The sequence below is a fragment of the Pseudomonas sp. NFPP24 genome, from assembly GCF_900112095.1.
GTDB classification, from domain to species: Bacteria; Pseudomonadota; Gammaproteobacteria; order Pseudomonadales; family Pseudomonadaceae; genus Aquipseudomonas; species Aquipseudomonas extremorientalis.
Window position 1 is genome coordinate 1 of sequence record NZ_FOKD01000007.1, and the last position, 230,087, is coordinate 230,087.

Annotated in this window: 200 protein-coding genes, 1 other RNA gene, 5 pseudogenes and 1 riboswitch (1 of these 207 running past the window's edge); of the genes and pseudogenes, 114 read left to right on the plus strand and 92 right to left on the minus strand. The window is 61.3% G+C overall.

What is annotated here, in order from left to right:
* Positions 1-96 (plus strand): annotated as a pseudogene (locus BM026_RS28955) (IS5/IS1182 family transposase); the annotation flags it as partial.
* A pseudogene (locus BM026_RS29275) lies at positions 95-253 on the plus strand (DNA helicase UvrD); the annotation flags it as partial. The pseudogenes BM026_RS28955 and BM026_RS29275, both read left to right, overlap by 2 nt.
* A 377-nt stretch (positions 254-630) precedes the next feature.
* Here BM026_RS29275 and BM026_RS16095 read toward each other — a convergent pair.
* From BM026_RS16095 to BM026_RS16105, 3 genes are all read right to left on the minus strand, one after another.
* Positions 631-2,127 (minus strand): trypsin-like serine peptidase, encoded by a 1,497-nt coding sequence (locus tag BM026_RS16095; RefSeq protein WP_093529312.1) that lies wholly within the window; start codon positions 2,125-2,127, stop codon positions 631-633.
* Between the two features lie 144 nt (positions 2,128-2,271).
* Positions 2,272-2,850 (minus strand): DUF4337 domain-containing protein, encoded by a 579-nt coding sequence (locus tag BM026_RS16100; protein WP_093529314.1) that lies wholly within the window; start codon positions 2,848-2,850, stop codon positions 2,272-2,274.
* A gap of 54 nt (positions 2,851-2,904) precedes the next feature.
* Complete coding sequence (locus BM026_RS16105) at positions 2,905-3,789, minus strand: LysR family transcriptional regulator (RefSeq protein WP_093128097.1); 885 nt, start codon at positions 3,787-3,789, stop codon at positions 2,905-2,907.
* 93 nt (positions 3,790-3,882) lie between these two features.
* On the opposite strand from BM026_RS16105, the gene BM026_RS16110 reads away from it, so the two are divergent.
* Positions 3,883-4,851, plus strand: coding sequence for an SDR family oxidoreductase (locus BM026_RS16110; protein ID WP_093514073.1), 969 nt, complete (start codon positions 3,883-3,885; stop codon positions 4,849-4,851).
* 130 nt (positions 4,852-4,981) lie between these two features.
* Here the strand turns inward: BM026_RS16110 and BM026_RS16115 are convergent, their stop codons facing one another.
* Together BM026_RS16115 and BM026_RS16120 are read right to left on the minus strand one after the other, a co-directional pair.
* Complete coding sequence (locus BM026_RS16115; RefSeq protein ID WP_175507951.1) at positions 4,982-5,338, minus strand: helix-turn-helix domain-containing protein; 357 nt, start codon at positions 5,336-5,338, stop codon at positions 4,982-4,984.
* Positions 5,292-5,543: pseudogene (locus tag BM026_RS16120) on the minus strand (type II toxin-antitoxin system RelE/ParE family toxin); the annotation flags it as partial. The gene BM026_RS16115 and the pseudogene BM026_RS16120, both read right to left, overlap by 47 nt.
* 257 nt (positions 5,544-5,800) lie before the next feature.
* Here BM026_RS16120 and BM026_RS16125 point away from each other — a divergent pair.
* A complete protein-coding gene (locus BM026_RS16125; RefSeq protein ID WP_093529320.1) occupies positions 5,801-6,490 on the plus strand; it encodes an HAD-IA family hydrolase in 690 nt (229 codons plus the stop codon).
* Between the two features lie 85 nt (positions 6,491-6,575).
* Here BM026_RS16125 and BM026_RS16130 read toward each other — a convergent pair whose 3' ends face one another.
* The gene (locus BM026_RS16130; protein ID WP_092243314.1) at positions 6,576-7,322 is read right to left on the minus strand and encodes a 3-oxoacyl-ACP reductase family protein; all 747 of its coding nucleotides are present in this window, start codon (positions 7,320-7,322) and stop codon (positions 6,576-6,578) included.
* Between the two features lie 125 nt (positions 7,323-7,447).
* Between BM026_RS16130 and BM026_RS16135 the strand changes: the two genes are divergently transcribed.
* Entirely contained in the window at positions 7,448-8,377 is a 930-nt protein-coding gene (locus tag BM026_RS16135) for a LysR family transcriptional regulator (RefSeq protein WP_093529323.1), read from the plus strand.
* Here BM026_RS16135 and BM026_RS16140 read toward each other — a convergent pair.
* The 3 genes from BM026_RS16140 to BM026_RS16150 form a co-directional block, all read right to left on the minus strand.
* Positions 8,358-9,074: an aspartate/glutamate racemase family protein gene (locus BM026_RS16140; RefSeq protein WP_071491425.1), complete on the minus strand. Its 717-nt coding sequence runs from the start codon at positions 9,072-9,074 to the stop codon at positions 8,358-8,360. The two genes, BM026_RS16135 and BM026_RS16140, sit on opposite strands and share 20 nt — an antisense overlap.
* A gap of 13 nt (positions 9,075-9,087) precedes the next feature.
* Positions 9,088-10,614, minus strand: a complete 1,527-nt coding sequence (locus BM026_RS16145) for an NCS1 family nucleobase:cation symporter-1 (RefSeq protein ID WP_093529326.1) — start codon at positions 10,612-10,614, stop codon at positions 9,088-9,090.
* Positions 10,615-11,081: 467 nt separating this feature from the next.
* The gene (locus BM026_RS16150; protein ID WP_071491423.1) at positions 11,082-11,816 is read right to left on the minus strand and encodes a phosphoadenylyl-sulfate reductase; all 735 of its coding nucleotides are present in this window, start codon (positions 11,814-11,816) and stop codon (positions 11,082-11,084) included.
* Between the two features lie 152 nt (positions 11,817-11,968).
* Between BM026_RS16150 and thrH the strand changes: the two genes are divergently transcribed.
* Entirely contained in the window at positions 11,969-12,586 is a 618-nt protein-coding gene (gene thrH, locus BM026_RS16155; RefSeq protein WP_093128089.1) for a bifunctional phosphoserine phosphatase/homoserine phosphotransferase ThrH, read from the plus strand.
* Positions 12,587-12,709: 123 nt separating this feature from the next.
* Here thrH and pabB read toward each other — a convergent pair whose 3' ends face one another.
* From pabB to BM026_RS16175, 4 genes are all read right to left on the minus strand, one after another.
* On the minus strand, positions 12,710-14,053 hold the full coding sequence (gene pabB / locus BM026_RS16160) for an aminodeoxychorismate synthase component I (protein ID WP_093529329.1): 1,344 nt from the start codon (positions 14,051-14,053) through the stop codon (positions 12,710-12,712).
* Positions 14,054-14,152: 99 nt separating this feature from the next.
* Positions 14,153-15,139, minus strand: coding sequence for an alpha-L-glutamate ligase-like protein (locus tag BM026_RS16165; protein WP_071491420.1), 987 nt, complete (start codon positions 15,137-15,139; stop codon positions 14,153-14,155).
* Complete coding sequence (locus BM026_RS16170; RefSeq protein WP_092242672.1) at positions 15,139-16,671, minus strand: osmotic stress tolerance membrane protein RloB; 1,533 nt, start codon at positions 16,669-16,671, stop codon at positions 15,139-15,141. Before BM026_RS16170 ends, BM026_RS16165 begins: the two co-directional genes overlap by 1 nt.
* Before the next feature lie 5 nt (positions 16,672-16,676).
* Entirely contained in the window at positions 16,677-17,213 is a 537-nt protein-coding gene (locus BM026_RS16175; RefSeq protein WP_093529332.1) for a retropepsin-like aspartic peptidase RloA, read from the minus strand.
* Between the two features lie 270 nt (positions 17,214-17,483).
* Here BM026_RS16175 and BM026_RS16180 point away from each other — a divergent pair, with 270 nt between their 5' ends.
* From BM026_RS16180 to prpD, 6 genes are all read left to right on the plus strand, one after another.
* On the plus strand, positions 17,484-18,194 hold the full coding sequence (locus tag BM026_RS16180) for a GntR family transcriptional regulator (protein ID WP_058427390.1): 711 nt from the start codon (positions 17,484-17,486) through the stop codon (positions 18,192-18,194).
* Positions 18,194-19,087 (plus strand): methylisocitrate lyase, encoded by an 894-nt coding sequence (gene prpB, locus BM026_RS16185; protein ID WP_021491517.1) that lies wholly within the window; start codon positions 18,194-18,196, stop codon positions 19,085-19,087. Before BM026_RS16180 ends, prpB begins: the two co-directional genes overlap by 1 nt.
* Positions 19,088-19,128: 41 nt before the next feature.
* Positions 19,129-20,256, plus strand: coding sequence for a bifunctional 2-methylcitrate synthase/citrate synthase (prpC, locus tag BM026_RS16190; RefSeq protein ID WP_092242678.1), 1,128 nt, complete (start codon positions 19,129-19,131; stop codon positions 20,254-20,256).
* A 199-nt stretch (positions 20,257-20,455) separates the two neighbouring features.
* Positions 20,456-23,050, plus strand: coding sequence for a Fe/S-dependent 2-methylisocitrate dehydratase AcnD (acnD, locus tag BM026_RS16195; RefSeq protein ID WP_093529335.1), 2,595 nt, complete (start codon positions 20,456-20,458; stop codon positions 23,048-23,050).
* Positions 23,051-23,059: 9 nt separating this feature from the next.
* Complete coding sequence (prpF, locus tag BM026_RS16200) at positions 23,060-24,250, plus strand: 2-methylaconitate cis-trans isomerase PrpF (protein ID WP_093529338.1); 1,191 nt, start codon at positions 23,060-23,062, stop codon at positions 24,248-24,250.
* 141 nt (positions 24,251-24,391) lie between these two features.
* Positions 24,392-25,876, plus strand: coding sequence for a 2-methylcitrate dehydratase (gene prpD / locus BM026_RS16205; RefSeq protein WP_093529341.1), 1,485 nt, complete (start codon positions 24,392-24,394; stop codon positions 25,874-25,876).
* Between the two features lie 68 nt (positions 25,877-25,944).
* Here the strand turns inward: prpD and BM026_RS16210 are convergent, their stop codons facing one another.
* The 5 genes from BM026_RS16210 to BM026_RS16230 are packed head-to-tail and all read right to left on the minus strand — an operon-like array spanning position 25,945 to position 31,418.
* Positions 25,945-26,673 carry an alanyl-tRNA editing protein gene (locus tag BM026_RS16210; RefSeq protein ID WP_093514067.1) on the minus strand — a complete coding sequence of 243 codons (729 nt, stop codon included), beginning with the start codon at positions 26,671-26,673 and terminating at the stop codon, positions 25,945-25,947.
* A 2-nt stretch (positions 26,674-26,675) separates the two neighbouring features.
* Entirely contained in the window at positions 26,676-27,668 is a 993-nt protein-coding gene (locus BM026_RS16215) for a serine O-acetyltransferase (RefSeq protein WP_092242695.1), read from the minus strand.
* A 37-nt stretch (positions 27,669-27,705) separates the two neighbouring features.
* Positions 27,706-28,620 (minus strand): PLP-dependent cysteine synthase family protein, encoded by a 915-nt coding sequence (locus tag BM026_RS16220; protein WP_093529610.1) that lies wholly within the window; start codon positions 28,618-28,620, stop codon positions 27,706-27,708.
* Between the two features lie 15 nt (positions 28,621-28,635).
* A complete protein-coding gene (gene moeB, locus BM026_RS16225) occupies positions 28,636-30,498 on the minus strand; it encodes a molybdopterin-synthase adenylyltransferase MoeB (protein WP_093529344.1) in 1,863 nt (620 codons plus the stop codon).
* A 26-nt stretch (positions 30,499-30,524) separates the two neighbouring features.
* The gene (locus BM026_RS16230) at positions 30,525-31,418 is read right to left on the minus strand and encodes a DMT family transporter (protein WP_162276406.1); all 894 of its coding nucleotides are present in this window, start codon (positions 31,416-31,418) and stop codon (positions 30,525-30,527) included.
* Positions 31,419-31,578: 160 nt separating this feature from the next.
* Here BM026_RS16230 and BM026_RS16235 point away from each other — a divergent pair, with 160 nt between their 5' ends.
* Positions 31,579-33,003 carry an aminotransferase-like domain-containing protein gene (locus BM026_RS16235; RefSeq protein WP_093128077.1) on the plus strand — a complete coding sequence of 475 codons (1,425 nt, stop codon included), beginning with the start codon at positions 31,579-31,581 and terminating at the stop codon, positions 33,001-33,003.
* Positions 33,004-33,056: 53 nt separating this feature from the next.
* Here BM026_RS16235 and BM026_RS16240 read toward each other — a convergent pair whose 3' ends face one another.
* Complete coding sequence (locus tag BM026_RS16240) at positions 33,057-33,875, minus strand: posphoenolpyruvate synthetase regulatory kinase/phosphorylase PpsR (protein WP_003193298.1); 819 nt, start codon at positions 33,873-33,875, stop codon at positions 33,057-33,059.
* 178 nt (positions 33,876-34,053) lie between these two features.
* Between BM026_RS16240 and ppsA the strand changes: the two genes are divergently transcribed.
* The 8 genes from ppsA (at position 34,054) to BM026_RS16280 (ending at position 42,151) form a co-directional block, all read left to right on the plus strand.
* Entirely contained in the window at positions 34,054-36,429 is a 2,376-nt protein-coding gene (gene ppsA, locus BM026_RS16245; protein WP_025854225.1) for a phosphoenolpyruvate synthase, read from the plus strand.
* 106 nt (positions 36,430-36,535) lie between these two features.
* Positions 36,536-37,525 carry an alpha/beta fold hydrolase gene (locus BM026_RS16250; RefSeq protein WP_071491408.1) on the plus strand — a complete coding sequence of 330 codons (990 nt, stop codon included), beginning with the start codon at positions 36,536-36,538 and terminating at the stop codon, positions 37,523-37,525.
* Between the two features lie 189 nt (positions 37,526-37,714).
* Positions 37,715-38,206 (plus strand): ribonuclease E activity regulator RraA, encoded by a 492-nt coding sequence (gene rraA, locus BM026_RS16255; protein ID WP_058427377.1) that lies wholly within the window; start codon positions 37,715-37,717, stop codon positions 38,204-38,206.
* A 24-nt stretch (positions 38,207-38,230) separates the two neighbouring features.
* Positions 38,231-39,226 carry a zinc transporter ZntB gene (locus tag BM026_RS16260; protein ID WP_093514064.1) on the plus strand — a complete coding sequence of 332 codons (996 nt, stop codon included), beginning with the start codon at positions 38,231-38,233 and terminating at the stop codon, positions 39,224-39,226.
* An 86-nt stretch (positions 39,227-39,312) separates the two neighbouring features.
* Positions 39,313-39,558 carry a CrfX protein gene (locus BM026_RS16265; RefSeq protein WP_092242715.1) on the plus strand — a complete coding sequence of 82 codons (246 nt, stop codon included), beginning with the start codon at positions 39,313-39,315 and terminating at the stop codon, positions 39,556-39,558.
* 2 nt (positions 39,559-39,560) lie between these two features.
* Positions 39,561-40,385, plus strand: a complete 825-nt coding sequence (locus BM026_RS16270; RefSeq protein ID WP_071491406.1) for a mechanosensitive ion channel family protein — start codon at positions 39,561-39,563, stop codon at positions 40,383-40,385.
* Between the two features lie 87 nt (positions 40,386-40,472).
* Positions 40,473-41,063 carry an RNA polymerase sigma factor SigX gene (gene sigX, locus BM026_RS16275; protein ID WP_010208495.1) on the plus strand — a complete coding sequence of 197 codons (591 nt, stop codon included), beginning with the start codon at positions 40,473-40,475 and terminating at the stop codon, positions 41,061-41,063.
* Positions 41,064-41,170: 107 nt separating this feature from the next.
* Positions 41,171-42,151 (plus strand): OmpA family protein, encoded by a 981-nt coding sequence (locus BM026_RS16280; protein ID WP_071491405.1) that lies wholly within the window; start codon positions 41,171-41,173, stop codon positions 42,149-42,151.
* A 60-nt stretch (positions 42,152-42,211) separates the two neighbouring features.
* On the opposite strand, the gene cobA is transcribed toward BM026_RS16280, so the two are convergent.
* From cobA to BM026_RS16305, 5 genes are all read right to left on the minus strand, one after another.
* A complete protein-coding gene (gene cobA, locus BM026_RS16285; protein ID WP_093529347.1) occupies positions 42,212-42,955 on the minus strand; it encodes a uroporphyrinogen-III C-methyltransferase in 744 nt (247 codons plus the stop codon).
* 26 nt (positions 42,956-42,981) lie between these two features.
* Complete coding sequence (locus BM026_RS16290; RefSeq protein WP_093529350.1) at positions 42,982-44,652, minus strand: bifunctional protein-serine/threonine kinase/phosphatase; 1,671 nt, start codon at positions 44,650-44,652, stop codon at positions 42,982-42,984.
* On the minus strand, positions 44,652-45,863 hold the full coding sequence (locus tag BM026_RS16295) for a nitrate/nitrite transporter (RefSeq protein WP_071491402.1): 1,212 nt from the start codon (positions 45,861-45,863) through the stop codon (positions 44,652-44,654). Before BM026_RS16295 ends, BM026_RS16290 begins: the two co-directional genes overlap by 1 nt.
* A 157-nt stretch (positions 45,864-46,020) precedes the next feature.
* Positions 46,021-46,596 (minus strand): ANTAR domain-containing response regulator, encoded by a 576-nt coding sequence (locus tag BM026_RS16300; protein ID WP_071491401.1) that lies wholly within the window; start codon positions 46,594-46,596, stop codon positions 46,021-46,023.
* A gap of 13 nt (positions 46,597-46,609) precedes the next feature.
* A complete protein-coding gene (locus BM026_RS16305; RefSeq protein ID WP_092242727.1) occupies positions 46,610-47,836 on the minus strand; it encodes a CmpA/NrtA family ABC transporter substrate-binding protein in 1,227 nt (408 codons plus the stop codon).
* 273 nt (positions 47,837-48,109) lie between these two features.
* On the opposite strand from BM026_RS16305, the gene sctC reads away from it, so the two are divergent.
* From sctC to BM026_RS16330, 5 genes are all read left to right on the plus strand, one after another.
* A complete protein-coding gene (gene sctC / locus BM026_RS16310) occupies positions 48,110-49,537 on the plus strand; it encodes a type III secretion system outer membrane ring subunit SctC (protein WP_093121988.1) in 1,428 nt (475 codons plus the stop codon).
* 16 nt (positions 49,538-49,553) lie between these two features.
* Positions 49,554-49,778 (plus strand): FliM/FliN family flagellar motor switch protein, encoded by a 225-nt coding sequence (locus BM026_RS16315; RefSeq protein ID WP_092242733.1) that lies wholly within the window; start codon positions 49,554-49,556, stop codon positions 49,776-49,778.
* A 156-nt stretch (positions 49,779-49,934) separates the two neighbouring features.
* Complete coding sequence (locus BM026_RS16320; RefSeq protein ID WP_092242736.1) at positions 49,935-50,339, plus strand: winged helix-turn-helix domain-containing protein; 405 nt, start codon at positions 49,935-49,937, stop codon at positions 50,337-50,339.
* The gene (locus BM026_RS16325; protein ID WP_092243316.1) at positions 50,332-50,793 is read left to right on the plus strand and encodes a transglycosylase SLT domain-containing protein; all 462 of its coding nucleotides are present in this window, start codon (positions 50,332-50,334) and stop codon (positions 50,791-50,793) included. The genes BM026_RS16320 and BM026_RS16325 overlap by 8 nt, the downstream gene beginning before the upstream one ends.
* 86 nt (positions 50,794-50,879) lie before the next feature.
* Positions 50,880-51,905, plus strand: a complete 1,026-nt coding sequence (locus BM026_RS16330; RefSeq protein ID WP_071491396.1) for a quinone-dependent dihydroorotate dehydrogenase — start codon at positions 50,880-50,882, stop codon at positions 51,903-51,905.
* Positions 51,906-52,028: 123 nt separating this feature from the next.
* Here BM026_RS16330 and rmf read toward each other — a convergent pair whose 3' ends face one another.
* Positions 52,029-52,244 carry a ribosome modulation factor gene (gene rmf / locus BM026_RS16335; protein ID WP_002553055.1) on the minus strand — a complete coding sequence of 72 codons (216 nt, stop codon included), beginning with the start codon at positions 52,242-52,244 and terminating at the stop codon, positions 52,029-52,031.
* A 532-nt stretch (positions 52,245-52,776) separates the two neighbouring features.
* On the opposite strand from rmf, the gene rlmKL reads away from it, so the two are divergent.
* Positions 52,777-55,041, plus strand: a complete 2,265-nt coding sequence (gene rlmKL, locus BM026_RS16340) for a bifunctional 23S rRNA (guanine(2069)-N(7))-methyltransferase RlmK/23S rRNA (guanine(2445)-N(2))-methyltransferase RlmL (protein WP_093514058.1) — start codon at positions 52,777-52,779, stop codon at positions 55,039-55,041.
* Between the two features lie 142 nt (positions 55,042-55,183).
* Complete coding sequence (locus BM026_RS16345) at positions 55,184-57,580, plus strand: sensor domain-containing diguanylate cyclase (protein WP_093529353.1); 2,397 nt, start codon at positions 55,184-55,186, stop codon at positions 57,578-57,580.
* 64 nt (positions 57,581-57,644) lie between these two features.
* On the opposite strand, the gene dacB is transcribed toward BM026_RS16345, so the two are convergent.
* The gene (gene dacB, locus BM026_RS16350) at positions 57,645-59,105 is read right to left on the minus strand and encodes a D-alanyl-D-alanine carboxypeptidase/D-alanyl-D-alanine endopeptidase (protein ID WP_093514056.1); all 1,461 of its coding nucleotides are present in this window, start codon (positions 59,103-59,105) and stop codon (positions 57,645-57,647) included.
* Positions 59,106-59,343: 238 nt separating this feature from the next.
* Between dacB and BM026_RS16355 the strand changes: the two genes are divergently transcribed.
* The gene (locus BM026_RS16355) at positions 59,344-59,688 is read left to right on the plus strand and encodes a YggL family protein (protein WP_010208515.1); all 345 of its coding nucleotides are present in this window, start codon (positions 59,344-59,346) and stop codon (positions 59,686-59,688) included.
* 36 nt (positions 59,689-59,724) lie between these two features.
* Here the strand turns inward: BM026_RS16355 and BM026_RS16360 are convergent, their stop codons facing one another.
* Entirely contained in the window at positions 59,725-60,915 is a 1,191-nt protein-coding gene (locus BM026_RS16360) for a benzoate/H(+) symporter BenE family transporter (protein WP_093529356.1), read from the minus strand.
* 214 nt (positions 60,916-61,129) lie between these two features.
* Here BM026_RS16360 and BM026_RS16365 point away from each other — a divergent pair, with 214 nt between their 5' ends.
* Entirely contained in the window at positions 61,130-61,894 is a 765-nt protein-coding gene (locus tag BM026_RS16365; RefSeq protein WP_015885332.1) for a GntR family transcriptional regulator, read from the plus strand.
* Positions 61,895-62,020: 126 nt separating this feature from the next.
* Here BM026_RS16365 and guaD read toward each other — a convergent pair whose 3' ends face one another.
* From guaD to xdhA, 4 genes are all read right to left on the minus strand, one after another.
* Positions 62,021-63,325, minus strand: a complete 1,305-nt coding sequence (gene guaD, locus BM026_RS16370) for a guanine deaminase (RefSeq protein WP_093514055.1) — start codon at positions 63,323-63,325, stop codon at positions 62,021-62,023.
* A gap of 12 nt (positions 63,326-63,337) precedes the next feature.
* Positions 63,338-64,177 (minus strand): xanthine dehydrogenase accessory protein XdhC, encoded by an 840-nt coding sequence (xdhC, locus tag BM026_RS16375; protein ID WP_093529359.1) that lies wholly within the window; start codon positions 64,175-64,177, stop codon positions 63,338-63,340.
* A 117-nt stretch (positions 64,178-64,294) separates the two neighbouring features.
* Complete coding sequence (xdhB, locus tag BM026_RS16380) at positions 64,295-66,694, minus strand: xanthine dehydrogenase molybdopterin binding subunit (RefSeq protein WP_093529362.1); 2,400 nt, start codon at positions 66,692-66,694, stop codon at positions 64,295-64,297.
* The gene (gene xdhA / locus BM026_RS16385) at positions 66,687-68,135 is read right to left on the minus strand and encodes a xanthine dehydrogenase small subunit (RefSeq protein ID WP_092242763.1); all 1,449 of its coding nucleotides are present in this window, start codon (positions 68,133-68,135) and stop codon (positions 66,687-66,689) included. The genes xdhB and xdhA overlap by 8 nt, the downstream gene beginning before the upstream one ends.
* Positions 68,136-68,415: 280 nt before the next feature.
* Between xdhA and BM026_RS16390 the strand changes: the two genes are divergently transcribed.
* The 10 genes from BM026_RS16390 (at position 68,416) to BM026_RS16435 (ending at position 82,103) form a co-directional block, all read left to right on the plus strand.
* Complete coding sequence (locus BM026_RS16390) at positions 68,416-69,075, plus strand: GntR family transcriptional regulator (RefSeq protein ID WP_058427357.1); 660 nt, start codon at positions 68,416-68,418, stop codon at positions 69,073-69,075.
* A gap of 2 nt (positions 69,076-69,077) precedes the next feature.
* Positions 69,078-72,566, plus strand: a complete 3,489-nt coding sequence (smc, locus tag BM026_RS16395) for a chromosome segregation protein SMC (RefSeq protein WP_071491387.1) — start codon at positions 69,078-69,080, stop codon at positions 72,564-72,566.
* A 259-nt stretch (positions 72,567-72,825) separates the two neighbouring features.
* Positions 72,826-73,689: a cell division protein ZipA gene (gene zipA, locus BM026_RS16400; protein WP_071491386.1), complete on the plus strand. Its 864-nt coding sequence runs from the start codon at positions 72,826-72,828 to the stop codon at positions 73,687-73,689.
* Between the two features lie 87 nt (positions 73,690-73,776).
* Entirely contained in the window at positions 73,777-76,134 is a 2,358-nt protein-coding gene (gene ligA / locus BM026_RS16405; RefSeq protein ID WP_093529365.1) for an NAD-dependent DNA ligase LigA, read from the plus strand.
* A gap of 164 nt (positions 76,135-76,298) precedes the next feature.
* On the plus strand, positions 76,299-77,465 hold the full coding sequence (locus BM026_RS16410; RefSeq protein WP_092242782.1) for a zinc-binding metallopeptidase family protein: 1,167 nt from the start codon (positions 76,299-76,301) through the stop codon (positions 77,463-77,465).
* Between the two features lie 224 nt (positions 77,466-77,689).
* Positions 77,690-77,786: signal recognition particle sRNA small type (ffs, locus tag BM026_RS16415), an RNA gene on the plus strand.
* Between the two features lie 125 nt (positions 77,787-77,911).
* Complete coding sequence (locus BM026_RS16420; protein WP_093122035.1) at positions 77,912-78,325, plus strand: hypothetical protein; 414 nt, start codon at positions 77,912-77,914, stop codon at positions 78,323-78,325.
* A gap of 20 nt (positions 78,326-78,345) precedes the next feature.
* Positions 78,346-80,307 carry a hypothetical protein gene (locus BM026_RS16425; protein WP_093529368.1) on the plus strand — a complete coding sequence of 654 codons (1,962 nt, stop codon included), beginning with the start codon at positions 78,346-78,348 and terminating at the stop codon, positions 80,305-80,307.
* Positions 80,308-80,464: 157 nt separating this feature from the next.
* Positions 80,465-81,511: an N-acetylmuramidase family protein gene (locus BM026_RS16430; RefSeq protein WP_058427350.1), complete on the plus strand. Its 1,047-nt coding sequence runs from the start codon at positions 80,465-80,467 to the stop codon at positions 81,509-81,511.
* A gap of 1 nt (position 81,512) precedes the next feature.
* A complete protein-coding gene (locus BM026_RS16435; RefSeq protein WP_093529371.1) occupies positions 81,513-82,103 on the plus strand; it encodes a hypothetical protein in 591 nt (196 codons plus the stop codon).
* On the opposite strand, the gene BM026_RS16440 is transcribed toward BM026_RS16435, so the two are convergent.
* On the minus strand, positions 82,104-82,967 hold the full coding sequence (locus BM026_RS16440) for a LysR family transcriptional regulator (RefSeq protein ID WP_071491380.1): 864 nt from the start codon (positions 82,965-82,967) through the stop codon (positions 82,104-82,106).
* Between the two features lie 102 nt (positions 82,968-83,069).
* Here BM026_RS16440 and BM026_RS16445 point away from each other — a divergent pair, with 102 nt between their 5' ends.
* Complete coding sequence (locus BM026_RS16445; RefSeq protein ID WP_071491379.1) at positions 83,070-84,029, plus strand: DMT family transporter; 960 nt, start codon at positions 83,070-83,072, stop codon at positions 84,027-84,029.
* On the opposite strand, the gene BM026_RS16450 is transcribed toward BM026_RS16445, so the two are convergent.
* Both BM026_RS16450 and BM026_RS16455 read right to left on the minus strand, forming a co-directional pair.
* Positions 83,943-84,314 (minus strand): VOC family protein, encoded by a 372-nt coding sequence (locus tag BM026_RS16450; RefSeq protein WP_071491378.1) that lies wholly within the window; start codon positions 84,312-84,314, stop codon positions 83,943-83,945. The two genes, BM026_RS16445 and BM026_RS16450, sit on opposite strands and share 87 nt — an antisense overlap.
* Before the next feature lie 59 nt (positions 84,315-84,373).
* Positions 84,374-85,123, minus strand: coding sequence for a substrate-binding periplasmic protein (locus BM026_RS16455; RefSeq protein ID WP_093529374.1), 750 nt, complete (start codon positions 85,121-85,123; stop codon positions 84,374-84,376).
* Between the two features lie 133 nt (positions 85,124-85,256).
* On the opposite strand from BM026_RS16455, the gene dnaX reads away from it, so the two are divergent.
* The 5 genes from dnaX to BM026_RS16480 all read left to right on the plus strand — a co-directional run bounded on the left by dnaX (position 85,257) and on the right by BM026_RS16480 (position 90,728).
* Positions 85,257-87,296: a DNA polymerase III subunit gamma/tau gene (dnaX, locus tag BM026_RS16460; protein ID WP_093529377.1), complete on the plus strand. Its 2,040-nt coding sequence runs from the start codon at positions 85,257-85,259 to the stop codon at positions 87,294-87,296.
* Positions 87,297-87,339: 43 nt separating this feature from the next.
* Positions 87,340-87,678 carry a YbaB/EbfC family nucleoid-associated protein gene (locus BM026_RS16465; protein WP_017527493.1) on the plus strand — a complete coding sequence of 113 codons (339 nt, stop codon included), beginning with the start codon at positions 87,340-87,342 and terminating at the stop codon, positions 87,676-87,678.
* A gap of 133 nt (positions 87,679-87,811) precedes the next feature.
* On the plus strand, positions 87,812-88,846 hold the full coding sequence (locus tag BM026_RS16470) for an NADP-dependent oxidoreductase (protein ID WP_093529380.1): 1,035 nt from the start codon (positions 87,812-87,814) through the stop codon (positions 88,844-88,846).
* 65 nt (positions 88,847-88,911) lie between these two features.
* Positions 88,912-89,514 carry a recombination mediator RecR gene (gene recR / locus BM026_RS16475; protein WP_015885312.1) on the plus strand — a complete coding sequence of 201 codons (603 nt, stop codon included), beginning with the start codon at positions 88,912-88,914 and terminating at the stop codon, positions 89,512-89,514.
* A gap of 65 nt (positions 89,515-89,579) precedes the next feature.
* Positions 89,580-90,728: an acyl-CoA dehydrogenase family protein gene (locus tag BM026_RS16480; protein WP_093122070.1), complete on the plus strand. Its 1,149-nt coding sequence runs from the start codon at positions 89,580-89,582 to the stop codon at positions 90,726-90,728.
* A 114-nt stretch (positions 90,729-90,842) separates the two neighbouring features.
* On the opposite strand, the gene BM026_RS16485 is transcribed toward BM026_RS16480, so the two are convergent.
* Entirely contained in the window at positions 90,843-91,391 is a 549-nt protein-coding gene (locus BM026_RS16485; RefSeq protein ID WP_071491373.1) for an adenine phosphoribosyltransferase, read from the minus strand.
* Positions 91,392-91,471: 80 nt separating this feature from the next.
* Positions 91,472-92,206 carry a fumarate/nitrate reduction transcriptional regulator Fnr gene (fnr, locus tag BM026_RS16490; protein ID WP_071491372.1) on the minus strand — a complete coding sequence of 245 codons (735 nt, stop codon included), beginning with the start codon at positions 92,204-92,206 and terminating at the stop codon, positions 91,472-91,474.
* 156 nt (positions 92,207-92,362) lie between these two features.
* On the opposite strand from fnr, the gene BM026_RS16495 reads away from it, so the two are divergent.
* A complete protein-coding gene (locus BM026_RS16495; protein WP_093529383.1) occupies positions 92,363-92,860 on the plus strand; it encodes a hypothetical protein in 498 nt (165 codons plus the stop codon).
* 6 nt (positions 92,861-92,866) lie between these two features.
* Here the strand turns inward: BM026_RS16495 and hemN are convergent, their stop codons facing one another.
* The 14 genes from hemN to ccoN (BM026_RS16565) form a co-directional block, all read right to left on the minus strand.
* Positions 92,867-94,249 (minus strand): oxygen-independent coproporphyrinogen III oxidase, encoded by a 1,383-nt coding sequence (gene hemN, locus BM026_RS16500; RefSeq protein WP_093122076.1) that lies wholly within the window; start codon positions 94,247-94,249, stop codon positions 92,867-92,869.
* 103 nt (positions 94,250-94,352) lie between these two features.
* Positions 94,353-95,036, minus strand: a complete 684-nt coding sequence (locus tag BM026_RS16505) for a sulfite exporter TauE/SafE family protein (protein ID WP_093122081.1) — start codon at positions 95,034-95,036, stop codon at positions 94,353-94,355.
* Positions 95,029-95,241: a cbb3-type cytochrome oxidase assembly protein CcoS gene (ccoS, locus tag BM026_RS16510; RefSeq protein WP_092242829.1), complete on the minus strand. Its 213-nt coding sequence runs from the start codon at positions 95,239-95,241 to the stop codon at positions 95,029-95,031. Before ccoS ends, BM026_RS16505 begins: the two co-directional genes overlap by 8 nt.
* Positions 95,242-95,263: 22 nt before the next feature.
* A complete protein-coding gene (locus tag BM026_RS16515; RefSeq protein ID WP_093529386.1) occupies positions 95,264-97,708 on the minus strand; it encodes a heavy metal translocating P-type ATPase in 2,445 nt (814 codons plus the stop codon).
* Between the two features lie 141 nt (positions 97,709-97,849).
* The gene (locus tag BM026_RS16520; RefSeq protein WP_093529389.1) at positions 97,850-98,389 is read right to left on the minus strand and encodes a FixH family protein; all 540 of its coding nucleotides are present in this window, start codon (positions 98,387-98,389) and stop codon (positions 97,850-97,852) included.
* 14 nt (positions 98,390-98,403) lie between these two features.
* Positions 98,404-99,807 carry a cytochrome c oxidase accessory protein CcoG gene (ccoG, locus tag BM026_RS16525; RefSeq protein ID WP_093529392.1) on the minus strand — a complete coding sequence of 468 codons (1,404 nt, stop codon included), beginning with the start codon at positions 99,805-99,807 and terminating at the stop codon, positions 98,404-98,406.
* A gap of 302 nt (positions 99,808-100,109) precedes the next feature.
* Positions 100,110-101,087, minus strand: coding sequence for a cytochrome-c oxidase, cbb3-type subunit III (gene ccoP / locus BM026_RS16530; protein ID WP_071491366.1), 978 nt, complete (start codon positions 101,085-101,087; stop codon positions 100,110-100,112).
* Positions 101,084-101,269, minus strand: a complete 186-nt coding sequence (locus BM026_RS16535; RefSeq protein WP_003175465.1) for a CcoQ/FixQ family Cbb3-type cytochrome c oxidase assembly chaperone — start codon at positions 101,267-101,269, stop codon at positions 101,084-101,086. Before BM026_RS16535 ends, ccoP (BM026_RS16530) begins: the two co-directional genes overlap by 4 nt.
* 3 nt (positions 101,270-101,272) lie before the next feature.
* Positions 101,273-101,881, minus strand: a complete 609-nt coding sequence (gene ccoO / locus BM026_RS16540; protein WP_003193167.1) for a cytochrome-c oxidase, cbb3-type subunit II — start codon at positions 101,879-101,881, stop codon at positions 101,273-101,275.
* On the minus strand, positions 101,881-103,323 hold the full coding sequence (gene ccoN / locus BM026_RS16545) for a cytochrome-c oxidase, cbb3-type subunit I (protein ID WP_071491365.1): 1,443 nt from the start codon (positions 103,321-103,323) through the stop codon (positions 101,881-101,883). Before ccoN (BM026_RS16545) ends, ccoO (BM026_RS16540) begins: the two co-directional genes overlap by 1 nt.
* Before the next feature lie 350 nt (positions 103,324-103,673).
* The gene (ccoP, locus tag BM026_RS16550; protein WP_058427331.1) at positions 103,674-104,621 is read right to left on the minus strand and encodes a cytochrome-c oxidase, cbb3-type subunit III; all 948 of its coding nucleotides are present in this window, start codon (positions 104,619-104,621) and stop codon (positions 103,674-103,676) included.
* Positions 104,618-104,818 carry a cbb3-type cytochrome oxidase subunit 3 gene (locus BM026_RS16555; RefSeq protein WP_010208563.1) on the minus strand — a complete coding sequence of 67 codons (201 nt, stop codon included), beginning with the start codon at positions 104,816-104,818 and terminating at the stop codon, positions 104,618-104,620. Before BM026_RS16555 ends, ccoP (BM026_RS16550) begins: the two co-directional genes overlap by 4 nt.
* 3 nt (positions 104,819-104,821) lie before the next feature.
* Positions 104,822-105,430 (minus strand): cytochrome-c oxidase, cbb3-type subunit II, encoded by a 609-nt coding sequence (gene ccoO, locus BM026_RS16560; protein ID WP_017735321.1) that lies wholly within the window; start codon positions 105,428-105,430, stop codon positions 104,822-104,824.
* Between the two features lie 10 nt (positions 105,431-105,440).
* Positions 105,441-106,865, minus strand: coding sequence for a cytochrome-c oxidase, cbb3-type subunit I (gene ccoN, locus BM026_RS16565; RefSeq protein WP_058427329.1), 1,425 nt, complete (start codon positions 106,863-106,865; stop codon positions 105,441-105,443).
* Positions 106,866-106,944: 79 nt separating this feature from the next.
* Between ccoN (BM026_RS16565) and BM026_RS16570 the strand changes: the two genes are divergently transcribed.
* Positions 106,945-107,637, plus strand: coding sequence for an alpha/beta family hydrolase (locus BM026_RS16570; RefSeq protein ID WP_093529395.1), 693 nt, complete (start codon positions 106,945-106,947; stop codon positions 107,635-107,637).
* Positions 107,638-107,752: 115 nt separating this feature from the next.
* Here the strand turns inward: BM026_RS16570 and BM026_RS16575 are convergent, their stop codons facing one another.
* Both BM026_RS16575 and BM026_RS16580 read right to left on the minus strand, forming a co-directional pair.
* Positions 107,753-109,318, minus strand: a complete 1,566-nt coding sequence (locus tag BM026_RS16575) for a methyl-accepting chemotaxis protein (RefSeq protein WP_093529398.1) — start codon at positions 109,316-109,318, stop codon at positions 107,753-107,755.
* A 103-nt stretch (positions 109,319-109,421) separates the two neighbouring features.
* A complete protein-coding gene (locus tag BM026_RS16580; RefSeq protein ID WP_093529401.1) occupies positions 109,422-110,213 on the minus strand; it encodes a CPBP family intramembrane glutamic endopeptidase in 792 nt (263 codons plus the stop codon).
* Positions 110,214-110,622: 409 nt separating this feature from the next.
* Here BM026_RS16580 and BM026_RS16585 point away from each other — a divergent pair, with 409 nt between their 5' ends.
* Positions 110,623-111,483: a DMT family transporter gene (locus tag BM026_RS16585; protein WP_093529404.1), complete on the plus strand. Its 861-nt coding sequence runs from the start codon at positions 110,623-110,625 to the stop codon at positions 111,481-111,483.
* Between the two features lie 33 nt (positions 111,484-111,516).
* Here the strand turns inward: BM026_RS16585 and BM026_RS16590 are convergent, their stop codons facing one another.
* Positions 111,517-112,401, minus strand: coding sequence for a DMT family transporter (locus BM026_RS16590; protein ID WP_092242843.1), 885 nt, complete (start codon positions 112,399-112,401; stop codon positions 111,517-111,519).
* A 52-nt stretch (positions 112,402-112,453) separates the two neighbouring features.
* Positions 112,454-114,079, minus strand: a complete 1,626-nt coding sequence (locus BM026_RS16595; protein ID WP_093529407.1) for a methyl-accepting chemotaxis protein — start codon at positions 114,077-114,079, stop codon at positions 112,454-112,456.
* Positions 114,080-114,470: 391 nt separating this feature from the next.
* On the opposite strand from BM026_RS16595, the gene aceK reads away from it, so the two are divergent.
* On the plus strand, positions 114,471-116,186 hold the full coding sequence (aceK, locus tag BM026_RS16600) for a bifunctional isocitrate dehydrogenase kinase/phosphatase (protein ID WP_093529410.1): 1,716 nt from the start codon (positions 114,471-114,473) through the stop codon (positions 116,184-116,186).
* Positions 116,187-116,677: 491 nt separating this feature from the next.
* Here the strand turns inward: aceK and BM026_RS16605 are convergent, their stop codons facing one another.
* Entirely contained in the window at positions 116,678-117,244 is a 567-nt protein-coding gene (locus BM026_RS16605; RefSeq protein WP_093529413.1) for a hypothetical protein, read from the minus strand.
* 606 nt (positions 117,245-117,850) lie between these two features.
* Between BM026_RS16605 and hrpA the strand changes: the two genes are divergently transcribed.
* The 4 genes from hrpA (at position 117,851) to BM026_RS16625 (ending at position 124,062) form a co-directional block, all read left to right on the plus strand.
* Positions 117,851-121,762 carry an ATP-dependent RNA helicase HrpA gene (gene hrpA / locus BM026_RS16610; protein WP_093529416.1) on the plus strand — a complete coding sequence of 1,304 codons (3,912 nt, stop codon included), beginning with the start codon at positions 117,851-117,853 and terminating at the stop codon, positions 121,760-121,762.
* A gap of 307 nt (positions 121,763-122,069) precedes the next feature.
* The gene (locus BM026_RS16615) at positions 122,070-123,191 is read left to right on the plus strand and encodes a beta-ketoacyl-ACP synthase III (protein ID WP_071491358.1); all 1,122 of its coding nucleotides are present in this window, start codon (positions 122,070-122,072) and stop codon (positions 123,189-123,191) included.
* 17 nt (positions 123,192-123,208) lie between these two features.
* On the plus strand, positions 123,209-123,823 hold the full coding sequence (locus tag BM026_RS16620) for an RNA polymerase sigma factor (protein ID WP_092242857.1): 615 nt from the start codon (positions 123,209-123,211) through the stop codon (positions 123,821-123,823).
* Positions 123,817-124,062, plus strand: a complete 246-nt coding sequence (locus BM026_RS16625; RefSeq protein ID WP_071491356.1) for an anti-sigma factor family protein — start codon at positions 123,817-123,819, stop codon at positions 124,060-124,062. Before BM026_RS16620 ends, BM026_RS16625 begins: the two co-directional genes overlap by 7 nt.
* Before the next feature lie 107 nt (positions 124,063-124,169).
* Here the strand turns inward: BM026_RS16625 and BM026_RS16630 are convergent, their stop codons facing one another.
* Positions 124,170-125,492 carry a putative porin gene (locus BM026_RS16630; protein ID WP_028617432.1) on the minus strand — a complete coding sequence of 441 codons (1,323 nt, stop codon included), beginning with the start codon at positions 125,490-125,492 and terminating at the stop codon, positions 124,170-124,172.
* A 282-nt stretch (positions 125,493-125,774) separates the two neighbouring features.
* Here BM026_RS16630 and BM026_RS16635 point away from each other — a divergent pair, with 282 nt between their 5' ends.
* Positions 125,775-126,899: a GNAT family N-acetyltransferase gene (locus tag BM026_RS16635; protein WP_071491355.1), complete on the plus strand. Its 1,125-nt coding sequence runs from the start codon at positions 125,775-125,777 to the stop codon at positions 126,897-126,899.
* 11 nt (positions 126,900-126,910) lie between these two features.
* Here BM026_RS16635 and aqpZ read toward each other — a convergent pair whose 3' ends face one another.
* From aqpZ to BM026_RS16660, 5 genes are all read right to left on the minus strand, one after another.
* A complete protein-coding gene (aqpZ, locus tag BM026_RS16640; RefSeq protein WP_093529419.1) occupies positions 126,911-127,612 on the minus strand; it encodes an aquaporin Z in 702 nt (233 codons plus the stop codon).
* Positions 127,613-127,796: 184 nt separating this feature from the next.
* On the minus strand, positions 127,797-129,629 hold the full coding sequence (locus tag BM026_RS16645) for an ABC transporter ATP-binding protein (RefSeq protein WP_093529422.1): 1,833 nt from the start codon (positions 129,627-129,629) through the stop codon (positions 127,797-127,799).
* 82 nt (positions 129,630-129,711) lie between these two features.
* On the minus strand, positions 129,712-130,275 hold the full coding sequence (locus BM026_RS16650; protein WP_071491351.1) for a peptidylprolyl isomerase: 564 nt from the start codon (positions 130,273-130,275) through the stop codon (positions 129,712-129,714).
* 3 nt (positions 130,276-130,278) lie between these two features.
* Entirely contained in the window at positions 130,279-131,082 is an 804-nt protein-coding gene (locus BM026_RS16655) for an alpha/beta fold hydrolase (RefSeq protein ID WP_093122127.1), read from the minus strand.
* Between the two features lie 14 nt (positions 131,083-131,096).
* Positions 131,097-132,020: a PA3225 family LysR-type transcriptional regulator gene (locus BM026_RS16660; protein WP_071491349.1), complete on the minus strand. Its 924-nt coding sequence runs from the start codon at positions 132,018-132,020 to the stop codon at positions 131,097-131,099.
* Positions 132,021-132,069: 49 nt separating this feature from the next.
* Here BM026_RS16660 and BM026_RS16665 point away from each other — a divergent pair, with 49 nt between their 5' ends.
* The 3 genes from BM026_RS16665 (at position 132,070) to BM026_RS16675 (ending at position 134,195) form a co-directional block, all read left to right on the plus strand.
* Entirely contained in the window at positions 132,070-132,384 is a 315-nt protein-coding gene (locus BM026_RS16665; RefSeq protein ID WP_058425359.1) for a hypothetical protein, read from the plus strand.
* A 139-nt stretch (positions 132,385-132,523) separates the two neighbouring features.
* On the plus strand, positions 132,524-133,123 hold the full coding sequence (locus BM026_RS16670) for an FMN-dependent NADH-azoreductase (protein ID WP_071491348.1): 600 nt from the start codon (positions 132,524-132,526) through the stop codon (positions 133,121-133,123).
* Positions 133,124-133,325: 202 nt separating this feature from the next.
* Complete coding sequence (locus BM026_RS16675) at positions 133,326-134,195, plus strand: carboxylate/amino acid/amine transporter (protein WP_092242869.1); 870 nt, start codon at positions 133,326-133,328, stop codon at positions 134,193-134,195.
* On the opposite strand, the gene BM026_RS16680 is transcribed toward BM026_RS16675, so the two are convergent.
* Complete coding sequence (locus tag BM026_RS16680; protein ID WP_092242872.1) at positions 134,192-135,490, minus strand: mechanosensitive ion channel family protein; 1,299 nt, start codon at positions 135,488-135,490, stop codon at positions 134,192-134,194. The genes BM026_RS16675 and BM026_RS16680 overlap by 4 nt on opposite strands.
* Before the next feature lie 193 nt (positions 135,491-135,683).
* On the opposite strand from BM026_RS16680, the gene BM026_RS16685 reads away from it, so the two are divergent.
* A complete protein-coding gene (locus BM026_RS16685) occupies positions 135,684-137,030 on the plus strand; it encodes a DEAD/DEAH box helicase (RefSeq protein ID WP_071491541.1) in 1,347 nt (448 codons plus the stop codon).
* Between the two features lie 50 nt (positions 137,031-137,080).
* Here BM026_RS16685 and BM026_RS16690 read toward each other — a convergent pair whose 3' ends face one another.
* Positions 137,081-137,356, minus strand: a complete 276-nt coding sequence (locus tag BM026_RS16690) for a hypothetical protein (protein ID WP_092242875.1) — start codon at positions 137,354-137,356, stop codon at positions 137,081-137,083.
* A 154-nt stretch (positions 137,357-137,510) separates the two neighbouring features.
* On the opposite strand from BM026_RS16690, the gene BM026_RS16695 reads away from it, so the two are divergent.
* The 5 genes from BM026_RS16695 to copD all read left to right on the plus strand — a co-directional run bounded on the left by BM026_RS16695 (position 137,511) and on the right by copD (position 141,838).
* The gene (locus BM026_RS16695; protein ID WP_092242878.1) at positions 137,511-137,900 is read left to right on the plus strand and encodes a transcriptional regulator; all 390 of its coding nucleotides are present in this window, start codon (positions 137,511-137,513) and stop codon (positions 137,898-137,900) included.
* Between the two features lie 125 nt (positions 137,901-138,025).
* Entirely contained in the window at positions 138,026-139,732 is a 1,707-nt protein-coding gene (locus BM026_RS16700) for a copper resistance system multicopper oxidase (protein WP_093529425.1), read from the plus strand.
* 10 nt (positions 139,733-139,742) lie between these two features.
* Positions 139,743-140,558 carry a copper resistance protein B gene (locus tag BM026_RS16705; RefSeq protein ID WP_093529428.1) on the plus strand — a complete coding sequence of 272 codons (816 nt, stop codon included), beginning with the start codon at positions 139,743-139,745 and terminating at the stop codon, positions 140,556-140,558.
* Positions 140,559-140,612: 54 nt separating this feature from the next.
* Complete coding sequence (copC, locus tag BM026_RS16710) at positions 140,613-140,987, plus strand: copper homeostasis periplasmic binding protein CopC (protein WP_092242886.1); 375 nt, start codon at positions 140,613-140,615, stop codon at positions 140,985-140,987.
* Entirely contained in the window at positions 140,984-141,838 is an 855-nt protein-coding gene (copD, locus tag BM026_RS16715) for a copper homeostasis membrane protein CopD (protein WP_093529431.1), read from the plus strand. The genes copC and copD overlap by 4 nt, the downstream gene beginning before the upstream one ends.
* On the opposite strand, the gene BM026_RS16720 is transcribed toward copD, so the two are convergent.
* The 3 genes from BM026_RS16720 to BM026_RS16730 form a co-directional block, all read right to left on the minus strand.
* A complete protein-coding gene (locus BM026_RS16720) occupies positions 141,835-142,701 on the minus strand; it encodes a DUF6279 family lipoprotein (protein ID WP_093529434.1) in 867 nt (288 codons plus the stop codon). The genes copD and BM026_RS16720 overlap by 4 nt on opposite strands.
* Before the next feature lie 65 nt (positions 142,702-142,766).
* The gene (locus tag BM026_RS16725) at positions 142,767-143,489 is read right to left on the minus strand and encodes a TorF family putative porin (RefSeq protein WP_093529437.1); all 723 of its coding nucleotides are present in this window, start codon (positions 143,487-143,489) and stop codon (positions 142,767-142,769) included.
* Positions 143,490-143,686: 197 nt separating this feature from the next.
* A complete protein-coding gene (locus BM026_RS16730; protein ID WP_003193095.1) occupies positions 143,687-143,866 on the minus strand; it encodes a hypothetical protein in 180 nt (59 codons plus the stop codon).
* Positions 143,867-144,189: 323 nt separating this feature from the next.
* Here BM026_RS16730 and BM026_RS16735 point away from each other — a divergent pair, with 323 nt between their 5' ends.
* The 3 genes and pseudogenes from BM026_RS16735 (at position 144,190) to BM026_RS16745 (ending at position 147,123) form a co-directional block, all read left to right on the plus strand.
* A complete protein-coding gene (locus tag BM026_RS16735; protein WP_093529440.1) occupies positions 144,190-145,026 on the plus strand; it encodes a CvfB family protein in 837 nt (278 codons plus the stop codon).
* A 52-nt stretch (positions 145,027-145,078) separates the two neighbouring features.
* Positions 145,079-145,477 (plus strand): DUF2177 family protein, encoded by a 399-nt coding sequence (locus BM026_RS16740; RefSeq protein ID WP_092242896.1) that lies wholly within the window; start codon positions 145,079-145,081, stop codon positions 145,475-145,477.
* 198 nt (positions 145,478-145,675) lie between these two features.
* Positions 145,676-147,123, plus strand: a pseudogene (locus BM026_RS16745) (NCS1 family nucleobase:cation symporter-1).
* Here the strand turns inward: BM026_RS16745 and BM026_RS16750 are convergent.
* Complete coding sequence (locus tag BM026_RS16750) at positions 147,035-148,240, minus strand: MFS transporter (protein ID WP_093529443.1); 1,206 nt, start codon at positions 148,238-148,240, stop codon at positions 147,035-147,037. The pseudogene BM026_RS16745 and the gene BM026_RS16750 overlap by 89 nt on opposite strands.
* 103 nt (positions 148,241-148,343) lie before the next feature.
* On the opposite strand from BM026_RS16750, the gene BM026_RS16755 reads away from it, so the two are divergent.
* The 3 genes from BM026_RS16755 (at position 148,344) to BM026_RS16760 (ending at position 151,349) form a co-directional block, all read left to right on the plus strand.
* A complete protein-coding gene (locus BM026_RS16755) occupies positions 148,344-149,237 on the plus strand; it encodes a putrescine utilization regulator PtrR (RefSeq protein WP_093514026.1) in 894 nt (297 codons plus the stop codon).
* A 142-nt stretch (positions 149,238-149,379) separates the two neighbouring features.
* Positions 149,380-149,502 (plus strand): PA1414 family protein, encoded by a 123-nt coding sequence (locus tag BM026_RS29385; RefSeq protein ID WP_003193089.1) that lies wholly within the window; start codon positions 149,380-149,382, stop codon positions 149,500-149,502.
* A 305-nt stretch (positions 149,503-149,807) separates the two neighbouring features.
* Positions 149,808-151,349, plus strand: coding sequence for a Rossmann-fold NAD(P)-binding domain-containing protein (locus tag BM026_RS16760; protein WP_093529446.1), 1,542 nt, complete (start codon positions 149,808-149,810; stop codon positions 151,347-151,349).
* Positions 151,350-151,413: 64 nt separating this feature from the next.
* On the opposite strand, the gene BM026_RS16765 is transcribed toward BM026_RS16760, so the two are convergent.
* The 4 genes from BM026_RS16765 to speB are packed head-to-tail and all read right to left on the minus strand — an operon-like array spanning position 151,414 to position 155,737.
* A complete protein-coding gene (locus tag BM026_RS16765; protein WP_092242910.1) occupies positions 151,414-152,796 on the minus strand; it encodes a sodium:solute symporter family protein in 1,383 nt (460 codons plus the stop codon).
* A gap of 35 nt (positions 152,797-152,831) precedes the next feature.
* Positions 152,832-154,343: a purine-cytosine permease family protein gene (locus BM026_RS16770; RefSeq protein ID WP_092242912.1), complete on the minus strand. Its 1,512-nt coding sequence runs from the start codon at positions 154,341-154,343 to the stop codon at positions 152,832-152,834.
* Positions 154,344-154,364: 21 nt separating this feature from the next.
* Entirely contained in the window at positions 154,365-154,787 is a 423-nt protein-coding gene (locus BM026_RS16775) for a YybH family protein (RefSeq protein WP_092242915.1), read from the minus strand.
* Positions 154,787-155,737 (minus strand): agmatinase, encoded by a 951-nt coding sequence (gene speB, locus BM026_RS16780; protein ID WP_033900672.1) that lies wholly within the window; start codon positions 155,735-155,737, stop codon positions 154,787-154,789. The genes BM026_RS16775 and speB overlap by 1 nt, the downstream gene beginning before the upstream one ends.
* Positions 155,738-155,923: 186 nt before the next feature.
* Here speB and BM026_RS16785 point away from each other — a divergent pair, with 186 nt between their 5' ends.
* The 8 genes from BM026_RS16785 (at position 155,924) to BM026_RS16820 (ending at position 169,502) form a co-directional block, all read left to right on the plus strand.
* Complete coding sequence (locus BM026_RS16785) at positions 155,924-156,817, plus strand: LysR family transcriptional regulator (RefSeq protein WP_017134867.1); 894 nt, start codon at positions 155,924-155,926, stop codon at positions 156,815-156,817.
* A 5-nt stretch (positions 156,818-156,822) separates the two neighbouring features.
* Positions 156,823-157,413, plus strand: coding sequence for a tRNA-uridine aminocarboxypropyltransferase (locus BM026_RS16790; RefSeq protein WP_093529449.1), 591 nt, complete (start codon positions 156,823-156,825; stop codon positions 157,411-157,413).
* Between the two features lie 71 nt (positions 157,414-157,484).
* Positions 157,485-163,370 (plus strand): NEL-type E3 ubiquitin ligase domain-containing protein, encoded by a 5,886-nt coding sequence (locus BM026_RS16795; protein WP_093529452.1) that lies wholly within the window; start codon positions 157,485-157,487, stop codon positions 163,368-163,370.
* A gap of 108 nt (positions 163,371-163,478) precedes the next feature.
* Positions 163,479-164,381, plus strand: a complete 903-nt coding sequence (gene cysM / locus BM026_RS16800) for a cysteine synthase CysM (RefSeq protein WP_058425337.1) — start codon at positions 163,479-163,481, stop codon at positions 164,379-164,381.
* Positions 164,381-165,733 (plus strand): 23S rRNA (uracil(1939)-C(5))-methyltransferase RlmD, encoded by a 1,353-nt coding sequence (gene rlmD, locus BM026_RS16805; RefSeq protein ID WP_071491327.1) that lies wholly within the window; start codon positions 164,381-164,383, stop codon positions 165,731-165,733. The genes cysM and rlmD overlap by 1 nt, the downstream gene beginning before the upstream one ends.
* A 121-nt stretch (positions 165,734-165,854) precedes the next feature.
* Complete coding sequence (relA, locus tag BM026_RS16810; protein WP_071491326.1) at positions 165,855-168,098, plus strand: GTP diphosphokinase; 2,244 nt, start codon at positions 165,855-165,857, stop codon at positions 168,096-168,098.
* Positions 168,098-168,931, plus strand: a complete 834-nt coding sequence (gene mazG / locus BM026_RS16815) for a nucleoside triphosphate pyrophosphohydrolase (protein WP_092242930.1) — start codon at positions 168,098-168,100, stop codon at positions 168,929-168,931. Before relA ends, mazG begins: the two co-directional genes overlap by 1 nt.
* Positions 168,932-168,956: 25 nt before the next feature.
* Positions 168,957-169,502 carry a DUF2058 domain-containing protein gene (locus BM026_RS16820; RefSeq protein WP_028617375.1) on the plus strand — a complete coding sequence of 182 codons (546 nt, stop codon included), beginning with the start codon at positions 168,957-168,959 and terminating at the stop codon, positions 169,500-169,502.
* Positions 169,503-169,623: 121 nt separating this feature from the next.
* Here the strand turns inward: BM026_RS16820 and BM026_RS16825 are convergent, their stop codons facing one another.
* The 7 genes from BM026_RS16825 to purM form a co-directional block, all read right to left on the minus strand.
* Positions 169,624-171,735, minus strand: a complete 2,112-nt coding sequence (locus tag BM026_RS16825; protein WP_093122197.1) for a TonB-dependent receptor — start codon at positions 171,733-171,735, stop codon at positions 169,624-169,626.
* An 11-nt stretch (positions 171,736-171,746) separates the two neighbouring features.
* Positions 171,747-172,958, minus strand: coding sequence for an MFS transporter (locus tag BM026_RS16830; protein WP_092242935.1), 1,212 nt, complete (start codon positions 172,956-172,958; stop codon positions 171,747-171,749).
* Positions 172,948-174,876 carry an IucA/IucC family protein gene (locus tag BM026_RS16835; protein WP_093514082.1) on the minus strand — a complete coding sequence of 643 codons (1,929 nt, stop codon included), beginning with the start codon at positions 174,874-174,876 and terminating at the stop codon, positions 172,948-172,950. The genes BM026_RS16830 and BM026_RS16835 overlap by 11 nt, the downstream gene beginning before the upstream one ends.
* 205 nt (positions 174,877-175,081) lie before the next feature.
* A complete protein-coding gene (locus BM026_RS16840; protein ID WP_071491322.1) occupies positions 175,082-175,270 on the minus strand; it encodes a hypothetical protein in 189 nt (62 codons plus the stop codon).
* Between the two features lie 380 nt (positions 175,271-175,650).
* Positions 175,651-176,364, minus strand: a complete 714-nt coding sequence (locus BM026_RS16850; protein WP_058424959.1) for a DUF3108 domain-containing protein — start codon at positions 176,362-176,364, stop codon at positions 175,651-175,653.
* 8 nt (positions 176,365-176,372) lie between these two features.
* A complete protein-coding gene (gene purN, locus BM026_RS16855) occupies positions 176,373-177,023 on the minus strand; it encodes a phosphoribosylglycinamide formyltransferase (RefSeq protein WP_071491321.1) in 651 nt (216 codons plus the stop codon).
* Positions 177,023-178,081, minus strand: coding sequence for a phosphoribosylformylglycinamidine cyclo-ligase (gene purM, locus BM026_RS16860; protein ID WP_016976515.1), 1,059 nt, complete (start codon positions 178,079-178,081; stop codon positions 177,023-177,025). The genes purN and purM overlap by 1 nt, the downstream gene beginning before the upstream one ends.
* Positions 178,082-178,423: 342 nt before the next feature.
* Between purM and BM026_RS16865 the strand changes: the two genes are divergently transcribed.
* The 18 genes and pseudogenes from BM026_RS16865 to BM026_RS16950 all read left to right on the plus strand — a co-directional run bounded on the left by BM026_RS16865 (position 178,424) and on the right by BM026_RS16950 (position 194,680).
* The gene (locus tag BM026_RS16865) at positions 178,424-179,464 is read left to right on the plus strand and encodes a DUF2066 domain-containing protein (RefSeq protein ID WP_093529458.1); all 1,041 of its coding nucleotides are present in this window, start codon (positions 178,424-178,426) and stop codon (positions 179,462-179,464) included.
* Between the two features lie 32 nt (positions 179,465-179,496).
* Positions 179,497-180,570, plus strand: a complete 1,074-nt coding sequence (locus BM026_RS16870) for an AI-2E family transporter (RefSeq protein WP_058424955.1) — start codon at positions 179,497-179,499, stop codon at positions 180,568-180,570.
* A 203-nt stretch (positions 180,571-180,773) separates the two neighbouring features.
* Positions 180,774-181,478, plus strand: coding sequence for a DnaA regulatory inactivator Hda (gene hda / locus BM026_RS16875; protein ID WP_058424954.1), 705 nt, complete (start codon positions 180,774-180,776; stop codon positions 181,476-181,478).
* A gap of 209 nt (positions 181,479-181,687) precedes the next feature.
* The gene (locus BM026_RS16880; protein ID WP_092242943.1) at positions 181,688-182,317 is read left to right on the plus strand and encodes a C40 family peptidase; all 630 of its coding nucleotides are present in this window, start codon (positions 181,688-181,690) and stop codon (positions 182,315-182,317) included.
* Between the two features lie 144 nt (positions 182,318-182,461).
* A complete protein-coding gene (locus BM026_RS16885) occupies positions 182,462-183,001 on the plus strand; it encodes a C40 family peptidase (protein ID WP_071491318.1) in 540 nt (179 codons plus the stop codon).
* Between the two features lie 164 nt (positions 183,002-183,165).
* A riboswitch (cobalamin riboswitch) is annotated at positions 183,166-183,413 on the plus strand.
* 78 nt (positions 183,414-183,491) lie between these two features.
* Positions 183,492-184,103 carry a cob(I)yrinic acid a,c-diamide adenosyltransferase gene (cobO, locus tag BM026_RS16890; RefSeq protein ID WP_010208674.1) on the plus strand — a complete coding sequence of 204 codons (612 nt, stop codon included), beginning with the start codon at positions 183,492-183,494 and terminating at the stop codon, positions 184,101-184,103.
* Positions 184,100-185,407: a cobyrinic acid a,c-diamide synthase CobB gene (locus BM026_RS16895; protein WP_093529461.1), complete on the plus strand. Its 1,308-nt coding sequence runs from the start codon at positions 184,100-184,102 to the stop codon at positions 185,405-185,407. Before cobO ends, BM026_RS16895 begins: the two co-directional genes overlap by 4 nt.
* The gene (gene bluB, locus BM026_RS16900) at positions 185,404-186,054 is read left to right on the plus strand and encodes a 5,6-dimethylbenzimidazole synthase (protein WP_093529464.1); all 651 of its coding nucleotides are present in this window, start codon (positions 185,404-185,406) and stop codon (positions 186,052-186,054) included. Before BM026_RS16895 ends, bluB begins: the two co-directional genes overlap by 4 nt.
* The gene (gene cbiB, locus BM026_RS16905) at positions 186,051-186,959 is read left to right on the plus strand and encodes an adenosylcobinamide-phosphate synthase CbiB (protein WP_093529467.1); all 909 of its coding nucleotides are present in this window, start codon (positions 186,051-186,053) and stop codon (positions 186,957-186,959) included. The genes bluB and cbiB overlap by 4 nt, the downstream gene beginning before the upstream one ends.
* Positions 186,952-187,941 carry a threonine-phosphate decarboxylase CobD gene (gene cobD, locus BM026_RS16910; protein WP_093529470.1) on the plus strand — a complete coding sequence of 330 codons (990 nt, stop codon included), beginning with the start codon at positions 186,952-186,954 and terminating at the stop codon, positions 187,939-187,941. Before cbiB ends, cobD begins: the two co-directional genes overlap by 8 nt.
* A pseudogene (locus BM026_RS16915) lies at positions 187,938-189,396 on the plus strand (cobyric acid synthase); the annotation flags it as partial. The gene cobD and the pseudogene BM026_RS16915, both read left to right, overlap by 4 nt.
* Positions 189,392-189,913: a bifunctional adenosylcobinamide kinase/adenosylcobinamide-phosphate guanylyltransferase gene (gene cobU / locus BM026_RS16920; protein ID WP_093122231.1), complete on the plus strand. Its 522-nt coding sequence runs from the start codon at positions 189,392-189,394 to the stop codon at positions 189,911-189,913. The pseudogene BM026_RS16915 and the gene cobU, both read left to right, overlap by 5 nt.
* Positions 189,910-190,965 (plus strand): nicotinate-nucleotide--dimethylbenzimidazole phosphoribosyltransferase, encoded by a 1,056-nt coding sequence (cobT, locus tag BM026_RS16925; protein ID WP_093529473.1) that lies wholly within the window; start codon positions 189,910-189,912, stop codon positions 190,963-190,965. Before cobU ends, cobT begins: the two co-directional genes overlap by 4 nt.
* The gene (cobC, locus tag BM026_RS16930; RefSeq protein ID WP_093529476.1) at positions 190,962-191,537 is read left to right on the plus strand and encodes an alpha-ribazole phosphatase family protein; all 576 of its coding nucleotides are present in this window, start codon (positions 190,962-190,964) and stop codon (positions 191,535-191,537) included. The genes cobT and cobC overlap by 4 nt, the downstream gene beginning before the upstream one ends.
* Before the next feature lie 2 nt (positions 191,538-191,539).
* Positions 191,540-192,268, plus strand: a complete 729-nt coding sequence (locus tag BM026_RS16935) for an adenosylcobinamide-GDP ribazoletransferase (RefSeq protein WP_093514015.1) — start codon at positions 191,540-191,542, stop codon at positions 192,266-192,268.
* 42 nt (positions 192,269-192,310) lie between these two features.
* On the plus strand, positions 192,311-192,715 hold the full coding sequence (locus BM026_RS16940) for a MarR family winged helix-turn-helix transcriptional regulator (protein ID WP_058424943.1): 405 nt from the start codon (positions 192,311-192,313) through the stop codon (positions 192,713-192,715).
* Between the two features lie 63 nt (positions 192,716-192,778).
* Entirely contained in the window at positions 192,779-193,978 is a 1,200-nt protein-coding gene (locus tag BM026_RS16945) for an MFS transporter (protein WP_170856058.1), read from the plus strand.
* A 150-nt stretch (positions 193,979-194,128) separates the two neighbouring features.
* Positions 194,129-194,680, plus strand: a complete 552-nt coding sequence (locus BM026_RS16950; protein ID WP_068937110.1) for a glutathione peroxidase — start codon at positions 194,129-194,131, stop codon at positions 194,678-194,680.
* A gap of 65 nt (positions 194,681-194,745) precedes the next feature.
* On the opposite strand, the gene BM026_RS16955 is transcribed toward BM026_RS16950, so the two are convergent.
* The 4 genes from BM026_RS16955 to BM026_RS16975 all read right to left on the minus strand — a co-directional run bounded on the left by BM026_RS16955 (position 194,746) and on the right by BM026_RS16975 (position 197,913).
* Positions 194,746-196,029, minus strand: a complete 1,284-nt coding sequence (locus BM026_RS16955) for an OmpP1/FadL family transporter (RefSeq protein ID WP_093529479.1) — start codon at positions 196,027-196,029, stop codon at positions 194,746-194,748.
* Between the two features lie 146 nt (positions 196,030-196,175).
* The gene (locus BM026_RS16960; RefSeq protein WP_071491305.1) at positions 196,176-196,658 is read right to left on the minus strand and encodes a hypothetical protein; all 483 of its coding nucleotides are present in this window, start codon (positions 196,656-196,658) and stop codon (positions 196,176-196,178) included.
* 280 nt (positions 196,659-196,938) lie between these two features.
* Positions 196,939-197,163 carry a hypothetical protein gene (locus BM026_RS16965; protein WP_005790139.1) on the minus strand — a complete coding sequence of 75 codons (225 nt, stop codon included), beginning with the start codon at positions 197,161-197,163 and terminating at the stop codon, positions 196,939-196,941.
* Positions 197,164-197,607: 444 nt separating this feature from the next.
* Positions 197,608-197,913, minus strand: a complete 306-nt coding sequence (locus BM026_RS16975) for a hypothetical protein (RefSeq protein WP_058424938.1) — start codon at positions 197,911-197,913, stop codon at positions 197,608-197,610.
* 457 nt (positions 197,914-198,370) lie between these two features.
* Between BM026_RS16975 and BM026_RS16980 the strand changes: the two genes are divergently transcribed.
* Together BM026_RS16980 and rmuC are read left to right on the plus strand one after the other, a co-directional pair.
* Positions 198,371-198,694 (plus strand): SEL1-like repeat protein, encoded by a 324-nt coding sequence (locus tag BM026_RS16980; protein ID WP_025855837.1) that lies wholly within the window; start codon positions 198,371-198,373, stop codon positions 198,692-198,694.
* A gap of 175 nt (positions 198,695-198,869) precedes the next feature.
* Positions 198,870-200,234 carry a DNA recombination protein RmuC gene (gene rmuC, locus BM026_RS16985; RefSeq protein ID WP_170856059.1) on the plus strand — a complete coding sequence of 455 codons (1,365 nt, stop codon included), beginning with the start codon at positions 198,870-198,872 and terminating at the stop codon, positions 200,232-200,234.
* 24 nt (positions 200,235-200,258) lie between these two features.
* Here the strand turns inward: rmuC and BM026_RS16990 are convergent, their stop codons facing one another.
* The 3 genes from BM026_RS16990 to BM026_RS17000 form a co-directional block, all read right to left on the minus strand.
* The gene (locus BM026_RS16990; RefSeq protein WP_092242987.1) at positions 200,259-203,729 is read right to left on the minus strand and encodes a hybrid sensor histidine kinase/response regulator; all 3,471 of its coding nucleotides are present in this window, start codon (positions 203,727-203,729) and stop codon (positions 200,259-200,261) included.
* Between the two features lie 117 nt (positions 203,730-203,846).
* Entirely contained in the window at positions 203,847-204,230 is a 384-nt protein-coding gene (locus tag BM026_RS16995; protein ID WP_071491302.1) for a YbaN family protein, read from the minus strand.
* Positions 204,231-204,250: 20 nt separating this feature from the next.
* On the minus strand, positions 204,251-204,838 hold the full coding sequence (locus tag BM026_RS17000) for a UPF0149 family protein (protein WP_058424934.1): 588 nt from the start codon (positions 204,836-204,838) through the stop codon (positions 204,251-204,253).
* Positions 204,839-205,103: 265 nt separating this feature from the next.
* Here BM026_RS17000 and recQ point away from each other — a divergent pair, with 265 nt between their 5' ends.
* Positions 205,104-207,230 (plus strand): DNA helicase RecQ, encoded by a 2,127-nt coding sequence (gene recQ, locus BM026_RS17005; RefSeq protein WP_093529485.1) that lies wholly within the window; start codon positions 205,104-205,106, stop codon positions 207,228-207,230.
* A 121-nt stretch (positions 207,231-207,351) separates the two neighbouring features.
* A complete protein-coding gene (locus BM026_RS17010) occupies positions 207,352-207,786 on the plus strand; it encodes a MarR family transcriptional regulator (protein ID WP_058424932.1) in 435 nt (144 codons plus the stop codon).
* A 229-nt stretch (positions 207,787-208,015) separates the two neighbouring features.
* Here BM026_RS17010 and BM026_RS17015 read toward each other — a convergent pair whose 3' ends face one another.
* Positions 208,016-210,205, minus strand: a complete 2,190-nt coding sequence (locus BM026_RS17015; protein ID WP_093529488.1) for a patatin-like phospholipase family protein — start codon at positions 210,203-210,205, stop codon at positions 208,016-208,018.
* Between the two features lie 84 nt (positions 210,206-210,289).
* On the opposite strand from BM026_RS17015, the gene BM026_RS17020 reads away from it, so the two are divergent.
* Positions 210,290-210,577: an Rdx family protein gene (locus BM026_RS17020; RefSeq protein ID WP_093122276.1), complete on the plus strand. Its 288-nt coding sequence runs from the start codon at positions 210,290-210,292 to the stop codon at positions 210,575-210,577.
* Between the two features lie 42 nt (positions 210,578-210,619).
* On the opposite strand, the gene BM026_RS17025 is transcribed toward BM026_RS17020, so the two are convergent.
* From BM026_RS17025 to BM026_RS17035, 3 genes are all read right to left on the minus strand, one after another.
* Positions 210,620-210,901: a hypothetical protein gene (locus BM026_RS17025; RefSeq protein WP_092242996.1), complete on the minus strand. Its 282-nt coding sequence runs from the start codon at positions 210,899-210,901 to the stop codon at positions 210,620-210,622.
* Positions 210,902-211,033: 132 nt separating this feature from the next.
* Positions 211,034-211,918: a DMT family transporter gene (locus BM026_RS17030; RefSeq protein WP_093529492.1), complete on the minus strand. Its 885-nt coding sequence runs from the start codon at positions 211,916-211,918 to the stop codon at positions 211,034-211,036.
* 99 nt (positions 211,919-212,017) lie between these two features.
* A complete protein-coding gene (locus BM026_RS17035; RefSeq protein WP_093514008.1) occupies positions 212,018-212,767 on the minus strand; it encodes a helix-turn-helix transcriptional regulator in 750 nt (249 codons plus the stop codon).
* A gap of 137 nt (positions 212,768-212,904) precedes the next feature.
* On the opposite strand from BM026_RS17035, the gene BM026_RS17040 reads away from it, so the two are divergent.
* Complete coding sequence (locus BM026_RS17040; RefSeq protein ID WP_071491296.1) at positions 212,905-213,714, plus strand: UDP-2,3-diacylglucosamine diphosphatase; 810 nt, start codon at positions 212,905-212,907, stop codon at positions 213,712-213,714.
* Between the two features lie 61 nt (positions 213,715-213,775).
* On the opposite strand, the gene BM026_RS17045 is transcribed toward BM026_RS17040, so the two are convergent.
* From BM026_RS17045 to phhA, 3 genes are all read right to left on the minus strand, one after another.
* Positions 213,776-214,969 (minus strand): amino acid aminotransferase, encoded by a 1,194-nt coding sequence (locus BM026_RS17045; RefSeq protein WP_093514007.1) that lies wholly within the window; start codon positions 214,967-214,969, stop codon positions 213,776-213,778.
* Complete coding sequence (locus tag BM026_RS17050) at positions 214,969-215,325, minus strand: 4a-hydroxytetrahydrobiopterin dehydratase (RefSeq protein WP_093529495.1); 357 nt, start codon at positions 215,323-215,325, stop codon at positions 214,969-214,971. The genes BM026_RS17045 and BM026_RS17050 overlap by 1 nt, the downstream gene beginning before the upstream one ends.
* A gap of 97 nt (positions 215,326-215,422) precedes the next feature.
* Complete coding sequence (gene phhA, locus BM026_RS17055; protein ID WP_092243009.1) at positions 215,423-216,214, minus strand: phenylalanine 4-monooxygenase; 792 nt, start codon at positions 216,212-216,214, stop codon at positions 215,423-215,425.
* Positions 216,215-216,471: 257 nt separating this feature from the next.
* On the opposite strand from phhA, the gene BM026_RS17060 reads away from it, so the two are divergent.
* From BM026_RS17060 to fliD, 12 genes are all read left to right on the plus strand, one after another.
* Entirely contained in the window at positions 216,472-218,034 is a 1,563-nt protein-coding gene (locus tag BM026_RS17060) for a sigma-54-dependent transcriptional regulator (RefSeq protein WP_071491293.1), read from the plus strand.
* 247 nt (positions 218,035-218,281) lie between these two features.
* Positions 218,282-219,022, plus strand: coding sequence for a flagellar basal body rod protein FlgF (locus BM026_RS17065; protein ID WP_058424922.1), 741 nt, complete (start codon positions 218,282-218,284; stop codon positions 219,020-219,022).
* Positions 219,023-219,080: 58 nt separating this feature from the next.
* Positions 219,081-219,866: a flagellar basal-body rod protein FlgG gene (gene flgG, locus BM026_RS17070; RefSeq protein ID WP_093529498.1), complete on the plus strand. Its 786-nt coding sequence runs from the start codon at positions 219,081-219,083 to the stop codon at positions 219,864-219,866.
* 53 nt (positions 219,867-219,919) lie between these two features.
* Positions 219,920-220,615, plus strand: a complete 696-nt coding sequence (gene flgH / locus BM026_RS17075) for a flagellar basal body L-ring protein FlgH (RefSeq protein WP_015885208.1) — start codon at positions 219,920-219,922, stop codon at positions 220,613-220,615.
* Between the two features lie 27 nt (positions 220,616-220,642).
* Positions 220,643-221,731 carry a flagellar basal body P-ring protein FlgI gene (locus BM026_RS17080; protein WP_033901075.1) on the plus strand — a complete coding sequence of 363 codons (1,089 nt, stop codon included), beginning with the start codon at positions 220,643-220,645 and terminating at the stop codon, positions 221,729-221,731.
* 4 nt (positions 221,732-221,735) lie between these two features.
* On the plus strand, positions 221,736-223,007 hold the full coding sequence (gene flgJ, locus BM026_RS17085; RefSeq protein WP_071491291.1) for a flagellar assembly peptidoglycan hydrolase FlgJ: 1,272 nt from the start codon (positions 221,736-221,738) through the stop codon (positions 223,005-223,007).
* Between the two features lie 10 nt (positions 223,008-223,017).
* Positions 223,018-225,072: a flagellar hook-associated protein FlgK gene (flgK, locus tag BM026_RS17090; RefSeq protein ID WP_092243015.1), complete on the plus strand. Its 2,055-nt coding sequence runs from the start codon at positions 223,018-223,020 to the stop codon at positions 225,070-225,072.
* Positions 225,073-225,086: 14 nt separating this feature from the next.
* The gene (locus BM026_RS17095; protein ID WP_071491289.1) at positions 225,087-226,688 is read left to right on the plus strand and encodes a flagellar hook-associated protein 3; all 1,602 of its coding nucleotides are present in this window, start codon (positions 225,087-225,089) and stop codon (positions 226,686-226,688) included.
* Positions 226,689-226,964: 276 nt separating this feature from the next.
* On the plus strand, positions 226,965-227,894 hold the full coding sequence (locus BM026_RS17100; protein WP_058424918.1) for a ketoacyl-ACP synthase III: 930 nt from the start codon (positions 226,965-226,967) through the stop codon (positions 227,892-227,894).
* A gap of 266 nt (positions 227,895-228,160) precedes the next feature.
* Positions 228,161-229,576: a flagellin N-terminal helical domain-containing protein gene (locus BM026_RS17105; RefSeq protein ID WP_071491539.1), complete on the plus strand. Its 1,416-nt coding sequence runs from the start codon at positions 228,161-228,163 to the stop codon at positions 229,574-229,576.
* 74 nt (positions 229,577-229,650) lie between these two features.
* Positions 229,651-230,001, plus strand: a complete 351-nt coding sequence (locus BM026_RS17110; protein WP_093514003.1) for a flagellar protein FlaG — start codon at positions 229,651-229,653, stop codon at positions 229,999-230,001.
* 81 nt (positions 230,002-230,082) lie between these two features.
* Positions 230,083-230,087: the start of a flagellar filament capping protein FliD gene (fliD, locus tag BM026_RS17115; protein ID WP_093529501.1), read on the plus strand. It continues 1,399 nt past the right edge of the window; only the first 5 of its 1,404 coding nucleotides appear in the window; it begins with the start codon at positions 230,083-230,085; the stop codon falls past the right edge of the window.

The window sequence follows — 230,087 nt, forward strand, 5'->3', positions numbered from 1 at the left end:
ACACGCTTCGACAAGCTCGCGAAAAGCTATGCCGCAATGGTCTCACAGGCTTGTTCCATACGGTGTTTGCGACATCTCTTTTCGTACAGAGCCTAGGTCTGTGGGAAGTACCTTGTTGTTGAAAGGACTTGAGGCGGACGTAGCCGTCATTCTTGAGCCAGAAAAGATGAATGCAAAGAACCTCTATGTCGCAATGACTCGTGGCAGCAAGCAACTTGTCATCTGCTCAAGCTCGCCGATACTGAAATGGTAGGTGTCGGATTGACAGTGTTGGCGATTTTACCCCCGTCCGTACCCCCGTTTGTGACGGGATTGTTTGGGTGGGTGTGGGCCGTTAAGAGGTATCTTCATCTCCCGGCATGGCTTGTGCCACCTGTCTATTCAGGGCTTTGTGAGCCTTCATGGGGTGGGTGGAAACGGACCATTGTGGTGGCACTCTCTCCGCCATGCCTGCCTCCTTCACCGCCAAATTCTTGAAGAAATCCCGCGAGTTAGACGCTCTGCGGGATTTTTTTTGCTCTCGATTTCGCAGCCTACCCCCATCTGTGCCCCGGTCGAGTGGTGCCTTTTGGGCATTGCCTATTCTCATACCCGAATTTCATCAAAGGTTGCTGAAAAGGGCTTGCTGCCTCACCTGGCATGATGCTGCGAACGAACCGTTGCGCTTTCGATCATGTCTGTGCGAATGGCTGACGGTTGCCCAACACTGTTGCGTGCATAGCTGCATAACGTGACCGGCAGCTCTGCTATTTCCAGGAAAATGCCATCCATGGCCAGGGTGTAGCGTTCATCGTCAATATCGCCACAGGTGGTCCTGCTCGCCGAATGCACGCTGTAGTAGTAATGCTGGCTAAAACCGCTGTGCTGGTTTTCCCAGGCGATGTGATAGCGGTGCTTGATCTGCGGTGCCGGTGCGGGGTTGGTCAGGAAGACCGAATGGGTGAATACATTACGCAGGAGTGCTTCGGTCAGCGGTTGCTCGGCCTTTTGCACGCCGAGTATGCACAACACATGCGGCCCCAGCACGGGGCCGATGGACTGGTCGATGTAGGCCTCGTCAGAGGCGGCGGCGACTTGGTAGCCGTGGGTGCGTGCGCAATCGTTGATGTCATTTACGGCCTTGAATCGGTAGAACGGCTCCTGGATCGAGAATCTCAGGTTCCAGGTTGGACGGGTTATTTGGCCGGCGGCATCACGTTGTAAATGCACATACGGCTTCAGGTTCCATGGTTCGTCCAGCGTGATTTCAACGGCCTTGAGCTGGCAGGTCGGGGTGTCATTACGGAACACACCGTCTACAAAGCAGTAGTACAAGTGGTTGGCGGGATAGCTGTAGTTGAATTTGGCGGCTTCACACACCGAGTTGTTCTGACAGCTATTGAGAATGTCCTTCTGAATGGCGGACGCGACCTTGCTGATGATACTGGTGATCTCATTGGTATTCCGGTCCAGCATCGGACTGCCGGAGCTGCCTGGGCGCAGACCGTTGCAGCGGTTGCGCAAGGCGTTGGGGAACACACCGGGTTGTTCGGCAAAACTGTTGATAGTCGACTCCACGCAGGCGCTCATGCGTAGTCCCTTTTTCAGAAACCCGGTCGGCGCTCCCACATTGATCACTTCTCGATCCGACGTGTGACGTTGAGATGCCAGCCTGAGTGGCATGATCCCGCTGGCCACCAGCGCGGCCAGTGACGTATCCAGTTCGAGCACGGCTAAATCGGTGCCCGCCATGCTGCTCCAATGTGCTGTTTTGACGGCGTAGGTGACATGCCGCTCAGGTGTGTCATGAAAGTAATTGAAGGTGACATCGGCGGTGAACGCCCGGCGCAGGAGCGCCGTACCGTAGCTGAAGAACACGCAGTGCCCGCTGGTCAGCACATAAGCCGGGCCGGTGGCCTTGCCCCGGCGATCATGAGTGTCAAGCAGAACGGCATTGCAGGTCTGGCCTAAGGCGTTTTTCAGTGAACCGATGCCGGTCCATTGCGGGTAACGGTGGTGTTTATTCTCAAGTGCCATGGACGGTGACTGTTCGGTAAGTCCTTCGGCCAGGTCTCTGGCGTGGCAGGGCCAGACGATGCTGAGCAATAGGAGATACAGGAAAACGCAAGCGCTGTGAGTACGTGACATAAGGGCCCCGACAAGGAAGTCATTGATTGGCTGAAACTACCCAATCAGGCCATGGCAAGTGCCATACAGGACTATTGCGTGAGCCCTTGAGAGAAGGTGCTGATCCCAGTGATCATGGCGTCACCACCTTTTGACTGCATCGTCTCAGATATGCAGCCACGCCAGGCTGCCCAGCACCACCGCGACACCCGCCGCCGTATACGACAGGCGTTTCAACCATTCCCGCCTGGTCAGCAAAGTAATCGCCGCCAGCGAAATCGCGATCTGAATCGCGGTCATCGCCTGGGCCCAGCGATGGTGCTGGTGCAGCGCCTGTTCCGACTTTTCATCCCATTGCTTTGACGTGGTCTCAAGCTTTTCGGCCTGTTTGCGCACGTCTTCCTTCTGGCTTCTGTAGCGCTCGATCTCTTCCTTGTAATGCACCGCGTCCACGCCGGGAATGTGGGTGGCCAGTTCTGCCAGGTTTTGCCGGCTGGATTTGGCCTGGTAGTAGTTCCACTGGTTGGCGGCTTCGGTCTTGAAGATGGCGGCGTTGTTCTTGTCCATTGCCGCTTCGCTTTCGGTGGAGCCGGCCTGGTAGCTGAGCATGGCGCCGAGGGTGGCCATGAGCGCGGTCATCACGGCGATGCGGCTGGCGAAGGTGTCACCACGGCCGTGGGCATGTTCGGTGGTGTGTTCGATGTGTTTTTCGTGGGGGCTGGGGACTTCGAAGGCTTCGGGCATGGGGGCGTCTGTGAAGGGACTGAGGGAGTCTGATTCTTCACCAGTGAAGCTGTCTCAATCCTGTACGTAACGCTGCAAACCTTCCACCAGGGCATCGAACATCACGCGGCAGCGCGGGCTGTTGCGCAGGTCTTCGTGCATGGTCACCCAGGTGTCCAGCTTGAGTGCAAAGCCTTCTGGCAGGACCCGGCGCAGGCAGGGATCGCGCTTGGCCAGTTGGACCTGGCAGCCGCCGATACCGGCACCGGCGCGGATCAGCGCCAATTGTGCCAGGTCGCTGTCGCTGCTGAGGGCGAAGGCGCTGCGCTCGAAGCCCGTGATGGCCAGGCTGCGGATAAATGCGTTTTCCTGGTCGAAACCGATCACTGAGTGGCCGGCCAGGTCCTGCATCAACAGGGGCGTGCCGTGTTGCTGCAGGTAATCGTCGCGGGCATGCAGGCCCACTTCGATCAAGCCGATGCGTCGCGCCAGCAGTTGCTCCTGGCTGGGGCGGACCATGCGCACGGCGATGTCGGCTTCCAGTTGCAACAGGTCGCTCAGGCGGTTGGTCAGCACCAGTTCGACCTTGAGGTGCGGGTGTGCCTGGCGCACTTGCGTGAGGATCGGCGGCAGCACTTCCACGCCGATCACTTCACTGGCGGACACGCGCACCACGCCGCGCACTTCATCACCCTGGGCAGACGCTGCACGCTCAAGTGCCGCCGCTGTGCGTTCCATGGTTTCGGCGTGGGCGCGCAGGGTCCGGGCTACCGCCGTGGGCAACAAGCCGCTCGGTGAACGGGTAAACAGCACCACGCCCAGCGCCGTTTCCAGCGCGGCAATGTGCCGGCCGACCGTGGGCTGTGTAATGCCGAGTTGCCGCGCGGCTCCCGACAACGATCCTTCTCGGAAAACGCCGAGGAACGACCGGTAAAGCTCCCAACCAATATTCGTTGCCATGCATAAATGTATAGCGCCTGGGCGATCTTCGACAATTCCTCTATAGCGCCGGCACGCAGAAAATGTCCCCATCAACCCCTGTGGGAGAGTGTGATGAACAAAGTATTGGTGTTGGGTGCAACCGGTGGCATTGGTGGCGAAGTCGCACGGCAGCTGCTCGCGGCGGGTTGGCAGGTACGTGCGTTGACCCGTGATGTCGACAAGGCCCGTGGCCAGAACGCCGCATTTGACTGGCTTGAGGGTGATGCACTCAACCGCGATGACGTACTTGCTGCAGCCCGAGGCTGTGAAGTGATCGTGCACGCGGTCAACCCGCCGGGCTATCGGCACTGGGCCGAGCGGGTGCTGCCGATGATCGACAACAGCATCGCGGCGGCCGTTGCTGAAGGCGCCACCATTGTATTGCCCGGTACCGTCTACAACTTCGGGCCGGACGCGTTTCCTGTGCTGCACGAAGACTCTCCCCAACATCCGCAAACCCGCAAGGGCGCGATCCGTGTGCAACTGGAGCAGCGTTTATACGAAGCTTCAGGCAACGGGGCGCGGGTGCTGATCGTGCGCGCCGGTGACTTTTTCGGTGCGCAGGCGGCCAACAGCTGGTTTTCCCAGGGCTTGGTCAAACCTGGCAACCTTGTGCGCAGCGTCAATTATCCGGGTGCGCCAGGTGTGGCCCATCAGTGGGCGTACCTGCCCGATGTGGCGCGTACGATGGTTGAACTGCTCGAGCGCCGTGAAACCCTGGAGGCGTTCGCGCGTTTTCATATGGCGGGGCAGGTGGACACGGATGGCACACAGCTGAGCCGGGCGATCCAGCGCGTGGTGCTGCGTAGGACGGGGCAACAGCCTGTCGTCAGGATGTTCCCCTGGTGGCTGCTCAAAATAGCTTCGCCCTTTGTCGTCACCTTCCGTGAAATGCTGGAGATGCGTTACCTGTGGCAAACCCCTGTGCTGCTCGATAACACGCGGCTGGTTGCGGTATTGGGCGCTGAACCTTGCACGCCGCTGGATGAAGCGGTGGAGACGACCCTGGCCGGCATGGGGTGCCTGCCTCGGGCGGTGTGAAGTTTAGCTCGAAGTGGCCTGTGGCATCGCCCTCTACGGCACTGGCCCATGCGCGGATCCAGGTGAAAGCCTTGAGCAAGGGCTTCAATGGGTGGGCTGAGGTGAGGGGGCAGATTTCCAGAGTAACGCTCTATAGCTCCAGTTGACTGGCGTCGATGCCGAACGCCTTGGCAATCTTTTCCCGGGTTGCACGGCGAGGTTTACTCCCCGACTCTTGTTGGGCAAATGCGGATTGGGAAATGCCCAGGCGTTTGGCAACCTCTTCCTGGGTCAGGTTCAGGTGTTCGCGCCATGCACGGATAGGGGTTGCCCCATCCACCAGGCGGCTTACCACCGCATGGGGAATCAGATTTGGATCGTTCTGCCGGGCCAGATAATGTTCATAGGGAATCACCACAAAGGCTGGCTTGCCCTCCGTATTGTGGATGATCTGTACGGCAGTAGGTTCGCTCGTCACGCTTCTTGACCTCTTCAATGCTGACCACATGGATATCGCGATCCCAATCGAAAAGGACTCGGTAATTACCCACGCGCAAGCGATAACCATGGGGGTAATTGACCAATGCCTTGACGTTGGCTGCCTCGGGCATGCGCTCAAGCGCTGACACCGCATCGCGTACCTGTTGCTGATGATACGTATGCAACCGAAGCAGTTGCTTTACGGATTTTCTAGTCCAGTGGATGGAGTTCATCGGAAGATTAATAAGTCTTTTATAAGGTTATCAAGCGATATTTTCAGACGCCGGCCAGTGGCGGTTCGCGCTGCCCTCACAAACCGTAGACGGTCGCCGCACACAGCGACCGTTATAACTGTTGCCAGTTATGAGGCACTGATATGAAGGGCCATCAGCTCGGGAATCGAATCGATACAAAGTCATGGCGGTTGCCTGCATGGGACCCACCCCGCTATTGTGCTGAATCCTTTTAGTCTTTCCCTTGGGTTGTCGTGATGAATGCACCGCGTACCGCAGTCGGTCCGATCAAGGCCGTGATTTTCGATATGGACGGGCTGTTGCTGGACACTGAAGGCATCTACACCGAAGTCACACAGATCATCGCCGAGCGCTACGGCCGCACCTACGACTGGGGCATCAAGCAGCACATCATCGGGCGTGGTGCCCAGGACCTGGCGGACTACGTGGTGAAGGCGCTGGACCTGCCGATCACACCGGCTCAATTCCTGGAGATCCGCGAACCGCTGATGAGCGAGCGTTTCCCCAAGGCCTTGGGCATGCCCGGTGCCGAAGCCTTGGTGCGGCACTTGAAGGCGCACAATATCCCGATTGCCGTGGGCACCAGTTCGTCGCGCAATTCGTTTGGTCACAAGACCACCCTGCACCGCGAATGGTTTGGCCTGTTCGACACCATCGTCACCGCTGACGACCCGGAAGTCGGCGCCGCCAAACCCGCGCCAGACATCTTCCTCACCGCCGCCCGCCGCCTGGGCGTTGCGCCCGAGGATTGCCTGGTGTTCGAAGACTCACCCTTCGGCGTCACTGCTGCCAAAGCTGCCCATATGACCGCCATCGCCGTGCCGGATGAAGCCATGGCCGACAGCAAGTACCACCACGCCGACCAGATCATCCGCAAGCTCGCGGACTTTGACCTGGCGGCCTACGGCCTGCCACCTCGAGCCTGATTGATCGCGGTTGAAAATGTGGGAGGGGCGGTGCGACGATTCGACTTGCCCCCTCCCACATTTGATTGGCAGTGTTCAGGAAGCCCTAGGCGCTGAAGCCACCATCGATGGTCAAGCTTGCACCGGTGATATAGCCCGCTTCCGGTCCTGCGAGGTAAGCCACAAAACTGGCAATCTCCTCCACATGCCCATACCGCCCCACCGCCATCAACCCAATCAGACTCTCGGCAAAATCACTGTTGGCCGGGTTCATATCGGTATCCACCGGCCCAGGTTGCACGTTGTTGATGGTGATCCCCCGTGGCCCCAGATCCCGCGCCAGGCCCTTGGTCAAGCCCACCAGCGCTGCCTTGCTCATCGCATATGGGCCACCGCCACCAAACGGCATGCGTTCGGCATTGGTGCTGCCGATATTGATCACGCGGCCGCCTTCACCCATATGCCTGGCCGCTTCCTGGGTTGCGATAAACACGCTGCGTACGTTGATTGCCAGGGTCTGGTCAAAGTCTTCCAGCTTGAAATCCTCCAGCGGCGCGATGGCCAGCACGCCGGCGTTGTTCACCAGGATATCCAGACGCCCAAAGGCTTCGACGGTGGCGTTGACCGCATTGCGTATCGCATCGGCATCGGCGCTGTCGGCATGGATCGCCAGGGCTTTGCCGCCTTCGCTGATCACGCTGTTCTGCAGTTCTTCGGCCTTGGCGGCCGAGCTGACGTAGGTAAAGGCAACGGCTGCGCCCTGTGCGGCAAGACGTTTGACGATGGCGGCGCCGATGCCGCGAGAACCGCCTTGAATCAAGGCGACTTTGCCGCTGAGGTTTTGGGTGGTCATGTCGATCTCCAAGCTGTTCAAGGCGGGATGCCTTGTTGTTGGAACCGAGTATCGACCTCGCCAGCCCCTCCCGGTAGACCAGGATTGCTATAGTCTGTGTAAACCGAAAGTTTAGAGTGGTCGATATGGAAGGCTTTGGCAGTATCGAATGTTTCGTGCGCAGCGCCGAAGGTGGCAGCTTTGCCGAAGCGGCGCGGCACCTGAGCCTGACACCGGCGGCGGTGGGCAAAAGTGTCGCCAAGCTCGAAGCGCGTTTGGGCGTACGCCTGTTCCAGCGCAGCACCCGGCGCCTTACCCTCACCGAAGCCGGCAAGCTGTTTCTCGAAGAGGTCAGCGGCAGCCTTACCACCATCCAGAACGCCGTGGCCAACCTGGCCAGCGCTGAAGGGCGGCCGGTGGGCACATTGAAAGTGAGCATGGGTACGGTGTTTGGCAATCGCTACGTGGTGCCGCTATTGGGCGCGTTCATGCGCCGCTTCCCGGACATCAGCCCGGACTGGCATTTCGATAACCGCCAGGTCGACCTGATCGGCCAGGGCTTCGATGCCGCCATCGGTGGTGGCTTCGAGCTGCCCCAGGGAGTGGTGGCGCGCAAGTTGACCCCGGCCCATCGCGTGCTGGTGGCGTCACCGGACTACCTGGCGCAGCATCCCCCGGTGCGGGTGCCCGAAGACCTGGCGCGTTGCCACGGGATTCTCATCCGTTCACCGCAGACCGGACGCGTGCGCTCCTGGCAATTGACCAGTACCGAGCGTGAACACCGCCCGCTGGTGCTTAGACCGAGCATGACCATGAGCGATTCCGAAGCCGCCTGCTGCGCCAGCGCCCAAGGCCTGGGCGTCGCCTTGGTGAGCATGCCTATGGCCGTGCCATTCCTGGACAGCGGTGCGGTGGTTCGAGTGCTGCCCGACTGGTACGTCGACGACGGCAACATCTCCATCTACTACGCCGAACACAAACTGCTGCCCGGCAAGACCCGCGCGTTTGTGGATTTCATCATCGAGCAATTCGCCGAGCAGCAGTTGAACCAACGCTTCAGCGCGGCCAACCGATGACTTTTTTCGCCCTTGGCGTTGCGTAAGTCCTGATCTTCGACGTCGACAACCCCAGCCGCACCAGCGACTCGGCAATGGTCACCGCCGCTGTCACCCCATCCACCACCGGCACACCGGTGCGCTGGCGAATCTGCTCATCCAGCCCGGCCATGCCGCCACAGCCCAGGCAGATCACCTCGGCCTTGTCTTCGCTGATGGCCAGTTCCGCCTGGCGCACGATGGCCTCCATCGCTGCCAGCGGGTTTTCTTCCAACTCCAGCACCGCCATGCCACTGGCGCGCACCGAGGCGCAGCGCTGGTACAGGCCGGCCAGTTTCAGGCGGTCTTCGATCAGCGGCACCGTGCGGTCCAGGGTCGTCACTACCGAGTAGGCGTGACCCAGGAACATCGCGGTGCTGGCGGCGGCTTCGGTGATGTCCACCACCGGCACGTTGAGCAATTCCTGCAAGCCTTCACGACCATGCTCGCCGTACCCGGCCTGGATCACTGCATCAAACGGCTGGTCATAGGCCATCACCCGGTCCATCACCGCGATGGCCGCCAGATAGCTTTCAAAGTTGCCCTCCACCGATTCGGCGCCGAAGTACGGCGTGAGCCCGACAATCTCGGTGCCCGGCGCAGCCACGGCGCGCGCTTGCTGGGCGATGGTTTCAGTGATGGATTCGGTGGTGTTGACGTTGACCACGAGGATACGCATGGAAGGTCCTTGATTAATGACTGACGTTATCGACGGCAATGCTTTCGCCGCTGACATCGGCGTAGAACGGCTGGCGCTTGGCGATCAGCAAGTACAACAGCCCTGCAATACCGGCGCCAAACATCCAGGAAAACGGTGACACGTTGGCAAAACCCGGTAACAAGGCCAGGAGAATGGCGATCACCGCCGCAGGAATAAACGCTGCCACCGCACGCAAATTGACTCCACGGCTGTAGTAATAAACGCCGCGCGGGTCTTCGCTGTACAACTGCGGCACGTCCACCTGGCTTTTACGGATCAACCAGTAATCGACCATGATCACCCCATACAGTGGCCCCAGCAGCGCGCCCAGGCCGGACAGGAAGTACACGATCACCAGGGGGCTGTTGTAGAGGTTCCACGGCAGGATCAGCACCGCCACGGTGGCGCTGATCAACCCGGCGCGACGGAAGTTCAGGTACTTGGGCGCCAGGTTGCTCAGCACAAAGGCCGGCGCGACAAAGTTGGCCATGATGTTCACCGCCACGGTGACGATCAGGAACGCCAGACAGCCCAGCACCAGGAAGAAAGTACTCGGGATGGCCGCGATGATCTCGGTCGGGCTTTCGATGACTCGGCCATTTAGCTGGAATTGCCCGCCGCACAGCAGCACGGTGATCGCGGCAAACACCAGGATATTCACTGGCAGGCCCCAGAAGTTACCCACCTGAATGGTCTTGCGGCACGGCGAGGAGCGGGCGAAGTCGCAGAAATTGAGGATCAGCGTGCCGTAGATCGCCAGCCACAGCGCGCCGCCGGCAAAGATATTGCGCCACATCTCTCCGCCGCTCAGCGGCTCGCGGATCGACCAGGCGATAGTCCCGCCGGTCTGGAAATACATCCAACCGGCCAACGACGCCACGGTGAGCAAAATCACCGGTCCGGCGAAGCCTTCGTAGCGGCGTACCATTTCCATGCCGTAGGCCAGGATCACCAATTGCACCAGCCAGATTGCCACGAAACACACCCAGCCGAGGGACGACAGGCCCAGGATCGAATTGTGGTCGTATTCGGCAAAGCCGGGATGAATCGCCGTCAGCAACACGCGGAACACCACCGACGCCAGGTAGGTCTGGATGCCGAACCAGGCAATCGCAATCACCGCGCGGATCAACGCCGGAATCTGCGCGCCATGAATGCCGAAGCTGATACGGCTGATCACTGGAAACGGCACACCGGTTTTCTGGCCCATATAACCCGACAGGTTCATGAAGAAGTACACCAGCGCCGCACCGATGCCGAGAGACAACAGAATCTGCCAGCCGCCCAGGCCCAGCGCATACAAACCAATGGCGAACGAGTAGTTGGCGATGTTGTGCACGTCATTGGTCCACAGCGCAAAGATGCTATAGCGACCCCAGCGCCGGCCTTCAACCTTGGTGGGCGCCAGGTCCTTGTTGTGCAGGCGTGGGCTCAGCACCAGGGGGCCGGGCTCGATGGCTTCGGGCTTCAGGGAGGAGGGCAGATCCAGTGCGATGTTATTCGAGAGGCTTGTACGCATTCCGGCAGGCTCCAGCACATCGGCAGCCAGGCCGCAGATGGCAAAGTGTATGTATGTTTTGTATTTATTGTATACAAAGCGTGTTTCACCTTAAGCCACTTGCGTGCCAGTTTTTGATCTATGAAAACTTGGGGTAATTTCGTTTTTATAGGTTTATTGAATAACTAGCTGAATTCAAAGCGATATAAATTGACCGTTTGAACAGTTATTTATTTTTTGGTGGGAACCGGGCTATTTGTAAAGACAAAAGGCAGGAGGGGAGAGGTGTTACGTAATGGTGCGCAACAAGATGCATTGCACACATAAATGGCACCGATGGTTACATATGTGTGTACACGTTCAGTGGCCAACATAACTCAAATGTGGGAGGGGGCTTGCCCCCGATTGCGGAGTGTCAGTCACTATTGACCTGGCTGACCCACCGCTATCGGGGGCAAGCCCCCTTCCACATTTTTTACAGCGCAACTTCAGGCCTTGCTGATGATATTCCCCGCATGCAACCCGCATTCCTTCTGCGTGGCTTCCTCCCACCACCAGCGACCTTCACGCTCATGCTGGTTCGGCAACACCGGGCGGGTGCAGGGCTCGCAGCCGATGCTGATGAAGCCGCGCTCATGCAGGCTGTTGTAAGGCAGCTCCAGCATGCGGATGTAACCCCAGACTTCCTCACTGGTCATCTGCGCCAGCGGGTTGAACTTGTACAGGGTGCGTTCCGGGGTAGAGAAGGCCGTGTCGATTTCCAGCGCCGCCACCTGGCTGCGGGTGCCGGGGCTCTGGTCGCGGCGCTGGCCGGTGGCCCAGGCAGTGACGCCGGCGAGTTTACGGCGCAGCGGTTCGATCTTGCGTACGCCGCAGCATTCGCCGTGGCCGTCCTTATAGAAGCTGAACAGGCCTTTCTCTTTGACGAAGGGTTCCAGCTTGCTCTGGTCCGGCGAGATCAACTCGATATCGATCTTGTAGAACTCGCGCACCTGCTCAATGAACCGATAGGTCTCCGGGTGCAAGCGCCCGGTGTCGAGGCTGAACACCTTGACGTTCTTGTTCAGCTTCCAGGCCATGTCTACCAGCACCACGTCCTCGGCGCCGCTGAAGGAAATCCACAGGTCATCACCGAACTGGTTGAAGGCCAGCTTGAGAATGTCCTGGGCGGATTTGTTGGCATAAGTCGCGGCAAGTTCAGCGACGTCGAAGGCTTGGTTCATCAGGACGGTTCCTACAGGTCAGTGGCGCTGAGCGCTCTATAGGGGAGCGATGGTATCAAAATCCGCCCTGCGTTGCGGCGGCGAGCATGAATCGCTAGAGTTCGGCAGTCCTTTTGCTCGCTCAACCAACAACATCTATAGGGGAGTGTCTTGTGGAAATTGCCTGTCTCGACCTGGAAGGGGTACTGGTTCCGGAAATCTGGATCGCCTTCGCCGAAAAAACCGGTATTGAATCCCTGCGCGCCACCACTCGGGACATTCCCGACTACGACGTGCTGATGAAGCAGCGCCTGCGCATCCTCGACGAGCACGGGCTCAAGCTCGCCGACATCCAGGCAGTGATCGCCACCCTCAAACCGCTGGATGGCGCCGTCGAGTTCGTCAACTGGCTGCGCGAGCGCTTCCAGGTGGTGATCCTGTCCGACACCTTCTACGAATTCTCCCAGCCGCTGATGCGTCAGCTGGGTTTCCCGACCCTGCTGTGCCACCGCCTGATTACCGACGAAACTGACCGTGTGGTGAGTTACCAACTGCGCCAGAAAGATCCGAAGCGCCAGTCGGTATTGGCCTTCAAGACCCTCTACTACCGCGTGATCGCCGCCGGCGACTCCTACAACGACACCACCATGCTGGGCGAAGCCGACCGTGGGATTCTGTTCCACGCGCCGGAAAACGTGATTCGCGAATTCCCGCAATTCCCGGCGGTGCATACCTTCGAGGAGTTGAAGAAAGAATTCATCAAGGCCTCGAATCGGTCGTTGAGCCTGTAAGGCTTTCAGCGCGGCTGATGGCCTCTTCGCAGGCAAGCCAGCTCCCACACTTGACCGAGCTCCATCATGAGAATGCAGTCAAATGTGGGAGCGGGCTTGCCCGCGAAGAGGCCAGCCCAGTCACTACAAACCGTCCAGTGTCTCCAACAACACCCGCACCTTCGTCAGCGACTCCTGGTACTCCGCCTCCCATTCCGAGTCCGCGACAATCCCGCCGCCGCCCCAGCAACAAACCTGGCCATCCTTCACCAGCAAACTGCGAATGGCGATGGAACTGTCCATCTCGCCGCGCACATCCAGATACACCAGCGAGCCGCAGTACAACCCACGGCGAGTCGGCTCCAGCTCGTCGATGATCTGCATCGCGCGGATCTTCGGCGCGCCGGTGATGGAGCCGCCGGGGAAGCTGCCGGCGATCAGGTCGAGCGCGTCCTTGCCGTCGGCCAGCTCGCCGATGACGCTGCTCACCAGGTGGTGCACGTTGGGGTAGCTTTCCAGGCTGAACAGCTCCGGCACGCTGACCGAGCCGGTGCGGCAGGTGCGCCCCAGGTCGTTGCGCAGCAGGTCGACAATCATCAGGTTTTCGGCGCGGTCCTTGGGGCTGGCCAGCAGTTCGGCGGCGTTGGCGGCGTCTTCCTCAGGCGTCAGGCCGCGTGGGCGGGTGCCTTTGATGGGGCGGGTTTCGACCTGGCGTTTGCTGATGTGCACGAAACGCTCTGGCGACAGGCTCAGCACCGCGCCGTCGTCCGGCAGGCTCTGGAACCCGGAGAACGGCGTCGGGCAGGCTTCGCGCAGGGCGCAGTAAGCGACCCATGGATCGCCGATGCACGGGGCCCGGAAACGCTGGGCAAAGTTCACCTGGTAGCAGTCGCCGGCCTGGATGTAATCCTGGATGCGCACGATAGCCTGGCGGTAGGCCTCGGCGGTGAGGTCCGGCGCCATGGGACCGTTCAACTTGAAGATTGCCGCGCTGTCGGCGACCGGCTGGCCGAACAGAGTGATCAAGCGTTGCTGCTCGCTATCGGCCAGTGTCGGATGAAACACGAGCTGGCTGGTCTGCGACTGATGATCACTGATCAATGCCCAGGCATACAGCCCGAAGCGCGCATCCGGCAGGTGCAGGTCATCCGCGGCAAGGTGCGGCATGTGCTCCAGGTGTCGGCCAAAGTCATAGCTCAGGTAACCGATCAACCCACCGGCAAACGGCAGCTCATAACCAGCAGGCAGATCCGCCTCGCCCAACTGCGTAAGATTTGCACGCAAGCGTTGCAGGAAATCACTGCCGCTTTCGTCGTGCGATACCGTCAATGTCGTGTGTGGCCACGCGCTCAACAGGTCATACCGTCCGCGCTCGGCTGCCGGTCGGCCGCTGTCCAGCAGCACTGCGCCAGGCGCATGGCGAATCGCCGCGAAATACTCGGCGGGGTTGGCCCGGTAGGGCAGCGGGTGTACGGAGCAGGTCAACATGCGGGGTGGATCAGCCATTGGCGCGGGGGAGGGGATTGTAGTCCCCCGTAGGATTTGCTCCTAGGGGGGATGTCGGGGATAGACAGATTGAAGACCTGATCAGCCTTCGACGGGGGGAATATGCCCAAACATTTCCTGCACGAACTTCACCCGTTCTTCCGGGGTTTCCGTCACGCCAGCGGCGTTCAGCGCTTCCAACCGTGCTTCCACCGCATGGGTGCGCAGGGTCAGGCCGCAGTCATTGGCAATCTGGATATTCAGCCCAGGCCGCGCATTCAGTTCCAGGATCAACGGGCCTTTTTCCTGGTCCAGCACCATGTCCACGCCGATATAGCCCAGCCCGCACAGCTCATAGCAGCCGGCGGCGAGCTTCATGAAACCGTCCCAGTTGGGCAGCTGCACGCCATCCACCGCATTGGTGGTGTCGGGGTGTTTGGTAATGATGTTGTTCAGCCAGGTGCCGCGCAGGGTCAGGCCGGTGGCGAGGTCCACGCCGACGCCAATTGCACCCTGGTGCAGGTTGGCCTTGCCGCCCGACTGGCGGGTCGGCAAGCGCAGCATCGCCATCACCGGGTAGCCCATCAGCACGATGATACGAATGTCCGGCACGCCTTCATAGCTGATGCTCTTGAAGATCTGGTCGGGCACCACACGGTATTCGATCAACGCACGATCACGGTGGCCGCCCAGGGAATACAGGCCAGTGAGGATGCTGGAAATCTGATGCTCGATCTCTTCATGGCTGATGATCTTGCCCGACACCGTGCGATAGCGCCCTTCAAAGCGGTCGGCGACCACCAGGATGCCGTCCCCGCCGGCGCCCTGGGCCGGCTTGATCACGAAGTCGCTGCGCCCGCCGATGATCTCGTCGAGCTTGTCGATTTCTTTCTCGGTGCTGATCACCCCGTACATTTCCGGTACATGGATGCCGGCCGCCAGCGCGCGCTCCTTGGTGATGATCTTGTCATCCACGATCGGGTACAGGCTGCGCTTGTTGTACTTGAGCACGTAGTCGGCGTTACGCCGGTTGATGCCCATGATCCCGCGCGCTTCCAGGGCTTTCCAGGTCTTCCAGAAACCGAACATTACCGGTCAGCCTTCAAGAACGCCTTGAAACGCACCAGCTCGGTCAGGCGGTAACCGCGATAACGCCCCATGGCCAGCATGAACCCCACCAGGATCAGCAGGACCGCCGGGAAGGTGAACACGAAGTAGATCAGCTCCGGCACGCTCATGATCAGATGCGCCAGGGACGCCGCGAACAGCGTGCCAATCGCCACTTTCAGCGCATGGTTGGCGCCGCGTTCCTCCCAGGTGATGGACAGGCGTTCGATGGTCATGGTCAGGATCACCATCGGGAACAGCGCCACCGACAACCCGCGCTCCAGCCCCAGCTTATGGCTGAACAGGCTGATGGCCGCAATCAGCACTACTACGAAGGTCAGCACCACCGACAACCTTGGCAGCATCTGCAATTTCAGGTGTTCCAGGTACGACCTGAGGGACAGCCCCAGCGCCGTGATAATCGTAAACAGCACAATCCCGAAGCCCAGCTGCGTCTCGCGGAACGCCAGAGCGATCAGCACCGGGGTGAACGTGCCGAGTGTCTGCAGGCCGATCAGGTTGCGCAGGATAAGGATCACCAGCACGCCAATCGGGATCATCACCATGATCATGAAGGTCTGCTGGGTTTGCAGCGGCAGGCCGTACAGCGAGTATTCGAGGAAGTTGGCGTCGGTGTTCTCGTCGGTCAGCTTGGCCAGGCGAATCGCGTTCATCTCGCTGTTGTTCAGGCTGAAGGTCACCATGGCCTTCTTGCCGCCCTCGACGGTGATCAGGTTTTCATCACCGGTCCACCACAGCAGGCGGTCGGCGGGCAGGCCCTGTTCGCCGGTTTCCGGGTTGAAGTACAACCAGTCATTGCCGTTGAAGCTGCGCAACCACAGTTCCGGGGTTTGCGGCTGGTCGGCGACCAGGCGGATGGTGTGGACCTTTTCCACCGGCACGTGGGCGATGGACAGCAGCAGCTCGACGATCTTGGCCTTGTGTGGCGTCGAAGGGTCGCCCGCCAGCAGCAGTTTCACATTGTCGTCGTTGAGGTTATTGGTGCGCTTGATCGCTTCGGTGATAAACGTCTCGACGTCGGCCGAGTGCTGGCGGATCGGTGCCAGCAGGGCTTCGGCGGCAATCTTTTCCGGGCCTTCCACGGCGATGCTGTCGCGGAAGGTGGGGCCTTTGACCTTGACCTTCTCGCCGCTGTAGCGCTTGGTCAGCACCAGGCGGTAGTACAGGGTCTGGTTACCCTTGGCGCGGCGCGCCGACCAGGTGACCTTGCGGTTGCCGTCGATGCGGTTGACGCTCACCCCGTAGTTATTCGAGATGAAGCTTTCGTTGAGGCTGACGAAGTCGCGGCTCAGGGGCGGCACGAACATCTGGATCTTCACCGGGTCTTTCGGGTTGGCGACGAACTCGACCTTGGCGTCGATGTTCCACAAGTCGTCGGTGGCGTCCTCGGTGACGGGGATCCCCAGCACGAAGATCTGATAAGCGGTGACCGAAATACCCAAAACCACCAGGATGGTGATCAGGATCTTCAGGTGCAGGGTCAGAGAGCGCATTCGGTTTACTCGGCGGTATGAGCGTCGGCGGCGCAGGCGGGTTTGCCTGCTGCGTATTTAAGACTGGGGTCGACCAGCGCATCAAAGCGTTTCAGCGCTTCGGAGCCGATCAGCAGCGGGTATTGGAATGCGCTGCGGTCAGTCAAGTTCACTTCGATGCTGCGTAAAGCAGTGCCCATGCAGATATCCAGGGCAATCACCGGACGGGCGGTGTAGTTCTTGTCCTCATCGGGGTCGTAGTCACCGGCGCGGCGCTTGATCTTGCTGACGCGGGCCAGGGGACGCTCGATGGGATGGGAATGGGCGGTGTCGATGGCCAGGTAGAAGCGCACCCAGGATTCGCCGTTGCGCTTGAAGCGCTTGATATCACGGGCACTGAGCGAGGCGGTCTTGGCACCGGTATCCAGTTTGGCAGCGACTTCCAGGTCGATACCGGCCAATTGGGCGTATTCGTTGAGGCCATACACGGTCTTCTCGGCGGCAGCGCCGAGGCTGGGTGCGGTCAACAGGCAAATCAATAGAAGGAAGGGTTTGAGTCTCATAGATCCCGAGGCGGCAGTGCGATGTTCAATTCAAGGCGACTGGCATTGCTGCGCAAACTCCCTCGTACGCCGTTTCATCCAATGATGTCAGGCAAAAGTGCCGGGCATTCTAACATGATGCTTTTTTGGCGCCAGCGCTGGCAGGCGGCCATGCCCTGATAGGGTGCAACCCTGGTTATTAGACGATTGTCGACAATGTGTATTTATTCTTTGACTATCCTGGGCTGATTGGCTAGTTTTTGCGGCATTGCTTTCAAAGGTGTCGACAATATGCTGGATCAGCTGGAATCCCCAGTGGTGGCGCAAGACGACTCCCAGACCATGTCCGAGAACGTCTTCCGGCGTATCCAGGCCGCCATCGTCAAGGGCGAGATCGCCCCGGGCAGCAAGATCTCCGAGCCGGAGCTGGCGCGCACCTACGGCATCAGCCGTGGCCCGCTGCGTGAGGCGATCCACCGCCTGGAAGGCCAGCGCCTGCTGGTGCGCGTGCCTCACGTTGGCGCGCGGGTGGTGTCGCTGAGCCACGACGAACTGATCGAGCTCTATGAAATCCGCGAATCCCTCGAAGGCATGGCTTGTCGCCTGGCTGCCGAGCGCATGACCGACGCGGAAATCGAAGAATTGCGCCAAGTGCTGCACACCCACGAGCGCGACGAAGCCTTCCAGGCCGGCCTGGGCTATTACCAGCAGGAGGGCGACTTCGACTTCCATTACCGGATCATCCAGGGCGCCGGCAACCGCACCCTGACCCAGATGCTCTGCGGCGAGCTGTACCAATTGGTGCGTATGTACCGCATCCAGTTTTCCGCCACCCCCAATCGTCCGCGCCAGGCCTTTGCCGAGCACCACCGCATTCTCGACGCGATTGCCGATCGCGACGGTGAACTGGCCGAACTGTTGATGCGCCGGCATATCGGCGCATCCAAACGCAATATTGCCCGTCACTTCCCGGACGGCACTCCCCCATCACGAGGTGAATGATGAGTTCCAATAACAAGACGACTCCCGGCCAGCGTTTCCGTGACGCGGTCGCCAGTGAACACCCGCTGCAGGTGGTGGGTGCGATCAACGCCAACCACGCACTGCTGGCCAAGCGCGCCGGGTTCAAGGCTATCTACCTGTCGGGTGGCGGGGTGGCGGCTGGCTCCCTCGGTGTGCCGGATCTGGGCATCACCGGCCTGGACGATGTGCTGACCGACGTACGCCGCATCACCGACGTGTGCGACCTGCCGCTGCTGGTGGACGTGGACACCGGCTTCGGCTCCTCGGCATTCAATGTGGCGCGCACCGTCAAGTCGATGATCAAGTTCGGCGCGGCCGCCATCCATATCGAAGATCAGGTGGGCGCCAAGCGTTGCGGTCATCGCCCGAACAAGGAAATCGTGTCCCAGCAGGAAATGGTCGACCGTATCAAGGCCGCCGTGGATGCGCGCACCGATGACAGCTTCGTGATCATGGCGCGTACCGATGCGCTGGCCGTCGAAGGCCTGGAATCCGCGCTGGAACGTGCCGCCGCCTGCATTGAGGCCGGCGCCGACATGGTGTTCCCGGAAGCTATCACCGAGCTGGAGATGTACAAACTGTTCGCCTCCCGCGTGAAAGCGCCGATCCTGGCCAACATCACCGAGTTCGGCGCCACGCCGCTGTACACCACCGAACAGTTGAAATCTGCCGATGTTTCCATCGTGCTGTACCCGCTTTCGGCCTTCCGCGCCATGAACAAGGCCGCCGAGAATGTCTATACCGCGATCCGTCGCGACGGTACCCAACAGAACGTGATCGACACCATGCAGACCCGCATGGAGCTTTACGATCGCATCGACTACCACACCTTCGAGCAGAAGCTCGACGCGCTGTTTGCCGCGAAAAAATAACCCGGCGCACTCCCAAATAAATTCAAGATTGGAGAACAGACATGGCTGAAGCAAAAGTATTGAGTGGTGCCGGCCTGCGTGGCCAGGTGGCTGGGCAGACCGCACTGTCCACCGTGGGCCAGGCGGGTGCCGGCCTGACCTATCGCGGCTACGACGTGCGCGAACTAGCCGCCGATGCGCAATTTGAAGAAGTCGCCTACCTGCTGCTGTACGGCGAGTTGCCGACCAAGACCGAGCTGGCCGCCTACAGCGCCAGGCTGGGCAAGCTGCGCGACCTGCCGCAAGCGCTGAAGGAAGTGCTGGAGCGTATCCCCGCCGACGCCCACCCGATGGACGTAATGCGCACCGGTTGCTCGTTCCTGGGCAATATCGAGCCGGAAAAAGACTTCAGCGTGCAGCGCGACGTCACCGACCGCCTGCTCGCAGCCTTCCCGGCAATCATGTGCTACTGGTACCGCTTCAGCCACGACGGCAAGCGCATCGACTGCGTGACCGACGAGCCGAGCATCGGCGGCCACTTCCTGCACCTGCTGCACGGCAAGAAGCCCAGCGAGTTGCACGTCAAGGTGATGAACGTGTCGCTGATCCTCTACGCGGAACACGAATTCAACGCCTCGACGTTCACCGCCCGGGTGTGTGCCTCGACCCTGTCCGACCTGTATTCCTGCGTCACCGCCGCCATCGGCTCGCTGCGCGGCCCGCTGCACGGCGGCGCCAACGAAGCGGCGATGGAAATGATCGAGCGTTTCTCGTCCGCTGAAGAGGCGGTCGAAGGCACCCTCGGCATGCTGGCGCGCAAGGACAAGATCATGGGCTTTGGCCACGCGATCTACAAAGACAGCGATCCGCGTAATGAAGTGATCAAGGGCTGGTCGAAAAAACTTGCGGACGAGGTGGGCGACAAGGTGCTGTTCCCGGTCTCCGAAGCCATCGACAAGACCATGTGGGAACAGAAGAAGCTGTTCCCCAACGCTGACTTCTACCATGCCTCGGCGTACCACTTCATGGGCATCCCGACCAAGCTGTTCACCCCGATCTTCGTGTGCTCGCGCCTGACGGGCTGGGCGGCGCATGTGTTCGAACAGCGCGCCAACAACCGCATCATCCGTCCAAGCGCCGAATACACCGGCGTCGAGCAGCGCAAGTTCGTGCCAATCGAACGTCGCTGAATGGGAATGCCGACGATCCCGAATTGTTAACCGGATCAAATGTGGGAGGGGGCTTGCCCCCGATTGCTGTCTGTCAGTTGATGCAGCGGGCACTGACCCACCGCTATCGGGGGCAAGCCCCCTCCCACATTGTGACCGCATTTCAATTCTGGATCGGTGCAGGTCCTCCCTTTGTTATCACCGTGATCGAGTCCTGACGATGAACACTGAATTCCGCAAACCGCTTCCCGGCAGCCGCCTGGATTTCTTCGACGCCCGTGCGGCCGTCGAGGCAATCACCCCTGGCGCCTACGCCACCTTGCCTTACACCTCCCGCGTCCTCGCGGAAAACCTGGTGCGCCGCTGCGACCCAGCCACCCTCAATGCTTCCTTGAGCCAACTGATCGAACGCAAGCGCGACCTCGACTTCCCATGGTTCCCGGCGCGTGTGGTGTGCCACGACATCCTCGGCCAGACCGCTCTGGTCGACCTCGCCGGCCTGCGTGACGCCATCGCCCTGCAAGGCGGTGACCCGGCCCAGGTCAACCCGGTAGTGCCGACCCAACTGATCGTCGACCACTCCCTGGCCGTCGAAGCCGGTGGTTTTGACCCGGACGCGTTCGAAAAAAACCGCGTCATCGAAGACCGTCGCAACGAAGACCGTTTCCACTTCATCGAGTGGACCAAGAAGGCCTTCAAGAACGTCGATGTGATCCCGCCCGGCAACGGCATCATGCACCAGATCAACCTGGAGAAAATGTCCCCGGTGATCCAGGTGCGCGACGGCGTGGCCTTCCCCGATACCTGCGTCGGCACCGACAGCCACACCCCGCACGTGGATGCCCTGGGCGTGATCGCCATCGGTGTCGGCGGCCTGGAAGCCGAGAGCGTGATGCTCGGTCGCGCCTCGTGGATGCGCCTGCCGGAAAGCGTCGGCGTCGAATTGACCGGCAAGCTGCAACCGGGCATCACCGCCACCGACATGGTGCTGGCGCTGACCGAGTTCCTGCGTAAACAGAAAGTGGTTGGCGCCTGGCTGGAGTTCTTCGGCGAAGGTGCTTCGGCACTCACGCTCGGCGACCGTGCAACCATCTCCAACATGGCCCCGGAATACGGCGCGACTGCGGCGATGTTCTACATCGATCAACAGACCACCGCCTACCTGAAGCTCACCGGCCGCGAAGACGAACAAGTCACGCTGGTGGAGCAGTACGCTCGCCACACCGGCCTGTGGGCCGATGACCTCAAGGGCGCGCAGTACGAGCGAGGGCTGACCTTCGATCTGTCCAGCGTCGTGCGCAACATGGCCGGCCCGAGCAACCCCCATGCTCGCGTTGCCACCAGCGATCTGGCGTCCAAGGGTATTTCCGGCCAGTGGGACGAAGTGCCAGGCCAAATGCCTGACGGCGCAGTGATCATCGCCGCCATCACCAGTTGCACCAACACCAGCAACCCGCGCAACGTGATCGCCGCCGGCCTGCTGGCGCGCAACGCCAACAAGCTTGGGCTGACCCGCAAGCCGTGGGTCAAATCGTCCCTGGCACCCGGCTCGAAAACCGTGGCGATGTACCTGGAAGAAGCCGGCCTGGGCCATGAGCTGGAAAAACTCGGCTTCGGTGTGGTGGCGTTTGCCTGCACCACCTGCAACGGCATGTCCGGCGCACTCGATCCGGTGATCCAGCAGGAAATCATCGACCGCGACCTGTACGCCACCGCCGTGCTCTCGGGCAACCGTAACTTCGACGGGCGTATTCACCCCTACGCCAAGCAAGCGTTTCTCGCGTCGCCGCCGCTGGTGGTCGCGTATGCGATTGCCGGCACCATCCGCTTCGACATCGAGAAAGACGTGCTTGGCCTCGACGCGAATGGCAAGGAAATCCGCCTGCAGGACATCTGGCCGAGCGACGAAGAGATCGACGCAGTGGTCAAGGCCTCGGTCAAGCCGGAGCAGTTCCGCCAGGTCTACATCCCGATGTTCGCCATCCACGAAGACACTGGCCCGAAAGTCGCGCCGCTGTACGAATGGCGTCCGCAAAGCACCTATATCCGCCGCCCACCTTACTGGGAAGGTGCGCTGGCCGGTGCCCGTCCCCTCAAGGGCATGCGCCCGCTGGCGGTGCTGCCGGACAACATCACCACCGACCACCTGTCGCCCTCCAACGCGATCATGCTCGACAGCGCCGCCGGCGAATACCTGGCGAAAATGGGCCTGCCGGAAGTCGACTTCAACTCCTACGCGACGCATCGGGGCGATCACTTGACTGCGCAGCGCGCCACCTTCGCCAACCCGAAACTGTTCAACGAAATGGTGGTGGAAAACGGCAAGGTCAAGCAGGGTTCCCTGGCGCGCATCGAGCCGGAAGGCCAGGTCACGCGGATGTGGGAGGCTATCGAAACGTACATGGAGCGCAAGCAACCGCTGATCATCATTGCCGGCGCGGACTACGGCCAGGGCTCGTCTCGCGACTGGGCGGCCAAGGGCGTGCGGCTGGCCGGTGTGGAGGCGATTGCCGCCGAAGGTTTCGAGCGCATCCACCGCACCAACCTGGTGGGCATGGGCGTGTTGCCGCTGGAGTTCCTGCCGGGCACCGACCGCCACACCCTGAAGATCGATGGCAGCGAGACCTATGATGTGGTCGGCGCGCGTACTCCGCGGGCGCAGTTGACCCTGGTGATCAACCGCAAGAATGGCGAACGTGTCGAGGTGCCGGTGACCTGCCGCCTCGACACCGCCGAAGAAGTGTCGATCTACGAGGCGGGCGGGGTGTTGCAACGCTTTGCCCAGGACTTCCTGGAATCGGCGGCGACGGCCTGAGGGGACACCATGGCACACGTAGCGCAAATCAAGATCCCCGCCACCTACATGCGTGGCGGCACCAGCAAGGGCGTGTTTTTCAGCCTCACAGACCTGCCCGAATCGGCGCAGGTGCCGGGCGCCGCACGCGATGCCTTGCTATTGCGGGTGATCGGCAGCCCCGACCCCTACGACAAGCAAATCGACGGCATGGGCGGCGCCACCTCGAGCACCAGCAAAACGGTGATCCTGGCCAAAAGCACCCGCGCCGATCACGACGTGGATTACCTGTTCGGCCAGGTCTCCATCGACAAACCCTTTGTCGACTGGAGCGGCAACTGCGGCAACCTGTCGGCGGCGGTCGGTTCCTTTGCCATCAGCGCCGGCCTGGTCGATCCGACACGCCTGCCCCACAACGGCGTGGCTGTGGTGCGTATCTGGCAAGCCAACATCGGCAAGACCATCATTGCCCACGTGCCGATCACTGACGGCGCGGTGCAGGAAACCGGCGACTTCGAACTGGATGGCGTGACCTTCCCGGCCGCCGAAGTGCAGTTGGAATTCATGGACCCGGCGGCGGAAGAAGAGGGCGGCGGTGGTTCGATGTTCCCCACTGGCAACCTGGTGGACGACCTGGAAGTGCCTGGCGTCGGCACCTTCAAGGCGACGCTGATCAACGCCGGTATCCCGACCATTTTCATCAACGCCGAAGACCTCGGCTACACCGGCACCGAGCTGCAAGGCGCGATCAACAGCGACCCGAAAGCCCTGGCAATGTTCGAGACCGTGCGGGCTTATGGCGCGTTGCGCATGGGCCTGATCCAGCACCTGGACGAAGCCGCCCAACGCCAACACACGCCGAAGGTGGCGTTTGTGGCCAAGCCGGCCGACTACGTGGCGTCCAGTGGCAAGGCGATCAAGGCGGGTGATGTGGACCTGCTGGTGCGTGCGCTGTCCATGGGCAAATTGCACCACGCGATGATGGGCACGGCGGCGGTGGCGATCGGCACGGCGGCGGCGATTTCCGGCACCCTGGTCAACCTCGCGGCCGGTGGTGTGGAGCGCAATGCCGTGCGCTTCGGGCACCCGTCCGGCACCTTGCGCGTCGGCGCAGAGGCCACCCAGGTGAACGGCGAGTGGGTGGTGAAGAAAGCCATCATGAGCCGCAGCGCCCGGGTGCTGATGGAGGGCTTCGTACGCGTCCCCGGCGACGCTTTCTAACAACCCACACTGTCCCCAGTGTGGGAGGGGGCTTGCCCCCTCCCACATTGGATCTTCATACCCCCAAGCAGGCGGCCAGACCTGCGATGGAGCGATCAACCGTGATCCTGAGGACTAACCCAACCTTTTAGGAGTACTGCCATGAGCGCCAACGTCGACCAGAACAACCGTCCCGACTACGACCAGGTCCTGCAGGACATCGCCGATTATGTCCTCACTTACCGGATCGACTCTCAGGATGCATTGGACACCGCCCGCAACTGCCTGATGGACACCTTGGGTTGCGGCCTGCTGGCCCTGCGTTTCCCGGAGTGCACCAAGCACCTGGGGCCGATGGTCGAGGGCACGGTGGTGCCGTTTGGCGCTCGTGTACCGGGCACTTCGTTCCGGCTGGATCCGGCCAAGGCGGCGTGGGACATCGGCTGCATCGTACGTTGGCTCGACTACAACGACACCTGGCTTGCCGCCGAGTGGGGGCACCCCTCGGATAACCTCGGCGGCATCCTCGCTGTGGCCGACCACTTGTCGCAAAAGCGCATCGCCAACGGCGAGGCACCGCTGACCCTGCGCGCGGTGCTGGAAGCAATGATCATGGCCCACGAAATCCAGGGCGTGATTGCCCTGGAAAACTCGTTCAACCGCGTCGGTCTCGACCATGTGCTGTTGGTGAAAGTCGCTTCAACGGCGGTGACGGCCAAACTGATGGGGGCCAACCGTGAACAGCTGCTGGCGGCCCTGTCCCATGCGTTTGTCGATGGGCAGGCATTGCGCACGTATCGGCATGCACCGAATGCCGGTTCGCGCAAATCCTGGGCGGCGGGAGATGCCTCCAGCCGGGGCGTGCGTCTGGCGGATATCGCGATGCGCGGCGAGATGGGCATCCCTGGCGTGTTGAGCGCGCCGCAGTGGGGGTTCTATGACGTACTGTTCAGCCACACCAACAAGGACCTGGCGCTCAAGCCGCAGGACAAGCGCGGGTTCAGCCTGTCCCAGCCCTACGGCACCTATGTGATGGAAAACGTGCTGTTCAAGATCAGCTTCCCCGCCGAGTTCCATGCGCAAACGGCCTGCGAAGCGGCGGTGACCTTGCATCCGTTGGTCAAGGATCGCCTGCAGGAAATCGAGCGTATCGTGATCACCACCCATGAATCGGCGATTCGCATCATCTCCAAGGTCGGACAACTGGCCAACGCCGCTGACCGTGACCACTGCCTGCAATACATGACCGCCGTGCCACTGGCGTTCGGCGATCTGGTGGCCGAGCAGTACGAAGACGAATTCCACGCCGCCCATCCGATCATCGATGAACTGCGGGATAAAATGGTCATCGTCGAGGATCCGCGCTACAGCCGCGAATACCTGGAGGCGGACAAGCGTTCCATCGCCAACGCGGTGCAGGTGTTCTTCAAGGACGGTACGCATACCGAACAGGTGGCGGTGGAGTACCCGATCGGCCATCGCCGCCGCCGGGTGGAGGGCATTCCGTTATTGGAAGACAAGTTCAAGGCCAACCTGGCCACACGGTTTACCGCGCAGCGCAGTGCCGAGATTTTTGCGTTGTGCAAGGATCAGGCGCGGCTCGAGGCGACACCGGTAAACCGGTTTGTGGATCTGTTCGTGATCTAGCAGACACCACGTATTCACCTGTGCAAATCCAATGAATGTGGGAGGGGGCCTCCCACAGTTGACCGTGTTCACTCGAATCGCAGTATGACTCTGCGGTTGTGTTTGCTCTTCTTCTCGATCTTCTCGCAGAACACCCGGCCGATTTCTTCGGTGTTGAGCACATGGGTGCCGCCGCATGGTTGGATATCGATACCGGCGATTTCAATCACCCGCACCGCTCCCTGGACCACCGGTGGCGCCACCGCCTGGGTGCGGGTGATCTGCAGCAGGGTGGCGTACTCGGTGGCCGGCATCGACAGGGTTTTCACCGGGTGGGCCTGCTCGATCAGCGCGTTGAGGTCGCGGGTGATGCTGTCTTTGTCGAGGGTCATTTCCGGCAGGTCGAAGTCCAGGCGGCCTTTGTCTGCACTGATGCTGCATCCGGTGACCGGCGCGTCAATGATCGAGCACAACAGGTGCAGGCAGGTGTGCATCTTCATGTGCTGGTAGCGCCGGTCCCAGTCGAGGCCGGCGTCCACCTGCACCCCGGCGGTCAATTGTTCGGGGCAGTGTTCCACCTGGTGCCAGATGATCGAGCGCTGCACCGGGTCGCGCACTGTGCCGGTCACTTCGACCCGCGTACCGTCTGCCAGGATGAGGTGCCCCGTGTCGCCTGGCTGCCCGCCCCCGGTGGGGTAGAACAACGTGTGTTCCAGGGCGACGCCGTGTTCGCTAACGGCAATCACTCGGGCGCTGAAGGCGTTCTGGTAGGGGGCGCTGTCGAACAGCGCCAGGGTTTCCATGGTGTGCACGGACATGTTCAACCTCCGACGATCAATGGGCTGGCTTGCAACAGGGAGCGCACCATCGCACTCAAGCCAGGCGGGGAAAGCAGGGTGATTTCAAATTCCGGGCCGCAGACCTTCAGGTTCAGCGGCAGGCGTGGCAGGTGGTTGCCCGATTCGATGCGATGCAGGCGAAATTGCAGGTGGTGACGTTCCTTCACCGTAGGCTCCAGCATCAGCCCGGGCAAGGGATGGAAGTCGGCGTCCAGCACCGTGACCTTGTGGCTGGTATTGATCTCGCCGACCACGTGCAGACGCTCATCCAGGGCGAAGGCGCCGAGGTATTTACTGTGGTCCGACTCGTCGTTTTTTTGCAGTTGGATCTGGTTTACCACCTTCACCTTGGTGCCGGCGGGCACGTCCTGGGTGATCACGCAGGACGGGCTGATAAACACGTTGTCGCCGATCAACACATAGCCGAGCACGCGGGCGCCGGAACCGACCTCGACGTTATTACCCAGACGTGGATGGCGCTTGCCGTCGGGGTTGTTGGCGATGCCGCGGGCGCCCAGGGTCACGCCGCAGAGGATGTAGCAGTCGTTGCCGATCTCACACGTTTCGCCGATCACGGTGCCGTAGCCGTGGTCCAGTACGAAGCGCCGACCGATACGCGCCGCCGGGTGGATCTCGGCGCCGGAAAGCACCTTGCCCTGGTTGCTCAGCTTGAGGGCGATACGGGAGAAGACGCCGTTGGTCTGGTCGGGGAAATGCCACACCAGGTGCGCCAGTCGGTAATACAGCACCGCCTTGAACGACGCGTAGGACTCCAGGATCAGCTCACCGCGCCCGCGTGATGCCGGGTCGCGGTAGGCGTAGGCGATCAAATCCTCGGCCACCGCCTGGGCGGCATTCTGTACCAGCGGCGCCAGATGCGGCTCCAGCTGCTTCATCTGTGCCGGCGTGAGGGTCTTGATGAGGTGAGTCAGCAACTCATCGTGCAACTGTTGCATGTCGATAAAGCCACCCATTGAGGCACCCCCTTAGTCTGATTGGTTGGAAGAGCGCTTATTCGAAACTGGGCAGGTAGCTGTCGGCATTGTCGTAGACCATGGTCAGCACCACCGTTTCGGGCGGCAGTTCCGGGGCGAGTTGGGCGACAGCCACCATGTTGGCGGCCGAGGACAAGCCCAGGCTGATGGCGTCGGTGCGCATGATGCGTTTCATCATGTCGATGCAATCCTGGCGCGAGACCTTGAGCATGCCGTCGATCACGTCCAGGTTGAGGATGCTCGGGATCAGGCCGATCGACAGGCCCTGGATATGGTGCGGCGCATGCTGGTTTTTCAACAGGTCGCATTCTTCCGGTTCCACCCCCATGACGCGCAGCCCCGGCCAGGCGGCTTTGAGGGTTTCGCCGATGCCAGTGATATGCCCGCCCGTGCCGATCCCACTGACAAAGTAGTCAGCACGACGCTCGCCGAACGCACGCAGGATTTCCGGTGCGGTGGTATCGCGATGGGTCTGCGGGTTGGCGCCGTTGCGTTGCTGGTTGAGCATCACGTAGCTGGGGTTTTCCAACTGCAGCTCCATGCACTTTTCGCCATGGGAGTTGTTGCCCAGGCGGCTGTCCGACAGCACCACCTTGGCCCCGTACAGGCGCAGCAGCTTCTGTTTTTCGGGGCTGTAGTTGTCGGGGATCACCAGCACGACCTTGTAGCCCAGCACATTGCCGGCCATGACCAGGCCGATACCGGTATTGCCGCCGCTGGGCTCGATGATGGTTTGCCCGGAGTCACGGATCAGCACACCCCGGCGTTCGGCGTCGAGGATCATGCCCAGGGCGATGCGCGCCTTGTGGCTGCCACCCGGGTTGAGGGATTCGAGCTTGGCATAGATCTCGATGCCGAGGTCTTCGGAGAACTGCGCCAGGCGCACGATCGGCGTTTGGCCGATGACCTCGAGAATGGAGTTGTGCAACATCATTCAGTCCTCGGCTCAATACAAGGGCATGTCAGGTTCGACGTCGCGAACCCAATGCTTCATGCCGCCCTGCAGGACTTTGGTATTGGCGAAACCCGCCGCCAGCAAGGTGCTGGCGGCTTGCTCGGCGCGGGTGCCGGCGTAGCAGATCAGGTAGTGGGTGTTGTCCCGGCTGAGGCGGTCGAGCTGATTGTCCAGTTCGGCCAGGGGGATATGCACCACACCTGGCAATTTGCACACCTCCAGTTCGCTGGCATCGCGCACGTCCAGCAACACATCGACGCTGCGCGGGTGTTCGAGCAATTGCTTGAGTATACGGGGCTTTATGTAGCGCTCTTCGGCCAGGGACGGCTGGCTGGGCACAGCGTCCGCACAGACAGCCGGCGCCACGCTTTCGCTGTGGCGCAGTTCGGAGCAGCACGGGCAGTCGGCACGCCGCTTGAAGCGGATCTCGCTGAACTTCATTGCCAGCGCATCGAAGCGCATCAAACGACCGGACAGCGGTTCACCGATGCCGATCAACAGCTTGATGGCCTCGGTGGCCTGGATCATCCCGACCACACCGGGCAACACGCCGATCACGCCACCGGCGCTGCAATTGGGCGCCAGTTCGGCGGGCGGCGCGCTGGGGAACAGGCAGCGGTAGCAGGGGCCACCTTTATAGTTGAGTACGCTGATCTGCCCGTCGAAACGGTAGATGGCGCCGTATACCAAAGGCTTGCCCAATTGCACGCAGGCGTCGTTGACCAGGTAGCGGGTGTCGAAGTTGTCGGTGCCGTCGATCACCAGGTCATAGGCGCCCACCAGTTCCAGGGCGTTATCGGCGTTCAGGGCGGTGTCGTGGGCGTTGATCTGGATATGGCGGTTGAGGTCTTGCAGACGTTGCTTGGCGGACTCGACCTTGGGCATGCCGAGGGTGCTGTTGCCATGCACGATCTGGCGTTGCAGGTTGCTGCTTTCCACCACATCGAAGTCCACCAGCCCCAGGGTGCCGACGCCGGCTGCTGCCAGGTACAGGCTGATCGGTGAGCCAAGGCCACCGGTGCCGATGATCAGCACCTTGGCTTTCTTGAGGTTCAACTGGCCTTCGCGGCCGACGCCGGGCAGGGTGATATGGCGCACGTAGCGTTGCACTTCTTCATTGCTAAGGGCATCGACATCCATACCGCCCGAGGTGGCGAGCAGTACTTCGATCCGGGCTTTTTCCGGAAGCGGATCGTCGGCGCCGACCAGTTCTTCTTCGGCGGTAAACAGAAAGTGCTCCTTGAGCTGGTTGTTCTTCTCGTGGAACAGGTGCGCACGCAACTGCGGGTGGCTGCTGCAGAGGTTTTCAATGACTTCGCGCAATGTCGTTCCGGCGCCCTCGAGGGTCGATTCCGGCAGCTTGGCCACGCGAACCAGAATGTCGGGGAAAGAGACAGCGTTCATGGACAACTCCGTGTGCAGGTCGTTGAAAGGTTGAAGGGCGAAATGCTTGCCATCCCAGGCAAACAGCTTGGAACCCAGGGACTGGCCCTGGCGAACGTCCACCACCAGGTAGCTGACGTGGTAGATCGGTTCGCCCATGAACAGCGCCTTGTCCTCGTCTTCGTCGCTGAAATAGGCGCCGACATCCGGGTGGGAGTGGTAGATCACCACCACTGGGTTGTTGCTGCGAAACGCTTTGCTCAGCAGCAGGGTGTCGGCCACCGAGAATGTGTAGCCGTTGGCGGCGCTGCGCGGGTACATCTCGGGGTTCTTGCTGTGCAACTCGTTCTGGATATTGCTGCCCAGGTACACGCTGCCGTCGGCGAAGACAAAACCACAGCACTCCTCGGGGTAGCTGCGGCTGGCGTGGGCGTAGATCTGTTCCAGGGCTTCGGGGCGGAGGACGTCCATGTTTCTCTCGCATGGTGGTAGGAGGGTCAATTTTTCTTGGCCAGGAGTTTTTCAACCGGCAGCTTGGTGATCGCAAAGCCGGCCAGCAGGATGGCCGAGTACAGCATCAGGTCGCGGGAAATCGACACGCCTTCGTACCAGGCGCCGATGATCACCGCGAACACCGGGAAGATGATGAACACGAACGACAGGATGATCGGGCTCAAGCGCTTGAGCAGCATGAAGTACACGATGAACCCACCCACCGAGGCCACCAGTCCCAGGTAGAACAGCGCACCCCATGACCGCAGGGTGATGGCTTCGAAGGTCGGCGCTTCAAACCACAGCCCGGCGACGAACAGCATCAGCCCGGCAATACCGATGGGCAGCGTGTTGTAGGTGATTACGCTGATGGCGCTGCCTTTCTGCTTGGTGATGACGTAGCACAAGGCATGCATGATCGCGGCGGTCAGAATCGCCAGCACCCCGAAGAACTCGGCGTGGTCCAGGTGCAGGCCCTGGCTCTTGATGATCATGTAGAGGCTGCCGAAGCCGATACCGATGCCGACCACCTGGGAAAAGTAGATGCGTTCGCGCAGGAACAGCGCGGAGAAAATCAGGATGAACACCGGCATGCAACTGAACAGCAGCGCGGTAAGGCCGGACGAAACATGCATCTCGCCGTAGTTGAGCAGGTAGTAGGGCACGCTGAAGTAGGACAGGGTCACGAACACGAAGAACCAGCGGCTCTCGCGGGGAAACAGGACCGGCTCGCGGCGGACCATGGCAAAGCACAGGAACAGCGGGAAGGCGATGAGGAAGCGCAGGCCGGCGGAGGTGAGCGGCGGCACGCTCTCCACGGCAATCTTGATGCCCAGCCAGGTGGTGCCCCAGCTCAGGCATACGATCAGGAACATCACACTGGTGATCAGCCCGGCCAGCCACTGTTTTTGGGTTTTGGTCTTGGCGGTGTTTTCGAGAACGGCGGACATTGGCATCGTTTATTGCTTCCCTGAGCCGGAATTGAACTCTATATTGAGCTTGTAATGAGTTGTAAAATTCGGCGATTGAACCCGTAAAAGCACACTATTAGGGCGAAAGATGGCTGTCAAAACAAATATTGACATGGTGTCAATTATGCGTGAGGGGTTGTCCAACGGTCAGGGCGTGAAGTACAAGCGCCTGTCCGATGTCATGGAACGGGGCATCCTTGAAGGCTTGATTGAGCCAGGAAGAAAACTGCCGCCCCACCGGGTGCTTTCCGACAATCTTGGCGTCACGATCGGCACCATCAGCCGCGCCTATGGCGAACTGGAACGCCTGGGACTGGTGGTGGCGCGGGTCGGTGACGGCACGTTCGTGCGCAAGCGTGGGATGGAGCGCCAGCGCGATGAAGGCTTTCGCAACTTCAGTGAAGAACCGCGCCAATACTTCGACATGAGCCGGAATATGCACATCCCGGGGCAGGAGACAGTGTTCCTGGCCCAGAGCTTTCAAACCCTGTCGACCAACGCCAAGTTCCTCCAGGACATCAGTGCCTACACACCGGATGCCGGCTTGCCGCGCTACCGTGAAGCGGGGGCACAATGGCTGGTGCAGCGCGATTTTCATCCGATCCCCGAGCAGGTCATCTGCGTCAACGGCGGCCAGCATGGCTTGCTCTGCTCGATGATGGCGCTGTTACGGGCCGGAGATACCGTTGTGACTGAGCAACTCACATACCCCGGCCTGATCACCGCCGCCCGCATGCTCGGTATTCGCTTGATCGGGCTGGAGATGGACGAAGAGGGTGTACTGCCGAGCGCGCTGGACGAAGTCTGTCGTAATCACCGGATTTCAGCGCTGTACTGCACGCCGACCATCCAGAACCCCACCACCGCCGTGCTCTCGGTGGCGCGTCGCGAAGCGTTGGTCAAAGTCTGTCGCGAACACAATCTGCTGATTCTTGAGGACGAAGCCCACGGCGTACTGGTGGAGGATCGGCCGCCGCCCCTCAGCCATTTCGCCCCTGAGCGTACGATTCTGATCAGCAGCCTGAGCAAGGCGGTGTCCGCCGGGCTGCGTGTGGGCTATGTGCATGCGCCGCCCGCGCTGGTCAGCCGTATTTCGGCGGCCCTGCGTTCCACCTGCTGGATGGCCACCCCCGTCACCCTCGAGCTGGCGACCCAGTGGATCGAGAACGGCACGGCGGAATACCTGCTGCGCCAGCAGATCAACGAGATCAGCCGCCGCAAGGCCCTGGTCCGCGACCTGCTGATGGGCCTGGAATACCGCACTCACCTCAACAGCCCGCACTTCTGGATCGAAGTGCCGGAGCCGTGGCGGGCGTCGGAGATCGAGGCCGAGCTCAAGCAGAACAATTACCTGATCGCCACCGCCGAGGCGTTTGCCGTGGGGCAGACGGCGGTGCCGCAGTTTATCCGGGCGAGTATCTGCAATACGTCGGGGGATGATCAGTTATTGCGGGCGGGGTTTGATGCGCTGGCCACGGCGCTGGGGCAGGGCGGGGGACGCTTCCAGTTGTAGCAGGGTTTGTTGTGGCGAGCCCGCTCGCCACGGTGCAACAGCGTCTCAAGGCGTTATTTGAAGCGCCGCTCCACGCCTTTCTCCACCAGAATCTTCGCCGAAATCTCTTCCACCGAGAAATGCGTGGAATTGATGTGCGCAATATTCTCGCGACGGAACAGATTTTCTACCTCGCGCACTTCGAACTCACACTGGGCATAGCTCGAATAGCGACTGTTGGGCTTGCGCTCATTGCGGATCGCCGTCAGCCGGTCCGGGTCGATGGTCAGCCCGAACAGCTTGTGCGAATGCGCGCGCAGGGCCGCCGGGAGCGTCAGGTGCTCCATGTCGTCTTCAGTCAGCGGGTAGTTGGCCGCACGGATGCCGAATTGCATGGCCATGTACAGACAGGTGGGCGTTTTTCCGCAGCGCGACACGCCCACCAGGATCAGGTCAGCCTTGTCGTAGTAATGGGTACGGGCGCCGTCGTCGTTGTCGAGGGCGAAGTTCACCGCCTCGATACGCTCCATGTAGTTGGAGTTATGCCCAATGGAATGGGACTTTCCGACCGAATACGAGGAGTGTTCGCTCAACTCCTGCTCCAATGGCGCCAGGAAGGTCGAGAAAATATCGATCATGAAACCATTCGACGTTGCGAGAATCTCACGGATGTCTTGATTGACGATGGTGTCGAAAATGATCGGTCGAAAACCGTCTTTTTCAGCCGCCAGATTGATTTGTTGTACCATGGCCCGCGCTTTATCCACGCTGTCGATGTACGGCCGCGTGAATTTGGCGAAGGTAATGTTTTCGAACTGCGCGAGCAGGCTCTGGCCCAGTGTTTCGGCTGTGATGCCGGTACCGTCGGAGATAAAGAAAGCAGATCGTTTCATTTGAGCCCTGGGCCTTAAGCTGATGGCGAATCTTGGATATGATAGGCGCGATTTTGCCGTCCCGCGGTGGGCCGCATTCTCACTTATTTTCCAGGTCCAGGCCACAAGCGCTGGCGACAGCTCCTATTGAGCAGCCGGCGTCCTGAGCTTTTCCAACACAGAAAGTGGAGAGATCACCTTGGTAGAGTACGTAGTTTCCCTCGATAAGCTCGGCGTCCATGATGTAGAGCACGTAGGGGGCAAGAACGCATCCCTCGGCGAGATGATCAGTAATCTTGCAGGCGCTGGCGTGTCGGTGCCCGGTGGTTTCGCCACCACGGCCCAGGCTTACCGCGATTTCCTCGAACTGAGTGGCCTCAACGCTCAGATCCACGCCGCGCTGGACGCCCTGGATGTCGATGACGTCAACGCCCTGGCCAAGACCGGTGCCCAGATCCGCCAATGGATCATGGAAGCCGAGTTCCCCGAGAAGCTCAACGAAGAGATCCGTACCGCCTTCGCCACCCTGTCGGCCGGCAACCCGGACATGGCTGTCGCCGTGCGTTCCTCGGCTACCGCCGAAGACTTGCCGGACGCTTCCTTCGCCGGCCAGCAAGAGACCTTCCTGAACATCCGCGGCGTGGAAAACGTCATCCGCGCCGCCAAGGAAGTGTTCGCCTCGCTGTTCAACGATCGCGCCATTTCCTACCGTGTTCACCAGGGTTTCGACCACAAGCTGGTGGCCCTGTCTGCCGGTGTACAGCGCATGGTGCGTTCGGAAACCGGCACGGCCGGCGTGATGTTCACCCTCGATACCGAATCGGGCTTCCGTGACGTCGTGTTCATCACCGGCGCCTACGGCCTGGGTGAAACCGTCGTACAGGGCGCGGTCAACCCCGACGAATTCTACGTACACAAGGGCACCCTCGAAGCGGGTCGCCCGGCCATCCTGCGCCGTAACCTGGGCAGCAAGGCCATCAAGATGATCTACGGCGACGAGGCCAAGGCCGGTCGTTCCGTGAAAACCGTTGAAGTCGACAAGGCCGAACGTGCGCGTTTCTGCCTGACCGACGCTGAAGTCAGCGAGCTGGCCAAACAAGCGATGATCATCGAAAAGCACTACAAGTGCCCGATGGACATCGAGTGGGCCAAGGACGGTGACGACGGCAAGCTGTACATCGTGCAGGCCCGTCCGGAAACCGTGAAAAGCCGCACCTCGGCCAATGTCATGGAACGCTACCTGCTCAAAGAAACCGGCACCGTGCTGGTGGAAGGCCGTGCCATCGGCCAGCGCATCGGCGCCGGCAAGGTGCGGATCATCAAGGACGTGTCCGAAATGGACAAAGTCCAGCCGGGCGACGTACTGGTCTCCGACATGACCGACCCGGACTGGGAACCGGTAATGAAGCGCGCCAGCGCCATCGTCACCAACCGTGGCGGGCGCACCTGCCACGCAGCGATCATCGCCCGTGAGCTGGGGATTCCTGCGGTAGTCGGTTGCGGCAACGCCACCCAGCTGCTCAAAGACGGCCAGGGCGTGACCGTGTCCTGCGCCGAAGGCGATACCGGCTTCATCTTCGAAGGTGAACTGGGCTTCGACATCAAGCAGAACTCCATCGACGCCATGCCGGACCTGCCGTTCAAGATCATGATGAACGTCGGCAACCCGGACCGTGCCTTCGACTTCGCACAGTTGCCGAACGCCGGTGTGGGCCTGGCCCGCCTGGAGTTCATCATCAACCGTATGATCGGCGTGCACCCCAAGGCCCTGTTGAACTACGACGGCCTGCCGCTGGACATCAAGGAAAGCGTCGACAAGCGCATCGCCGGCTACAACGACCCGGTGGGCTTCTACGTCGAGAAGCTGGTGGAAGGCATCAGCACCCTGGCGGCGGCGTTCTACCCGAAAAAGGTCATCGTGCGCCTGTCGGACTTCAAGTCCAACGAATACGCCAACCTGATCGGCGGCAAGCTCTACGAACCGGAAGAAGAAAACCCGATGCTGGGCTTCCGTGGCGCCTCGCGTTATATCAGCGAAGCGTTCCGTGACTGCTTCGAGCTCGAATGCCGCGCCCTCAAGCGCGTGCGCAACGAAATGGGCCTGACCAACGTCGAGATCATGGTGCCGTTCGTGCGCACCTTGGGCGAAGCGAGCCAAGTGGTCGACCTGCTGGCAGAAAACGGCCTGTCCCGTGGCGAAAACGGCCTGCGCGTGATCATGATGTGCGAATTGCCGTCCAACGCCATCCTGGCCGAAGAGTTCCTCGAGTTCTTCGACGGTTTCTCCATCGGTTCCAACGACCTGACCCAGCTGACCCTGGGCCTGGACCGCGACTCCGGAATCATCGCCCATCTGTTCGACGAGCGAAATCCTGCGGTCAAGAAGCTGCTGGCCAACGCCATCCAGGCCTGTAACAAGGCCGGCAAGTACATCGGCATCTGCGGCCAAGGTCCTTCCGACCACCCTGACCTGGCCAAATGGCTGATGGAGCAGGGCATCGAAAGCGTCTCGTTGAACCCTGATTCCGTGTTGGAAACCTGGTTCTTCCTGGCGGAAGGCCAGGCGTCCGCCTAAGATCGTCATGTCAAAAGTGCCGGTCACCCGATGAGGGTGACCGGCATTCTTATCTGTGCAGGGCGGAACTCCTTCCGGACGCCGCCCTTTTTTGTGCAAGAGCATTATGCAAAGCAGCAGCAACCTGTTTCCCGTCGCCCTGATCAGCGCTGAGCGTCGTGGCGACCTGAGTGAAGACGTGTACCGCCTCAAGCCCGGTAACAGCCCCGACGGCACCGTCGAGCTGGCAGTTACCCGTTTGGGCCTGGCCGATGTCCCGGAAAACCGGGGCATTGCGGTTATTTTATTGCATGGCAGTTTTTCCAATCGCCGCTTCTGGTATTCGCCCAAAGGCATCGGCCTGGGCGCTTACCTGGCACGCCAGGGATTTGATGTGTGGATCCCGGAAATGCGTGGTCATGGTTTGTCCAAGCGCAATCATGACTACGCACGCAACCGCGTCGCTGACTATGCGCGCTACGACTTGCCGGCCATTGGCGCGTTCGTGCGCGAGCAAAGCGGGCAGGTTCCTCACTGGATCGGTCATTCCCTGGGTGGCACCAGTCTGGCGGCGGCGCTTGGCGGGCGGCACCTTGGCGCGCCAGCCGTGGCTTCGGTGGCGTTGTTTGGCTGCCAGGTCAGCCGCACCCACTGGCCGTTGAAGCTGCCACCGGTGGAATGGACGGGGCGCTTGCTCTTGAAACGCTTCGGCGAAGTCTCCGGCTCGCGCCTCAAGCGTGGCCCGGAGGACGAGCCGGCAGGCGTGATGATCGAAGCCATGCGCTGGAATGGCCTGTTTGGCCGCTTTGGCGAAGGCAAGAACGACTGGTGGAAAGGCCTGGCGGAGGTCGATGTGCCGTTGCTGTCGGTCAGTGCTGCCGGCGATCGTCAGGACCCCGACTGGGCCTGTCGCAAGCTGTTCGAGCAGGTCGGTTCCGAGCACCGTCAATACTTGTGCCTCGGCCGTCAGCAAGGGTTTACCGAGGATTTCGGGCACGTTGAAATGCTCGTCAGCAAAGCCGCACAGGCTGAAGTGTGGCCACTGGTGGCGCAATGGCTGAAGGACCCGCTCGCCCCATTGTTCGGCGTGCAGCCCGAGGTGTTGGCCACTGTTTGAGGGCAGGGCTCTGCCAAGGGCGTTTCACTCGTGTGTGGTTGCGGCTAAGATATGACGCGTTAAACGCTTCTGGTCATATTCAGTCGCGCAGTGGCTATTGCGTTGCGACGAAGTGGATGGGATGTTTCGCACCTGCTTGGGCTGGCGCTTCTTTCGAAAGACACCTCTTTGACGGAAAGGAATTGTTCAATGAACCATTATGTGACCCCCGACCTGTGCGACGCCTACCCGGAGCTGGTGCAGGTGCTCGAGCCGATGTTCAGCAACTTCGGCGGCCGAGACTCCTTCGGCGGTGAGATTGTCACCATCAAATGCTTCGAAGATAACTCCCTGGTCAAGGAACAAGCCGACCAGCCTGGTGCTGGCAAGGTGCTGGTGGTCGACGGTGGAGGATCCCTGCGCCGTGCGCTGCTGGGCGACATGATCGCCGAAAAAGCTGCGAAAAACGGCTGGGAAGGGCTGGTGATCTACGGCTGCATTCGTGATGTGGATGTCATCGCCCAGACCGACCTTGGCGTGCAGGCCCTGGCCAGTCACCCGATGAAGACCGACAAGCGTGGTATTGGCGATCTGAACGTGGTGGTCACCTTTGCAGGCGTGACGTTCCGCCCGGGTGAGTACATCTACGCCGACAATAACGGCGTGATTGTGTCGCCCAGCCCACTGAAAATGCCTGAATAAACTGCTGTAAGCGACGGGGTGAGGATGTTCGAGGAAGAAAACGCGCAATGGGGGCTTGTGCATGCCCTGGTGCTGGATGGTAAAGGCGGTGCGCGTTCGATTGCCCGGACAGAGCTCGACAACTTGCAACTGCAGTCCCAGGAAAGCCTGTGGCTGCATTGGGATCGCAGTCATCCGCAGACCCAGACCTGGCTGCGCAAATCCAGTGGCTTGAGCGAGTTCGCCTGTGACCTCTTGCTGGAGGAGAACACCCGCCCGCGCCTGTTGCCGTTGCCGGACTCGCAATTGCTGCTGTTCTTGCGTGGGGTCAACCTCAACCCCGGTGCCGAACCGGAGGACATGGTTTCGGTGCGGATTTTCGCCGCGGCCAACCGTGTGATTTCCCTGCGGTTGCGTCCGTTGCGCGCCACGGATGAGTTGCTGGTGCAGCTGGCGGATGGCAAGGGACCGAAGACGGCCTCTGAACTCATCCTTTATATGGCTCAGTACCTGACTAATAAAGTGCAGGATCTGGTCAGTGACCTGTCTGAAATCGTCGACGTAGAGGAAGAAAAACTCGATACCGACGAACGGTATACCCCGGAACATGGCAGCGTCCTGCAGATCCGTCGACGGGCAGCCGGGCTGAAGCGATTCCTCGCGCCGCAGCGGGATATTTTTGCCCAGCTCACGCGGATCAAACTGCCGTGGTTCTGTGACGACGATGCCGACTATTGGAACGAATTGAACAACAGCCTCACCCGTTATCTGGAAGAGCTTGAATTGACCCGAGAGCGCGTGGGGCTTGTGCTGGAGGCCGAAGACCGGCGTTTGAGCGTGCGCATGAACCGCACCATGTACCGCTTCGGGATCATCACCGGAATCTTCCTGCCGATGAGTTTTCTCACCGGCCTGCTGGGTATCAATGTGGGTGGGATTCCGTTCTCTGCCAGCCCCTATGGATTCATGATTGCGTGCCTGTTGATGGTCTCGGTGGCGCTTGGGCAATGGTGGCTTTTTCGACGATTGCGCTGGGTTTGACCTGAATATGACCTGAACGTAGGAAGGGTCCTATGTGACCCCAAGAAATTTACCCTCGTCTTTTAAATCACTTGCGAGAGGTCCTTATGCACGATCCGTTCGAACAGTCTTTGCGTGACATGCTCAATGCCTCGCCGTCCAACCGCGACGACGATGCCTGCCTGGGCCGCGTGCTGAAAACCGCCAACCGTCAGGTGGGCGCGGGTGATCTGTTCGGTCTGCTCGGGCGCTGGGTGCCGGCGTTGATGATGGCCCTGAACAACGGTTCGGCCCATGTCTCACCGGTTTCCCGTGATAAACCTCTTGCTCGCACTGCTGATAAGGCTGATTGAATATGGAACTTGATCTCTGGACCCAGAGCCTGGTCACCGCGATGACCGCATTGTGGACCAAGGTGGCGAATTTCATTCCCAACCTGTTTGGTGCCCTGGTGCTGGTGTTGCTGGGCTTTGTCGTGGCCAAGCTGCTCGACACCCTGCTGTCCAAACTGCTCGCGAAACTGGGCCTCGACCGCCTGATGGCAGGCACCGGTCTGACCAAACTGTTGGGACGTGCCGGGCTGCAGGTACCCATCTCGACGTTGATCGGCAAGATCGTTTATTGGTTTGTTTTGCTGATTTTCCTGGTTTCTGCGGCTCAATCCCTTGGACTTGAGCGAGTTTCAGCTACGCTCGACATGCTGGCGCTGTACTTGCCGAAGGTTTTCGGCGGCGCGCTGGTGCTGCTGGTAGGTGTTTTGCTGGCGCAGCTGGCCAATGGGCTGGTGCGCGGCGCCGCCGAAGGCGTGGGTTTGGACTATGCTGCGGGCCTGGGGCGGATTGCCCAGGGCCTGGTGATTATCATCAGTATTTCGGTCGCGATCAGCCAGTTGGAGGTCAAGACTGACCTGCTCAACCACGTGATTGTGATCGTTTTGATTACCGTTGGTCTGGCCGTTGCGCTGGCCATGGGCTTGGGAAGCCGGGAAATTGCCGGTCAGATTCTTGCGGGAATCTATGTGCGTGAGTTGTACCAGGTGGGCCAACAGGTGCGTGTGGGCGAGGTTGAAGGGCAAATCGAGGAGATCGGCACGGTCAAGACGACGGTGCTGACCGATGACGGCGACCTGGTGTCGCTGTCCAACCGGATTCTCCTGGAGCAGCAGGTCAATAGCCGCTAACCCGGCAAACCCTGCTAATGTACGCCGCCGCGAGCCTGGGTGATCGGGCTGTGGCGGACATTGACCTGACTGTCGGCACGACTTGTTTTGAATAAAGCCCAAACGCTGTCCACGCGCTATGACCCCCGTGAGCTCTCTGATGAGGAGCTGGTCGCGCGTTCGCACACGGAGCTGTTTCACGTCACTCGCGCGTACGAAGAATTGATGCGCAGATATCAACGCACTTTGTTCAACGTTTGTTCAAGGTATTTGGGGAACGATAGAGATGCGGATGATGTCTGTCAGGAAGTGATGCTCAAGGTGTTGTACGGCCTGAAGAACTTCGAAGGCAAATCGAAGTTCAAGACATGGCTGTACAGCATCACGTACAACGAGTGCATCACGCAGTATCGGAAGGAACGGCGAAAGCGTCGCTTGATGGACGCCTTGAGTCTTGACCCCCTTGAGGAGGCGTCTGAAGAGAAGGCGCCGGCACCCGAGGAGAAGGGCGGACTTGATCGCTGGTTGGTGTATGTGAACCCGATTGACCGGGAAATTCTGGTGCTACGATTTGTCGCAGAGCTGGAGTTTCAGGAAATCGCTGACATCATGCACATGGGTTTGAGTGCTACAAAAATGCGTTACAAGCGTGCTCTTGATAAATTACGTGAGAAATTTGCGGGCGAGACTGAAACTTAGTGCGTGGCAAATATCTCTTACGTGTAGGCAAGTTCTGTTAGACTTGTCGCCGAGTTGTCCCCCGGTTTGTGGGACTGCTTTACAATCACCAGATGGGGATTTAACGGATGAAACTGAAAAACACCTTGGGCTTGGCCATTGGTTCTCTTATTGCCGCTACTTCTTTCGGCGTTCTGGCACAAGGCCAAGGCGCAGTTGAAGGCGAGCTGTTCTACAAGAAGCAGTACAACGATAGCGTCAAGCACATCGAAGACGGCTTCAATCCTGGCGCTCGCATCGGTTACTTCCTGACCGACGACCTGTCCTTGAACCTGTCCTACGACAAGACCAACCACACCCGTTCGAACGACGGTACTGGTAACCAGAAGATCAAAGGCGATACCGGCAGCCTGGTTGCCCAGTATCACTTCGGTCAAGCTGGCGTAGACAGCCTGCGTCCATACGTAGAAGGCGGTTTCGGTCACCAGAGCCGTACCAACGTTCAGGCTGACGGCCACAGCGGTCGCGACCAGACTACTTTCGCTACCGTTGGTACTGGCGTGAAGTACTACTTCACCAACAACCTGTACGCACGTGCCGGTGTTGAAGCTGACTACGGTCTGGACAACGGCAAGTGGGACTACTCCGCACTGGTCGGCCTGGGCGTAAACTTCGGCGGTAACGCTGGCGCAGTTGCTCCAGCTCCTACCCCAGCACCAGCTCCAGAGCCAACTCCAGAGCCAGAAGCTCCAGTTGCTCAGGTTGTTCGTGTTGAGCTGGACGTCAAGTTCGACTTCGACAAGTCGGTTGTTAAGCCTAACAGCTACGGCGACGTGAAAAACCTGGCCGACTTCATGGCTCAGTACCCAGCTACCAACGTAGAAGTTGCTGGTCACACTGACTCCGTAGGTCCAGACGCTTACAACCAGAAGCTGTCCCAGCGTCGTGCTGACGCTGTTAAGCAAGTCCTGGTTAAAGACGGCGTTGCTCCTAGCCGTATCACCGCAGTAGGTTACGGTGAGTCCCGCCCAGTTGCTGACAACGCAACTGAAGCTGGTCGTGCCATCAACCGTCGTGTAGAAGCGTCGGTAGAAGCTACAGCTCAGTAATTACTGAGTGGTAGAAAAAAGCCCGGCTCAGGCCGGGCTTTTTTTCGCCTGGAATTTGCGTCAGGCGCTGACGGCTTGTGCGAGGCAAGCGACTTGCCCAGGGGCTGCCACATGGCCAATCACCAGGATGGCCGGGCTCTTCAAGGCAAATGCCTGCGCATCTGCATACATCCGTGACAACTCGCTGCGGCATTCCCGTTGTTGTGGTAGTGATGCGTTTTCGATCATCGCCACCGGCATATCCGCTGCCATCCCGCCGTCCAGCAATTGCTGGCGAATCTCCTCAAGCTTTGCCACGCCCATGTACACCACCAAGGTCGTGCCACCCTCTGCCAGGGCTCGCCAATTCAAGCTGCTGTCGTCCTGGGTGTGTGCCGTCACCAGGGTCACGCCACGGCTCACCCCGCGCAGCGTCAGCGGAACCGCGCAATTTGTCGCGCCCGCCAGGCCCGCCGTGATCCCGTTGACCAACTCCACCTCGACGCCCCGTTCACGCAGCCACATGGCTTCCTCACCGCCACGCCCGAAAATGCACGGGTCGCCGCCCTTGAGCCGCACCACGCATTTGCCCTGGCGCGCATAGCGCAGCATCAGGCGATGGATAAAGTCCTGCGGTGTCGAGCGACAGCCACCGCGTTTACCCACGGTGATCACCCGTGCTTCAACGCAGTGTTCCAGTACCGCCGGGTTGACCAGGTCATCGATCAGCACCACATGCGCCTCACGCAGGGCGCGTACGGCCTTGAGGGTCAACAGTTCCGGGTCACCGGGACCCGCGCCCACCAACCAGACTTTTGCGCTCATGGATTTTTCCTCGTCCAGGGATGACGTCAGCGGTGAAAGAGTGAGTACAACAGCACTAGATTGATCAACATCGACAGCAGTCCCAGAGTGCGCCAGACCTTCAAGGGTTCACGCTCCAGCAAGGGCTTGGGGCGAATGCTCAGTTCCTGCCGGTCCGCCTGTTCCAGCACACGCAACCATTCTTCGGCGGTTTCGTAACGATGCGCAGGTTGAGCCGCCACTGCCCGGTCCAGGCTGAGGGGTAGCCAATCCGGCAGATCGGGGCGGTAGCGGCTGGCGCTGAAGGGCTGGTTGAACCGGGGCCGTTGGAAGGCTTCGATTTCACCGTAGGGGTAGTGCCCGGTCAGCAGGTAATACAGGCTGACACCGGCACTGTATAAATCCTGTTGGGCCGTAGGCCGGTCGCCATTGAACGCCTCGGGCGCGATAAAGCTTGGTGTGCCGGGCAATGCATGGACGCGGTCTTCCGACAGGCCCGGGCAGTACGCCAGGCCGAAATCCAACACACGCAGTTCGCCGTCATCCCCCAGTAGCAGGTTTTCCGGCTTGATATCGCGGTGCAGGATCTGCCGCCGGTGCAACATGCCCACTGCCCGCAGCAAGCGCTCGGCGATCGACTGCCATTGCGCCAGGGGCAATGGGCCGTGCTGCTGGAACAGTTCGGCCAGGGTCTGGCCGGGGTATTCCCGCATCACGTAGTACAGATGCTGGCGTCCGCTGGCGGCATGGACTTCAGGAAACGCCCGGCCGGCGACGCGTCGTAGAAACCATTCTTCCGCGAGCAAGGCCTGGCCGGCATCGCTGTCATCATCGCGGCTCAGCGGCAGGGTTTTCAGCAGCCAGGGTTGCTGCTGGGCATCCCGCACCCGGTACAGTAACGACTGTCGGCTTTGCGCCAATACGCCTTGCACCTGCCAGCCTTCAAAGTGTTGCCCGGCTTTCAACGGCGGTGGCAGCGGCCATTGCTGCAATTGCACCAGGGCGTCGCCGAGGGTCGCCGCGCCGAGGGTGTCGATACGCACGAGCAGGGCGCTGGCATTGTCCTGGCTACCCGCCAGGTGCGCGGCGTTCACCAGGGTGTTGACCGCCAGATCCAGGTCGGTTTGCTCGCGCAGAATCGAACGGATGCTGTGATCACCCAGGGTTGCCCACACGCCATCACTGAGCAGCAGGAAACATTCGCCTTCGCGCAACTGGCCGTCGAGAAAATCCACTACCAGGTGTTGATCCAGGCCGAGGGCACGCTTGAGCACATGCTCCATGCCCGGCTGCTCCCATACGTGATCCTCACTGAGGCGCTGCAATTCGCCATCCAGCCAGCGATACGCCCGGCAATCGCCGACATGCGCGAGGGTGAAGCGCTGGCCGCGAAACACCAGGGCGCTCAGGGTGGTCAGCAACGGCTGGCCACCGCCATTGGCCTGCAGCCAGCGATTCTGGGCCGACAGCAAGCGTTCCAGGGCCTGGGCCACGCTCCAGGTCTGCGGCGTGGCGTAGTAATCCATGGCCAGCGCCTGCAAGGTCGAGCGCGCGGCCAGGCCGCCGTCGGCGCACTGACTCACTCCATCGGCGATGGCGCACAAGTAGCCTTTGCTCGCCGCCAGTTCGGCCACGGGTGTCACCACCCGCAGTGCGTCCTGGTTTTGCGCCCGAGGGCCGATGGCACTGGCCTGAGCGATGCTCAGTTGCAGGCTCATCAGACCCGTGCAGCCGTCACGGCGGCCGAGCCCCAGGTGGTTCTCCAGCGACGTTTAACGCCATGCAGGCCGAACCAGGCCAATACACCCAGGCTCGCGAACAGCCACAGCGCCATCTGATAGCTGCCGGTGCTTTGCTTGATCGCGCCCATGCCAGCTGCCAGGGCGAAACCGCCAATGCCGCCGGCCATGCCGATCAGGCCGGTCATCACGCCGATCTCACGGCGGAAACGCTGCGGCACCAGTTGGAACACCGCACCGTTACCGGCGCCCAGGCCAAGCATGGTGCAGACGAACAGGGCCAGCGCCGCATAAGAGCTTGGCAGGTTGAAACCCACCGCCGCGATGCAGATTGCTGCCACGCTGTACATGCCCAGCAACGTACGAATCCCGCCGAAGCGGTCCGCCAGCGCACCGCCCAGTGGGCGCATCAGGCTGCCGCCGAACACGCAGGCGGCGGTGTAGTACCCAGCGGTCACCGGGCTCAGGCCGTACTGGTCGTTGAAGTAACCGGGCAGGGCGCTCGCCAGGCCGATAAAGCCGCCGAAGGTCACGCTGTAGAAAAACATGAACCACCAGCTGTCACGGTCGCCCAGGGCCTTTAAGTAGTCGGCCATGGATTTGGCTTTTGGCCGTTCAGGGGCATTGCGCGCCAGCCAGGCAAACACGATCAGCGTCAGCACCAGCGGAATCAGAGCGAAGCCGAACACGTTGCTCCAGCCAAACGCGGCCGCCAACACAGGCGCCAGCAACGCGGCGAACACCGTGCCTGAATTGCCCGCACCGGCGATGCCCATGGCCTTGCCCTGGTGTTCGGCCGGGTACCATTGGGAGGCCAGCGGCAACGCGACAGCAAAGGATGCACCGGCCATACCGAGGAACAGTCCCAGCAGCAGCGCTTGTTCGTAGCTATGGATGCCCAGTTTCCAGGCGCCGAACAGGGCACAGATCACAATCACCTGGCCGATCAGCCCGGCGGTCTTGGGCGACAGCTTGTCCGCCAGCATGCCCATCAGGAAGCGCAGCACCGCGCCCGCCAGGATCGGTGTCGCCACCACCAGGCCGCGTTGTTGGGTGGTCAGGTGCAGGTCGGCGGCAATCTGTACCGCCAGTGGGCCTAGCAGGTACCAGACCATGAAGCTCAGGTCGAAATACAGGAACGCGGCAAACAGGGTCGGGGTGTGCCCGGATTTCCAGAAGCTTGATTTCATCACGCACCTCAACGGTTGGGAGTCTTGTAAGAAGGCCAAAACGAAAAAACGCCGCCACCGGGTTCGCGAGGGCAAACCGGGTGTGCGACGTCTTTGTCGTGGAGGGGCAACCGCCGTTGGCTACCTGTACGGAATACTTAGCAAGAGCTGAGCCAAATCAGCCGAGCAGCTCGCTCATGGCGATAATCTGCTCCGCCACCTGGATCAGTTTCTGCTGGCGGCTCATGGCCTGGCGACGCATCAGGGTGTAGGCCTCTTCTTCGTTGCAGGCCTTCATTTTCATCAGCATGCCCTTGGCCAGCTCGATGCGCTTGCGCTCGGCCAATTGCTGGTCGCGCGCCTGGAGCTGGGCGCGCAAGGCCTGGTCGCTTTCGAAGCGCGCCATGGCCACATCGAGGATCGGCTGCAGGCGCTGGGCCTGGATGCCTTCGACGATGTAGGCGCTGACGCCGGACTTGATCGCCTGGCGCATTACGTTCGGGTCATGTTCGTCGGTAAACATCACGATGGGCCGGGGTTGGTCTCGGCTGACCAATACCACCTGCTCCATCACATCACGGCCCGGTGACTCGGTATCGATCAGGATCACGTCCGGGCGCACCGTTTCGACGCGTGCGGGCAGGTCGATGGTCAGGCCGGACTCATCGATGACATCAAAACCGGCCTCGATCAGCGCCGACCTGAGGCGGCCGACCTTGCGCGGGGTGTCATTGATCAACAGGATTCGCAGCATGGAGATTCTCCTGTCAGCGCCAGGCCTGGCGGTTGGAATCATTGGCCAGGGCATGCAGGCGGAAGCTGCGGGCGTATTCGGTTGGGTTGGAACCGTCCCAGATCTTGCCGTCGATCAGCTGGCTGCTGCGCATGTCCTGGGCCTTTACCGGGATCCCCAGCGCACCTGCCGCCTGACGATACAGCGCCAGTTGCTGCACCTGGCGGGCAACGCCGAGGTAGTCGGGGTCCTCGCGCAACAGGCCCCAACGCCGGAACTGGGTCATGAACCACATGCCATCGGAGAGGTAAGGCAGGTTCACCTCGCCACCGGCGAAAAAACGCAGGGCGTGGGGATCCTGCCACTGGTTGCCCAGGCCATCGTCATAGGCGCCCAGCAGGCGCGGTTCGATGCAGTCGAGCGGGGCGTCGAGGTACTCGCGACCACTGAGCAATTGCGCGGTGGAACGGCGGTTTTCGGTGCTTTCTTCGATAAACCGGCTGGCCTCCAGGATCGCCATCACCAGCACGCGCGCAGTATTGGGGTACTGGTCGACGAACGTCCGGGTGCATCCGAGGACCTTTTCCGGGTGATCCGGCCAGATCGCCTGGCTTGTCGCCAAGGTAAACCCCTGGTTTTGCTTGACTGCGCTGGCGCACCAGGGCTCGCCGACGCAAAACCCGTCAATGCGTCCGGCTTGCAGGTGCGCAACCATTTGCGGTGGCGGGACCACCACACTGTCCACATCCTGCAAGGGGTGAATACCTTGGCTCGCCAGCCAGTAATACAGCCACATGGCGTGAGTACCTGTGGGAAAGGTCTGCGCGAAGGTCAGTTTTGTTCGGCTTTGGTGCACGTGGCGGTCGAGCGCCTCAGGAGTGATCACCCCTTGTCGCTGCAAGCCGTGGGACAGGTTGATGCTCTGGCCGTTCTGGTTGAGCCCCATCAGCACGGCCATGTCGGTGGGCGCGACTCCGCCGATGCCCAGGTGCACGGCATAGATCAGCCCGTACAGGCTGTGGGCGGCGTCCAGTTCGCCGCTGACCAGTTTGTCGCGCAGGTTGGCCCAGGACGATTGGCGCTTGAGGTTCAGGGTCAGGCCGTAGGGTTGAGCGAAGCCCTGGGTGGCCGCTACGACCACCGAGGCGCAGTCGCTCAGGGCCATGAAACCCAGGTCAAGGCTGCTCTTTTCAGGGGCATCACTGCCGTTGACCCAGGCCCGCGGGTCGTTCATCGGGCTGTTGCCGACCGAATCGTTCATCAACACCTACCTTTTCTTTCAAAAAAAAGCGTCGTTCCCTCAGATGGCGGTGTAAGCCAATGCGGGTAACGACGCCTTTGTCCGTAGCGCGCTCCGCCGTTGGCGCGTGCTCTCATGCAGAGTTCGTAGCAAGGCACATGCCACGGGTGGTGAGGCCCGGCTGGCCGTCAGCTTTCCATCAAGATTGAAACCGGGCGGGCTTTCAGTATGGCCGCTCTCTTACTGCCAGACTGCCCAGGAACCCTCACGGTGCACGCCGAATCCCTTGTAACGATGCTCCGTCTCCGGTTTCACCGTTGGTTGTGGTTTGCCGGCCTGTGGTTGGGAAGTGCGCTGGCTTGGGCCGAGCTTCACCAGGTTCGGGATGAAAGCCTGTATACCGTGTTCACTGCGCTGTCGGAGCCGCTGGGGGTGCCCATCGTTGTCAGCCAGGCGGTGGCGCGCAAACGTCTGAGCACCGCACTGGATTTCGATGCGCCGCAACAGGCGTTGGAGGCGCTTGCGCAAGAGCAGGGGTTGATCTGGTACAGCGACGGGCAAGCGCTGCATATCTACGATGCTGACGAGGCAAAGAGCTCTGCGGTGACCTTGCGGCATATTACGGTCGACAAGTTGCGTGGCCTTATGCGCCGCTCGGGTATCGATGAGTCACGCCATCCCCTGCGTGAAAGTGGGGCACGCACATTTTATGTGTCCGGCCCACCTAACTACGTCGATCAGGTGATGCGCCTGGCCCAATTGATGGACCGGCAAAGAGCCGATTTGCGTGTGGGCGCGCAGGCCTTTGGTGTGGTTCAGGTGCTTAACACCGATGTGGCGGACCGTCAGTACGGCGCGCGCGACAACCCGGTTACCGTGCCGGGGATGGCGTCGATGATCGAGACCCTGCTGGCCAGCGAGCACAAGGGGTTGCTGTCCGACAAGAGCCTCGGTGTGATCGCCTACCCGGACAGCAACAGCCTGCTGATCAAGGGCAAGCCGGCCCAGGTGACCTTCATCCAGAAACTGGTGGCTGAACTCGACATACCCAAGCGATCGATCGAAGTGTCGTTATGGCTGGTGGATGTTGAGCGTGACGAGCTGGAAAAACTGGGCCTGGGCAGGGATGAAGACGCCCGGATGTCGACCACGCGAATCCTTGCGCCTCAGGATGACAACCGCGTGATGGCCAGGATCGGTGCATTGGAGCGTCGTCGACGGGCGAAGGTGGTGGCACTGCCCGTGATTCTCACTCAGGAGAACGTCCCGGCGGTGTTTCAGGATAGCCATACCTTTTATCTACCGCCCCCCGGAAACGACCGGACTGACTGGAAACCTGTGCGCTATGGCACTCAGGTCAGCGTATTGCCGCGTTTTTCAGAAGCTAACCAGATCGAAATGCGCCTTGAGATTGAGGAGGGGCGCCAGATGAGTGAGAAGGGGCGGCGTGAAAAAAATACCGCGGTGGGGCAGGTGGGGGTCAACAGTGTGGTGCGTGTGCCCCAGGGCAGGCGTCTGTGGCTGGGCGCGTTTCAACGAGAGGCAGAACGGCGGGCGACTACTCGCCCGGATCAAGTGCGTCTGTTTGTGATTCAGGCCAGGGCCGTGGGCAGTGAGACGCTGGGGCCGGGTGGGGGGGCAGGGCCACCGCCTTTGACGGCAGCGCAATACGAGCGTGTTCAACGTGCGTTTGTACGGCCTGAGCGCGATGTCTCACCGTGAACAAGGTGTTAGCCCGATGCATCTGGAAATTCTTCTTCAGGAACAACTGATCAGCCGCCGGCGCCTGGCAAAGTTTGCGCCCGGGAAGGTGTTGCCTTTGATGCCAGAGATAATCCATTGCGTGGAGGTTCGGGTTAACGGGCAATTACTGGCCTTGGGTGAGTTGGTGCAGTTGGAAGACCGGTTGGGGGTTGAGTTGCACGAGGTTTACCACGCCTGGCTACCTGAAGTTGATGGGTAGCGAAACGTCTTACAGCGTGGTTCCAAAAAAACGCGCGATGTCTGCGCTTTTTCCTAACGTGAGCCTTGAGGCAGGTTTTTATAGTCGTGGCAGGGGCACTTGAACCCGTAATGCAAATGAGGACTTCAATGTCAGTAGTCGGATGCCGAGGTAATCATGGCTGTCATGGATGATGGAGGGACGACGACTTCCCTGGTTTTTGCGCGTTGGACCCTGCACGACGATGGTCGCCTGACCGGTGAGGACGCAGATGTTCAGCTGCCGCCCAAGGAAGGGCTGGTGTTGCGGTTGTTGCTGATGTCCGGTGGCGTGTTGATGACCAAGGATCGCTTGCTGGAGCTGGCCTGGCCGCAGGGGGAAGTTGCCGAAGAGTCGCTGACACGCTGCATTTATTCACTGCGCAAGTACCTTGGCACCGACAAGGGGTTTATCAAGACGATTTACGGTCGGGGGTACCGTTTCATTTGCCCGGTGACGATCGAGGGCCCCTCGTCTGGCCGTATGGACCATGTGTGCTCGGCATGCGGCCATACCCGCAATGGAGTGGCAGGCCGTGGCTAGGTTCTGGAGCAAGGGCTTGGTGTTGGGTGTGATGATGACCGGCAATCAGGCGCTGGCCTATTGCTGGGAGGAGGCGGCCAGCCGCTACAACATCGAGCCCGAATTGCTGCAGGCGATCGCTGCGGTGGAGTCGGGCTTTCGTGCGCACGCGATAAACGATACGAACCGTAATGGCACTCGGGACATCGGCCTGATGCAGATCAACAGCAGCCATTTGCCGCGCCTGCTCGAGCGAGGTATTACCGAGGAGCGGTTGCTCAATGAGCCTTGCCTGTCGGTGGAGGTAGGGGCTTCGATTCTCGCCGAGTTCATCCAGCGCTTTGGCTACAACTGGACGGCGGTAGGCTCCTACAACGCAGGCCCGGGTTCCGGGCCCGCGCGTGAGGCGTTGCGCATGCAATATGCCCAGAAAATCTGGGCGTATTACGAGCAGTTGGTAGCGCACCGCTACTGACGATTGAGGTTCGCGCCTCGCGCGCAACCCGTGACCCCGGCTATAATCGCCGCCACCTTTCGCCGCCATCCGAGTCTAGCCCGCCCATGTATACCCTGGCCCGCCAGCTGTTGTTCAAACTCTCCCCGGAAACCTCCCACGATCTGTCCCTGGACCTGATCGGTGCCGGTGGCCGCCTGGGGCTCAATGGCCTGGTATGCAAGGCACCGGCAAAAATGCCGGTCTCGGTGATGGGGCTCGACTTCCCCAACCCGGTCGGCCTGGCGGCTGGCCTGGATAAGAACGGTGCGGCCATCGATGGTTTTGCACAGCTGGGTTTCGGTTTCGTTGAAATCGGCACCGTGACGCCACGCCCACAGCCGGGTAACCCCAAGCCACGTATCTTCCGCCTGCCGGAAGCCGAGGCGATCATCAATCGCATGGGTTTCAACAACCTGGGCGTTGATCACCTGCTGTCGCGGGTTCAGGCGGCGAAGTACAAGGGCATCCTGGGCATCAATATCGGCAAGAACTTCGATACGCCGGTCGAGCGTGCGGTGGATGATTACCTGATCTGCCTGGACAAGGTCTACGCCCACGCCAGCTATGTCACGGTCAACGTCAGCTCGCCCAATACCCCGGGCCTGCGCAGCCTGCAGTTCGGCGACTCCCTCAAGCAACTGCTCGAAGCCTTGCGCCAGCGCCAGGAAGACCTGGCCGTGCGTCATGGCAAGCGCGTGCCGCTGGCGATCAAGATCGCGCCGGACATGAGCGACGAAGAAACCGTGCTGGTGGCCCAGGCCCTGGTGGACTCGGGGATGGACGCAGTCATCGCGACCAACACCACCCTCAGCCGCGTAGGCGTCGAAGGCCTGGCCCATGGCGACGAAGCGGGCGGCCTGTCGGGGGCGCCGGTGCGTGACAAGAGCACCCATATCGTCAAGGTGCTGGCTGCGGAGCTGGCCGGGCGCTTGCCGATCATCGCCGTCGGCGGTATTACCGAAGGCAAGCATGCGGCCGAGAAGATTGCCGCGGGTGCAAGCCTGGTGCAGTTGTATTCCGGCTTCATCTACAAAGGCCCGGCGCTGATTCGCCAGTCGGTAGATGCCATCGCGGCATTGCCAAAAGCCTGAAAACCATCCATTAAAAAGGGCTCCTGAAAAGGAGCCCCCTGGGCCGAAGCCCGCCGCCCGGATGGGGCGTGCATGGTAAGTCGTTATAAATCCAGAGGTGGTGTCGGAATTAATTGCCCTTGATTAGCCGACGGCGTGAAGTTCGTTGAGTCTGTGGATTCCCGCAGTGCCAGTCATACCGTCCCAGTTGTCGCCGCGTCCTTCTCGCCAGCCGTTGATCCAGGCTTGGCGTACCGACGGTAGAGTAAATGGGCAAAGCTCACGGGATTTGCCATGAACGCCGTATTGATATCCGCGTAAAAATGCTCTTTCCAACGGATCACGCTTAAGTCTTCTCATAGGGTGTTTCCCTCACTTGTTGACTGTCTTGATATCCTTCGGCCTCGTCCGAGACCGGGCAGAGTTTTTCTGCCGTTGGTGGGCTCGCTGCCGGCGTGGCGAGCCGATGTGTCGGCGTCGTTACGGCGCCAACCTGTATTGAGTTCTAACCAATAGGTCACATGGATTCAATGATCGTTTTGTCATAAGCACGTAACGATAACGATGCTATAGCGATAAGCTGGGATGGTTTTTCGCCCCTTTTATTGGGCAAAGCCAGCTATGATGCACCCTGCATAGAGGATGGGTTTAATCCTTTGGTGAGAATGTCCGCCCGTTGCAGTCAGTTATTATTCGACGAAGGGTCGGAATATTTCTTTTTGTTACAGCCAATTGTTTCTCTGCCCCGTCATTACAGGCCCAAAGGCCCGGCAGCCGGGGTGGGACGGCACATTCGTGCCACGCGAGCACTCTTCAAGAAAAGTGCTTGATTGAAAACCGAACCGGCGATGCGTCGCCCGTTCATTTATTGCTGAAAAGCCTGGAATGCCCCATGTCGGACCGTTTTGAACTCTTCCTCACCTGCCCCAAGGGCCTCGAAGGCCTGCTGATCGAGGAAGCCGTCGGGCTTGGCCTTGAGGACGCCCGCGAGCACACCTCGGCCGTGCGCGGCATGGCCGACATGGAAACCGCCTACCGCCTGTGCCTCTGGTCGCGCCTGGCCAACCGCGTGCTGCTGGTGCTCAAGCGCTTCCCGATGAAGGACGCCGAAGACCTCTACCACGGCGTGCTGGACATTGAGTGGGCCGACCACATGGTGCCGGATGGCAGCCTGGCGGTTGAATTCAGCGGCCACGGTTCGGGCATCGACAACACCCACTTCGGCGCGCTGAAGGTCAAGGATGCGATTGTCGACAAGCTGCGCACCCCGACTGGCGAGCGCCCGTCCATCGACAAGATCAATCCGGACCTGCGCATCCATCTGCGCCTGGACCGTGGCGAAGCGATCCTGTCCCTCGACCTGTCCGGCCACAGCCTGCACCAGCGCGGTTATCGCTTGCAGCAGGGGGCGGCACCGTTGAAGGAAAACCTGGCGGCCGCGATCCTGATTCGTGCCGGCTGGCCGCGCATCGCCGCTGAAGGCGGCGCGCTGAGTGACCCGATGTGCGGCGTGGGCACCTTCCTGGTGGAAGGCGCCATGATCGCTGCCGACATGGCCCCCAACCTGAACCGCGAGCTGTGGGGTTTCACCACCTGGCTCGGTCATGTCCCGGCGCTGTGGAAGAAGCTGCACGCCGAAGCCGCTGAACGCGCCGCCATCGGCATGAACAAGCCGCCGCTGTGGATCCGTGGCTACGAAGCCGATCCGCGCTTGATCCAGCCTGCGCGCAATAACATCGAGCGGGCCGGCCTGAGCCACTGGATCAAGGTGTACCAGGGCGAAGTAGGCACCTTCGAACCGCGCCCGGACCAGAACCAGAAAGGCCTGGTCATCTGCAACCCGCCGTACGGCGAGCGCCTGGGTGACGAAGCCAGCCTGTTGTACCTCTACCAGAATCTCGGCGAGCGTCTGCGTCAGGCGTGCATGGGCTGGGAAGCCGCAGTGTTCACCGGCGCGCCGGACCTGGGCAAGCGCATGGGCATCCGTAGCCACAAGCAGTATTCGTTCTGGAACGGCGCGTTGCCGTGCAAGTTGCTGCTGATCAAGGTCAACCCGGACCAGTTCGTCACCGGCGAGCGTCGTACCCCGGAACAGCGCCAGGCCGAGCGTGAGCAAGCTACCTACGATCAGGCCCCGGCCGAGCCGCAAGAGCGCCAGTACAACAAGAACGGCAACCCGATCAAACCCGCTCCGGCCCCGGTGGTCGAGCAGGCGCGCCTGAGCGAAGGCGGGCAGATGTTTGCCAACCGCCTGCAAAAGAACCTCAAGCTGCTGGGCAAGTGGGCCAAACGCGAAGGCGTGGATTGCTACCGCGTGTACGATGCCGACATGCCGGAATACTCCATGGCCATCGACCTGTATCACGATTGGGTGCATGTACAGGAATACGCGGCGCCCAAGTCCATTGACCCGGAAAAAGCCTCCGCGCGTATGTTCGATGCGCTGGCGGCCATTCCCCAGGCGCTGAACATCGACAAGAGCCGCGTGGTGGTCAAGCGCCGTGAGCGTCAGAGCGGTACCAAGCAGTACGAGCGCCAGAGCGCCCAGGGCAAGTTCACCGAAGTCAGCGAAGGCGGCGTAAAGCTGCTGGTCAACCTCACCGACTACCTGGACACCGGCCTGTTCCTCGACCACCGCCCGATGCGCCTGCGCATCCAGAAAGAGGCAGCCGGCAAGCGTTTCCTCAATCTGTATTGCTACACCGCCACCGCCAGTGTGCATGCGGCCAAGGGCGGCGCGCGCAGCACCACCAGCGTCGACCTGTCCAAGACTTACCTGGACTGGGCACGCCGCAACTTGTCCCTCAACGGCTTCTCCGACAAGAACCGTCTGGAGCAGGGTGACGTGATGGCCTGGCTGGAGGCCAGCCGCGATGAGTTCGACCTGATCTTCATTGACCCGCCGACCTTCTCCAACTCCAAGCGCATGGAAGGTATCTTCGACGTGCAGCGCGACCACGTGCAGTTGCTCGACCTGGCCATGGCGCGCCTGGCGCCGGGCGGCGTGCTGTACTTCTCGAACAACTTCCGCAAGTTCGCACTGGAGGACAACCTGAGCGAACGCTACGCGGTCGAGGAAATCAGCGACAAGACCATCGACCCGGATTTCGCACGCAATGCGAAGATCCACCGGGCATGGAAAATCACCGCGCGCTGAACACGGCTGTCAATCAGGCCGCAAGCCTGGATTATTCCGGGTTTGCGGCTTTTTTACGCTGGTCAAATTCAAGGCCGGTGGCTATAACTTAAGGCCAAGCCAAAGTGACACCCCCCGCACGCTGGCGCTGTGAGTGTTGCCTATGCCGTTGCAAGCCGTACGCCCGAAAATCCTAGGCTTTATCAGTGAGCAGGCGTCGGCTTGGCTGGTGGCATTGGTGGTGTTGCTGGCAGGGTTTGCCTTGACGGCTGTTGTGGCCTGGGCGGCCGCCGACCTCTATCAGCAGCAGGTGCGCCAACGCTTTCAGTTGTTGGTCAACGAACGCTACACCCGCCTGCAGGAACGCTTCGACGACCAGGAACAACGCCTGAACAGCCTGCGGCGTTTCTTCGTCAACTCCGATGACGTGTCCCGCGAAGAGTTTGACGGTTTTGCCCAGCCCTTGTTGCTGCGCGCGCGCGCTTACTCCTGGGCGCCCCGGGTGTATCGCGAACAGCGCGGTCAGTTTGAGCAAGCCGTGTCCGCGCAGCGCGGCACACCTTTCGTGATCTGTGAGTTGAATTCCACGGGTGAGTTGGCCCCTGTGCCCGAGCGCGATGAATACGTACCGGTACTGTACAGCCAGACCCAAAGCCTGTTGGGCGCACCCCTCGGCTTTGACCTGCTGGCCCAGCCCCTGCGGCGTTCGGTGCTTGAGCGTGCGCAAAACACCGGCAAGCTGGCGGTGTCCCAGCCCATGCAACTGGTGGGTGTGGAACCGGACTATGCCACCGGGGTTTTATTGGTCGCGCCGGTCAGTCATTTGCCCACCTCCGACCAATCCCAGAATGAGCCCTACGGCTATGTCATGGCGGTGATCAGCATGCGCCAACTGGTGGCCGACGGTTTGCCCAAGCCGGACCGCGACAACCTGGTGATGCAGATCGTCGACACCTCCGACGTGCAAAAGCGCGTGCTTTTCGAGTCCGGCAATGCCGTGGCCAGCGGTGATCTGGTCGGGGCGCGCCGCCTCACACTGGGTGACCATGTGTATGCCCTCACACTGCGTCCGAGCCAGGTGTTCGACCAGGCCAACCACTCCTCGTTGAGCACGATCCTGACCATGGGCGGCCTGCTCAGCCTGTTGCTCAGCGCCTTGCTCTATGTGCTGGTCAGCCAACGCCAGCGCGCGCTGAAACTGGTGGAGCAGCGCACGGCGCAGTTGCGCCTGCGCGAGCAGGAATTACGCGGCGCCCACGGCCAATTGCGCAGTGTGCTGAATGCCGCGACGCAGGTCGCGATCATTGCCACCGACCTGCGCGGTGTCATCAATACCTTCAATGCCGGTGCCGAGCAGATGCTGGGGTTCAAGGCCGAGCAGGTGGTGGGCACGCACACCCTGGAAAGCCTGCACCTGGCGTCGGAACTGGAAGCGCGTTCCGCCAGCCTCAGTGTAGCCTTGGGCAAACGCATCCCGGCAAGCCAGGCGATGCTGGTGGAAAGCCCCGACAACCTGCACCAAGCCCGCGAGTGGACCCTGGTTCGTGAGGATCACAGCCAACTGACGGTAAACATGCTGGCCACCGTGTTGCTGGACGACCATGGTTTGTGGATCGGTCACCTGGCGATTTACCTGGACATTACCGAACAAAAGCGCGCCTACGAGGCATTGGCGGCCAGGGATCGGCTGCTCAAGAAACTCAGCGCCCATGTGCCCGGCGGCATCTTCCAGTTCACCCTGGAGCCTCAAGACAACTGGAAATTCATCTACGCCAGCGACGGCATGCGCGATATCTATGAAATCGAGCCCGGCGTGCTGCAGCAGGATGCGAAGAAGGTCTTCGAGCGCATCCACCCGCTGGATGCGGAGCGGGTACGCGCATCGATCCGCTTGTCGGCGTTGCAGTTGAGCCATTGGCGGGAGGAGTACCGGGTGCTCTTGCCGCAACGCGGACTGCGCTGGATTCGCGGCGAAGCGACGCCGGAAGAGTTACCCGGAGGAGGGACGCTGTGGCATGGCTACGTGTCGGATATTTCCGATCTGAAGCGGGTGGAGGAAGAGCTGCGTGCACTCTCCATCACCGACTCCCTGACCGGGATCCACAACCGCCGCTATTTCCAGGACCGCCTCAAGGCCGAGATGGTCAGGCTCAACCGCACCTCGGGGGCCTTGTCGGTGATCATGCTCGATATCGATCACTTCAAGCGCATCAACGACCAGCATGGGCATGCCGTCGGCGATGGGGTATTGCAGGAGTTGTGCAAACGCATCAGCCAGCGCCTGCGCCGCACCGATGTGTTCTGCCGCCTGGGTGGCGAGGAGTTCATGGTGCTGTGCCCGCACACCGATGGTGCTCAGGCCTACAGCCTGGCGATGGAATTGTGGGCGTCGTTGCGCAGCGTGCCGATGGAGCCGGTCGGTATTGTCACCGCGAGCTTCGGCGTGGCCAGTTGGCGGGTGGACGAAGGTATCGATGGGCTGCTGCTGCGCGCTGACTCGGCCGTGTACGTGGCCAAGCAGGCGGGCAGGGATCGGGTGGAAGCGCAGTCGGTTTGCTGACTGGCCCCGTCGTGGTGAGCGGGCTTCTGGGGTGAGCGGACAAGCCCGTTCACCCCAGTATGTTTCAGAGGGCCGGTGCTGCCGCAGCCACCTTCGGCTGGCGGTACAGGTCGAGCAACACCTGATCCAACACCGACGAAGCACCCCATGGCTTCGGGTCGTTGAGGATAGCCACCACGGCCCAGGTATTGCCGTTGTTGTCGCGGCTGAACCCGGCGATGGCGCGCACGGTGTTCAGGGTGCCGGTCTTGATGTGGGCTTCGCCGCGCATGGCGGTGGTCTTCAGGCGTTTGCGCATGGTGCCGTCGGTGCCGGCAATCGGCATCGAACTGATGTACTCGGCAGCGTAGGGGCTTTTCCACGCGGCTTGCAGCATGGCCGCCATCTCGCGGGCGCTGACCCGTTCGGCGCGGGACAGGCCTGAGCCGTTCTCCATCACCAGGTGCGGCGCGGTGATGCCTTTCTTCGCCAGCCACTGGCGCACCACGCGTTGCGCAGCCTTGGCATCGTCGCCATCGGCGTCGTTGCGGAACTGCGCGCCCAGGCTCAGGAACAACTGCTGGGCCATGGTGTTGTTACTGTATTTGTTGATGTCGCGGATAATTTCCGCCAGGTCCGGCGAAAAGGCCCGGGCCAATACCTTGGCATCCTTGGGCACCGGTGCCTGGATGTCACGGCCCTGGATGGTGCCGCCCAGTTCCTTCCAGATCGCCCGGACGGCGCCGGCGGTGTAGGTGGCGTGGTCCAGCAGCGACAGGTAGGTCTGCGAACTGCAGCCATCGGCCAATTGGCCGCTGACCGTTACCGTCACGTTGCCGTCGGCGGCGGTGACCGGGTTATAGCGTACGTCGCCGGTGCACTGCTTGGCGTTGGACACCTTGACCTGGTTGTCGATACGGATGCTGGCAATCGGCGGCTCGACCGATACCAGTACCCGGCCCGAATCATTGCGGGTCACGAAGCGCAGGGCCTTGAGGTTGACCAGCAGCGCGTCCGGCTTGACCAGGAAGGGCTTGTTCTCGTCGTTGCCGTCGTCGTTGAATTCCGGCAACAGCGGCTGGTTGAAGAAGCTGCGGTCCAGCACCAGGTCACCAGTGACTTGCTGCACGCCGTTGGCGCGCAGGTCGCGCATCAGCAGCCAGAGTTTTTCCATGTTCAGCTTGGGGTCGCCGCCACCCTTGAGGTACAGGTTGCCGTGCAACACGCCACCGCTGAGGGTGCCGTCGGTGTAGAACTCGGTTTTCCATTGGTGGTTGGGGCCGAGCATTTCCAGCGCCGCATAGGTGGTGACCAGCTTCATGGTCGAGGCCGGGTTCACTGAGACATCGGCGTTGAAAACGGTCGGTGTACCGGGGCCGTTCAGGGGAATCATCACCAGGGACAGCGCGGTGTTTTGCAGCTTGGCTTTGGCGAGTGCCTGCTGAACATTCGGTGGCAGGGTATTGTTGACGGGGGCTGCGGAGGTGGAAAAGGCCAGCGGAAGGAGAAGACCGGCGAGCAAGACGGAACGCAAAGATTTGATCATAAGAAGTAAAACCCTACTGCTGAGGAGGGTGAAAAAGGCGAGGGGTAAATAAGAAAAATCCCTCAATAGTCATGAAAGTGTCGGCATTATGCCCCAAGGTTGATCCACTTGTAGCTGAACGATAGCTGGTATTGCGCGTTTTTTTTAGCGCCATTGTGCCGCCTGTCCCAGAGAGTCGGGCAATCGCCGCCTTAAACTGCTAAAGTGCCGCCCGTTATTACTTATGAGGATTGTTCCAATGGCGACTAACCGTTCCCAGCGTCTGCGCAAAAAACTGTGCGTTGATGAATTTCAAGAGCTGGGTTTCGAACTGAACCTGGACTTCAAAGAAGGCCTGAGTGAAGAAGCTATCGACGCTTTCCTCGAAGCATTCATCAAAGAAGCCATGGAAGCCAATGGTCTGGGCTACGTCGGCGGCGATGACTACGGTCTGGTTTGCCTGCAGAAGCGTGGCTCGGTCTCCGAAGAGCAACGTGCTGCCGTTGAGGCCTGGCTGAAAACCCGTTCCGAGCTGACCAAGGCTGAAGTCAGCCCGCTGCTGGACGTGTGGTATCCGGAAAAGCCGATCAACGCGGCTAAGTGATACTGAAAAAACGGCGACCCCAGGGTCGCCGTTTTTTTATGCCTTGCGCCAATTCAGAATCAGCAGCGTCAACACCCCCGCCACAATCCCCCAGAACGCCGACCCGATGGAAAACAGCGTCAGGCCAGACGCCGTGACCATGAAGGTGATCAGCGCCGCTTCACGTTCCTTCGGCTGATTCATGGCGATGCTCAGGCCATTGATGATCGAGCCAAACAGCGCCAGCGCCGCGATCGACAGCACCAGTTCCTTGGGCAAGGCTGCGAACAGCGCCGCCAAGGTCGCGCCGAATACCCCGGCAATCCCGTAGAACACCCCGCACCACACGGCTGCGGTATAGCGCTTGTTGCGGTCTTCATGGGCATGGGGCCCGGTGCAGATCGCTGCGCTGATGGCGGCCAGGTTGATGCCGTGGGAGCCGAACGGCGACAACACCAGCGATGCCAGCCCGGTGGCGGTGATCAGCGGCGAGGCCGGCACGTTGTAGCCGTCGGCCCGCAGCACGGCGATGCCGGGCATGTTTTGCGAGGTCATCGCCACCACGAACAACGGGATGCCGATGCTGATGGTCGCCGCCAGCGAAAAGTGCGGCGTGGTCCATACCGGCGTCGCCACTTCCAGGTGGAAACCGCTGAAGTCCAGCAGCCCCATCAACCCCGACAGCGCGGTGCCGATCAGCAGCGCGGCCAGCACCGCATAACGCGGCGACAGGCGCTTGATCACCAGGTAGGTGAAGAACATTCCCAGCACCAGCCCGGTGCGATGCTGCGCGGCGACGAAGATCTCGCTGCCGATCTTGAACAGGATGCCCGCCAGCAGGGCCGCCGCCAATGACGCCGGGATACGCTTGACCAGTTTTTCAAAGCTGCCGGTCAAGCCGCAGATCGTCACCAGCACCGCGCAGGTGATGTACGCGCCGATGGCTTCGCCGTAGCTCACACCGCCCAGGCTGGTGATCAGCAGCGCGGCACCTGGCGTCGACCAGGCAATGGTGATGGGGGTGCGATAACGCAGGGACAGGCCGATGCTGCACACCGCCATGCCGATGGAGATCGCCCAGATCCATGAGGAAATCTGCGCCGTGGTCAAACCGGCGGCTTGCCCGGCCTGGAACATCAGGACCAGGGAGCTGGTGTAGCCGGTCATCATGGCGATGAAGCCGGCGACGACGGCCGAGGGTGAAGTGTCGGCCAGCGGGCGCAGAGGCGCTTGGGCGGCATCGGTCATGAACAGGTGTTCCTTTTACCAGGGAAGTTGCGGATTCAAGCCTAAACTCAAACGCAGCGACCCATTGCAATACAGCCGACGCCGCAAACAGCCGTACAGTGTGTTGGCGCATTCGGTTGTGTACAATGTGCCCTGTTTTTAGGTGATACTTGCCAGCGACACGCTGTTGCCGTATTACCGTTAATTCGCCGCCGTTCTCCAAACCCGAGTGCCCATGAACGAACAGTTGCAACCTCTCAAGAAACAACCGCGTGCCGGCAAGGCCGGTCGCAGCGGAACCCAGGACGATATCGTCTACGCGCATATCTTCGAGGCGATCCTCGAACAACGCCTGGCACCCGGTACCAAGTTGAGCGAAGAGGCACTGGGCGAAATCTTCGGCGTCAGCCGCACAATCATTCGCCGCGCGTTGTCGCGCCTGGCCCATGAAGGCGTGGTGCTGCTGCGGCCCAATCGCGGTGCGGTAGTGGCCAGCCCAAGCGTCGAGGAGGCACGCCAGGTGTTCCTCGCGCGGCGCCTGGTGGAGCGGGCGATCACTGAATTGGCGGTGCAACACGCGACAGCCGAGCAACTGGCCGAACTGCGCCAGATGGTCAATGACGAACGCGACAGCTTCTCCCGTGGCGATCGCGGTGCCGGTATCCGCCTCTCCGGCGAGTTCCACCTCAAGCTGGCCGAAGCGGCGAAGAACGCGCCGCTGATCAGCTTCCAGCGCAGCCTGGTGTCCCAGACTTCATTGATCATCGCCCAGTACGAAAGCGGCAACCGCTCGCACTGTTCCTACGATGAACACACCCAGCTGATCGACGCAATCGAGGCACGGGATGCGGCGTTGGCAGTGAACTTGATGATGCATCACATGGATCACATCGACAGCAAGCTCAACCTCGATGAAGAGAGCGCGTCGGATGATCTGCATGCGGTGTTTTCGCATTTGTTGCAGACCAAGAAACCGGGGCGTTCGTCCATAAAGTTGTAAATACGACCAACAATGTGGGAAGGGGCTTGCCCCCGATAGCGGTGCATCAGTCAATTAATCCAGAGACTGACACTCTGCTATCGGGGGCAAGCCCCCTCCCACATTTGTTTTGGGGTGTTTATGGGATTAGCGCTGGTGCACCAATTGCCCCGCCGCATAAGTCTGCAACACCGTCCGATCATCCCCTAGCGTCATCAATACAAACAACGTCTCGGCAATGTTCTTCGCCTGCTTCAGGCGATAGCTCAGCAGTGGCGTGGCGTTGTAGTCCAGCACCAGGAAGTCCGCATCGGTGCCCGGTTGCAGCGTGCCGATCTTGTCTTCCAGCCGCAGCGCCCGCGCACCGCCCAGGGTCGCCAGGTACAGCGACTTGAACGGGCTCAAGCGCGCGCCCTGCAACTGCATGACTTTGTAGGCTTCGTTCAGGGTTTGCAGCAGCGAGAAACTGGTGCCGCCCCCCACATCGGTGCCCAGGCCCACATTCAGCTTGTGCTTCTCGGCCATCGGCAGGTTGAACAAACCGCTGCCGAGGAAGAAGTTCGAGGTCGGGCAAAATGCGACCGCTGAACCGGCCTCTGCCAGACGCGCGCACTCGTCATCACACAGGTGCACGCCATGGGCAAACACCGAGCGCTCGCCCAGCAACTTGTAGTGGTCGTAGACATCCAGATAGCCACTGCGCTCCGGGAACAGCTCCTTCACCCACTCGACTTCCTGCTTGTTCTCGCTGATGTGGGTCTGCATGTACAGGTCCGGGTATTCCCCCAGCAGTTGTCCGGCCAGTGCCAGTTGCTCCGGCGTACTGGTCGGGGCAAAGCGTGGCGTCACCGCATAATGCAGGCGACCCTTGCCGTGCCAGCGCTCGATCAGCGCCTTGCTTTCCTGGTAGCCGGATTCGGCGGTGTCGGTCAGGTATTCCGGCGCGTTGCGGTCCATCATCACCTTGCCGGCGATCATGCGCAGGTCGAGTTTTTCTGCCGCTTCAAAGAATGCATTCACCGATTGCGGATGCACACTGCCGAACACCAGCGCGGTGGTGGTGCCGTTGCGCAGCAGTTCCTTGATGAAGATATCCGCGACTTCCTCGGCGTGAGCCTTATCGGCGAACTGGCTTTCGCACGGGAAGGTGTAGGTGTTGAGCCAGTCGAGCAACTGCTCGCCATAGGCGCCGACCATGCCGGTCTGCGGCAGGTGGATGTGGGTGTCGATCAGGCCCGGGATGATCAACGCGTTCTGGTAATGGGTGATGTCGATGTCGGCGGGCAAGGTCGGCAGTAAATCGCTGGCATGGCCGATGGCGCTGATTTGACCGTTTTCGATCACCAGCAGGCCGTCTTCGAAGTACGCGTAGGAGGCTTCGATGCCCACTTCAGCGGGGTCGGCGAGGCTGTGCAGCAGGGCGGCACGGTAGGCTTTGCGAGTCAAAGGCATGGTGATCTCATTTCAAATGGCTTGGCTGCGACGCGAGGCCGGCAGCAGTTTGGCAATGGGTTCGGCGCTGGCGGTGCGCTGGCCGAAATTGGCGTTATAGGTGGCGATGATTTCGCCGGCGATGGAGATGGCGATCTCCACCGGCAACTTGCCCTTCACCTCGGTGAGGCCCATGGGGCAGCGCATGCGTTGCAGTTGCGCGGCGTCGAAGCCGCGATCCCGCAGGCGATGTTCGAACTTGACGCGCTTGGTCTTCGAGCCGATCAGGCCGAAGTAGGCAAAGTCATTGCGCTTGAGCAGGGCGGCGGTGAGTTCCAGGTCCAGCGCGTGGTTGTGGGTCATGACGATGCAATAACTGCCCACCGGCAGATCGGCAATTTCGTCGACCGGCTCTTCGCTGACGATTTTACGCACGCCCTGGGGGATATGTGCCGGAAACTCCTGGTCACGGGAATCGATCCAGCGCACCCGACACGGCAGGCTGGCCAGCAACGGCACCAGCGCCCGGCCGACATGGCCGGCGCCAAACACCGCAATCTGCGCCTGCACCTGGCCCATGGGCTCGAACAGCAGTACGGTCACGCCACCGCAGCACTGGCCCAGGCTCGCGCCGAGGCTGAAGCGCTCCAGATGGGTGCTCTGCTGGCCGCGCACGAGCATGTCTCGGGCGATCTGCATCGCCTTGAATTCCAGGTGCCCGCCACCGATGGTGTCGAAAGTCTGGGCGGCGCTGATGACCATCTTCGAACCGGCATTGCGCGGCGTGGAGCCGAGCTCTTCGATGATGGTCACCAGCACGCAGGGTTCACCTTGGTTTTGCAGGTCGGCGAGGGCGCTGATCCAGTTGTTCATGGTCACCTCTTGTGGTGTCTGTCAGGCCGCTATCGGGGGCAAGCCCCCTCCCACATTTGAAGGTATTCACAGATCAAAGTGTGGGGGGGGGCTTGCCCCCGATGGCAGCGCCTCGGTCTAAAGCGAAGCCATCTCGGTATCCGCCTCAACCACCTTCGCCGCAGTCAACTGCCGCATCTGCTCACACCCCCACAACACTCGCTCTGGCGTGGCCGGTGCATCGACCCTGGGCTGATGGCGATAGTCACCCAGGCTCGCCACGGCATCCTTGATCGCACACCACGAAGCAATCCCGAGCATAAAGGGCGGTTCGCCCACGGCCTTGGAATGGAACACCGTGTCTTCGGGGTTCTTGCGGTTTTCCACCAGCTTCACCCGCAGGTCCAGCGGCATGTCGGCCACGGCCGGGATCTTGTAGCTGGCCGGGCCATTGGTCATCAGCTTGCCCTTGTCGTTCCACACCAGCTCTTCCATGGTCAGCCAGCCCATGCCCTGGATGAAGCCGCCTTCGACCTGGCCGATGTCGATGGCCGGGTTCAGCGAGGCGCCTACGTCATGGAGGATGTCGGTGCGCAGCATCTTGTATTCGCCGGTCAGGGTGTCGACGATCACTTCGCAGCACGCGGCGCCGAACGCGTAGTAGTAGAACGGCCGACCCCTTGACTGGCTGCGGTCGTAGAAGATTTTCGGGGTCTTGTAGAAGCCCGTGCTCGACAGCGACACCTGGGCGAAATACGCCTGCTGGATCAACGCCTCAAACGTCAGGATCTGCTCGCGCACGCGCACATGGCCGTTGTGGAACTCCACGTCCGCTTCGCTCACGTCGTACTTGCGTGCGGCGAATTCCACCAGGCGCTGCTTGATGGTTTCGGCGGCGTTCTGTGCGGCCTTGCCATTCAGGTCGGCACCACTGGAGGCGGCGGTCGGTGAGGTGTTGGGCACCTTGTCGGTGTTGGTGGCGGTGATCTGTACGCGGTCGACGTCCACCTGGAACACCTCGGCCACCACCTGCGCGACCTTGGTGTTCAAGCCCTGGCCCATTTCGGTGCCGCCGTGGTTCAGGTGGATGCTGCCGTCGGTGTAGATATGGATCAGCGCACCGGCCTGGTTGAGGAAACTCGCGGTAAACGAGATACCGAATTTCACCGGGGTCAGCGCCAGGCCTTTTTTCAGGATCGGGCTGTGGGCGTTGTACAGGCGAATCGCTTCGCGGCGCTCGGCGTATTGGCTGCTGGCTTCCAGTTCGGCGGTCATCTCGTCGAGCATGTTGTGCTCGACGGTCTGGTAGTAGTGGGTGACGTTGCGCTCGGTCTTGCCGTAGTAATTGGCTTTGCGCACCGCCAGCGGGTCCAGCGCCAGGTGGCGGGCGATGGCGTCCATCACTTCCTCGATGGCCACCATGCCTTGCGGGCCGCCGAAGCCGCGATACGCGGTGTTGGACGCGGTATTGGTCTTGCAGCGGTGCCCGTTGACGGTGGCGTCGCCCAGGTAATACGCGTTGTCGGCGTGGAACATGGCGCGGTCGACAATCGAGTTGGACAGGTCCGGCGAACAGCCGCAGTTGCCCGCCAGTTCCAGGTTGATCCCGTGCAGGCGACCGCTGTCGTCGAAGCCGACGTCGTATTCGATATAGAAGGGGTGGCGCTTGCCGGTCATCAGCATGTCTTCGACGCGCGGCAGGCGCATCTTGGTCGGCTGGCCGGTCAGGCGTGCGACCACCGCGCACAGGCACGCCGGGCTCGCCGCCTGGGTTTCCTTGCCGCCGAAACCACCGCCCATGCGGCGCATGTCCACCACGATCTTGTTCATCGACACGTCCAGCACTTCGGCCACCAGTTTCTGCACTTCGGTGGGGTTCTGCGTGGAGCAGTAGACGATCATGCCGCCGTCTTCGGTGGGCATCACCGAAGAGATCTGGGTTTCCAGGTAAAAGTGTTCCTGGCCGCCGATGTGCAGGGTGCCCTGGATGCGGTTTTTCGCAGTGGCCAGTGCGCCGGTCGAATCGCCGCGCTGGTGGGTGTGACTGTCGAGTACGAAATGTTTTTTACGCAACGCCTCGACCACATCCAGCACCGGTTCAAGGTCTTCGTACTCGATTACCGCCGCCATGGCGGCCTTGCGTGCGGTTTCCAGGTCACGGGCAGCAACGGCCAGCACCACTTGGCCGACGAACTGCACCGTATCAATCGCCAGCAAGGGGTCGCCGGGCATCAATGGGCCGATGTCTTTAAGGCCCGGCACGTCCTCATGGGTGATGACAATGTGCACGCCGTCAATGGCGTAGCAGGGCGACGTGTCAATGCTGATGATGCGGGCGTGGGCGCGGTCGGACATGCGCGCATACAGGTGCAACTGGTTGGGGAATTCCAGGCGGTCATCGATGTACTGCGCTTCGCCGGATACGTGCTTGGCGGCGCTGTCATGCTTGACGCTGCGGCCGACCCCGGAAGTAAGATCCTGGGCAAACAGTTCGGCGAGTTCGGCCTGGGTTTTAACGACGGCGTGATGGTTAGACATAAGCGGTCACCCGAGTCTCGATGTGCGGTGTTTGCAACTCGATGAAGTACTTGCGCAGCAGGTTCTGTGCGCTGAGCAGGCGGTATTCCTTGCTGGCGCGGAAGTCCGACAGCGGGGTGAAGTCCTGGGCCAGGGCGGCGCAGGCTTTCTCCACGGTGGCGCTGTTCCAGGTGGCGCCGACCAATACGGCCTCGCAGCTTTTGGCGCGCTTGGGCGTGGCGGCCATGCCGCCGAACGCCACGCGGGCCTCGCGGATCACGCCGTTGTCGAGCTTGAGGTTGAACGCGGCGCAGACGGCGGAAATATCGTCGTCCAGGCGCTTGGAGACCTTGTAGGCGCGGAACAGCGTGTGGCCCTTGGGAACGATGATCTTCTCGATGAACTCGCTGTCCTGGCGGGCAGTGACGCGGTAATCGATGAAGTAGTCTTCGAGTGCCAGGGTGCGGCGTGTGTCGCCCTTGCACAGCACAATCTGCGCGCCGAGGGCGATCAGCAGCGGCGGCGAATCACCGATCGGCGACGCATTGCCGATATTGCCGCCGAGGGTGCCCTGGTTGCGGATCTGCAGGGAGGCGAAGCGGTGCAGCAGGTCGCCGAAGTCCGGGTATTCGTGGTGCAGCGCGGTGTAGCAGTCGGAGAGGGCGGTGGCAGCGCCGATTTCCAGACGGTCGTCGAAGTCGTCGATGCGCTTCATTTCTTCAATGTTGCCGACGTAGATCATCACCGGCAAGGTGCGATGGAACTGGGTCACTTCCAGCGCCAGGTCGGTGCCACCGGCCAGCAGGCGGGCCTGCGGGTAGGCGTCGTAGAGGTCGGCCAGGTCGGCGACGGTGAGCGGCACCAGGCAGCGTTTGTCGCCACTGTTGAGTTCACCGGTCTGGGTCGGCGCAATGGCTTTGAGGCGGGCGATGGTCTGCGCCTCACGGCTGTCGAACTGATCCTGGGGCTTGTTGCAGCAGGCCTGTTCGGCTGCGGCGAGGATCGGGCGGTAGCCGGTGCAGCGGCACAGGTTGCCGGCCAGGGCTTCATGGGCTTTCTGGCTGTCGGGGGCATCACTGTTCTTTTGCAGGGCGAACAGCGACATCACGAAACCGGGGGTGCAAAAGCCGCATTGCGAACCGTGGCACTCGACCATCGCCTGTTGCACGCTGTGCAGTTGGCCCTGGTGCTTGAGGTCTTCGACGCTGATCAGTTGCTTGCCGTGCAGCGACGAGACAAAGGTCAGGCAGGAGTTGAGGCTGCGATAACGGATCCGCTCGGCGCCTTGATCGTCGGTGTGCAACTCGCCGACCACCACCGTGCACGCGCCGCAATCGCCGCTGGCGCAGCCTTCCTTGGTACCGGATTTGCCCAAATGCTCGCGTAAATAGTTGAGCACGGTCAGGTTGGGGTCCAGGGCGTGCTCGCTACGGAGTTCCTGGTTAAGTAAAAACTGGATCACGGAAGGCCTCGCAGACTCATTATTGTTGTTAACCGCTTTGCGCCGAATCTAGTCATCTCTGACTTTTCGGTCAACGATTTTCTGACCAGAAGGTCAAGAAATTGCGATCGCAACACTTTCAATTATGGTTCAGTCTTCTGGAACCGGCGTTTTTGGGGGCTTGTGGCTATTCATCGTTGCTTATTCCGTGCCAAATTCGCCACGGTGGGCGTAGCGCCATCAGCCAGCCAATGCGCTACACTGCCGCGCTTGTACCGATAGAAGATTTTGAAGGGAAAACATGACGTTCAAGGCGCCGGACAGTCTCGCCGAGCAAATTGCTCACCACCTCGCCGAACGCATCATTCGCGGCGATCTCAAGCCTGGGGAGCGGATCCAGGAACAGAAGGTCACGCTGGCGCTCAATGTCAGCCGTGGTTCCGTGCGCGAAGCCTTGCTGATCCTCGAACGCCGCCACCTGATCGCGATCCTGCCGCGCCGTGGCGCCCATGTCACCGAGTTGACGGCGCACAAGGTGCAGAGCCTGTGCACCTTGATGGGCGAGTTGTACATCCTGCTCGGCAACGCGGTCGCCCAGGGCTGGCAGGTGCAGGCCGACATGGCGCCGTTCCTGCAGATCCAGCAGCGCCTGGTGACCAGTTACGAGCGCGAGGACATCCGCGCTTTCGTTGAAGAAAGCTTCAACGTGATGCGCGCCGCGTACCCCTTCGCCAATAACCCGTACTTGCAGGAAACCGTCGAGAACCTGCAGCCGGCGATGAATCGCGCCTATTACCTGGCCCTGGATCAGCGCAAGGCCTCCATGAGCGAATACCTGGCGTTGTTCGAGCAACTGCTCGCCGCCGTACTCGCCCGTGACTTGCCGCAGATCCGCCAAGTGCTCTCGGCCTACGGCGAGCGCAGTTGCTCGCTGGTCATTGCTGCGTTGGCGGACGCCTAAACGTGCGGCTCAAGTGCATCAAACTGGCGGGGTTCAAATCCTTCGTCGACCCGACCACGGTGAACTTCCCCAGTAACATGGCGGCGGTGGTCGGGCCCAATGGTTGCGGCAAGTCGAACATTATCGACGCCGTCCGCTGGGTGATGGGTGAGAGCTCGGCCAAGAACCTGCGCGGCGAGTCGATGACCGACGTCATCTTCAACGGCTCCACCAGCCGCAAGCCGGTGAGCCAGGCCAGCATCGAACTGGTGTTCGACAACTCCGACGGCACTCTGATCGGCGAGTACGCAGCCTACGCGGAGATCTCCATTCGCCGCAAAGTGACCCGCGACAGCCAGAACAGCTACTTCCTCAACGGTACCAAGTGTCGCCGTCGCGACATCACCGATATTTTCCTCGGCACCGGCCTGGGCCCACGCAGCTACTCGATCATCGAGCAGGGCATGATCTCCAAGCTGATCGAAGCCAAGCCCGAAGACCTGCGTAACTTCATCGAAGAAGCGGCTGGCATCTCCAAGTACAAGGAGCGCCGCCGCGAGACCGAAAACCGTATCCGCCGCACCCACGAGAACCTCGCCCGCCTGACCGACCTGCGCGAAGAGCTGGAGCGCCAGTTGGAGCGCCTGCACCGCCAGGCCCAGGCCGCCGAGAAGTATCAGGAATACAAAGGCGAGGAGCGCCAGCTCAAGGCACAACTGTCGGCCCTGCGCTGGCAGGCGCTGAACGACCAGGTGGGCCAGCGCGAAGCGATCATCGGCACCCAGGAAATCAGCTTTGAAGCCCTGGTGGCCGAGCAGCGCAATGCCGACGCCAGTATCGAACGCCTGCGTGACGGTCACCATGACCTGTCCGAGCGCTTCAATCTGGTGCAGGGCCGCTTCTATTCGGTGGGTGGCGATATCGCCCGCGTCGAGCAGAGCATCCAGCACGGCCAGCAGCGCCTGCGCCAGTTGCAGGATGACCTCAAGGAAGCCGAGCGCGCGCGCCTGGAGACCGAATCCCACCTGGGCCACGACCGCACCTTGCTGCTGACCCTGGGCGAAGAGCTGGATATGCTCACCCCCGAGCAGGAAGTCACCAGCGCCGCCGCCGAAGAAGCCGCCGCCGCCCTGGAAGAAGCCGAAGCCACCATGCACGGCTGGCAGGAGCAGTGGGACACCTTCAACCTGAAGTCTGCCGAACCCCGGCGTCAGGCCGAAGTGCAGCAGTCACGCATCCAGCAACTGGAAACCAGCATGGAGCGCCTGGCCGAGCGCCAACGCCGCATGCAGGAAGAGCGCGCGTTGCTGTCCGCCGACCCGGAAGACGCGGCGATCATGGAGCTGAGCGAGCAACTGGCCGAAAGCGAAATGACGCTGGAAGAGCTGGAAGCCAGCGAAGAACAACAAGTGGAGCGCCTGGAGCAATTGCGTCAGCAGTTGCAACAGGCGACCCAGGCACAGCAACAGGCCCAGGGTGATTTGCAGCGGCTCAATGGCCGCTTGGCGTCGCTGGAAGCCTTGCAACAAGCTGCATTGGACCCGGGCACCGGCACCGCCGAGTGGCTGCGTGATCAACATCTGGCCGAACGCCCGCGCTTGGCCGAAGGTTTGAAGGTAGAAGCCGGTTGGGAGCTGGCGGTGGAAACCGTCCTGGGTGCCGACCTGCAAGCGGTGTTGGTGGATGACTTTGGCGGCTTCGACCTGGCCGGTTTTGCCCAGGGCGACCTGCGTTTGCTCAGCCCTGCCGCCGATGGCACGCGGGTGCCGGGCAGTTTGCTGGATAAAGTTGAAGCGGCGATTGATCTGTCGCCGTGGCTGGGCCAGGTCAAGCCGGTGGATTCCCTGGAGCAGGCCCTGGCCCAGCGCGGTCAGTTGGGCGCCGGCGAAAGCCTGATCAGCCGTGACGGCTATTGGGTCGGCCGCCACTTCCTGCGCGTGCGCCGCGCCAGTGAAGCGGAAAGCGGCGTGTTGGCCCGTGGTCAGGAAATCGTCAACCTGATCGCCGAGCGCGAAGAGCGCGAAGCCACCCTGGAAAGCCTGGAAACCGAACTGCAAACCCTGCGTGCCACCCAGCGCCAGCAGGAGACCGGCCGCGAGCACCTGCGCCGCCTGTTGCAGGACGAAGCGCGCCAGCAAGGCGAACTCAAGGCCCAGCTCTCCGCGAGCAAAGCCAAGGTCGAGCAACTGACTCTGCGCCGCACCCGTCTCGACGAAGAAGTCGCGGAAATGGGCGAGCAGCGCGCCCTGGAACACGAACAGATCGGCGAAGCGCGCCTGCAGTTGCAGGAAGCCCTCGACAGCATGGCCCTCGACACCGAGCAGCGCGAACTGTTGCTGGCCCAGCGCGACAGCCTGCGCGAACGCCTCGACCGTGTGCGCCAGGAGGCGCGCCAGCACAAGGACCACGCCCACCAGTTGGCCGTGCGCCTGGGGTCGCTCAAGGCCCAGCACGCGTCCACCGCCCAGGCCCTTGAGCGCCTGGAGATGCAGTCCGAACGCCTGACGGAAAAGCGCGAGCAACTGAGCCTCAACCTGGAGGAGGGCGAAGCGCCACTGGAAGAGCTGCGCCTGAAGCTCGAAGAGTTGCTCGACAAGCGCATGACCGTCGACGAAGAGCTCAAGACCGCGCAGATCGCCCTCGAAGACGCCGACCGCGAACTGCGCGACGCCGAAAAACGCCGGACCCAGGCCGAGCAGCAATCCCAATTGATCCGTGGCCAGCTCGAACAGCAGCGCATGGAGTGGCAAGCCCTGACCGTGCGCCGCAAGACCCTGCAAGACCAATTGCTGGAGGACGGCTACGACCTGCACGGCGTACTCAACACCCTGACCGCCCAGGCCAACGAGAAAGAAGCCGAAGAAGAACTGGAGCGCATTGCCGCACGTATCCAGCGCCTGGGCGCGATCAACCTGGCGGCCATCGACGAGTACCAGCAGCAATCCGAACGTAAACGTTATCTGGATGCCCAGGACGCCGATCTGGTGGAAGCCCTGGACACCCTGGAAAACGTGATTCGCAAGATCGACAAGGAAACCCGTAACCGTTTCAAGGATACCTTTGATCAGATTAATGGCGGTTTACAGGCGTTATTCCCAAAAGTTTTCGGCGGTGGCAGCGCTTACTTGGAACTGACGGGCGAAGATCTACTCGATACAGGGGTGACGATCATGGCGCGGCCTCCGGGCAAGAAGAACAGCACCATCCATTTGTTGTCCGGCGGCGAGAAAGCCTTGACCGCATTGGCCTTGGTATTTGCCATCTTCAAGTTGAACCCGGCGCCGTTCTGCATGCTCGACGAAGTTGACGCGCCGCTCGATGACGCTAACGTTGGACGCTACGCGCGGTTGGTGAAAGAGATGTCCCAGACCGTGCAGTTCATCTATATCACCCACAACAAGATCGCCATGGAAATGGCGGATCAGTTGATGGGGGTCACGATGCACGAACCGGGCTGTTCGCGTTTGGTGGCGGTGGATGTCGAAGAAGCGATGGCAATGGTGGAGTCTTGACCCATGCCGGCAAAGAATTTTTGTAGCGTGCGGTAAGAGACTTTACCGGCCTGGCGAAAGTGGCAAATGGACATATTTGTTCAAGGCATTTTGACAGACGGTGTAAAGTTATCTTTGGTCGTGCTAGTTTAATGTCAAATTTTCGTATGCGTGGGCAAAACGTCAGTCAGAACATAGAGTTGGCGCCACGTTTTAAAGCGGTTTGCACGTTGCTAAACCCCTTATTTTTCAGCATTTTTTATTAGAGGCACGGGATTACATGGAAATCGGTCTGCGCGAGTGGCTGATCGTCATCGGCATTATTGTCATTGCCGGTATTCTTTTTGATGGCTGGCGCCGGATGCGCGGTGGCAAGGGCAAGCTCAAATTCCGTCTGGACCGCAACCTGTCCAACTTGCCTGACGACGACGGCAGCGCCGAGCTGCTGGGGCCGCCACGTGTGCTGGACACCCATAAAGAACCGCAATTGGACGAGCACGACTTGCCGTCGATGAGCGCGCCGGTGCGTGAAGCCCGCGAGCCGTCGCCCAAGCGTGGCAAGCGCACCGCTCCGGTGGTCGCGGAACCGCGCCAGGCCGACCTGGACCTGGACGTCAATGACGGCCCGAGCTTCAGCAGCCGCGATGATGATTTCCCGGACGAGAACGCCGGCAAGAATGCGCCGCGCCAATCCGTGAACGACCAGCCGGCCGCCGAAGAAGTGCTGGTGATCAGCGTGATCTGCCGCGACGCTGCTGGCTTCAAAGGCCCGGCCCTGTTGCAGAACATCCTCGAAAGCGGCCTGCGGTTTGGCGAGATGGATATCTTCCACCGTCACGAAAGCATGGCCGGCAACGGCGAAGTGCTGTTCTCCATGGCCAATGCGGTCAAGCCGGGCACCTTCGACCTGGACGATATCGATCTGTTCAGCACCCCGGCCGTGAGCTTCTTCCTCGGCCTGCCAGGCCCGCGTCACCCGAAACAGGCATTCGACGTGATGGTGGCCGCGGCCCGCAAGCTGTCCCAGGAACTCAATGGCGAGCTCAAGGACGACCAGCGCAGCGTGCTGACCGCCCAGACCATCGAGCACTACCGTCAGCGCATCGTCGAGTTCGAGCGTCGCGCCCTGACACAGAAGCGCTGAGGTCCGATCTTAAGCGTTGCCTGTAGAATCCGTGCACTAACATATTGAGCAGCTTCGGCTGCTCTTTTGCTTTATGAGAGAACACCCATGACCGCCGCCCACACCCGCATCCTCGAACTGCGCGCTGAACTGGATCAGCACAACTACCGCTACCATGTCCTCGACGAGCCGAGCATTCCGGACGCCGAGTACGACCGCTTGTTCCACGAGCTCAAGGCCCTGGAGGCCGAGCATCCGGAACTGGTCACGCGGGATTCACCGACGCAGCGAGTCGGCAGTGCGGCGCTGTCGGCGTTCACCCAGGTCAAGCATGAGATCCCGATGCTCAGCCTGGGCAACGCGTTCGATGAAACCACCATGCTCGAGTTTGATCGCCGGGTCACCGAAGGCCTCGACCTGCCGGTGGGCGACCTGTTCGGCGGTGGCGCAGCGGTGGAATACAGCTGCGAACCGAAGCTGGACGGCCTGGCGGTCAGCCTGCTGTACCAGGATGGCGAGCTGGTTCGCGGCGCCACCCGGGGCGACGGCACCACCGGCGAGGACATCAGCGTCAACGTGCGCACCGTGCGCAATATCCCGCTGAAACTGCACGGCAGCGGCTGGCCGGCAACCCTGGAAGTGCGCGGCGAAGTGTTCATGTCCAAGGCCGGTTTCGAGCGACTCAACGCCGCGCAACTGGAAGTCGGCGGCAAGACCTTCGCCAACCCGCGCAACGCCGCCGCCGGCAGCCTGCGTCAGTTGGACTCGAAGATCACCGCCAGCCGCCCGCTGGAGTTCTGCTGCTACGGCGTGACCACCGACATCAGTGATACCCACATCGGCAACCTGCAACAGTTGAAGAAGTGGGGCATGCCCATCAGTCATGAGCTGAAGCTGGCCAAAGGCATTCAGGATTGCCTGGAGTACTACCGCGACATCGGTGAGCGGCGTAACAGCCTGCCCTATGAAATCGACGGCGTGGTGTTCAAGGTCAATAGCATCGCCTCCCAGCGTGAACTGGGCTTCCGCGCCCGCGAACCGCGCTGGGCCATCGCGCATAAATTCCCGGCCATGGAAGAGTTGACCGAACTGCTCGACGTGGAATTCCAGGTTGGCCGCACCGGCGCCGTGACGCCTGTGGCGCGCTTGAAGCCGGTCAAGGTTGCGGGCGTGACCGTGTCCAACGCCACCCTGCACAACATGGATGAAGTCGCGCGCCTGGGCCTGATGATCGGCGATACCGTGATCATTCGCCGCGCCGGGGATGTGATCCCGCAAGTGGTTTCGGTGGTCACCGAGCGTCGCCCGGAAAATGCCCGCGCCGTGCAGATTCCCGAAAGCTGCCCGGTGTGCGGCTCCCATGTGGAGCGCACGCAACTGGTCAAGCGCAGCAAGGGCAAGGAAACCGTCAGCGAAGGCGCGGTGTACCGCTGCGTCGGGCGCCTGGCCTGTGGCGCGCAGCTCAAGCAGGCGATCATTCATTTCGTCTCGCGCCGCGCCATGGACATCGATGGCCTGGGTGACAAGACCATCGAGCAACTGGTGGATGAAAAACTGATTGGCTCACCGGCCGACCTCTACAAGCTCAAGTACGAGCAGATCATCGACCTGGAAGGCTTTGCCGATATTTCCAGCAAGAAGCTGATCACTGCTATCGAAAACAGCAAGACCCCGACCCTGGCGCGGTTTATCTATGCCCTGGGCATTCCCGACGTGGGCGAGGAGACCGCCAAGGTGTTGGCGCGTTCGCTGGCATCCCTGGAGCGCGTACAGAAGGCCTTGCCGGCAGTGCTGACGTACCTGCCGGACGTGGGCCTGGAAGTGGCGCACGAGATCCACAGCTTCTTTGAAGACAGCCATAACCAGGACGTGATCGGTGCGCTGCTGTCGCCAGACGAATGCGGCCTGCAATTGCAGGACCAGGGCGACCTGAGTGCCGAATTCGCCGCCAGTACCACGCTGGGCGGCTTGCTCGACAAGTTGCATGTGCCAAGCGTCGGCCCCGGCGCCGCGCAGAAACTTGCGGACAAATTCGGCACCTTGGAAGGCGTGATCAAGGCCGACTGGCTGGATATGCGCCAGGCGCTGCCCGAAAAGCAGGCCAAGGCTGTGCGTGAGTTCTTCGATAACGCGGACAACGCCAACCATGCCCTGGCCATCGAGCAGCAGCTCAAGGACTTCGGCATGCACTGGCTGAGCGAGAAGAAGGTCGTCGAAGGCTTGCCCGAAGCGGGGCACACCTGGGTGCTCACCGGTTCCCTGGAGCTGATGAGCCGCGACGTGGCCAAGGAAAAACTCGAAAGCCTCGGCGCCAAGGTAGCGGGTTCCGTCTCGGCGAAAACCCACTGCGTGGTGGCGGGGCCGGGCGCCGGCTCCAAGCTGGCGAAGGCGAGCGAGTTGGGCCTGAAGGTACTGGATGAAGAAGCCTTCGTCACCTTCCTGGCCAAGCACAACATCACGGTCTGATCCGGGCTTTGTGGCGAGCGGGTTCGCTGTGGAGAGCGGGCTTGCTGTGGCGAGCGGGCTTGCCCCGCGTCGGGCTGCGCAGCAGCCCCCTCCCAACCATCACCAAAGTGGAACGATCCTGAACAGAAAGTGATCTAGTCTCAGTCACCCAGGGAGAGATCGCCATGTTCCGCTACTTCGAGCAACTCAGTTCTCGCATCGCTGCCCCCTTTGTAGCCGGCACATCTCGCGACAGCAAGGTGTGGCAGTGCCGCTGCGGCCAATCCCTGTTCTTTCGCAACAGCCAGTGCCTGGCCTGCCAGGCGCTGCTGGGCTACCAACCCCAGCAAGCCCGGCTGGACTCCCTGCAGCCCGGCCCGGTCGAAGGCACCTGGCTGCAGGACGGCAACCTTGACGCCGGCGCCTTCCGTCGCTGCGCCAACCTCGACACTCCGGCCGCCTGCAACTGGCTGATCCCGGCCCACAGCACCGCGCCGCTGTGCGTGGCCTGTAGCCTGAACCGCACCATTCCTGACCTGTCGATCCCGGAAAACCATGAACGCTGGCGAAAAGTCGAAACCGCCAAGCGCCGGTTGGTCGCGCAATTGATCAGCCTGGGGTTGCAAGTGGTGCCCAAAAGCGTCGACGAAGACACCGGCCTGGCCTTCGATTTTGTCGGTATCGACCTGGAAGGCAACGCGCCCATGACCGGCCACGCAAACGGCCTGATCACCCTCGACATCAAGGAGGCCGACGACGCCCACCGTGAAAAGGTCCGCGTCCAGATGCGCGAACCCTACCGCACGCTGCTCGGTCACTTTCGCCATGAGGTCGGCCATTACTACTGGGATCGCCTGATCGCCAATACCCACTGGCTAGAACCGTTTCGCAACCTGTTCGGCGACGAACGTGCCAGTTATGCCGAAGCCCTCGACCAGCACTACCAGCACGGCCCACGTGCCGACTGGCAGCAAACCTGCGTCAGCGCCTACGCCACCATGCACCCCTGGGAAGACTGGGCAGAAACCTGGGCGCACTACCTGCATATGATGGACGCCGTCGACACCGCCCTCGGCTTTGGCATGAGCGCCCGCGAGATGGACCTGGACTACCAGCCATTTCCCCTCAGCACGCTCTATGATCCCGAACACCCTGGCGGCGCGGCATTCCTGTCATTCGTCAACGCCTGGATCGAACTGGCCGGCATGCTCAACGAACTGTCGCGCAGCATGGGCCAGCCGGATTTCTACCCCTTCGTGCTGCCACCGGCGGTGATCGCCAAGCTGCATTTCATTCACCTGGTGATCCAGGAAGAGGGCGGCCGAGCGGATGAGGTGGTACTGGCACAATGATGAGCACTGTGGGAGGGGGCTTGCCCCCGATGGCGCTGGGTCAGTCACCTGTTTATTGGCTGATGTACCGTCATCGGGGGCAAGCCCCCTCCCACAGATGCTGTTGGCGGTGACAAGTACTTGAACCCCTTCATATTTTTAATCCGGCCCCAACGGTTGTAACTTCCGATGAGATCGGTACAATGGCCCCGCTTGCCGAGAGGCAGGCGTCGTTATGGTGACCCCATCGGTCCCCCCGCAACGATTACCCGTGAACCTGGTCAGAGCCGGAAGGCAGCAGCCACAGCGGGAACATTGTGTGCCGGGGTGTGGCTGGTGGGGTTGCCTCCATAACGCTCCTCCTTGCAGTACCTGTTCAAATTCAAATCAAAAATGCTTTCACGCCATCTGCCATCGGGCAGTCCATGGCGGCATACTCCAGTGCCTGGCATCCGGAGACAGCACACGTGGAAAAAGTCGACGACCTCACTCGCGAAAAACTGCGGGAATGGCAGATGCGCCGCCTGGAGATCAAGGACCGCATTCAATCCCACCCTGAGCAGACCCTGGAATTGTCGAGGGTGCTGGACCTCATGGACGACGAACATGCGGAAATTCTCAGCCAGGCGGAAATGATCCGCTCTGCGCAAGTGGCTGATGAGCCCGCGCAGCCACCGCTGGCGGGCGCTTGCACGCTGCAATTGAACGTGGCCGCGCAGAGTGCCGAAGACTTGCGTCGCTTGCTCGATATGGCTGTGTTCGAACTCCAGCAACAGATCAATGCGATGGCGGCTGCGGCTGACGCAGGCCCTCATTGCGGCGGGATGTCGGGCTCGCTGGGCGAGTATCGGTTTGAACTGGGCGGTCAGGGCAATGCCTGACTCCCTGGCGGCGAGGCACTATGCAACCTGAACACTTCGATTTATCCAGCCCGGTCTTCCTGCCTGTCACGGAGCAAACCTGCACGGCCCTGCTCGGCTCGGACGGCGCCCAGGCCCTGGTCGACCTGACGAATCCGGAGCTGGCCGCCGTACTGGTCATCCAGAACCTGGCCCAGGCCGCGGAAAAAGACCTGACCTGCGCAGGCGCCGAGCGCATCCTGACCAAGTTGCTCGACTGGTCGGTGGACACGCAGGCAGGGGGCGCCGCGACGCTGCTGTCCGAAGCCCAGCGACTGTTCGACCCGCGCAAGCTCTACTTCGGTTTCAACGCGCTGAAAAGTGTCAACCTGCGCCTGTTGTCGGCTGAAGAGGTCGCCGCGCGGGATTACCTGCTGCCTACGGGAAAATGGGATATCGGCTACAAGGTCCGCCACCTGCGCAGCAATGACCCCTTCAGCCAGCAGATGATCACACCCCGCCAGCGTGAGCGCTGGCTCAGCCCGGCCCAAGACAAACTGGTGCGTACCTTCCGCGCCAACCTCAACGAAGACCTGCACGTCCAAGGCTACGCCGGCATCGGCAAGAGCCACCTGCTCGGCGCCTTGATGGAGTGCCTGCGCCCCGCTCAGCCCCTGGTGCTGGCCCGGACGGGGGCAAAACTGGCGACCCTGCGTGAGCGCATGGGGCTGGGGAAGGACAGCAAGGCGGGTTCGACCTTCGCTGCGTTCGCCAAGGCGCTGCTGCAGGGGCCACGCCCTTCCGTGCAGGGCACGCCGGCCAGGTTGCCCGGCAAACATGAAGTGTCTGAGGCCCTGAATATCCACGGCTGGCGAGGGCACGAGGGCGTGGCGACGCTGGATATCTGTCTGAAGGTGCTCGAAAGCTATTGCCACTCCAGCCATCACAGCCTGTCGGCCAGGCACCTGCCGCATTTCAAGCACCCGTTGTCCAGCGTGGATACCCAGGCGTTGCTGGAGTATTCCAGCCGGTTGTGGACGTACCTGGAGGCCAACCCACAGTGGGCCGGCCAGACTGCTTTCGCGGCGCTATGGCTGATCAAGCGTGCGAGTCTCGAAGGCTGTGTGGTGCCGCCTCGCTATACCCATGTGTTGATCGATGAAAGCCAGGACATCCCGCCTTCGTTGCTGCAGATCATCGAGCGTGGCCGCCAAGTCTTGATCACCCTCGGCGATGAATACCAATTGGCCAGCGGTGTGATGGTGCGAAGAAAGCGCGAAGTCCGACACACCGACATCAATTATTCGGTGCGCTCGGGTCGCAACGTCGAGCGCCTGGTCAACCCGTTGATCAGTGTGCACTCACAAAAGTGCAAGACCCCCTTCGAAGGCGCACGGGACGCGGACGTCGGCATCGAATATTACCCCCAGGGCTTCGTACCGCCGGAAGGCTGCGTGGTGTTGACCGCCTCCCATTGGGACACCATGAAATGGGCCATCCAGTTGCAGCAGGCCAACTGCCCGTTCGGGTTCTTCGACACTGCGGCGCAGCAGGATCTGCAGCGTTTCATGATCAGCGTCATTGCCTTGTTCAAGCCGGAGTTCTACAGCAACGAGCACAACGACAACGGCCCTCACGCCTATTTCAGTGACATGCATGACTGGCAGCAGGTGCGCGACGCCAGCCAGTTCGACGAGGCGTTTCTGTGGGTCGAGAGCGAGCTGGAAAAAGGCTTCAATGTCGCCGACATCACGCGCTTGAACCGGCTGGGCGGCGTGCCCGGCAAACGTTGCCTGCTGATGCTGGCGGCAGAGGCGGGCGGCATGGAGTTTGACCGGGTGCTGCTGACGCCCGAGTTGCTGACCAACGTGAAGTTCAAGGACGCCTACGCGTTCGACCAACGGCTGTGCGAGGTGTATATCGCCATTTCCCGCGCGCGGATGCAGCTTTACCTGCCTTACGACGTGGTCGAGTGGATTGATTTCCACACGTATCAGAAAACCCGGGAGTTTCACGGTTACTGAGTGATTTAATTCGGCTGTTTCACAACTTTTGCAGGTCGCTCTGGACAACCCAAAACCACCTTGCTAGTTTCCGCCAGCTACTTGTTTCAGAGTGTGACAAGTACGTGAAGTTGATATTGAAGTGCCATCACTTCTTTAACTAACAAGGATGTCTGTGATGAAAAGCCTGCAAGGGTTGCCCCGTCTTATCAGTGCTTCGGTAGGCGCGCCCGGCAAAGCCCGCAACTTGCCCGCCGATGTGCAGTGCGTCCAGTACTTATTCAATCTGATCATTCCGAAAATGGGTTTCCCGCTGGCCGAAAACGGCAAGTGCGATGGCCAATTGGTGCAATGCATCAGCCAGTACCAATTCCGTCATCTCAAATATGCCCACCCTGATGGCGTGATCGACCCGACTGGTAAAACCTTCAACAGCCTGATCGAAGAAGCGGTGAAAGTGCCGGTGAAGGCGTTCCCGAGCATGCGTATCCCGAGCTTTCTGAATGTGTTCGGCAACAATCAGGGCGACGCAGTGCAGGCCACGGTCAATGTGTACCTGGACCGCATGCGCGCGATGATCGAGGCCGAGAAGCGCAACCGTCAATTGATGCTGCAGGCCACGTGCGACGGGGGCATGACCCTCAGCGAGACGGATTTCCAGAATGCCGCTACGCAGTTGGGTGGCGGTATTTCGGTGAACATCATCAAGGCCTTCGCCACGGTGGAATCCGGCGGCCGTTCGGGTTTCGGCCCGGCCAAGTTGCCGGTAATCGCGTTCGAAGGGCACCTGTTTCGCAAGTACACCAAGCACATCTACGACCAGGCGCATCCGCTGCTGTCCTACCCCTACAAGAAAAAAGCCGGGCCGCAGTGGCAGACCAATAACAAGGACCAGACCAAGGCCTGGGAAACCATGGCCACCGCGTTTGCGCTGGATCAGGAAGCCGCGTTGATGTCGGCGTCCTGGGGCATGTTTCAGATCATGGGCTTCAACTACGCGTCCTGCGGCTACAAGACGGTGTTTGAATTCTCTGCGGCATTAAAAGTGAATGCCGGTAACCAACTAAAGGCCTTCCTCGGTTTTTGCAGCAAGAGCCCGGCGTTGATGAAAGCCATGAAAGCCAAGGATTTTACCGGCATGGCGCGTAACTATAATGGCGAGGACTATGGCAACTATGACGTCCTTATGCAGAAAGCCTACGAGAAACTTGAAGGGAAAAAATAAGATGATCCGTTTTCTAGCGATGGGCGTGTTGTCGTTGTGCGCCGTAGCCCCTGCGTTTGCCGGTTCGCCCGCGTTGCATTCGGGCAAGTACGAAGGGCTGATGCTGGCGGTGACGCCTGAGCATCAGGTAGAAGGTTACTACTCGGAGGAGATGGGCGAAGGCGTGACCCGCAGTTGCGCGTTCTACCTGCAAGGCAAACCCGCGGCGTTGACCACCTGGGCCGACGCCACCTACCCCGGCAGCGTGGCACCCTCGTCCGATGGCGTGACCCTGACCGTGGCAGAAGGCCGCCAGCATCCGGGTTGCCTCAATGTGCTGATGCCGGAGATCGCCACCGGCCTGGACCTGAGCCAGACCGCCAACACGAAATGGATCGGCCTGGTGAAGGTGTCCGCCGACAAGGCTTACCTGCTGAAAAAACCAAGCGCCAAGGCCGCCAAGCGTCCGTACATCGTCAAGAATGACGTGGTCGGGGTGCTGGCCTTCAAGGATGGCTGGGCCCAGGTCGAGTTCATCAATGCCGATGACCGTTCGTTTACCGGGTGGATCAGCCAGGATCAGTACAGCCGCCTGGCGGCACCCAAAAGCTGATCAGCCGAAGGTTTCGCGCAACAACCCGGCAAACGCATCCCGTGCCAGGTGCCGTTGGGTGTCCTTGTGCCAGAACAGCAGGTTGTCCACCGCCTGCAGCTCCTCGAACCGGTACGACGCCAATTGGTTGGCCTGTTCATAGCGGGCCAGGATGCCCTCCGGCGCCAGTGCCACGCCAATTCCCGCACTGACACAACCGATGATCGTGCCCCAGCTGGCATAGCTGGCAATGGCCGGCTTGAACGCGTGGGGCTTGACCCAGTTCTCCAGCGCTGCACGATAAGGGCAGCCGGGCGGCCATACCAGCAGGGTGCGGCCGGCCAGGTCTTCGGCGCTGTGGATCGGTGCGCTGGAGGCGCTGGCGATCAGCACCAGGCGTTCACTGTAGACCACGCTGTGTTCGAGCTTTGCGCGTTTGTTGCCCGCGGCCACCAGCGCCACGTCCAGGCGGTGGTGTTGCAGGTCATCGAGCAGTTCGCCCCAGGCGCCGGTCACCAGCTCCAGGCTGACATCCGGGTAGCGCCGATGGTATTCGGCCAGCAACGGCGGCAGGCGTCCGCTGGCGCTGGACTCCACAGCACCGATACGCAGGGTGCCACGGGGGATGGCATTGGCATCGACGGCGCGTTTGGATTCGTCCACCAGGGCCAGGATCCGTTCGCAATATTCCAGGAAGATCTCACCGGCCGCACTGATCGCCAGCCCGCGTCCGGCACGGATAAACAGCGGTGTGCCCAACTCGCTTTCCAGCTGCTTGATGCGTGTGGTGATGTTGGATGGCACGCAATGCAATTGCACGGCGGCCTGGGCCACGCTGCCGGTTTGTGCCACGGCGCGCACCATTTTCAGTTGGGCCAGTTCCATTGCTCAGTTCCAGTGATTTCAGAAGTCAGAAACGGTTAATTGTCCTGCGCGTTGCTCGGGCGAAGACTGACGGCATTCCTTCCCCGTTTTCGGATACCGTCGATGAACACCCCGTCCCCCCTGAAGCTTACGCTAGTCATCGCCAGCGTCATCCTCTGTTGGGCCTATTCGCCGATTGGCGTGCACATGGGCCTGCACAGCTACAGCCCTGGCCAGCTTGCGCTATTGCGGTTTTTGATCGCCTCGCTGTTCATGGCCGGCGTGGCGCTGGTGCTCGGCATCGGTCGGCCACGCCTGCGGGATCTGCCGTGGCTGTTGGTGTTGAGTTTTTTCGGCGTGTTCCTGCACCACACCAGCCTCAATTATGGGCAGCAATTCGTGACGGCGGCGGCGTCCAGTGTGCTGGCACAATCGGCGCCGCTGTTCAGCGTGTTGATCGCGTTCTTCTGCTTGAAGGAGCGGGTCAGCCTCTGGCGCTGGAGCTGCGTGCTGCTGGGGTTGCTCGGCGTGCTGGTGGTTATCTGGGGCGATCACGGCGTGGGTGATATTGACCCGCGCGGCTTGCTGATTCTGCTGGCGGCAGTCTCATGGAGCCTGTACTTCGCCATCCAGAAACACTACGCCCATCGCTACAGCCCGCTGACGATGGCGTGCTACATGGTCTGGGCCGGCACCTTGATGCTCTGCGTGAACCTGCCGGGCCTGCCGGCTGCGGTGGTACAGGCGCCGTTGCCCGAGAACCTCGCGGTGCTGGTGCTCGGGGTTTTCCCCAGCGCCCTGGCGTACCTGGCCTGGGGCTATGTGTTGAAACATGTCGAGGTCAGCCGCGCCTCGGTAGCGATGTACCTGATCCCCCCGGTGGCGATGACGATGGCGGCCACGCTGCTCGGTGAGCACATCGCCCTGCAAGTGGTGCTGGGCGGCGTGATCGTGCTGGCCAGCGTGGCCGCCATCAGCCTGGAGGGGCGCTGGCGGTCAGTCGCTCAGGCAAAACGCGCGCAGCCGGTGGCCATCGAGGTCCTGGGCGACGAAGGTGTAGCCGAAATCCAGGGTGGTCGGTGACTGGATGATGGTTGCGCCGCGCTCTACCCATTGATCATGCAGCGCGTCCACCGCGGCCTGGTCAGCCAGGGACAGGCCCACTTCGCCGCCACCCCCGGTGAGCCGGGCCGCCGGTTCCACGGTATGACGCGACCACAGCCCCAGCTTTACGCCATTGTCGAGAATGAACAGCGCGAAGGTCGGGTTGAGTTCCACGGGCGGCTTGTCCAGCAGGCGGCTATAGAAGTTGGCGCTGGTGGCCGGGCTGTCGACGTACAGCAGGAAGTAATGGGCGAGGGTGTTCATGCAGGCTCCTTGGGAATGCGTGTTCGATTCGATGGAGCCAAGTCTATAAGGCGGCATTGTCAGTTTCTGTCAGGAGTCTCACCGGTGTAGAGCCGGATGATCTGCTCGATCTCGCCCGACTGCTGCATGCGCAGCAAGGTGCGCAGGATCAACTGCACCGGCACATTCGGGTCGTTGCGCACGATGCAGCCCAGGCGCTGCTCATCAATCACCGCAACCTTGTGCAGCCGCTTGCCGACCGGCATGCGTTGGTTGAACCGCTCGAGTATCCATTCGTTGCTCACCGCAAACTTGAAGCGCCCGGCCACCAGTTTGTGCAGCACCTGTTCTTCGCTGCGGGCGTCATCGCGGCTGAGCTGGCCGTTGGCGAACAGAGGGTCGAGGGACGCGTAGCGGTAGTTGAGCACAGTGCCGATGGCCTGCGGTGCGAGTGTGTCCAGCTGTATCGGCTTCGGGGGGATGTGGGTGCTCACCAACAGGTTGCGCTGCACCATCAGCGGCACGCTCCAGACGTAATCGCCGGACGCTTCGTCGACCCAGGCCTGGGTGACATAACAGCGTACATCGATATCGCCATGCTCCATGGCGCTTGAGATACGCGCCCGTGCCAACACATGGAATTCGGCCGGCCGTCCGACCTGGGTAGCCAGGCTCAACATCAGGTCATACAAAATGCCCTGGGTGGGCCGGCCGCTGTCCAGTTGCACCATGGGCATCGCCCAGCTGTCGGAAACCGAGAAACGCAACGGTGCGGGCGCTGCCAGGCAAGCCGTGGTGATCATCCATAAAGCGCCCAGGACTACGCGCATACACACTCCGGGTTCAGGCCTTTTTGGGGCCAGCCAGGCAAGCTTAGTCAGATTAGGCGAGCGTGCCGGATGCAATTTCCCCCTTGCTCCGCTAGCATTACCGGCTTCCGCTTCCCAGTTGCGACGGTTTTCGATGAGTTATCAGGTTCTTGCACGTAAATGGCGTCCGCGCTCGTTCCGCGAAATGGTCGGCCAGACCCATGTGCTCAAGGCTCTGATCAATGCCTTGGACAGCCAACGGCTGCACCACGCCTACCTGTTCACCGGTACCCGTGGGGTGGGCAAGACCACCATTGCGCGCATCATCGCCAAATGCCTGAACTGTGAAACCGGTATCACTTCGACGCCCTGCGGCACCTGCTCGGTGTGCAAGGAAATCGACGAAGGGCGTTTCGTCGACCTGATCGAGATCGACGCCGCGAGCCGCACCAAGGTCGAAGACACCCGCGAGTTGCTCGACAACGTGCAGTACGCGCCCAGCCGTGGCCGCTTCAAGGTCTACCTGATCGACGAAGTGCACATGCTGTCCAGCCATTCCTTCAACGCCCTGTTGAAAACCCTGGAAGAGCCGCCGCCCTACGTCAAATTCATCCTGGCCACCACCGATCCGCAGAAACTTCCTGCAACGATTCTGTCGCGGTGCCTGCAGTTCTCCCTGAAAAACATGACCCCCGAGCGGGTGGTCGAGCATTTGACCCATGTGCTGGGCGTCGAGAACGTACCGTTCGAAGACGACGCGCTGTGGTTGCTCGGTCGCGCCGCCGATGGTTCGATGCGCGATGCCATGAGCCTCACCGACCAGGCCATCGCCTTTGGTGAAGGCAAGGTCATGGCCGCCGACGTGCGCGCCATGCTCGGCACCCTCGATCACGGCCAGGTCTTCGACGTGCTGCACGCGCTGATCGAAGGCGACGCCAAGGCGCTGCTCGAAGCCGTGCGCCACCTGTCGGAGCAAGGCCCGGACTGGAACGGCGTGCTCTCGGAAATTCTCAATGTGCTGCACCGTGTCGCCATCGCCCAGGCGCTGCCTGAAGGCGTCGACAACGGCCATGGCGATCGCGACCGCGTGCTGGCCCTGGCCCAGGCGCTGCCGGCTGAAGATGTGCAGTTCTACTACCAGATGGGCCTCATCGGTCGCCGCGACTTGCCCCTGGCGCCCGACCCGCGCGGCGGCTTTGAAATGGTGTTGCTGCGAATGCTGGCGTTCCGGCCCGCTGATTCGGCAGACGCGCCGAGACAGCCGCTAAAGCCAGTGGGGATCAGCCAGGCCACAGTTGATTCCGCCAAACCAGTGGCTGGCGTGGCGCAGGTCGCACCAGTGGTTGCTGCACCTGCACCGGTGCCTGAACCTGTGGCAGCTGCGCCAGTGGTCGAGCCGGCACCCATTGTCGAGCCCGAGCCGGTCGTCGACCTGCCCTGGAATGATCCGGTCGAAGCAGACGCCGAGGCCGAGCAAGCGCCCGCCGTGGAGCCTGTGCTGGAAACCAGCGGCGAGCAGCCCGAACTGACACCGATGCCCACGCCGACTCCGGATAGCGTGGTGCCGGATGCCCCCGAATGGGTGTCTGCCCCCGTCCCCGAGCCGACCGTGGCCCAGGTGGAAGCCGCCACGCCGGGTATCGACCTCGACGACGAACCGCCGCTGGACGAAGACTACATCGAGCCGGACATGGATTCGGCCTACAGCTACCTGGACGACCTGGCCAGCGAGCACACCGCCGAACCGGCCCCCGAGCCCGAAGCGGAACCCGCTGCGGCCCCCGCCACCGGCCTGGCCCTGCAATGGCTGGAGCTGTTCCCGAAACTGCCGATCTCCGGCATGACCGGGAGCATCGCCGCCAACTGCACATTGATCTCCATCGAAGGCGACCACTGGCTGTTGCACCTGGACCCGGCCCACAGCGCCCTGTTCAACGCGACCCAGCAGCGCCGTCTCAACGATGCGCTGAACCAGTACCATGGGCGCACGCTGACCATCGCCATAGAGCTGATCAAGCCCGAGCAGGAAACCCCGGCCCAGGCCGCGACTCGTCGGCGCATCAACCGCCAGCGTGAGGCCGAGGATTCGATCCATGCCGATCCGCTCATCCAGCAAATGATGCAACAGTTCGGTGCGGTCATCCGTCACGATACTATTGAACCTGTCGAAGCCCCGGTGCCCCAAGCGTCATAAAACCGGGCTACTTATTGATCCACGTACTTTTGAGGTGATTCCCATGATGAAAGGTGGCATGGCCGGCCTGATGAAGCAGGCGCAGCAGATGCAGGAAAAAATGGCCAAGATGCAGGAAGAACTGGCCAACGCCGAAGTCACCGGTAAAGCCGGTGGCGATATGGTCAGCGTGGTGATGACTGGTCGTCACGACATCAAGCGCGTGAGCATCGACCCGAGCCTGCTCGAAGGCGTCAGCGATGATGACCGCGAAGTGCTGGAAGACTTGTTCGCCGCGGCCGTCAACGACGCTGTGCGCAAGATCGAAGCCAACAGCCAGGACAAAATGTCCGGCGTGACCGCGGGCATGCAACTGCCTCCGGGCATGAAGCTGCCGTTCTGATCGGCGTGCTTTAGCTAGACTCCAATGCCAGGCCTTGTGCCTGGCATTTTTGTTTGTGCCAATTGGATCGAACCCGGGCACGCCACGCATGGTCTGCACCCTATACCGATGGATTCGATAAAGGAGCCCCTTCATGCCTCAAGAACCGACCCTGAACCAGCGCATCGTCCTGGTCTCGCGCCCCCAGGGCGCACCCACCCCGGAAAATTTCCGCCTGGAACGGGTGAACCTGCCGGAGCTGGCAGACGGCCAGGTCCTGCTGAAAACCCTGTACCTGTCCCTCGACCCCTACATGCGCGGCCGCATGAGCGATGCACCGTCCTACGCGGCGCCGGTAGAAATCGACGAAGTGATGACCGGTGGCGCTGTCAGTCGTATCGAGCAGTCGCGTAATCCGAAATTCGAAGTGGGCGACCTGGTGGTGGGTGCTACCGGTTGGCAGAGTCACAGCATTTCCGATGGTCGCAACCTGATGCCGGTGCCCAAGGGCCTGGCCAGCCCGTCGATGGCACTGGGCGTGCTGGGTATGCCGGGCATGACGGCCTACATGGGCCTGATGGACATCGGTCAGCCCAAGGCCGGGGAAACCCTGGTGGTGGCGGCCGCGTCCGGCGCGGTGGGCTCGGTGGTCGGGCAGGTAGCCAAGCTCAAGGGCTTGCGTGTGGTCGGGATCGCGGGGGGCGCAGAAAAGTGCCGCTATGCAGTGGACGAGCTGGGCTTTGATGCCTGCGTCGATCACAAGAGCGCGACCTTTGCCGATGACCTGGCGCAGACGTGCTTCAAGGGCGTCGATATCTATTTTGAAAACGTCGGCGGCAAGGTGTTCGATGCGGTGGTGCCGTTGTTGAATCCGAAGGCTCGCATTCCGCTGTGCGGGCTGATCGCCGGCTACAACGCCCATGAAGCCCCCAGCGGGCCTGATCGTTTGCCGGCACTGCAACGTACCTTGTTGACCAAGCGTGTGCGTATCCAGGGCTTTATCGTGTTCGATGACTACGGTGACCGCCAGCCTGAATTCCTCAGCGCCATGGCGCCGTGGGTGCGCGACGGCAAGATCAAGTTCCGCGAGGATGTGGTCGACGGTCTGGAGCAGGCGCCCGAAGCCTTTATCGGTTTGCTGGAAGGGCGCAATTTCGGCAAGTTGGTGGTACGCGTCGCGCAGGATTGAGTATTTGACGCTAATCCGGGGCGCGGGTATAAACCGCGTCTCGTTGTTTTGTCGGACCCATGCCCATGAGCTTCAGCCCCCTGATTCGCCAACTGATCGACGCCCTGCGCACATTGCCGGGTGTCGGCCAGAAAACCGCCCAGCGTATGGCGCTGCAACTGCTGGAGCGTGATCGCAGCGGCGGCACCCGATTGGCCCAGGCCTTGAGCCAGGCCATGACCGGCGTGGGTCACTGTCGCCAGTGTCGCACCCTCACCGAAGAAGAACTCTGCCCGCAATGCGCCGACCCGCGTCGCGACGACACGCTGCTGTGCGTGGTGGAAGGGCCGATGGATGTATACGCGGTGGAGCAGACCGGCTATCGCGGGCGCTACTTCGTGCTCAAGGGCCACCTGTCGCCCCTGGACGGCCTTGGCCCGGAAGCCATCGGCATTCCGCAACTGGTGGCGCGCATCGAAGAGCAGGGCACCTTTACCGAAGTGATCCTGGCCACCAACCCGACGGTGGAAGGCGAGGCAACCGCGCATTACATTGCCCAACTGCTCACCAACAAAGGTCTGATCACCTCGCGCATTGCCCATGGCGTGCCGCTGGGTGGCGAGTTGGAATTGGTCGATGGCGGCACGCTGGCGCATTCATTCGCCGGCCGCAAACCTATCGCGCTCTGACTCCATGGCTTGATAACCAAGCAAGCGCTTGGTAATTTCGCTGCACCTCACCGTGGAGCTTGCCGATGTCTGCCTATCAGGACTACTTCGACCCCAGCCACCAATTGGTCCGCGACAGCGTGCGTCGCTTTGTCGAGCGCGAGATGCTGCCGGGTATCGAGCAATGGGAGGAGGCCGAAAGCTTTCCCCGGGAGTTGTACCTCAAGGCCGGAGCGGCGGGCATCCTCGGTATCGGTTATCCCGAAGCTTTCGGCGGCAGCCACGAAGGTGATCTGTTTGCCAAGGTCGCGGCCAGCGAGGAACTGATGCGCTGTGGTTCCGGTGGCGTGGTGGCAGGCTTGGGGTCGCTCGATATCGGTTTGCCGCCGGTGGTCAAATGGGCCAGGCCCGAGGTCCGCGAACGGGTGGTGCCCCAGGTGCTGGCCGGCGAAAAGATCATCGCCCTGGCAGTCACCGAACCGGGTGGCGGTTCTGATGTGGCCAGCCTGCAAACCCGGGCCATTCGTGACGGCGACCATTACCGCGTCAGCGGCAGCAAGACTTTCATTACCAGCGGCATCCGCGCCGATTTCTACACCGTCGCCGTCCGCACTGGCGGGCCGGGCTTTGCCGGGATCAGCCTGCTGCTGATCGAAAAAGACACTCCCGGTTTTACCGTCGGCCAGCCCCTGAAGAAAATGGGCTGGTGGGCGTCGGACACGGCTGAATTGTTCTTCGACGATTGTCGGGTGCCCGTAGGCAACCTGATCGGCGCCGAAAACATGGGCTTTGCCTGCATCATGGGCAACTTCCAGAGCGAGCGCCTGGCCCTGGCGCTCATGGCCAACATGACCGCGCAACTGGCCCTGGAGGAAAGCCTCAAATGGGCCGCCGAGCGCGAAGCCTTCGGCAAACCCATCGGCAAATTCCAGGTGATCAAGCATCGCCTGGCGGAAATGGCCACCGCCGTGGAGGTCTCTCGGGAGTTCACTTATCGGCAGGCAGCAAAGATGGCCGCCGGTATCAGCGTGATCAAGGAGATATCCATGGCCAAGAACCTTGCCACCGACACCGCCGACCGCGTCACCTACGACGCGGTGCAGATCCTCGGGGGCCAGGGTTATATGCGTGGCAGCCTGGTGGAGCGGTTGTATCGCGACAACCGTATCCTCTCCATCGGTGGCGGCACCCGTGAGGTAATGAATGAAATCATCAGCAAGCAGATGGGCTTCTGATCTTTAGTGCCTTTCAGTGCCTCATCGGGGGCAAGCCCCCTCCCACACTTGACCGGTTCACAGATCAAAATGTGGGAGGGGGCTTGCCCCCGATGGCGTCAGCCCAGGCAAGCGTTATTGTTCAGTCAGCGCAAACTGCGTCAGGCAGAATGTCGCAATCCCCATGTCCTCCAAACGTTGCGACCCCCCCAGCTCCGGCAAATCAATGATCGCCGCGGCCTCGAAGATCTTCGCGCCCATGCGGCGTACCAGGTTCGCCGCCGCGATCAGGGTGCCGCCGGTGGCGATCAGGTCATCGAACATCAACACCGAGTCGCCTTCGCACAGGCTGTCGGCGTGCACTTCGAGGAAGGCCTCGCCGTACTCGGTCTGGTAACCCTCGGCCAGCACGTCAGCGGGCAGCTTGCCCTGCTTGCGGAACAGGATCAGCGGCTTGTTCAGTTGGTAGGCGATGATCGAACCGATCAGGAAACCCCGCGCATCCATGGCGCCGATATGGGTGAAATCGGTCTCGACGTAGCGGTGGGCAAAGGTGTCGGCCACCAGGCGCAGGGCTCGGGGCGATTGGAACAGCGGCGTGATGTCACGAAAGATCACCCCGGGCTTGGGGAAGTCGATGACGGGACGGATCAGGGATTTGATGTCGAACGAATCGAAGGTCATCGTCGAAGAGTCCTGGGGCTGGAAACGGACTCGAAGTATACCTGCGGCCTCGCCGGTTGGCGCGGCCGCAAGTGTCTGCGTCAACCGTCTAACGAACCACCGGCCAGCGCGCACAACTGGATAGGGTCGAGGATATGCACTTCCTTGCCTTCGGCGGCGATCAGCTCGTTCTGCTGGAAACGGGTAAATACGCGGGACACGGTTTCCACCGCCAGGCCCAGGTAGTTGCCGATTTCGTTGCGCGACATGCTCAGGCGGAACTGGTTGGCCGAGAAACCCCGGGCACGGAACCGCGCCGACAGGTTGACCAGGAAGGTCGCGATGCGCTCGTCGGCGGTTTTCTTCGACAACAGCAGCATCATTTGCTGGTCGTCACGAATCTCGCGGCTCATTACGCGCATCAACTGGCGGCGCAGTTGCGGCAATTGCAGGGCCAGCTCGTCAAGGCGCTCGAAGGGGATTTCGCACACCGAGGTTGTCTCCAGCGCCTGGGCCGACACCGGGTGGATCTCGGTGTCCATGCCCGACAAGCCCACCAGTTCGCTGGGCAGGTGGAAACCGGTGAGCTGTTCTTCGCCGCTGTCGCTCAGGCTGAATGTCTTCAACGCACCCGAGCGTACTGCATAAACGGAATCGAACTTATCGCCCTGGCGAAACAGGAACTCGCCTTTTTTCAGCGGGCGACCACGTTTAACGATCTCGTCCAGCGCATCCATGTCTTCCAGATTCAACGAAAGTGGCAAGCAGAGGGGGGCCAGGCTGCAATCCTTGCAATGAGCCTGGCTGTGAGCGCGCAGTTTAACTGGCTCGGACATTTCTTAAATCCTTGTGGGAAAACACACATAAGACGTAAGGGTAACGCACTGTGGGCTGGTGAGGCCAGCGTGTACAAAAAACCAGCAACGGTATAAAGAATTTTGTGTCGCCGCCGATACAAAGTCACGAATCCTTGAGCTTGGAGGCTCGATATCATGATTTCCATCGGTGCAACGAACGCTGCACGCACTCAGGTGCAGTCCTTTGCGGAGCCGAAAGACTTGGTGGCAGAGGCCAGGCTCACCAAGGCTGCCAAAGCGCTCAAGGACGCTACTGAGGCGCCGCTGCGGGAAAAAAAGGACGAGGAGGGGGTGAAGGTGACCTTTTCCGGAGCTGCCTTGAAAGCCCTGACGGAGGCCAAGAAACCCAGCAACGACATCGAAGACAGCGGTCTGCCGGATAACGTCCAGCAGGTTCTCAAGATGATTCGCAAGCTCAAGGAGCAGATCGCCGAGAAGCAGGCCGAACTGCAAGCCGTGATGGCGGACAAGAGCCTCAGCCCCGACGAGGCACGGATCAAGGTCAGCAATCTGCAAGGGGCGCTTGCCCAGTTGCAAGCGAGCCTGATGACTGCACAAACCTCCCTGGCCAAGGCCATGAAAGGCCTCAGCGGGGAAGACGCGTTGAAGGCCGGCTCCCTCGCTATGGCGTAGGGTGTTTCAGATCACCCGCGAAAACCGCTGCCTGTTCTGGTGCTCCAGGTAGGCATCGAACACCATGCACACCGAACGCACCAGCAGGCGCCCGGCTGGCAAAACGCGAATGCCTTGGGCGTCGAGTTCGATCAGGCCATCCTCGGCCATCGCCGTCAGTTGCGGCCAGATGTCGTCGAAATACCCGCGAAAGTCCATGTTGAAGGCCTGCTCGATCGTCTCGAATGCCAGGCTGAAATTGCAGATCAACTGCTGAATCACCTCCCGCCGCAAGCGATCGTCCGTGGTACAGACCAGGCCGCGACTGGTGGCCAGTTGCGCGCCGGCCAGGGTGTTCTGGTAGGCGTTGAGGTCACTGCTGTTCTGGCAGTACAGGTCGCCGATCTGGCTGATCGCTGACACCCCGAGCCCGATCAAGTCGCAATGACCGTGGGTGGTATAGCCCTGGAAATTGCGCTGCAGGGTGCCTTCTTCCTGGGCGATGGCCAACTCGTCGTCGGGCAGGGCGAAGTGGTCCATGCCGATGTAACGGTAGCCGGCCTGGGTCAGTTGCTCGATGGTGGTTTGCAGCATCAGCAGCTTTGACGCCGGGGACGGCAGTTCATCGGTGTTGATGCGCCGCTGGGGCATGAAACGTTCGGGCAGGTGAGCGTAGTTGAACACCGACAAGCGGTCGGGTTGCAGCCTGATCACCTCCTCCACGGTGCGCGCAAAATTGATCGGCGTTTGCTTGGGCAGGCCGTAGATCAGGTCGACATTGATCGAGCGAAATTGCAGGGTGCGTGCGGCATCGATCACCGCGCGGGTTTCTTCCAGGCTTTGCAGGCGGTTGACTGCCCGTTGTACCTCGGGGTCGAGGTCTTGCAGGCCGATACTCACACGGTTGAAACCCAGTTCGCGCAGCAGGCCCATGGTGGCCCAATCCGCTTCGCGTGGGTCGATCTCGATGCCGTAGTCGCCCGAATCGTCATCCAGCAAATTGAAGTGCTGGCGCAGGCAGCTCATCACCTGGCGCAATTCGTCGTGGCTGAGAAAGGTCGGGGTGCCGCCGCCGAAGTGCAGCTGTTCCACCGGCTGTCTGGGGTCGAGGTGGCACGCCACCAGCTGGATTTCCTGCTCCAGGCGTTGCAGGTAGGCCTGGGCGCGGCCACGGTCCTTGGTGATGACCTTGTTGCAGGCGCAGTAGTAGCAGATGTTCGCGCAGAACGGCACATGCACATACAACGACAGCGGCCGCACCGCCTTGCGGCTGTCGCGCAGGGCGTGGAGCAGGTCGAAGGTGCCGACCTGGCTGTCGAATTGTACGGCGGTAGGGTAGGACGTGTAGCGCGGTCCCGCCAGGTCGTAGCGGTGAATCAGATCGGTATCCCAACGAATGGCGTCGAGCATGCGGGCGTTCCCCCGGATAGGCTAGTGGGCCGAGTCTAGGGGCGTGGCGGGGATGGCATCTTGATTTGCATCAACGGGGAGCGGCGCTATGCCACATGGCGATTTAGTGGCCCATCAACCAGTGCTGGTGCGGGCCGGGCAACGTCCAGATACCGAAGAGTATGACCAGCACGCCACCGGTCATACGCACGCTGCGTTTGCGCAATAATGCAGTGACCCGTTCTGCGGCCAGGCCGGTAGCCAACAGCACCGGCCAGGTCCCCAGCCCGAACGCCAGCATCAGCAACCCGCTGTCCAGCGCATTGCCCTGGCTCGCCGCCCATAGCAGCGTGCTGTAGACCAATCCGCACGGCAACCATCCCCACAACGCGCCCAGCAGCAATGCACGCGGTACGTTGGACACGGGCAGCAAACGGTTGGCGACCGGCTGTATATAGCGCCATAGGCCGCGTCCGAGGCTTTCGATACGGGTGAGACCGCTCCACCAGCCCGCCAGGTACAGGCCCATGCTGATCAACAGCAGGCCGGCGAGCACGCGCATGAACATCGCCGCGGGGCTGTTCGCCACCGCCCAGCCGGCGAGGCCGATCAACACGCCGGCCGCGGCATAGCTGAGGATGCGTCCCAGGTTGTAGGCCAGCAGCAGTTGAAACCGGCGACCGCGTTGCTCCTTGGGGATCGCCAGGGTCAGCGCGCCCATCAACCCGCCGCACATGCCCAGGCAATGGCCTCCACCGAGCAGGCCGAGGATCAGTGCAGAGACCAGCAGCGGCGCCAGCTCAAGCATGAGGCGGGTCTTTTGGTGGTTGTTCGGAGTGGTTGGCCTCTTCGACGCCGGCCAGGTGGTTCGGGTCCTGGTCGTCGAACAGCACGCTATGGGCCGGGCCGTCGAGGTCGTCGTACTGGCCGCTGTCCACCGCCCAGAAGAAGATGTAGATGGCCACGCCCACTAACAGCAGCGCCGCCGGGATCATTACGTATAAAGCTGGCATCTGCACTCCATGCCCACGCGGCTCACACTGGCAGCGGGCGGGTTACTGAGGGGGCTCGGGCGGCCGGCGCGCTCGGCAGGCGAGTCAGGCGCAGGGCATTGAGCACCACGGTCAACGAACTGAGGGACATGCCGATCGCCGCCCAGATGGGAGTGATCCAGCCCAGGGCGGCAAACGGCAGCATAAGGCCATTGTACAACCCGGCCCACAGCAGGTTTTCAATGATTACCCGGCGAGTGCGCCGCGCCAGAGTAAAGGCTTGCACCAGGGCGTCCAAGCGGTTTGACAGCAACACCGCATCGGCGCTGGTCTTGGCCAGGTCGGTGGCCGTGCCCATCGCCACGCTGATGTCCGCGGCGGCGAGTACCGGCACATCGTTGACACCGTCGCCAAGCATCAGCACTTTGCGGCCTTGCTTGTGCAGTTGCTGAAGGACCTGCAGTTTGTCATCCGGACGCAGGCCGCCGTGGGCCTCGTCGATACCCAGCTCGGCGGCGACGCTGGCGACCATCGGCGAACTGTCCCCGGACAGCAATAGCGTGCGCCAACCCCGCGCCTTGCACGCGGCCAGCAATGCAGGCGCATCACTGCGCAGGCGGTCGTCGAGCACGAACCAGGCCAGGGCGCCGTCGCGGTCGCCGAGTAATAGCCATTGGCCGCAAACCTCCGGCGCTGCCGGGATCGGGCAACCACTGAGTTCGCAGACAAAGCCCGGCTGGCCAATGCGCAATACGCGCTCGCCGACGCGACCTTCAAGGCCCAGTCCTGGCGAACTGACGACCTCATCGGCGGCCACTGGCGCACGCCCAAAGGCGCGGGCAATCGGGTGTTCGGAGCGGTTTTCCAGGGCGGCGGCGAGGCTCAGGCACAGGTCGGTACTCAAGGTGCCCAGCGGGCGTATGGCTCTCAACGCCAGGCGCCCTTCGGTGAGGGTGCCGGTCTTGTCGAAGATCACCGTGTCGATCTGGTTGAGCCCTTCCAGCACATGGCCGCGCGTCAACAGCAGCCCGAGTTTGTGCAAGGTGCCGGTGGCGGCGGTGAGGGCGGTAGGTGTCGCAAGGGACAACGCGCAGGGGCAGGTCGCCACCAGCATCGCCAGCACAATCCAGAACGCCCGCGACGCATCCAGCTCCCACCACAGCAAGCCGATCAGCGCGGCGGCGATCAGCGAGCACAACAGGAACCACTGTGCGGCGCGGTCGGCGATCTGCGCCAGGCGTGGTTTATCGGCCTGGGCGCGCTCCAGCAGGCGCACGATGGCGGACAGGCGCGTGTCATGGCCCAAGGCACGCACTTCGACGGTCAATGCCCCCTCGACATTCAGCGTGCCTGCCGTGACCGCATCGCCGCTTTGGCGCGGTTGCGGCAGGTACTCACCGGTGAGCAGGGATTCATCGATGCTCGATTGCCCGTCGAGGATCACGCCATCCGCCGGCAGCACGGCGCCGGGGTGCACCAGCACGCAGTCGCCCAGGGTCAGTTCGGGGAGCAGGATGCGCTCGCTCTGGCCGTCGGCCTTGAGTCGCAGGCACGAGGCTGGCAGCAGGTTCACCAGTTGCGCCGTCGCGGCGGCCGTGCGCTCCCTGGCGCGGCGCTCCAGGTAACGGCCGGCCAGCAGGAACAACGCAAACATGCCCACCGCATCGAAGTACAACTCGCCCACGCCGGTGATTGCCGTCCAGATGCCCGCCAGGTAAGCCCCGCCGATGGCCAGGGACACCGAGACATCCATGGTCAGGTGGCGCGTGCGCAAGTCGCGCAAGGCGCCCTTGAAAAACGGTGCGCAGCTGTAGAACACGATGGGTGTTGTAAGAAACATCGCCACCCAGCGCAGGATCACGTGCAGCTCCGGGCTCAGGTCGATATTGAATTCCGGCCAGGTAGCCATGGTTGCCATCATTGCCTGGAACCACAGCAAGCCGGCCACGCCCAATTGGCGCAGGGCCAGGCGATTTTCGCCGGCCAGCTGCTCGGCAGCGCGATCGGCCTGATAGGGGTGAGCGGCGTAGCCGATATGGCGCAGTTCACTGAGCAGTTGGCTCAATGGCAGTTGCCCATCAACCCAACGAACGTTCAGGCGGTGGTTGGACAGGTTCAACCGCGCCTCGGCCACGGCGGGCAAGCTGCGCAGGTGTTTCTCGATCAGCCAGCCGCAGGCGGCGCAGCTGATGCCCTCCATCAGCAGGGTGGTTTCGGCCAGCTCGCCCTCGTGGCGCACGAAGGGTCTCTGCACGTCGGCGCGGTCATACAGTGCCAACTCGTCGACCAGTTGCACCGGCAGCATCTCAGGGTTGGCCGAGGCTTCGCTGCGGTGCTGGTAATAACTTTCCAGGCCACCGGCCACGATGGCTTCGGCCACGGCCTGGCAGCCGGGGCAGCAGAGTTCGCGGCGCTCACCGAGGATGACCGTGGTGAAACGGCTACCGGAGGGGACGGGGAGGGCGCAGTGGTAGCAGGGGGTGGTCATGGCTTGGGAATCTATGGTGGCTGGTAGGGCCTCATCGGGGGCAAGCCCCCTCCCACATTTGACTGATTTCACCAATAGATATGTGTAAACCCAATCCAGTGTGGGAGGGGGCTTGCCCCCGATGCGCGAAGCGCAGGCTTTTTACTTTTTCAGGTCTTCGGCACCCTGCAACGGTTCATCACCCAGCAGCAAGTCCTTGTCGTGGCTGACTTGTTCTTCCTCGAACATGCGCCAGGTCCGGTCGCCTTCCACGCCGAGCAACTCGACGAACCGCCGGCCTTCGACCTTGTCGGTGACCTGGCCGATGTAGCGGCCGGGCTCGCTGTCGCTGCGGGCCAGGTTGATCTTGCGGTCTTTCTCCGGCTGGGTCGGGGAAATCAGGTTCAATTCCAGGGTTTTCGGGTTGCTGTCGCCGGTGAGGTTGACCTCGACTTCACCGGTCAGCTCATCCAGGTGCACCTTGGCGCGCAGTTGCAAGGTCTGGGCCAGCAGCTCACGGTCCAGGGAGCGGTTGATGCCTTTGCCGGCCTCGTAGTAGTTGTCGTTGACCAGGTTGTCCGGGTTGTTCACCGCGATGGTCACCATGGACAGGGTCAAGGTCACCGAACAGGCCAGGATGCCGATGATGATCCACGGCCAGAGGTGCTTGTACCAAGGGCTTGCGGCGGTTGCTACGGACATTGTTCGGTTCCCTGTTAGCGGACTTGAGGGCCGATGAATCGGCTCCTGGCTTCAATATGGACGCTGGCGTCATCGGCATCGGTGAGGATGAATTTCACCTCGTTGGTGCTCGACGGCAATTGTTCCGGCGCACTCGACAGCTCCACCGGCATGCTGACGATATCGCCGGCCGCCACCTTGATCTCCCGGCGGCCTTGCAGCTTGAGGTCGGGCAGGCCGGCGGCATCGAGCACGTAGGTGTGGTCGCGTTGGTCCTTGTTCATGATCTTCAGGCTGTAGACGTTTTCGATGCGGCCTTCGGCGTTCTCGCGGTACAGCACGCGGTCCTTGCTCACGTCGAAACCCACCAGCGAGCGCATGAAGAACGCCGCCACCAGCAGGCTGATCATCGCCAGCAACACCAGGGCGTAGCCGATCAGGCGCGGGCGCAGCTTGTGGGTTTTCTGCCCGGACAGGTTGTGCTCGGTGGTGTAGCTGATCAGGCCGCGCGGGTACTCCATCTTGTCCATGATGTTGTCGCAGGCATCGATACAGGCGGCGCAGCCGATGCACTCGATCTGCAGGCCGTCGCGGATGTCGATACCGGTGGGGCACACCTGCACGCACATCGTGCAATCGATGCAATCGCCCAGGCCCTGGGCCTTGTAGTCGGTGCCTTTTTTACGCGGGCCACGCAGTTCGCCGCGGCGTGGGTCGTAGGAAACGATCAGGGTGTCCTTGTCGAACATCACGCTCTGGAAGCGCGCGTACGGGCACATGTAGATGCACACCTGTTCGCGCAGCCAGCCGGCGTTGCCGTAGGTGGCAAGGGTGAAGAAACCCACCCAGAAATACGACCAGCCATCGGCCTGGCCGGTGAAAAAGTCGAACACCAGTTCGCGGATCGGCGAGAAGTAGCCGACAAAGGTCATGCCGGTGACAAAGCCGATCAACAGCCACAGGGTGTGCTTGCTGAATTTGCGCAGGAATTTGTTGGCGCCCATCGGTGCCTTGTCGAGCTTGATGCGCTGGTTGCGGTCGCCTTCGGTGACCTTCTCACACCACATGAAGATCCACGTCCACACGCTCTGCGGACAGGTGTAGCCGCACCACACGCGACCGGCGTACACCGTGATGAAGAACAGGCCAAACGCGGCAACGATGAGAATGCCCGAGAGCAGGATGAAGTCCTGGGGCCAGAAAGTTGCCCCGAAAATGAAGAACTTGCGCTCGGGCAGGTTCCACCACACGGCCTGGTGGCCACCCCAGTTCAGCCACACCGTGCCGAAGTACAGCAGGAACAGACCGGCCCCGCCGAGCATGCGCAAGTTGCGGAACAGGCCGGTGAAGGCGCGCGTGTAGATTTTCTCTCGCGAGGCGTAGAGGTCGACGGTTTTGGCAGGCGGGGTAACGTCATGTACCGGTATCTGGTTACTCATCATTGCATCCCACGGCGGTGGAGATTTGCCTTGGCCAGTACGTGCCAGCCGGGGTCAAATTAGGGGTGTTGCAGTGGTGTAATGATACGCCCCCGGTGGTGCTGAAAGGGGGCGACCTAAGTGATCTGGATCAATTGATCTGGCAAGTATGGCCGGTTTTGGCTGGCCCGGTTCTCTGAAACACTGCGGATCCAATGTGGGAGGGGGCTTGCCCCCGATAGCGGTGGATCAGCGACAGATGCACTGACTGACACACTGCAATCGGGGGCAAGCCCCCTCCCACATTGGTATTGCAGCGGCTTTTATTGCTCTTCAGCCTTCTTATCCCCATGGGACAAGCTGTACACATACGCCGCCAGCAAGTGCACCTTGTCATTGCCTTGCAGCTGTTCCTGCGCCGGCATCTGGCCCTGGCGGCCCCAACGGATGGTCTGTTGCAGTTGGGCGAAGCTCGAGCCGTAGATGAAGGCGCCCGGGTGGGTCAGGTCGGGCGCGCCCATGGCAGGAGTGCCTTTACCGGCCGGGCCGTGGCAGGCCACGCAGTTGGCGGCGAAGAGTTTCTCGCCGTTGGCCACATCGGCTTTCACGCCTTCGGGCAGTTTGCGCCCGTCGAGGTTGGTGAGCACGAACGCAGCCACATCGCTGACGCCTTGCTCCTTGAGGATATCCAACCAGGCCGGCATCACCGCATGACGGCCCTTCATGATGGTTTCCTTGATGGTGGCAGGCTCGCCGCCCCAGCGCCAGTCGGCATCGGTCAGGTTGGGGAAGCCATAGGCGCCCTTGGCATCGGAACCGTGGCACACCGAGCAGTTGGAGGCGAACAGGCGACCCCCCATCTTCAACGCTTGCGGGTCCTTGGCCACTTCTTCAATCGGCATCGACGCGAATTTGGCGAAGATCGGCCCGAACTTGGCGTCCGACCTGGCCATTTCCTTTTCCCATTCGTGCACGCCGGTCCAGCCGGTCTGGCCATTGGCGAAGGGGGTTTGCTTGTCGGTGTCGAGGTAGTTGTAGCCCGGCAGCAGGCCCTTCCAGTTGCCCAGGCCGGGGTACAGCGCCAGGTAGCCGAGGGCGAAGACGATGGTGCCGACGAACAGCATGAACCACCACTTGGGCAGCGGGTTGTCGTATTCCTCGATGCCGTCGAACGAATGGCCGACGGTCTCGTCGGTTTGCTCGGCGCGCTGGCCCTTGCGGGTCGACAGCAGCAGCCAGGTCAGGGCGAAGATGGTACCCAGACTGAGGACTGTGACGTACAGACTCCAGAACGTAGTCATTCTTTGTTACTCCTAGAAGCTTGCTCGACGTGCTTGATGGCTTCGGGATCATCCGCAAAGGGCAGCAAGGTCGCGTCTTCAAACTCCGACTTGCGCTTGGGGCTGAACACCCACAACGCCAGGCCGATAAAGGCCACCATCACCACAACGGTGCCCAGGCCACGAATCATCCCGATATCCATAGATCACCGTTTGCTTTTGATGATGGTGCCCAGGCCCTGCAGGTAGGCCACCAGTGCGTCCATTTCGGTCTTGCCCTTCACGGCGGCCGCTGCACCGGCGATGTCTTCGTCGGTGTAGGGCACGCCCAGGGTGCGCAAGACCTCCATCTTCTTCGCGGTGTCCTTGCCGTCGAGCTTGTTTTCCACGAGGAACGGGTACGCCGGCATTTTCGACTCAGGCACCACATTGCGCGGGTTGTACAGGTGCGCACGCTGCCAGTCATCGGAGTAACGCCCGCCGACACGGGCCAGGTCCGGGCCGGTACGCTTGGAACCCCACAGGAACGGGTGGTCCCACACGCTTTCACCGGCGACCGAGTAGTGGCCGTAGCGTTCGGTTTCGGCACGGAACGGGCGGATCATCTGCGAGTGGCAGCCGACACAGCCGTTGGCGATGTAGACGTCGCGGCCTTCCAGTTCAAGGGCGGTGCGCGGCTTCATGCCTTCCACCGGCTTGTTGGTCACGTCCTGGAAAAACAGCGGAACGATCTGGGTCAGGCCGCCGATACTCACGGCGATGACCATGAAGAAGGCCAGCAGGCCGATATTCTTCTCGACTACTTCATGCTTCATCAGTGAGCTCCCACAACGGCGATCTTGGCGGCGGCTTCGGCTTCTGCCGGGTCGGCGGCACGCACGGTGCGCCAGACGTTGTAGGCCATCAGGAACATGCCGGAGGCAAAGAATGCACCGCCCAGGGCGCGCACGATGTAACCCGGATGGCTGGCTTGCAGCGCTTCGACGAAGGAGTAGGTGAGGGTGCCGTCATCGTTGATGGCTCGCCACATCAGGCCCTGAGTGATGCCGTTGACCCACATCGAGGCGATGTAGAGCACGGTGCCGATGGTGGCCAGCCAGAAGTGCGCGTTGATCAGGCCAACGCTGTGCATCTGCGGACGGCCGAACAGTTTGGGGATCATGTGGTACAGCGCGCCGATGGAGATCATCGCCACCCAACCGAGGGCGCCGGCGTGTACGTGGCCGATGGTCCAGTCGGTGTAGTGGGACAGCGAGTTGACGGTCTTGATCGCCATCATCGGCCCTTCGAAGGTCGACATGCCGTAGAACGCCAGCGACACCACCAGGAAGCGCAGGATCGGATCGGTGCGCAATTTATGCCAGGCGCCGGACAGGGTCATCATGCCGTTGATCATGCCGCCCCAGCTCGGGGCCAGCAGGATGATCGACATCGCCATGCCCAGGGACTGTGCCCAGTCCGGCAACGCGGTGTAGTGCAAGTGGTGCGGGCCGGCCCAGATGTACAGGGTGATCAGCGCCCAGAAATGCACGATGGACAGGCGGTACGAGTAAATGGGACGTTCGGCCTGTTTCGGCACGAAATAGTACATCATCCCCAGGAAACCCGTGGTGAGGAAGAAACCCACGGCGTTGTGGCCGTACCACCACTGGATCATCGCGTCCGTGGCCCCGGCGTAGGCCGAGTAGGACTTGAACAGGCTCACCGGCAACGAGGCGTGGTTGACGATGTGCAGCATCGCCGTCACCAGGATGAACGCGCCGTAGAACCAGTTGCCCACGTAGATGTGCTTGGTCTTGCGCTTGACGATGGTGCCGAAGAACACCACGGCGTAGGTCACCCACACGATGGCGAGCAAAATGGCGATGGGCCATTCCAGCTCGGCGTATTCCTTGGTGGTGGTGTAGCCCAGTGGCAGGGTGACGATGGCGCCAACGATGACTGCTTGCCAACCCCAGAAGGTGAAGGCCGCAAGGCTGTCGGAGATCAGTCGCGTCTGGCAGGTTCGCTGCACGACATAGTAGGAGGTGGCAAACAATGCACATCCGCCGAAGGCGAAGATCACCAGGTTGGTGTGCAGCGGGCGCAGGCGGCCAAAGGTCGTCCATGGCAAACCGAAATTCAATTCCGGCCAGACCAGTTGCGAGGCGATGAACACCCCGAGCCCCATGCCAAGGATCCCCCAGACCACCGTCATGATGGCGAACTGGCGGACTACCTTATAGTTATAAGCAGTCGGACTGATTGCTGTGCTCATTCTAAGGTTCCACGGTTTAGGTTTTTTTATAGGTAAAATCGGCCGCAAGTATGTAGAAAGCGAGGGGTCATTGCAACGCAATGACTGACCTGTATCAATGCGTTCCACGCCAGATTCTGCGCCCTTTCCATGTTTGGTGTAAGGACAAAATCGGAAATCGAAAGCTGATCGAGTGGACAGGAAAATTCGAGGGTCGCAACGAATGTCGTTGCGTACGCCAGGATCGGTCCGCTGTGGGAACAAGCGTAGACCCGAAAGTGAGGAGGGGAAAGTTGTGCTTTGGAGGGGTGTGACACTTGGTCGCGTACAGCGCCAGGGTTGCCGCCCCAAAATGGGGCGGCGATCAGAGGTTATTGCGCCTGGCTTTCTGGCGTTGCGCCATCAGCGTTGTGGGACAGGCTGTAAACGTAGGCGGCCAGCAGATGCACCTTGTCATTGCCTTGCAGCACTTCCTGCGCCGGCATCTGGCCCTGGCGGCCGTGGCGGATGGTCTGCTGCAACTGCGCGAGGCTGGTGCCGTAGATGTAGCCGGCCGGTTTGGTCAGGTCGGGTGCGCCCATGGCTTCCATGCCGTGGCCTTCCGGCCCGTGGCAGGCGACACAGGTGGTGTTGAAGGCTGCCTGGCCGGCAGCCACATCGGCGCTGCTGTCGGCGGGCAGGGGCAACTTGGCCAGGTCGTGGCGAACAAAGGCCGCAACGTTTTTTACACCCTCATCGCCGAGCATGTCACCCCAGGCCGGCATCGCCGCGTGGCGACCGTTGAGGATGGTGGTCTTGATCGCCTCGGCCGAACCGCCCCAGCGCCAGATGTTGTCCGCCAGGTTCGGGAAGCCAAACGCGCCCTTGGCGTCCGAGCCGTGGCACACCGCGCAGTTGGAGGCGAACAGGCGACCGCCCATTTTCAGCGCTTGCGGGTCTTTGGCCACTTCTTCCACGGGCATGGCCGAGAATTTGGCGAAGATCGGCCCGAACTTGGCGTCGGCCTTGGCCATTTCCTTGTCCCATTCCTTGGCCTGGGTCCAGCCGTCTTCATAGCCCGGCAACACGCCTTTCCAGTTGCCCAGGCCCGGGTAGAGGATCAGGTAGCCGACCGCGAACACCAGGGTGCCGGCGAACAGCATGAACCACCACTGGGGCAGCGGGTTGTCGTATTCCTCGATACCGTCGAAGGCGTGGCCCATGGTCTGGTCGACGCTGCCCTTGGTCTCGCCCTTGCGGGTGCCGACCAGCAGCCAGGTCAAGCCGATCAGGCTGCCGAGGGTCAGTACGCAGATCCATGTACTCCAGAATAGGGTCATGGCCGGGTGCTCCTTATTGCAGGCTCTTCTTGAGCGTCGGATGGAGAGGGTTCATCGGCGAAGGGCAGCAGGCGCGCCTGCTCGAATTCCGCATTGCGCCGGTTGTTGAACACCCACAGCGACAGGCCGATAAAGGCGATGGCAACCACCAGCGTGCCGAGGCCGCGGATGGTGCCTGCATCGAATTCAAATCCCATGGCTCACCTCTTGCTCTTGATGGCGGTGCCGAGCACTTGCAGGTACGAGACCAGCGCGTCCATCTCGGTCTTGCCCTTGAGGCTGGCCACGGCGCCACTGATGTCGTCGTCGGTGTACGGCACGCCGAGGGTGCGCATCACTTTCAACTTGGTCTCGGTGTGGCTGCTGTCGACGGCGGCGGTGACCAGCCATGGATAGGCAGGCATTTTCGACTCGGGCACCACGTTGCGCGGGTTATACAGGTGCGCGCGGTGCCAGTCGTCCGAGTAGCGTGCGCCGACGCGCGCCAGGTCCGGACCGGTGCGCTTGGAGCCCCACAGGAACGGGTGGTCCCACACACTTTCACCGGCGACCGAGTAATGGCCGTAGCGTTCGGTTTCGGCACGGAAGGGGCGGATCATCTGCGAGTGGCACTGTACGCAGCCTTCGCGGATGTAGATGTCGCGGCCTTCCAGTTGCAGCGCGGTGTAGGGTTTCATGCCCTCCACCGGCTTGTTGGTCACGTCCTGGAAGAACAGCGGGACGATCTGGGTCAGGCCACCGATGCTCACGGCAAGCACCATGAGCAGCATCAGCAGGCCGACGTTCTTTTCAATCGTTTCGTGTTTCATCACAGACTCCTCAGGCCAACTGCGCAGTGGTGGCGGCTTCGACAGGCTGCGCCGAACGCACGGTGCGCCAGGTGTTGTAAGCCATCAGGAACATGCCGCTGAGGAAGATCGCACCGCCCACCAGCCGCACGATGAAGCCAGGGTGGCTGGCCACCAGGGTTTCGACGAAGGAGTAGGTCAAGGTGCCGTCTTCGTTGACCGCCCGCCACATCAAGCCCTGGGCGATACCATTGACCCACATCGAGGCGATGTAGAGCACGGTGCCGATGGTGGCCAGCCAGAAGTGCGCGTTGATCAGGCCGAGGCTGTACATCTGCTCGCGGCCGAAGACTTTCGGGATCATGTGGTACAACGCGCCGATGGAGATCATCGCCACCCAACCGAGGGCGCCGGCGTGTACGTGGCCGATGGTCCAGTCGGTGTAGTGGGAGAGGGCGTTGACGGTCTTGATTGCCATCATCGGGCCTTCGAACGTCGACATGCCGTAGAACGCCAGGGACACCACGAGGAAGCGCAGGATCGGGTCGCTGCGCAACTTATGCCAGGCGCCCGACAGGGTCATCATGCCGTTGATCATGCCGCCCCAGCTCGGTGCCAGCAGCACCAGGGACATCACCATGCCCAGGGACTGTGCCCAGTCCGGCAGCGCGGTGTAGTGCAAGTGGTGCGGGCCGGCCCAGATGTACAGGGTGATCAGCGCCCAGAAGTGCACGATGGACAAGCGATAGGAATACACCGGACGCTCGGCCTGCTTGGGCACGAAGTAATACATCATGCCGAGGAAACCGGCAGTGAGGAAAAAGCCTACCGCGTTATGCCCATACCACCACTGCACCATGGCATCCGTCGCACCGCCATAGAGGGAGTAGGACTTGGTCAGGCTGACCGGGATTTCCAGGTTGTTGACGATATGCAGGATGGCCACGGTGATGATGAACGCACCGAAGAACCAGTTGCCGACGTAGATGTGCTTGGTGTTGCGCTTGGCCACGGTGCCAAAGAACACGATGGCATAGGCCACCCAGACAATGGTGATCAGGATGTCGATCGGCCATTCCAGCTCGGCGTATTCCTTGGAGCTGGTGTAGCCCAGCGGCAGGGAGATCGCTGCCAGCAGGATGACCAACTGCCAGCCCCAGAAGCAGAACGCGGCGATTTTCGGCGCGAACAGCTGCGTCTGGCAGGTACGCTGCACCGAGTAGAAGGAGCTGGCGAACAACGCGCAGCCACCGAAGGCGAAGATCACCGCGTTGGTGTGCAGCGGGCGCAGGCGGCCGAAGCTGGTCCAGGGCAAGTCGAAGTTGAGTGCAGGCCACACCAATTGGGCCGCGAGAAAAACCCCGAGCCCCATGCCGACGATGCCCCACACCACCGTCATAATGGCGAATTGGCGGACCACCTTGTAGTTATAGGCGGTACTTAAAGTAGTGTTCATGGTTCCCCATCCACGGTTCAACCCAAGCAGATGCGGCACTTGGGCTGGAGTTATAGGCAGACTAAAAAGCGAGGCAAGCATGGGCAAAGAGCACAAGGCCAGTATTGACGGGGATCAATGGGCGCAGTGTGTGCGGGAACATGGGTGGTTGTGGGATGTCGCGGCGGGGGCGGCTGAGGCTGCACCCGTGACGCTGATTCTGGCCCACGGCGCCGGTGCACCGATGGACTCATCCTTTATGAACGATATGGCTGCACGCCTTGCCGGGCATGGCGTCAACGTGTTGCGCTTCGAGTTTCCCTACATGGCCCAGCGCCGGGTTGACGGCGGTAAACGCCCGCCCAACCCGGCCCCGAAGCTACTCGAATGCTGGCGTGAGGTGTATGCCGAGGTGCGACGTCATGTCGCTGGGAAACTGGCCATTGGCGGCAAGTCCATGGGCGGGCGCATGGCCAGTTTGCTGGCTGATGAATTGGGTGCCAATGGGCTGGTGTGCCTGGGCTATCCGTTCTATGCGGTGGGCAAGCCGGAAAAGCCACGGGTCGAACATCTGGTCGGGCTGAAGACGCCAACCTTGATTGTGCAGGGCGAGCGCGATGCACTGGGCAATCGGGCGGCGGTGGAAGGGTATGAGCTGTCGCCGAGCATCCAGGTGATGTGGCTGGTGGCGGGGGATCATGACTTGAAGCCGTTGAAGGCGTCGGGATTCAGTCATGAGCAGCATCTGGAAGCCGCGGCAGTGGGGGTGGCTGGGTTTTTGGCTGGCCTATAGGGCCTCATCGGGGCGGTGCGACGCTTCGACAAGCCCCTCCCACACTTGACCGTGTTCTCACATTCCAAATTGTGAACACAGTCAAAGGTGGAGGGGGCTTGCCCCCGATAGCGACCTACCGGTTGAACCGCTCCACCAGCGAGTACTGAGTATTGGCGGTATGCGTCAGCTCTTCACTCAACTGCGCCGAGTTCAGCGCCTGCTCCGAGGTCTGGTCCGCCAACAGCGCAATGGTGCTGATGTTGCGGCTGATCTCTTCGGCCACCGAGCTTTGCTCTTCGGTGGCAGCCGCGATCTGGGTAGTCATATCGGTGATATGCGCCACCGCTTCACTGATGCCCACCAACGCCTGGTCCGCTTCCATCACCCGCGCTACACCTTCTTCGGCCTGGCGATGCCCGGCGTCCATGGTTTGCACGGCGGCAGCGGCGGTCTGCTGCAGCTTGGCGATCAATGCATGGATCTGCCCGGTTGACTCGGCGGTACGCTGGGCCAGTTGGCGGACTTCATCAGCCACCACCGCAAAACCACGGCCCATCTCCCCGGCACGCGCCGCTTCGATGGCGGCGTTGAGCGCCAGCAGGTTGGTCTGGTCGGCAATGCCCTTGATCACGTCGACCACACCGCCGATTTCATCGCTGTCCTTGGCCAACTGGGTCACAGTCACACCGGTCTCACCCACAGCCACGGACAGACGCTGGATCGCCTCGCGGGTTTCCCCGGCGATATCGCGGCCGCGACCGGTCAGGCGGTTGGCCTCTTGGGTCGCATCGGCCGTGCGCTGCACATGGCTGGCGACTTCCTGGGTAGTCGCCGCCATCTGGTTGACCGCCGTGGCCACCTGCTCGGTCTCGACGCGCTGGCGTTCCAGGCCGCTGGAGCTGTTGTGAGCCAGGGTGTTGGACTGCGCGGCCTGATCGTTGAGGTGCTCGGCAGTGTCCTGCAGGCGGGTGAGGCAGGTCTTGAGACGCGCCTCCTGGCTCAGGATCGACATTTCCAGGCGCGCCTGGGCGCCACGGCTGTCGGTGTACATCTGCGCGATCAGCGGGTCGGAGGTAGTCTGCTCGGCCAGGCGCAGCAAACGCTTGAGGCCGCGCTGTTGCCAGCTCAGGCCGAGCAGGCCCAGCGGCACCGACAGCCCCGCCGCCAGGGCAAAGCCCCAGTGGGAGTTGAGCGAAGCGCCAATCATGAAACTCAACTGACTCACCAGGATAAACGGCAGCCAGTCCTGCAACACCGGCAACCACTTGTCCCGCTGAGGGATCGCCGACTTGCCCTGGTTGATGCGTTGGTAGAGCGCTTCGGCCCGGCGGATCTGCTGGGCGGTGGGCTTGATGCGCACCGATTCGTAGCCGACCACCTGGTTGCCTTCGAAAACCGGCGTCACATAGGCGTTAACCCAGTAGTGGTCACCGGTCTTGCAGCGATTCTTGACAATGCCCATCCATGGCAAGCCTTGTTTGAGCGTTGACCACATGTGCGCGAACACCGCCGCCGGAACGTCCGGGTGACGCACCAGATTGTGCGGGGCACGCACCAGTTCGTCGCGAGAGAACCCACTGATTTCGACGAAGGCGTCGTTGCAGTAGGTGATCACGCCTTTGGCATCTGTGGTGGAGATCAACCGTTGCTGAGCGGGGAAGGTACGTTCGCGCTGGGTAACGGGTTGGTTATTACGCATGATTGTTCAATCCGCAAGGCTTTCAGGGGGTATCGGCAAGAACGGCGGTTTATTTAACTTATTTTTGCAACAATCGACGGGATGCACGTTCCCCTGCAGGAGATCAACCGGCCAGCATCGGGTAGGTAAACAACCCGAAGTGAAGCAGATTCAAGCCAAAGTGCGTGGCCACCGCTGCGCCCAGGCCGCCAAACCGATAGGCCAGGCCGTAACCCACCCCGGCGATGCTCGCCAGCAATACCCAATGCCAGCCTGCGCCGATGTGCACCAGGCCGAACAGCAGCGAGGCCAGAAGCAGCGCCAGGTTCTCGCCGTAAGGGAGGTGTTTGAAACGTCGGCTCAAACCGCCCTGTACGTAACCCCGGAACAGGGCTTCTTCCACCAGCGTCACCAGCAGCAGGTTATTAAGTACCCAGAGCCAGGCCTGTTCCGGCCATTTCGGTGCCCAACTGATCACGCCCAGCAACGCCGCTCCACCGAGGGCGGCGATGGCGGTGAGGGTCAACGCCAGGGCGGCCACGCAGATCGACAAACGCAACGAACGCCGCGCCACAATCCACGGGCAGGCCAGCAACAGCCAGAAGCCGATCAGCGGTTTGTCCTGGTTCAGGTACATCGAGAAGGGTACTGCATCTTCGGTGAAGCGTTGCGGGGCAATGCCACGCCCGTTATAGAAGCCGGGCAACCAGTGCATCGCCAGGCTCAGGGCCAGTACGATAAACAACCCGTGGCCCAGGTAGCGTGCCCACGGCGTGCGTTGCTGGCGTACGGCGTAGCCGGCAATCAGCAGCAGGGCGACGGACACGCCCGCCAGCGCGCCCAATTGCCCGTAGATCAAGGCCAGTAGATAGCCAATGGAAAGAAGCGCCAGGTACAGCCAGGGCAATGCGATCATGGGAAATCCTTGGGAAAAACTGGGCGGCATTATAGCGATCTGTCCTACGGGCCCCACATGAAACTCCTCCATTCAGAGTGATTGCAAAACCTATCACCGGCTGGTTATAGTCCGAGCCTCTTCATCCCTTCACACAAGATCAGCCCATGCCTGCTTCCCAGCGCACAGCGGTAGTCGATTCAGCGGTCAACGCTGCGGTCGTGCCGTGCGGGGACAAGCAGCCTGCGCAGATCAGTCACTACCCTCCACCTGTCAGCAGCACGTCGGTGTACGCAGTCGTATCACCGCCGGGTGTTGGTATTGCGGGCTGATCAGCTGATCCCTGTTCCCGTCTGCCCGCCTGAAAAAAACCTAATGCATTTCAGCGTCTGCTGAATCGGCTTTTTTTGCCTGATGACAGGTGGTAACCATGTCTGTTTTTTCGAAACAATCCGTGGCCGCGGCGGCCTCGACGAGCCTGTTTGTCCTGCTGTGGAGCAGTGGGGCGATCTTCTCCAAATGGGGCCTGGCCCACGCGTCACCCTTTGCGTTTCTGCTGATCCGTTTTGCCATTGCCCTCGGGGGCCTGGTGGTGCTGATACCGATCCTCAAGTTGAAACTGCCGCGCCCCGGCAAGCCACTGTTATACGCAGCGGCGACGGGGTTGGTGTTGTTGGGTGCCTACCAGATTTTCTATCTGTTGGCCCTGGACCTCAATGTCACCCCCGGCGTGATGGCAACCATCATGGGCGTACAGCCGATCCTCACCGTGGTGCTGATGGAGCGCCAGCGTTCTTTCAGCCGTGTGCTCGGCCTGGGCCTCGGGTTGGCGGGGCTGATCATGGTGGTGTATCAAGGCATCGGCCTCTCTGGCATGTCCCTGGCGGGCATGCTGTTCGGGTTGCTGGCCCTGGCCAGCATGACCTTTGGCTCGATCATGCAGAAACGCATCACCGACGAGCCCTTGGGCACGCTGCCGGTACAGTACCTGGCGGGGTTGCTGCTGTGTTCGGTGTTTGTGCCGTTCCAGCCGTTCCATTTTGAACACAGCAGCAGCTTTTACCTGCCGGTGCTATGGATGGGCTTGGTGGTGTCGTTGCTGGCCACGCTGTTGCTGTACCGCCTGATCGCCCGGGGCAACCTGGTGAATGTCACCAGTCTGTTCTATCTGGTGCCAGCGGTGACGGCGGTGATGGACTACCTGATCTTTGGCAATAGGCTTGGGATGTTGAGCCTGTTGGGGATGGGGTTGATCGTCATCGGTTTGGTGTTTGTCTTCCGTAAGCGTTGACACTGTACTGTAGGAGCCCGGCAAGCCGGGCTCCTACAATTTTCGCGGCCGCAACACCAACCACAACGCCCCCGCAATCAACACCCCGCCATACAGATGCGCCATGGACAATGGTTCATCCAGCAACAACGCGCCCCACAACACCCCAAACGGCGGAATCATGAAGGTAACGGTCATCGACTTAACCGGCCCGATGGAGGTCAGCAACCGGAAGTAAAGAATGTAGGCAAACGCCGTACACACCAGCCCCAACCCCAGCAACGATCCCCACACCTGCCATCCACCCCAACTCGCCGGCGGTTGGCTGATGGCGCTGTAGGCAAAGAACGGCAACAGGAACAACGTCGCGCCGAGCATGCTGCCCAGGGCCGACAGGCGGCTGTCCAAGCCACCGCGCTGATCCAGCCAGCGCCTTGCCAGGAACCCGGCAAAGCCATAACAGGTGGTCGCCAGCAAACAGGCCAGCGCGCCCATCAATAATTCCAGGTCAAACGCCACCGGCCCGGCGCGGGTCAGCACTCCCACGCCAAACAGGCCCAGGCACACCCCGGCGACTTTTGACGGGGTCAGGCGTTCGCTGAAGAACAACCCGCCAATCAGCACACCCATCAACGGCGTGGTGGCGTTGAAGATCGCCGAGTAACCCGCCGGAAGCACCTGGGCGGCGACTGAATACATGGTCGCGGGAATGCCGGAGTTGATCACACCGAGCAGCAATACAGTCTTGAACTTACCCTGGAAATCCCAGCTCACCCGCATCATCGCCAAAATCACCAGCAACCCGGCGGCGGCGATCGACACGCGGAAAAACGCCGTCGGCAGCGTGCCGATCTCCGGCGCGATAATGCGCATGAACAGGAAGCTCGCGCCCCAGATGGCGGCGAGCCCCAGCAGGTACAAGGTGTCGACAGGTCTCACGGAACACTCCTACCTCAATAAGGCCGCGAGTGTTGCATGACATGTCTAATGATTACAGGACAAACCGCGTCACCAGCCCATTCAGGTCCACCGCCAGGCGTGACAGTTCCTGGCTGGCGGCCGAGGTCTGGGTGGCCCCGGCGGCGGTCTGGGTGGACAGGTCGCGGATGTTCACCAGGCTGCGGTCCACGTCACGTGCCACCAGCGCCTGCTGCTCGGCGGCGCTGGCGATCACCAGGTTGCGCTGGCTGATCTGCGAGATGGCCGCGGTGATTTTCTCCAGGGCGCTACCGGCGCTGTTGGCCCGTTGCAGCGTCTGGCCGGCGTGCTCGGCGCTGCTGTTCAGCGCTTCGACCGTATCCTGGGTGCCGCGCTGGATGCCGGTGATCATCTGCTCGATTTCTTCGGTGGAGTCCTGGGTGCGTTGCGCCAGGGAGCGCACTTCATCGGCTACCACTGCAAAACCACGCCCGGCCTCGCCTGCGCGGGCTGCTTCGATGGCGGCGTTGAGCGCCAGCAGGTTGGTTTGCCCGGCGATGCCGCGGATCACTTCCAGCACCTTGCTGATGTCCTGGGCTTGCACGGCCAGGCCTTCGGCCTTGTTCGAGGCGCCGAGCACCTCGTCGACCAGGTTCTGGATCGAGCTGATGGTTTCGCTGATCTGGTAGTGGCCGTGCTTGCTGTCCTCGTCGGAGGCCTGGGACGCCTCGGCGCTGGACACCGCATTGCCTGCCACTTCGTCCACGGCCGCGCTCATTTCGGTGACGGCGGTGGCCGCCTGTTCGATCTCATCGTTCTGCGCCTGCAGGCCACGGGTGCTTTGTTCCATCACCGAGCTCATCTCCTCGGCGGCGGAGGCCAGCTGTTGCGCCGATTCGCTGATGCCCCGGATGGTGCCTCGCAATTGCGCCTGCATGGTCGCCAGGGCGTTGAGCAATTGGGCCGGTTCGTCCTTGCCGCTGACGGCGATGGGCTGGCTCAGGTCGCCGTCGGCAATGGTGCGGGCCACGCTCAGCGCCTGGCCGAGCGGGGCGGTGATGCTGCGGGTCAGCAGCCAGGCGAGCAACAAGGTGGCGATCAAGGCGAATACGATGATCAGGCCGACGATCCACTGTGCACTGGAATAGGTCTGCGCGGCGGAATCCACGGCGGTTTCCACGCCGTTCTGGTTGAAGACGATCAGGTCCTCCAGGCTCTTGCTGAGGATCACGCCCTGGGGAGCGAGGCGGGTGTTGAGCAGGTCAATGGCGTCTTGCTGCTGATCCTTGTCCACCAGGGTGACGATCTGTTCGACGAGGGCCAGGTAAGCGTTCACGTTACCTTCGAGCTGTTTGAGCATCTGGCGTTCTTCGTCGCTGCTGAGCAGGCTTTTGTGATGCTCGAGCAGGGTTTGCAGTTCGCTGCGCTGGCGGGTGATCAGGGCTTTGCTGTTGTCACGGATCCGCGATTCGTCGGTGGTCGCCAGACGCAAGGCTTCCAGGCGGATGCTGGCGACAAAGGCTGCGCTGTCGTGGATGTTCTCGATGCTCGGCATCCACGATTGCTCGATGACCAGCGCGCTTTGGCGCAGCTTGGCCATCTGGCCCAGGCCGAACATGCCCACAATCACCAGCAAGCTGGCCAAAACCCCAAAACTCAGACTGGCACGCAGACCGATCCTCATGTTCCTCAATGACATCTCTATGCTCCTTGGGCGATTAGAACCTGTTCCCGGATCGGTCTTCGGACCTTGTTAGGGTGGGAGAGGGCGCGCTATATATCAAAGTGCCATCAAGGTGGTAATCAGGGTTTCCCTTAGTTGGATCCAACGGTGTATTTGGAGCAGAGCTCCGAGGGAAGTACGCGGGATTCCGGCGCTAAGCGGCAAGGCCGCGTCGTTGTGGGCGTATGGGGAAAACAATGTGCGACTTTTCAGTGTGTTTATTGACCAATTGGTCGAATTAAATAAATTGAAAATAAATGTACAAAATGAACGGAGTTGTACAAGGCTGCACAAAAAATGACTCTTCTCCTGTGTTCGTACACTGGCTAAGCTCAGGGCTTCCCGATGCACGCTCGAGGTTTCCCGCATGTCGCAATCCGCCCTCGCCATTGCCCAGATGATCCTCGATGGCTTCGACGATTACCGCGAACACTTCCGCCAGATCACCGACGGCGCCCGCGAGCGTTTCGAAAAGGCCCAGTGGCAGCAGGGCCAGGCGGCGTCGGCGGCGCGCATCAACCTCTATGAGGAAAAGGTCTCCGAGGTGACCCAGCGGTTGCGTGAGCACTTCAATGACGCCGCGCTGCTCGACATCGATGTGTGGCCCGTGGTCAAAAGTGCCTACATCGGCCTGATCGACCTGCGCTTCGACGATGAACTCTCCGAGACCTGGTACAACTCGATCTTCTGCGGCCTGTTCAGCCACGACCTGATCAGCGACGGCTGCATGTTCATCCACACCACCCGGCCCAGCCTGCGCCGGGCACGGGCCGCGCAGACGCGCACCTACACGCCCGCCGGGCAAATCCCGCAAATGCTCGCGCAGATCTTTGCCGACTACCGCTTCAGCGAACCCTACGCCGACCTCGCAGCCGACCTTCATCGCCTCGAGACCCAGCTGCGGGAAAACCTGCCGGACTGGGTGTGCAAGGACCCGGACCTCAAGGTCGAGCTGTTTTCCTCGGTGCTCTACCGTAATAAAGGCGCCTACCTCGTCGGGCGCATCTACACCCGCGACGAACAATGGCCGCTGGTGATCCCGCTGCTGCACCGTGAAGGGCAGGGCATCCAGATCGATGCGCTGATCACCGATGAAGCCGATGTGTCGATCATCTTCTCGTTCACCCGCTCCTACTTCATGGTCGATGTACCGGTGCCGGCGGAATTCATCGGCTTTCTCAAGCGCATCCTGCCGGGCAAGCACATCGCCGAGTTGTACACCTCCATCGGCTTCTACAAGCACGGCAAGTCGGAGTTCTACCGCGCCCTGATCAACCACCTGGCGACCACCGACGATCAGTTCATCATGGCCCCCGGCGTGCGCGGCATGGTCATGAGCGTGTTCACCCTGCCGGGCTTCAACACCGTGTTCAAGATCATCAAGGACCGTTTTTCACCGTCGAAAAACGTCAACCGCGCCACGGTGATCGAGAAGTACCGCCTGGTAAAAAGCGTCGATCGGGTCGGACGCATGGCTGACACCCAGGAGTTCGCCGATTTCCGTTTTCCCCTGAGCAAATTCGAACCCGAATGCCTCGTCGAATTGCTGGAAGTCGCCGCTGGCACCGTCGAAGTCGAAGGCGACACGGTGCTGATCCGTCACTGCTGGACCGAACGGCGCATGACCCCGCTCAACCTCTACCTCGACAACGCCAACCCCGCCCAGGTGCGCGAAGCTTTGGAAGACTACGGCCTGGCGATCAAACAGCTGGCGGCCGCCAATATCTTCCCTGGCGATATGCTGCTGAAGAACTTCGGCGTTACCCGCCACGGTCGCGTGGTGTTCTACGACTACGACGAAATCTGTTTTCTCACCGAAGCCAACTTCCGTCACATCCCCGCACCGCGCACCCCGGAAGATGAGATGGCCTCAGAACCCTGGTACTCCATCGGCCCGCTGGATGTGTTCCCCGAGGAGTTCCCGCCGTTCCTGTTTGCGGATGCTGGTCAGCGCAAGTTGTTCGATGAGCTGCACGGGGAGCTGTACAACGCGGATTACTGGAAGGGACTGCAGGAGGCGATTCGGGCCGGGAAGGTGATCGATGTCTTTCCGTATCGGCGCAAGGAGCGCGATCAACTGTAGCAGCGACTGAGTTGGGCGGCGGAACAGCTGGAATCAATTGACATGGAAACGCCCGTATTGGGTCATACCGATACGGGCTGGGTAAGCACACGATTTGTTGAGTGGGCGCCGATCAGCGAGGCGTTCCGATCATTGCCAGGCTGTTTTCTTCGGGTTGGTATCCCAGTCTCAGCGCCGTAAGGTTGATTGTCGGCTGCCATGTGGCTTGGCTGTTTGAAGTGGACGCTGGTTTTTCTGTATAGGCTGGGGGCGGCTTCGTGGCTTCGTAATAGGTTGGCGGCTCGGTAGCCTCGGCATAGCTGGGCGGATTGAAGGGGGGGTTATGGGCACTCTTGAAGTTTATGGACATAGAACCTCCTGGTTTCAAAATGCAGTGTTCTGGGTTGCAGGAGCATTAAGCCCCCAGTCGATCTCAACCGGTATGCTCCAGCGTTGCGTCATAGCGGTCGTTGACTGAGGAGCGCACCGGTGATGGCGCTCCTCTCGGCGCATCAGCTGTTTCCTTTACGGTTTTCCTTGCGAACATCCTCCAGCCAGGGTTGGTTTAGGCCCATCGCAGTCAGTTCATCCGTAACGTTGGACGCTCGGCTCTTGTCGGTAGGGTTGGTGCCATGGGTTTGCACGTCGCGAGCTTGTTTGTATAGGGATACCATTTCTTTATTAAGCTCGTTATCGGTTTTCTTGACTTCACGGGTGTTATTGAGCTTTGTGATCGGGTTTCTGGTTTTTGGCGGATTAGAAAGTTGATCGATCCGTTTTTGAGTCAGATTGATAGCAGGTTGAAAACTTGACACAGGTAGCGCGGGTGTCGGGAACGTGACGGGAAGGTTTTCCAACTTGTCTTTATTTTTTTTGAGCGTTTCGAGTTCCTTTTGCTTGGTCGGGCTCAGCTTTGAATGGGGTTGTTGGTCCAGTAGTGGCGCGGATGATTGGCTCCCGGACGGTCTAAGCCACGAGCCTTGGGATGGAGTGCTTTCAGGCGCGATAGACTGATATTTGTCGGCATAACTGTGGTTACTGCCGCTGCTGTACGTGTGGTTGTTGGAGTTGATGGGCATATATACCTCGTGCGATGAGCGTGGAAGGAATTTGTCGCTTCTAGTAGCTCGAGTGGATCCAGGACCGTTGCGTCACAGGCCGCTCATGAACCCCATTCCTCGTACTGCCTGACTGGTCGTGTGAAAGCTCGAGATTCGATTTGCCGTCAAATTAGTGGGCGGTGTCGAGTAGGTCCGGGAGGATGCATTGTGCGATGGCTTCTCGGTGTACGCGGGCGGGAACTCATAGGGGGGGGGTGGTTCCGACGCTGCCGAGCGCGGTTGGGCTTCCATGGATTGATCGTAGCTGGGTAGATGAGATTGGCTGTTTGTCGATTCGATAGGCATAAAAGCTCCCGTTTCATAAGCGATGCAGTGACCTGCCAGAGATTTCTGGCGGGTTGATTTGATCCTGCGTACTTCACTTAAACCATCGGATTTTTACTGTGAAAGGGTCGGATGAGCGACTTGCTCGTGTATGAAATATGTTCATTTGGAGGCGCTACGCGGCCAGTCACTGACTGAGCGTCTCCAGAAATGCCGAAATCTGCGACAATCGCCCCTCGTTTTTCCGTCCGTAGCTATGCAGGCGTGCCCTGCCTCACTCAGAAGACCTTTGCCGCCCTGATGACCGACCAAGCGCCCACCATCGACCAACTGCTCAAAACCCTTGATCACGCCATGCTCGCCGACCGCCACCGTTTGCGTCGGCAGTTGCTTGAGTTGCGCAAAAAGCCCGACGAGGACAAGTTGGTGCAGTGGGTCGCGCGCATGCAGGCGTCCTGCGCACAGGTCACGGCGCGGCGCGCCAGCCTGCCGGTGATTCGTTATGACGACAGCCTGCCGATTGCGGCCAAGCGCGATGAAATCAAAGAAGCGCTGAACAAGCACCAGGTGCTGATCATTGCCGGCGAAACCGGCTCGGGCAAGACCACCCAGTTGCCGAAGATCTGCCTGGAAATCGGTCGCGGCCAGTTCGGTCTCATTGGTCATACCCAGCCCCGCCGGATCGCCGCACGCAGCGTGGCCAGCCGGGTCGCCGAAGAGTTGGCCACGCCATTGGGCGCGCTGGTCGGCTATCAGGTGCGCTTTGAAGACCAGAGCGATTCCAACACCCTGATCAAGCTGATGACCGACGGCATCCTGCTGGCAGAAACCCAGAACGACCGCTACCTGGAACGCTACGACACCATCATCGTCGACGAAGCCCACGAACGCAGCCTGAACATCGACTTCCTGCTGGGCTACCTGAAAACCCTGTTGCCACGTCGCCCGGACCTGAAAGTCATCATCACCTCGGCGACCATCGACCTGGAGCGTTTCTCCAAGCATTTCGACGATGCGCCGATTGTCGAGGTGTCGGGCCGCACCTTCCCGGTGGACACCTGGTATCGCCCACTGACCCTGGAGCAGGACGAGGAGGGCAACCGCGTCGAGGACGACCTCACCGTCGACCAGGCGATCCTCGCCACCCTGGATGAAATAGCCGCCTATGAGCGCAGCGAGCGGCGCAGCCCGGGCGATGTGCTGGTGTTCCTGCCGGGCGAGCGCGAGATTCGTGACGCTGCCGACATGCTGCGCAAGGCCCAGCTCAAGCACACCGAGATCCTGCCGTTGTACGCGCGCCTGTCGCCAGCCGAGCAGCAGCGCATCTTCCAGTCCCATCCGGGCCGACGTGTGGTGTTGGCAACCAACGTCGCGGAAACCTCGCTGACTGTGCCGGGCATTCGTTATGTGATCGACAGCGGCACCGCGCGCATCAGCCGCTACAGCTACCGCGCCAAGGTGCAGCGCCTGCCGATCGAGGCGATTTCCCAGGCCAGCGCCAACCAGCGTAAAGGCCGTTGCGGCCGGGTCGAGCCGGGCATCTGCATTCGTTTGTACAGCGAAGAAGATTTTATCGGCCGCCCGGAATTTACCGACCCGGAAATTCTGCGCACCAACCTCGCCGCCGTGATCCTGCAGATGCTGCATTTGCGTCTCGGCGAAATCACCGACTTCCCGTTTATCGAACCGCCGGATGGCAAGGCGATCAGCGACGGTTTCAACCTGCTGCAAGAGCTGTCGGCGGTCGACCGCAACAGTCAGCTCACCCCGCTGGGCCGCCAGTTGGCGCGCCTGCCGGTGGACCCGCGCATGGGCCGCATGTTGCTGGAGGCCGCCAAGCTTGGCAGCTTGCAGGAAGTGCTGATCGTCGCCAGCGCCATGTCGATCCAGGACCCGCGTGAGCGCCCGCCGGAGCGTCAGCAGGCCGCCGACCAGGCCCACGCACAGTGGAAGGACCCGGATTCGGACTTCGCCGGCCTGGTCAATTTGTGGCGCGGTTTTGAAGAGCAGTGCCAGGAGCTCACTGCCAGCCCGCTGCGTAACTGGTGCCGCAAGAACTTCCTCAATTACCTGCGCCTGCGCGAGTGGCGTGATTCCCATCGCCAGTTGAGCCTGATCTGCCGCGACATGCAGTTGAGCGTCAATAAAGAGCCGGCGGATTTCCCGAAACTGCACAAGGCGGTGCTGTCCGGTTTGCTCAGCCAGATCGGCCAGAAAACCGAGGACGGCGATTACCTGGGCGCGCGTCAGCGGCGTTTCTGGATTCACCCCTCGTCGGGCATCGGCAAGAAGCGCCCGCAATGGCTGATGACCGCCGAACTGGTGGAAACCACCAAGCTGTATGCGCGCATGGTCGCCAAGATTGACGCCGACTGGATCGAACCGCTGGCCGGGCACCTGATCAAGAAAAACCACTTCGAGCCGCACTGGGAGAAAAAACGCGGCCAGGTCGTGGCCTTCGAGCAGATCACCCTGTTCGGGCTGATTGTGGTCGGGCGCCGTCCGGTGCATTACGGGCCGGTCGACCCGGTGGTGTCTCGCGAACTGTTTATCCGTGAAGGCCTGGTGCGTGGCGAGATCCAGTCGCGGGCCAAGTGCCTGGCGGCCAACCAGCAATTGCTGGAGCAGCTCGACGAGCTGGAGGCCAAGGCGCGCCGGCGCGACATTCTGGCCGACGAGGAAACGCTGTTCGCCTTCTACGATGCGCGCCTGCCGGCAGAGATCCACCAGACCGCGACCTTCGACAGTTGGTACAAGGTCAACAGCCAGAAAGACCCGCAACTGCTGATCATGCGCGAAGAAGACGTACTGGCCCGCGAGGCCAGCGAAGTCACCGCTGCGCATTACCCGGACACCCTGCATTTGGGTGACCTGGAACTGGCCTTGAGTTACCACTTCGAACCCAACCACCCGCGTGACGGTGTGACCTTGCGCGTGCCGGCGCCGCTGTTGCCCGCCTTGCCGGCGGAGCGCCTGGAGTGGTTGGTGCCGGGGGTGATCGAGGCCAAGTGCATCGCCCTGGTGCGCAACTTGCCCAAGGCGCTGCGCAAGAACTTCGTGCCGGTGCCGGACTTCGTCAAGGCGGCCCTGCAACGCATCGAATTCGGCCAGGGCTCGTTGCCCCAGGCCCTTGGCCGCGAATTGTTGCGCATGACCGGGGTGCGGGTCAGCGATGAAGCCTGGGCCGAAGCCGCGCAGCAGGTGGAAAGCCACCTGAAGATGAACCTGGAAGTGGTCGACGGCCAGGGCAAGTTCCTCGGTGAAGGCCGGGATCTCGCCGAACTGACGGCGCGCTTTGCCGAGGCCAGCCAGGCCGCGCTGGCCGTACCGCAAACTGCAAAAAGCCAGCAGCCGGTGGAGGCCAAGGTGTTCGCGGCGGTAGCCGAGAAGACGCAACAGAAGATCGCCGGGTTGTCGATGACGGTGTATCCGGCGCTGGTGGAGGAAAACGGCACGGTCAAGGAAGGGCGTTTCTCCACGGCGGTCGAGGCTGAGTTCCAGCATCGCCGTGCCTTGCAACGCCTGCTGATGCAACAACTGGCGGAACCGGCGAAATTCCTGCGCGGCAAACTGCCGGGCCTGACCGAACTGGGCCTGATGTACCGCGAATTGGGCCGGATCGATGCGCTGGTGGAAGACATCCTGCTGGCCAGCCTCGACACCTGCGTGCTCGAAGGCGAAGCCAGCCTGCCGCGGGATGGCGCAGGTTTGGCGGCCCTGGCCGAGCGCAAGCGCGGCAGTTGGACCGAACACGCCGAGCGCCTGGCGCGCCTGACCCTGGAGGTGCTGAAACTCTGGCATGGCCTGCAAAAACGCTTCAAAGGCAAGATCGACCTGGCCCAGGCCGTGGCCTTGAACGACATCAAGCAGCAACTGAGCCACCTGGTGTACCCCGGTTTTGTACGGGAAACCCCGGCGCAGTGGTTCAAGGAATTGCCGCGTTACCTCAAGGCCATCGAGTTGCGCCTGGAGAAATTGCCGAGCCAGGTGCAGAAGGATCGGGTGTGGAGCGGCGAGCTGGGCGGCCTGTGGACGCAGTACGAAAACCGCCTGAAAAAACATGCCCAGGAAGGCAAGCGCGATCCCCAACTGGAGCTGTATCGCTGGTGGCTGGAGGAATACCGGGTGTCGTTGTTTGCCCAGCAACTAGGTACCAAAGTGCCGATTTCCGACAAGCGCCTGAGCAAGCAGTGGAGCCTGGTAGAAGCCTGATATTTGCACGGTTTCCAGGGCAATACAGGTCCAGTGTGGGAGGGGGCTTGCCCCCGATTGCGGTCTGTCATTAAAGGATGTGTTGACTGGCCCACCGCTATCGGGGCAAGCCCCCTCCCACAGATAGCGCCAAATTCCGAGGGTTGTGGCAAACTTCGCGGTTATAAATGCCGGGATCGTCGCGAAAGGCTGCGGCGCGATGGAATAAAGCGATGCCAGTTTGGTGTCCGCGGAGCGGAATCGGACTACTTACAGTTTGGTACGACGGTACCAATATCTTCTGCCTGACAGATTTAGAGGAACGACCGTGCATAACGTCGTCATCAGCGGCACTGGCCTGTATACCCCGGCCAACAGCATCTCCAACGAAGAGCTGGTGCAGTCTTTCAATGCTTACGTGCAACAGTTCAACAGCGACAACGCCGCCGCCATCGAGCGCGGTGACGTGCAGCCGCTGACCGAATCCAGCGCCGCGTTCATCGAAAAGGCCTCCGGCATCAAGAGCCGCTTCGTGATGGACAAGGACGGCATTCTCGATCCGCAGCGCATGGCCCCGCGCCTGCCCGAGCGCAGCAACGACGAATGGTCGGTGCTCTGCCAGATGGCCGTCGGCGCCGCTGAACAAGCTCTACAGCGCGCGGGCAAAACCGCTGCCGACATCGACGGCGTGATCGTCGCCTGTTCCAACCTGCAGCGTGCCTACCCGGCCATCGCCATCGAAGTCCAGGAAGCCTTGGGCATCGAAGGGTTTGGTTTTGACATGAACGTGGCCTGTTCCTCGGCCACCTTCGGCATCCAGAACGCCGCCAACAGCATCCAGCTGGGCCAGGCGCGGGCGATCCTGATGGTCAACCCGGAGGTCTGCACCGGCCACCTGAACTTCCGCGACCGCGACAGCCACTTCATCTTTGGCGATGCGGCCACCGCCGTGGTCCTGGAGCGCGCCGACCTGGCAACCTCCGAACACCAGTTCGACGTGGTGAGCACCAAGCTGCTGACCAAGTTCTCCAATAACATCCGCAACAACTTCGGCTTCCTCAACCGCACCGCGGAAGAGGGCATCGGCGCGCCGGACAAACTGTTCGTACAGGAAGGCCGCAAGGTGTTCCGCGACGTATGTCCGATGGTCGCCGAGCTGATCGGCGTGCACCTGGAAGAGAACCAGTTGAACGTGACCGACGTGAAGCGCTTCTGGTTGCACCAGGCCAACCTGAGCATGAACCACCTGATCGTCAAGAAACTGCTGGGCCGCGAAGCCACGGTGGAAGAAGCGCCGGTGATCCTCGATACCTACGCCAATACCAGTTCGGCGGGTTCGGTGATTGCGTTCCACAAGAATCAGGATGACCTGCCCAAGGGCTCCGTGGCGGTGCTCAGCTCGTTTGGCGCGGGCTATTCGATCGGCAGCGTGATCCTGCGCAAACGCTAAGACAGTCGAGGTCTTGAATGGCAGCAGCGGACGACGCGCACCTGCTTGAACGCCTGCTCAAGGGTGAGCAGCGGGCCTACAAGGAATTGGTCACCACCTACCAGAGCGCCATGCGGGCGGTGGCCTATGCCATCGTCGGCCAGCGTCACGCCGACGAAGTCGTGCAGGACGCCTGGCTGTCAGTGGTGCGCAACCTGGCCAGGTTCGAAGGCCGTTCCAGCCTCAAGACCTGGCTGCTGACCATTACCGCCAACGCTGCCAAGGGGCGCTACAAGCAGAACCGTCGCGAAGTGTTGCTCGACGATCTGCCTTCGCCCCATGGCACTATCGGTGACGATCGCTTCACCCCCGACGATGGTCACTGGGCCGTCGCCCCGTATGCCTGGCACCAGGACACCCCGGAAGCCTTGCTCACCGAGGATGAATTGCGCAAATGCCTGGAGCATACGATCCTGAGCCTGTCGGAGTTGCAGAGCAGTGTGCTGGTACTGCGTGAGCGCCAGGGCCTGGAGTTGGAAGAGATCTGTAATCTTCTGACGTTGTCGCTCTCCAATGTCCGTGTGCTGTTGCATCGGGCACGGCTTAAAGTCTTCGCCACGGTGGAGCATTTTGAGGAAACGGGCGAATGTTGACCTGTAAAGAACAAGTGGCACGTTCCAGTGACTATCTCGATGGGCAGTTGACCTTTCGCGAACGTCTGCTGGTGCGTCATCACTTGATGTTCTGCCCGAACTGCCGCCGGTTTATCCGCCAGATGCGCCTGATGCAGGCGACGCTGAGGATAATGCCGGACGAACCGGTAGACGGTGTGGAGGCCTTGGCGCAGCGTCTGGCTGACGAGCGGCTCAAGGATCATAAAGGCGGGGAATAAACAGGCTCGCGTGGGTGGAGCGAACGGATGATGGGGACCGATCCACCTACGCAAGACTGGTACAGCCACCTCGGGCCGTCCTGGCCCAAGGCTTTCAACACTTACTGTTAGAACTTGGCTTCTGCATCCAGCTGCAGGGTGTTGGTGTTGGCATCACGCTGGGTGCGGCTGGCGTAGTCGGCCTTGGTCAGGAAGTACGTGGCACCGAGGGCGAAGTTCTTGTCGATGTCGTAGCTGACCTTCATCTTGTGACCGCGCGAACCGGTGGTGCCGTTGGCGAAGTCCGAGTCGGTGAAGGCACCCACCACGGCATTACGCTGAATGTCGCGGTAGTTGTAGTCCAGGTTGAAGCCGAACACTTTCGACTTGGCGCCGATCAGCCAGGCGGTGTCCTGGTCGGTCACGGCGTCGTTGTTTTTCACGTACTGGCCGTAGAACGCCAGCGGTACAGCCAGGCCGCCAATGTCGGCTTGGGCAAAGCCTTCATACAGGCGGAACTGGTTGTCGGCCGAGTTACCGTTGACCGCCAGTGCGCAAGGCGTGGTGGTGGTTGTGCAACGGCTGTCCTTGTCATTCTGGTAGGCGTAGACGCTGCCGCCCAGGGTCATTTTCAGGTTGTCGGTGACCGAGAAGCGTGTGCCCAATTGGCCAGAGGTCAGGCGCAGGTCGTGACGGAACTGCACGCCGTCGCCGTCGACGTTGTCCTTTAGGTTGTAGTTGCCGAGGCTGCCGAACAGTTCGGCGCTGCTGCCCAGTGGGTATTTGTAGGTCAGGGCCAGGCCTTCAGGGTTGATGTCGCTATCCCAGATGACGTCGCCCATGTTCACCCACGGTTGCAGCATCTTGCCGCCGATCACGTGCAGGTTCTTGATCTGGTCCGGGTGGTAGTCGATGTAGCCAAGGTCCAGCCAGATCGACTTCTTGTCGAAGTAGTTGTCCTGGTCCTGGTTGGTCGAGCGCGCATCGTCGCTGCTGCCGGTGGCAATACGGATACCGGTGTCGACCTGCGAGTTGATCTCGGTGTAGGCGCCCAGGCGGGCACGGATGCGCTGACGGTCCTTGTCACGGCCGCCGTTGTTGGATTCGCCCTGGATTTTCACGGTTTCCTGACGGAAACGTACGTCACCCTTGAACTGAGTCTTGGCGGCCCAGGCCAGCTTCTGGTCAAAGCTGCTCAGCTCATTGGTTTTCTTCGCGGTGGCCGCGATCTGTTCGTTGGTCTCTTGTTGAGCTTGCCGTGCGATCTGCTGTTCTTTCTGGTCTTTGGCCAATTCGCTTTGCAGTTCGGTGTACTGCGCTGCGGTGATCTGGCCGTTGGCCTTGAGCATGTCGAGCAATTTAGCGTCGACTGCAGCGCTGGCCGGAACGCTCAGGGCCAGTAACAGGCCGCCGCACAGGACCGCCGCAGTTTTAGTGGAAGCAAGACGCATATCAATCTCCGAAAGTGAGGAGGGATGGCAAACCATCCAGGACACAACCGACCGATGACGGACGGAAAATAGCCGCCGGGTAGAACCAGGCGCTCTAAAAACAGGCGTCAGTATCGCGACCGTTTATGACGGCGCAGTGGCGAAGTGATGTCATCTAGATGACAAATTATTTATGTTCGGAACTATTGGTTTAGAGCCTTGTCGTGCGAATCGGGGATGTGCCAGGGCTGGCAATCGGCGATACTCGCCAGGCTTTCACGCCCCGAACCAGTGAGGATGCCGATGCCGCTGCAACGCCTGGACAGCCTGTCCGAAATTGCCCCGCAAGCCTGGGATGCGCTGGTGCCGCAGGGGCAGCCGTTCGTGCGGCATGCGTTCCTGAGTGCCTTGGAAGACAGCGCCAGCCTGGGCCCGCAATCGGGCTGGCAGCCGGAGCATTTGCTGCACTGGGAGGGTGAGAGGCTGGTGGCGGCGTTGCCCAGCTATCGCAAATGGCATTCCTATGGCGAGTACGTGTTCGATCACGGCTGGGCTGATGCCTGCGAGCGCGCCGGTATCGACTATTATCCCAAGTTGCTCACGGCGGTGCCCTTCAGCCCGGTCAGCGGTCCGCGCTTATTGGCCGCGAGTGCCGATGACGGTTTTGAGCTGCTCAAGAGCCTGCCGGGTTACCTCGAGATCGAGGGGCTTTCCAGCGCCCATATCAACTTCACCGATGACCTGGCCGATGCTGCACTGGCCCGGCAAGCGGGCTGGTTGCAACGCCTGGGCTGTCAGTATCACTGGCAGAACCGGGGCTACCGCGACTTCCAGGACTTCCTCGACGCCTTGAGCTCGCGCAAGCGCAAACAGATGCGCAAGGAGCGCGAGCAAGTGGCGGGGCAGGGGATCGATTTCGAGTGGCTGCAAGGCCATGAACTGAGCGAGGCGCAGTGGGATTTTGTCTACGCCTGCTACGCCAACACCTATGCCGTGCGCCGCCAATCTCCCTACCTGACCCGCGCTTTCTTCAGCCTGCTGGCCGAGCGCATGCCCGAAGCGATCCGCGTGGTACTGGCCAAGCAAGGCTCGCGCCCGGTAGCCATGGCCTTCAGCCTGCTCGGCGGCGACAGTTTCTACGGCCGCTACTGGGGTTGCCTGGCAGAGTTTGATCGCCTGCACTTCGAAACCTGCTTCTACCAAGGCATGGACTACGCCATCGCCCACGGCCTGCAACGCTTCGATGCGGGGGCGCAGGGCGAGCACAAGTTGATTCGTGGGTTCGAGCCGGTGATCACGCGGTCGTGGCACTACCTGCGTCATCCGGGACTGAAGAATGCCGTGGAGGATTTTCTCGAGCGTGAACGGGTGGGGATCGTGGCGTATGCACAGGAGGCAAGAGCAGCCCTGCCTTATCGGCAGGGCTGAACCCGTTTGCCTCAGCCCGGCGCCTCCTTGCCCAGCCATCGATAAGTGAACCCACCGATCACCGCACCCAGGATCGGCGCGAGCCAGAACATCCACAATTGCTGGATCGCCCACCCGCCGACGATCAGTGCCGGGCCGGTACTGCGGGCCGGGTTGACCGAGGTATTGGTCACGGGAATGGAGATCAAGTGGATCAGGGTCAGGGCCAGGCCGATGGCGCAGGGTGCCACGCCCTTGGGGACGCGGCGGTCGGTGGCGCCCAGAATGATCACCACAAACATGGCCGTCATCACCAGCTCACACACAAACCCCGCCGCCAGTGAATACCCGCCTGGCGAATGTTCGCCATAGCCGTTGGACGCCAGGCCCGATGCCAGTTCGAACCCCGGCTTGCCGCTGGCAATGAAGTACAGCAACGCAGCGGCGACCGTGCCACCGACCACCTGCGCGACGATGTACGCCGGTAACTCCCTGGCCGGAAACCTTCCGCCCACTACCAGCCCCACCGATACTGCCGGGTTGAGGTGACAACCGCTGATATGCCCGATGGCCACCGCCATGGTCAGCACCGTGAGCCCGAAGGCCAGGGACACGCCCAACAACCCGATCCCGACTGCGGGAAACGCCGCGGCCAGCACCGCACTCCCGCACCCGCCCAACACCAGCCAAAACGTACCCAACCCCTCTGTGACTGAACGCTTGAACAAAGACATGCAACCCGTCCTTGATAGATCGCTCTACCCAATCAGTAAATCAGTGATGCTCCCTGCAGATTTACTTCAGCGCCCGTCTGGGCACTGCACTGAGTACAGCACGGCTATGGCACAAATCCAGGGCTCTAATGTGGGAGGGGGCAAGCCCCCTCCCACAGGTTGGATCGGAAAGGGGTTGTAAGGGTCAGTCGATGCCGACGAAGCCGCCGGTCTGGTGCTGCCACAACCGTGCATACAACCCACCATGGGCCAGCAGTTCGGCATGGCTGCCGCTTTCGGCAATCTGGCCTTTCTCCAGCACCACCAGGCGGTCCATCCGCGCAATGGTCGACAAGCGGTGGGCAATCGCGATCACGGTCTTGCCCTGCATCAGGGTTTCCAGGCTTTCCTGGATCGCGGCTTCCACTTCCGAGTCCAGCGCTGAGGTGGCTTCGTCCATGATCAGGATCGGTGCGTCCTTGAGCAGTACGCGGGCGATGGCGATACGTTGACGCTGCCCGCCGGAGAGTTTCACGCCGCGCTCACCGACATGCGCATCCAGCCCGGTGCGGCCTTCGGAGTCCGACAGCAATGGGATGAACTCATCCGCGCGCGCCTTGTGCACGGCGGCCCAGAGTTCTTCGTCGGTGGCATCGGGCTTGCCGTACAGCAGGTTGTCGCGGATCGAGCGGTGCAGCAGCGACGTGTCCTGGGTGATCATGCCGATCTGTTCGCGCAAGCTTTCCTGCGCGACGTCGGCGATGTTCTGGCTGTCGATCAGGATACGCCCGCCTTGCAGGTCGTACAGGCGCAGCAGCAGGTTGACCAGGGTCGACTTGCCCGCACCGGACGGGCCGATCAGGCCGATCTTTTCACCGGCCTTGATCTCAAGGTCGAGGCCGCCAATGATCCCGCTCTTCTTGCCATAGTGGAAATCCACCTGCTCGAAACGCACTTCGCCATGGGGCACGCTCAGGCGCGGGGCATTGTCGCGGTCGATCACCGCCAGCGGCTGGGCGATGGTCTTCAGGCCATCCTGCACCTGGCCGATGTTTTCGAAAATGCCGTTGACCACCCACATGATCCAGCCGGACATGTTGACGATTCGGATCACCAGGCCGGTGGCCAGGGCGATCGCGCCAACCGAAATCAGCGACTGCGTCCACAGCCACAGCGCCAGGCCAGTGGTGGTCACGATCAGCAGGCCGTTCATGGTGGTGATCACGATGTCCATGCTGGTGACCACGCGGCTGGCCAGCTGGGTTTTTTCGGTCTGCTCGATGATCGCTTCCTTGGCATACTCCTGCTCATAGCGGGTATGGGCGAACAGCTTCAAGGTGGTAATGTTGGTGTAGCCATCGACGATGCGGCCCATCAATTTGGAGCGCGCCTCGGAGGAAATCACCGAGCGCTCCTTCACCCTTGGCACAAAGTAGCGCAGCGCCAGGCTGTAGCAGAGGATCCAGGTCACCAGCGGGATCATCAGGCGCCAGTCGGCCTCGGCAAACAGCACCAGGGAGCTGATGGCGTAGATCGCCACGTGCCAGATCGCATCCACCGCCGCCACGGCGGAGTCGCGCAGGGAGTTGCCGGTTTGCATGATGCGCTGGGCAATACGCCCGGCGAAGTCGTTCTGGAAGAAATTCAGGCTCTGCTTGAGCACGTAGCTGTGGTTCTGCCAGCGGATCAGGCTGGTCATGCCGGGGCTGATGGTCTGGTGCACCAGCAGGTCATGCAGGGCGCCGAAGATCGGGCGCAGCAACAGGGCGACCACGGCCATCCAGATCAGCTCGGTGCTGTGCACCTGAAAGAAGTCGGCGGGCGGCGTGCCCTGGGCGAGGTCGATGATGCGGCTCAGGTAGCTGAACAGCGCCACTTCGATCAGCGCGCCGATCAGGCCCACCACCAGCAAGGCGGCGAAATGCGGCCACACCTGTCGCAGGTAGTAGAGGTAGAAGGGCAGGACTTTATCAGGCGGGGCGGCGCTGGGGGCGTCGCGGAAGATGTCGATCAGTTGTTCAAAGCGACGATAGAGCATTAGGTATGACGCCCGCCGTGCGGGCTCTCCTTTCAAATGCGCACGCAGCCTTGTGGGCTGCGCGCGGAACTGCCTGCCAGGCTCAGTCGAGGCGCTTGGCCGACTTGATCACGACAGGATCGATTGGCACGTTCTGCATGCCTTGCTTAGTGGTGGTCTGGGAGTTGACGATGATGTCGACCACGTCCATGCCCTTGACCACTTTGGCGAACACGGCGTAACCGGCATCGCGGCCTGGGTCGAGGAACGCATTGTCGGCGACGTTGATGAAGAATTGGCTGGTGGCCGAATTCGGGTCATTGGTGCGCGCCATCGACAAGGTGCCACGTACGTTATGCAGGCCGTTGCTGGCTTCGTTCTTGATTGGCGCGTCGGTCGGCTTCTGCGCCATCTGCGCGGTGAACCCGCCGCCCTGGACCATGAAACCCGGGATCACACGGTGGAAAATCGTGTTGGTGTAGAAGCCCTTGTCGACATAGGCCAGGAAGTTCTTGGTGCTGATTGGCGCCTTGACCGGGTCCAGTTCGATCTCGATATCGCCGTTGGTGGTGGTGATCAATACGTGGGGCGCCTTGGCGGGCTCGGCGGCCATCAGGTTGGCGGCGAACAGAACAGAACCGGCAAAGAAGGCGATTTTTTTCAGCATGGGTCAGTGATCCTGGGTAGTGGTTTCGACTGTCTTTAGAAATTCGAGCAAGGTTGCGTTAAAGACTTCGGGTTGATCCAAGGGCGTGGCATGGCGGGAATCTTCTATCACCACCAGTCGCGCATCGGGCAGCAGTTTTACATAGTTTTGTTTCTGCGCCACAGGGGTGTAGTCGTGGTCGGCGCTGATGACCAGCGTAGGACAGGTAATGCGCGAAAGATGTTCCTGCACCCCCCATCCCACAATCGCATCGAAGCTGGCGAGATAAGCACGTTTGTCGTTCTTTGCCCAGCGTTCGGCCATTTTGCGGCGCAGGTCGGCCTGGTGCGGTTTTGGGAAGAGCCGTTCGCCCAACGCCTTGCCGATTGTGGAGAGGCTCAGCAAGCGTGCCAGGCTCCAGCGCTTGGCCCACTGCCAGTAATCATCGGCACTGCGCACCTTGACCTCGGGGGCGCTGTTGACGATGCAGAGGCTCTTGACCCGCGCCGGTTCGTCCACGGCCAGTTGGAAAGCGATCATGCCACCCATGGACAAGCCCACCACGTGGGCCGGTGGCAGGTCCAGGTGTTCGAACAAGGCGATCAGGTCGTAGGTGAAACCCGGGATGCTGTAGCGTTCGCGCGGTTTGTCCGAGCGGCCGTGGCCGCGCACGTCCACCACGATCAGGCGGTAATGCCGGGCCAGCACTGGAATCTGCAGTTCCCAGTCCTGGCTGCTGGAGCCCAGGCCGTGGATCAGCACCAGCGGCGTGCCGTGGCCATATTCCTCGTAGTGCAGGCTGCATCCTTCATGGTCGAACCAGGCCATGGGCGAACTCCGTTTCAGGCTTGCCGGGGGGCGGCGAAGGGCGCGTCCAGCGGTGCAGTGTCAAAGGTGCGCAGCAGTTCCACGAGGATCTGCGTGGCAGGCCCCAGGGGTTTGTCCTTGTTTGAATACAGGTAGAACGTGGGGTGGCGGCTACCGCCCTGTTCCAGCGGCAGTTGCTTGAGAACGCCTTCGGCGAGTTCGCGCTCGATCATGTGCCGGGGCAACCAGGCGAAGCCCAGGCCGCTGCCGACAAAGGCGGCGGCGGTGGCCAGGCTGCCGACGGTCCAGCGCTGTTCGGCGCCGAGCCAACCCACATCGCGCGGTTGCTGGCGGCCGGAGTCGCGGATCACCACCTGCATCTGGCTTTCCAGGTCCTGGAAGCTCAGTTCGCGGTTCATGCGGTGCAGCGTGTGCTCGGGATGGGCCACTGCGACAAACTCCACGTCGCTCATTTCCGTGCCCAGGTAGCCGGGGATACTGAACCCGCAGATCGCCAGGTCGGCGACGCCTTCCATCAGCAACTCTTCAACGCCAGACAACACCTCTTCCCGCAGGCGCACGCGGCAGCCACGGCTCTGGGGCATGAAGGCGGAAAGAGCGCGCACCAGGCGCGCATTCGGATAGGCCGCGTCCACCACCAGGCGCACTTCGGCTTCCCAGCCCTGCTCCATATGGTGGGCAAGGTCCTCCAACTGGCTGGCGTTTTTCACCAGTTGCCGGGAGCGGCGCAACAGCACTTCACCAGCGTCGGTGAGTACCGCCTTGCGCCCGTCAATGCGCAACAGCGGTACGCCAAGCTGGTCCTGCATGCGGGCCACGGTGTAGCTCACCGAGGACTGCGAGCGGTGCAGCGCTTCGGCCGCCTGGGCGAAGCCGCCATGGTCGACCACGGCTTGCAGCGTGCGCCATTGATCGAGGGTAACGCGGGGCGCTTTCAAGATGGGCTCCTCTTGTCCTAAGCTGGCTGTCCTTATTGGAGACTGCCGAATGAGAAAATTCTGTTGTGTGTTGCTGGCGCTGCTGCCGATGAGTGCGTTTGCCTACCCCATCGACGTGACCAAGAAGATCGACGGCGTGAGCATCGATTACACCGCCTCTGACGTGGACGGCGACATCAGTTCGATCCAACTCAATAACTACGGCACCCACGATGCCGTGTGCTCGGTAACCTTCACCAACGGCCCGGAATCGCCGCGTCGCCGCACGGTCACGGTGCCGGCGGGCAAGAGCACCAACACCACGGTCAAGTTCAACCGCGCCATTATCAAGATGCGTATCGCCCTGGCCTGCACGCCGAAATAAGCCGAGGGCGGAGCATGCTCCGCCTTTGAACAAATTTATAGATGGGTTATAGCAGTTTTTTGCGCTTTTTAATCGAATTGGCTCTGTTTAATCTTCACTCCATCGACTTACAGCAATCACAGATGGAGCCTACAACGCCATGTCCAACGTTCTGATCATCGAAAGCAGCGCTCGCCAGCAGGATTCGATTTCCCGCCAACTGACCCAGCAATTCATCAGCCAATGGCAGGCCGCTCACCCGACAGATCAGATCACCGTCCGTGACGTGGCGCTCAACCCGGTTCCACACCTGGATGCCAACCTGCTCGGCGGCTGGATGAAGCCGGCCGATCAGCGCAACGCCGACGAACAGGCGTCCCTGGATCGTTCCAACGCATTGACCGACGAATTGCTCGCCGCCGACGTCCTGGTGATGGCTGCGCCGATGTACAACTTCGCGATCCCCAGCACCCTCAAAGCCTGGCTGGACCACGTGTTGCGTGCGGGTGTGACCTTCAAGTACACCGCCACCGGCCCTCAGGGTCTGCTGACTGGCAAGCGCGCCATCGTGCTCACCGCTCGCGGCGGCATCCACACCGGCGCCAGCTCCGATCACCAGGAACCGTACCTGCGTCAGGTCATGGCCTTCATCGGGATTCATGACGTCACCTTCATTCATGCCGAAGGGGTGAACCTGAGCGGTGACTTCCAGGAAAAGGGCATCAACCACGCCAAGGCGCTGCTGGCCCAGGTGGCTTGATCCTTTAATCGTCACATAATCGCGCAGTGTTTATATCGCTCCACGCCAACCCTTCAAGTACGCGTAACGAACCTCCCTTTGCACTTTTGCTCCTGAGTGCTACCGCCCGACTGACGCTTTAGCGAGGTCGGGTTTTTTTTGCCCCGAGTTTCTTCAACCGTCGAAAACCGTTAATGTCCCGCCCATTCGAAACGAGGCGCGCATGGGCTACTTACTGGTTGTTACCCTGATTCAGGCATTTTCCTTCAGCTTGATCGGCGAATACCTCGCCGGTCACGTCGACAGCTACTTCGCCGTGCTGGTGCGTGTGCTGCTGGCCGGGCTGGTGTTCATCCCGCTGACCCGCTGGCGCTCGGTGGAACCGGCCTTCATGCGCGGCATGCTGGTGATCGGCGCGCTGCAGTTCGGCGTGACCTATGTGTGCCTGTACTTGAGCTTTCGTGTGCTCACCGTGCCGGAAGTGCTGCTGTTCACCATTCTCACGCCGTTGCACGTGACCCTCATCGAGGATGCCCTCAACCGTCGCTTCAACCCTTGGGCGCTGGTCGCCGCACTGGTGGCGGTAGCGGGCGCAGCGGTGATTCGCTTCGACCAGATCACCCCGCATTTCCTTGGCGGTTTCCTGCTGCTGCAATTGGCCAACTTCACCTACGCCGCCGGCCAGGTGATGTACAAGCACCTGGTGGCGCGCTACCCCAGTGACCTGCCGCACTACCGGCGCTTTGGTTACTTCTATGTGGGCGCGTTGTTGGTGGTGTTGCCGGCATTCCTGCTGTTCGGCAAGGCTGACTTCCTGCCGGAGGCGCCGCTGCAATGGGGCGTGCTGGTGTTCCTTGGCCTGGTCAGTACGGCGCTGGGCATGTACTGGTGGAACAAGGGTGCCTGCCTGGTGCAGGGCGGTACGCTGGCGGTGATGAATAACCTGCATGTGCCGGTGGGGTTGCTGCTGAATTTGCTGATCTGGAACCAGCATGAGCCGCTGGGGCGGTTGGCGTTGGGTGGGGTGGTGATTCTGGGGGCGGTGTGGATCAGTCGGTTGGGCGCGAAGGCGCCCAACCGCTCCCTGGTTTAGCCAGCGCGACTTTCAGGGGCCGGCAAATGACTGGCCCCCAACACCGCCGGCAACACCCCGGCGCGCAAGTCATTTCCACTCGGCTGCTGATACAGACTCAAGCCAAATTCCGGCAACACCGCCAGCAGATAATCAAAGATATCCCCCTGGATCCGCTCGTAATCGGCCCATGCCGTGGTGCGGGTGAAGCAGTAGATCTCCAGCGGCACGCCCTGGGCGGTGGTCTGCATCTGGCGCACCATGCAGGTCATGTTCGGCTGGATGTCCGGATGGCTTTTCAGGTAGGCCAGGGCATAGGCGCGGAAGGTGCCGAGGTTGGTCATGCGGCGGCGGTTGGCCGACAGTTGCGCGCTGTGGCCCTGGGCTTCGTTCCAGGCCTTGAGTTCGGCCTGTTTTCGCCCGATGTAGTCGGTGAGCAGGTGCACCTGGGTCATGCGCAGTTCTTCGTCGTCGCGCAGGAAGCGCACGCCGCTGGCGTCGATGAACAGGCTGCGCTTGATGCGGCGCCCGCCGGAGGCCTGCATGCCGCGCCAGTTCTTGAACGACTCGGACATCAGGCGCCAGGTGGGGATGGAGACGATGGTCTTGTCGAAGTTCTGCACCTTGACCGTGTGCAACGTGATGTCCACCACATCACCATCAGCGCCGACCTGGGGCATTTCGATCCAGTCGCCGACCCGCAGCATGTCGTTGCTGGTCAACTGCACGCTGGCGACGAACGACAGCAACGTGTCCTTGTACACCAACAGGATCACCGCCGACATCGCACCCAGCCCCGACAGCAGCAACAGCGGCGAGCGGTCGATCAGGGTGGCGACGATGATGATCGCGCCAAACACGAACAGCACCATCTTCGCCAACTGCACATAGCCCTTGATCGAGCGGGTGCGCGCGTGTTCGGTGCGGGCGTAGATGTCCAGCAGGGCGTTGAGCAGGGCGCTGATGGCCAGCACCAGGAACAGGATGGTCAGCGCCAGGGCCACGTTGCCGATGAACAGGATGGCGGTCTTGCTCAGGTCCGGCACCAGGTACAGGCCGAACTGGATCACCAGTGACGGCGTCATCTGCGCCAGGCGATGGAAGACCTTGTTGTGCCGCAGGTCGTTGAGCCAGTGCAGGGACGGTTGCCGGCCAAGCAGTTTGACGGCGTGGAGGATGAGGTAGCGCGCCACTCGTCCGAGCACCAGGGCCACCACCAGCAACACCAGCAAGCCGAGGCTGGCGTGCAGCAGCGGGTGTTCATCGAGGGCGCCCCAGAGGTCCTGGGCGTTGAGCCAGAGCTGTTTGATATCCATGGGTGAAACCGATTCTTCTGTGGGACAAGACGGGGCGATTAGAGCATTTAAGTGCAACAAAGTTGACGCCATGGACAAATGTCCTGACAAAAAAGCGGCCGATTCACACCGTTCACGTAAAGAAACTCGGTTTGGGCGCCCGAAACCGGTAACCTATGCAGCTGATTTTTTGTATTTCTTCGAGGTAGCACCCGTGTTTTCCCAATTCGCCCTGCACGAACGCCTGCTCAAAGCCGTGGCCGAGCTTAAATTTGTCGAGCCTACGCCTGTGCAGGCAGCGGCCATCCCGCTCGCGCTCGAAGGGCGTGACCTGCGGGTGACAGCTCAAACCGGGAGTGGCAAGACCGCCGCTTTTGTCCTGCCTGTGCTGAACCGCCTGATCGGTCCGGCCAAAGTGCGCGTCAGCATCAAGACCCTGATCCTGCTGCCGACCCGCGAGCTGGCCCAGCAGACCTTGAAGGAAGTCGAGCGCTTCTCCCAGTTCACCTTCATCAAGTCCGGCATCATCACCGGCGGTGAAGACTTCAAGGTCCAGGCCGCCATGCTGCGCAAGGTGCCGGACATCCTGATCGGCACCCCGGGGCGCATGATCGAGCAGCTCAACGCCGGCAACCTCGACCTCAAGGAAGTCGAAGTGCTGGTGCTGGACGAAGCCGACCGCATGCTCGACATGGGCTTTGCCGACGATGTACAGCGCCTGGTGGGCGAGTGCGTCAACCGCCAGCAGACCATGCTGTTCTCCGCCACCACCGGCGGTTCCACCCTGCGCGAGATGGTCGCCAAGGTGCTGAACAATCCTGAGCACCTGCAGGTCAACAACGTCAGCGACCTGAACGCGACCACGCGCCAGCAGATCGTCACCGCCGATCACAACGTGCATAAAGAGCAGATCCTCAATTGGCTGCTGGCCAACGAGACCTATCAGAAAGCCATTGTGTTCACCAACACCCGCGCCGCCGCCGACCGCATCTACGGCCGCCTGGTGGCCCAGGAATACAAGGCGTTCGTGCTGCACGGCGAGAAAGACCAGAAGGACCGCAAGCTGGCCATCGACCGCCTCAAGGCCGGCGGCGTGAAGATCCTGGTGGCCACCGACGTTGCCGCACGCGGCCTGGACGTGGACGGCCTGGACCTGGTGATCAACTTCGACATGCCCCGCAGCGGCGACGAATACGTGCACCGTATCGGCCGTACCGGGCGTGCCGGCAACGATGGCCTGGCCATCTCGCTGATCTGCCATGGCGACTGGAACCTGATGTCGAGCATCGAGCGCTACCTCAAGCAGTCGTTCGAGCGCCGTACCATCAAGGAGGTCAAAGGCACCTACACCGGGCCGAAGAAGGTCAAGGCCTCGGGCAAGGCCGTTGGCGTGAAGAAGAAAAAGACCGACGCCAAGGGCGATAAGAAGAAAACCGGCGCCAAGTCGCCCACCAAGCGCAAGATCGCCAACCGGCCGAAGACCGACAACCTGTCGCTCGTCAGCAAGGACGGCATGGCACCGCTCAAGCGCCGCAAGCCGCAAGCCCCGGCTGCCGAATAAGGCGCGGGTGATGTGAAAAAACCGGACGATTGTCCGGTTTTTTTATGCCCTCAGTCTTTGGCTTTGGCGGCGGCTTCCTTGAGTTCCTTGAGCCGGGCGTCGATCAACTGGCATTTGTCGGGGAACTCCGCGCTTTGCGTATCCAGGTCCATCTTCTGCAGTTCGTCGTTGATCTCCTTGGCCTTGGTCGGATTCTGTTCGGTCAGTCTGGTCACTTCCTGAGCCAATTGCTCGCGCTTGCTCGTGGCTTCGTCGGGCGTACAGGCCCAGGCGGGCAGGGCGCTAAACAGCGCGGCCGCGACGGCCAGGTTCATCAGGGTTTTCATGGGCACACCTCCTTGGCGGATATGAGCTGTTGAGGCCGCGAACGTCTGGAAAGTTCAGAGAAATAACGTCCGTCTATTCGGCTGAACGGTGACCGACAGGGCGTGTCACACCTCTAGACAGGCTATTTTCCACCCGCCTGCAGGAGGAATCAGGATGACGACTTACAACTGGGATCTGATCGAACGTCTGCTGCATGAAGTGCAGAACGGCGAGGGCAGCTTCGCCCCACGCAAATACGCCGAGCAGGAAGCGGCCGAGAAGGCCACGGCGGGCGAGTCCACCGGTAACCTGGACGCGCTCAAGAAGACCGCGGCAGATTATGAAGCGCTGTTGTTCAAGCGCGGCTTCATCGAGTCGCGCCCTGAAGAGGAGGGCGGCAATGGTGAGAATTTCATCCTGACTCCGCTCGGCGCGCAGCTGTTGGCGCTGATCGACAGTTCGATCCCGGGCAATGATCACCCGCGCCAGGTGCTGGACGAACAGGCGGATGCACTGGACCCAACGACCTTTGCCGAAGTGGCCTCCAAGGCGCAGATCGCCTGACCCCCTACGCTCCGGCACCGAGTACGGTGCCGGGCGAAACTGTCAGATCGGTAATCTGCCGCTAAGCTGGCTGACAGCCAGCCCTGCCTAATCTGCTGCCATTCAACCCATGGAATTGAATCGGCATGCACTCCACCACTACCCGACGAACCTTCGTCAAAGGCCTGGCCGCCGGCGGCTTGCTCAGCGGGCTAGGGCTCTGGCGCAGCCCGGTCTGGGCGCTCACCAGTCCCGGCCAGCCCACCGTGCTGGCGGGTACCGAATTCGCTTTGTTCATCGACCAGATGCCAGTCAACCTCACCGGTCGCAACCGTACCGCGCTGACCATCAACGGCAGCCTGCCTGGCCCCTTGCTGCGCTGGCGCGAAGGCGACACGGTCACCGTGCGCGTGAAGAACCGCCTGGCCGAGCCGACGTCGATCCACTGGCACGGCATTCTCCTGCCGTCGTCCATGGACGGTGTGCCGGGCTTGAGCTTCAAGGGCATCGAGCCGGGTGGGGTGTTTGTCTACCAGTTCACGCTCAAGCAGCACGGCACCTACTGGTACCACAGCCACTCGGGGTTTCAGGAGCAGCAGGGTGTGTATGGCCCGTTGGTGATCGATCCCAGGGAGCCCGAGCCCTTCACTTACCAACGTGACTACGTGGTGATGCTGTCGGACTGGACCGATGAAGACCCGGTTGCGCTGATGAAAACCCTCAAGAAACAGTCCGACTACTACAACCTGCACAAACCCACCGTGAGCGATTTCGTGCGGGATGTGGGCAAGCAGGGCTGGTCGGCCACCGCCGCCGATCGCCTGATGTGGGCGCAGATGAAGATGAACCCCACCGACCTCGCCGACGTCAGCGGTGAGACCTACACCTACCTGCTCAATGGCCAGCCACCGGAACGCAATTGGACTGGCCTGTTCCGGGCGGGCGAGACCCTGCGCCTGCGCTTCATCAACGGCTCGGCGATGAGCTATTTCGATGTGCGCATCCCGGGGCTGAAAATGACGGTGATCGCCGCCGATGGCCAGCCGGTGCAGCCAGTGAGTGTCGATGAGTTCCGCATTGCCGTGGCGGAGACCTTTGATGTGCTGGTCGAACCTACCGCGGCCGCCTACACCCTGTTTGCGCAGTCGATGGACCGCAGTGGTTACGCCCGCGGCACGCTGGCCTTTCAAGCGGGAGCAATCGCGTCGGTGCCGGCGCTGGACCCGCGCCCCTGGATCACCATGGACGACATGGGCATGAGCGGCATGGACCACGGCGCCATGGCGGATATGCCGGACATGGCGGGCATGGATCACAGCGCCATGTCGATGCAGGCCCATCCGGCCAGCGAGCAAGGCAACCCGCTGGTGGACATGCAGGCCATGAACCCGGTGCCCAAGCTCGACGACCCCGGCATCGGCCTGCGCAACAACGGCCGGCGTGTCCTGACTTACGCCGACTTGCGCAGCACCTTTGAAGACCCTGACGGCCGCGACCCCAGCCGCACCCTTGAGCTGCACCTCACCGGGCACATGGAGAAGTTCGCCTGGTCGTTCAATGGCGTGAAGTTTTCCGATGCCGAACCCTTGCAGCTCACGTATGGCGAGCGGGTCCGGCTGGTGCTGGTCAACGACACCATGATGAGCCATCCCATTCATCTGCATGGCTTGTGGAGTGATCTGGAGGATGAAAACGGCCAGTTCCAGGTGCGCAAGCACACCATCGACATGCCGCCGGGCTCGCGGCGCAGCTACCGCGTAACCGCTGATGCGCTGGGGCGTTGGGCCTATCACTGCCACCTGCTGTACCACATGGAAATGGGCATGTTCCGAGAGGTGCGCGTGCATGAATAAGGACGCAAGCATGAGCCATCGTGTTTTATTCGCCGTTATCGGGCTGGCGTTCGCTCCGTTGGTGCAGGCCGACGAGTTCCAGGGCATGAGCCCGGCGACACCGGCGCTCACCGAGAGCCGCACCCCGATCCCGGCGCTGACCGATGCTGATCGCGCGGCGGTGTACAACGCCCCCGGCGGGCACAGGGTTCATGACAGTGGCGTCAATTCGCTGCTGCTGATCAACCAGTTGGAATGGCAGGGCGGTGACGGTGCAGGCGCGCTGAACTGGGATATCAAAGGCTGGGTTGGCGGCGATATCGACCGTCTGTGGCTGCGCAGTGAAGGCGAGCGCAGTGCCGGCCGCACTGAAAGTGCCGAGGTCCAGGCCCTGTGGGGGCACGCCATCAGCCCGTGGTGGGACCTGGTCGGCGGCGTGCGCCATGACTTCAAACCGGGCGACGGCCAGACCTGGGCGGCGTTCGGCGCCCAGGGCATGGCGCTGTACAACTTCGAAGCCGAAGGCACGTTGTTTGTCGGTGAGGCGGGTCGTACCGCTGCTCGCCTGGAAAGCGACTACGACATCCTGCTGACCAACCGGCTGATCCTGCAGCCCACCGCTGAACTCAACTTCTATGGACGCAACGACCCGCCGCGCGGCGTCGGTTCGGGCCTGTCGGACAGTGAGCTGGGTTTGAGGTTGCGTTACGAAGTACGCCGTGAGTTCGCGCCCTACGTGGGCGTCAGCTGGAACCGCAGCTACGGCCAGACCGCGCAATACGCACGGGATGAAGGCGAAGACATCAGCCAATGGCGCTGGGTGGTCGGTGTGCGTCTGTGGTTCTGACGGTTTTACCCATCCTATAACTCACTCGCCGCCATGAGCGGCCTGGAGCCTTGCATGTCATTGTTGAAAACTACTGTGCTGTGCGCCGGACTGATCACCAGCCTAGCGGTATCAGCTCATCCAAAGCTGCTGTCGTCCACACCATCGGATGGGGCCAAGGGGGCGCCCCCCGCCGTGATTGAACTGCGTTTCTCGGAAAACCTGCTGACGCAGTTTTCTGGCGCCAAACTGACCATGACCGATATGCCCGGCATGTCTCACTCGCCGATGCCGGTGAAAGCCAGCGTCGCCGCCAGTACCGATCCCAAGGTGATGCTGATCAAGCCGGCGTCCGCGCTGACGGCGGGTACTTATCGGGTGGATTGGCGCGCGGTGTCGTCCGATACGCATCCGATCCTGGGGAATGTGATGTTCAGCGTCCAGCCATGAGTGAGGCGGTCTCGATATTCCTGCGTTTTGCGCTTTATCTGGATTTGATGCTGGTGTTCGGCCTGGGGTTGTTTGGCCTCTATGGCGACCGCCGCCTATTGAATCTGCAGCCGCTGTTGCGGCTGGCGGCGTGCCTGGGCGTACTGCTGTCGGTGGCGTCGCTGCTGGTCATGACCCAGGCCATGAGCGGCGCTGAAGATTGGCAAACGCTGTGGCCGCACCTGCAGATGATGCTCTGGCAGACCGAGCTGGGCTGGACCTGGAGCTTGCGAATGGTGGCGCTGGTGCTGGTTGCGCTCAATACCCGACTGGCGCCGCTGTTCGGCGCGATTGCGCTGGTGACGCTGGCGTGGGCTGGACACGGCGTGATGCATGAGGGTACGCAGGGGTTGTGGCACGTCCTCAGCGACAGTGCGCACCTGCTGGCGGCGGCGGGTTGGGTCGGCGCGCTGGCTGCATTCGGGTTGGCGCTGAGGAGTACCTCGTTACCGGCGCTCCACAGGCTGGCCCACGCGCTGGCGGCGTTCGAGCGGATGGGCATGCTGTTGGTAGCGGTGCTGATCGGCACGGGCGTGGCGAATTATCTGTTTGTGGTCGGGCCGAACCTCGATGGCATCACCGGGGGCACCTACGCGCTCCTGTTGTGCGTCAAGTTGGGCGTGTTCGGTGTGATGCTGGGGCTGGCGGCGCTCAATCGCTCGCAATTCACGCCGTTGCTGCAACGCGCCCTGGCGGCGGGCGACACTACCGTGGCAGTCAAAGCACTGCGTCGCAGCATTGCGCTGGAGTCTGCCGCAGTGGTGTTGATCCTGGCGCTGGTGGCCTGGCTGGGGACGTTGGTGCCCGGTTAGGACTGCGCGCTCTTCAAGCATTTAAGTGCCTGAAAATCACTGCGGACCTTGTCGATTTTCTGCGTGAGTTTCTGCCGTTGTTGCAGCGTACTTTCGGCCATCACATCGACAATCAGGCTGCGCGCCGCCGCTTCCGTCCGGGCATAGGCCGCTCTGTACTCCGGGGTCCACAGGCTTTCGCGGTCAACCAGCAACTGCTGGATCTTCTGCGGGAAATCGGCACTGCGGCGTTGTTGCACGGCGTCGATAAATTGCGCCTGCCAGCGGGCGCGATTGCCGATCCATTCCCGGTTCTGCTCGCCCAGGGCGATGGACCACGCGGTTACGCGGTTCTGCTGGCTGGCGCTGAGCGGGCCGATCCAGGCGTCCAGGCGTTTATTCATGCGTTCGGCGCGCTCCTTGATCTGCTGTGCCAGGGGCGGCTTGAGGTATTCGTCCTGGCGTTTGCGCAGGTCCTTGGCCAGCGCGTCGTTCATGTCCTTGACCTGCTGATCATCCAGGCCCTGTAGCAGTTGGATGGCGGAGGGGGTGATCTCGTGGGCGATTTCGTTGATGGCCTGCTTGGCCTCGACGGTACGGGCCTGCAAGGCAGCGTCGGTGACCTGATTGTCATCGGCCATCCGCTGCAGGCGGTCCAGCCAATCCAGGTAACCCGGCAATTGCGTGGTGCAGTGCCAGGCCAGGTGCTGCTTGAGGGTGTCGTTGAACCAGCTCTTCTGCCCGGCGTTCATGTCCAGGTAGTCGTTGAGGGTCCAGGGGATGATCACGTCCAGGTTGCGGTAGGCCAGGCCCACGCGATTGCAGCCGGCGAGCACCAGGCTCAGGCTCAGTAATAGCACCAGTAGTTTGAGCCGACGCAGCATGGGCGGGTCCTTCGCAGAGTGGGTTATCACATGTGAACCCGCGGCGGTTGCAACAGTTCAGCCCATCAATAAAACGACCGCGCAGCCTTCAGCGTCAACAGGCCATCGCATTGCGAATTGTGTCCGGAGTAGGCCGAGCAATCCCCGCCGCTGAGGCTGGAGTCGCTGTAGATCAGGTTCAAGTCAACGCCCATCCACTCCCGGGAGAATTGCACCGACCAGTCGCTGAAGCTGCGAATGGAGCCGCCGTCCACCGAAACCGGAGTGCCCAACTGATGGGTGGTGTATTTCATACTGACGCCGATGCCAAACGGCTGCGTGCCACCGAGGTCGGCGAACAGGGTGCTGTCCCGGCGGTCCGGGTCGTTGCTGAAGGACGCCCCGAAGCGGTTGCCCAACAGGTTCAGGCCGCCGTAGAACTCCTGGCTGTCGAGGGGGCTGAGCTTGGGGTAGCTGTAGTGGATCAGGCCCACTTCGTAACCCAGGGTCTGGTCGAAGGGGTGTTTGAAACCCATGTAGGAATCGATTTCGAGGTTGCTGGACGAAGACAAGCCCATGTTGGGTGAAAACTGACCGAAGTACAGGCCACTGTCGTGGCTCAGGTCCAGCCCGCCATGGAACGAGTCGCTGCCGGGGGAGGTGGGCTTGACCAGGCCCTGGGCCATGCTTCGGCTGGGTGTGGTGCCCAATTTCAGGTCGAAATCGCCCAATTCACGCTGGAAGACCTGCGCTTCGGCGAGGGGGCTGGCAACCAGGGCAAAGACCAGGAAGATGCAGGATTTGAACATGCTTCACTCCATGAAAAGCGAGGAGCAGTGACGGATGAAATCGGGCAGATGCCCGTGCTAGACGTGTGCAAGCATACCGGCGAATGGCAGGCGGTGAGGCCCGTTCGTCGATTAGAGGTATAGCGGGGGGGACTTGAGGCTCTAGTCCTAGCGCCTTGAAAGTCAAGACGCTTAGGGACCAGGGGGATTGCGCGGTATTACTTTTTACCCAGGCTGATCTGCTTGGACGGGCCGAAAGTCTGGCCGCTTACGCCCTTGGCAATTTGCTGGATTTCGCCGCCGGACTTGAGGAACGCCGCAATCTGGCTGTTGATCGACTCGCTGGTTTCAACGGCGGGAGCTGGCTTTGCTTTGCTGTTGGATGCTTTTACGCGCATGGCGGCCACTAACCTGTAGAAAATTAACTTGGCCAGGCATCGTACAGGAATGACTTGACAATTGCTTGGTAAATATCCTCCTGGAATAAGTGTCGGGTGTGGAAATAGCCAAAGTTCATCTTTGAAATAAGCCTCTAACTTACTGTTTTAACTCGAAACCACGGGGATGGAGGGCGTTCGGCAGCGCTGGAAAATTCAGTCCAGTAATCGGACGAGCGGGGCTATGCCATTGGAAGGCCACGCCAGCCCGCGATTTTTCAGGCGCCCGCGCGTGGCGAGCGCAACTCGGGTAGAATGCCGCCGACGTAATGAGGGGTTTGGACATGGCTTTAGTCGGGCGCTACAACAGCTTGCAAGTGGTTAAACATACTAACTTCGGTTTGTACCTGGACGGTGCGCAAGATGGCGAAATCCTCTTGCCCAATCGGTATATCCCCAAAGATATTCCCAGTGAAGATGAAGACTGGCTCAACGTTTTCATTTATATGGACAGCGATGACAAACTTATCGCCACGACTGAAAAACCCAAAGTTCAAGTCGGTGAATTCGCCAGTTTGAAAGTGGTGGAAGTCAACAGTATTGGCGTGTTCCTCGACTGGGGGTTGCCCAAGGATCTACTGCTGCCGTATTCGGAAGAAAAGCGCCAGTTGACGGCCGGTGAATACTGCGTGGTGCATGTCTATCTCGATAAGCACACCAAGCGCATCACCGCCACTGCACGCCTGGATCGCTACCTGGACAAGACACCGGCCAACTACCAGGTGGGCCAGGAAGTCGATCTGCTGGTGGCCGAAGCCACGGACATGGGTTTCAAGGCGATCATCAACAACAAGCATTGGGGCCTGATCCACAAGAACGAAGTGTTCAAGTTCCTGCGCCCGGGCAAGGAAGAAAAAGGCTTTATCAAAGAGATCCGTGCCGACGGTAACATCAGCCTGAGCCTGCAACCGGTTGGCCAGGAAGCGGCCTCCAGCCTGAACTCGAAGATCCTCGCCAAGTTGCGTGAAAACAACGGCACGTTGCCGGTCAGCGACAAGAGCGACCCGGCGGTGATCAGCAACTTGTTCGGCGTGAGCAAGGGCAACTTCAAGAAGGCCATCGGTGCGCTGTATAAGCAGGGCCAGATTGTGATTCATGCCGATCGCATTGAACTAAGCTGAGTGCGTTCTGCTCTTCTGTAGGCGCCCATTGGCGTCTACAGAGGCCGCCTCAATGAATAAGAAAACGCTGTTCGCCTACCTCGGCACGTTGCTCGCCTTCCTGATACTGGACGGCCTCTGGCTCGGCGTCATCATGGGCCCCACCTATAAGTCCCTGTTGGGTCCACTGATGCTGGATCAACCTCGGCTGTTGCCCGCAACGCTGTTCTATCTCCTTTATGTGCTCGGTTGCGTCGTGTTCGTGGTCTTGCCCAGCGCAAGCTGGCAACGCGCCGCCCGCCTGGGCGCCTTGCTCGGCCTGGTCGCCTACGGCACCTATGACCTGAGCAACTGGGCCACGCTGCAAGGTTGGTCCGCTCGATTGGCGATCATGGACATGGCCTGGGGGACGTTCCTGACCGCCGCATGCTGTACGGTGGGCTACCTGTGTGCACAACGAGTGCAACGCTGATTGTGTACAGGATATCTGTGCACCGTTGCTGAGCGTGGCGCCGCCCTATAGCCCGTTATCAGTCCCTTTGGAGCGCCGTGCCAAAGGGATTGCGTTCAATTGGCACGCATTCTGCTGACTATCTCGTATACAAACCATGCCGCCTCCCGTATGCACCCCGTGACGGAAGCGCAGGCCGGTATTTCGAGGAGCCCAGCGATGACCGAACAATTGCCCAAAGGCTACAGCCCACGCCTGTACAACCAGGACTTGGGCCCGCTGCCGCAAAAGTGGAACTGGTACAACATCTTCGCCTTCTGGATGAGCGACGTGCACAGCGTCGGCGGCTACGTGTTCGCCGCCAGCTTGTTCGCCCTGGGGCTGGCCAGTTGGCAGGTGTTGATCGCCTTGCTCGTGGGGATCTGCATTGTGCAGTTGATCGCCAACCTGGTGGCCAAGCCAAGCCAAGCCAGCAGGCTGCGGTGCCTTATCCGGTGATCTGCCGGCTGGCGTTTGGTGTGTTTGGCGCGAATATTCCGGCGGTGATTCGCGGCCTGATCGCCGTGGCCTGGTACGGGATTCAGACGTACCTGGCGTCGAGTGCCTTGATCATCGTGGTGCTGCGCTTCTTCCCACAGATGGCGGTGTATGCAGAGCCGCATTTTGCAGGCCTGTCCTACCTTGGCTGGTTTGGTTTCCTCAGCCTGTGGGTGTTGCAAGCAGCGGTGTTCTGGGCGGGCATGGAGTCGATCCGCCGTTTCATCGATTGGGCCGGGCCGGTAGTGTACGCGGTGATGTTTGCCCTGGCCGGCTGGATCGTGTGGAAGGCCGGTTGGTCGAACATCAGTTTTACCCTGGCGGAAAAATCCCTGTCGGGCTGGCAGGCGTTTGGCCAGATCGTTGTGGCGACGGCGCTGGTGGTGTCGTACTTCTCCGGGCCAACATTGAACTTCGGTGACTTCAGCCGTTACTGCCGCAGCATGCAGGACGTACGACGCGGCAACTTCTGGGGGCTGCCGGTGAATTTCCTGGCGTTTTCCCTGGTGACCGTGGTGATTGTCTCGGGCACCTTGCCGGTATTTGGTGAAATGCTGCATGACCCGATCGCCACCGTGTCGCGCATCGACAACAGCATGGCTGTATTGCTCGGGGCCTTTGCCTTCGTCACCGCGACCATCGGCATCAATATCGTCGCCAACTTCGTGTCCCCGGCGTTTGACTTCGCCAACGTCGCACCGAGCAAGATCAGCTGGCGCGCCGGCGGGATGATCGCTGCCGTGGCGTCGATCTTCATCACCCCGTGGAACCTGTTCAATAACCCGCTGATGATCCACTACACCCTGGACATCCTCGCGGCGTTTATCGGGCCGCTGTTCGGGATCCTGCTGGTGGATTTCTATTTGATCAAACAACAGCAGATCGACGTGGATGCACTGTTCGATGACAGCCCCAGCGGGCGCTACTACTTCGACGGTGGCGTGAACTGGACGGCGATCAAGGCATTGGTGCCCGCGACGCTGGTGGGCGTCGCGATCACCTTCACCCCGGCCTTGCAGGGCATGGCCAACTTTGCCTGGTTTACCGGGTGCTTCCTGGGTGGGCTGTTTTTCCTGGTACTGGCGCGACGTGAACAGGTGCGTGTGCCTGCGCCGCTGGTTGTCGGCTGATCAACACCGAGCCCGCCACCAACAAGCCTGCCCCGGCGACCACCAGCGCCGGTTGCAGGCCACCGCTCAGGTGGCTGCTGACCGATGCCAGCAACGGCCCGCTCAATTGGCCGATGGCAAAGCCGGCGGTCAACAGCCCGGTGCTGCGCTGGTAGCCATGGGGCGCGACGTCCCGCAGCCGGGCCATCACCAACTGCATGCAGGCCAGGAACGGCCCGCCACACAGCAAGACCCCCAGTGCCAGGCCCCAGCCATTGCCCAGCAAGCAGGCAAACACCCCGGCCGCTTGCAGCCATAGCGTGGTCATCAGCCAGCGGCGCGTGGTGTTCGGGTCCTTGCGGCGCAGGGTCGCCACCACCACACCGATCGCGGCGGCCAGGCCGAAGCACGGCCAGAACAGGTCGGCCTGCCAGGCCCCCTTGAACTGCGCGTTGGCCATCTGCGACAGGAACGTCGCCGGGATGATGTAGCCCAGGCCGAACAGTACGTAGATCCAGCACAAATGCGCGATGCTGCCATTAGTGCCCGCGTCGGAGTGGCCGCTAAGGGGGGCGGCGGCAGACGGCTTGGGCAGGAAAGGCAGAATCGCCAGCAACATCACCAGCGCCACTGCGCCATACACCAGCCACAACGTTGCGGAGCTTTGCCCCAGCAGATTGGAGCCCAGCGCCAGCAAGCCCGTCAGCAAAATCCCCAGTCCCGGACCGGCAAACACCAAGGCACCCAGGCGCGGACGTCCGGCGGCAATCGCCAGCGGCTGGCTCAGGCTGGTGATCATCACCAATGCCCAGGCACTGGCGACGCCGGTGCCAAAGCGCAGCAACAGGTGTGGCCAAAAGCCATGAGCCCAGTACGACGCCAGGGTCAGCAGCACGCACAGCCATAACCCGCCATACAACCGGCCACGGACGTGGTGATGGCTGCGCGCGAAGATCGAATCCACCGCGCCGACGAAGTAGCCCAGGTAATTGGCGGCGGCGATCAGGCCCGCACCGGTCAAGTCGATCTGCCCCTCGCTGAGCAGGTGCGGCATTTGCGGGGTGAGGGCGAAGCGGCCAATCCCCATCGCCATCATCAAGGCGACAAAGCTGGCAGTTAAGCGAATCAAGGGAGACATGGTCAGATTTCCTGCGGCTAAGCGAATACCTTCAGGCTAAGGTGGATTGACTTTCTGTAAAATTGAATAATAGTGAGCAACTTGTTCAGTTTTGGAGAAACTCATGGAGTTCAGTCAATTGCGCATTTTCCAGGCCGTGGCGGAAGAGGGCTCCATTACCCGTGCGGCTGACCGCTTGCACCGGGTGCCGTCGAACCTGTCGACGCGCCTCAAGCAAATGGAGGAGCAGCTCGGTGTAGAGCTGTTCGTGCGTGAACGCCAGCGCTTGCAGCTTTCTCCTGCGGGCAAGGTGCTGCTGGACTACAGCACTCGTCTACTGGCCCTGCATGATGAAGCCCATGGCGCCGTGCAAGGTGGGCAACCGGCTGGCGATTTCGTATTGGGCAGCATGTACAGCACGGCCGCGGTGCATTTGCCGAAGCTGTTGGCGGGCTATCACAAGGCTTATCCGATGGTGAACCTTCAGGTGCAATCGGCGCCCAGCGGGGAGTTGCTCGAAGGGTTGATCACCGGTCGCCTGGATGCGGCCTTTGTGGACGGCCCCATCACCATCGCCTCTCTGGACGGCATCGCCCTGTGCGAAGAACGTCTGGTGCTGATTTGCGAAGCCGATCATCCCCCCGTGCGTGGGCCTCAGGATGTAGCGGGGCGCTCGGTGTTCACCTTCCGTCGCAGTTGCGCCTACCGCACCCGCCTGGAGACCTGGTTCTCCCATGAGCGCGTGGCCATGGGCCGGGCGATTGAGATCGAGTCCTACCAAGGCATGCTCGCCTGCGTGATCGCCGGGTCGGGCGTGGCGCTAATGTCCGAATCGATGCTCGACAGCCTGCCTGGCAAGGACAGCGTGTCCGTTCATCCGCTGACAGGGCCTTTTGCCACTGCGACCACCTGGCTGATGTGGCGAAAGGGTATGCTCGGCGCTAACCTCAACGCATGGATCGACCTGCAGCAAGCCGGCAACGCTGCGGTTGTGCAAGACACCCGCGCCATCGCTTGAGCGATCCGTCAGGATTTTGATGAATTCAGTAATAGTTCGTTGTGTTTTCGTTCAAGCAATACGTAGGACTTAGGGCTACTATCACTGTAGGAAAGGGCGACAGAACTTGCGCCTACCCGCATTACCCTCAAAGGGGGCAACCATGAAAGAGAAAATTCAAAACTGGCTCCATGACCTGGGTGTTGCACTGGGCTTGATCGAGCCTCCGCTGCAGCCGGTGCCGATTCGCACAGATGACGAGCAGCGTCGTCCACGTCGGCGATAAAACGCGACCTGTAAATCGCCTCAGAATCCATGTGGGAGCGAGCAAGCCCGCTCCCACAGTCGTTTTGCACCAGGCCAAAGAAATGTGCGACAGCTAACGTCGCCCCGTTTTAGGGTGAGCATCCGCCTCTCTTCAAGCGTTTTGACTAATGGTCAGAATCGGACTACCTGTCAGTCGGAATCAGCTGGCTTATCTAATTCTAGAAATACCCATAGCTTGAAACTCAAGCGCCTATTCATAGCGCCCCAACGTTTTATTGAGTGCCTCTTTTCGAGGTGTCAGTCAGAGTTGTTGGAGACAAAGCTATGTTGCTCTCTTCGGTTCCTCCGGTCGCCGCGTCACTCATCACCACAACCGACTGTGTTTTACAGGCTGCGCCTGTGTCGAAAGGCTGGAGGGCCGACGCGCCCAGAAACGTCGTGTTTCTTTCGCCGGCATTGACCAGGCAGGCGCTGCTGATACAGATCGCGCTCCTGCGTCCAATAACCATCATTGTTGGAGACCAACCCATCGATGCAGATGTCCTGGAGCAATGGCGTACCTCCCACCCCTTTGGAAACCTCTGTTTGATCCGCAGGGGCACGAGTTTGGACAAGATACGACTGGACCTGTGTGAATCCCACGCCATTCAAGTACTCAACACCCCAGGGGTGAATGCGCCGCATGTGGCCGCCTATATCCTGCGTTGGTTGAGACTGGCGGATGGTTCCATCCCCCGTGACGTGCGTGTACTGGGATACGGCAATGTGGGGAAAGAACTGGTCAACCTGTTGCTTGATCGAGATCCCAATGTTCGGATCAGAGTGCTGGTCCGGCCAGGTCGAGCGTCGGATACTCTCGGCAATCCCGCCTCCGACAGTCGAGTGTCATTTGTCGTGGACTGGTTCGAGGCCTTGGAGGGCGCCGCCGCTGTCGCAGTATGCGTATCCCTCAATGACGAGTCCGTTCATCGCCTCGATCGGGCCCTCATTCAGTGCCTGCACCGCCAAGCCCGCCTGATCTGTGTCGCCAAGCCGGACGTCTTCAGCGACGGTGCGTTGTACGCCCTGGCCGAGGCTGAACATATCCAGCTGGTATTGGACTATGGGCCTGCGACACTGGATGAGTTCCGACAACGCACACAGAGGCTCGGCTGTGAGGTCTCCACTTGGTACCGGCCTGCGACGCTCACTACCCAGGCGTCAACCACCGAGGCCTGCCACCGCGACCTTGACTATGCCGTTTCAATACAGCTGAGTTTGATGGCCTTGCGCGGTCTGGTGAGGCGTAAACTTGCACAGTCATTGACGCTCCCTTCTCTGCCCGCAGCGGCCAGTGCGCCGCGTGTTTCAATCATCGGCAGAGGCATTAATGGCCTGTTCCAGGCCGTGATGCTCCGGTTGGCGAATTATCAGGTCACGGTGTATGGGGGAGATCAGAAGAGCGATGGTGTCAGTTATGCCGATCCGTACTTGGCCGTTGAGTGCAATCGTGCAGGTATCGAGCTGTTTGACAAGTTTCTGGCTGACAACCCAACGCTGGCGAAATTCGCGCAGGCTCGGGATGTTGAGGTTTCGAGCTACGGCCTGGAACTTATCCATCTGAAGAAGGAGATCAAAGCGCTTTTGGGAAGCTCCGGGGTTCGGTTTCCATCACAGCCTTTAAGTCCGGTCCAGATCGCCGCGCAGAGCAGGGAGCACTTCATCGTTATAGCCTGTGAGGAGGAAGGCGTGTCGATAGTTTACTGTTGCGCCCACCACCACATCGCAGCCGGAGGAACCTACGCCGCCGGCACAACGCAAGGACTGTTATGGGCCTCCCTGGTCCAGGAGATCATCCAGGCAAACCAGAACCTGGCGGTTGAATGAAAAAAACGGGCGCGACATCCGACGTCGCGCCCGCTGAAGAAACCCCTCTAAACCCCGCTGTCTCTCAAACCGCGCTGGCCGCCACGCCCTCTGGCCGACGCGACAACACACTCACCACCACAAAGCTCACCAGCCCCACCGCCAGGCTGTAATAGATCGGCGTGTTCGCATCCAGCCCATCCTTGATCATGAATACCAGCGCGGTCACAAAGCCCAGCGTCATGGAAGTAATTGCCCCGGAGGTGGTGGCGCGCTTCCAGAAGATCGCGCCGATCAGCGGGATCAACATGCCGCCCACCAGCAGGTTATAGGCCAGGGTCAGGGCGCTGATCACATCGCTGACTACCAGTGCGATGCCCAGCACGGCAACACCTGTCAGCATCGTGAACAGGCGGTTGACGGCCAGGCTCGACTGTTTGCCGCCACGCAGGCGCGGCAGCAGGTCTTCGGTCAGTACGGTGGAGGCAGCGAGCAGGCCGGCGCTGGCGGTGGACATCATCGCCGCCAGTGCCGCGGCAATCACCAGGCCACGGATGCCATCTGGCAGCGAGGCTTTCACGATAGCGGCAAACGCATTGTTGACGTTGTCCAGGTCCGGGATCAGCACGTGCGCGGCCATACCGATCAGCGCACAGGCCAGGCCGTAGAGGATGCAGTAGAAACCGGCGAAGGTGCCGGCGTACTGGGCGACCTTTTCATCACGGGCGGTGAACACCCGCTGCCAGATGTCCTGGCCGATCAGGATGCCGAAGAAGTAGATCATGAAGTAGGTGATGATCGTGTCCCAGCCGATGGCGGTGAAGCTGAAGCTCGACGCCGGCAGCTTCGCGACCAACTCATCCCAGCCGCCGACGCGGTACAGGCAGATCGGCAGCAGGATAAACATCAGGCCGACGGTCTTGATCACGAACTGCACGATGTCGGTCAGGGTCAGCGACCACATGCCGCCGATGGTCGAGTACACCACCACCACGCCACCGCCGAGCAGCACCGAGATCCAGAACGGCAAGCCGAACAACACCTGCAACACAGTGCCGATGGCCAGGATCGACGTCACGCCGATCATCAGTGCATAAGCCAGCATAATCACAGCGCTGGCCTGGCGGGCCATGGGGTTGTAGCGTTTTTCCAGGACCTGGGTCACGGTGAAGATCTTCAGCTTCAACAGCGGCTTGGCCAGGAACAGGTTCAGCGCAATGATGCCCATGCCCAGCGCGGCACACAGCCAGAAGCCGGAAATGCCATGCACATAACCCAGGCGCACGGTGCCGACGGTGGACGCACCGCCCAATACCGTGGCGGCCATGGTGCCCATGTACAGCGACGGGCCCAGGTTGCGCCCGGCCACCAGGTAGTCTTCGTGGGTCTTGGCGCGGCGCATGCCGTAGTAGCCGAGCACGAGCATGCCGGCGGCGTAGATGAGTACGACGAATAAATCCAAAGCCATGACGGCGGTTCTCCGATTATCTTTTTTATGGGCGATCAGGCGGCGGGTTGCAGCGCCGGTTTAACGCGCGCATCCGTGCGCTTGCTGCGAGGGTCGGCGGGCCCGTAGACGGCCGCCGGTTCCGGGAACACACGAAGCAAGGTCAGGTACACCACCGAGGCCAGTCCCAGCGTCACCGGCAGGCTGATATCGATGCCGTCGGCCAGGTTGCCCAGCGGCCCGACAAACTGCCCCGGCAGATTGACGAAGCACAGACCCACCAGCGCACTCGGAATCCACGCCCCCAGCCCGCGCCAGTTCCAGCCATGGCTGAACCAGTAGCGACCGCCGGTTTCTCCACGGGTGAACACCTGCAAGTCATCCGGGCAGTAAAAGCCGCGACGCACGATCAGGCCGATGATCATCATCACCATCCACGGCGTGGTGCAGGTAATGATCAGCACGGCGAAGGTCGACACGCTCTGCACCAGGTTGGCGGCGAAACGTCCGATAAAGATGAAGGCAATCGACATCACCCCAATCAGCAAGGTGGCCTTGACCCGTGACAGCAGGCGCGGGAACACACTGGACATGTCCAACCCGGTGCCATACAGCGAGGTGGTGCCGGTGGACATGCCGCCGATCACCGCAATCAGGCACACCGGCAGGAAGAACCAGGTCGGTGCCACTGCAAGCAAACCGCCGACGTAGTTATTCGCCGCGATGTAGTCCGGTGCCTTGATCGCCACGATGGTCGCGGTGGCCAGGCCGAACAGGAACGGGATCAACGTCGCGATTTGTGCCAGGACCACCGCCAGCATGATGTGCATTTTCGGCGTTTCACGCGGGATGTAGCGCGACCAGTCGCCGAGGAACGCGCCGAAGGAAATCGGGTTGCTCATGGCGACCAGCGCGGCGCCGATGAAGGCGGCCCAGAAGCCGGTCTGCCCCAGCGCGACGGAGCCTGCGAAGTGGCTGTCGAAAGCCGGCGCGAAGGCGAAGATACCCAGCAGGAACAACAGGCTCGCCGCCCACACCGCAATGCGGTTGACCCACAGCATGAAGCGAAAGCCGTAGATGCACACCGTCAGCACCAGAATGGCGAACACCCCGTAGGCCAGCCCCAGGGTCAGGTCGGTTTCCGGTAGGCCGATCAGACGTTTCGCACCGCCCACCAGCGCATCACCCGAACTCCACACCGACAGTGAGAAGAAGGCAATCGCCGTCAGCAGCGACAGAAACGAGCCGACGATCCGCCCGTGCACACCAAAATGCGCACCGGAAGACACGGCGTTGTTGGTGCCATTGATCGGCCCGAACAGGCCCATGGGCGCCAGGATCAGCGCACCCACCAGCACGCCCAGCACAATCGCCCAGACGCCGGCCTGGAATGACAGGCCAAACAGCACGGGAAAGGAGCCCAGCACGGCGGTGGCAAAGGTATTGGCACCGCCGAAGATCAGTCGGAACAGATCCTTGGGGCCGGCGGTACGTTCGTGGTCCGGGATCTGCTCGACCCCGTTGGTTTCTATTTTTCGAATACTTTTATCGTTGTTTTTATTATTCATGATCAGCTCCGATCACATTGGCTAAGGGGGCGGCAGCCCTTCCGGCATAGCGGACAAATGTTCGTGACAGGCCAGCCACAGGCCTTGTTTTTGTTGTGCGCCAGATCCTTGCCGTGTGAAGACAATGGTCTCGCGTTCCTGGCTTTTGAATTGCTCCCCGTTCATGCGCAGCTCGGTGGCCACGTCATGGATAAATATCGCCACGTCGCCCTGCAGGCTGACCACGGCGTTGCTCGAGGTGCACGACAGCACTTCGAACCCCTCGTCCCGACGCCAGCTGTCCCACAACGCCTGGTAGGCATCGCGGCTGAGCAGCGGCTGGGGGAGGGTGTAGAACACAAAGCTGGCATCGGCCGTGAACGCGCCGAAGTAGGCGGCGCGATCATTGCGGGCGAAGGCCGCCACCAGCTCGGCGGCGGCTTGCAGCACCTCGTGCGTGCTCATCAGCGGTGCGCCACGCCCGGCAATACGCAGAGCATTTCGTACAGCAGGTTGGCACCCAGCAACGAGGTGTTGCCGGTGGTGTCGTAGGGCGGCGAAACTTCTACCAGATCACAACCAATCAGGTCGAGACCTTGGCAGCCACGGATGATCTCGATGGCCTGGATGGTGGTCAGCCCGCCGATTTCCGGGGTGCCGGTGCCCGGAGCCCAGGCCGGGTCGATGCCGTCGATGTCGAAGCTCAGGTACACCGGGCCGCCGCCGACCTTTTCACGCACTTCGGCCATCAGCGGTGCGAGGGAGTGGTGCCAGCATTCTTCGGCCTGGACCACGCGGAAACCCTGTTTGCGGCTCCAGTTGAAGTCTTCGGCGGTGTAGCCCTGGGCGCGCAGGCCGATCTGCACCACACGGTCGCAGTCCAGCAAGCCTTCTTCCACGGCGCGGCGGAAGGTGGTGCCGTGGGCGATTTTCTCGCCGAACATATGGTCGTTCACATCGGCGTGGGCATCGATATGCACCAGCCCGACCTTGCCGTGTTTCTTGTGGATCGCCCGCAGGATCGGCAGGGTGATGGTGTGGTCGCCACCCAGGGTCATCGGGATCACGTCGTGTTCGAGGATCTCGTCGTAGGCTTCTTCGATGATGCGCACGGCGTCGAGCAGGTTGAAGGTGTTGATCGCCACGTCGCCGATGTCCGCCACCGACAGCGAGTCGAACGGTGCGGCGCCGGTGGCCATGTTGTACGGGCGGATCATCACCGATTCGGCACGGATTTCACGCGGCCCGAAGCGGGTGCCGGCGCGCAGCGAGGTGCCGATGTCCAGGGGCACGCCGATGAAGGCAGCGTCCAGGCCCTTGGCGGTTTGCAGGTGGGGAAGTCGCATCATGGTGGCGATGCCGGCAAAGCGCGGCATTTCGTTGCCGCCCAGTGGTTGGTGGAAAATCTTGTCCACGGGAGTGCCTCATCGTTGTTTTGTTTATTAGGGGTCGATTCTGCGAAATACAGGGAAACGAAAGAATCGGCAGGGGCAAATACTTAGTTCAGATTTTTCTAAACTAATGCCTGGGGTAAACTGCGTTTCAATGTGGGAGGGGGCAAGCCCCCTCCCACAGGATTTTGTGTGCCTCTGGAGCCGCCCATGGCCAACGCCTTGCCCGACCTGAAACTCCTGCGCATCTTCGTCAGCGTCGTGCGTCACCAGGGGTTCGCCAATGCCCAGCACGAACTCAACCTGTCCACCTCGGCCATCAGCACCTACATGAGCCAGCTGGAATCGGCATTGGGCCTGGTGCTGTGCCATCGCGGCCGCGGCGGGTTCAGCCTCACCAGCAAGGGCGAGCTGTTCCATCAGGAAACCCTGCGCCTGCTCGGTGAGCTGGAAGGCTTCGAGCAATATGCTGCCGCGTTGAAGGGCGAGTTGCGCGGCACCCTCAAGCTCGGCGTGCTCGATTCCACCGTCAGCGACAAGGCGCTGCCGTTCGCCGAGGTGATAGGCGCCTACAGCCTGGAGCACCCGGCGGTGCATTTGCACTTATCGGTGATGAGCCCCTACGAGCTGCAACTGGGCGTGCAGGACAACCGCCTGGACCTGGCCATCGGTGCCTTCTCCAACCGCATGAGCGGGCTGATCTACATGCCGCTGTACCGCGAACAGCACTGGCTGTATTGCAGCACCCGGCATCCTTTATTCAATGAACGACGTATCCCGGAACAAGTGATTACCCAGCAACGCATGGTCGGACGCGGCTACTGGAGCCAGGCCGAACTGGCGCGCCATGGCTTCAAGCACAGCGCGGCGACAGTGGAAAGTATGGAGGCGCAACTGATCCTGGTGTTGTCCGGTGCCTATATCGGGTACTTGCCCGAACACTATGCCCAGGCCTGGGCCGACAAGGGTGATTTACGTGTGTTGCTGCCGGCGACCTTCGGCTACCAGGCGCCGTTTTCGATGATCATGCGCCGTGGTCGCAGCCGTGAACCGCTGATCCAGACCTTTCGCGACCTCCTCAAAGCCCAGCTCAACCAGGCCTGAAAATCATGTCCAGATCCCAATGCTCCCGTTGTCTCAGGCCTGCCACCCACTGCCTGTGCCCGTTGATCCCCAGCCTGGAAAGCCGCACCCGCGTGTTGCTGTTGCAGCACCCGAGTGAGGTCAACCACGCGCTGAATACCGCAAGGCTGGCCGCGCTGGGCTTGAACAATGCGCAATTGGTGGTGGGGGAGGTGTTCGACGATCTGGCGACATTGTTGAACCCACCCGGTTATCAGGCGCGGCTGTTGTTTCCGTCGGACGATGCGCAACCCTTGCAACGCTATGCGCCGGACGAACAGCCGATGTTGCTGGTGGTTCCCGACGGCACCTGGCGCAAGGCGCGCAAATTGCTGTACCTCAACCCTTTGCTGGCGGCGTTGCCGCGAGTGACCTTGATGGGCGATGCCGTATCACGCTATCGATTGCGCAAGGCGCCCGGGCCCGGTGCATTGTCCACCGTCGAAGCGATTGCGCAGGCCCTGCAAGTATTGGAAGCCCCCGCCTCCTTCGAGCTATTGCTGCGCCCGTTCGACGCACTGATCGAGCGGCAGATTGCAGCGATGGGCGCAGCGGTCTTCGAGAAGAACCATGGCTGAATCAACGCGCTACATAGCTACCGGAGCCGTCGACAAGTAGTGGATAGGCTGATCATTTCAAGGAGTGTGAAATGATTGAGCCGTTAGCGACACAACAGCAGGAAGACCCGTTGGCCACGTTCATGACGCAGCAGCGAGCGAGGCTGCCCCTGGTCTCAGGCGACGAGTGGGCGACCCTGCAAACCGTGGACGCCTTGCAGGAGAAATTCGCCGCGTTCATGGCCGGGCTGGATGACGATGGCCAGCAAGAATATGTACGCCTGCAACGGGCCTTGATCGAGGCCCAGGCGCAGGTCGAACGAAACATTCGTCAATTCGTCACAAACTTTGAACACCAGAGTCTGGAGCGTTTGCGAACGGGCCTCAAAGACCTCACCGGCCATGTCGTTGATCCCAAGGCCCAGCACATCACCACCACCTATTCCTACGACCGCTTCAATGAGCCCAAGGTCGTCCGGCTTTCGCTGTGGGACGCCGCCTGCATGAACTATGACGGCCTGACGGGTTGGGATTACCCCGGCCATGACGGCGTGGCAACGTCCAGCGGGCTCAGTATCGACCTCAGCCCCGAGAGTTTCATCGCATTGGTGCGCGAACTCAATCTCGGTGGCCAACTCAGAACCCTGCTCGACGACAGCCTGGACAAGGCCAAGCCGTTGGGCCAGGCGATTGTGAGCCTGGGGCGGCTGGAGTTTGAGTTCGCCCTGATTGAAGCCCTGAGAGACTCGAACACCACCCGAATCGACCGGGAAAAATACCGGCATATCAAACAAGCACTGGATCAGGACGAGGAGTGGGGGCGCTGCGAGGAAATGCAGCTGTTCATCCCCGATGGCAAGGACAACATCGGTTGGGTGCCTCAATTCATCGGTAACACCGGGCAAATACTCAGCAGGCCGCCGGGGGACAGCCTGAACATCCCCCACCTGGTGTTTTCCGTTAACGGTTGCAAAGGCGCCTTCAGTTACTTTCCCCGTCGGCCGGGCGGGGGCGATCTGCGCCATTTCGACAACCACCGGGAAGCCTGCCAGGAGTTTTATGTGGCCTTCAGTGCTTTCTACCGGCAGGGCAGGGTGGCGTGGTTGTACGGGGTCATGTCACAGCCCGACAGCGAGCGCTTGACCAGACTCAGACGAGGCGCCACGCGCGAAACCGGACTCAGTCCTTTTGCCGAGGCATTACAGGATTTGTTTCTTAAGGTGTTCGAGTCTCGTCTGGAGGACCGGACCGGCTATACCCGCAAGGTCGTGACCAAAGCACCGCCGGTCAGTTTGGGTGATCTCCATCTGGCGCGCATTGGCGCCAACCTGAAGGGCCTGGCCAACGAAAAACCGGGATTTCTGACGACCCTTGCCGGTATCGCTCGCACCGTTATCAGTGAGGTGCTGGAGCTATTGCTGATGCCGGTACCCGGGCCGCTCAAGGGTTTGGCGCGTGTGCGGGCAGTCGCGTTGTTCGCGGCGCTCGGTGAGGGGGTGCTCAACGGTATTTCCAGCGTGCTCGAGGGGCATGCTGGCGAACTGGTCCTGGCTTTTTCCGACTTGGCCGACCTGTTGATCAGCGGGCGGCTGCATAGCCGCCTGGCGTTCAGTGTAAGGCGGCGCCATCAAGCCTTGTATCAACGCCTCTCGCAAATACCCGCCGCCAGCATCAAGGACAGTACGGGGCTGAGTAGCCCCCAGTTGCTTGAGCGCATGCTGCTGCCCTCCCAGGCGCCTGCGCATGAGCTGCAGGCCGTGCTGGAAACCAGCGGCACATCACGAGAGCAACTGGAGCGTGTCTGGGCAGGCGAGCGCCCATCAGCCTCTCTGGTGGAAGCGGCGCATCGGTTCAACGCCGATCGGATGATTGACTGGGTGGCCGGCTTGGTCGATTCCAACCGGCCAGTGCCCATGGGGGCGTTCGAAGTCCTGGGCCCTTTGCTGACCCAGCTGCCGGCGTGGCCGCTGGATACAGCGTTGAGAATCGTGAATGCGCAAGGCCAGGAGTTGCGACGCTACAGCAGGGATACGGCCCGGCCCACGACGGTCGTGATCACGGTCACCGCCCTGGAGAACCACCGGTTTGGCTATTCGACACCGCAGCGCATCACCGCGCACCTGTCCCACGCGGTGGTACAGCTTTTACCGTCAAGTTTTTCCGCCGGCGAACAGGCCGTTCGTCGGCAACTGGCAGCCCAGGCCCAGGCGTCGCGGTTCGATCTGTTCGAAGCCCTGACCCGGTTTGCCGATATCCATCGTTCGGCCGCTACACGCGCGTCGGTGTCCGTGCGCAAGTGGTTGCCCGACAGCGTTGGGCATGACTACCCGGTGCCCGAGGTGATCGAGGTGCTGCGCGCTTTGCATCCCGACGTCAGCTTGCCGAGATTGCTGGAGGTGCTGGATCAGCATCCGCTGTCGCCCGATCAGCAAGCCCGTCTGCTTGAGGTCCGACAACAACCCGAGGGACTGTACGATGGGCTCAAGGCCGCCGCGCAGATGGCGCGCGCCGAGGCACTCATTGACCGGATCTACCACCGCCGCCGGTTTGACCCGCAAACTCAGGCGTGGGTCCAGGCGTTCGCCCGCAGTGCCTTGGGCACTCTTGGCAAACGCCTGATTGTCGGCCCTCCAACCTATGTGCCCCTGGACCGTGACAGATATGCCGTGTTGGTCCTCGACCATGGCGAGGGAGAATTTTCGCCCTACGATCCGTGTAGACAGAGTGCCGGTGTGCAGCAGGGCGGCGCGGATGCGTTTTTCCGGGTAATGCTGAGCCAACTCTCCGATCATGATCGTGCCAGGTTCGGCGCCGATATGCCGGCAGCCATCACCGGGTTTCGTCATCAAGTGGCCCAGGCCATGCTGCGCAATCGTGCACCGCAAGGCACGTTTTACCCGGTGCTGCGCGAGATCACACAGTACGCGAGCGACGTCGACGCCACGCGTATGGCCTCCGAGCCTGATGCGATGGGTTTGTACCGTTTGGCGTCGGACCGCTATTTGTTCATCGACAGTCAATATTTCAAAGTGACCCAAGCGGATCAGACCCAACCCTGGCGTATCCGCCATCCTGCCCTGGACGACGCGTATGCGCCGGTATTGAGCCATAACGGCGCGGGCGCCTGGCGCCATGAATGGGAGAACCCGCTGACCTGGGACGGGCAACAACCTTTTTACCGCCTGGGGCCCAGGTTTCGCGCATTGGCCCCGGATGCCATCGACAAGGTTCAGCAGATCAGCGGCGTGACCCCGGACATACTGCGCAAGGTGCATGTGCGCAGCGAACCGCCGCCGGTGCTGCTGGTGGAGGCATTCGAGCGCTTGAATATCTTTGAACGGGTCAAGGACGGGCTGGAACAAGGTGCGGAGTTTATCGTCCAGGTGCTTGACGAAATAACCCCTGACGCGGCTGATGCGCTGGTCGGTCGGGCGGGTGTTGCGCGTGAAGATCAGGTCACGACCCTGGAGAGCAAGGTGCACATGGACAAACTGCAGATGCATGCGCAGTTTTTCGATGTGCTGCGCCGCAAGAACCAGCGGTCCGATGACCCTTCGGTACAGGTGATAGTGCGTCAGTTCCCTGGATTGACCGTGGGGATTGCGCAGGACTGGGTGCAACATGCTTCTGCGTCTGAGTTGGAGCGCCTCCGGGAGGGGCGCGTACCGCACACCTTGGCGCAAGAGGCGCGGTGGTGGTCCCGTTGGTTGCGGGTCTGTGGCGCCCTGGAAGGCGTGCACCTGTCGCCGTTGGCGAATGACGACAGTTCTCGGTTGATCCTCCATGAGCTGGCTGGTCTGAAGGGGTGGCCAGCATCGCTGCGGGTTGAACTCTGGGACGCCCGCCGCGTGATCGACAGCGTCGGTCCCGATGATGCTGACCTTCGGCGGGTCTTGAAACCGAGCGTCGGGCAGTACCTGGCCTACGTCCAACGGGCGGATGGCAGCTTGCAGGCAATGGGCGCGCGCGCGCCCTTCCTGGAGGCCTTGCTCAACGCACTGCCTCTGGCCGAGCGGCAGGCGTTGGGCTACACCCACCCCGGCGCGCTGGAGGAGTTGCGCGCAGAGATGGGCGCCCGCCTGGGGCAGGATTGGTCGGGAATCCAAGCGACACTCAACATGCGGCCAATGCCATCGAGGCTCGCGCCACCCCGCCTGATCAATGGTCGCAAAGGCTATCCACTCAGTGGTGGAACCGAATTCGGGCCGACAGAGCGTGAACAGATCTCACGTATGCGTGAGTTGTACCCTTCTAAAACGGACGCCGAGGTGTGGGCGATGCTAGCGGAGGCGGGTGACACGGTCGCTATGCGTGAAGAGATGATCACCAAGCAAGTCAAAGAGCGAGATCAGCTGTACAGGGATTTGCAAGCGTGGCGGGATCAGGCGTCGACAGCCCAGCCGGACAGCGCATCGGCCCGATCACGGGCGTTGGCGGTTGAGCGAATTCAGCGTTGCTGGGCCAAGGAAGCTGTCACGCCGGGAGTGGCCGAGAAGCTCAACCTGGACGATCTGGATTTGGCAAGCTTGCCGACCCTGCGCGCGCACTTTGGTCATGTGACTATGCTGAGTGTGAGAAACAACCGATTGACGGAGTTGCCGGAGCGCTTTCTTTTCAACTTTCCGGCGCTGCGTGTTCTTTATCTCAATGGTAACCAACTCACGCATCTTCCCAATCTGGACCTCCACGCACGCCTGGCAGTGCTCAATCTGTCGAACAACCACCTGCGGTTCAACTATGTGGACGAGGAACGACTGGCTGAGCTGACGGAACTCAGAAGCCTTGATTTGTCGGGAAACCCACTTGGGCAAGGACGACGCTTGAACGTGTATAGGTTGACGAACCTGCGGGAGCTGAACCTGCGCAATTGCGCGTTGAACCAATTGCCGCGCGGTGCCGTGAGTCTCTCCACGTTGGGCAGCTTTGACCTGCGTGACAATCAAATACAGGACCTGGCCGAGACGGACCTGTTCATTTATCCCGAAGTCCATCAGGGAATGAACTTGAGAGGTAATCCGCTTTCCGCCGAGGCGCGACAGTTGTTACGCCGAGTGGGCGAGCGTCGGGGACCTCCCGGTGTTAATTTCGGACTATGGGAGCCGACGGTTCCTTTTGATCGGCGTCCCGACCGCTGGTTGGCGCTGCTCCCTCCTGGAGAAGTACAAGCGCGCCAACTCGATTGGGCGTACTTGCAAAACCAGCCAATGGCGGATTATTTCTTTGAGTTGCTGGCAAGCATTGCCGAATACCCGCAGTTCATTGACCCTCACCACCGTGTGATGAGGGAGATCATTTCTCACCGAGTCTGGGGGGTGATTGACGATGCGATGTCCCATGAGGGCATGGAGCGAATTGCTTACTTACCGTGTTATCGCACCCTTCGCGGAGGGATTGATGGTTGCCTGTTGTGCTTGCATCAACTTGAGTTGCAAATAGCTCCCTTACGGATACTCGATGCCGGCGTCCAAACGGCCGGGCCAAATCTGTTGCATTACTACCGTGCACTGCGTCGCCTTGAATACATAGATCAGTATCTTTCTAGGCACTTTGAGCCCCAGGGCATGGCATTCGCTTGCACGCGGGTCCTGAGTTATCGCATCGCCCTGGCATCGAGCCTGAATTTGCCGCAAGTACTCCCCCAGCGTTTTGAGGCGGCTGTGCCGGATGCCCGTTCAGTCAATACCGTGCGCACGGCGGTACTGAATAATGAGACGGGAACGAACTGGCCTGAGTTGTTACAGAAAGAGCCTTTCTGGGTGCATTTTATTCAACATAAATATGCCGCAGATCTCGAATTCAAGCTCCGCCGTTTCCAGAAACTATTGGAGGTTGCTGATCAACAACTGGCGAGCGGCTTGATCAGTGAAGGGCAGTACGTGAATCGTCTCAATGGCGTGCGGGACGCGAGGGCATCAGCCGAAAACAAGCGGATTCGGGACTTTACCCACCAGGAATGGACAGCGTTCGTGATCGGATGATTCTTCATGCTTATACCCTAACGCAATAAGCACCGCACTTTGCGTGATATGGCCCGCCAGGCTTTCCCGGTATGATGTGCGCCCCGCAGTCTGGATTGCGAATACGCCATGACCTTGCAGTACCCTACAATCGCCGATTGCGTCGGCAACACGCCCCTGGTCCGCTTGCAACGCATGGCGGGTGAAACCAGCAATACCCTGCTGCTCAAGCTCGAAGGGAACAACCCGGCCGGTTCCGTGAAGGACCGGCCGGCGCTGTCGATGATCACCCGCGCCGAGTTGCGCGGGCAGATCAAGCCTGGCGACACCCTGATCGAAGCGACGTCGGGTAACACCGGGATTGCCCTGGCCATGGCCGCTGCGATCAAGGGCTACAAGATGATCCTGATCATGCCCGACAACGGCAGTGCCGAGCGCAAGGCGGCGATGACTGCCTATGGCGCGCAGTTGGTGCTGGTCACCCAGGAAGAAGGCATGGAGGGCGCGCGCGACCTCGCCGAGCGCATGGCCGCCGAAGGCCGTGGCCTGGTGCTTGACCAGTTCGCCAATGGCGACAACCCCGAGGCGCACTACACCAGCACCGGCCCGGAAATCTGGCGCCAGACCCAGGGCACCATCACCCATTTCGTCAGCTCCATGGGCACCACCGGCACCATCATGGGCAACTCGCGCTACCTCAAGGAGCAGAACCCGGCGATCCAGATCGTTGGCCTGCAACCGATGGAAGGCGCGGCCATCCCGGGTATCCGCCGCTGGCCCGAAGAGTATCTGCCGAAGATCTACAACGCCACGCGCGTGGACCGCATCATCGACATGGCCCAGCGCGAGGCCGAAGACACCACCCGCCGCCTGGCCCGTGAAGAAGGCATCTTCTGCGGCGTATCCTCCGGCGGCGCCGTGGCCGGTATGTTGCGCCTGTCCAAGGAGGTGGAAAACGCGGTGATCGTCGCGATCATCTGTGACCGAGGCGACCGCTACCTGTCGACCGGCATCTTCGACGAACCCAACTGATGGCCAGGCACGAGAGAGGCCTGCGCTTCCAACCGACGGGCGGCAGCCGGGCCCCGCAGATTCCGGTGGGCAAGAAACAACGCCTGACCATCGAGCGCCTGGCCAATGACGGCCGTGGCATCGTGTTCTTCGAAGGGCGCACCTGGTTTGTGAACGGCGCGCTGGCCGGCGAAGAAGTCGAAGCGCGGGTGCTGGGTGCCCACGGCAAAATCGTCGAGGCGCGCACCGAGCGCGTCTTCAAGGCCAGCGAGCTGCGCCGCCCGGCGCCGTGCGCGCATGTTGGCCGTTGCGGCGGTTGCAGCGTGCAGCATTTGCCCCATGCCGAACAGCTTGCCCTGAAACAGCGCATGCTCGCCGAGCAACTGTCCCGCGTGGCGGGCGTGGAACCGCAAGAGTGGGCCGCACCGTTGAGCGGGCCGGAATTCGGCTACCGTCGCCGCGCCCGCGTGGCCGTGCGTTGGGATGCCAAGGCGAAACACCTGGACGTCGGTTTTCGCGCCGTGGCCAGCCAGGACATCGTCGCCATCGATGACTGCCCGGTGCTGGTACAGGCCTTGCAACCGATCATGCAGCGCCTGCCGAACATGCTGCGCCGCCTGAGCAAACCGCAGGCCCTGGGGCATGTGGAATTGTTCAGCGGTACGTCCATTGCGGTGTTGCTGCGGCATATGGCGCCGCTGTCCGAAGCGGACCTGCAGGTATTGAACGAATTCTGCGCTTTCCATGAGGCGCAGTTGTGGCTGCAGGGCGAGGGCCAGCCGGCGCCGGTTGACACCGATGCTGTGTTGGGCTTTCCACTGGAACAGTGGAATCTGGAACTGGCTTACCGGCCAGGCGACTTTGTGCAGGTCAACGCCGGCGTCAATGCCGCGATGGTTGCCCAGGCCCTGGAATGGCTGGCGCCACAACCCGACGAACGGGTGTTGGACCTGTTTTGTGGCCTGGGCAATTTTGCCTTGCCACTGGCGCGCCAGGTACGCGAAGTGGTGGCGGTGGAAGGTGTGCAGACCATGGTGGACCGGGCGGCCGTGAATGCCGTCAGCAACGATTTGCACAATGCGCAGTTTTTTCAAGCCGATTTGTCCCAGCCTTTGATTGACGCAGAATGGGCCAAACAGGGCTTTTCTGCGGTACTCTTGGACCCACCCCGTGACGGTGCCCTGGAGGTTGTGCGCAAGCTTGCGACCTTGGGCGCCAAGCGTCTGGTGTATGTGTCCTGCAACCCGGCCACGCTGGCGCGGGACACGGTTGAGTTGGTCAGGCAAGGCTACCGGCTAAAACGTGCCGGGATCCTCGACATGTTTCCGCAAACCGCGCATGTCGAGGCCATGGCGTTATTTGAAGCGGGCTAGGATGCCTGTTTAATCCGACTGGCCTGCGTTCTCCAGGGCCTTTGATCTGCCAGGGAGTCCGCAGTAAACGTCGGCGATGATTTTGGCGCATCGAAGGTGCGTCGTAGGGAAGGTAAGCAAGATGGTACAGGTGAGAGCACACCAGCCGATCAACACCGACGGCAGTATCAATCTCGAGGCATGGCTGGACCATGCCATCAGTGTCGATCCGGCACTGGACCGTGAAGCCTTGAAAGCAGCCTGCGAGTTCGCTCGTGAGTCTGAGCAGCAAGACAATGCGGCCAAGAACCTATGGGCCGAAGGCACTTCCAGCTTTCGCACCGGGTTGGAAATCGCTGAGATCCTCGCCGATCTCAAGCTGGACCAGGATTCGTTGATCGCCGCCGTGCTCTATCGCGGCGTGCGTGAAGGGCATATCCCGTTGCCCACCGTCAGCCAGCGTTTCGGCACCGTGGTGGCCAAGCTGATCGACGGCGTGCTGCGCATGGCGGCGATCAGTGCCAGCCTGAGCCCGCGCCAGTCCATGGTGCTGGGCACCCAGGGCCAGGTCGAGAACCTGCGCAAGATGCTGGTGGCGATGGTCGATGACGTGCGCGTCGCCCTGATCAAGCTGGCCGAGCGTACCTGCGCGATCCGTGCGGTGAAGACCGCCGACGACGAAAAACGCAACCGTGTTGCCCGCGAAGTCTTCGACATCTATGCGCCGTTGGCGCATCGCCTGGGCATCGGCCATATCAAGTGGGAGCTGGAGGACTTGTCCTTCCGCTACCTCGAACCCGATCAATACAAACAGATTGCCACGTTGCTGCATGAGCGGCGGCTGGACCGTGAGCGCTTCATTACCGATGTGATGAACCAGCTGCGCTCCGAGTTGCAGGCCACTGGCGTCGAAGCCGACATCAGCGGCCGCGCCAAACACATCTATTCCATCTGGCGCAAAATGCAGCGCAAGGGCCTGGCCTTCAGCCAGATCTACGACGTGCGTGCGGTGCGCGTGCTGGTGCCGGAAATGCGCGACTGCTATACCGCGCTGGGGATCGTCCACACCCTGTGGCGGCACATTCCCAAGGAGTTCGACGACTACATCGCCAACCCCAAGGAAAACGGCTATCGCTCGTTGCACACGGCGGTGATCGGCCCCGAGGGCAAGGTGCTGGAAGTGCAGATCCGCACCCACGCCATGCACGAAGAGGCGGAACTTGGGGTATGCGCGCACTGGCGCTACAAGGGCACCGACGTCAAGGCCGGGTCCAACCAGTACGAAGAGAAAATCTCCTGGCTGCGCCAGGTGTTGGAATGGCACGAAGAACTCGGCGACATCGGCGGCCTGGCCGAACAGCTGCGCGTGGATATCGAGCCGGACCGGGTCTACATCTTCACCCCCGACGGCCACGCCATCGACCTGCCCAAGGGTGCCACGCCGCTGGACTTCGCCTACCGCGTGCACACCGAGATCGGCCACAACTGCCGGGGCGCCAAGATCAACGGGCGCATTGTGCCGCTCAACTACAGCCTGCAGACCGGTGAACAGGTCGAGATCATCACCAGCAAGCACGGTACGCCGAGCCGCGACTGGCTGAACCCGAACCTGGGCTACATCACCACGTCGCGGGCGCGGGCGAAGATCGTCCACTGGTTCAAACTGCAGGCGCGCGACCAGAACGTCGCTGCCGGTAAAACCTTGCTCGAGCGCGAACTGGCACGCCTGGGCCTGCCCCAGGTGGACTTCGACAAGCTGGCCGAAAAGGCCAACATGAAGATCGCCGAAGACATGTTCGCCGCCCTCGGTGCCGGCGATCTGCGCCTGGCCCAACTGGTCAACCTGGCCCAGCAACTGGTCGAGCCGGAACGCGGCAGCGAACAGCTGGAACTGATCCCGCGCAAGGCCACCGGCTACAAGCCCGGCAAGCGTGGCGATATCCAGATCCAGGGCGTGGGCAACCTGATGACTCAAATCGCCGGCTGCTGCCAGCCGCTGCCGGGGGATGCCATCGTCGGCTATATCACCCAGGGCCGCGGTGTAAGCATTCACCGCCAGGATTGCGCCTCGGTGCTGCAACTGGGCGGGCGTGAGCCGGAGCGGATCATCCAGGTCAGCTGGGGGCCGGTGCCGGTGCTCACTTACCCGGTGGACATCGTCATCCGTGCCTACGACCGTTCCGGGTTGCTGCGTGACGTGTCGCAGGTGTTGCTCAATGAGCGGATCAACGTACTGGCGGTCAACACCCGCTCGAACAAAGAGGACAACACCGCGCTGATGTCCCTGACCATCGAGATTCCGGGACTGGACGCACTGGGACGGTTGCTGGGGAGGATTTCCCAGTTGCCGAATATCATCGAGACGCGGCGTAACCGTACCCCATGATGTATACGCTCGAAGACCTGCTGCACCTGATGAATCGCCTGCGGGACCCGCAGTACGGGTGCCCGTGGGACATCAGGCAAACCTACGCCACCATCGTCCCGCACACGTTGGAGGAGGCCTACGAAGTCGCCGACGCCATCGAGCGCGGCGACTTCGATCATCTGCAAGGTGAGTTGGGCGACCTGTTGTTCCAGGTGGTGTACTACAGCCAGTTGGCGCGGGAAGAAGGGCGCTTCGAATTTGCCGGGGTGATCGACAGCATCACGCGCAAGCTGATCCGTCGCCATCCCCATGTGTTCCCCACCGGCGACCTGTATGCGCCGCTGGATATCCCGCAGTTGAGCGAAGAACAGGTCAAGGAACGCTGGGAGCAGATCAAGGCCGAGGAGCGCGCGCAGAAGTCCGACGCGCCGGAGCAGCTTTCCCTGCTGGACGATGTACCCACCGCGTTGCCGTCCCTTTCCCGTGCCGCCAAATTGCAGAAGCGCGCCAGCCAGGTCGGGTTCGACTGGCCCTGCGCCTTGCCGGTGGTGGATAACGTGCGCGAAGAGCTGGATGAAGTGCTCGAAGCCATGGCCGATAACGACCCGGCGGCGATTGCCGATGAGGTCGGCGACCTGCTGTTTGCGGCGGTCAACCTGGCCCGTCACCTCAAGGTCGACCCGGAAACCGCGCTACGGGGCGCCAATGCCAAGTTCGAACGACGCTTCCGATTTATCGAACAGGCATTGCGCGATACCCGCCGTCCCATAGAAGATTGCACCCTCGAAGAGTTGGACGCCCTGTGGGGCGAAGCCAAACGTCAGGAAAAGAATGTGTCCAGCTGCGGTTGAGCAGTTGCCTAAGTGAGTAAGCACCATGAGCCTTTCCCTTCGCGACCAGTTGCTCAAAGCAGGTCTGGTCAATCAAAAGCAGGCCAAGCAGGTCGGCAAAGAGAAACAGAAACAGCAGCGCCTGGTCCATAAAGGCCAGATCGAGGCCGACGACACCCAGGCCCGTCTGGCGGCCGAGGCGCACGCCGAGAAGGTCAAGCGCGACCAGGAACTGAACCGCCAGCAGCAGGAAAAAGCCGAGGCCAAGGCCCGCACGGCCCAGGTCAAGCAACTGATCGAGACCTCGCGCCTGCCCAAGCTGACCACCGAGGACTACTACAACTTCGTGGACGACAAGAAGGTCAAGCGCCTGTCGGTCAACACGCTGATGCGCAACAAGCTGAGCAACGGCTCCCTGGCGATCGTGCACCACGGTGGCGGTTATGAGGTGATCCCGCGTGAAGCGGCGCTGAAGATCCAGGAGCGCGCACCGGAGCGTATCGTGCAGCTCAATATCCTTACCGAAAGCCAGGTGCCGGATGAAGATGATCCCTACGCCGCTTACCAGATCCCGGATGATCTGATGTGGTAAGTCTGTAAGCCTTGAGCGGGCTTGCCTGTGGTGAGCGGGCTTGCCCCGCGTTGGGCCGCGAAGCGGCCCCAAAACACAAACCCCGCTCAAAAGGCGGGGTTTGTGCTTTCAACGCCGCGTGTTACCAGTCCACGGCATAACTCACGCTGAAGGTCCGACCTTCGGCATTCGGGTACGGTGCTCGCGCGTTGGCCTGGGCAAACATGTTCTGGTAATTGCGGTTGCTGAGGTTGTAGATCGCCCCCTCCAGGCGACCCACAGGCAAGCGTACCGAACCCAGCAGGTCGACCAGGGTGTAGCCCTGGATATCGCGGCCATTGTTATCCTTGAACGCGGCGTCATAGTCGGCCAGGCGCATGGCTTGCAGGCGCAGGCTGTAGTCGTCGTGGTCATAGCCGACAAAGGCGGTGGTCTTGGCGGGGGAGATGCGCGTGGCCGGCAAGTCGATCCATTTGCCGTTTTGGCGGGTCTCGCCTTTGGCATACGCGTAAGTACCGCCGACCGACCACTGGTCAGTGACGTTGTACGTCAGGCTGGTTTCAATGCCGCGCACGCGTTCTTTCTGGTTGACCAGGCGCAGCACGCGATCATTGGCGTCATAGAACTGGGTGACATCCGAAGTGTTTTCATACGCCGTGACGTTGGCCAGCCATTTGTCCCAGTTGCCACGCCAGCCCAGCTCATAGCTGTCGACCTTGAGGGCTTGGGCATTGAGCTTCTGAATGTCGTACTGGCTGTTGACGTCCCGCAGGAAACGTTGGATGTCCGGCAGGGAAAAGCCCTGGCTGTAGTTGACGAATACATCCTGGTTTTCGCTCAGGTGATACACCGCCCCGAGGTTATAGAGGGTGTCGTCATATTTGAGGGTGCCACCCGGCAGGGTAGCGCGGTTACCGGTCTGAACGATTTCGCCATAGGCAATGCTGTCGTCGATCCGGCTCTCGATCCACTCGCGGCGCACACCGCCACGCAAGGTCCAGTCGTCGATGTCGTAGGACAGTTGGCCAAAAATCGCCTTGGTAGTAGTGGTGATGTCCGGCCCCATCTCGAACGTGGTGCCGGTCTTGGTGTAGGTCAGGCCATTGACTCGGTACTGGTCGCCGCGCTGGCGTGAGGTTTCGTGATCATAGTCAGCGCCCCACACCAGATTGCCGGTCGCCGGGCCGATATCCGGCATTTGCGTGTCGATGGCTGCGCGCACGCCATAGACGTCCTGCACGCTGTTGTTGTCGGAAACCCCTGCGCGGCCGCGGGACAGGTCGGGGAAAAACAGCGCGTCGGCCCGGCGCCAGTAGCTTTCGACCTGCAAGCCCTGTCCGAAGAACGCTTTGTCGGAGTAATTGAGGTTGACCGCCTGGTTGTGTGTGAACGGTTGATCGTCCAGGTCCAGGCCTTTGACCGCAACGGCGGTGTTGGTGATGCGTGGGTTCTTGGTGTAACGGGTGTCCTGTTCGTCTTTGTAATCTTGCAGGGACAGGCTGATCTTCTTGTCGTCATCTAGCGTGTAGCCGAAGCGACCTTGCAGGTCGTAGGTCTGGGTATCCATGTTGCTGCCCTGGGACGTGTCCTGGGGAATGCGCTTGCCGTTGCCGTCGAACTGGTCGTTGCGCTGCACGCCGTTCGCCGATACGTACCAGTCCACCGGGCCCTTGCGCCCAGTAGCGCTTTGGAACGCCTCGTAGGCAAAGCCCTTGTGACTGAAGTTATTGCCGCTGGTCATGCCGATCTTGCTGCTAAAGGCGAGGTCTTCACCTTGGTTACGCTTGGTGATGATATTGATGATGCCGCCTGAGGCGCCCGCGCCATAAACGCTGCTCGCTCCGGAAATCACTTCGATGCGCTCGATGCTTTCCGGCGCAACGCTGTTGAGCTGGCGGAAGTTGTCGCGTGTTGCGTTCTGGGACACGCCGTCGATCAGGATCAGCGTATTGCGTCCGCGCAGGGTCTGGCCGAAGTTGCTCATGCCACCGCTGGAAGGGGCAATGCCTGGCACCAATTGCCCGAGAATATCCGCAACCCGGCGCCCCGCGGCTGTTTGCTGGCGGATCTGGGTTTCGTCGATGACCTGTACGGAGCCTGGAATCGCGGCAATGCTGGTTTCACTGCGCGTGGCCGAGACGACGGTGGCCTGCAATTGCAGGTTGGTGGGCTCGGCCTCGGACTGATCGGCCCAGGCCGGTGCGCTTATCGATCCCATCAGTGGCAGCAGCGCTGCCCATTGCGACTTTCTCATGATCTTGCCTTTCAATTATTAGACGTATTGACAGAAAAAACAGGCATAGCGGGTGTTCGGGTGAACGAGCGGATGATGCGGATACCCAGGGCGGCCAAGGCGTACGTGAGTGCAACCAGCCAGAAGCTGTGTGCCAGGCCTACCATCCCCATGCCGATACCACCCAGCAAGGCACCGCCTAGCGCTCCCGCCTTGGCGGCGCTGTTGCCGATGCCCAGGGCAAACCCCTGTTGGGCGGGCGCAACGGTATTGGCGATCAACGTATAGGCGACCGGCAGCAAGGCGCCTTGCCACATGCCCCACAACAGCCGGCTGGCGATGAAGCCCAGCCATTCGCTGGCCAGCGCCGTGCACGCCAGGGTCAAGGCGCAGGCCCAGGTGACCCATTCGATGATGCGCAGCGTGTGTGCGGGTGGGTGTCGGTCAAACAGGCGACCCCAGAGCGGTGCGGACAGGGCCAGGGTCAGTGCGCTGGCGGCATAGCTGGCACCGATCAACCAGCCTGGCGCATGCAGGACGTCCGCGACGTATAGGGCGTAAAACGGCTGAGGCATCATTTTGGCAGCCTGGATCAGTACGATGATCCCCAACATTGCGCCGAGCCAGCCTTTGGGCAGGGCGGTGGGCGTGGTGGCATGAGTCTTTCGCAGGCGCTGGGTGTCGCTGGGCAAGAACAGGCTGACCAGCGCGCATACCAGGCAGACGGCGGTAGCGCTGTAGCACAGCAGGGCGAATCCGGAGATATCCATCAGCCAGCCACCCAACACCGGACCGGCCAGCGAACCCACGGCGGTGGCGGATTGCAGGCGGGCCATTATGTGTCCGCGCCCACTGTCGCCGCAGCACGCCAGCGCATAGGCTTGGGCGGCCGCGATAAAACCCGCCAGTGCACCTTGTGCCACGCGGATCGCGACCAGCAGCCAGGGATCGAAGGTCAGGGCGGCCAGCGCCTGACAGGCCGCCAGCGCCAGCAGCGCCCGAATGATCATCGGCTTGTGCCCGGTTCGGTCGCCCAGACGACCCCACAGGGGCGTCAGGATCATTGCTGCCATCATCGGTCCGGCGTATACCAGCGACGACAGCAGGCCGGTGTAATGGGCACCGGCATCGCCAAGCAGCCTCTGGATCTGCAAAGGCCAGAAGGGGCCGCTCATCTCCATGGCACCCATCGACACCAGCTGGATGACCACCAACAACCGCAGTGCAGTGCTGTTAGCCGGCATGTGCGGCGCCGCTCAGCGGGTTCGGCAGGCGCCCGACGATATCGGCGTGACTGTCCAGCAGCCGCATCCGCATGAACGACTTGGCTGGCCACGGCTGCTCCAGCAGCGCTGCACGTTCGGTTTCCCAGCGTTGGGGAGCGACTTCGTTGCGCATGCGATCAAAGCACTGGCTGACTTGGGCCGCCAGTTCGTTCCACAGTTGTGCCTGGGGAATATCGAAGTAGCGGGCACTGAGCAGCACCAGCTCGCCCAGGTGGCACATGAATACCGTGTGCAGCAGCTTGTCACGGACAAAACCGGCATCGTCGTAAAGGGTCATCCCAGGGTCATGCAGTTCGATGTCCAGGCCGTGGGCATGCAAGGTCTGGCGGTCGATGCGAATATCGCCAAAATCACGCAACAGCAGGCGGCTCAACTGCCCGTCTGCGGCCATGACCATGAAGGCGTTCTGCTGATGGGCCTCGAACGCCACACCGTAGCGCAGGTACATCCCCAGCAGGGCCGGCACAGTGATCGCTGCATAGTCTCGAAAGAACGCGAGCATGGCCGGTGCATTGTCCTGGCCTTTGCTCAAACGTACCCACTGTCTCAGCAAGGGCTGCCCGTGTTGGTCGATGGCAAACAGGCTACCTACCGGAACAGCCATTTCACCCGGTTGTAGCAGGCTCTGGGGGTTGTCGCGGTAGAGCACGGCCAGGTGGCGGGCGTGTTCGTCATTCACCGGTTGGGGGTTGAAATGCACGCCGATCCGCTCGGGAACGATGTTCAGGATGTTCTGGATCGCGGGTTCGCGCGCGAGGATCGTTTGCAGCAAGTGACTGATCCGCGGCCCCATGCGCGCCGAGCGTGGCGATACCGTGCGCTGTACGCTGGTCAGGCGCAGTGAGACCGGGAGCTTGACCATGGGCGCGCCGCCCTGGCCATCAGGCAATACGGTCCGGAAGGACATGGTGGGGTGGGCGGTAAACGCGACGATGTCGGTCAGCACCAGCAGTCGGTCGCCGATTTCGTTGGCGAACAACCGGGGCAGTTCCTGTTGGGCTTGCCAAGGGTGCGCAGGCAGCGGCAAATACTCGCTGGCTTCCAGGCCCTGGGCCGTCAGCGCTGCGGTCAATTGCTGCGCAGCACGTGGAAAGTGGGCTTGCCACCATTGCCAGTAATCAGCGGTATCGGCCAGCGTTTCCACGTGGGCGTACTGGTGGTGCAGCGCGCACAGCAACACCGGGAAGCGCGCTTCGAACTCCGGTGAGAAGTCGATGACCTGGTGGGTGTCCAAACCCAGTTTGGTTTTGTAGTTGGGGTGCCAGGGGTGGCCCAGCGTGCCCCACTGCTCAAGCACGGAAGTCGGGTTGGTAACGCTTGGCTCATCCTTGAGATGACTCAGCAGGTTGTCCTGATGGGACGGGCCCATCGAGGCGTGCAGCCTCAGGCTCCATTGCTCGTGGAAGGCCAGGCAGAGCGTATCGTTGACAAAACTGTCGTCGATCTCGCTGTTCAGGCGGCTCAAGACCTGCGGGGCGGCAGGTGTTTCGAGGGTGTCGTTGAGCAGCGTCAGCAATTGCGATGGGAATTGGATCTTCCGTGCGGCCTGTCCAGTTTGCACAAGCGTCACCGCGCCACGCAGGTCCCAGCTGGCCATGCGCCCGGCACGCAGGTGGTCGAAACGCAGGCAGGCGTGATCGGACAGCGGCAGGTGGTGGCGGCCTTGCTCGTCCTGGGTGAGTGTATCGGGGGCCAGCAGGCCTTCACGGAACAGGGCCTGGATCAGGCGTTGAAAGCTGCGTTCGGCGGCGGGTGCGAGGGTGTCGATCAGGGCGTCGAGGGTGACGTTGTGAGTCTGGAATTGGGGCGTAACCAGTGCTTCACCCCAGCGTTTGAGCAATTGTTGGTCCGGCGTATTGCTGCATCCGTTCGTCATGATGAATTCCGTTTTCATGGGCGTGCTGAAAGGTGGTGGATATTATCGAGAATCATTTCCAATTGTCTATTTGCTGATACAATTTTACTGAATCGTTTATGCCCGCCGTGCAGTTTGCCAAAACGAAAAACCCCGCTCGATGGCGGGGTCGTCGGGGGTAGGCCCTACAGCTGCGTGGGGCTGGGGCCTACGAGATTTCAGGTGTTCAGGAGCTTTGTGTCTGGCGTCTCATCTCAAGGGCTTCGAGCTCGTTTTTATAATTATGAGCGTCGCTCTCGTTGTGAAACATGCCGACCAACAGGTCTTGCTGGTGTACATCCCAGATGTGAATCCCATGGCCCAGTGCTTCGTGGGACATATGTTCGTCGTCGCGTTCAGTTACTTTTACAGTCATCTGCTTGCTCCAATCTCTGGTGGATCTGCGGCAAGTCGTCGCAGGCCTTTGTTATATGTTTTGTTAGCTTGCTAAGTAAACCGACTTTTCGCGCAACAAATCATCGCAGCAAACGCAACAGTGCTGCAGGCCGCGTAAACAGCGACATTGCGTCGCAGGGTGCTGAGTTTTATGACGAAAGTTTCATGTTCAAGTCAGGCATTGAACCCTTTGTTGGCCCGGCTATCGCCATCGGGGGCAAGCCCCCTCCCACATTTTGATCGGTGAACACAACCAAGTGTGGGAGGGGGCTTGCCCCCGATAGCGGTAGAGGTTTGAACACCAAATCCATAGGCGAAAAAAAGCCCCGCATTCGCGAGGCTCCTTGTTCCAGCTACCGATCAGCTACCTTTGACAGCCTTGCCGTCAACAGTGCCGTCCTGCAGCATGATGTTGTATTCCTTGCCATCGGTTTCTACCTGGCGCAGGGCAACCAGAATACCGCCCTGATCCTTGGCGAACCACATCTGGGTGATGCGCTTGCTTTGCGTCGGGTCACGCACGCGCTCGACCTTGATGGCGTCGATGGAGCCGACCTTGGTCTGGACTTTTTCCGGGCCGATCACGCGGAAGTCGTAGGTGTCGACGTCGGTGCCTTCGACCACGTTGTAGCTCATGCTTTTCTTGCCGGCGGCCACATCGCGTTGCAAGGCCAACTGGTAGGTCGACTTGTCGAGCATGCCGCTTTGCAGGGGCACGTTGACCGGGTCTTTGTTTTCAAAGCCGGTGACTTTCTTGGCGGTCTGGTCGAAGTCCAGATTGATTTTCTTCGCCTTGCCCAGGCCGCCGCGTTCGAAGGTGTAGCTCTTCGGTTGCAGGGTGTCCTTGTCAAACAGGATCACGCTGGTTTCGGTGAGGCTGGCGATCATCATGGAAGCCTTGAAATTCAAGGTCCAGGAGCCGTCGCCGTTCTTGGCCAGGCTGCGTTCGGCCGAACCACTCATGGGCAACTGTTTCCAGTCGGCGGTGTAGCTGACGGAGAAGGGGTGAAGGTCTGCTGCTTGCACGGCTGGCAAGGCGAACAGCGCAAAAGCGAAGAGCAAGGCGCGACGCATAAAATCTCCTAGGTTCGAATCAAGTGGCCGCTGGCCGCGAGTAACTGACCGTCCAATAATGCACCCTGGTCACCAAGAATCAACCGCCCCTCGGCAAACCAGCGAACGGCCAGCGGGTAAATCCTGTGTTCCTGGGCGTGAACCCGTTGCGCAAGCGTCTGCGCCGAGTCGTCAGACTCTACCGGAACCACTGCCTGTACGACCAGAGGCCCGCCATCGAGTTCCTCGGTGACAAAGTGCACGCTGCAGCCATGCTCGCTGTCGCCGGCCTCGAGCGCACGCTGGTGCGTGTGCATGCCTTTGTACTTGGGCAGCAGGGAAGGGTGGATATTCAACAGGCGCCCGGCGTAATGCCGCACGAAGTCAGCGCTGAGGATGCGCATGAAGCCGGCGAGTACTACGAGCTTGGGGTTGAAGGCGTCGATCAGTTCGATCAAGGCGCGGTCGAAGGCCTCGCGACCGTCGAACGCCTTGTGATCCAGCGAGCGGGTGTCGATACCCGCGTCCCTGGCGCGTTGCAGGCCGTAGGCGTCGCTGCGGTTGGAGATCACCGCAGCAATGCGCACCGGGTTGTCGCCGGTGCGCGTGCTGTCGATCAGGGCCTGCAAGTTACTGCCGGTGCCGGAGAGCAGCACCACGACATCACAGGTCTGAGACATTAATGAGCCTTGAGGTTCTTCAGCTCAACCTGAGCCGCGCCTTCGGCAGCGGTGGCGATCTGGCCGATGACCCAAGGCTGTTCGCCGGCTTCGCGCAGTACGTTCAGCGCGGTTTCAACGTGCTCCTGAGCCACGCAGATGACCATGCCGACGCCGCAGTTCAGCACGCGGTGCATCTCGGTTTCGTCGACGTTGCCTTTCTCTTGCAGCCAGTCGAATACTGCCGGACGCTGCCAGCTGGCCACGTCAACGATGGCCTGGGCGCCTTTTGGCAGCACGCGCGGGATGTTGTCCAGCAGGCCCCCGCCGGTGATGTGGGCCATGGCCTTGACGGCGCCGGTGTCCTTGATCAGCTTGAGCAACGGCTTGACGTAGATGCGGGTCGGGGCCATCAGCAGGTCCGTCAGCGGCTTGCCGTCGAGCTGGGTGTTCTCGATCTCGGCGCCGGACACTTCGATGATCTTGCGGATCAGCGAGTAACCGTTGGAGTGCGGGCCGGAGGATGGCAGGGCGAGCAGGGCGTCGCCGGCCGCAACCTTGGAGCCGTCGATGATCTCGGCTTTTTCCACGACGCCGACGCAGAAGCCGGCCAGGTCGTAGTCTTCACCTTCGTACATGCCTGGCATTTCAGCGGTTTCGCCGCCGACCAGGGAGCAACCCGACAGTTCGCAGCCGGCGCCGATGCCGGTGACCACTTGGGCCGCGGTGTCCACGTTCAGCTTGCCGGTGGCGTAGTAGTCGAGGAAGAACAACGGCTCGGCGCCGCACACTACCAGGTCATTGACGCACATGGCGACCAGGTCGATGCCGATGGTGTCGTGCTTGTTCAGGTTCAGCGCCAGGCGCAGCTTGGTGCCCACGCCGTCGGTGCCGGACACCAGTACAGGCTGCTTGTAGCCGGCCGGGATCTCGCAGAGGGCGCCAAAACCGCCCAGGCCGCCCATGACTTCAGGGCGCGCAGTGCGCTTGGCGACGCTCTTGATGCGTTCGACCAATGCTTCACCGGCGTCGATGTCTACACCGGCGTCCTTGTAGCTCAGGGAGGGTTGCTTGCTCATGATCCAGGCCTTTAGGGGGGATTTCTGGGTAACGACCGAGCGAGCGGGGGCTTTTATAAAGGCCACGCCGTTGACGGTCTGCGAAGGCGCGCGATTTTATCAGGCTTGAGGGGCAGCGGCCATCCTCGGGCCGACGGGCAGGGGCATATGGCGTTAAAAAAATGCTAATCGGGTCTGCTTTGGTGCGTATTAAGGTATAGCCTTTACTGCGCTAGCGTTGTGACAGTACGAAAACTTACCAAGACCCTGTGAATGTTTTATCGGTCGCCGTGGTCACAGCCTTGGCAAACCGAGTTCACGCGGTCTGTTCCAGCCGCTAAATTTGTCGTTCGGGAATCTTCCATGCGTCTGTGTAAATTCTTCTTTGTAGGCTGCTTGTCGTTGGTCAGCCTGGCGAGTCATGCCGAAACCCTCAACGGCCTTTATCAAGTACTCGAACCCGTCAGCAGTCAGTCGCCGCAGGAGCGTGACCAGGCGACCCAGCGCGCCGTGCAGACCCTGGTGATCCGCCTGACCGGCGACGCCAAGGTCGCCGAGGGCCCGGGTCTGGCGGCCGTTCGCAAGGATCCGCAACAAATCATCAGCCAGTACGGCTACGACGCCGGCCCGCCGGAAAGCCTGCAAGTGGATTTCGACCCGGTGAGCACCGATCGCGTGCTGCGTGAAGCGGGTCTGTCGATCTGGGGCAGCAATCGGCCGTCGATCCTTGGCTGGTGGCTGAACGACTCCACCGAAGGCAGCAGCCTGGTGGGTGATGGCCAGACCGTCGCCCAGGCGCTGCGCCGTGCCGCGCAACACCGTGGTTTGCCGCTGCGCCTGCCGCTGGGCGACCTGGATGAGCAGGTGGTCGCCACCGCACCGAACCTGGAAAGTGCTGACGCCACACCGTTGCGCGCCGCTTCCGAACGTTACGGCGCCGACGCTTTGCTGGCCGTGCATGCGCGTCAGGAGGGCAACCAATGGCAAGCCAAATGGCGCCTGTGGCTGGGCGACAAGAGCGAGCAGGGCACCGCGCAAGGGGCCGACACCGGCGCTGTAGCCGACGCGGTGATGCTGGCGATCAGCCAAAAGCTCGCGCCACGCTTTGCGGTCAAACCCGGCGTGAGCACCGAACAATTGCTGGAAGTGCAGGGCATGACCCTGGAGCGTTATGCCGCGCTGGGTCACCTGCTGGAGCCTTTCGGTGGTCAGCCGCAGTTAGTGGATGGCAATCGCATCGTGTACCGCGTCAATGGCAGTGCCGATCAGTTGCGTACCCAGTTGAGCCTGGCCAAGTTGCAGGAGATTCCTGCGGGTGAAGCACCGGTCCCGCAACCGGCGGCGGAGGGTGCGCAGCCGGCTGCTGCACCAGAACCTCAGGCGCAACTGCGTTTTCGCTGGTAGCAGTTTTCTTCTTTATATAGATGGAGTGGTTTATGGCGGATACGCGTCGTTGGGTGTGGCTTGGCGGGTTTGTCCTGCTGTGCGTTTTTGTGTTCCTGCTGCATTCGATCCTGACACCATTCCTGGTCGCGTTGCTGCTGGCTTACCTGTTCGATCCGGTGGTGGATCGCCTGGAAAAAGCCGGGTTATCGCGGACCTGGGGCGTGGTGGCGGTGTTCGCCCTGTTTACCTTGATCATCACGGCGTTGGTGCTGGTGCTGGTGCCGATGCTGGCCAAGCAGTTGTTCCGCTTGTATGAGCTGGCGCCGCAGATGCTCGATTGGCTGCAGCACACGGCGATGCCGTGGGCCCAGGCCAAGTTGGGGCTGGCGGATGGTTTCTGGAAGTTCGACAAGGTCAAGGCGGCCATCAGCGAACATATGGGCCAGACCACTGATATTGTCGGGGTCATCCTCAGCCAGGCGACGGCGTCCAGCCTGGCGTTGATCGGCTGGCTGACCAACCTGGTGCTGATCCCGGTGGTGGCGTTCTACCTGCTGCGCGACTGGGACATCATGATGGCCAAGATCCGCAGCCTGCTGCCGCGCAACCGTGAGGAGCGCATTGTTTCGCTGGCTGAGGAATGCCATGAGGTGCTCGGCGCCTTCGTGCGCGGGCAGTTGCTGGTGATGCTCGCCCTGGGGATCATCTACGCGGCCGGCTTGATGGCTATCGGCCTGGAGCTGGGTCTGTTGATCGGCCTGATCGCCGGCCTGGCCGCGATCGTGCCTTATATGGGGTTTGTGATTGGGATCGGCGCGGCGCTGGTCGCGGGCTTGTTCCAGTTTGGCGGGGACTTGTACCCGATGCTGGGGATCGTGGCCGTATTCATGGTCGGCCAGGCGTTGGAAGGCATGGTGCTCACGCCGTTGTTGGTCGGGGATCGGATTGGTCTGCATCCGGTGGCGGTGATCTTTGCGATCCTGGCGGGTGGTGAGCTGTTTGGCTTCACGGGCATCCTGCTGGCGTTGCCGGTGGCGGCGGTGATCATGGTGCTGGTGCGCCATGTGCACGATCTGTACAAGGATTCGGATGCTTATACGGGGGTTGAAGATCCCGACCTGTAACTCTATCTTCACAAACCCGGCCAAGGCCGGGTTTGTCTTTTCTGGGGGCGGTCCGTCAAACAATCTGCATAAATCCAACGAGTTAACGCAAACCTTTGATTTTGCTTGGGGTCTGTTGCATTGTGCGCCCGGCGTCACGGGTATAAACTTTGCAAACTTTACACAGAGGCCACTAACGGTTCGTTCGGAGCCGTTCAGTCAGCATGAAACCGATTCAGCTGCCCTTGGGTGTGCGTCTGCGTGACGACGCCACCTTCATCAACTACTACCCAGGCGCCAATGCCGCTGCACTCGGCTATGTCGAGCGGCTCTGCGAAGCCGACGCCGGGTGGACTGAAAGCCTGATCTATCTGTGGGGCAAGCACGGCGTAGGGCGTACCCACCTGTTGCAGGCTGCGTGCCTGCGGTTCGAGCAGATGGGCGAACCGGCGGTGTACCTGCCGCTGGCCGAGTTGATGGATCGCGGTATCGGCATCTTCGATCACCTTGAGCAATACGAACTGGTGTGTCTGGATGACTTGCAGGCGATCGCCGGCAAGGCGGATTGGGAAGAAGCGCTGTTTCACCTGTTCAATCGCTTGCGTGACAGCGGTCGGCGCCTGCTGATTGCCGCGTCGACTTCGCCACGCGAGTTGCCGATCAAGCTGGCCGACCTCAAGTCGCGCATGACCCTGGCGCTGATCTTCCAGATGCGCCCGCTGTCCGACGAAGACAAATTGCGTGCCCTGCAACTGCGGGCCTCCCGTCGCGGCCTGCACCTCACCGACGAAGTCGGGCACTTTATCCTTACTCGAGGCACCCGCAGCATGAGTGCGCTGTTCGATTTGCTCGAGCAGCTCGATCAGGCGTCCTTGCAGGCTCAAAGAAAATTGACGATCCCTTTTCTCAAGGAAACGTTGGGCTGGTAACTCATTGAATTTACGCGGTTCGCCATTTTACGGGCGCCAGAAAACCTGCGTTTCTGCCGGCTGGGCTTCGCATTCGAACCGATAAATGGAATTACGGCTTAGATGTCATAGTCCAATCGCGAAGTCACATAGAGCACGATTGAATTTGCAAATCGATGTGATAGAAGGCATAGTCTCGACTTCTTTACATATCAGCCACGGTCGTGCCCATGCTAAATCGCTTCGCACCCCTCGTGCCCCTCGCACTCGTTACCCTGTTGTTTGGTTGCGCCTCCCACCCTCAGCAGGTGGTCGATCAGCAGAAACCACAGGTTCAAAATCAGGCAAAATTCGTTGCTGCACAATCTGCCTCTGTTTATGAGGAAGAAGTCGCAACGGAAAAGGAACTGGCCGATTTCGCCGGCAACAAGCCTTATCAGCTTCCAGTCCTGGCCGACAGCATTCTCGAACGCGGCATGTCCCTGATCGGTACCCGTTACCGTTTCGGTGGTACCTCTGAAGCCGGTTTCGACTGCAGTGGTTTCATCGGCTATCTGTTTCGTGAAGAGGCCGGCATGAATCTGCCGCGCTCCACCCGCGAAATGATCAACGTGAATGCACCGTTGGTCGCACGCAACAACCTCAAGCCTGGCGATCTGCTTTTCTTCAGTACGGCAGGCCGTGGTCGTGTGAGCCACGCCGGTATCTACCTGGGCGATAACCAGTTTATCCACTCCAGCAGCCGTCGCAGTGGCGGTGTCCGGGTCGATAACCTGGGTGACAGCTACTGGAGCAAAACCTTCATCGAAGCCAAGCGCGCACTCGCCATGGCCCCGACGACGGTTACCGCTAGCAAGTAAACTTAAAGTGATACTTGAAGTTTGACGTGTAAGCGCTAGAATCCCTGGACATTGTTGTAATCCGTTCGCGCGAGCTTTGCTTGCGCGTTCTGGTTTTCAGCGTTCGGCAGCGAAAGCCGCATCCAGACCAGGATTGTTCTGCACATGTCGACCTCGGCCCGCCTGATTCTCATTGTTTGCGCCGCGCTCCTCAGCGCCTGCGCAAGCCGCACACCGCCGCCCGCTCCTGTAGCGGTGAAGCCCAAGCCGGTGTTCAACTATTCCACCCAGAATTTCTCGCCCGCAGCCGAAGACGTACTCTTCCGCGCGCTGGGCCTGGTCGGCACGCCTTACCGTTGGGGCGGCAACACGCCGGACTCCGGGTTTGATTGCAGCGGCCTGATCGGGTTTGTCTTCCGCGATGCCGCCGGGATTTCCCTGCCGCGTACCACCCGCGAGCTGATCGTAATGCGCGCGCAGGACGTCAGCGAGCAGAACCTGCAGACCGGTGACCTGCTGTTCTTCGCCACCGGTGGCGGTTCCCAGGTCAGCCACGCCGGGATCTACGTGGGTGAAGGGCGCTTTGTGCATGCGCCACAAACCGGCGGTACGGTGAAGCTGGACACATTGTCCAAAGCCTATTGGCAGAATGCCTATTTGAGCGCCAAGCGCGTGTTGCCGGGCAACCTGGCACGCAATCCTTAGCGCCAGACTCGAATCGAAATGTGGGAGGGGGCTTGCCCCCGATAGCGGTGTGTCAGCTAAAGATAACTGGGCTGATCCACCGCCATCGGGGCAGGCCCCCTCCCACAGTTGTTTTGTGTCGACTTCAAGTTGCTTTAATTGACGCTCCACCCCCAACCTACTACCCTTCGCCGCTTGTTCCAGGTGCTCTGTGACCCACGGGTCGACAGAGTGAAACAGGGAAGCCGGTGAGTGAGCGCACTTCTACACAGTGCCGCCGCGATTCCGGCGCTGCCCCCGCAACGGTAAATGAGTCAAGACGCTGCCTTTTGCCACTGTATCGCCTGCGATATGGGAAGGCGCAGCGTTGGCCTGCCTTCAGCCAGCACGCCACTCATGAGCCCGGAGACCGGCCTGCAACATCCAACAGCATCACGGTGGGCGATGCTTGGCTGTCTGCTTTTCTTTTTTCCTGCCCGCCGTTTTTGTCCAGCCCCAACGGAGAGCTGCCATGACCGATTCCCCCGACCGCGACGAACGCCACCTGGCGCGCATGCTGCGCAAAAAAGCCGTGATCGACGAGCGCATCGCCAACTCCCCCAACGAATGCGGTCTGCTGCTGGTGCTGACCGGTAACGGCAAAGGTAAAAGCAGCTCCGCGTTCGGCATGTTGGCCCGTGCCATGGGCCACGGCATGCAGTGCGGCGTGGTGCAGTTCATCAAGGGGCGCAACAGCACTGGAGAAGAATTGTTCTTCCGTCGCTTCCCCGAGCAAGTGCGCTTCCATGTAATGGGCGAAGGCTTCACCTGGGAAACCCAGGACCGCCAGCGCGACATCGCCGCCGCCGAGGCCGCCTGGGCGGTCTCCCGCGAATTGCTGCAAGACCCCTCCATCGGCCTGGTGGTGCTGGACGAGCTGAACATCGCGCTCAAGCACGGCTACCTCGACCTGGACCAGGTCCTCAGCGACCTGCAAGCCCGTCCACCGATGCAACACGTGGTGGTCACCGGCCGCGGCGCCAAGCCCGAGTTGATCGAAATGGGCGACACCGTCACCGAAATGGGCATGCTCAAGCACGCGTTCCAGGCCGGTATCAAGGCACAGAAGGGCGTCGAACTTTGAATCAGCCCCGTCATTGCCCTGCCGTTTTGATCGCCGCTCCGGCGTCCGGCCAGGGCAAAACCACCGTCACCGCCGCGCTCGCCCGTTTGCACCGCAACCTGGGGCGCAAGGTGCGCGTGTTCAAATGCGGCCCGGACTTTCTCGACCCGATGATCCACGAACGCGCCAGCGGTGCGCCGGTGTATCAGTTGGATATGTGGATGGTGGGCGAGCAGGAAAGTCGTCGTTTGCTGTGGGAAGCGGCGGGGGAGGCAGACCTGATCCTGATCGAAGGCGTGATGGGCCTGTTCGACGGCACACCCTCCAGCGCCGACCTGGCGCGACACTTCGGCGTGCCGGTGCTGGGGGTGATCGACGGCACGGCCATGGCGCAGACCTTCGGCGCGTTGGCATTGGGCCTGGCGCGCTATCAGCCGGATCTGCCATTCGCCGGTGTATTGGCCAACCGTGTCGGCACCCTGCGTCATGCGCAACTGCTCGAAGGCAGCCTCACCGAGGGCCTGCGCTGGTATGGCGCATTGTCACGCGAGACCGGTATCGAACTGCCCAGTCGCCACCTCGGCCTGGTGCAAGCGAGCGAACTGAATGACCTCGATGTACGCCTGGACGCCGCCGCCCAAGCGTTGGGCAGCAGTTGCGAAGTCGCTTTGCCGCCGCCGGTGACGTTCGCTGCACCCCAAGTGATCGAGGCTGAGCCGTTGCTCAAGGGCGTGCGCATTGCCGTGGCCCGCGATGAGGCCTTCGCCTTTACCTACGGCGCGAGTCTCGACCTGCTGCGCGCAATGGGCGCTGAGCTGACGTTTTTCTCGCCGATTCACGATAGCCAATTGCCTGATGCCGACAGCCTCTACCTGCCCGGCGGTTACCCGGAATTGCACCACCAGGCGCTGTCGGAAAACATCCCGATGCTCGACGCCATTCGCGCTCACCACGCGGCCGGCAAACCCTTGCTTGCCGAATGCGGCGGCATGCTCTACCTGCTGGACTCGCTGACCGATGTCGACGGCATCCGCGCTGAACTGCTCGGCCTGTTGCAGGGCGACGCGGTGATGCAAAAGAAACTGGCGGCCCTGGCCCTGCAAAGCGTCGAATTGCCGGAAGGCACGCTGCGTGGCCATACCTATCACCACTCCCTGACCACCACTGAATGGCAACCGATTGCCCGTGGCCTGAGCCCCAATGGCGGGCGCGGTGCCGAGGCGGTGTATCGGCAGGGGCGGATGACGGCGTCCTACGTACACTTCTATTTCCCATCCAATCCCCAGGCGGTGGCCGCATTGTTCGCGCCCGATCCAGCACTATGAGCGACAACGCTTTTCCCCAGGCCGACCGCGACGCCGTCTACCGCGCCATCGCCGAACGCCGCGACATGCGCCACTTCAGCGGCGGCACTGTCGCCCCCCAGCTGCTCCACCGCTTGCTCCAGGCCGCACACCAGGCGCCCAGCGTCGGCCTGATGCAGCCCTGGCGCTTTATTCGCATCAGCGATCGCCAGTTGCGTGGGCAGATTCAACAGGTGGTGGAAGAAGAACGCGTACGCACCGCCGAAGCCCTGGGCGAGCGTTCCGATGAGTTCATGAAGCTCAAGGTCGAAGGCATTCAAGACTGTGCCGAAGTGCTGGTAGCGGCGTTGATGGATGATCGCGAGCGGCACATCTTCGGGCGTCGCACCCTGCCGGAAATGGACATGGCGTCGTTGTCCTGTGCTATCCAGAATTTGTGGCTGGCGGCGCGGGTCGAAGGCCTGGGCATGGGCTGGGTCTCGTTGTTCGAACCCCAGGCGCTGGCCGATCTGCTGGGTTTGCCGCCTGGTGCGAAACCCCTGGCCGTGTTGTGCCTGGGGCCGGTGGCCGAGTTCTACCCGGCACCGATGTTGCAGCTCGAAGGCTGGACCGAGCCTCGACCGTTGAGTGACATGTTGTATGAAAATGCGTGGGGAGTGAGTCAATGAGTGTGGCCTTGCTGTGTGTCGCTGCAGTCGCGCTGGATGCGCTGCTGGGCGAACCCAGGCGCTGGCATCCGCTGGTGGCGTTCGGCAATTTTGCCGGGCGCATCGAGCAACGTTTCAATACCGGTGGCCGTGGCTGGCGCAGCCATGGCGTGACCGCGTGGTTTATCGCCGTGGTGCCGCTGACGCTGCTGGCCACGGCCTTGTCGTGGGCGCCTTACATAGGCTGGGTACTGGAGATCCTGGCGTTGTACTGCGCCCTTGGCATGCGCAGCCTTGGCGAGCATGTGATCCCGGTGGCCCAGGCCCTGCGCAGTGATGACTTGGAGGCGGCGCGCAAACGCGTGAGCTACCTGGTCAGCCGCCAGACCAGCGAGCTGGACCGCACCGAAGTCGCCCGTGCCGCCACCGAATCGGTGCTGGAGAACGGCAGCGATGCGGTGTTCGCTGCGATTTTCTGGTTTGTGGTGGCCGGTGTGCCGGGCGTGGTGCTTTACCGCCTGAGCAACACCCTCGATGCCATGTGGGGTTATCGCAACGAGCGTTTTGAGCGCTTCGGTTGGGCAGCAGCAAAAATCGACGATGTGCTGAACTACATTCCCGCGCGCCTGGTGGCGTTGACCTACGCGTTGCTGGGCAAGACCCGGCTGGCGCTCAAATGCTGGCGCACCCAGGGCCCGACCTGGGACAGCCCCAACGCCGGCCCGGTCATGGCCGCTGGTGCGGGCGCCCTGGGCGTGGAGCTGGGCGGTGCCGCGATCTATCACGGCGAAGTGCACCATCGTCCACAACTGGGCGAAGGCCCGGCGGCGGATGCCGATTCCATCGATCGGGGCTGGCAACTGGTGCAGCGCGGCGTATGGTTGTGGCTGCTGATCCTGTGCGTGGGGGCGCAATTCTATGCTTGAGCATGGTGGCCGGCTGCGCAAGGCAGCGATTCAGTACGGGATAGCCGAAGCCGACTGGCTCGACCTGTCCAGCGGGCTCGCGCCCTGGCCCTGGCCGATCCCCGAAATTCCCCTGCGTGCCTGGGCGCGCCTGCCGGAAACCGACGACGGCCTGGAGCAGGCCGCCAGCGAATACTACGGCGCTGCGCATCTATTGCCGGTACCGGGTTCCCAGGCGGCGATCCAGTTGTTGCCGCGCCTGCGTCGCGCCGGCAAGGTCGGCGTGTTGTCGCCGTGCTATGCCGAACACGCCGAAGCGTGGCGCCGCGCCGGTTACGTGGTGCGCGAAGTGCAGGAACAGGAAGTTGACTTCTTTCTTGATGGCCTCGACGTGCTGGTGGTGGTCAACCCCAATAACCCCACCGGCCTGAGCCTGAGCCCGCAACGCCTGCTGGATTGGCACTCGCGGCTGGCCCAGCGCGGCGGCTGGCTGGTGGTGGATGAGGCCTTCATGGACGTCACCCCGCAAGTGAGCCTGGCCGGCCAGGCGCATCAGGTCGGTTTGATCGTGCTGCGTTCGTTCGGCAAGTTCTTCGGCCTGGCCGGCGTGCGACTGGGCTTTGTGTTGGCCGAGCGCAAGTTGCTCAAGTTGCTCGCCGAGCAGGTCGGCCCCTGGGCGGTCAGCGGGCCGACGCGGGTGCTGGGCGAGGTGTGCCTGCGCGACACCGCCGGGCATGTGCGGCAACGCACGCGTTGCATCGAGGCGGGCCAGCGCTTGTTCGCGTTGCTGGAGCGCCACGGCTTTCCACCCCAGGGCGGCTGTGCCTTGTTCCAATGGCTGATCACGCCCCATGCCGAGCGTGTGCACGAATTCATGGCCCAGCGCGGCATTCTGCTGCGCCTGTTCGTCCACGACAGCAGCCTGCGTTTCGGCCTGCCCGACACTGAGGCCGACTGGCAGCGCCTCGACGACGCCCTGGCCGCCTATAAGGACGCAACATGAGTACGCTGATGGTGCAGGGCACCACCTCCGATGCCGGCAAAAGTACGTTAGTGACCGCGTTGTGCCGCTGGCTGGTGCGCCAGGGTGTGGCCGTGGCGCCGTTCAAGCCGCAGAACATGGCGCTCAACAGCGCCGTGACCGCCGAAGGTGGTGAAATCGGCCGCGCCCAGGCGGTGCAGGCCCAGGCCGCCAACCTGGCGCCTCATACCGACATGAACCCGGTGCTGCTCAAACCCAACAGCGACACCGGCTCCCAAGTGATCATCCACGGCCGTGCCGTGACCACCATGAACGCCGTGGCCTATCACGACTACAAAGCCATTGCGATGCAGGCGGTGCTGGCCTCCCACGCCCGGTTGAGCCAGGCCTATCCCGTGGTCATGGTGGAAGGCGCTGGCTCCCCGGCGGAAATCAACCTGCGCGCCAACGACATCGCCAACATGGGCTTCGCCGAGGCGGTGGATTGCCCGGTGTTGCTGATTGCCGATATCAATCGCGGCGGGGTATTCGCCCACCTGGTCGGCACCCTGGAGCTGCTGTCACCCACGGAACAGGCGCGGGTCAAAGGCTTCATCATCAACCGTTTTCGCGGTGACATCGCGCTGTTGCAACCCGGCCTGGACTGGCTGGAAACACGCACCGGCAAACCGGTGGTGGGCGTTCTGCCTTACGTGATGGACCTGCACCTGGAAGCCGAGGACGGCATCGACCAACGCCAGATCGACAAGGCGGCCCAGGTGCTCAAGGTGGTGGTCCCGGTGTTGCCGCGCATCAGCAACCATACGGATTTCGACCCGCTGCGCCTGCACCCCCAGGTGGATTTGCAATTCATCGGGCCAGGCCAGCCGATCCCGGCCGCCGACCTGATCATCCTGCCCGGCTCGAAAAGTGTGCGCAGCGACCTGGCCTATCTGCGTGCCAACGGTTGGGACGCCGCCGTGGCGCGTCACTTGCGTTATGGCGGCAAGGTGCTCGGCATTTGCGGCGGCTTGCAGATGCTCGGCGAGCAAGTGCACGACCCGTTGGGCCTGGAAGGGCCTGCCGGTTCCAGCGATGGCCTGGGGCTGCTGGCGTTCAGTACCACGCTGGAAGAAGAGAAGCAGTTGCGCAACGTGCGTGGGCGTTTGTTGTTGGAGAATGCCGAGGTCAGCGGTTATGAGATCCATGCGGGCGTGACCTGCGGTGATGCTTTGTCGAATGCCGCCGTGCTGCTGGAGGATGGCCGCAGCGATGGCGCACAAAGTGCCGATGGGCAGATCCTTGGCACCTACTTGCATGGCTTGTTCGAAAGCCCGGCCGCGTGCAGCGCCTTGTTGCGCTGGGCCGGTTTGCAGGACGTGCAGGAAGTGGATTACCACGCCCTGCGCGAGCGCGATATCGAGCGCCTGGCAGACTTGGTAGAGAACCACCTGGATACCGATTTGTTGCGCAGTTTGTGTGGAGTCACCCCATGCTCCAGCTGATCCTCGGTGGTGCCCGGTCCGGCAAAAGCCGCCTCGCCGAAAAGCTTGCCAGCGACAGTGGCTTGCCCGTCACGTACATCGCCACCAGCCAACCGCTGGATGGCGAGATGAGCGCGCGTGTCGCGCTGCATCGCCAGCGTCGCCCCGACCATTGGGGGCTGATCGAAGAACCCGTTGAACTGGCGCGGGTACTGCGTGACAACGCGGCAACCGAGCGCTGCCTGCTGGTGGATTGCCTGACCCTGTGGCTCACCAATCTGCTGATGCTTGAGGATTCGCATCGTCTGGCCGCCGAGCGCGATCAACTGCTGGAAACCCTGGTCGCGCTGCCGGGTGAAATCATTTTTGTCAGCAACGAGACCGGTCTGGGTGTCGTGCCGCTGGGCGAATTGACTCGCCGCTATGTGGATGAAGCCGGTTGGCTGCATCAAGCCTTGGCCGAGCGATGTCAGCGTGTTGTCCTGACCGTCGCCGGCCTGCCCCTGACTTTGAAAGGTACTGCGTTATGACTGACACCTGGTGGCTCAACCCGTGTAAGGCGATTGACACTCAAGCCTACGAACACGCCCTGGCACGCCAACAGCAACTGACCAAACCGGCCGGCTCCCTCGGCCAGTTGGAAGCGCTGGCGGTGCAATTGGCCGGCTTGCAGGGCCAGGTCAAACCGTCAGTGGACGCGCTGTGGATCGCCATCTTCGCCGGTGACCATGGCGTGGTCGCGGAAGGTGTGTCGGCGTTTCCCCAGGAGGTCACCGGGCAGATGCTGCACAACTTCGTCAGCGGTGGTGCGGCTATCAGCGTCTTGGCGCGGCAGCTGGAAGCACAGTTGGAGGTGGTCGACCTGGGCACGGTGACCCCGTCCCTGGACCTGCCCGGTGTGCGTCACCTGAACATCGGCGCGGGCACCGCCAATTTTGTCAACGGCCCGGCCATGACCGAGGCCCAGGGGCAACGTGCCCTGCAAGCCGGTCGCGACAGTGCGCGGCGTGCGTTGGCTAGCGGTGCACAGCTGTTTATCGGCGGCGAGATGGGTATCGGCAACACCACCGCCGCCAGTGCCCTGGCGTGTGCCTTGCTCGACTGCCGTGTCAGTGACCTGACGGGGCCGGGCACCGGCTTGAATGCCCAGGGCGTGAGCCACAAGGTGGCCGTGATCGAGCGCGCACTGGCGGTGCATGCCGCCCAACGCGGCGATGTCTTGCAGACCCTGTTCAATCTCGGCGGCTTCGAGATCGCCGCGCTGGTCGGTGCATACCTGGCGTGTGCCCAGGAAGGCATCGTGGTGTTGGTGGATGGGTTCATCTGCACCGTCGCGGCACTGGTCGCCACGCGCCTGAACCCGGCATGCCGCGAGTGGCTGGTGTTCGGCCATCGCGGCGCCGAGCCTGGCCATCGTCATGTGCTGCAACACCTCGACGCGCAGCCGTTGCTGGAACTGGGCCTGCGCCTGGGCGAAGGCAGTGGTGCGGCGCTGGCAGTGCCGTTGTTGCGCCTTGCCTGTGCATTGCACGGGCAGATGGCGACCTTCGCCGAAGCCGCCGTGGCGGACCGCCCGGCATGATCTTGCACCTCGACCTGCTGCGCCACGGCGAAACCGAGCTGGGTGGCGGCCTGCGCGGCAGCCTGGACGATGCACTCACCGCCAATGGCTGGGTGCAGATGCGCGAGGCCGTGGTGGCGCGGGGGCCGTGGGACCGCCTGATCAGTTCGCCGTTGCAACGCTGTGCGCGATTTGCCGAAGAATTGGGCGCCCGGCTCAAGCTGCCGGTGACGCTGGAGAAGGACCTGCAAGAGCTGCACTTCGGTGCGTGGGAAGGGCAGAGTGCGGCGACCTTGATGGAGACCGACGCCGGAGGGCTGGGGCTGTTCTGGGCCGACCCTTATAGCTTTACACCGCCGGACGGGGAGCCGGTCAGCGCCTTTTCCGAACGGGTTCTGGGTGCTGTCTCACGTTTGCATCAGGCATATGCCGGTGAACGGGTGTTGTTGATCAGTCACGGCGGTGTGATGCGCCTGTTACTGGCGCAGGCGCGTGGCTTGCCCCGGGAGCAGTTGTTGAACGTCGAGGTCTGTCATGGTGGGCTGTTCAGCCTGCAGGTTGCGGCTGACGGAACTCTGAAGGAAGGGGAGTAGACGTGCTGCCATTCTGGATCGCCCTGCAATTTCTCAGCAGCCTGCCGATTCGCCTGCCGGGCATGCCACAGCCTCAGGAACTGGGGCGTTCGCTGCTGTTTTATCCGGTGGTAGGCCTGTTGTTCGGCGTGCTGTTGTGGGCGCTGAACAGCGTATTGATGGGCGCGCCATTGCTGCTGCATGCCGCACTGTTACTGACTGCCTGGGTATTGCTCAGTGGCGGCTTGCACCTGGATGGCCTGGCGGACAGCGCCGATGCCTGGCTGGGCGGCTTCGGTGACCGCGAGCGCACGCTCACGATCATGAAGGACCCGCGCAGCGGGCCGATTGCCGTGGTGACGCTGGGGTTGGTGCTGTTGCTCAAGTTCACTGCGCTGGTAGCTTTGATCGAGCAACACAATGGCGTCGCGCTGATCCTGGCGCCGCTGATCGGCCGCGCCTCGATGCTGGCGCTGTTTCTCACCACGCGCTATGTGCGTGCAGGGGGACTGGGCCAGGCACTGTCGGATCATTTACCGAGGATTGTCGGTCAACAGGTACTGATCCTCAGTGGTCTTGCCTGCATCCTGATTGGCGGCTTCAGCGGCGGGGTTGCGGTATTGCTCGCGGCGGTCTGCTTTCTGGGGCTGCGCCAACTTATGGTCAATCGGCTGGGTGGCACCACGGGCGATACCGCAGGCGCCTTGCTGGAGCTGCTGGAAGTCGCGGTTCTGGTCGGCCTGGCGCTGTAACACTTTCTTGCATTTCCTTAATCGCGGGTATATACACGTTCCATGCTTGCCTCCCAATGTTTATGTACCAACCTGCGACGTGCCGCCCGTGGCGTCAGCAGGCATTACGACGGCGCTCTCGACGGCTTCGGGATCAACGTCGCCCAGTATTCTTTGCTGTGCAACCTGCAACGACTCGACCAGCCGAGCATTTCCAGCCTGGCGGAAGCCATGGGCCTGGATCGCAGCACCTTGGGCCGCAACCTGCGGGTGCTGGAAGGCGAGGGCCTGGTGCAACTGGTGGAAGGCGACGACCTGCGCAATCGCCTGGTGATGTTGACCCGGGAGGGTGAGGCGCGACTCGCCGCCGCATTACCCGCCTGGGAGGCGGCGCAGCAGAAATTGATCGATCAACTCGGCGCGGAAAAACGCGAAACCTTGTTGGCCTTGCTGGACGAACTCGCCTGAAAGGGAGTTTGTTCGAATACAAGCGGGTATATACCCGCGAGCGGAGAATAAGAAATGACCTCGATGTGGCGCACCAGTGGCTGGATTCTTGTGGGGAGTGCGCTGATCCTGGCGTTGTCGTTGGGCGTGCGCCACGGTTTCGGCCTGTTCCTGGCGCCGATGAGCAGCGAGTTTGGCTGGGGCCGCGAGACCTTCGCCTTCGCCATCGCCCTGCAGAACCTGATCTGGGGTCTGGCGCAGCCGTTCACCGGCGCCCTGGCCGACCGTTTTGGTGCCACCAAAGCGGTATTTGTCGGCGGTGTTCTGTACGCCGTTGGCCTGGTGTTGATGGGCATGTCCGATTCGGCGTGGTCATTGTCCCTCAGTGCGGGCTTGTTGATTGGTATCGGCCTGTCCGGCACCTCGTTCTCAGTGATTCTGGGTGTGGTCGGTCGCGCGGTGGCGCCGGAAAAACGCAGCATGGCGATGGGGATCGCCAGTGCTGCCGGTTCGTTCGGCCAGTTTGCGATGGTACCGGGCACGCTGGGTTTGATCAGTTGGCTGGGCTGGTCGGCGGCATTGCTCGCACTGGGCTTGATGGTGGCGCTGATCCTGCCGCTGGTCGCCATGCTCAAGGACCGGCCGCTACCGGCGCTGGCCGGCCAGCAGACCCTGCGTGAAGCCTTGAAGGAAGCCTGTTCCCATTCCGGCTTCTGGCTGCTGGCGTTCGGCTTTTTTGTCTGCGGTTTTCAAGTAGTGTTTATCGGCGTGCACCTGCCGGCTTACCTTGTAGACCAGCACTTGCCGGCCACGGTTGGCACCACGGTGCTGGCCCTGATTGGCCTGTTCAATATCTTCGGGACCTACACCGCCGGCTGGCTCGGCGGGCGCATGTCCAAACCGCGCTTGCTGACGGGCTTGTACCTGCTGCGTGCGGTGGTGATCGTGCTGTTTCTGTGGGCGCCGGTCACCGAGATCACGGCCTACCTGTTTGGCATGGCGATGGGCTTCCTGTGGCTATCCACGGTACCGTTGACCAACGGCACCGTGGCGACGCTGTTTGGTGTGCGAAACCTTTCCATGCTGGGTGGGATCGTATTCCTGTTCCACCAGTTGGGTTCGTTCCTGGGTGGCTGGTTGGGCGGGGTGGTCTATGATCGAACCGGCAACTACGATTTGATCTGGCAGGTGGCGATTCTGTTGAGCCTGCTCGCCGCCGCCCTGAACTGGCCGGTGCGTGAGCGGCCGGTGGCGCGCTTGCAGGCGCAGATGGAGGCGGCATGAGTGTAGCGTTACGCGGTCTGATCCTCGTCGCGGGGCTGCTCCTGGTGCTGCTGGCCTGGTGGGGCTGGCAGCATGGCGGGCTGGCGTTGATGCAACTGGGTATGGCGATCTGTTAAGTTCGTGGTCTGAATACTTTTAAGGACACACGACATGCAGATGCGTTGGCTCGCTGTACCCGTCCTGATGGCCATTGGCAGTGTCGCCCTGGCCGCCAGTTGCCCGCCGCTGCTGGAGGGCCAGTTGCCCAAGCTGCGCGCCAAGGAATCCATCGACCTGTGCCAGCGTTTTGCCGGCAAGCCGCTGGTTATCGTCAACACTGCCAGCTTCTGCGGGTTCGCCCCGCAGTTCAAAGGCCTTGAGGCGTTGTACCAACGCTACAAGGGCCAAGGGCTGGAAGTGATCGGCGTGCCGTCCGATGACTTCAAGCAGGAAGCCAAGACTGGCGAAGAGACTGCCAAGGTCTGCTACGTGAATTACGGCGTGACCTTCACCATGACCGAGCCACAGAAGGTCAAGGGACCGGATGCGGTGCATCTATTCAAGGTGTTGGCGCAGCAGACCGACGCGCCGCCGAAGTGGAATTTCTACAAGTACGTGGTGGATCGGCAGGGCAAGGTGATTGCCAACTTTTCCAGCCTCACCAAGCCGGATAGTCCGGACATGATCAAGGCAGTGGAGGAGGCGATAGCGTCCAAGCCTTGATCGTCAGCCATTAAAAAGCCCCGCTTCCTTTGCAGGAGAGCGGGGCTTTTATACACCCGTCTGGATCAGAAGGTGTAGGTCATGCCCAGGCCGAAACCGTTGGCGCTGTTTTCATACTTGGCGCGGTAGCTGGCGGTTGAAGGAGCGGCAGCGGTCTGGTTGACCTTGACGTCCTCTTCCTTCAGGTACGAGTAAGCCAGGTCGATCGTCATGTTATCCATGACTTTGTAACCAAGGCCCACACTGAAGATCGTGCGGTCGCCTGTAGGAATCCGCGGAGAACGATTGGTGTTGTTGGTGGGTGACTGGTCGAAGGTCAAACCGGTGCGCAACACCACTTGGTTGGTCAACTGGTAAGAAGTACCCACTGCGTAGGCCCAGGTATCGTGCCAGTTCTGTTCTTCGGTGATCGCGCTGAGTTGGCTCGGTGCCAATAAACCACCTGCCCCCGTTACACCTTTGTTGTTGACGGTGATCTCTTTCAGGCGACTCCAGCGCGTCCAGGTAGCACCGCCATACAGTTTCCAGGCGTCAGTCAGGTCTTGTGTAACCGACAGGTCGTAGGACTCTGGAGTATCGATTTTCAGCGACGCGTCATAACGGTTGTTACGCAGGAACGGTTGAGTGGCGGCGGGACCACTCACGGTGGTGTGGCCGTCCAGCTTGTACTTGACCTTGGAGTGGTAGGTCAGGCCAACACGTGTGGTATCAGTCGCTTGGACCAATACACCGACATTGAAGCCCAGTGCCGTATCATCGCCCTTGATTTTGACGTTGGTATCGCTGACGGCAGGGTTAAGGGTCTTGTCCGATTCCAGCACACCGGAGATCCGGTTGATGGTCGGGCCAAAGCCGACCGATACGCGGTCGTTGAATGCATAGCTGACAGTTGGCTGGAAGGTGATGACCTTCACTTCGCTCTTGCTGCCGAAACCACGGCCCTGAAAGCCGCTTTCGTAGTCAGTCACCAGGCCGAACGGTGCGTATACACCGAAGCCAACGGCCCACTGATCATTGAGTTTGTTGGTATAGAAACCAAATGGCACTGCGGTGAACGGAACCATGTCACCTTTGTTGGAGCCGCGAGAATTACCACCTGTGTTGCTGATATCGGTCGACGCATCAATGGCAGCAACACCGCCCGTGATTTGCTGGCCATTCAAGCGGGACATACCGGCAGGGTTACCGTAAACCGTGCTTGCATCATCGGCAGAAGAAGAGCGACCTGCGAAACCCGTACCCATCCCGCTGACGCTCTGTTCGTTCAGTGCGAAACCGCTTGCGAACAGGTGGGAGGATGCCATGGCAACGGCGAGGCTAAGTGTGGTCTTGAGCATTACTTTTTTCATTATTAGAACTCCGTGGTGATCACCGCTGCGGAAAGTAACAATAAATTTAACATCGCGCTATAGGCTGTAATGCAGGAGATAGAGCGGTTTTGTAGGACAATCCGACCAAAATTCCGGTTTTTTGGCGAATCTTGCAAATTGCCCGGTCAGCAAACCACCTGATTCATGGGTGAAACACAGGTTTGCCAGGCTTGAGTGAAATCGCGCAGCCTTCCTTGTGGATGAAAAATTTCTTTCCAGATACGTGCCATGGCCAGCACATCACCGGGCGGGGGCAGTGCAGGGGTGTGTTGTTCCACCAAAAGCCAGGCGATGGCCGTGGCATAACGCAGGTTGACCGTCAGCTCAAGTTGCGGTGCGCTGAGGAACGCGTGCTGGCTGGCGAGGCCGCGTACCAGGCTGGCGCGCTCGGGGTCCAGCGCCAGGTAGTCGTCCCACAACGCGCGGTGGCGCGGTTCGGTGATGCTGTACAGGCCGTGTCCACGCCGGTCGTGCAAGGCGGAACCGAGTTCCGACTGGCTGGCGGCAATGCCCAGCAGCAGTGACTCGGCCGTCGGGTTATGTCGGCCAAGGTACATCAACGTCGGCCTGATCACATAACGACACAATTCGCTGGCAGCGATACCCATACAAGCCTCAATCCGTGAAAGTGGTCGACGAGGCCTGAGAAGGTGGGGGCTTGGCAGCAGTGGATCGGATCTCAGGCTCGCCGGAAGCGGATCATGCCGCTTGAGTTGAAGTGTAGTGTCATATTTGCGATGTAAAGGACTGTTTTTAAAACATCTTCTTCATTTAGTTATAACGTTTATATCTATTTGAACTTAGTGCAAGAGCTCGGTGGGCAAATTCCGGGCAATAAAAAACCCTGCTTTTTAAACAGGGTTTTTGTGTTTCAGCGACTCGGGTCGATCAGGCAGTCAGTGCCTGACGGGTACGCTCGATCACGGCCTGCAGCGGTTCTGCGCTGGAGTATTGATCGGGGTACAGGCGTTCGCTGTGACGAGCGATGCCGTGTTCGTTGACCAGGGTGAAGCTGAAGCAGCCTTTGCGAGCGGCCATGATCAGGCAGTTCATTGGAGCAAAAGCGTTGGTGAGGGTGCGAATGGCATCCTGAGTGTGGATTTGAGCGTTCATAATTATTGGTGTTCCTACAAATGACACAGATAAGAACCGTGCCGTATTAAAACGTTCCAGTGACGTTGATCACCATTGATCGAACGAAGAACCCGACTGGAACAAAGCAGCCAGTTTGAAGCGCTATTAAGTTAGGCGCGCTTGGGCTGGCAGGTAGGTACTTAGGAGGGCAGGCGACACAACAGGGGCAAAGGTTCTGGGCCCAGGGTGAAGATCCTGATCAATTTGCAGGTTGGTTCGGTCAGAGTATGGAAACTTCGCGGCACCCTTTGCTTGTTCAAAGGCAGTGTCGTCGCAAGTGATACCTGGAAACCATCGAGGTGGTCGATCCCGTGTTGTACAAGGGAGTTGTTCGACCAGAATTGACTTTCAGCTTGGTACTAACGCCGCGGATAGTAACGGATTGAAACGGGTAAGGGAAGTGTGTTAGCCAAAAAACTTCAATCAGCCGCCCAGCAGGCCCCGATAAACCAGTACCGTGGCTGCCGCTGCCAGCGAGCAACCCAGCCCGTAAGCGGCAAGGGTCAAGCGCAGGGATTGGCCGGTCTCGACCACTTTCATCACGTCACCCATATCGTTGATCCGGCCTTCGCCGAGCTCAATGCACAAGCTCACGGCCGTGAACGCCGCCGACAGCAGAATGGCGATGGCGAACAGTGCCCCGTCCGGAGAGGGCAGCGCCGCATTGATTCCCAAGGAAATGGCACAGATGGCCAGGAGCAGCACCGCGAACAACAGAATTCCCTTCATCGACCCCTCCACCGTTGCGCTGTAGGTCGGGGAGTGTGGCGAGCCCGGCAAGATTTGAAAAGTCCCTGGTTGGCCTTGGCGGTAACATCTTTGCAGCAAGTTGCTTCAAAAAACGCCGGTGATATAACCGTCGGATGGGTAGTTGTGCACATTAGTTGCGGGGTGTGTAACCACGCTGTCAACTGCTCTGAGGGGCTGCCATTTGCCTGCAATGGAAATTTAAGTCAATGAAAAATCTGGCTTTTTTTTATTGGTGAAAAAATCGTCAGTTTGACTGCGGCCCCCATTCCATGGGGCTTTGCGCGAGTTAAAGGGGGGTTGTCCACTGAGTTATCCACAGCTTCTGTGGATTGTCCCAAGCGCTTGCTCTAGAACGGGCGTGCAGAGTTTTTTCAGCTTTACCTGTACGAAAAAAAGAGTAGAGTGGCGCGCCTTCCGATCTGTCCCACAGTGCTTTATGAAGTTTCGCTCAGTATCACCTTCTGTTACCGATACCCCTCAAACTGTTACCGCCCCCAAGCGCTTCTCCTTGAAAGTTGCCTTGTGGCTGCTCGACAGTCCGCGCCTGGGTCATAACACCAACGTCAAACACTTCGCCGGGCGCTTGCTCAAGCAGCCCGCCCGTGAAGGCGTGGTCGCTGCCCAAAGTCGCCTGGGCCAACTGATGTGCCGTGAATGTGGGAATGCCCGCGACCGCCGCATCGGCCACGACCTGTTGCGCCTGGCGGCCCGTGCCGGCGACCGTCGCGCCCAGCGTGAACTGGGCCAGGTCGAAGACTGAGCTGTCCTCAGGCCCTGGGCTCCGCTAACCTTGCTTTTTTTCGGTGATGGCAGACATGTCTATGTTTTTTGACTGGACCAGTATCGCCCTGGGCCTCGCCGGCGCTGCCGTGCCTTTATTGGCGGTGTGCTGGCAGCTTCAGCGGCGACTGACCGCACGCATGACCGGCTGGGAACTGCTCGAAGAGCGCCTGGCCACCGCACAACTGGCCCAGGAGGGCCTCGCCGCGCAGTTGGATGCCAGCCGCGACGAGATCAGCGATCTGAGCCAGGCCAACGCCGCCAAGCAGGCCGACCTGGCTGCCTTACGCCGCGAAGTCGAGCTGCTGCAGATCGACCGTGACAATGCCCGCGACGCCGCCCACGCCTGGAACCTCGACCGCAGCGCCAAGGAGACTGAGCTGCGCCGCCTCGACGCTCTTTCAGCTGCCTTGCGCGCCGAACTGCGCGAACAACAGGACAGCCATCAACAACGCCTAACCGACCTGCAAGGCTCGCGGGATGAGCTGCGCGCGCAGTTCGCCGAGCTGGCCGGCAAGATCTTCGATGAGCGCGAACAGCGCTTTGCCGAAACCAGCCAGGAGCGCCTGGGCCAATTGCTCGACCCGCTGAAGGAGCGCATTCAGTCTTTCGAAAAGCGCGTGGAAGAAAGCTATCAGAACGAGGCGCGCGAGCGTTTTTCCCTGGCTAAAGAGCTGGAGCGCCTACAGCAACTGAACCTGCGTCTGTCGGATGAAGCCACCAACCTGACTCGTGCGTTGAAGGGCCAGAAAACCCAAGGCAACTGGGGGGAGCTGATCCTCGAACGGGTATTGGAGCACGCGGGCCTGGAAAAAGGCCGTGAGTACCAGACCCAGGTCAGCCTCAAGGGCCCGGATGGCGAGCGCTTCCAGCCGGACGTGCTGATCATGTTGCCTGGTGACAAGCAGGTGGTGGTGGATTCCAAGGTCAGCCTCACCGCGTATCAACAATACGTGGCGGCGGATGATGAGGTCATCGGCCAGGCGGCCCTGAAACAGCACGTACTGTCGCTGCGTAATCACGTCAAGGGGCTGGCGAGCAAGGATTACAAGCGCCTGGAGGGCCTGCACAGCCTGGATTTCGTGTTGCTGTTCGTACCTATTGAAGCAGCGTTTTCCGCTGCGTTGCAGGCCGAGCCGAACCTGTTCCAGGAAGCCTTCGACCGCCATATCGTGATCGTCAGCCCGACCACGTTGCTGGCCACCCTGCGCGTGATCGACAGCCTGTGGAAGCAGGAACGCCAGAGCCAGAATGCCCGGGAGATCGCCGAGCGCGCCGGTTGGCTGTACGACAAGTTCGTGTTGTTTATCCAGGACCTGGATGAAGTGGGTAACCGTTTGCAGCAGTTGGATAAGGCTTACAGCGCAGCACGTAACAAGCTGACAGATGGGCGCGGAAATCTGGTCAGCCGGACTGAGCAATTGAGGTTGCTCGGTGCGCGGGCCAGCAAGAGTCTTCCTGCTGATTTGCTGGAACGGGCGATGACCGACTCAGATGGCGTGGCCCATCTGCCCGAGTAACGGTAGGCGTCGGCCTGCCGTCTCCTACAAAGGCAGATGTCGACTCAACAATGCCCGCAACGCTGCCGGTTTCACCGGCTTGGCCAGGTAATCCAACCCCGCCGCATGCACCTCGGCCACCATCTCCGGGCGGCCGTCGGCGCTGATCACCACGCCGGGAATCGGCTCCGCCAATTGCGCGCGCAGCCAACCCATCAGTTCAGTCCCGGTTTCGCCATGGTCCAGATGGTAGTCCACCAGCGCCAGTTGCGGACGCACGCCATCGGCCAGCAATGCCGCGCATTGCGCCTGGTCGGTGGCGGTCCAGACTTCGCAGCCCCAGCGCGTCAGCAGGCTGCGCATGCCGATCAGGATGCTTTCTTCGTTATCCACGCACAGCACCTGCGCACCGCTCAGCGGCAGGCCGGTTTCCTGCGGCGTCCTGACCTGCGGGCTCGTCTGGTTGCGGGCCAGCGGTACGCGCACGCTGAATACGCTGCCCTTGCCGGGCCATGAACGCACACTCAGGCGGTGACCCAGCACGCGGCACAGGCCGTCGGCGATCGCCAGGCCCAACCCCAGGCCTTTCTCGGCGCGGGTCTGGTGGCTGTCCAGGCGCTTGAATTCCTCGAAGATCACCTTTTGTTTATCCGGTGGGATTCCCGGGCCACGGTCCCACACTTCCAGGCACAGCGCGTCTTTACGTCGGCGTACGCCGAGTAGCACCGGGCCGTCGGCATAACGGAATGCGTTGGTAAGAAAGTTCTGCAGAATCCGGCGGAGCAACTTGATGTCGCTGTCCACGCGCAAACGACTGCCGCGCAGGCGGAAGCGCAGACCTTGCTCCTGGGCCAGCGCCTTGAACTCGGCGCCCAAGGTGTCGAACAGTTCGTTAAGCACAAAAGGCTGGCGCTGCGGATTGATCTTGCCGTTTTCCAGGCGCGAAATATCCAGCAGGTCGCTGATCAGGTCTTCGGCGGAACGCAGTGAGCTGTCCAGATGCTGCACCAATTGCCGGGCTTCGCTGGAGAGGCCGTCCTGCTGGTGGGAGAGGGCGGCGGAGAACAGGCGTGCGGCATTCAGGGGTTGCATCAGGTCATGGCTGACCGCCGCCAGGAAACGCGTCTTCGACTGGCTGGCGGACTCGGCCACGCCCTTGGCGTCGGTGAGCGCCACGTTCAACTGCGACAGTTCGTGGGTGCGCTCGGTGACCCGTTGTTCCAGGCCTTCGTTGGCCTCTGTAAGGGCTTGCTCGGCTTCACGGAACGCAGTGATGTCGGTGAAACTCATCACGAAGCCACCGCCGGGCATCGGGTTGCCGATCAGTTCGATCACGCGACCATTGGGAAACAAGCGTTCAGACGTGTGCGCACGGCCCTGGCGCATCCAGTGCAGGCGGCGCGCCACATGCACTTCGGCCTCACCTGGCCCGCACAAGCCACGTTCGGCGTTGTAGCGGATGATGTCGGCAATCGGCCGGCCGACGCTGATCAGTCCGTCCGGGTAGTTGAACAGCTCCAGATAACGCCGGTTCCAGGCCACCAACTTGAGGGACTGGTCGACCACGCTGATACCCTGGGTGATGTTCTCGATAGCGCCTTGCAGCAAGGCGCGGTTGAACTGCAGCACTTCCGAGGCTTCGTCGGCGATGCGTACCACGTCCTCCAGTTGCATTTCCCGCCCTTCAATGGCGGCTTTCACCACGGCACGGGTCGAGGAGGCACCGAGTACACCGGCCAGCAACCGCTCTGTGTGGGCGATCCAGTCGTTGTCGGCATTCTGGTTGGGGTTGAAGCCTTTGCCCTGACGATAGGCGAAGCGGATAAAACTCTGCTGGGCGCGTTCTTCACCCACAAAGCGCGCGGCCAGGCTGAGCAAATCACTGATCTGCACCGACAGCATCGAGCGGGCGCTGGCGCGTTGGCTGATTTCCTGGCCAATAAAACGCCCGGCTTGCCAGTGTTCGGAAACCCGCGTGCGCGACAGCATCGACACCCACACGAACAGCGTGAAGTTGCCCGCCAGCGAGAACACGGTGCCCAGGGTCAACGACGTCACGGACAGACCCAGTGGGTGGGAATGCATCCACGTCAGTCCTGGGAAAAGGCTGAGGGACCAGCCCAGGCTTTTCGCCGTTACCGGTAGGACCAGGGTGTAGAACCATAGGAAAGTGCCCGCTGCCAGCCCGGCAAACACACCGCGTCGGTTGGCCTGTTTCCAATACAGCGCACCGAGCATCGCCGGTGCCAGTTGAGTCACGGCGGCAAAGGCGATCTGGCCGATGGTCGCCAGGCTCGCGGTGGATCCCAGCAGGCGGTAGCTGACGTAGGCCAGCAACAGGATGATGACGATGCTGACTCGGCGTACCGACAGCATCCAGTGGCGGAACACTTCGAACGGGCGCTCGGCACTGGAGCGGCGCAGCAGCCACGGCAGTAGCATGTCGTTGGAGACCATGGTCGACAGGGCGATGCTCGCCACAATCACCATGCCGGTGGCCGCCGAGGCGCCGCCGATAAAGGCCAGCACCGCCAGCGCCGGGTGGGCTTCGGCCATGGGCAGGCTGATCACGTAGGAGTCCGGCAGCACCGAGCCCGGCAGCATCATCTTGCCGCCCAGGGCGATCGGTACTACAAACAGAGCGGCCAGGATCAGGTAGGCGGGGAACACCCATTTGGCCAGACGCAGGTCCTGAGGGTCGATATTTTCCACCACCGTGACATGAAACTGCCGCGGCAGGCAGATGATCGCCATCATCGCCACGCCGGTCTGCACCACCATCGACGGCCAGTTGACGGTCTCTTTCCAGTATTCCTCCAGCCTTGGCGCCAACATGGCCTGGCTGAACAGGTCGCCGAAACCGTCGTACAGGCCGTAGGTCACAAACGCGCCGACCGCCAGAAAGGCGAACAGCTTGACCAGGGATTCAAACGCGATCGCCAGCACCATGCCCCGGTGGTGCTCCGTCGCGTCGAGGTTGCGCGTACCAAACACGATGGTGAACAGCGCCAGCACCAGCGACACAATCAACGCGGTGTCCTGGGCGCGGGTGCCGGTGGTGTCCGCGCCCGCGCCGATCAACAGGTTCACGCCCAGCACGATGCCTTTGAGTTGCAGGGCGATGTAAGGCAATACGCCGACCAGGCAGATGAGTGCGACCACCACCGCCAGCGATTGGGATTTGCCGTAGCGCGCGGCAATAAAGTCGGCAATGGAGGTGATGTTTTCCTGCTTGCTGATCAGAATCATCTTCTGCAGCACCCAGGGTGCCAGCACCAGCAGCAGCACCGGCCCCAGGTAAATCGGTAAAAACGCCCACAGCTGTTCGGCGGCCTGGCCTACGGCGCCAAAGAAGGTCCAACTGGTGCAATAAACTGCCAGCGACAGGCTGTACACCCAGGCACGCATGCGCGGCGGCAGTGGCGCACGGCGACGGTCACCGTAGAAGGCGATGGCAAACATAATGGCCATATAGGCCAGGGCAACGGCGGCGATCAGCCCGCTGGACAGCGTCATGGTAACTCCGAGCATAGGAACGCCCGGGCATTCCAGGCCCGGTTGGACAGTCTCGCATGATGCCTGGGGTTAGTCAGTGTCGACCAAGGTCGTGTGGGATCGAATGTCGCAGGTCATTCAGCGCGGTGGCAGGGTTTTCTGGCGCAGGATGTAGATTGTCACCAGCACGGCGCTGGTCAGCATGAAGCCGCGCGCCCACGGTAGGGGCACTAAATAGCAGGACACGCCGATGCTCAGCCACATCAAGCCGATGGCGTAGACCTTGCCCTTGAGCGGGATGCCGTTGCCGTCCAGGTAATCACGGATCCACGGGCCAAGGCGCGGGTGTTGCACCAGCCAGTGGTAGAAACGCGGAGAGCTTCGGGCGAAGCAGGCGGCGGCGAGCAGCAGGAAGGGCGTGGTCGGCAATACCGGTAGGAAAATGCCGATGACCCCCAGCGCTACGCTCAGCCAACCAATGGCCAGCAACAGGTAGCGCAGGAGCAGCGGACGGTTGCCCATGGGTGTCACGGGCAAACGACTCAGTGGTGACGTGGCTTGAGGATCGCCGGTTTTTCGTCAGGGGCGTTGCACAGCAGGTACAGCGCGGTGAGGGCTTCCGGGATCTGCACGATCATGTCGTCCATCAGGTTGGCGTCGGCGGCGATGTCGGAGAACTCCGGCTGGTCGTCGAACAGACCCGAACCGACCATGATCGGCAGCAGCATTTCGCTGACTTCTTCCTCGGCGGTTTCAAACCAGGCGGCTTCGCGCAGGAACACGCCTTCCATGAAGCCGATGCACCAGCCGCGCAGGTCGGAGTCATCCGGCTCTTCGCCCAGGTCCAGTTCGCACGGCAGCTCGAACTCTTCGTCCGAGGCCAGCTGGCGACCGATGTGGGCCTTGAGGGCCAGCAGGGTGGCTTCGATTTCTTCGCGTTGGGCGGCGTCGGTGTAGTGCGGCTCTTCGGCGAACAGCGCGTCGATCCATTCACGGTCAGGCACGACCTCGGAGCAGATCGACAAGGCGGTCAGGTAGCCGTGGGCGGCCACGTAGTCCAGCGCCTCGTCATGCAGCTCATCGGCGTCGAGGAAGGCTTGCAGGCGGGTTAGTTGCTCAGCGAAGGACATTGAAGAGTTACCTTGGGAATAAACGATGCTGAATTCTAGGCTTTCTTGAGCGCCCAGGCCAGCCGCACGGCATTTTAGATCGTGGCGGCTATTCGTCAGTGATGCCCTTTGCCGCAGATCGCTCGGGTATACTGCCGCGTTTTGTGATGCCCTTGCAGGCCAAGCGCCAGCCCGCGAAAACTTCGCTTACGGATTATTTCCCGTGAACGCGTGTTTTTTCGGCCAGCCTGTACAGAGGGATTTCGGCACCATTTTGGAGTTTTACATGCTCGAGCAGGCTCAACGCGTCCTCAAGGACATCTTCGGCTACGACAGTTTTCGTGGCCGCCAGGGTGCGATCATTGAGCGCGTGGCCAGTGGCGGTGACGCACTGGTCCTGATGCCTACCGGTGGCGGCAAGTCTTTGTGCTTCCAGGTGCCGGCGCTGTTGCGCAATGGCTTGGCGGTGGTGGTATCGCCTTTGATTGCATTGATGGACGACCAGGTGGCAACCCTGGAAGAGCTGGGTGTCGCCGCCGCATCGTTGAATTCCACCCTCAGTGCCGAACAGCAGCGTGACCTGGCCGTTCGCATCAAGCGCGGTGAAGTGAAGATGCTCTATCTGGCGCCCGAGCGTCTGGTGCAGCCGCGCATGCTGGCGTTTTTGCAGAGCCTGGAAATCGCCCTGTTCGCCATCGATGAAGCCCACTGCGTATCGCAATGGGGTCATGACTTCCGCCGCGAGTATTTGCAGCTCGGCCAATTAGCGGAGCTGTTTCCCGATGTGCCGCGCATTGCGCTGACCGCGACCGCCGACAAGCGCACCCGGGAAGAAATCGTCGAGCGCCTGCATCTGCAGAACGCCGAACGCTTCCTCTCAAGCTTCGACCGACCGAATATTTTCTATCGCATCGTGCCCAAGGAGCAGCCGCGCAAGCAGTTGCTGGCGTTCCTCTCCGAGCGGCGCAGCGATGCGGGCATCGTCTATTGCCTGTCGCGCAAGAAGGTCGATGAAGTGGCTGCGTTTCTCTGCGAGCAGGGCTACCCGGCGCTGCCGTACCACGCCGGCCTGCCCAACGAAACGCGTTCGGCGCACCAGAAGCGCTTCCTCAACGAGGAAGGCCTGATCATGGTGGCTACCATCGCGTTCGGCATGGGCATCGACAAATCCAACGTGCGCTTCGTGGCGCACATGGATTTGCCCAAATCCCTCGAGGCGTACTACCAGGAAACCGGGCGTGCCGGCCGTGACGGTTTGCCGGCGGATGCGTGGATGGTCTACGGCCTGCAAGACGTGGTGATGCTCAAGCAGATGTTGCAGAACTCCGAAGGCGACGAGCGACACAAGCGCCTGGAGCAGCACAAGCTCGACGCGATGCTCTCGCTGTGTGAGGAAACCCGCTGCCGGCGCCAGACCCTGCTGGCATATTTCGATGAAGACATGCCTGAACCCTGCGGCCACTGCGATAACTGCGTTGATGGCGTGCAGACCTGGGATGCCACCGAGCCGGCACGCCAGGGTTTGTCCGCTATCTACCGCACTGGTCAGCGTTATGGTGTGGGCCATCTGGTGGATGTACTGCTGGGCAAGGACAACGAGAAGGTCCGCAGCTTCGGCCACGAAAAACTCTCGGTCTACGGTGTCGGCAAGGCCCGCGCCGAAGGCGAATGGCGTTCTCTGTTCCGGCAGATGGTCGCGCGTGGATTGGTAGACATCGACATCGAAGGATTCGGCGGCCTGCGTCTGAATGACAGTTGCCGGCCCTTGCTGAAAGGCGAGGTCAGCCTGGAGTTACGCCGCGACCTCAAGCCGCAGACCACCGCAAGGACCAGCACCAGTCAGGCCAGCCAACTGGTGCGTGGCGAGGAACGGGAGCAGTGGGAAGCCTTGCGCACCCTTCGGCGCAAACTGGCACAGGAACACAGCGTGCCGCCGTACGTCATTTTCCCCGACTCGACGCTGTTGGAAATGTTGCGCGAACAGCCCACCACCATGGCCGAGATGGCGCGCGTCAGCGGCGTGGGGGCGCGAAAGCTGGAGCGTTACGGCCAGGCGTTCCTCGAAGTGCTCGGCGGCCATGCCGAAGCGCCGAAGGAGGTCGCCGATATCCGCCACGAACTGATCAGCCTGGCACGCGCCGGCATGACCCCGATCCAGATCGCCGGTCAGTTGCAATGTTCGGAAAAAAACGTCTACACCTTGCTTGCCGAATCCATCGGCAAGCAGCAGTTGTCGTTGGAGCAGGCCCTTGATTTGCCAGAGGATCTGCTCGGTGAGATCCAGGATGCGTTCCTCGACGGCGAGGGCGAATTACCACCTGTTGCGGAGATTGCGCCGCTGTTTACCGGGCGTGTTCCAGAGGGGGTTTTGTACTGCGTGCGCGCGGCTTTGCAGTCTGAGTTCGAAATTTAGTGTGGCAATTACGACAATGTAACGAATCAGTACATAGCAACTCTTGCCTATGGGCAAAGCTCATGCTTAGCTGACTAATAATTAGCCACACTTTATTTTCAGTCTAAACAATGAGTTTTTTATGTCTTTAACCGATCAACATCGTTTTGGCATGCAGCTGGCGCAAATGTCCCGTGGGTGGCGCGCCGAGCTGGACCGCCGTCTGGCGGGGCTTGGTTTATCCCAGGCGCGCTGGCTGGTTCTGCTGCACTTGGCTCGTTTTGAAGAAGCACCCACCCAGCGTGAGCTGGCGCAAAGCGTCGGCGTCGAAGGGCCTACACTGGCTCGCCTGCTGGACAGCCTTGAAGGCCAAGGCCTGGTGCAACGCCAGGCGGTGGTGGAAGACCGTCGTGCGAAGCGCATCGTGCTGTGTGATACCGCACGCCCCCTGATCGAACAAATCGAAACCATTGCCACCGCCCTGCGCCACGAGCTGTTTGTGGGGGTGGACGAAGCCGACCTGAGCGTGTGCATGCGCGTGCATGGGCACATCCTGGCGAATCTGGAAAAGTCCTGAAGAAACCACCGGTCGGGCTTGCTGTGGCCAGCGGTGCTGTGGTGGTGAGCAGATTTGTTGTGGTGAGCGGGCTTGTCCCGCGTTGGGCTGCGAAGCAGCCCCCCTAAAGTCACCGCGTTTTTTCAGCTAGAAATCAGTCGTCTGTTTTTGGGGCCGCTTCGCAGCCCAACGCGGGACAAGCCCGCTCGCCACAATAGCGCCGCTCTCCACACGGGTTCTGTGCAAGACGCTAAAACGTCTGCCCCAGGTTCAGATACACCGCCTTCTGGTTGTCATCGTTGAACCCATAGCTGAAATTCAGCGGCCCCAACGGCGTATCGAACCCCAGGAAAATACTCGCCGCGTTGATATAGCCGCTGTCGAATTCGTTGTCGTTGTTCCACGCCCGGCCGCGTTCAAGTGAAGCGCCCAGGTACAACGGGAAATCCAGTGGCAGGTACGAACGGGGCGTAAGCCTGCGGTAGTACACCGCCCGCATCAGGCTGATGTTCTGCCCCGAGATCGCATCCTGGCGAAAGCCCGATAGCTGTCGCGCCCCGCCCAGCAGGAAGCTGGAAATCACCACATCCGAATCATCCAGGGTGCGCCCGTAGCGTCCACCCAGCACCAGGGTGTCCGGACCGTGGCTCATGGCTTTGTCGAGCTTGAACTCCCACTGGCGGTAGCGCTGGTCCGAGCCCAGGCCGGGTTCGAACTCGCGGTAGGCCAGGCCGATGTCTTCGCCGGTGTGGGGGAAGTACACGTTGTCCAGGGAATCGAAGGAGTACTTCAGTTCATAGAAGCCTTCGCTGAAACTCACACCGGGCAAATCCCGGTCGCCGATGCGCACATCCGCCTTGCCCCAGGCTTCGCCGACGCCGAAGCGGATCTCGCCGCTGTTGCCGATCTGGCGGCCGACGTTCAAGCCAAAACCGTAGCGTTCCAAGCGGTATTCGGAGATGGGGTCGTTGTCCAGGATCAGCTCGACGTTCTGCGCCTGGGCCCTGATGTACGGTGCGACAAAGTAGCGCGAGCCGGTGTCCATCGGCTGGTAGAACTCGCTGTACAGCTCCTGGCGGTCCCCGATCTGCACCCGCGTGAGCCATTCCGCACCGAGCCGGTTGATGCCATTCATGCGGTAGCTGGCGCCGAGGTTGAAGGCGCTGTCGCCGCGCATGTCATCCGACAGGTTCAGGCCCAGGCGCAGGTAGTCGGTGCCGCTGCGCTTGCCCCGCGCGCTGATCACCAGCGTGTTGTCCTGGCCCTTCTTGACCACGCGGTATTGCACTTGCTCGAAATAATCCAGGCCGTACAGGGTGCCCATGTCCGTTTGCAGGCGTCCCAGGTTGAGCGGCTCGCCCAGGGGTTGGCGAATGTAGTAGCGGATCACGTCGTCGCTGACTTTCGAATCGTTCTCCACGCTGATCGCGGTGATCACCGGGGTGCGTTCGCCCGGCGTGCGCGCGGCCACCAATTGCGGGTCGACCGGCTCGGCGGGGCGCAGGTGGGCCAGGCGCATGTCAAGGGCACGGGTGGCGCGGTAGCCGGCGTCGATCATGTCCTTGGCGCGGCCGAAGGCGGTCACGCCATAGGCGGCGAGAGGCGGCTGGATCAGCACGTCCTTGGGGTGCAGGTCCTTGAGTTGTTCCTCGGAATTGCGCCGAGTCATCAAGGTGATGGACTGGTTGAGCACGTCCACCACCGTGGCCAGTTGCTTGCGTGAACGCAGCGGGGTGCCGATGTCCACGACTATGGCGATGTCTACGCCCATCTCTCGCGCCACATCCAGCGGGATATTGTCGGTCATGCCGCCATCCACCAGTAGCCGACCGTCCAGTTCCACCGGTGCGAACACCGCCGGGATCGACATGCTGGCGCGGATCACCTGGGGCAGGTGGCCCTTGCGGAACACCACCTTCTCGCCGGTGGTGATGTCGGTCGCCACCGCCCGGAAGGGGATGGGCAACTTGTCGAAGTTACGCGTGTTGCTGGTGTGGGCGAACATGCTTTCCAGCAGCAGCGCCAGGTTCTGGCCCTGGATCACACCCAGTGGCAGGCCCAGGCTGCCGTCGTCGCGAAAGCTGAGTTTCTGCTTGACCAGGAAGTCCCGGTCATCCTGTTTGCGCCGGAACGGCACGTCTTCCCGCGGCGGTGCGTCGGACAGGGCCTGTTGCCAGTCGATACTCAGCGCCAGCTTTTCCAGTTCATCGATCTTGTACCCAGAGGCATACAGCCCACCGATCACCGCGCCCATGCTGGTGCCGGCAATCGCGTCGATCTGGATGCCTTGTTCTTCCAGCGCCTTGAGCACGCCGATATGGGCCAGGCCTCGGGCGGCGCCGCCAGACAGCACCAGGCCGATTTTCGGACGGGGCGGTTCAACGGCGTCGGCAAGCAGAGGGAACAGGCACAGCAACAGGCAGGACAGCAGGCGGCGCATCAGGAATCTCGGGGCTGGGCGATAAAGGTCGGTATTATAGCCACTCGATCCGTCGAGCCCGTCATGCCAGGAGCCTTTCAAATTATGTCCACAAGCAAACCCGAGGTCGTCATCACCTATTGCACCCAGTGCCAGTGGCTGCTGCGTGCCGCGTGGCTGGCTCAGGAACTGTTGAGTACGTTTGCCGATGACCTGGGCAAGGTCTCACTGGAGCCGGCCACCGGCGGCGCGTTTCGCATCACCTGTGATGGCGTACAGATCTGGGAGCGCAAGGCGGACGGGGGCTTTCCCGAAGCCAAGGTGCTCAAGCAGCGCGTACGCGACCGGATCGACCCGCAGCGTGACCTGGGGCACAACGACCGTACGCAGTGAACGTCACCGCCCTATCAAGGGCGGTGACCCTCTGGTGCGGCCCTATTTGGCGGCCATCTTTTGTTTGATGAAGCCAATCAGCCACGTCAGTATGAGGCCGCCTATACCACCCCCCACAATGTTGCTGCCAACTGCCGCCACATCCAGCGCTTCACCGCCCGAGGTGCCCGTGAATGCCGCGACGACCTGGCCCAACGCCAGTCCGCCGACACCCCCGATCAGTGTATTGAGCCCGGTCCCGAGGCTCTGTTTGGTCATGCCGGCGACGTTGCCGCCGACTGCCCCGCTGATGATCTGTACCAATAAGCTGATGAGCATTTCCATGGTAAAGCTCCCGCATCGCGTTGAGGTTGTGACCACTCGCTTGCAGCAACTTCAGAACACACCCAGGCTGTCATCGAGCTGTCGGATATCCGTTGAACGACTGCTGACTGTTGCGGATGTTTAAAGTATAGATCAGGCCGTTGCAGTGGGTTGTTTGGCCTGGCTGGCGCTGCCCATCAACCCCGACAGCACAATGGCGACGATGATCAGTGCGCCGCCCAGGAGCATGCGCAGCGTCGGCGTTTCGGCAAACAGCAACCAGGCGGCGGTGATGCCGTAGACCGGCTCCATGGCAAATACCACCGAAGCCGTGCGCGCCTTGATCACCGCCAGGCTTGCGACAAACAGGCTGTGGGCCAGGCCCGTGCAGAACACGCCGAGCAAACCGATCCATAGCCAGTCGATTGCCCGTACCTCGGTCAACCCCGGTGTCGCCACCGGCAACAGGCAAACCGCGACCACCACGTTCTGGCACAGCGCCGCCTGCACTGCGGGGATGCGGCCGGAGCTGGCGCGGTTGTTCAGCGATAATAGTGAAAACAACAGCCCCGAGGCGATCCCCCAGAGCAAGCCGCCCGTGGCTTCACTGGCAAGGTTGAAGTCCGGGGTGACCAGCACCAGCCCGACGCTGACCAGCGCCACCAGTACAATTTCGTTGGTGCGGATCCGCTCGCGGAAAATCAGCCCTTCGAGGATTACGGTAAACGCCGGGAACGCGGTGAAGCCCAAGGTTGCGACGGCCACACCGGCTACCTTGACGGCAATAAAGAAGGTCACCCAGTGCGCCGCCAGCAACACACCGCTCACCAGCAGCCGGCGCCAGTCGCGCAGCTCCAGTATCTTCCACGCCGTGTTGCTGGCGAACCGGGCAAACACCGCCAGGGCCACCACGGCAAACGCCGCGCGACCAAACACGATGATGGCTGGCGAAGCGGCCGCGAGTTTGCCGAATACGCCGGTTAGGCCAAACATCAATGCGCCGATATGCAGGGCGCCGAGGGCTGAGCGGGGAGTCATTGCGATCCTTGAGACAAGCGGGTGGCAAGTGCGCAGTCTAGTGGGTCGCCGGTGCGGATGTCTGTCGTGCGGCTCGCGTTTTTTATCGCAGGACTCTTCCTACGCGTTGCGTCGCAAAGCCCCCGGCGACGCGCCAAACTCACGCAGCATCGCGGCAGCAAAGGCGCTTTGCGAGGTGTAGCCGACGCGATCGGCGATGTCGCCGATGGGCAACGGCGTTTGGCGCAGCAGGTCCAAGGCGATGTGCAGGCGCCGACTGCGGATGTAGTCCATCGGCGTTTGTCCGCATTCGGCGATGAAGCGGGCATGCAAGCGTGCCACCGACAGGTCGGCGATGCGCGCCAGGTCCGCCACCTGCAGCGGGTGCGCAAGGTGGCGCTCGATGTGCGCATTGAACGCCGCGTACGGCAGACGCCGTGCCGAAAGGGGTTGGGCCTGGGGATGATTGAGACTGGCCAATAACAGCACGGCGCCTTGCTGGACGATCAGCGGGTCATCCACCGGGCTGTGCGCCAGCCATTGCACCAACTGGTTCTGCCGCGTATCCAGGGCCAGCCGCGCCGGTTGGTCGAGCAAGCGGCGGCTGGCGTCGGCATGTTCGCCCAGCGATTGCAGCAACCAATGCTCGGTGGGCACATCCAGCACCAGGCAGCGGCTGCCATCACGGCTGCCGCACGCATGGTGGGCGGAGAAGGGCAGCACCATCACGCTGCTTTCGCGGACCTGGCTGCCACGCCCATCGACTTCCAGGTCCAGGTGCCCGGACAGGCCGAACACCAACTGCGCATGATCATGGCTGTGGGCGAGGGGCGCTTCGAGGTAATGGCGCAGGGTGAGGGCGGGTCCCATAGTGGTCTCCATGCTGGCAAGCCGGCAGTCTACAACGCTTTGCGGCCGGCAGGCGCTGTCATCAGACTGACGCACAGTTGTCATGGGCTATTAATCGCCAGGGCGCAAGCTCGCGAAAACACCGTCGAGGGATACCCATGACCAGTGCCGAGTTCACCAAGCCCAGCCGCAAGCAACGGGTGCGTACCCTGTGGATTTCCGATGTGCACCTGGGCACGCGGGATTGCCAGGCTGAGCATCTGTCGCAGTTCCTCAAGGGCTATCACGCCGACAAGGTCTACCTGGTGGGCGATATCATCGACGGTTGGAAACTGCGTGGCGGCATGTATTGGCCCCAGGCTCACACCAACGTGATCCGTCGCCTGCTGACCATGGCCAAGCGCGGCACCGAGGTGATCTACGTCACCGGTAACCACGACGAATTCCTGCGCCGTTATTCCAAGCTGATCCTGGGCAATATCCAACTGGTAGACGAAGCCATTCATGTGACTGCCGACGGCCGCCATCTGTTGGTGATCCACGGCGACCAGTTCGACGTGATCACCCGCTATCACCGCTGGCTGGCATTCCTCGGCGATTCGGCCTACGAATTCACCCTCACGCTCAACCGTTGGCTGAACCATTGGCGGGCGCGCTATGGCTATGGCTATTGGTCGCTGTCGGCGTACCTCAAGCACAAGGTCAAGACGGCGGTGAATTTCATCAGTGATTTCGAAGAAGCCATCGCCCACGAAGTGACCAAGCGCGAGCTGCACGGGGTGGTCTGCGGGCATATTCATCATGCGGAGATCCGCAAGGTGGGCGAGGTGGACTACCTCAACTGCGGGGATTGGGTGGAGTCGTGCACGGCATTGATCGAGCACTGGGATGGGAGTATCGAGTTGTATCGGTTGGCGGATGCGCAGGCCAGGGAAGCGCAGCTCAAGGCCGAAATGGTCGCGGGCTGAAGTTGCACACAAGCCAGATGTGGGAGGGGCAAGCCCTCTCCCACATTCATTCCGGGTTTCGTCAGCGGGAAACGTCGGCGATGGCTTCGGCCAGCAGCGTCAACCGCGTGGCATCAATCCCGGCCACATTCGCCCGGCCAGAACTCACCATATACACGCTGTGTTTCTCCCGCAGTTGTGTAACCTGCCCGGCACTCAGGCCGGTATAGGAAAACATCCCACGCTGTGCGCCAATGTGCGCAAACCGCTCCGACAGACCATGGGGTGCCAACGCCTCCACCAGCCCGGAACGCAGGTGTGCGATCCGCGAGCGCATGGCCTCGACCTCGTCGCTCCACTGCTTTTTCAGCTCGGCATCACCCAGGATCGTCGCCACCACCGCCGCACCATGGTCTGGCGGCGTCGACCACAGGTTGCGCGCCGTGTTCGCCAGTTGGCTGCGCACATCCGTCAGCTTCTCGGCATCCGCTGCGCACACGATCAGCGCGCCGACACGGTCGCTGTACAAGCCGAAGTTTTTCGAGCAGGAGCTGGTGACCAGCACTTCCGGCAACTCGGCCGCGAACAGTCGCACCGCCCAGGCATCCTGCTCCAGGCCATCGCCAAAGCCCTGGTAGGCGAAGTCGATCAGCGGCAGCAGTTGGCGCTCGCGCACGATCTTCAGCACCTGGCGCCAGTCATCCTGGGACAGGTCAAAACCGGTCGGGTTGTGGCAGCAGGCGTGCAGCAGCACGATATCGCCCTGGGGCACGCTGGACAAAGTGGCGAGCATCGCCGCCACGTCCAGGCGATTGTCGGCACCCACGTAGGGGTAATGACTGACCTGGAGGCCGGCCTTGGCGAAGATGGTTTCGTGGATCGGCCAGGTCGGGTTGCTCAGCCACACGCCACGGCCCGGTAGGTTTTGCGCAATAAAGTCGGCGCTCAAACGCAGGGCACCGGTGCCGCCTGGGGTCTGGGTGGCGCCGGCACGACGGTCGCGCAGCAGCGGGGAGTCGGCGCCGAGCACCAGTTCGCTGATCAGCTTGCCAAATGCGGCATTGCCGTGGCCGCCGATGTAGGTCTTGGTGGTTTGCGTGTCAACCAGGCGCTGCTCGGCCAGTTTCACCGAGTGCGGAATCGGCGTCAGGCCCTGGTCGTCCTTGTAGACGCCCACGCCCAGGTCGAACTTGTTCGGGTTGGCGTCCTGGGCGTACAGGTCCATCAGCCCGAGGATCGGGTCGCCGGGTACGCGGCCAATGGCATCGAAGTGCATTACTTGCGGCCCTCGGCGTCCTTGGCCACTTCGTCGGTGCGGGCGGCCATGATGAAATCGTTGCGGTGCAGGCCCTTGATGGAGTGGCTCCACCAGGTCACGGTGACTTTGCCCCACTCGGTGAGCAGGCCAGGGTGATGGCCTTCGGCTTCGGAGATTTCACCCATGGCGTTGGTGAAGGCCAGGGCGAACTTGAAGTTCTTGAACAGGAAAACCTTTTCCAGTTGCATCACGCCGTCGCGGACTTCGATGTTCCAGTCAGGGATCTGCTTGAGCAGTACCGGCAGTTCTTCATCGCTGACTTGCGGGGCATCGGCGCGGCAGGCTTCGCAATGGGCTTGGTTCAAGGTGATCATGATGGTGTCCTGAATTCGAGTGTTTGAAGATCAGTAGCGTCACCCTAAAGCAACGCGCGGCCAGGGAACAGACTCACCTGGCCTGAAGATGTAAGGTTCAAGCCGCTTTGGGTTTCGGTGGAAACTTCGGCGCGTGCAGACCCAACTGCATACCGCGCTCGACCATGCCCATGATGTCTTCCTGCGCGACTTCGAACAGGCGCTTCAGATTGGGCAACACGAAATACAACGGTTGCAGGATGTCGATGCGGTACGGCGTGCGCATGGCTTCCAGCGGGTCGAACACCTGGTGTTCGGGCTCGGACGACAGGCTGTACACGGTCTCCTTGGGCGATGACAGAATGCCGCCGCCGTAGATGCGCCGGCCTGCGGGCGTGTCCACCAGGCCGAATTCGATGGTCATCCAGTACAGGCGCGCCAGATACACCCGTTGCTCCTTGGTGGCCGCCAGGCCGAGCTTGCCGTAGGTGTGGGTGAATTCGGCGAACCAGGGGTTGGTCAGCAGCGGGCAGTGGCCGAAAATCTCGTGGAAAATATCCGGCTCTTGCAGGTAGTCCAGTTCTTCGCGAGTACGAATAAAGGTCGCCACTGGAAACTGTTTGCTGGCGAGCAATTCGAAGAAGGTCTGGAAGGGAATCAGCGCCGGCACACGGGCGACCTGCCAGCCGGTAGTCTCGGCCAGCACCTTGTTGATTTCACCCAGTTGCGGGATGCGATCGTGTGGCAGGCCGAGCTTGTCAATGCCGTCCAGGTATTCCTGGCAGGCGCGACCCTCGATCACCTTCAACTGGCGAGTGATCAGGGTGTTCCACACCGCGTGTTCTTCCGGCGGGTAGTGGATAAAACCTTGCGCGTCGGGCTCGCGGGCCACGTACTGCGTCTGCTTCATACGGCTCTCCTGCTAGGCATTCGTTCTTGTTATGTCCTGCGATGAGCCTATTGATAACCCGGGCGAGGCCGGATTCCATCTGTTTAAAACGCCTTGGCGTAGGAAAACTTACCATTTTCCGTAAAGTATTCGTTACGCTTGTGGGGCTGGCCGTTGCATTGGGCTGGGAAAGTCACTCCGCCTGTCACATAATCTTGACGACTATCTGCGCCCAGCGACAAAAAGACGCGGCGCTTCCCCACTTTTCGGGCCTCTTCATGCGTATCAAAGTGCACTGCCAGAACCGCATTGGCATCCTGCGGGACATCCTCAATCTGCTGGTGGAATACGGCGTCAACGTCGCCAAGGGCGAGGTCGGTGGGGAGCATGGCAACGCCATTTACCTGTACTGCCCGAACCTGGTGAACATGCAGTTTCAGGCCCTGCGCCCGCAATTCGAGGCGATTGCCGGGGTGTTTGGCGTCAAAAGAGTCGGGCTGATGCCCAGCGAGCGCCGGCATATGGAACTCAATGCACTGCTGGGCGCCCTGGAGTTTCCGGTGTTGTCCATCGACATGGGCGGCTCCATCGTCGCCGCCAACCGCGCGGCGGCGCAGTTGCTCGGGGTGCGGGTGGATGAAGTGCCGGGCATTCCGTTGTCGCGCTATGCCGAGGACTTCGACTTGCCGGAGCTGGTGCGCGCGAGCAAGTCGCGGATCAACGGCCTGCGGGTCAAGGTCAAGGGCGACGTGTTCCTGGCGGACATCGCGCCGCTGCAATCCTCCGAGCATGACGACAGCGAGGCCATGGCCGGTGCTGTATTGACCCTGCACCGCGCCGACCGCGTCGGTGAGCGCATCTACAACGTGCGCAAGCAGGAACTGCGCGGCTTCGACAGCATCTTCCAGAGTTCCAAAGTCATGGCCGCGGTGGTGCGCGAAGCCCGGCGCATGGCGCCACTGGACGCGCCGCTATTAATAGAAGGCGAAACCGGCACCGGCAAGGAACTGCTGGCGCGGGCCTGTCACCTGGCCAGCCCGCGTGGGCAATCGCCGTTGATGGCGCTCAACTGCGCCGGCCTGCCTGAGTCGATGGCCGAAACCGAGTTGTTCGGCTACGGTCCTGGCGCGTTTGAGGGCGCGCGGGCCGAAGGCAAGCTCGGCCTGCTGGAGCTGACGGCGGGCGGTACGTTGTTTCTCGACGGTGTAGGGGAAATGAGCGCGCGCTTGCAGGTGAAACTGCTGCGCTTTTTGCAGGACGGTTGCTTCCGTCGCGTCGGCAGCGATGAAGAGGTGTACCTCGATGTGCGGGTGATCTGCGCCACCCAAGTGGATTTGTCCGAGCTGTGCGCCCGTGGCGAATTTCGCCAGGACCTTTATCACCGCCTCAATGTGCTGTCCCTGCATATCCCGCCGTTGCGCGAATGCCTGGACGGCCTGGCGCCGCTGGTCGAGCACTTTCTCGACCAGGCCAGCCGACAGATCGGTTGCCCGCTGCCCAGGTTGGCGCCCGCCGCAATGGAGCGCCTCAGTCATTACCACTGGCCAGGCAATGTGCGGCAGTTGGAAAACGTGCTGTTCCAGGCGGTGTCGTTGTGCGACGGCGGGACGGTCAAGGTCGAGCACATCCGGTTGCCGGACTATGGCGTGCGTCAGCCACTTGGCGATTTTTCGCTGGAGGGTGGCCTGGAAGAAATTGTCGGGCGGTTCGAGAAGGCGGTGCTGGAAGCCTTGTACGCCGAGCATCCCAGCAGTCGGCAGATGGGCAAGCGCCTGGGGGTGTCGCACACCACCATCGCCAATAAGCTGCGCGACTACGAAATCCTCAAGACCGATAAATAACCCAATGTGGGAGGCGGCAAGCCCCCTCCCACATTTGATCTTTGTCGTTTTCAAGGACGGGGTTTGCCGCAGGCGGCAGTAGTCCGCCGTTTTTTCGACTCGCGCTCAATGCGGAATTCACCCCACCTCACGGCAAACCCCCGCCCCGCCTGCACTTCTCGCTATTTTCAAAAGTTGGTTCGCAAATTGCTTAAGCCTCATCAGTACAGCGGTGGGCGGCAAGCGTCCGTCAGAAAGAGGAAGAAGCGTGGACAAGTACCTTTATGTGGCAATGACCGGCGCCAGCCAGAATGCTCTGGCGCAGAAGGCCCATGCCAACAACCTGGCGAACATTTCCACCAATGGTTTCCAACGTGACCTGGAGCAGGCGCGTTCGATGCCGGTGTTCGGTGACAGCTTTCCGGCGCGGGCGTTTGCCATGACCGAGCGTCCGGCCACCGACTTCACCCCTGGCGCCATGATCGAGACCGGCCGTGACCTGGACGTGGCCGTCAACGGTGACGGCTGGATGGCCGTGCAGACGCCTGATGGCAGTGAAGCCTACGTGCGCAGCGCCAGCATGAACGTCGATGCGTTGGGCGTGCTGCGCGCCGGCAACGGCATGCCGATCATGGGCAACGGTGGCCCGATTGCCGTGCCGCCCCAGCAGAAAATCGAAGTGGGTGCCGACGGCACCATCAGCATCCGCGCCATGGGCGAAGGCCCGCGGGTGATGGCCGAAGTGGACCGCATCAAGCTGGTCCAGCCGGACCTGAAGAACATGAATAAAGGCCTCGACGGCACCATCCACACCAAGGATGGCCAGCCGGCCCAGGCCGACGCGAACGTCAAGCTGACCTCGGGCTTCCTGCAGGCGAGCAACGTCAATGCCGTGGAAGAGATGACTGCGGTGCTGGCGCTTTCCAAGCAGTTCGAGCTGCACATCAAGATGATGAACAGCGCTAAAGAAGACGATCAGGCCATGACACGCGTCATGCAGATGAGCTGATCCAACACACTAATTTTGCGGCGCAGCGCCAACAAACAGGCGCACGAAGGAGAACAGCATGCTTCCGGCTCTATGGGTTGCCAAAACAGGTCTGTCCGCCCAGGACACCAACCTGACCACCATTTCCAACAACCTGGCCAACGTGTCGACCACGGGTTTCAAGCGTGACCGTGCCGAGTTCCAGGACTTGCTCTATCAGATCAAGAAGCAGCCAGGCGCCCAGTCGACGCAGGACAGCGAACTGCCGTCCGGCCTGCAATTGGGTACCGGTGTGCAGATCGTCGGCACCCAGAAGAACTTCAGCGCCGGTAACCTGCAGCAGACCGGCCAGCCGCTGGACATGGCCATCAACGGCCGTGGTTTCTTCCAGATCCTGCAACCGGACGGCACTACTTCCTACACCCGTGACGGTACTTTCCACCTGGACTCCAACGGCCAGATCGTGACCGCCAACGGTTTCGCCCTGGAGCCGGCCGTGATCGTTCCAGCCGACGCCAAGACCTTCACCGTCGGTAACGACGGTACCGTGTCGATCACCGTGGCCGGCAACCCCGCGTCGCAAGTGATCGGCAACCTGCAGACCGCCGACTTCATCAACCCGGCCGGCCTGCAGGCCATAGGCAACAACCTGTTCCTGGAAACCGCCTCCAGCGGCGCGCCGCAAATCGGCACCCCTGGCCTGAACGGTTTCGGCACCACGCTGCAAAGCACCCTGGAAACCTCCAACGTGAGCACCGTTGAGGAGATGGTCAACATGATCACCACCCAGCGCGCCTACGAGATGAACTCCAAGGTGATCTCCACTGCCGACCAGATGCTTTCGTTCGTAACGCAGAATCTGTAATCAAGTCTATGGGGCGCTCTTGACGGCGCCTGCAACACCGTGAGGTAAGGGTCATGAATCGCTATGTTTCTGTTCTGGCATTGAGTGGGATTGCCGTGCTTGCGGGCTGTGTCGCCCCGACGCCAAAACCCAATGACCCGTACTACGCGCCGGTGTTGCCACGCACGCCGTTGCCGGCGGCGGCCAACAATGGCTCGATCTACCAGGCCGGTTTCGAACAGAACCTGTACAGCGACCGCAAAGCGTTCCGGGTCGGTGACATCATCACCATTACCCTGAACGAGAAGACCCAGGCCAGCAAGAACGCCAACTCCCAGGTGGGCAAGACCAGCAAGACCGGTATCGGCCTGACCTCGTTGTTCGGTGCCGTGCCCAACACCAACAACCCGCTGGGCGATGGCGACCTGAGCCTGAGCGCCGGCTACAGCGGTGATCGTGCCACCAACGGCAAGAGTTCGGCGGGGCAGGGCAACAGCCTGACCGGTTCGATCACCGTTACCGTGGCCGATGTGCTGCCCAACGGCATCATCGCCGTGCGCGGTGAAAAGTGGATGACCCTCAACACCGGTGACGAGCTGGTGCGCATTGCCGGCATGGTCCGTGCCGATGACATCTCCACCGACAACACTGTGCCGTCCACACGGATTGCCGATGCACGCATTACCTACTCGGGTACGGGTTCGTTTGCTGATGCAAGCCAGCCGGGCTGGTTCGACCGTTTCTTCCTTAGCCCGCTGTTCCCTTTCTAGGTGGCCACTTTGAACTTCAAACAGCTGATGGCGGCCGCACTCCTGCTTTCCTTGAGCGCTGTCGCCCAGGCCGAGCGCCTGAAGGACATCGCCAGCATCTCCGGCGTGCGTTCCAACCAGTTGATCGGCTACGGCCTAGTGGTGGGGCTCAACGGTACGGGTGACCAGACCACCCAGACCCCGTTCACCCTGCAGACCTTCAACAACATGCTCTCGCAGTTCGGCATCAAGGTGCCGGCGGGGTCGGGCAACGTGCAGCTTAAAAACGTCGCGGCAGTGTCGATCAGCGCCGACCTGCCGGCGTTCTCCAAACCGGGCCAGGTGGTGGACATCACCGTGTCGTCCATTGGTAACTCGAAAAGCCTGCGCGGCGGCACCTTGCTGATGACGCCGCTCAAGGGTATCGACGGCAACGTCTACGCCATCGCCCAGGGCAACCTGGTGGTAGGCGGGTTTGACGCCGAAGGTCGCGACGGTTCGAAGATCACCGTCAACGTGCCGTCGGCCGGGCGTATCCCGGGCGGCGCCACGGTTGAACGTACCGTGCCAAGTGGTTTCAACCAGGGCAACAGCCTGACCCTGAACCTCAACCGTTCCGACTTCACCACCGCCAAGCGCGTGGTCGACAAGATCAACGACATGCTCGGCCCGGGCGTGGCCCAGGCCATCGACGGCGGCTCGATCCGTGTGACGGCGCCGCTGGACCCGAGCCAGCGCGTCGACTACCTGTCGATCCTGGAAAACCTTGAAGTCGACCCTGGCCAGGCCGTGGCCAAAGTCATCATCAACTCGCGCACCGGCACCATCGTGATCGGCCAGAACGTCAAGGTCTCGCCAGCCGCCGTGACCCACGGCAGCCTGACCGTGACCATCACCGAAGACCCGATCGTCAGCCAGCCTGGCCCGTTGTCCAACGGCCAGACGGCGGTGGTGCCGCGTTCGCGGGTGAATGCCCAGCAAGAAGCCAAGCCGATGTTCAAGTTCGGCCCTGGCACCACCCTGGACGAGATTGTCCGCGCGGTGAACCAGGTGGGCGCAGCGCCCGGCGACTTGATGGCGATCCTCGAAGCATTGAAACAGGCCGGCGCCTTGCAAGCCGACCTGATCGTGATCTGAGGCCATGGTCATGGATATGCGCAAGAGCGGGATCAGCAGCACGGCGGATTCGGGGTCTTACTCCGACCTGAACCGGCTTAACCAGCTCAAGGTCGGTGCCGACAAGAACAGCGAAGGCAACATGCGCAAGGTCGCGCAGGAGTTCGAATCGCTGTTCTTGAGCGAGATGCTCAAGTCCATGCGTTCGGCTACCGAGGCGCTGGGTAAAGACAACCCGATGAACACGCCGGCCGCCAAGCAGTACCAGGAAATGTACGACCAGCAGCTGGCCGTCTCGATGTCCCGCGAAGGCGGTGGCATCGGCCTGGCCGACGTGCTGATGCGCCAGATGCAGAAAAACAAACCGGTGGAGGCCCAGGCCGCCACCTTGCAAGGTCCGGCGGCTGCCGAGCCTGCGAAGAAGGTCGACGTGCCGACGGAAATCGCGGCAGGCACCCAGGCCGAAGGGCCGCTGGGCCGCTCCAATGGCCAGCGTCCGTTGTGGGCGTACCGCGTGGCTGAACCGCAGGTCGGCGCTGCGGCGTCCCACAGCAATGACATGGAGCTGATGAACCAGCGTCGCATCGCCTTGCCGAGCAAGCTGACCGATCGCCTGCTGGCCGGCATCGTGCCGAACGCGCCCGTTGCTATCGATGCCAAAAGCGCGCCGCTGCGTAACAGCGTGGCCGACGACAACGTGATCAACAGCAGCGCGCGCACCTTCGCCGTGCCGAGCGGGCGCATGCAGGTGTACGGTCGCGCCGTGGCCCAGCCACCCTTGGCGCCGGCGAAGAAGGCCTTCAGTTCGCAGGATGAATTTGTCGCCACCATGTTGCCGATGGCCAAGGCCGCCGCGGCGCGCATCGGTGTCGATCCGAAGTACCTGGTGGCCCAGGCTGCCCTGGAAACCGGTTGGGGTAAATCGGTGATGCGCGCCGAAGACGGTAGCAGCAGCCACAACCTGTTCGGCATCAAGGCCGGCCAGAGTTGGCAGGGCGGCCAGGCACGTGCGATCACCAGCGAGTTCCGGGATGGGGCGATGGTCAAGGAAACGGCGCAGTTCCGTTCCTACAACTCCTACCAGGACAGCTTCCATGACCTGGTGACCTTGCTGCAAAGCAATGATCGCTATAAAGAAGTCATCAAATCGGCCGACAACCCGGAACAGTTTGTCCGCGAGTTGCAAAAAGCCGGTTACGCCACCGACCCGGCCTATGCCAGCAAGATTTCGCAGATCGCCAAAACGATGGACAGTTACCAGAATTACGCTGCCGCTGGCGCAACCACACATTTATAAGGTCTGAACCATGAGTTTGCTCAGTATCGGGATGTCAGGGCTCAATGCCTCTCAAGGATCGCTGTCGGTCTTGAGTAATAACATTGCCAACGCCAATACTCCGGGTTATTCGCGTCAGCAGACCACCCAGAACGCCAGTGCGGCCAACCAGTACGGTGGTGTGTACATCGGCAGCGGTACCACCCTGGCCGATGTGCGCCGGGTGTATAACGAGTTTCTCGACGCGGCGTACCAGAACAGCACCTCGCTCAACAGCGATGCCAAGGCTTACCTCGACCAGGTCAGCGCTGTCGACAAGACCCTGTCGGACAAGACCACCGGTATGTCGGCTGTGCTCAGTGAGTTCTTCTCGGCCGTGCAGACTGCCTCGGGCAACCCGAGCGATGTCTCGGCCCGCCAGGTGTTGATCACCAAGGCGCAGACGCTGAGCAATCGCTTCAACTCGATCTCTACACAGTTGGGCCAGCAGAAAGAAACCATCAACAGCCAGCTGTCGTCGATGAGCGACCAGGTCAACAAGCTGACGTCGTCCATTGCCTCGCTCAACAAGCAGATCGCCCAGGTGCAGGGTTCGTCGAACACGGCCCCGGCCAATCTGTTGGACGCGCGTGCCGAAGCCGTGCGTTCGCTGAACGAATTGGTCGGCGTGACCGCCACCGAGAAGAATGGCATCTTCAGCGTCAGCACCGGTTCCGGCCAGTCGCTGGTATTGGGTGACCAGTTCAACACCATCTCCGCCGTACCGAGCAAGAACGACACCAGCCAGTTCACCATCCAGCTCAACGTGGGCGGCGGTGAGTCGCTCGATCTGGGCAACGTGCTCAGCGGCGGTAGCATCGGCGGTCTGTTGCGTTATCGCAGCGATGTCCTGATGCCTGCCATCAATGACTTGGGGCGCATCGCCATCGCCACCGCAGATACCATCAACAACCAGTTGGGCCAGGGCCTGGACCTCAACGGCCAGTTCGGCAGCTCGCTGTTCAAGGACATCAACAGCGCCGCGGCCATTGCCCAGCGCAGCCAGGCTTCGGGTGGCAACAGCGCGGGTTCCGGCAACCTGAACGTGTCGATCAAGGACAGCAGCAAGCTGACCAATTTCGATTACAAGGTCACCTTCAACGACAGCGCCAACCCGAACAACGTCACCGTGGTGCGTTCCGATGGCAAGGCCATGGGGACCTTTGACGTCACCGCCACGCCACCGGCCGTGATCGATGGTTTCACGTTGGCGCTCGACGGCAAGGGGCCGATGGCTACCGGGGACAGCTTCAAGGTCAGCCCGACCGCCAATGGTGCCAAGGACATTGGCACCGTGATGACGGATCCGAACAAGATCGCTTTTGCCGCGCCACTATCCGGGCAGGCCAGTAAGACCAACGAAGGTACCGGCACGTTTACCCCGCCGACCCTGACGGTGCCTTTGGATATCCAGGGCGGCGCCGCCACTGCCCAGTTGCGCACGGGGATTGAGCATTCGATGCCGGTGAAGATGGTATTCGGCAAGCCGGCAGCCGACGGCACCCAGCCGTACACACTCAATGATGCCCAGGGCAACCCGATCGGCACCGGCAGCATTGTTCCGGGGCAGGGCAACAAGGTCACGATCAACGTGCCGATGCGCGATGCCAACGGTGCCCTGGTGGTGCCGGCCAAGAGCTTCAGTTTCGACACCACGGTGGGCGGTTCGCCGGCCAACGGCGACAGCACGACGTTCTCGTTCAATGCCTCCGGCAAGTCCGATAACCGCAACGCCCTTGAGCTGCTCGGCCTGCAAACCAAGGCGACCATCGGCACGGCCGCCGATGGCACCGGCGGCACCAGCCTCGTAGGGGCCAATAGCAAGTTGGTATCTACCGTCGGCGCGAAAGCGGCGGCTGCCGGTACGGACAGCACGGCGACGAACGCATTGCTGACCGCCAACAAGAATGCGCGCAACTCGGTGTCCCAGGTCAACCTGGACGAAGAGGCGGGCGACATGATCAAGTTCCAGCAGTACTACACGGCATCGTCGCAGATCATCAAGGCTGCGCAAGAAACCTTCAGCACATTGATCAATAGTCTTTAAGGGAGCCTGGGACGATGCGTATTTCTACACAGCAGTATTTCGAGACCAGTTCCGCCAAGTATTCGGATAACTATTCGGGTGTGGTGAAGGCCCAGGACCAGGCCAGCTCCGGCGTGCGCGTACAGACCGCCGCGGATGATCCTGTGGCGGCGGCGCGGTTGTTGATGCTGCAGCAGCAGAAAGACATGGTGGCCCAGTCCACTGGCAACATCACCAGCTTGAAAAACTCGCTGACTAACGAAGAGAGTGTTTTAGGTGCGATCAGTGAAGCCATGCAGCGGGCCACGGAGCTGGCACTCAAGGCCGGTGGTGTCGGCAGTGATGCTGATCGTCGCTCGATTGCCAGTGAGGTCGGTGCGATTGAAGATCAGGTCCTGGGCCTGCTCAACAGCAAGGACTCGGCCGGCAACTACTTGTTTTCCGGCTCCAAGACCCAGACGCCGCCGTATGCGCGCAACAACGATGGCACCTACAGCTACCAGGGGGATGAAACCCCGCTGAGCCTGCAGATTTCCAATACGCTGAATGTCAGCGCGGGTGATACCGGCAAGACCATCCTTGAAGGCGCGGCCAACGCCGGTCGCACCCAGGCCCCCTGGGTTGCGCCGAACCCGCAGACCGTGCCGCCTACGGTCAATGACCACAAGGTGGCGCTTTCGGCCGGGCTGGTGACATCGAGCGGCGACTACGCCAACAAATTCGCCGACGGCCAGCCTTACAAGCTGACCTTTACCAGCAGCACGCAATACAAGGTGTCTGACAAGAACGGCAATGACGTGACTTCCGAGATACCGGGCAATGGCACGTTCGACGCCACCAAGGAAGGCAGCACCAGCGTTGCACTGCGGGGGGTGAAATTCGACATCACCATGAACCTCGGGGACGTGGCGCCGGGCGCCAACTCCGATGCGTTGGTCAAGGACCGTACCTTCAGCCTGGAGGCCAAGCCGGACACGTTCAGCGTGTCGCGCACGCCGAGCAATACGTCGAGCGCACAGCTGACCGGCGCGCAGGTCACCAACCAGGCGGACTATGCCAGCACGTTCCCGTCCAACAGCGGGGCGATCATCAAGTTCACCAGCGCGACGGCCTATGAGGTGTATGCCCAGCCCTATTCGAGCGCCAGCAAGGCGATCGCCACCGGCGATACCGGCGGCGGTACCACGGTGACGGCGGCCGGCGTGACGTTTGACGTGAGCAGCGGCCCGCCGCAGCCAGGCGATCAGTTCTCGGTGGGTGCCAATACCCAGAAGACCCAGAATGCGCTGGATACGCTTGGCCAATTGCGCAAGGCGCTGGAGGCACCAGCCGACGGCAATCCGGCAGCGACGGTCAAGCTCAAGGATGCCATTGATTCGAGCATCGCCAACCTGGCCAATTCGATGTCCCAGATCGTCAATGTGCGGGGTTCCGTCGGGGCGCGGCAGAATGCCTTGGAGATCCAGGCCACTGAGAATTCGAGCATCAGCATTGCTACGACCAGCACGATGAGCGATCTGGCCAACATCGACATGGGTGAGGCGGCCATCAACCTGGCGCTGCAGCAAACCATGTTGCAAGCCTCCCAACTGGCGTTCGTGAAAATCTCGCAGTTGAGCCTGTTCAACAAGATGTAAGTGGCGTCACGTCAAGCGGCCCGCCCTGGAAACACGGCGGGCCGTTGTCGTTTTTGGGGTTTAATTGTTTGAAGGTTTTGCATAAAGCACACAAAATTGAGTGACCTGTGAGTCATAAAGCGCATCTTCACTGTATCGTGTGAAAAGGATAAGTCGTCACAGGGTCCTTGCGTGGCGGCTTTCAGCGAGATTTTTATGGGGTTATCCCCTTTATTGTCAGCACTCCGGGCGTAGTCCCAGGGGTGTTCTCCAGCTATTTAGTATTGGGAAGCCACAATGATTGGCATAAAAAGCATCGCCAGTTACGTGCCGGCAGACGGGATCGATAACTACGCCCAGGGTGCCAAATTCGCCAAGGATGAAGAATTCATCATTGGCAAGATCGGGTCGGCGTTCCTGCCGCGCAAGGAAGCCGCGCAGGAAACCTCCGATCTGTGTGTCGAGGCGGTCAACGCTTTGTTTGCCAACAACCCGGATCTGAAACGCGAGTCCATCGACGCGCTGATCGTCGTCACCCAGAACGGCGATGAAGAGGGCCTGCCGCACACGGCTGCCATCGTCCAGGACAAGCTCGGCCTGCCGACCCACGTTGCAGCCTTCGATATTTCCCTGGGCTGTTCCGGCTACGTCTACGGCATCTACGCGATGAAGGGTTTCATGGAAGCCGCTGGCCTGAAGAATGGCCTGCTGGTCACTGCCGACCCGTATTCGAAGATCGTCGACCCGGAAGACCGCAACACCACCATGCTGTTCGGCGATGCCGCCACCGCCACCTGGATGGGCGAAGATGCGCCGTGGTTGCTCGGCAAGTCCAAGTTCGGCACCGACGGTTCCGGCGCCCCGCACCTGAAGGTCAGCGACGGTGTGTTCTTCATGAACGGCCGCCAAGTGTTCAACTTCGCCTTGCTCAAGGTGCCTGCGCATTTGCATGAGCTGCTCGATGAGTCGGACCTAAAGGCCGACGACATCGATGCCTTCTGCATTCACCAGGGCAGTGCGGCGATTGTCGACGCCGTAGCGCGTCGTTTTGAAGATGCGCCGGTGGACAAGTTCATCAAGGACATGGTCGAGACCGGCAACACGGTGTCGTCGAGCATTCCGCTGCTGCTGGAAAAGCATGTGATGGACGCCACCTGGAAACGCGTGGCCATCAGCGGTTTTGGTGTGGGCCTGTCGTGGGGCTCGGCGATTCTCTATCGTCCGTGACACCTTGAACCGGTAGCACAAAAAAACGCCGATGCTTGAAAGAGCATCGGCGTTTTTTATTTGGCGCCAGAAAACCCAATGAAAGCAGGCTTTTTTGCCTGCGTAAGCCCTTGAATTGCAAGGAGTGGCACGACGCCAGCAAAAAAATCGAAAAAAATCCTCAAGCAACCGGCTACCACGACGATAACTATTACGTAGGTTCTCAGGCCACACCCGGCGGTTGCCAGGGCCGGAAGCCGCAGTATCCATCCAACGAGGATTTCGTCATGGCTTTAACAGTAAACACCAACATTGCTTCGATCACTACTCAGGGCAACCTGAACAAAGCTGGCGGCGCCCTGGCCACTTCCATGCAGCGCCTGTCTTCCGGCCTGCGTATCAACAGCGCTAAAGACGACGCCGCCGGCCTGGGTATCGCCACCCGTATGACCAGCCAGATCAACGGCCTGGGTCAAGCTGTAAAGAACGCCAACGATGGTATCTCCATCGCGCAGACCGCTGAAGGCGCAATGCAGGCTTCGACCGACATTCTGCAAAAAATGCGTACCCTGGCTCTGTCCTCGGCGACCGGCTCCCTGAGCACCGACGACCGTAAGTCGAACAACGACGAATACCAGGCCCTGACTTCGGAACTGACCCGTATCGCCCAGACCACTACTTTCGGTGGCCAGAAGCTGCTGGACGGTTCGTACGGTACCAAGTCGATCCAGGTTGGCGCCAACGCTAACGAAACCATCAACCTGTCCCTGGACAACGTTGCTGCCAACAACATCGGTTCGCAGCAAATCAAGAGCATCGGTATCGCTCCAGGTGCTGGTGTAGCTGGCGGCGCAATCGCAGTAACCGGTAACGGCCAGACTGCCAACGTCACTGTAGCAGCTGCTGCTTCCGCTAAAACCATCGCCGCACAACTGAACGGCGCCATCGGTGGCCTGAACGCTACCGCCAGCACTGAAGCTCAGTTTGTAGTTGGCGCCGGTGCTGCTACCGCTCCAGCTTCGTTCACCATGACCGTTGGCGGCCAAGCCACCACGTTCGTCGGCGTCACCGACACTGCCAGCCTGGCTGATCAGTTGAAGTCCAACTCCGCCAAACTGGGCATCAGCGTTAACTACGACCAATCCAAAGGCACTCTGTCGGTTAAATCCGACACCGGTGAAAACCTGGCCTTCAGCGCTTCGACCGCTGCCGGCACCATCACTGTTGCCACCAAAGACGGTTCGGGCACCTACGGCACTGCTACTGCCCTGGCTGACGGCATCATCGCTACCGGTGCTGTGAACATGGACTCCGCCAAGGGCTACTCCCTGGAAGGCGCTGGTGTGACCGGTATCTTCGGTGCCGCTACTTCAGCTGCTTCGACCAAGACCGCCGTTTCGCAAACCGACGTGACTGACGCCACCAAGGCCCAGAACGCTGTGTCCGTGATCGACCAGGCTATCGCTACCATCTCCAGCTCCCGTTCGGGCCTGGGTGCGGTACAGAACCGTCTGACCAGCACTGTAGACAACCTGTCCAACATCCAGAAAAACAGCACCGCTGCCCGCTCCACCGTTCAGGACGTCGACTTCGCTTCCGAAGCCGCTGAACTGACCAAGCAGCAAACCCTGCAGTCGGCTTCCACTGCGATCCTGTCGCAGGCTAACCAACTGCCATCCGCTGTACTGAAGCTGCTTCAGTAATAGCGGCACGTGGTGAATGACGGAAGGGCGCGTTTACGTGCCCTTTCGTCTTTTCCAATCAGAGGAGATTGGGCATGGACATGAGTGTAAAACTGAACTTGTCTTATCCGCCGCTGGCCTCTCAAGGCTCGCCGGCACCTGTGGTTGCGGATAAAGACAAGACTAAGGTTGAAGCGGCCGCGCCAACCGCAGGCAAGTCCCAAAAGGACAGCCTGGAAAAAGCGGTCACCGATATTAAAGAATTCGTACAAGCGGCCCAGCGCAACCTGGACTTTTCCATTGACGATTCCACCCATAGGGTTGTAGTCAAGGTCATTGCCACCGACACCGGTGAAGTGATCCGACAGATTCCTTCGGAAACGGCCTTGAAACTGGCACAGAGTCTGGCCAGCGCCAGTCATGTGTTGTTTGACGACAAGGCGTGAACTGGCATGAAACTTGTTGCTGTCACCGCTTGAAGCGCTAGTCGTCAAGATAACGGCAGCCACCGGAACAGGAGAAAGATGATGGC

Bases quoted from the DNA above. Each gene is read 5' to 3' on its own strand.
- BM026_RS16095 (WP_093529312.1), bottom strand. From the start codon at position 2,127: ATGTCACGTACTCACAGCGCTTGCGTTTTCCTGTATCTCCTATTGCTC.
- BM026_RS16100 (WP_093529314.1), bottom strand. From the start codon at position 2,850: ATGCCCGAAGCCTTCGAAGTCCCCAGCCCCCACGAAAAACACATCGAA.
- BM026_RS16105 (WP_093128097.1), bottom strand. From the start codon at position 3,789: ATGGCAACGAATATTGGTTGGGAGCTTTACCGGTCGTTCCTCGGCGTT.
- BM026_RS16110 (WP_093514073.1), top strand. From the start codon at position 3,883: ATGAACAAAGTATTGGTGTTGGGTGCAACCGGTGGCATTGGTGGCGAA.
- BM026_RS16115 (WP_175507951.1), bottom strand. From the start codon at position 5,338: ATGTGGTCAGCATTGAAGAGGTCAAGAAGCGTGACGAGCGAACCTACT.
- BM026_RS16125 (WP_093529320.1), top strand. From the start codon at position 5,801: ATGAATGCACCGCGTACCGCAGTCGGTCCGATCAAGGCCGTGATTTTC.
- BM026_RS16130 (WP_092243314.1), bottom strand. From the start codon at position 7,322: ATGACCACCCAAAACCTCAGCGGCAAAGTCGCCTTGATTCAAGGCGGT.
- BM026_RS16135 (WP_093529323.1), top strand. From the start codon at position 7,448: ATGGAAGGCTTTGGCAGTATCGAATGTTTCGTGCGCAGCGCCGAAGGT.
- BM026_RS16140 (WP_071491425.1), bottom strand. From the start codon at position 9,074: ATGCGTATCCTCGTGGTCAACGTCAACACCACCGAATCCATCACTGAA.
- BM026_RS16145 (WP_093529326.1), bottom strand. From the start codon at position 10,614: ATGCGTACAAGCCTCTCGAATAACATCGCACTGGATCTGCCCTCCTCC.
- BM026_RS16150 (WP_071491423.1), bottom strand. From the start codon at position 11,816: ATGAACCAAGCCTTCGACGTCGCTGAACTTGCCGCGACTTATGCCAAC.
- pabB (WP_093529329.1), bottom strand. From the start codon at position 14,053: ATGTTGACCTGCTCCGTACACCCGCTGCCCTACCGGGCCAACCCCGCC.
- BM026_RS16165 (WP_071491420.1), bottom strand. From the start codon at position 15,139: ATGTTCGGTTTCTGGAAGACCTGGAAAGCCCTGGAAGCGCGCGGGATC.
- BM026_RS16170 (WP_092242672.1), bottom strand. From the start codon at position 16,671: ATGCGCTCTCTGACCCTGCACCTGAAGATCCTGATCACCATCCTGGTG.
- BM026_RS16175 (WP_093529332.1), bottom strand. From the start codon at position 17,213: ATGAGACTCAAACCCTTCCTTCTATTGATTTGCCTGTTGACCGCACCC.
- BM026_RS16180 (WP_058427390.1), top strand. From the start codon at position 17,484: ATGCTGGATCAGCTGGAATCCCCAGTGGTGGCGCAAGACGACTCCCAG.
- prpB (WP_021491517.1), top strand. From the start codon at position 18,194: ATGAGTTCCAATAACAAGACGACTCCCGGCCAGCGTTTCCGTGACGCG.
- prpC (WP_092242678.1), top strand. From the start codon at position 19,129: ATGGCTGAAGCAAAAGTATTGAGTGGTGCCGGCCTGCGTGGCCAGGTG.
- acnD (WP_093529335.1), top strand. From the start codon at position 20,456: ATGAACACTGAATTCCGCAAACCGCTTCCCGGCAGCCGCCTGGATTTC.
- prpF (WP_093529338.1), top strand. From the start codon at position 23,060: ATGGCACACGTAGCGCAAATCAAGATCCCCGCCACCTACATGCGTGGC.
- prpD (WP_093529341.1), top strand. From the start codon at position 24,392: ATGAGCGCCAACGTCGACCAGAACAACCGTCCCGACTACGACCAGGTC.
- BM026_RS16210 (WP_093514067.1), bottom strand. From the start codon at position 26,673: ATGTCCGTGCACACCATGGAAACCCTGGCGCTGTTCGACAGCGCCCCC.
- BM026_RS16215 (WP_092242695.1), bottom strand. From the start codon at position 27,668: ATGGGTGGCTTTATCGACATGCAACAGTTGCACGATGAGTTGCTGACT.
- BM026_RS16220 (WP_093529610.1), bottom strand. From the start codon at position 28,620: ATGTTGCACAACTCCATTCTCGAGGTCATCGGCCAAACGCCGATCGTG.
- moeB (WP_093529344.1), bottom strand. From the start codon at position 30,498: ATGGACGTCCTCCGCCCCGAAGCCCTGGAACAGATCTACGCCCACGCC.
- BM026_RS16235 (WP_093128077.1), top strand. From the start codon at position 31,579: ATGGCTGTCAAAACAAATATTGACATGGTGTCAATTATGCGTGAGGGG.
- BM026_RS16240 (WP_003193298.1), bottom strand. From the start codon at position 33,875: ATGAAACGATCTGCTTTCTTTATCTCCGACGGTACCGGCATCACAGCC.
- BM026_RS16250 (WP_071491408.1), top strand. From the start codon at position 36,536: ATGCAAAGCAGCAGCAACCTGTTTCCCGTCGCCCTGATCAGCGCTGAG.
- rraA (WP_058427377.1), top strand. From the start codon at position 37,715: ATGAACCATTATGTGACCCCCGACCTGTGCGACGCCTACCCGGAGCTG.
- BM026_RS16260 (WP_093514064.1), top strand. From the start codon at position 38,231: ATGTTCGAGGAAGAAAACGCGCAATGGGGGCTTGTGCATGCCCTGGTG.
- BM026_RS16265 (WP_092242715.1), top strand. From the start codon at position 39,313: ATGCACGATCCGTTCGAACAGTCTTTGCGTGACATGCTCAATGCCTCG.
- BM026_RS16270 (WP_071491406.1), top strand. From the start codon at position 39,561: ATGGAACTTGATCTCTGGACCCAGAGCCTGGTCACCGCGATGACCGCA.
- BM026_RS16280 (WP_071491405.1), top strand. From the start codon at position 41,171: ATGAAACTGAAAAACACCTTGGGCTTGGCCATTGGTTCTCTTATTGCC.
- cobA (WP_093529347.1), bottom strand. From the start codon at position 42,955: ATGAGCGCAAAAGTCTGGTTGGTGGGCGCGGGTCCCGGTGACCCGGAA.
- BM026_RS16290 (WP_093529350.1), bottom strand. From the start codon at position 44,652: ATGAGCCTGCAACTGAGCATCGCTCAGGCCAGTGCCATCGGCCCTCGG.
- BM026_RS16295 (WP_071491402.1), bottom strand. From the start codon at position 45,863: ATGAAATCAAGCTTCTGGAAATCCGGGCACACCCCGACCCTGTTTGCC.
- BM026_RS16300 (WP_071491401.1), bottom strand. From the start codon at position 46,596: ATGCTGCGAATCCTGTTGATCAATGACACCCCGCGCAAGGTCGGCCGC.
- BM026_RS16305 (WP_092242727.1), bottom strand. From the start codon at position 47,836: ATGAACGATTCGGTCGGCAACAGCCCGATGAACGACCCGCGGGCCTGG.
- sctC (WP_093121988.1), top strand. From the start codon at position 48,110: ATGCTCCGTCTCCGGTTTCACCGTTGGTTGTGGTTTGCCGGCCTGTGG.
- BM026_RS16315 (WP_092242733.1), top strand. From the start codon at position 49,554: ATGCATCTGGAAATTCTTCTTCAGGAACAACTGATCAGCCGCCGGCGC.
- BM026_RS16320 (WP_092242736.1), top strand. From the start codon at position 49,935: ATGGCTGTCATGGATGATGGAGGGACGACGACTTCCCTGGTTTTTGCG.
- BM026_RS16330 (WP_071491396.1), top strand. From the start codon at position 50,880: ATGTATACCCTGGCCCGCCAGCTGTTGTTCAAACTCTCCCCGGAAACC.
- rmf (WP_002553055.1), bottom strand. From the start codon at position 52,244: ATGAGAAGACTTAAGCGTGATCCGTTGGAAAGAGCATTTTTACGCGGA.
- rlmKL (WP_093514058.1), top strand. From the start codon at position 52,777: ATGTCGGACCGTTTTGAACTCTTCCTCACCTGCCCCAAGGGCCTCGAA.
- BM026_RS16345 (WP_093529353.1), top strand. From the start codon at position 55,184: ATGCCGTTGCAAGCCGTACGCCCGAAAATCCTAGGCTTTATCAGTGAG.
- dacB (WP_093514056.1), bottom strand. From the start codon at position 59,105: ATGATCAAATCTTTGCGTTCCGTCTTGCTCGCCGGTCTTCTCCTTCCG.
- BM026_RS16355 (WP_010208515.1), top strand. From the start codon at position 59,344: ATGGCGACTAACCGTTCCCAGCGTCTGCGCAAAAAACTGTGCGTTGAT.
- BM026_RS16360 (WP_093529356.1), bottom strand. From the start codon at position 60,915: ATGACCGATGCCGCCCAAGCGCCTCTGCGCCCGCTGGCCGACACTTCA.
- BM026_RS16365 (WP_015885332.1), top strand. From the start codon at position 61,130: ATGAACGAACAGTTGCAACCTCTCAAGAAACAACCGCGTGCCGGCAAG.
- guaD (WP_093514055.1), bottom strand. From the start codon at position 63,325: ATGCCTTTGACTCGCAAAGCCTACCGTGCCGCCCTGCTGCACAGCCTC.
- xdhC (WP_093529359.1), bottom strand. From the start codon at position 64,177: ATGAACAACTGGATCAGCGCCCTCGCCGACCTGCAAAACCAAGGTGAA.
- xdhB (WP_093529362.1), bottom strand. From the start codon at position 66,694: ATGTCTAACCATCACGCCGTCGTTAAAACCCAGGCCGAACTCGCCGAA.
- BM026_RS16390 (WP_058427357.1), top strand. From the start codon at position 68,416: ATGACGTTCAAGGCGCCGGACAGTCTCGCCGAGCAAATTGCTCACCAC.
- zipA (WP_071491386.1), top strand. From the start codon at position 72,826: ATGGAAATCGGTCTGCGCGAGTGGCTGATCGTCATCGGCATTATTGTC.
- ligA (WP_093529365.1), top strand. From the start codon at position 73,777: ATGACCGCCGCCCACACCCGCATCCTCGAACTGCGCGCTGAACTGGAT.
- BM026_RS16410 (WP_092242782.1), top strand. From the start codon at position 76,299: ATGTTCCGCTACTTCGAGCAACTCAGTTCTCGCATCGCTGCCCCCTTT.
- BM026_RS16425 (WP_093529368.1), top strand. From the start codon at position 78,346: ATGCAACCTGAACACTTCGATTTATCCAGCCCGGTCTTCCTGCCTGTC.
- BM026_RS16430 (WP_058427350.1), top strand. From the start codon at position 80,465: ATGAAAAGCCTGCAAGGGTTGCCCCGTCTTATCAGTGCTTCGGTAGGC.
- BM026_RS16435 (WP_093529371.1), top strand. From the start codon at position 81,513: ATGATCCGTTTTCTAGCGATGGGCGTGTTGTCGTTGTGCGCCGTAGCC.
- BM026_RS16440 (WP_071491380.1), bottom strand. From the start codon at position 82,967: ATGGAACTGGCCCAACTGAAAATGGTGCGCGCCGTGGCACAAACCGGC.
- BM026_RS16445 (WP_071491379.1), top strand. From the start codon at position 83,070: ATGAACACCCCGTCCCCCCTGAAGCTTACGCTAGTCATCGCCAGCGTC.
- BM026_RS16450 (WP_071491378.1), bottom strand. From the start codon at position 84,314: ATGAACACCCTCGCCCATTACTTCCTGCTGTACGTCGACAGCCCGGCC.
- BM026_RS16455 (WP_093529374.1), bottom strand. From the start codon at position 85,123: ATGCGCGTAGTCCTGGGCGCTTTATGGATGATCACCACGGCTTGCCTG.
- dnaX (WP_093529377.1), top strand. From the start codon at position 85,257: ATGAGTTATCAGGTTCTTGCACGTAAATGGCGTCCGCGCTCGTTCCGC.
- BM026_RS16465 (WP_017527493.1), top strand. From the start codon at position 87,340: ATGATGAAAGGTGGCATGGCCGGCCTGATGAAGCAGGCGCAGCAGATG.
- BM026_RS16470 (WP_093529380.1), top strand. From the start codon at position 87,812: ATGCCTCAAGAACCGACCCTGAACCAGCGCATCGTCCTGGTCTCGCGC.
- recR (WP_015885312.1), top strand. From the start codon at position 88,912: ATGAGCTTCAGCCCCCTGATTCGCCAACTGATCGACGCCCTGCGCACA.
- BM026_RS16480 (WP_093122070.1), top strand. From the start codon at position 89,580: ATGTCTGCCTATCAGGACTACTTCGACCCCAGCCACCAATTGGTCCGC.
- BM026_RS16485 (WP_071491373.1), bottom strand. From the start codon at position 91,391: ATGACCTTCGATTCGTTCGACATCAAATCCCTGATCCGTCCCGTCATC.
- fnr (WP_071491372.1), bottom strand. From the start codon at position 92,206: ATGTCCGAGCCAGTTAAACTGCGCGCTCACAGCCAGGCTCATTGCAAG.
- BM026_RS16495 (WP_093529383.1), top strand. From the start codon at position 92,363: ATGATTTCCATCGGTGCAACGAACGCTGCACGCACTCAGGTGCAGTCC.
- hemN (WP_093122076.1), bottom strand. From the start codon at position 94,249: ATGCTCGACGCCATTCGTTGGGATACCGATCTGATTCACCGCTACGAC.
- BM026_RS16505 (WP_093122081.1), bottom strand. From the start codon at position 95,036: ATGCTTGAGCTGGCGCCGCTGCTGGTCTCTGCACTGATCCTCGGCCTG.
- ccoS (WP_092242829.1), bottom strand. From the start codon at position 95,241: ATGCCAGCTTTATACGTAATGATCCCGGCGGCGCTGCTGTTAGTGGGC.
- BM026_RS16515 (WP_093529386.1), bottom strand. From the start codon at position 97,708: ATGACCACCCCCTGCTACCACTGCGCCCTCCCCGTCCCCTCCGGTAGC.
- BM026_RS16520 (WP_093529389.1), bottom strand. From the start codon at position 98,389: ATGTCCGTAGCAACCGCCGCAAGCCCTTGGTACAAGCACCTCTGGCCG.
- ccoG (WP_093529392.1), bottom strand. From the start codon at position 99,807: ATGAGTAACCAGATACCGGTACATGACGTTACCCCGCCTGCCAAAACC.
- ccoP (WP_071491366.1), bottom strand. From the start codon at position 101,087: ATGACTACGTTCTGGAGTCTGTACGTCACAGTCCTCAGTCTGGGTACC.
- BM026_RS16535 (WP_003175465.1), bottom strand. From the start codon at position 101,269: ATGGATATCGGGATGATTCGTGGCCTGGGCACCGTTGTGGTGATGGTG.
- ccoO (WP_003193167.1), bottom strand. From the start codon at position 101,881: ATGAAGCATGAAGTAGTCGAGAAGAATATCGGCCTGCTGGCCTTCTTC.
- ccoN (WP_071491365.1), bottom strand. From the start codon at position 103,323: ATGAGCACAGCAATCAGTCCGACTGCTTATAACTATAAGGTAGTCCGC.
- ccoP (WP_058427331.1), bottom strand. From the start codon at position 104,621: ATGACCCTATTCTGGAGTACATGGATCTGCGTACTGACCCTCGGCAGC.
- BM026_RS16555 (WP_010208563.1), bottom strand. From the start codon at position 104,818: ATGGGATTTGAATTCGATGCAGGCACCATCCGCGGCCTCGGCACGCTG.
- ccoO (WP_017735321.1), bottom strand. From the start codon at position 105,430: ATGAAACACGAAACGATTGAAAAGAACGTCGGCCTGCTGATGCTGCTC.
- ccoN (WP_058427329.1), bottom strand. From the start codon at position 106,865: ATGAACACTACTTTAAGTACCGCCTATAACTACAAGGTGGTCCGCCAA.
- BM026_RS16570 (WP_093529395.1), top strand. From the start codon at position 106,945: ATGGGCAAAGAGCACAAGGCCAGTATTGACGGGGATCAATGGGCGCAG.
- BM026_RS16575 (WP_093529398.1), bottom strand. From the start codon at position 109,318: ATGCGTAATAACCAACCCGTTACCCAGCGCGAACGTACCTTCCCCGCT.
- BM026_RS16580 (WP_093529401.1), bottom strand. From the start codon at position 110,213: ATGATCGCATTGCCCTGGCTGTACCTGGCGCTTCTTTCCATTGGCTAT.
- BM026_RS16585 (WP_093529404.1), top strand. From the start codon at position 110,623: ATGTCTGTTTTTTCGAAACAATCCGTGGCCGCGGCGGCCTCGACGAGC.
- BM026_RS16595 (WP_093529407.1), bottom strand. From the start codon at position 114,079: ATGTCATTGAGGAACATGAGGATCGGTCTGCGTGCCAGTCTGAGTTTT.
- aceK (WP_093529410.1), top strand. From the start codon at position 114,471: ATGTCGCAATCCGCCCTCGCCATTGCCCAGATGATCCTCGATGGCTTC.
- BM026_RS16605 (WP_093529413.1), bottom strand. From the start codon at position 117,244: ATGCCCATCAACTCCAACAACCACACGTACAGCAGCGGCAGTAACCAC.
- hrpA (WP_093529416.1), top strand. From the start codon at position 117,851: ATGACCGACCAAGCGCCCACCATCGACCAACTGCTCAAAACCCTTGAT.
- BM026_RS16620 (WP_092242857.1), top strand. From the start codon at position 123,209: ATGGCAGCAGCGGACGACGCGCACCTGCTTGAACGCCTGCTCAAGGGT.
- BM026_RS16625 (WP_071491356.1), top strand. From the start codon at position 123,817: ATGTTGACCTGTAAAGAACAAGTGGCACGTTCCAGTGACTATCTCGAT.
- BM026_RS16630 (WP_028617432.1), bottom strand. From the start codon at position 125,492: ATGCGTCTTGCTTCCACTAAAACTGCGGCGGTCCTGTGCGGCGGCCTG.
- BM026_RS16635 (WP_071491355.1), top strand. From the start codon at position 125,775: ATGCCGCTGCAACGCCTGGACAGCCTGTCCGAAATTGCCCCGCAAGCC.
- aqpZ (WP_093529419.1), bottom strand. From the start codon at position 127,612: ATGTCTTTGTTCAAGCGTTCAGTCACAGAGGGGTTGGGTACGTTTTGG.
- BM026_RS16645 (WP_093529422.1), bottom strand. From the start codon at position 129,629: ATGCTCTATCGTCGCTTTGAACAACTGATCGACATCTTCCGCGACGCC.
- BM026_RS16650 (WP_071491351.1), bottom strand. From the start codon at position 130,275: ATGCTGAAAAAAATCGCCTTCTTTGCCGGTTCTGTTCTGTTCGCCGCC.
- BM026_RS16655 (WP_093122127.1), bottom strand. From the start codon at position 131,082: ATGGCCTGGTTCGACCATGAAGGATGCAGCCTGCACTACGAGGAATAT.
- BM026_RS16665 (WP_058425359.1), top strand. From the start codon at position 132,070: ATGAGAAAATTCTGTTGTGTGTTGCTGGCGCTGCTGCCGATGAGTGCG.
- BM026_RS16670 (WP_071491348.1), top strand. From the start codon at position 132,524: ATGTCCAACGTTCTGATCATCGAAAGCAGCGCTCGCCAGCAGGATTCG.
- BM026_RS16675 (WP_092242869.1), top strand. From the start codon at position 133,326: ATGGGCTACTTACTGGTTGTTACCCTGATTCAGGCATTTTCCTTCAGC.
- BM026_RS16680 (WP_092242872.1), bottom strand. From the start codon at position 135,490: ATGGATATCAAACAGCTCTGGCTCAACGCCCAGGACCTCTGGGGCGCC.
- BM026_RS16690 (WP_092242875.1), bottom strand. From the start codon at position 137,356: ATGAAAACCCTGATGAACCTGGCCGTCGCGGCCGCGCTGTTTAGCGCC.
- BM026_RS16695 (WP_092242878.1), top strand. From the start codon at position 137,511: ATGACGACTTACAACTGGGATCTGATCGAACGTCTGCTGCATGAAGTG.
- BM026_RS16700 (WP_093529425.1), top strand. From the start codon at position 138,026: ATGCACTCCACCACTACCCGACGAACCTTCGTCAAAGGCCTGGCCGCC.
- BM026_RS16705 (WP_093529428.1), top strand. From the start codon at position 139,743: ATGAGCCATCGTGTTTTATTCGCCGTTATCGGGCTGGCGTTCGCTCCG.
- copC (WP_092242886.1), top strand. From the start codon at position 140,613: ATGTCATTGTTGAAAACTACTGTGCTGTGCGCCGGACTGATCACCAGC.
- copD (WP_093529431.1), top strand. From the start codon at position 140,984: ATGAGTGAGGCGGTCTCGATATTCCTGCGTTTTGCGCTTTATCTGGAT.
- BM026_RS16720 (WP_093529434.1), bottom strand. From the start codon at position 142,701: ATGCTGCGTCGGCTCAAACTACTGGTGCTATTACTGAGCCTGAGCCTG.
- BM026_RS16725 (WP_093529437.1), bottom strand. From the start codon at position 143,489: ATGTTCAAATCCTGCATCTTCCTGGTCTTTGCCCTGGTTGCCAGCCCC.
- BM026_RS16730 (WP_003193095.1), bottom strand. From the start codon at position 143,866: ATGCGCGTAAAAGCATCCAACAGCAAAGCAAAGCCAGCTCCCGCCGTT.
- BM026_RS16735 (WP_093529440.1), top strand. From the start codon at position 144,190: ATGGCTTTAGTCGGGCGCTACAACAGCTTGCAAGTGGTTAAACATACT.
- BM026_RS16740 (WP_092242896.1), top strand. From the start codon at position 145,079: ATGAATAAGAAAACGCTGTTCGCCTACCTCGGCACGTTGCTCGCCTTC.
- BM026_RS16750 (WP_093529443.1), bottom strand. From the start codon at position 148,240: ATGTCTCCCTTGATTCGCTTAACTGCCAGCTTTGTCGCCTTGATGATG.
- BM026_RS16755 (WP_093514026.1), top strand. From the start codon at position 148,344: ATGGAGTTCAGTCAATTGCGCATTTTCCAGGCCGTGGCGGAAGAGGGC.
- BM026_RS29385 (WP_003193089.1), top strand. From the start codon at position 149,380: ATGAAAGAGAAAATTCAAAACTGGCTCCATGACCTGGGTGTTGCACTG.
- BM026_RS16760 (WP_093529446.1), top strand. From the start codon at position 149,808: ATGTTGCTCTCTTCGGTTCCTCCGGTCGCCGCGTCACTCATCACCACA.
- BM026_RS16765 (WP_092242910.1), bottom strand. From the start codon at position 152,796: ATGGCTTTGGATTTATTCGTCGTACTCATCTACGCCGCCGGCATGCTC.
- BM026_RS16770 (WP_092242912.1), bottom strand. From the start codon at position 154,343: ATGAATAATAAAAACAACGATAAAAGTATTCGAAAAATAGAAACCAAC.
- BM026_RS16775 (WP_092242915.1), bottom strand. From the start codon at position 154,787: ATGAGCACGCACGAGGTGCTGCAAGCCGCCGCCGAGCTGGTGGCGGCC.
- BM026_RS16785 (WP_017134867.1), top strand. From the start codon at position 155,924: ATGGCCAACGCCTTGCCCGACCTGAAACTCCTGCGCATCTTCGTCAGC.
- BM026_RS16790 (WP_093529449.1), top strand. From the start codon at position 156,823: ATGTCCAGATCCCAATGCTCCCGTTGTCTCAGGCCTGCCACCCACTGC.
- BM026_RS16795 (WP_093529452.1), top strand. From the start codon at position 157,485: ATGATTGAGCCGTTAGCGACACAACAGCAGGAAGACCCGTTGGCCACG.
- cysM (WP_058425337.1), top strand. From the start codon at position 163,479: ATGACCTTGCAGTACCCTACAATCGCCGATTGCGTCGGCAACACGCCC.
- rlmD (WP_071491327.1), top strand. From the start codon at position 164,381: ATGGCCAGGCACGAGAGAGGCCTGCGCTTCCAACCGACGGGCGGCAGC.
- relA (WP_071491326.1), top strand. From the start codon at position 165,855: ATGGTACAGGTGAGAGCACACCAGCCGATCAACACCGACGGCAGTATC.
- mazG (WP_092242930.1), top strand. From the start codon at position 168,098: ATGTATACGCTCGAAGACCTGCTGCACCTGATGAATCGCCTGCGGGAC.
- BM026_RS16820 (WP_028617375.1), top strand. From the start codon at position 168,957: ATGAGCCTTTCCCTTCGCGACCAGTTGCTCAAAGCAGGTCTGGTCAAT.
- BM026_RS16825 (WP_093122197.1), bottom strand. From the start codon at position 171,735: ATGAGAAAGTCGCAATGGGCAGCGCTGCTGCCACTGATGGGATCGATA.
- BM026_RS16830 (WP_092242935.1), bottom strand. From the start codon at position 172,958: ATGCCGGCTAACAGCACTGCACTGCGGTTGTTGGTGGTCATCCAGCTG.
- BM026_RS16835 (WP_093514082.1), bottom strand. From the start codon at position 174,876: ATGACGAACGGATGCAGCAATACGCCGGACCAACAATTGCTCAAACGC.
- BM026_RS16840 (WP_071491322.1), bottom strand. From the start codon at position 175,270: ATGACTGTAAAAGTAACTGAACGCGACGACGAACATATGTCCCACGAA.
- BM026_RS16850 (WP_058424959.1), bottom strand. From the start codon at position 176,364: ATGCGTCGCGCCTTGCTCTTCGCTTTTGCGCTGTTCGCCTTGCCAGCC.
- purN (WP_071491321.1), bottom strand. From the start codon at position 177,023: ATGTCTCAGACCTGTGATGTCGTGGTGCTGCTCTCCGGCACCGGCAGT.
- purM (WP_016976515.1), bottom strand. From the start codon at position 178,081: ATGAGCAAGCAACCCTCCCTGAGCTACAAGGACGCCGGTGTAGACATC.
- BM026_RS16865 (WP_093529458.1), top strand. From the start codon at position 178,424: ATGCGTCTGTGTAAATTCTTCTTTGTAGGCTGCTTGTCGTTGGTCAGC.
- BM026_RS16870 (WP_058424955.1), top strand. From the start codon at position 179,497: ATGGCGGATACGCGTCGTTGGGTGTGGCTTGGCGGGTTTGTCCTGCTG.
- hda (WP_058424954.1), top strand. From the start codon at position 180,774: ATGAAACCGATTCAGCTGCCCTTGGGTGTGCGTCTGCGTGACGACGCC.
- BM026_RS16880 (WP_092242943.1), top strand. From the start codon at position 181,688: ATGCTAAATCGCTTCGCACCCCTCGTGCCCCTCGCACTCGTTACCCTG.
- BM026_RS16885 (WP_071491318.1), top strand. From the start codon at position 182,462: ATGTCGACCTCGGCCCGCCTGATTCTCATTGTTTGCGCCGCGCTCCTC.
- cobO (WP_010208674.1), top strand. From the start codon at position 183,492: ATGACCGATTCCCCCGACCGCGACGAACGCCACCTGGCGCGCATGCTG.
- bluB (WP_093529464.1), top strand. From the start codon at position 185,404: ATGAGCGACAACGCTTTTCCCCAGGCCGACCGCGACGCCGTCTACCGC.
- cbiB (WP_093529467.1), top strand. From the start codon at position 186,051: ATGAGTGTGGCCTTGCTGTGTGTCGCTGCAGTCGCGCTGGATGCGCTG.
- cobD (WP_093529470.1), top strand. From the start codon at position 186,952: ATGCTTGAGCATGGTGGCCGGCTGCGCAAGGCAGCGATTCAGTACGGG.
- cobU (WP_093122231.1), top strand. From the start codon at position 189,392: ATGCTCCAGCTGATCCTCGGTGGTGCCCGGTCCGGCAAAAGCCGCCTC.
- cobT (WP_093529473.1), top strand. From the start codon at position 189,910: ATGACTGACACCTGGTGGCTCAACCCGTGTAAGGCGATTGACACTCAA.
- cobC (WP_093529476.1), top strand. From the start codon at position 190,962: ATGATCTTGCACCTCGACCTGCTGCGCCACGGCGAAACCGAGCTGGGT.
- BM026_RS16940 (WP_058424943.1), top strand. From the start codon at position 192,311: ATGCTTGCCTCCCAATGTTTATGTACCAACCTGCGACGTGCCGCCCGT.
- BM026_RS16945 (WP_170856058.1), top strand. From the start codon at position 192,779: ATGTGGCGCACCAGTGGCTGGATTCTTGTGGGGAGTGCGCTGATCCTG.
- BM026_RS16950 (WP_068937110.1), top strand. From the start codon at position 194,129: ATGCAGATGCGTTGGCTCGCTGTACCCGTCCTGATGGCCATTGGCAGT.
- BM026_RS16955 (WP_093529479.1), bottom strand. From the start codon at position 196,029: ATGAAAAAAGTAATGCTCAAGACCACACTTAGCCTCGCCGTTGCCATG.
- BM026_RS16960 (WP_071491305.1), bottom strand. From the start codon at position 196,658: ATGGGTATCGCTGCCAGCGAATTGTGTCGTTATGTGATCAGGCCGACG.
- BM026_RS16965 (WP_005790139.1), bottom strand. From the start codon at position 197,163: ATGAACGCTCAAATCCACACTCAGGATGCCATTCGCACCCTCACCAAC.
- BM026_RS16975 (WP_058424938.1), bottom strand. From the start codon at position 197,913: ATGAAGGGAATTCTGTTGTTCGCGGTGCTGCTCCTGGCCATCTGTGCC.
- BM026_RS16980 (WP_025855837.1), top strand. From the start codon at position 198,371: ATGAAGTTTCGCTCAGTATCACCTTCTGTTACCGATACCCCTCAAACT.
- BM026_RS16990 (WP_092242987.1), bottom strand. From the start codon at position 203,729: ATGACGCTGTCCAGCGGGCTGATCGCCGCCGTTGCCCTGGCCTATATG.
- BM026_RS16995 (WP_071491302.1), bottom strand. From the start codon at position 204,230: ATGGGCAACCGTCCGCTGCTCCTGCGCTACCTGTTGCTGGCCATTGGT.
- BM026_RS17000 (WP_058424934.1), bottom strand. From the start codon at position 204,838: ATGTCCTTCGCTGAGCAACTAACCCGCCTGCAAGCCTTCCTCGACGCC.
- recQ (WP_093529485.1), top strand. From the start codon at position 205,104: ATGCTCGAGCAGGCTCAACGCGTCCTCAAGGACATCTTCGGCTACGAC.
- BM026_RS17010 (WP_058424932.1), top strand. From the start codon at position 207,352: ATGTCTTTAACCGATCAACATCGTTTTGGCATGCAGCTGGCGCAAATG.
- BM026_RS17015 (WP_093529488.1), bottom strand. From the start codon at position 210,205: ATGCGCCGCCTGCTGTCCTGCCTGTTGCTGTGCCTGTTCCCTCTGCTT.
- BM026_RS17020 (WP_093122276.1), top strand. From the start codon at position 210,290: ATGTCCACAAGCAAACCCGAGGTCGTCATCACCTATTGCACCCAGTGC.
- BM026_RS17025 (WP_092242996.1), bottom strand. From the start codon at position 210,901: ATGGAAATGCTCATCAGCTTATTGGTACAGATCATCAGCGGGGCAGTC.
- BM026_RS17030 (WP_093529492.1), bottom strand. From the start codon at position 211,918: ATGACTCCCCGCTCAGCCCTCGGCGCCCTGCATATCGGCGCATTGATG.
- BM026_RS17035 (WP_093514008.1), bottom strand. From the start codon at position 212,767: ATGGGACCCGCCCTCACCCTGCGCCATTACCTCGAAGCGCCCCTCGCC.
- BM026_RS17040 (WP_071491296.1), top strand. From the start codon at position 212,905: ATGACCAGTGCCGAGTTCACCAAGCCCAGCCGCAAGCAACGGGTGCGT.
- BM026_RS17045 (WP_093514007.1), bottom strand. From the start codon at position 214,969: ATGCACTTCGATGCCATTGGCCGCGTACCCGGCGACCCGATCCTCGGG.
- BM026_RS17050 (WP_093529495.1), bottom strand. From the start codon at position 215,325: ATGATCACCTTGAACCAAGCCCATTGCGAAGCCTGCCGCGCCGATGCC.
- phhA (WP_092243009.1), bottom strand. From the start codon at position 216,214: ATGAAGCAGACGCAGTACGTGGCCCGCGAGCCCGACGCGCAAGGTTTT.
- BM026_RS17060 (WP_071491293.1), top strand. From the start codon at position 216,472: ATGCGTATCAAAGTGCACTGCCAGAACCGCATTGGCATCCTGCGGGAC.
- flgG (WP_093529498.1), top strand. From the start codon at position 219,081: ATGCTTCCGGCTCTATGGGTTGCCAAAACAGGTCTGTCCGCCCAGGAC.
- flgH (WP_015885208.1), top strand. From the start codon at position 219,920: ATGAATCGCTATGTTTCTGTTCTGGCATTGAGTGGGATTGCCGTGCTT.
- BM026_RS17080 (WP_033901075.1), top strand. From the start codon at position 220,643: ATGGCGGCCGCACTCCTGCTTTCCTTGAGCGCTGTCGCCCAGGCCGAG.
- flgJ (WP_071491291.1), top strand. From the start codon at position 221,736: ATGGTCATGGATATGCGCAAGAGCGGGATCAGCAGCACGGCGGATTCG.
- flgK (WP_092243015.1), top strand. From the start codon at position 223,018: ATGAGTTTGCTCAGTATCGGGATGTCAGGGCTCAATGCCTCTCAAGGA.
- BM026_RS17095 (WP_071491289.1), top strand. From the start codon at position 225,087: ATGCGTATTTCTACACAGCAGTATTTCGAGACCAGTTCCGCCAAGTAT.
- BM026_RS17100 (WP_058424918.1), top strand. From the start codon at position 226,965: ATGATTGGCATAAAAAGCATCGCCAGTTACGTGCCGGCAGACGGGATC.
- BM026_RS17105 (WP_071491539.1), top strand. From the start codon at position 228,161: ATGGCTTTAACAGTAAACACCAACATTGCTTCGATCACTACTCAGGGC.
- BM026_RS17110 (WP_093514003.1), top strand. From the start codon at position 229,651: ATGGACATGAGTGTAAAACTGAACTTGTCTTATCCGCCGCTGGCCTCT.